The following is a 230,686-nucleotide window of genomic DNA, read 5'->3' as shown; positions in this document are numbered from 1 at the left end:
GCCACGCTCACCGTGGCCTATGCGGCCTCGGTGACCGAGCGCATCCACTTCATGCTCGCGCACCGCCCCGGCTTCGTCGCACCCACGCTGGCCGCGCGGCAGTTCGCCTCTCTCGACCAGTTCAGCGGCGGCCGGCTCGCGGTGCACTACATCTCCGGCGGCTCCGACGAGGAGCAGCGCCGCGACGGCGACTGGCTCGACCACGACCAGCGCTACGCGCGCACCGACGAGTACCTCGAGGTGCTGCACAAGGTGTGGACGGCGGAGAAGCCCTTCGACCACGAAGGCGCGCACTACCGCTTCCAGAACGCCTTCTCCGAAGTGAGGCCGCTGCAGACGCGCAACGGCAGGCCGCACGTGCCGGTGTACTTCGGCGGCGCATCGGAGGCAGCGATTCCGGTGGCGGGCAAGTACGCCGACGTCTACGCGCTGTGGGGCGAATCGCTCGACCAGGCGCGCGAACTCACCGCGCGCGTGCGCGCCGAGGCGGCGAAGCATGGGCGCAGCGTGCGCTTCTCGGTGTCGTTCCGCCCGATCCTGGCGCAGACCGAGGAGGCCGCATGGGCGCGCGCCGAGAACATCCTGGCCGAGACCAAAAGGTTGCGCGTGGTGCAGGGCTACAACCGAGGCGGCCCGCAGCAGAGCGAAGGCGCCAAGCGCCTGCTGGCTGCGGCGGAGAAGGGCTCACGGCTCGACAAGCGGCTGTGGACGGCGGTAGCGCAGGAGATCGGCGGGCGCTCCAACAGCACCGCGCTGGTCGGCACGCCGGAGCAGGTGGCCGACGCGCTGCTCGACTACTACGACCTGGGCGTGACCACCTTCCTGATCCGCGGCTTCGATCCACTGGAAGACGCGCTCGACTACGGCCGCGAACTGATCCCCCGCACGCGCGAGCTGGTGGCGCAGCGCGCGCAGCAACAACGCAAGGCGGCCTGAGGAATCACCATGAGCGCAGTTCTTTTCATCGACCGCAGCGCGGCTTCGCAGCCCCTGAAGCTCAACCCGAACCCGCAGCAGAAATACTGGTTCGATCCCGTCCCGCCGCGCACCACCGTGCAGGCGGAGCGCCGCCACCGGCAGGAGCGTTTGGCCGGCGCCTTCCGCCTGTTCGCGCGCTTCGGTTTCGCGCAGGGGCTGGCCGGCCACATCACGGCGCGCGACCCGGAGCTCTCCGACCACTTCTGGGTGAATCCGCTGGGCATCCATTTCTCGCGCATCAAGGTGTCCGACCTGCTGCTGGTCAACTCGAAGGGCGAGACCGTGATCGGCGACAGGCCGCTCAACAAGGCGGCCTTCGCGATCCACGCGGCCATCCACGAGCACAACCCGAAGATCGTCGCCGCCGCCCACACGCACTCGACCTACGGCAAGGCCTGGTCGACGTTGGGCCGCAAACTCGACACCATCACGCAGGACAGCTGCGTGTTCCACGACGACGTGGCGCTGTTCGACGACTTCACCGGCATGGTGGTCGACACCGGCGAGGGCGAGCGCATCGCCCAGGCGCTGGGTGACAGGAAGGGCGCCATCCTCAAGAACCACGGCATCCTCACGGCGGGGCCCACGGTGGAGGCCGCCGCGTGGTGGTACATCGCGCTGGACAACGCCTGCCACACGCAGCTGCTGGCCGAGGCCGCCGGCAAGCCGCAGCCAATCGACGAAGCCACCGCGCGCCACACGCACGGCCAGATCGGCGGGCCCGAAGGCGCCATCCATTCCTTCGACAGCCTCTACGAAGGCCTGGTCGAGGCCGAGCCCGAACTGCTGCTCTGACGCGAACATGATGACCCCCACTCTTTCCCGCCGCAGCGTGCTGCGCGCAGGCGGCGCCGCCGCCGTGGTCGCCTCGGGTGGCCTGATCGCCTCGCAGGCCTTCTCGCAGCAGTCCCGCAAGCTCACCTTCGCCTGGAACGCCTCGGCCTTCTGCCTTTCGCCCGTGGTGGTGGCGCAGGAGCGCGGTTATTTCGAGCACAACGGCCTGCAGGTCGACCTCATCAACTACACGGGTTCCACCGACCAGCTGCTCGAATCGCTGGCCACCGCCAAGGCCGACGCCGCGGTGGGCATGATCCACCGCTGGCTCAAGCCGCTCGAATCGGGCTTCGACGTGAAGATCGTCGGCAGCTCGCATGGCGGCTGCGTGCGGCTGGTGGGAGCCAAGGGCGCGGGCGTCACCAACCTCGCGAGCCTGAAGGGCAAGACCATCGGCGTGTCGGACATCGCGAGCCCGGGCAAGAACTTCTTCTCGATCCTGCTCGCGAAGAACGGCATCGACGCCGACAGGGACGTGACCTGGCGCCAGTACCCGGCCGACCTGCTCGACATCGCGGTGAAGAAGGGCGAGATCCAGGCCATTGCCGACGGCGATCCCAACATCTACCTGATCGAGAAGCGCAACCAGGGCGCCTACGTCGAGGTGGCGAGCAACCTCTCGGGCGAATACAAGGACAAGGTCTGCTGCATCGTCGGCGCGCGCGGCGAACTCGTGCGCAAGGACAAGGCGACGGTCGCCTCGCTGGTGCGCGCCATCGCGCAGGCCTCCGACTACGTGGCCGAGAACCCGAACGAGTCGGCCAGGCTCTTTTCGAAGTATTCGCCCAACGTGGCGGTGGAAGACCTGCGCGCGCTGCTGGGCACGCTCACGCACAAGCACCACCCGCTGGGGCGCAACCTGCGCGACGAGGTCGAGTTCTACGCCCGCGACTTCCGCGGCGTGGGCGTGCTCAAGAAGACCACCGACCCGGTGCGCTTCGCCGACCACGTCTCCTTCGATCCCTTGGCATGAACAGAAATACAAGCCGCATCCGCATGAGCCACAACAGTTCCCGTCGTCAGTTTCTTGCCCAGGGCTCGGCGGTTGCCGCTGCCGTCGCCTTACCCGGCGTGGCATTCGCACAGGGTCGCCCGGTGCTGAAAGCCGGCGACCAGAAGGGCGGGCTGCGCGCGCTGCTCGAAGCCGCCGGTGGGCTGGAAGGGCTCAACTACGACATCCAGTGGTCGGAGTTCCCGGCCGCCGCACCGCTGGCGGAGGCGCTCAATGCCGCCGCGGTCGATTCGGGTCCTATCGGCGACGCGCCGCTGATCTTCGCGCTGGCGGCCGGCACGCGCGTGAAGGCCATCGGCGCGAACCGCTCCGACTCCTACGGCACGGCCGTGCTCGTGCGGCCCGACTCGCCGCTGAAGACCGCCGCCGACCTGAAGGGCAAGAGCGTCGCGACCAATCGCGGCTCCATCGGCCACTACGTCACGCTCAAGGCCATCACCTCGGCCGGCCTCAAGCCGGAGGACGTGAACCTGCGCTTCCTGGCGCCGGCGGACGCCAAGCTCGCGCTCACGCAGGGCTCGGTCGATGCCTGGGCCACGTGGGAGCCCTACACCGCGCTGGCCGAGGTCAGCAACCATGCGCGCGTGCTCGTGAGCGGGCGAAGGCTGCTGCCGGGGCTGAGCTACCTCGCGGCCACCGACAGCGCCATCGCTTCCAAGCGGCCGGTGCTGCAGGATTTTCTGCAGCGCGTGGTGAAGGCGCAGCTCTGGTCGTACCGCAACGTCGATGCCTACTCGGCCGCGCTGGCGCGCATCATCGGCATTCCGCCCGAGGCGGCGAAGCTGCAGTTCGAGCGGCGGCAGCAGAAGTGGGTGGCCATCGACGCGCAGGTCATCGCCGACCAGCAGGGGACGGCCGATTTCTACCGGCAGGTCGGGCTCATCAGGCAGCCGCTGGACGTGAAGGGCACCTTCGACACCAGCTTCGGCGTGGCCGGCTGAAAAAACGCGCGACCGTAGCTGAGTCCAAGACTCGCGTAGTTGCGTGCGCGGGGCGCGGAGTTGCGCTGGCTAGAGTCGTCGCATGACTTCCTATGCCATTTCCCCCGCCCCCGTCCATTCGCTGCCCATCCAGGGCGATCAGGTCTGCTTCCCTGTCAACCGCATCTTCTGCGTGGGCCGCAACTACTCCGAGCACGCCCGCGAGATGGGCCACAACCCCGACCGCGAGCCGCCGTTCTTCTTCATGAAGCCGGCCAGCGCCATCGTGGCCGACGGCGGCGAGTTCGCCTATCCGCCGCTGTCGAACGACGTGCACCACGAGATCGAACTCGTGGTCGCGCTGAAGACCGGCGGCGCGAACATCGCCGCCGCCGACGCGCTCGGCCACGTCTACGGCTACGCCGTCGGCCTCGACATGACCCGCCGCGACCTGCAGGGCGAGGCCAAGAAGATGGGCCGGCCCTGGGACACCGGCAAGGCCTTCGACGGCTCCGCGCCCTGCGGCGAGCTGGTGCCGGTGGCCAGGGCCGGCCATCCGGCCAGCGGCGAGATCCGCCTCGACGTGAACGGCGCCCAGCGCCAGGTGGGCGACCTCGCCGACATGATCTGGAACGTGCCCGACACCATCGCCTACCTCTCGACGCTGTTCACGCTGCAGCCCGGCGACCTGATCTTCACCGGCACGCCGGCCGGCGTGGCGGCGGTGCAGCGCGGCGACCGCATGCGCGGCAGCGTGGCGGGCGTGGGCGTGCTCGAAGTCGCGGTCGTCTGAGCCCGAAGACAGGGCGCTCACCAGATCCGGCGGGTGCGGCCGGATCGCCGGTGCGCCAGATGGCGTACCCTCACGGGCGAAAGACGAAGACGCCTGCCCCGATGCGCTCCTCCACCCCCACGTCCGTCCGCACCTACGGCATGCACGAGCGTGCCGACCACCTGGACTTCGACATCCGCTTCCAGGGCGCGCGCAACGAACTCACGCTGCCGCACCGGCACGCGTACTTCCAGATCCAGGTCGGCATCGAGGGCAGCTCGCAGCAGTCCATCGGCGGCGAGGTGCGCCCCTTCGGGCCGCGCCACCTGAGCTTCGTGCTGCCGTACCGGGTGCACGTGATTCCGCATCCGCCCGAGGCGCTGTACTGCATCGTCAACTTCGACCAGCGCTTCCTGTGGCCCGAGCTCGACGTCGACGCGCTCGACCTGGAAGACGTGCCGCTCGCGCGTCATCCCGACCTCGCGCCCTTCCTGTTCCAGGAGTACGTCGACTTCGCCTTCGACGAGGCCGACTTCGCCCGCATCCGAGGCTGGCTCGACGAGCTGCATGCGCTGAACGCGAGCCGCAGCTTCGGCGCCAAGACCGCCATGCGCGGCATCCTGCAGCAGATCGTCGGCCTGGCCTGCATGCGGCAGGAGAACGCGCTGATGCGGCTTTCGCTGCAGCACGACGGCAAGACTTCGCAGCGCGACGCCCTGCAGCGCGTGGTGCGCTACGTGCGCGACAACCTCGACAAGCCGCTGTCGCTGACCGACGCCGCGGCGGCCGCATTCCTTTCGCCCAACTACCTGGCCAACCTGCTGCGCAAGGAAACCGACCGAACCTTCACCGACCTCGTGACCGAGCGCCGCATCGAGCGCGCGAAGGAACTGCTCGCGTCCACCTCGCTGCTGGTGCGGGAGATCGCGCACCAGTGCGGCTTTGCCGACGAGGCGTACTTCAACCGGCGCTTCCGGCAGGTGGTGGGGAGCACGCCGCGCAATTTCAGGCGCGAGCACGTGGTGGGCAAGCTCGGCTAGACGAGCGCGAGCTGCGACAGCCGCGTGACCAGCGGCGCGAAGAGCTCGCTCGCCGTGTTTCCATAGCCCAGCACCAGCCCGTTGTCCGATGGCATCGGCCGCATCGCGAAGCCCGACAGCGGCGTGGGCGCGATGCGCTGGCGCAGCGCCTCGGCGGCGATCCTCCGGTCGTCGAAGCGCCCGGGCAAGCGCACGGTGAGATGCATGCCGCAGTGGCCGCCGTCGATCTCGTGCGGTACCTCGAAATGCTTTTCGAGCGCGAGCCGCAGTGCCTGCTGGCGATCGCGGTACAGCCTGCGCATGCGGCCCAGGTGCCTGCTGAACTGGCCGCTCTCGATGAAGTCGGCCATGGCGAGCTGCTCGTGGCGATGGCCGCCGCGCAGCATCTCCTCCAGCGGTGCCTGCACGGCGGACACCAGGCGCTCGGGCAGCACCAGGAAGCCGAGCCGCAGCGACGGGAACATGGTCTTGCTGAAGGAGCCGACATAAAGCACCGGCGCGTCGTCCACCAGCCCCTGCATGGCCACGATGGGCTCGCCCGTGTGGCGGAACTCGCTGTCGTAGTCGTCCTCGACGATCCACGCGCCGTGCCGCCGGGCCTGCGCGATCAGTTCCAGCCGGCGCGCGATGCTCAGCACCGAGCCGGTCGGGTACTGGTGCGACGGCGTGGTGTAGACCAGCCGCGGCGGGTGCTTGCGCCAGTCGCGCTCGCTCACGCAGAGGCCCTCGGCATCGACGCGCATGGGCACGATGCGCATGTCGCCCGCATGCATGGCGGCTTTCGCGCCGCGGTAGCCCGGATCTTCGACCCAGCCGGTCTCGCCGGGGTTGGACAGCAGGCGCACGCACAGCGAGATGGCCTCCTGCGCGCCTTCGGCGATGACGACCTGCCGGGGCTCGCAGCGCACGCCGCGCGCCACCGACAGGTGCCGCGCAATGGCAGCGCGCAGCGCCGGCTCGCCCAGCGCGTCGCCGTAGCCCAGAGCCGCGCAGCCGCCGCCGCGGATCGCACGTTCCAGCGAGCGACGCCATGCGGCCAGCGGAAAGTGCGACAGCGCGGGCACCCCGGGACGCAGCGCCGCGCCCATGTCGGCACGTGGAGCGCTCGGCAGGATCCTTGCGAGGCGCTGCGCGGTGGCCGGCGTGCCGGCCTGCTTGCCAGCACGCTCACGCTTCGATGGCGCCGGCGACGAGAGCTCGGCCACGCGTGTGCCCTGCCTGTCGGGCCGCACATAGCCTTCGGCCGCCAGATGCTCGTAGGTGGCGGTGACCGTATTGCGCGAGATGCCGAGCGCCTCGGCCAGCGCACGCGAGCCCGGCAGGCGGCTGCCGGGGGCGAGGCTGCCGTCGAGGATGGCGTTCTTGAGGCGGTCGTGCAACTGGCGCTGCATCGGGCCCGACCGGCGCTCCCTGGAGAGCGGGGATTCGAGCAAGGAAGAAGGCGGCAAGGGGGGAGGCGGCAAGGGGGAAGTGGAGCGTGGCACCATGAAATTGGCTCTGAATGGCACTTCTCGTGGCGCCACGTTGCGGCTACTTTAGCGCTCTCCGGCCCCGCCGTTCACCATCCACCGAAAGAGCTTCCACCCATGTCAGCCCGCCAGAACGAGTTCGGCCAGTCCATCGGCCCCGAGGTTCCCGAATGGACGCCCCGCGCCCTGCCGCCGCGCCGCGTCATCGAGGGCCGTTTCTGCAGGCTCGAGCCGCTCGACGTTGCAAAACACGCCGACGATCTGTACGCCGCCTATGCGCAGGCGCCGGATGGTCGCGACTGGACCTACCTTGGCGTGGAGCGGCCCGCCGATCTGGCCGGCCTGCGGGCCTATGCCGAGCGCATCGCGAAGAGCAGCGATCCGCTGCACTTCGCCGTCGTCGACGTGCGAAGCGGCCGCGCCGTGGGTTCGCTGGCGCTGATGCGCATCGACCCGGCCAACGGGGCCATCGAGGTGGGCACCGTCAACTTCTCGCCACTGCTCAAGAACACGCCGATGTCCACCGAGGCGCAGTATCTGCTGATGAAGTTCGCCTTCGACGAGCTGGGGTACCGCCGCTACGAATGGAAGTGCGACAACTTCAACGAGCCCTCGAAGCGCGCGGCGCTGCGGCTGGGCTTCAGGTACGAGGGGCTGTTCCGCCAGGCGGTGATCTACAAGGGCCGAACACGCGATACGGCGTGGTTCTCGATCATCGACAGCGAGTGGCCGGCGCTGCGCACGGCCTTCGAGCGCTGGCTGGCGCCCGGCAACTTCGACGAGAAGGGCGGCCAGCGCATGTCGCTCGACAAGTTCCGGCTGCCTTCTTCCTGATCCCTCCGCGGCCGGCTACTTGCCCGGCTTCTGCGCCTGCTCGCACTCGACCTGGATCAGCTCGCGCTCGTCCAGCGTCGCGCCGATGCGCACCGCGCTAAGGCAGCCGCCCCACACGCAGCCGGTGTCGGTGGACAGCAGGTCGGGCCGCGAGAGCCAGCCCAGCGTGGACCAGTGGCCGAATGCGACGGTGGCGTTGGCCGTCTTGCGCCCGGGCACGTCGAACCACGGCATGTAGCCCTCGGGCGCGGTGGCGGCGCTGTCTTTCGCCTCGAACTCCATCACGCCGTCCGCGGTGCAGAAGCGCATGCGCGTCAGCGCGTTGACGATGGCGCGCAGGCGGGCGCTTCCGGTGAGCGTGTCGCTCCATCGGGCCGGCTCGTTGCCGTACATCGACATCAGGAATTCGCCCAGCGCCGGGCCGCGCAGCACCGACTCGAGCTCGGAGGCCAGCACCAGCGTGTCGCCCACCGTCCATTGCGGCAGCACGCCCGCATGCACCATCAGCAGGTCGCCGGCGCCTATGCGCATATGCAGCGCCATGTGCTGGTTGCGCAGCCAGTCGAGCAGCGCCTCGGCATCCGCGGCGGCGAGAAGCTCGCCCAGCGTGTCCTTGCGGCCGGCCTTGCGCGCGCCGTGCGCAACGCCCAGCAGGTGCAGGTCGTGGTTGCCCAGCAGGCTCAGTGCCGAGGCGCCGTAGCCCTGCACGTGGCGCAGCACCGAGAGCGAATCGGGGCCCCGGTTCACCAGGTCGCCCAGCAGCACGAGGGTGTCGCGGCTGGGGGAGAAGTCGATCTTCCGCAGCAGCCGCTGGAAGGGGGCGTCGCAGCCCTGCAGGTCGCCGATCAAGTAAAGTGCCATTCCCCCATTCTCTCCCTCAGTTCATGGATGTCTTCCTCCTGGCCTTGCTGACCACGCTGAACGCGTTGTTCGCAATGTCCGAAATGGCCCTTTCCACCAGCCGGCGCGCACGTCTCGCGGCATTGGCCGAAACGGGAGACGCCGGCGCGGTGGCCGCGCTGAAGCTGATGGAATCGCCCACGCAGTTCCTCTCGACGGTGCAGATCGGCATCACCTCCATCGGCATGCTCAGCGGCATCGTGGGCGAGGCCGCCTTCGCCGAGCCGCTCGGCGTGTGGATGGAAGGGCTGGGCATGGGCCGCGGCACGGCCAGCATCGCGTCGACCGCGCTGGTGGTCACCTGCATCACCTTCTTCACCATCATCTTCGGCGAGCTGGTGCCCAAGCGCATCGGCCAGCTCTATCCCGAGCCGGTGGCGCGCTGGGTGTCTCGCCCGATGCGCGGGCTGGCCAAGGGTGCGAAGCCCTTCGTGTGGCTGCTGGCGGGCGCTACCGCCGCCACGCTGAAGGTGCTGCGCATCGACGCCAACGCGGCGCGTTCGGTGACCGAGGAGGAAATCTCCGCCAGCCTCGAAGAGGGCGTGGACGCCGGCGTCATCGAGCAGCACGAGCACCAGATGGTGCGCAACGTGTTCCACCTCGACGACAGGCGCCTGTCGTCGCTGATGATCCCGCGCGCCGACATCGAATGGCTCGACGCCTCCTTCACCGTGCAGCAGGCGCTGCAGAAGGTGGCCGACGCGGGCGCGCTCAATCTGGTGCACTCCTGGTATCCGGTGTGCCGCAATTCGCTGGACGACGTGGTCGGTGTGATCAGCGTTGCGCACCTGCTGCGCCTGGGCCCCGCGCATATCGGCGTGCTGGGCCAGGAGGCGTCGCCCGCCGTGTTCGTGCCCGAGACCCTCACCGGCATGGAGCTGCTGGAGCAGTTCCGCGCCCGCGCCGGCCGGCTCGTGTTCGTGGTCGACGAATACGGCGTGGTGCAGGGCCTCATGACGCCGCGCGACCTGCTCGAAGCCATCACCGGCGAGCTGCAGCCCGGCATGCAGACCGACGCCTGGGCGCACCAGCGCGCCGACGGCCTCTGGGAGCTCGACGGCCTCATGCCCGTGTCGGAGCTGCGCGCGCGCCTGGGCATTCGCGAGCTGCCCGACGAGGAGCGCGGCCTCTACAACACCGTGGCCGGCCTGCTGATGGCCGTGTCGGGCCACCTGCCGGAGGTGGGCGAGCAGATCGACTGCGCCGGCTGGTGCTTCGAGATCGTCGCGCTCGAAGGCCGCCGCATCGACCGGGTGCTGGCCTCGCCGGACCCGACGGCCCCGCCCAGGGAAGAGTAGGGCGCGGGCCATGCTGTCGCTGCAGGCTCTCAGCTGCCCCCAGTGCTCCGCGCCCCTGCCGCGCGCCGCCCGGTGGCGCACGGTGAACTGCAGCTACTGCGGCGCCACCGTGGTGCGCGGGCAGGAGATCGTCGAGCGCGAGAGCTTCCGTGCCGCATGGCGCCGGGCCAATGCCGACGTGCCCGGCGGCCGCGTTCTTGCGTGGCGCGGCGGTCGCTACCGCGTGCTCGCGCCGCTGGCCACCGGCGAGCACAGCGATGTACTGCTGGCCGAACGACTGGGCGCGCTGCCCGAGCGCGTCACCTTCAAGCTTGCACGCGAGAGTTCGGCAGACGGCGTGCTGCAGCGCGAATTCACCGTGCTGCAAGCCCTGCAGGATCTTTCCGTGCCCGGCGCGGCCTACTTCACCCGCCGCCTGCCGCAGCCGCTGGGCATCGGCGTGGCCGAAGGGCTGGCGAGTGCAATGAGCGACGGCTCGCGGCAGGCGCTGGTGTTGCGCCACCCGACCGGTTTCTGGGGCAGCCTGCAAGACGTGCGGCAGGCCAACCCGCAAGGCATCGACCCGCGCCACGCCGTATGGATCTGGCGCCGCATGCTGGAAGTGCTGGCCTTCGTTCATGGCGCCGGCTGGACGCACCGCGACCTGTCGCCCTCGCATGCGCTCGTGCATCCGCGCGACCATGGCGTGCTGCTCATCGGCTGGTCGCGCGCGCAGCAGGCCACCGGGCCGGCGCACGACGCGGCCGTCGCGCGCGACCTGATGCAATCGGCCTGGGCCGTGCGCGCCGTGCTGCACGGCGCAGCACCCGGCGAGCCCGGCCTTGGTTCCCACACACCCGCGCCTCTCGCCGCCTTGCTGCGCGAATGCAGCGAGGACGCAGCCGCCTGCGGGCGCCTGGGCGCGCAGGGCATCGAGCAGGCGCTGTCGGCGGCTTCGCGCGAAGCTTTCGGTGCGCCGAGGTTCGTCCATTTCGATCCGGCGCCCGCACCGCACGCCGGCGCCTGACGCAAGGCATACGTACAACAGTCACAGAGGAGCAGAACCCATGGGCTACGGAAACTACTCGCACGCCGCCCACACGGCACTCATCGCCGACCGCGCCGCGAGACCGGGCGCGGAAGTCTTCACGCAGCGTTCCACGCATCCGCTGATGAACCCGCAAGGGCTCAAGGTGCGCGAATCGCGCGACAACGCCGACCATCCGAACTCGCTGGGCATCGCCTTCGCGCTGGACGTGACCGGCTCCATGGGCGACATCCCGCAGATCCTCGCGCGCCGCGAGCTGCCCACCTTCATGAAGCTGCTGACCGATTGCGGCGTGGCGGACCCGCAACTCCTGTTCATGGCCATCGGCGACGCCAACTCCGACCATGCACCGCTGCAGGTCGGCCAGTTCGAATCGACCGCCAACCTCATGGACCAGTGGCTCACCTGGAGCTACCTGGAAGGCGGTGGCGGCGGCACCGGCGAGGAAAGCTACGAGCTCGCCTTCTACGTGATGGCGCAGCACACCGACATGGACTGCTGGGTCAAGCGCAGGAAGCGCGGCTACCTGTTCGTGACGGGCGACGAGCTGCCCTATCCGGCCGTCTCGCGCCACCAGATCGAGGGCCTCATCGGGGAGAAGCTCGACGAGGACATTCCCATCGAGGAAGTCATCGCCGCCGCGGCCGAGACCACGCATCTGTTCTTCCTGATCCCCGACGCGCAGCGCCGCCGCCGCTGCGAAGGCCGCTGGCGCGAACTGCTGGGCGACCACGTCATCTGCATGGACTCGCCCGACGACGCCTGCGCCGTGGCCGCCGGCATCGTCGCCCTCACCGAGAAGGCCGTGCCCAGCCTCGAAGCGCTGGCCGGCGTGATGAGCGCCACCGGCATGGAGAAGGAACGCGTGGGCGGCGTGCTGCACGCGCTCGACGCCTACGCCGCGCTGCTCGACCCGGGCGCGCCACGTCATGCGCCGCCCAGCGTGGCGGCAGCCGCGGCCGGTGCGCGCTCGTCGTGGTGGAAGCGGTTGTTCGGCTGACGGCCGTGTGACGGCGCACGCTCGTACGCACTACGTCTCGCTGCTGGGCCTCGGCTTCGGGGACTGCGGCAAGGGGCTCTTCACCGACCACCTCGGCGGCGCGCTGGACGCCCACACCGTGGTGCGCTTCAACGGCGGCGCACAGGCCGGACACAACGTCGTGCTGGCCGACGGGCGGCACCACACCTTCTCGCAGTTCGGCGCCGGCAGCTTCCATGCGGGCGTGGGCACCGTGCTTGCGAGCCCGGTGGTCGTGCACCCCACGGCGCTGCGCGTGGAGGAAGCCGCGCTGCGCCGGGTCGGCGTGGAAGACGCCTTCGGGCGGCTGCTCGTCGACGCGCGCTGCCGCGTGACCACGCCGTTCCACCAGGCCGCAGGCCGCCTGCGCGAATTGGAACGGGGCGAGGCCGCGCACGGCAGCTGCGGCGTCGGCGTGGGCGAGACCGCGCGGCAGGCGCTGGCCTCGCCCGATGAAGCGCTGCGCTATGGCGATCTGCGCAATCCTGCACGTGCATTCGAAAAGATCGAAGCGCTGCGCACCGTGCTTCTGCACGAGTTCGCGGCCAGCCCGGCGCTGCGGCACGCCCATGCCGCGCAGGAAATCGCCATGCTGCGCGACGACACGCTTGCGTGCCGCTGGCTGGAAGCCGCCGCACCATGCGTGGCGCAATCGCCGCCCGCGAGCATCGACCGCATCGCCGAACGCCTCGCGCGGCCCGGCACCGTGATCTTCGAGGGCGCCCAGGGCGTGCTGCTCGACGAATGGCACGGCTTCCATCCGCACACCACCTGGAGCACCATCTCGACCGCCGCCGTCGAAGCCGTGCTGCACGATGCCGGCATCGACGCCCCCGTCCAGCATCTGGGCGTGCTGCGCAGCTACCTCACGCGCCACGGCCCGGGCCCGCTGCCCACGCACGACCGCATGCTCGATGCGCGGCTGGCCGAACCGCACAACGCCGACGAAGGCTGGCAGGGCGCATTCCGCAGGGGGCACCCCGATGCGGTGCTGCTGCGCTATGCGCTCGATGTGGTCGGAACGCTCGATGGGCTGGCGGTGAGTCACCTGGATGCCATCGAGAGGGCAGGTTTGCGATGGTGCGCGGGCTATCGCACGGACGATGCGGGGCGGATCGCTTCGCTGCCCCTGGGCGGCGTGCGGGACCTCGATCACCAGCAGGCGCTGACGCAGTTGCTGCAAAGCGCCGAGCCGATCTACGAGCCGCATTTCATCGCCACGCCGCATGCGTGGGTGGAGCACGCAGAGGCGCTGAGCGGCCTGCCGGTTCGTTTCGGCTCTTTCGGGCCGACGCGGGAGAGCGTGCGAGGGCGCAAGCATCTGCCCTGATCGAGAACGCGGGGGGCAGCCGGCGGCGGCGCGTGACCTGTCCATTCAGCGGCAAAAAGCGGGTTCTGTTGCAACGAGCGCCTCGTTCCGGGCTCCTGGCATGCCGGCCGACGTCTCTGTACGCCTGCTACCGGCTTGTCGAGATGTGACTTTGTGCGGCAGTTTCTTACAATACGTTGCGTTTCATTTCGCCGGTGCAACCCAAATCGCGCCTTCGTACATTCACCGCGCCCGCTCATGCCTTCGTCCAGACTTGCCTGCTTCTGCGTTCGCAATGCCCGCCTGGCCGCAGGCCTGATTTCCGCTGTGGCGTTGGCCGCGTGTGGCGGTGGCGGAGGCGGTGCGGGCAGCGGGGCATTCTTCGTTCCCCCCGCGCAGCAGCCCGCCGCGCCTGCGCCCGGCGGCACGTCCGGCGAATCCACCGTCCTGATGCGCATCAAGCCGGAGGCGGTCGGCGTCAACTGCACCCTGGGCGGTGCACGCATCGAGGCCGGCCTGGACGCCGACAACGATCACGTGCTCGCGGACAGCGAAGTCACGTCCACCCAGTACATCTGCAACGCCACCGCCGGGGCGGATGGCCTCAGCACGCTGGTGCGCATGCGGGCCGAGCCCGCCGGCAGCAACTGCGCGCAGGGCGGCTCGCAGGTGCTGGCCGGCAAGGACCTGAACCGCAATGACGTGCTCGAGGATGCGGAGGTGACGAGTTCTGCATACGTCTGCGGCGGTGCGCCGGGCGCCACCGGCGCAGCGGGTGCTGTAGGGTCGAATGGCCGCGACAGCCTGCTCGCATTCGCCGCCGAAGCACCGGGCGGCACCTGCGCCTATGGCGGTCAACGAGTGCAGTCCGGGCTGGACCTGAACGCCAACGGCGTGCTCGACGCCGCGGAGGTCACGGCCACGGCCTACGTGTGCGCGGCCGCGCCGGCCGACACGCGCTGGGTCAGCGTCACCGCCTCGAGTTTCCAGACCGAGTCGAACACCGGCTATCAGGCGAATTCGAGCACCGGCGTCACGCTCACGCTGCCGCCCGCGCCCACGGTGGGCGATTGGATCAAGGTGGTGGGGGTGGGCAGCGGCGGGTGGACCATCGCGCAGAACGCGGGGCAGCGCATCGACACGCGCGGCCTGCCCGGCGGAACGGACTTCGACTGGCGCCCGGTGTCGCCCGCCGGCAGCTGGAGCGGCATTGCCTCGTCCGCCGATGCCACCCGCCTGGCGGCAGTGTCCACCAGCGGCGAGCTCTACACCTCGGATGATTCCGGTACGACCTGGATCCCGCGCCTCATGGGACAGCCCTGGAGTGGGATCGCTTCTTCCAGCGATGGCCTGTCGCTGATCGCTGCATCCAACGGCGGTGCGCTTTACCGCTCGGCCGATGGCGGCCTCAACTGGACCAACGACGGATCGTCCCGGGCCTGGAGTGCGGTGGCCAGTTCCGCCGACGGGTCGCGCCTGGTCGCGACCGCCTACCTCGGGCAGATCTGGACCTCGGCGGATGGCGGTGGCAGTTGGACGGCGCGTGAGTCGAGCCGCGCCTGGCGCGCCGTGGCCTCTTCGGCCGATGGACGGGTTCTGGTGGCGGCCACCAATGGTTCCCAGCTGTTTGTCTCGACCGACTATGGCGTGAGCTGGACCCCGCGCGCGAGCGGCCAGTTCTGGTGGTCGGTGGCGGCATCGGCGGACGGCAGCACCCTGTACGCCACCGTGGACACGGGCGCGATCTGGCTCTCCACCGATTCGGGTACCACATGGGAAGCGCAGACCGTCAGCCGTGATTGGCGAGGCATTGCCACGTCCGCCGACGGCCGCTACGTCGTGGCCGCCACCAGCGGTGGCCGCCTCTACGAGTCCAGCGACAGCGGCCGGACCTGGCGCGCGACCAGCGACGGCGGTAGCTGGACTGCGGTCGCGAGCAGCACCGACGGCCTGAAGGTGGCCGCCGCCAAGGCGGGCTCGGCCATCCAACTCGGCACGCGTCGCACTTCGACCACCCTCGGCACGGCCGGGTCGATTTCCGGAGGGCAGCAGGACTCGCTGGAGCTGCAATACGTGGGAGGCGGCGTGTTCACGCCCGTCGGCTATGTGCTGGCCAATGCGGCATTCGTCGTTCGCTGAAGCCGATCGCGGGCCTCTTTGCATGCTGACGGGCTGGTGACGAGCCACCTCGATGCCCTCTAGGGAGCTAGGCTGCGCTGGTGCGATGGTTGTCGCACGGCCGATGCGGGCCGAATCGCGTCGCTGCCACTTGGCGGCATACGGAACCTCGATCATCAGCAGGTGCTGATGTAGTTGCTGCGAAATGCCGAGTTCTCTATGAGCCGCACCTCATCGCCAGGCCACATGCGTGGGTGGAACACGCGGAGGTGTTGAGCAGCCTGCCGGTGTGCCTGGATGCGTTCGGGCTGACGCGCGTGGCACAAGCATCTGCCTTGGAAATGCGTGCAGTCCTTTCTGGTATGGAAAAGTAGTGGGACCAACAGGGGAGCAAGAGATGAAGACATTTGCGGTTTCCGATGTGAACCGCGGCAAGCCTTACCAGTTACTCGACGCGCGGGAGTGCGTCCGTAGCTTGTTGGCCAAGCCGGCCGAGGACTTGCACTGCGCCGCGGCTCGGCTGGTTTCGTGCGATACGCAGCACGCGTTCGTGAAAGCGGCACATGACGCCTTCTACGATCACCATCCGCTGGTCATCCGGCCGGACGACATCTGGTTTTGCATCGCCCAAGGTTTCGCGGCACATGTGGGACAGAACTCCGAATTGCTCCGATCACGATTCGTGACGCACGAGGGCAAGAGAACACTTGTTGTTGCGAGGCACGACTTCATTCTCGGCCAGCCGAACCCGTGGCCCGAGGTTTTCGAGGCGTTCTCCGTGCAGATCGGAGAAAGCGTCGGCGCGCTGAAGGAGGTTGTCAGCGCCCGCTTTTCGACTACCACTCTTGTTGAAGCGGCTGCATTCGATGTCTGCTTGATGGAAACCTTTGAGGGCTACTTCGACTATGAGGTGCGTTGCGGTTGCGGTATTCCCGAGATAAGACTGCTCGGTACCCCGGAAGATTGGGCTTCGATGATTCCTCGCATCAAGCGGCTCGCTACCTATGGGCTTGAGGAATGGAGCGAGACGCTCTGCGCCGTTCTGGACAAGATCCACCGTGCTGCGGCAGGTGAGGTCGATATCGACTTCTGGCGCTCCTTCTTCCGCTACCAGAGCGGTTCTGGACCTTCCGAGCTGACTGGCTGGATCGTCACTTTGTTTCCCTACCTGATAGTCGATTGGAAAACCAATGCGCTCGGGCCCAACAAATACTTGTGCAGCTGGAAAGCGCATCTCGACGCCGCAAATGCGCGCACCGGATGGTTGCGCCACGACATTCCGCCGGAAGGCCCTGGCATCGGGGCCATACCGCAAGCATTGGCCAGTGCTCCTCTGTGCTGCGTCGACGAACTGAGTGGCCTGAAGCATCAATTGCGATTCGTGGCGGGGATGTTCGGCGTTGAACAGGATGAGGAGACGGGCGCGCTGTCAGCCAGCTTTGGGTGGGCGGTGGTTCATGAGAATTCCGGAATGCTCTGAATGCGGCGCATGCATCGCCCACCTCCGCGGGCTCGGCATCGGCAAAAGTACGGGTCTTTGTGTCTCTGTGACATCAAGCTACATTTGTCTCCAGGAGGTGGAACATGGCCGGTTTCTGGCGAATGAGCAAAGCCAAGTCACAGGAGGCAAGATCTGCGAAGAGTGAATCTCCTGAGAGCGGCAGCGCAAGACCGCAGCCTCAGCCCGGTTGGTCGGCCCAGGTTTTCGACGACATCGAATGGCGGAGGTTCGAGGCGCTTTGCGAGGCGCTGTTCGCCCAGGCGGGCATGCGAACGGAAAGCCAGTCGCATGGTGCCGACGGCGGAATCGACATTTGGCTTCATTCAGACAACAGTCCCAAGCCTATGATCGTCCAGTGCAAACACTGGCGAAGCAAGCCCGTTGCGGTGCAACAGATGCGCGAGTTCTTCGGGGTGCTCAAGTCCCACGATCTGCAGTACGGTACCTTTGCCACCAGTTCCACCTTCACATCAGATGCACTGGCTTTCGCGAAGGCCAACGGCATCAACGCACAAGATCGGCAGGGGCTGTTGCAACTGATTGCGAAGCGCACGCCAGAACAGCAGGCGGCGCTTCTCTGCGTGGCCTACGAAGGCGATTACTGGCGACCGACCTGTGTCAAGTGCGGCATCAAGATGGTGGAGCGCCAGCCCAAGGATGGCGGGAACCCGTTCTGGGGTTGTGCCAACTTCGCCCGGCTGCGATGCATGAACAAGATGCAGATGGCGGGCAGAGCCTGAAACGTCGTTCGCTCAACGGAGTCGCAGTCCCATGAAGAGCCGCATCATGTACATCGAGGCGAAGTCGAGCGGTTTGACGGGACCGGCCCGTATCGGCCGGGTCAGGGTTTCCAAGACGGGCGCGACGCTGTACTACGCAGGAAAGTCGTTCAGCAGCTTGAAGGGGAGCGGCTTCAAGTCGAACTATTTCGACGTGGAAACCGGCGAGCGCTACTGGATTTCAGGACCTCGAAAAGATGGGCGCGATGCGCTTTATCCGACGCACATCCGGCCCACCATAGACGAAGACGTTCGGGAGGAGTATTGGTCGAAAATCCGCAGAACCACACTGCCGCGCTAGGGGCCATAGGCCCACGGCCAATCGACGTCGCACGGACGCCTCACCACGCATACCCCGCCTGCACCCGAGCAGCCACCCGGCTGCCGCTCCCGCTGCTGGTCGCGGTTGAAACCCCCACGCCCAGGTTCAGGTTGTCGCTGACCTGGTAGCCGAAGGCCACGCCCACCCCCGACGCGCCCGCGTAGTTGCCCACGGCGGCGCCCATCCATTTCTTCCCTGCAGCCAATGTCGGCATCGACGGCATGGCCAGCGCCGCCGCGACGCCCTGCGCGGCGAAGGCGTTCGCCTGGCTGGTCGCGTTGGCCACCGCCTGCTGCAGCTGGCCGAGGTTGACGGCGTCGGTGGCCAGCAGGCCGGGCGCGACATTCGCGATGCCGCGCAACTGGTTGGTGGCTGCGTTGCCGACCGACACGGTGTTGTCCCGGTCGGCCACGGAGCCCTGGCCCAGCGCCACCGCGTTGTTGCCGCTGGCCAGCGTGTTGGCGCCCAGCGCGACGGCGTTGTTGCCGGTGGCCACGGCGTTGTTGCCGACGGCGGTGGTCGGGTCGGCCAGCGCCTTCGCGCCCGCGCCGATGGCGACCGAGCCCGCATGGTTGGCCTGCGCGCCGTTGCCGACGGCCACGGTGTTCTCGCCGTTGGCCTGCGCGTTGGTGCCCATCGAGGTGCTGCCCGCGCCGCTGGCGCCCGCGCCTGGGCCGCAGGCCACGGAGCCGCTTGCGCTCACCGCGCACACGCCGCTGGAAAGCGCCTGGTTCATCAGCGACTGCAGCGCGCTGACCTGCTGCACGGTGAAGTTGTTGGCGGTGGTGATGGCCGTCTGCTGCGCCTGCTGCACCTGGCCGACGTTGGCCGCGTCGCTGCTCGCCTGGCCGGCGGCCACGTTGTTGATGGTGGTGCCCGCGCCGCCGTTGGCGTTGAGCTGCAGCGCGGTGCCGCCGGCGCCGTACTGCGCCGAGTTCTGGGCGAGGCCCAGTGCGGTGTCGGAGGTCTGCTGCACGGTGTGGAGCTGGCTGCCGTTGACTGCGTCGGTGCTGGTGGCGTTCACCGCGCCCGCGCTCACGTTGACGAGGGTGCGCGTCTGGCCCGCCGAGCCGAAGGAAACCGTGTTCGCCGCGGTGGCGACCGAGTTGGCGCCGATGGCGATGCTGTTGGCAGCGCCGGCCGCGACCTGGCTGCCCGAGCCGATGGCCACGCCGCCGGTGGCCAGCGCCGACGCGCCGGCGGAACCGTTGTAGGCGCCGCCGATCGCCGTGCTGCCGTTGCCCGATGCCACCGCGCCCCGGGTGGTGCCCGATGCGCTGCCGATGGCGACCGCCGAGGTGCCCGATGCCTGTGCGCCGCTGCCGCCGGCCGTGCCGGGGAAGCCGCAGCAGCCTTCCGCGCCCTGGCCTCCCGCGCCGACCGCGATGGCACCGCTGGCCGAAGCCTGCGCGCCGCTGCCGCCGGCGCCGCCCGTGCCACCCGCGAAGCCCTGGCCGGCAGTGCCGCCGCCGCCGATGGCCGTCGCGCCGTTCGCGCTCGCGCTGGCGCCGGCTCCGCCTATGCCGCCGCTTCCGCCGGCGGTCCCGTTGCTGCCGTCGCCGCCCGCGCCGATGGCGGTGGCGCCGTCACCCTGGACCGTGGCGGCGGCACCGCCGCTGGAACTCGTCCAGCCCGGCTGGTTGGGCCCCGGGTTGCCCGGGGCGCCGGCTACATAACCTGCCGCGTGGGCGCTTCCGATGGCGAGCAATGCGGCGGCCTGCAGGCTTCTGAGTACGTGTTTGGGCTGAGTGGTCATGAGTTCCTCCTTCGCTGAAACGGCAGACAGACAAAAAAACAGCACGAGTGTGTGTTTTTGTTTCCAGTGCCGCCATCCCCGAGAACTGGTAAATCCGGCCCTTTCGGGGCCGGTCATGAGCCTTCGCCCGTCGGGCTGCCCTTCAGTGGGAACGCGAAGGGCGGCCGCCGCGATCGGACTGCTCAGCGCCCCGCGCGGGCGCCCTGGTCGCGGTAGCCTTGCGGTGTCACCCCGTGCTGGCGCGCGAACGCGCGCTGCAGCGCATCCACCGAGCGGAAGCCGCTGCGGCTGGCGATCTTCTCCTGCGTCCAGCCCGTCTGCCGCAGCAGTTGCGCGGCGGCGGCCACACGGGTCTGCTCGACGAAGCGCGCGGGCGTGCAGCCGGTCTGGGTGGCGAAGGCGCGCGCGAAATTGCGCGGGCTCATCTGCACGCGCCCTGCCATCGCCTCGACCGACAGGTCTTCCTGCGGATGCGTGCCTATCCACGCGACCAGCTCGCGCAGCCGGTGGCTGGCCGTGGCCTGTGCCTCCAGTGCCTGGCTCAGTTGCGGCTGCTCGCCGCCGCGCAGCATCGGCAGCGCCAGCGTGCGGGCGATGTCCATCGACACTGCATGGCCCAGGTCGTCTTCCACGAGGGCCAGCGCCAGCTCGATGCCGGTGGTGACGCCGGCGGAGGTCCACATCGGGCCGTCCTGCACGTAGATTCGCTCGCGCTGCACGCGCACCCCCGGGCGCAGCTGCTGCAGCATGTCGCAGGCGCTCCAGTGCGTGGTGGCCTCGCGCCCGTCGAGCAGGCCGGCGGCTGCGAGCGCGAAGGCTCCGGTGCATACGCTGCCCACGCGGCGCACGCGCGGTGCGACCTCGGCGATCCATTCGCTCACCTTCTGTTCGAGGATGGCAGAGCGCACCGAGGGCTCGTCGCCGCCGGCCACGATCAGCGTGTCGATCGCGGCTGGCAGTTCGCGCAGCGCCAGCGTGCCCGCGAAGCTCAGGCCGCCGTTGGTGGGCACGCTGCCGCCCGCGGGCGACGCGATATGCAGCCGATAAGTGCCGGGGCGCATCTGCTCGGCCTTGCTGAAGACGCTGGCCGGGCCGGCGATGTCGATGGCCTCGACGCCATCGAAGGCGAGCAGCACCACCGCGCCGCCGGCGCCATGGCTGGCAGAAACAGCGGCTTCTTCGTCCTTGTGGGGCAGGGTGGGCATTCGTAGTCTCGGGGCATTGCTTGCAGCCATGGAGGAACGGCGATGTTCACGGGGTCATTTTCACGCGCGCTGGTTGCCGCCGGCATGGCGGTGCTCGTTCTGGCGGGCTGCTCCTCTGGCGCGCCGCTGCCGCCACCGCCGCGCGACGATGCGGCCGCGCTCCAGCGCGACCAGCAGGCCTTCGTCGATGCGATGAAGCCTCGCAGCCCGGGCGGCAGCCGGCCGGTGATCGCCGTGCTCGCGTCCAACGACGGCACCGAAATGACCGATCTGCTCCTGCCGTACGCGGTGCTCGGGCGCGCCGACATCGCCGACGTGCGCATCGTGGCGCCGCGCGCCGGCCGCATCGACCTGTTTCCCGCGCTGCAGGTGGACGGCGCGCAGGACTTCGCCGGCTTCGACCGCACGCATCCCGCCGGTGCCGACTACGTGATCGTCCCCGCGATGCTCAAGGACGATGCGCCCGAGATCACCGCCTGGCTGCGGCGGCAGTCGCAGCAGGGCGCACGGGTGATCGGCGTGTGTTCCGGCGCGCTTGTGGTGGGGCAGGCCGGGCTGCTCGACGGCCGGCGCTTCGCGGGCCACTGGTACGACCGCGGCACGCTGCTGAAGCGCCATGCGGGCTCGACGCACGTACCGCACCGGCGCTACGTGGTGGACCGCGGCGTGGCCACCACCACCGGCATTACCGCATCGGTGCCCGCGATGCTGGCGCTGGTGGAGGCCATCGGCGGACGCGAAAAGGCCTCCGCGCTCGCGGCCGAACTGGGCGTGGCCTCGTGGAGCCCGGTGCACGACAGCACGCCCTTCGGCCTCGATGCCGGCAAGCGCTTCGCCTACCTGCTCAACAAGGCCGCGTTCTGGCGCGTCGAGCGCTGGAGCGTCGAGGTGCGCGACGGCACGGACGACGTATCCCTCGCGCTGGCTGTGGACGCATGGGAGCGCACCGGGCGCGTGCGTGTCGAGGCGGTGTCGGCCTCGGGCCCGGTCAGGCTGCGCAGCGGACTGGTGCTGCTGGCCAGGCCCGCCTCCGCCGGCGATGGCCTCAGTGATGGCGCTCCCCGGCTGCCCCTGTCGGCCACGCTCAAGCCGGTGCCGCAGCTCGACCGCACGCTGTGCGAGATCGCCGGCCGCCACGGCGATGCGCGGCGCGACTGGGTGATGCTGGAGATGGAGTACCCGGCGCAGCAAGGCGCCGCCTGCGCCGGGTGACCGTGCCGGGCGGGGACACGGGGCAGCGCCGGCTGGCCGCCTAGGCGTTGCTGGTCGCGCGCACTTCCTCGATGCTGGTCTGCCCGGCCAGCACCTTCTCGATGCCGTCCTGGCGCAGCGTGCGCATGCCTTCCTGCAACGCGGCCTGCTGGAGCTCCTCGGCGCGCGCGCCGGTCTGCACCAGCCGCCGCAGCGTCTTCGACATGCTCATCAGCTCATGGATGCCCACGCGGCCCTTGAAGCCGGTGTCGCCGCAGTGCTTGCAGCCCTTGCTGGTGTAGGTGTGCAGCCGCCCGTCGCGGCCATGGCGCTGCACCCAGCCGGCCAGCACCGCCTGGCGCTGGGCCGCGTCGCGCTGCTGCTCGGGGCCGAAGGCGTGCATGTAGTCGTCCAGCAGTTCCTCTACAGCCTCGGGGCTCGCGGGCGTGCCGGTGGTGCACTGCGTGCACAGGCGGCGCACCAGCCGCTGGGCGAGCACGGCCAGCAGCGAGTCGGCGAAATTGAACGGGTCCATGCCCATGTCCAGCAGGCGGGTGACGGTCTCGGGCGCGCTGTTGGTGTGCAGGGTCGAGAGCACCAGATGGCCTGTCAGCGAGGCCTCGATGGCGGTCTTGGCGGTTTCCTCGTCGCGGATCTCGCCGACCATGATCACGTCCGGGTCGGCGCGCACGAAGGCGCGCAGCGCCTTGGCGAAGGTCCAGTCGATGCGCGGGTTGATCTGCACCTGCCGCAGCCCGGCCTGCGTGATTTCCACCGGGTCTTCCGCGGTCCAGATCTTGCGCTCGGGCGTGTTGATGTGCATCAGCGCCGAGTGCAGCGTGGTGGTCTTGCCCGAGCCCGTGGGGCCCACGCACAGCACCATGCCGTAGGGGCGCTCGACCGCCTTCGTCAACTGCGCGAGGTTGTCGGGCGACAGGCCCAGCCGGTCCATCGGAATGGGCTTGGCCGACGCCAGGATGCGCATCACCACGTCTTCGAGGCCGTTGTTGGTGGGAATGGTCGCCACGCGCAACTCGATGCGGTGCTGTGGCGAGTACTTCGCGAAGTTGATCTTGCCATCCTGCGGATTGCGCTTCTCGCTGATGTCGAGGTCGCACATGATCTTCACGCGCGCGACGATCGCGTTGCGGTAGCTCGGCGGCAGCTCCAGGTAGGTGTAGAGCAGGCCGTCGCGCCGGAAGCGGATGCGGGTCTTTTCCTGGCCCGGGTAGCTCTCGATGTGGATGTCGGAGACGCCCTCGCGGTGCGCCTCGATGATCATGCTGTTGATCATGCGCACCAGCGAGTTGTCGGACTGCTCGATGGGCGCCTCGCTTGCCGCCGGCGGCGCGGCGACTTCCTTCTCCAGCGTCTGCAGCAGCTCGCTCGTGCCGGCCACGTCGAAGTCCAGCGGCTGGCTCGGGTCGAAGTGGGCCGCGAAGGGGTTGGGCGCCGCGCCCGTGTGCTCGCCGATCTTCTCGTACACCGCGTTCAGCACGCCGTCGAGGTCCAGGCACTGGCCCACCACCGGCGTGACCTTCAGCTGTGCGATGAACTCCACCTCGTCGAGCGCCGAATGCCGGCTGGTCGGATCGTCGATGGCGACGATGAGCCGCCCCTCGTGCAGCATCAGCGGCATGACCTGCAGCCGCCGCGCCACCGCGTGCGGCAGCTTGCGCAGCGCCTCGGCCGCCGGCGGATAGAGATGCAGGTTGACCAGCGGATAGCCCATCTTGCGAACCAGCGCCGTCTGCAACTGGCCCCGGCTCACCACGCCCATGCGCACCAGCGTCTCGCCCAGCGGCACCATCGGGTCCAGCTTCTGCCGGTCCAGGCCCGCGCGAAGCTGCTCCTGCGTGACCATCCCCAGCGAGATGAGCGCCTCGCCGATGCGCGCGATGGGCGTGCGGCTCTGGGCCTCCAGCGCGTTCAGCAATTGCTCCGGCATGACGACTTCGTTGATGGACATGGGGGACGTTCTCCTGCTCGATTTCGTGCATGGATCGTAGAGCGTGATCGGGTCCATTGCCACAGGTTCGAGCTTGAGTACGCAAGTACTCAAGTCAACCACGAGTTAACTCGTGACGGCAACCGGCGGCACGGTCCGTGCGCCGGATTTCCTTTCGTCCTACGGGCAGCAACCGCCGCTTCGCCAAACATCGCCGGAATGCATCGATTGATATTTGCCACCACTGCGCTGGTGGGCATGCTCGGCTTCGCGGCGAGGGCAGAGCCCATCAAGCTGCCTGTAGACAGCGACGAGAAGGGCTCCGTCTACGTCGCCCCCAACGTCAATCCCACCGAGACATCGGCCACCGTCAACGGCGCCACCGTCGGCGTGCAGCGCCCCGACGGCAGCGGCACCTACATCGGCACCGACACCTCCACGCCCCGGCCCACGTATTCGCTGGGCGCGAGCACCGGCGGCAACGTGTCGTTCTCGGGCGGCGTGCAGTCGGATGGAAAGGCCAACAACGGCGTGAAGGCCGGTGTGACGATCAAGTACTGAGCGCGGATCAGACCAGCGTGCCGTACACGATGAAGCCGTCGTGCGTCGCGACCTTGTCGTAGAGCGTGCGGCCCGCCGTGTTGGTCACGTGCGTCTGCCAGTACACGCGATGGCCGCCCGCGAGCTTCACGCGCTCGTACACACCGCTGATCAGCAGGCGGCCGACGCCCCTGCCGCGTTCGGAAGGCAGGGTGAACAGGTCCTGCAGGTAGCAGGTCGGCTCCAGCCGGGTGGTGCTGCGGTGAAAGAGGTAGTGGGTAAGGCCGACCAGTTGCCCGTCGCGCTCGGCGACCAGCGCATGCACGGGTTCGTAGGCGTCGAAGAAGCGCTGCCAGGTGGCCTGCGTGATCTCGTCGGCGAGGGCGCTCGGGCCCTCTCGGCCGTAGAAGGCGTTGTAGCCGTCCCAGAGCGGCTTCCATGCCGCGTAGTCGGCGGCCACTGGCGGGCGGATCAACAGGGAAGAGCTCATGTCGTCGGAAACTGCGCGTTGAAAACGTGCAATTGCAACATGGGCAACACGGCCGGTGCTCAGCGAACGAAGAATTCCTTCAGTGCCTTTTCAGGCAGCTGGCCATGCAGGCCGATGGCGACCACTCCGGCGCGGGAAAGCTCCGAGGGCGGTGCCGCCTTGCGCAGCGAGCCGTGGCGGCCGGCGTACTGCACCTCCGACCACTCCTCGCCGACGGCACCATGACCGGTGCGCAGCAGGCCTTTCAGGCGCAGCACGCCCGCCGGCATTTCGCGCAGCCAGGCGCGAAGCGCGGCCGCGGGAATCATCGCGTCGGGCTGCGCGCTCCAGGTCTGGAACAGTGCGCCGTGGTCGGGTGCATGATGGCCGTGATCGCAGTCGGGGCCGCATGCGTGAGCGGTGCCCAAGGCCTGCTGCGGCAGCCCCGACAGCAGCGCCAGCGGCACCGCCGCTTCCGTGGTCTCGATGCACGGCGTTCCGGGCACGTTCGCCTCGACCCATGACCTCGCCGCGACCAGCGCGTCGGGCGCCGCGATGTCAGCCTTGTTCAGCACCACGAGGTCGGCCGATTTCAACTGCCGCGCCAGCGTATCGGCCAGCAGCGGGTCCGTCGACTGCCGCGCCGCCGCGCTCGCATCCACCATCACGATCACGCCCTCGAGGCTCAACTCCGGCGCCGCCATGCCGATCTGCGCGATGCGCCACGGGTCCGACACGCCGCTGGCCTCGATCACCACCGCGTCGAACGGCGTCGTCGCCTCGATCACGTCCACCAGCGCCCGCCCCAGGTCGTCGCCGATCTGGCAGCACACGCAGCCGTTGGTCAGCGCCACGGTGTCGCCATGCGTGGCGGCGATCAGCCCGGCGTCGATGTTGAGCGCGCCGAAGTCGTTCACCAGCACCGCCATGCGCAGGCCCCTGGCCTCGTGCAGCCAGCGGTTGAGCAGGGTGGTCTTGCCGGCGCCAAGGAAGCCGCCGATGACGGTGAACGGAAGCCGCCTTCCGGGCATCACGCGCCCTGGCCTCTCTGCGCCTCGAACACGCGCCCCGAGAGCACTGTGCCCCACACGCGCGCGTCCTTGAGCGCCATCGGGTCCATCTCCAGCGGGTCGTCTTCCAGCACGCAGAAGTCGGCGCGCTTGCCGCATTCGATGCTGCCGATCTCGCCGTCCAGCTTCAGCGTCCATGCGGCGCCGAGCGTGATGGCGCGCAGCGCCTGTGGCACGGTGATGCGCTCGGCCTCGCCCAGCAGCCGGCCTTTGGGCGTGATGCGGTTGACGGCGCACCAGGCGGTGAAGAGCGGCCCGAGCGGCGTCACCGGCGCGTCGGAGTGAATCGCCAGCGGAACGCCCGCCGCCAGCGCGCTGCCACAGGCGTCGAGGCGGTTCGCGCGGTCGGGCCCCATGGTCATCTCGTAGTGCTGGTCGCCCCAGTACCAGATGTGGTTGGCGAACAGGTTCGCGCACAGGCCCAGCGAGGCCATGCGGCGGAACAGCGGCGCATCGATCATCTGGCCGTGCTGCAGCGTGTGGCGGTGGTCGGGGCGCGGCGCGCGCGCCAGCACGCGCTCGATGGCGTCGATGGCCACTTCGCTCGCTTCGTCGCCGTTGGTGTGCGTGTGGATGGTGAGGCCCGCGCGGTGATAGGTCTCGAAATCGGTCTCGTACTGCGCGGGTGCCGTCACCCAGATGCCGTTGGGCGCGCCGTTGAAATGGCCCGGCCAGCGCAGCCGCGCCGAGAAGCCCTGGATCGAGCCGTCGAGCATCATCTTCACAAGGCCGTAGCGCAGACGGTCGGTGTTGCGCGGCAGCAGCGACTTCACGTGCTCCGCGCCCTGCGCGGCACCGTGCGTGCCATGGAAGGCCTGGAACGCGGGGAGGATGCGAACGCCGAAGCCTTCGTCTCCGGTCACCGTCTCCAGCACGCCGCAGTCGTCGGGCGTGAGCTTGTTGACCAGGTCGGTCGCGGTGGTCACGCCCTGCAGGCAGGCCAGCCGCGCGAAGGAGCGGACGCCGGCCTCGGTCATCGGCGCGAGCAGGCCGGCGTTGCCGATCTTGCGCAGCACCAGGAACATGGCGGCCGGCTCCTGCAACTCGCCGGTGGGCTCGCCTTCATCGGCGCCGTCCGCGAACCTGACCACGCCTTCCACCTCGTTGTCGCGCGTGATCTCGGCAATGCGCAGCATCGCGCTGTTGACGTTCATCAGGTGGCCGTTGGCATGGCCGATGACGATGGGCCGCGTGCTGCTCGCGCGGTCGACGTGGCGAACCGTCATGCGCTCGCCGCCGAAGTAGATGGGGTCGAAGCCCCAGGCGACCAGCGGCTCGGTGTCGGGCACGCCGTCGGCCGTCATCTTCGCGGCCACCTCCGACAGGCGGGAGACCACTTCGTCCATCGAGCGCAGGCCGCTCCACACCTTGCCCTCGGGGTCGCGGCGGTCGAACCAGCCGAGGTACGTCCAGTCCCACATGCTGCCTTCCTTCAGGTGGCAGTGGCCTTCGACAAGGCCGGGCATCACCACCTTGCCGGCGAAGCGCTCGTCGAGCGTGAACGGGCCCCAGCCCTGCATGTCCGCGAGCGCGCCCACGGCCAGCACGCGGCCGTCGCGCACCGCCACGTGGGTGGCGTGCGGCTGCATCGGGTTCATCGTGATGATCTTGCGGGCGGTGTAGACGGTGGTGGTCGTTTTGTTCGCTGTCTGTTGGCTCATGGCGATTCCGGAATCGAAAGAGGAGGGCGCGGCAGCCCGTCGACGATGTCGACGCGCCTGCAGCGTACCCAATGATCGGGCGCGACCTCGCGCAGCGGCGGCAGTTCCGCCGCGCAGGCCGCTTCCGCCATCGGGCAGCGGCCTGCGAAGCGGCAGCCCCTGGGCGGGTCGATGGGGCTGGGCGGATCGCCGCTCAGCTTGATGCGGTTCGCGGCGCGACGCCTTCCGCCGCTCACGGTCGGCACCGCCGACATCAGCGCCACGCTGTACGGGTGCAGCGGCCGCGCGAAGAAGCTGCGGCGCGGCGCGCGCTCGACGATCTGGCCCAGGTACATCACTGCGATGTCGTCGCAGATGTGCTCCACCACTGCCATGTCGTGCGAGATGAAGAGATAGGTTAGGCCCAGCTCGCGCTGCAGCCGCGCCAGCAGGTTCAGGATCTGCGCGCGGATGGCGATGTCGAGCGCCGACACCGGCTCGTCGCACACCACCAGCTCCGGGTTGGTGGCCAGCGCCCGGGCGATGTTGATGCGCTGGCGCTGCCCGCCGGAGAACTGGTGCGGAAACAGGTGTTGCTGCTCCGGCCGCAGGCCTACGGCCTCGAACAGCTCGGCCACGCGGTGCGTGCGCTCCTCGGGCGTGCCCACCCGCATCAGGTCGAGCGGCGCGCGCACGGCGGCGCCCGCGCGCTCGCGCGGGTTCAGCGAGGAGAACGGGTCCTGGAAGATGATCTGCATGCGGGTGCGCGCCTGCCGCAACGCCTCGCCCTGCAGCGCACCCAGGTCGGTGTCGCCCAGTTGCATGCGCCCCGAAGTGACCGGCGCGAGCCGCATCACCGCCAGCGCCGTCGTGGTCTTGCCCGAGCCCGATTCGCCGACCACCGCCAGCGTGCTGCCGCGGCGCACTGCGAAGGAAACGCCGTCCACCGCCTTCACCACCTCGGGCGTGCGGCCCCAGCCGGACTTGCCGCGCGGGAAGTGCACCTTCAGGTCGTCGACCGAAAGCAGCGTGTCGGTCTTGCCGATGAACGTCATGCGGCCTCCCGTTGGGGTTGTGCCGCAGCCGCCGGCTCGGCATGCAGCCAGCAGGCTGCGCTATGCGGTACTCCAGCGGCCATTTCGCCGTGCACCGCGAACATCGGCGGCACCTCGGCCGCGCAGCGCGGCATCGCGCGCGGGCAGCGCTCGCGGAAGGCGCAGCCGGTGCCCAGCTCCCAGATCGAAGGCACCACGCCGGCGATCTCGGCGAGGTCCTGGCGCCCGTCGCCATCCTGCGCCGCGCTGCTGCCGAGTTCGGGCAGGCAGTCGATCAGCCCGCGCGTGTAGGGGTGGCCGGGTTCCGACAGCACCTGTTCGGTGGTGCCCTGCTCGATGACGCGGCCCGCGTACATCACCATCACGCGGTCGGCCATCTCGGCCACCGCGCCCATGTCGTGCGTGATGAGCATGATGGCCGTGCCCTTCTCGCGCTGCAGTTCCCGCAGCAGGTCGAAGATCTGCGCCTGCACCGTCACGTCGAGCGCGGTGGTGGGTTCGTCGGCGATCAGTATGTCGGGCCTGCAGGCCAGCGCCATCGCGATCATCACGCGCTGTCGCATGCCGCCGGAGAGTTGGTGCGGGTACTCGTCCACGCGCCGCTCGGGTGCCGGAATGCCCACCTGCCGCAGCATCTCGATGGCGCGCTGCCGCGCCGCGTGCGCGTTCATGCCGGCATGCAGCTGCAGCGATTCGCCGATCTGGTCGCCCACTGTGAACACCGGGTTCAGCGATGTCATCGGCTCCTGGAAGATCATCGAGATGCGGTTGCCGCGCACCTCGCGCATGCGGGCATCGGTGGCCTGCACCAGGTCTTCGTCCTGGAACAGCACCCGGCCGCCGCGGATGCGCCCCGGCGGCGAGGGAATGAGCCGCAGCAGCGCCAGCGCCGTCATGCTCTTGCCGCAGCCCGACTCGCCGACCACGCACAGCGTTTCGCCGGCGCGGATCTCGAAGTCGACACCGTTGAGCACCAGCGCCTGTCCGCGCCGCGTCTTGAACTCCACGTGCAGGTCCTGCACGCGCAGCAGCGTGCTATCGGAAGGCGAAGTCATGCAAAGATACCTTTCGCACGCAAATCTGCGGACATTCCCGGCGTGGCGTCTTTTCCGGGAATACCGCGGAACCGGCTTTGCCGGGCCGCAGGTATTGCCCCCTTCAAGGGGGTTGGCGGCCACACGAAGTGGGCAAGCCTGGGGGTGGACTTCATCTTTCCCTCAGCTTGGGGTTGAGGGCATCGTTCAGGCCGTCGCCGATCAGGCTCACGGCCAGCACGGTGATGAAGATGGCTGCGCCAGGGAAGGCCACCGCCCACCAGCACGAGAGCACGTACTGCCGGCTGGAGCCGATCATCAGCCCCCAGCTCATCTGGTTCGGATCACCCAGGCCGAGAAAGGACAGCCCCGCCTCGAAAAGAATCGCCGCGCCGATGGCCAGCGTTGCCGACACCACCAGCGGTGGCAGCGCGTTCGGCAATATCACCCTCCAGATGATGCGTGCGTCGCGCGCGCCGATGGCCCGCTCGGCGCGCACGAACTCCAGGCCCCGGTACTTCATGAACTCCGCGCGCGTGAGCCGCGCGGTGCCGGTCCAGCTCACGATTCCGATGGCCAGCGTCACCGTCACCAGCGTGGGCGAGAACAGCGTCACCACCACCATCGCGAAGAGCAGCGCCGGCAGCACCTGGAAGAACTCGGTGAGCTTCATCAGCGCGGCATCGACCTTGCCGCCGTAGTAGCCCGCGAAGGCGCCCAGCGTGATGCCGATCAGCACCGAAAGCAGCGCGGCCACGGCACCCACCAGCAGCGTGGCGCGGCCGCCGTAGATCAGCGCGGTGATCACGTCGCGGCCGAGGTAGTCGGTGCCCAGCCAGGCCTCCTCGCTGAAGGGCGGGGTGAGCGGCGCGGCCTTGATCTCGAACGGGTCGGCCGGGTAGATCCACGGGCCGGCGATCGCGACCAGCAGCACGGCCAGCAGCATCACCATGCCGGCGATGGCCGCCGGGTTGCGCAGGAACATGCGCATCGCCTCCACGCCCGGATGCTCGACGCGCACGGCGGGCCTCTTCTCGGATGCGGCGGCGGCAGAAGCAGCAGCGGTGGGCATTGCGATCACCTTGCTCATGAGGTCTTGATCCGTGGATCGATGAAGCGGTAGCAAAGGTCGGTGAGCTGGTTCATCACCACCACCACGATGGAGGAGAACAGCAGCACGCCGAGGATGGTCGGGTAGTCGCGCCGCAGCACCGACTCGAAGGCCAGCCGGCCCAGGCCCGGCCAGTTGAACACCGTCTCCACCAGGATGGCGCCCGCCAGCACGTTGCCGAACTGCAGGCCCAGCACCGTCACAACCGGCAGCAGCGCGTTGCGCAGCGCGTGCTTGTAGAGCACCACGCGGTCGGCCAGGCCCTTGGCGCGCGCGGTGCGGATGAAGTCGGAGCCCAGCACGTCGAGCATCGACGAGCGCGCCAGCCGGCTGTACTGCGCGAGGTACACCAGGCTCAGCGTGAGCGTGGGCAGCACCAGGTGGTGCGCCACGTCGAGCATGTCGGCGAAGCCGCCGCCGCCCGTCGAGTCGATGGAGCGCATGCCCGCCACCGGCAGCACCGGAAACACCGAGGCCAGCAATATCACCAGCATGATCCCCAGCCAGAACACCGGCGCCGCGAAGCCCACCAGCGACAGTACGGTGATGAACTGCGAAAGCAGCCCGTTCGGCCTGCGCGACGAGAGCACGCCCAGCGCGGTGCCCACGAAGAAGGCCAGCAGCACCGCGCTGAGCACCAGCAGCAGCGTGGCCGGCACGCGCTCGGCGATCATGCTCGTCACCGGCAGGTTGAAGAAGTACGAGTAGCCCAGGTCGCCCTGCGCCACCTTGCCGAGGTACACCCCCAGTTGCACGGGTAGCGACCGGTCGAGCCCGTACTGCGTGCGCAGCTGCGCCATCAGCTCGGGCGACATGCCGCCGCTGGCGCCGGCGATGGTTTCCACCGGGTCGCCCGGCGCGGCGTGCACCAGCACGAAATTGAGTACCACCACGGCGAGCACCAGGCCCAGGGCCTGGAGCAGACGCGAGGCGGCGTAGCGAAGCGTGCCCATGATGTCGCGCCCGCCTGCCTACTTGATGTACACCTCGTCCAGCGGCGACAGCGGCCCCCAGATGGTGGTCGGCACGTTGGCCACCTTCTTGTTGGTAATGGTGTGGTACGGCACCTGGTTGATGAACTCGATGGGCAGTTCGTCGGTCACGATCTTCTGGAAGGTCGCGTAGTAGGCCTTGCGCTGCGTCGGATCGATCAGCCCGCCCGCGGTGTTCAGCAGCTCGTCCACCTTCGGATTGGCGTAAGACTGTGTGTTGGTCCAGACGATGGACTTGATGTTGGTCGACAGGTAGGTGCGGTGCACGCCGATGATCGGGTCTCCCCAGTTGAAGACCACGTCCATCGACATATCGAAGTCGTGCGAGGCCAGCCGCTTGGCCCAGGCCGGGAAGTCGGCCGAGGCGCGCACCTCCACCGTGATGCCCACCTTCTTGAGCTGGCCCCGGATGTACTCGGCCACGTTCTTCTGCTGGTCGTCCGCGCCCGGCAGGTAGTCGATGGTGAGCTTGAAGCGCTCGCCGTTGGCGCCGGCCTTGTAGCCAGCGGCATCGAGCATCTCGCCGGCCTTCTTCAGGTCGAGCGGGTAGCGCACCAGGTCGGGCACGGCGAAGGGGCTGTTCGCCACCAGCGGGCCGTCGGAGACGGTGGCGAAGCCGCCCATCAGCGCCTTGGCGATGAAGTTCTTGTCGATCGCGGTGGCGATGGCCTTGCGCACCTGCACGTTGGAGAGCGGCTTCTTCGCGGTGTTGAAGGCCAGCCAGTTGAGCGCGCCGATGCCGTCGTAGCCCTTGGGCGTGAGCGACACCCTCGGGTCGTTCGCGAAGCGCTTAAGGTCCGTGGGCAGCGTGGCGAAGGGCAGCATCTGGACATCGCCGCGCTCCAGCCCGAGCACCAGGCTCGCCATGTCGGGCGTGATGTTGACGATCACCTTGTCGAGGTACGGCTTGTTGGGCAGGAAGAACTTGTCGAAGCGCTCCATCACGATGCGCTGCGCGGGCTTGAATTCGGTCACGCGGAACGGGCCCGAGCCGACCACGTCGGTGGTGTTGCGCGGATGGTTCTTCAGGTCCTGCCCGTCGCCGTAGATGTGCTTGGGAAGAATGGGGCACAGCGCGGGCGACATCGCGAGCACGATGGCCGGGTGCGGCACGCCCATGCGGATGACGGCGGTGTACGGATCGGGCGTGTCCACCTTCTCCACCGGTCCCATCATGGTGGTGAACGGGTGGTTGGCCTTGATGGCCATGATCGAGAAGGCCACGTCGGCCGAGGTGACGGGCTTGCCGTCGTGGAAGAGCGCGTCCTTGCGCAGCTTGAGCGTGAGCGACTTGCCGTCCTCGGCCAGCTTCCACGATTCGGCCAGGTAGGGCTGCGGGTTCCACTTGTCGTCGAAGCGCAGCGGGCTCGCGAAGATCTGCGTGGAAGGCATGGCGGTGGCGATACCGGATTGCACCGCGCCGTTCAGGTGCCGCGGCGTCTGCGTGCTGCCGATCACCAGCGTGCCGCCGCGCTTGGGTTCTTCGGCCGCGAAGGCGTAAAGCGGAAGCAGGTTGCTCGCGGCCAGCAGCGTGGCGGAGAGCAGGGTGGTGCGGCGCGTGAGCAGGGGAAGCTGGGGAGGGGGAAGCTGCATGACAGGACCTCGGAGAGTTCGACACAGGCAATCGGGTTCGGCCTCATCGCAGTGGTGCGATGCGAAGGCCTTGTGTCGAAGATAGGCGCTGGGTGCATGCCGGCGAAGAGCCAACCCGCTGCGACTCGCAGGGCCAGAAGGGGCGGGTTTGCCCCGTTGTGCGGCGAGGCGGTGCGCCACTTCGGGGAATGCGCGACGGCGGTGCGCCGCGCTGCCTTTCTCCTTGCTTTCTTCTTTCCCTATTTCTCGTCGCGCAGCCAGTACCACTTGTAGAGCATGCGTTGCCCCATGCGCCTGAACGGCGCGAAGGCGCGCGACTCCACCACGCCGAGCACGTTGGGAAAGGGCAGCTGCGAGTGGTAGATGGGAAGCTCGAACACCTCCCGGCCGGCGTCCTTGCCCGCCACGCGCTCGGCCAGCCGCTTGCCGGCCCAGGTCGAGAACGACACGCCGTTGCCGCCGTAGCCCACCGCGTACCAGATGCTCTTGCTCGCATCGGGCTGGGTGATGCGCGGCATCATGTCGTGGCTCATGTCGACCCAGCCCCACCACGAGTAGTCGATGCGGATGCCCGCCAGCGGCGGGAACTTGCGCGCGATGGCGTCGGTAAGCAGCTTCAGGTGCACCGCGCCCTCGGCATCGGCGCCGCTCACTGCGCTGCGGCTGCCGATCTGCAGCCTGTTGCCTTCGAGCAGCCGGTAGTAGAAGCGCAGCGTGCGCGTGTCGGTCAGGAATGTCTTCGATCGGAAGTTGGTGGCCTGCAGTTCCGCATCGGTCAGCGGGCGCGTGACCACCGAGTTCGACAGGATCGGCATGATCCGGTCCTTCAGCGCCGGGTTGAGCGCCTGTCCCGTGTAGCCGCCGGTGCACACCGCCACGCGGCGCGCGCGCACCACGCCGCCGGGCGTGCGCAGGTGGTGCACGCCGTCGATGGTCTGCCAGCCCTGCACCGGGTTCGATGTGTGCACCTTCACGCCCAGCGCGCGGGCGCGCCGCATCAGGCCGAAGGTGAACTTCAGCGGGTGGATGCCGATGCCCTCGGCCTCATACAGCGCACCGACCGTCTCGCGCTCATCGCAGTAGTCGCGCCGCACTTCATCGGCGCTCATCATGCGGGTGGCGTAGCCGAACTTCTCGCGCATCAGCCGCGCCTCGGCGTCGAGGACGGGCAGCTTCTCCTTGCGGTGCGCAAGATAGAGATGGCCGCCGTCGCAGGCGTCGCAGTCGATCTGCGTGGTGAGGTGGCGGAAGTTCTCGAAGCCGCTGCGGATCTCTGCGTCGAGCTTCTTCGCGGTGTCGAAGCCCCAGCGCTCGATCCACTGCGAGCGCTTGAGCCGGCCGCTCGCGTTCTGTCCCTGGCCGCCGCTGCGGCTGGAGCAGCCCCAGGCTGCCTGGTTGGCTTCGAGCACCGTGGCCTGTATGCCGTGCTCCTGCGCGAGGTACAGCGCTGTCGACATGCCGGTCGCGCCCGAGCCGATGACGGCCACGTCGACGTCGATGTCCTGCGTGAGCGGGCCGTCGTCCTCCGGCGGCGTTCCGGCGCTGGCCACCCACCAGGTGGGCGCGTAGGCGCGGCCGGCGCCGGGGTCGGGGGCCAGAAGCGGGTCGTACTGCGGGTCGTAGGGGCGGGACGGTGCCTTGGGCTGCTGCTGATGCTGGAGCGCCGCGCTGTCGATGCTGGCCGCGCTGGCGTCCAGGCGGCGCGCAGTGCTTGTCGTGGTCATGAAAGGCTCCAGTCGAAGAAGAGAGCTGTAGAACGGTTCACTTCGCGGCAGGCAGGTTGGGCCGCGCCTTGCGGAACACATTCTTCAGGTGGATCTTTCCGTCCTTGAAGGTGAAGACGTCGATGCCGTCGGTCTCGATGCGGCTGCCGTCGGCGGCCGTGCCGGTGAAGGTCCACTGCGATGTGCCGAAGTCGCCATGCACGAAGTGCACGCCGTTTTTCCATTGCGCATCGGGCACCGTGGCCCAGGCCGCGGCGAAGGCCGTGCGCACCGCAGCAGTGCCGACGTGGCGCGTGCCGCAGGCATCAGGGCCGGCGGCGGTCTGGAAGATGCAGTCGGGCGTCATGAAGCTCATCAGCGCGTCGATATCGTGGCGGTTCCAGGCGTCGCTGAAGGCGGCGAGGGTGTCGGTGGTCACGGCGGGCGTGGCGGAAGAAGAAGGCATGGCGGTTGCACTGAGGCTGGGGAGTTCGATGGAGGCAAGAGTAGGCAGCGAGGTGCCGGCGCGATAGGGCCAGTTGCGGAGATTCGACCGAGCCAGAACGCCACGGATGCGCCACGGATCGGCATGCCTGCCCTAAACTGCGGCGCACCATGCCCCCGAATCCGCGAGCAACCCAATGGGCGCAGCTCTTCGCGCTGCCCGACCAGCCGGCGCTGCCCCTGCAGGCCCGCCTGCGCGCCAGCGTGGTGCAGGCCATCCTCGAAGAACACCTGGCGCCCGGCGCACCGCTGCCTTCGTCGCGCGAACTCGCCGCGCTGCTGGGGCTGAGCCGCAACACCGTCACCTCGGCCTACCTGCAACTGATCGACGAAGGCTTTCTGGAGGCGCGCCCGCGCAGCGGCGTGTTCGTGGCGCACGGCGCGCGCCCTCTCACCGCGGCGCCCGCCGAACCGCTTGTGGGCCGCAGCGGCCAGGCCAGCCAGCCGCCGGACTGGTCGGGCCGTGTACTGCGCTCGCTGGTCGACAAGCCCACGCTGTCCAAGCCCGACCGGTGGCGCGACTATCCGTATCCGTTCGTCTACGGCAACTACGACCCGCAACTGTTCCCCACCGAAGACTTCCGCGAATGCTGCGCGCGCAGCTTGGCGCGCTCGCAGCTGCCCCACTGGACGCCCGACTTCGAGACCGACGACGTGCCCGATCTCATCGAGCAGATCCGCACGCGCCTGCTGCCCAAGCGCGGCGTGTTCGCGCTGAAGGAAGAGATCCTCGTGACCATGGGCGCGCAGCACGCTTACTACCTGCTGGCCGAGGCGCTCTTCGACGAACAGACCCGCGTGGGGCTGGAGGAGCCGGGGCACCCGCATGCGCGCAACAGCTTTTCATTGCGGCAGCCGAAGTGGGTGGAGGTCGATGTCGATGAAGACGGGCTGGTGGTCGATGCGCTGCCCGCTGCCGACTATCTGTTCGTTACGCCCTCGCACCAGAGCCCCACCACCGCCACGCTGAGCCTGGAGCGGCGGCAGTGGCTGTTGCGCAAGGCGGAGCTGCAGGACTTCGTGATCATCGAAGACGACTACGAGGCTGAGAACCTTTATGAAGGCACACCCATGCCGGCGCTCAAGAGCCTGGACAAGACGGGGCGGGTGATTTACGTGGGGTCTGTTTCTAAGAGCCTTTCGCCTGCGCTTCGGCTGGGGTTCATTGTTGCGCCTCGGGCGTTGATCAAGGAACTGCGGGTGATCCGGCATGCGATGGTGCGGCATCCGAGTGCCTTTCTGCAGCATGCCTATGCGCTGTTTCTTTCGCTCGGACACCACGAGTCGCATGCACGGCGCGTCAATCATGCGATGCAGGAGCGGCTGGCCATTGCGGCGCAGGCGTTGCGGGAGCACTTGCCTGATTTCGAGTTTCGGCTGCCTTCCGGAGGGGCTTCCATATGGGTGCAGGCGCCTACTTGGGTGGATGCGACTGAGCTGGCGTTGATGGCTCGAAGCCATGGGGTGTTGATCGAGGCGGGGGATGTGTTCTTTGCTCGGCCTCCTTATCCTTGTCCGTTCTTTCGGTTGAGGCTTTCTTCTATTGCTGCTGGGCAGATTCCGGCTGGGATTCGGGCTTTGGCTTTGGCTGTGGGGGAGTTGGCGTTGGCTCGTGGGGAAGTGCGTTCTTTTAGCGGGTTCAATCACTGAGTTTGTTTGCTTCCCGGGGCCGGGACTCGCCCCGGCGGGCGACCTACTTTCTTTTGCTTCGCTGTATGGACCGGGGACCTGGGTAACGGGTGTGCGCGGACATAGGAAACACTTTCTGGGTCGAGATGACCGAGGAAGTGCCCCATGCCCTGGCAACCGAGAGACCTGATGGACACCAAGCGAGAGTTCGTGGAACTGGCTTTGCAGGAGGGGGCGAACCGGCGCGAGCTGTGCCGGCGCTTCGGCATCAGCCCCAAGACCGGCTATTCGCTGCTCAAGCGCCATGCGCTGCAAGGCATGGCGCAAGCATGCACACCGCGCAGCACGCGACCGCTGAACTCTCCTACGCGCAGCACCGATGCGCTGGAGCAGGCCGTGGTCCAGCTGCGGCTGGCCCACCCCAGTTGGGGTGGCCGCAAGATCGCCCGCCGGCTGGCCGACCAGGGCCTGGGCGAGGTTCCTGCGCCCAGCACCGTCACCAACATCCTGCATCGCCATGGGCTGATCACTCCAGAGTCCAGCAAGGCAAGCGAACACTGGTGCCGCTTCGAGCACGAGCAGCCCAATGCCCTGTGGCAGATCGACTTCAAGGGCGACTTCGCCATGGCTGCGGCGCGCTGCTATCCACTGACCGTGCTGGACGACCATTCGCGCTTCAATCTCGCGCTGAGGGCTTGTCCCAGCGTGGGCACCGACAGTGTGCGACCGCACCTGGAGCAGGTCTTTGCCCGCTATGGGCTGCCGGTGCGCATCAACACGGACAACGGCGCTCCCTGGGGCGCTCCGCGTCAACCGGCGCATGGACTGTCCGAGCTGGGCGTGTGGCTCATCAGGCTGGGGATTCGGCTGAGCCACAGCGCGCCGTACCACCCTCAGACCAACGGCAAGATCGAACGCTTCCACCGCTCGCTGAACACGGAGGTGCTCGCCGGGCGCAGCTTCGCCGATCTGGGCCAGGCCCAGGCGGCCTTCGAGCGCTGGCGCGGCATCTACAACCACGAGCGCCCACACGACGCGCTGGACCTTCTCACGCCCGCCAAGCGCTACGCGATCAGCCCCAGGCCCTATCCGCGGGCGTTGGCTCCCATCGAGTACCAGCAGGGGGACACGGTGGTGATCGTCAAGCACAACGGCGAGGCCAGCTTCCGCGGCCACAAGCTGAAGGTGCCAAATTGCCTTCTGAAACTGCCCATCGCATTCCGCGCGGATCCACAACACGACGGCCACTTCGACGTGTTCTTCTGCCATCAGCCGTTCATGCGACTGGACTTGAACTGCCTGACAGCAAGGCGATAACCTGCCAGAGTGTTTCCTATGTCCGCGCACACCCGTTACCCAGGTCCCCGGTCCATACACTTCGCCAAAAGAAAGTAGGCAAAGAAAAGGCGACCCCACTGTCTGCGACCCCTTCGCTTTGCGAAGGGGCAACCTGCGGTGCTCGCGTTTCGCGGGGTCTCGCAGAACTCGCTTTGCTCAAACAGCTGCGAGCCCTGATCCGCGAAACGCTGCGCTCCTCGGCGCAGCCAGAGGGGAGGGGAGACCAACGGGCCATCGCTGCGCTCGGCCGCAGTTGCCCAGCAGGCGCTTCGCGCCTGCTGGGCTTGGAATGGGATTGAGGGCCGGGACTGAAGGCGTTGAAGTGGCTTGAGGCGCGCGCTGCTGCTTTATTGAGAGCCTCTGAACCTGAAGCCCCTGCCGAGCAAAGCGAAGGCCAGTCCAAGGCTGCTCAGAAGCCGAGCGAAGCGATGGCGCGGATCGATCCCTTCTGGCTGCGCCGAGGAGCGCAGACGTAGGAGGGATAAGGGCCGCAGCTGTTTGAGCGAAGCGAGTTCTGCGGACCCCCTCCTACGTCGAGCACCGCAGGTTGCCCGTAGCGAAGCGAAGGGACGCAGACAGTAGGGTCGCCTTTCTTTTGCCTACGTTTCTTTGGCGAAGCAAAGAAAAGTAGGTCGGCCGCCGGGCCGAGACCCGGCCCCGGGAAGCAAACTCACCAAAAACAAGAAAACAGAGCGCACCTCCCCCGTGCAGAACGCACCACAACAAGGGTATTCACTCACCGACTGGCTCCATGCCGACACAGTCGCTGGTACTTCCTGGCTGCTCCCGATGGGTGCAAAGTCCGGCGAGATTCAATTCACCCACCGGAGCAACCAGATGACCATGTCCCGCCGTCTCCCCCTCCAGTTCGCCGTTCTCGCCGCCACGCTGTCAGCCCTGTGCGGCACGGCTTACGCCCAGCAGGCCAAGGAAGTCACCTTCGCCCACCAGGACATGCTCGTCCCCCTGCGCCTGGTCATGGAATCCGGCGAGGTCGAGAAAGCCACTGGCTACAAGATCAACTGGCGCATGTTCTCCGGCGGCGGCGACGTGATCCGCGCGATGGCTTCAGGCGACGTGCAGATGGGTGAAACCGGCTCCAGCCCGCTGACCGCCGCGGCCAGCCAGGGGCAGGACATCAAGCTGTTCTGGATCTCCGCGGACATCGCGAACGCCGAGGCGCTCATTGCCCGCAACGCGTCGGGCATCAACAGCATGAAGGACCTGGCCGGCAAGAAGGTAGCCACGCCCTTCGTGTCGACCGCGCACTACCAGTTGATGGCCGGCATGAAGATGGACGGTGTCGACCCCAAGAGCGTGAACGTGATGAACATGCGCCCGCCGGAGATCGCCGCCGCATGGGAGCGCGGCGACATCGACGCGACCTTCATCTGGGACCCGGTGCTCTCCAAGATCAAGGGCACGGGCAAGACCATCGCCACGTCGGGCAGCATCGGCAAGCGCGGCGCGCCCACCTTCGAGGGCATCGTGGTGAACGCCAAGTGGGCAGCCGCCAACGAGGCTTTCATGGTCGCGTTCGTGAAGGCGCTCAACCGCGCGAACGAGGAATACAAGGCCACGGGCAAGAGCTGGACACCCGATTCGCCGCAGACAAAAGCCATGGCCAAGTGGACCAAGGCCGACCCGAAGGACGTGGGCCCGGCGATGGCGCTCTATTCGTTCCCGACCATGGCCGAGCAGGTCTCGCCCACGTGGCTGGGTGGCGGCGCGGCCAAGGCGATGGCGAACACGGCCGTGTTCCTCAAGGAGCAGGGCCGGGTGCAGGAGGTGAAGCCCGACTACAGCGCCTACGTGACGACGGCGTACGTCGAAAAGGCCATGGGCAAGTGAACCGGAGCGGCACCACATGCCCACGCTGGACATTCGCGACCTGACGGTCAACTACGCGGTCAAGGGCGGCACGCTCCAGGCGCTGGCGCCGGTGAACCTCACCATGCACGACGGCGACTTCGTCGTCGCGCTCGGCGCCTCGGGCTGCGGCAAGACGACGCTGCTCAACAGCATCGCGGGCTTCCTGCCGCCCTCGACCGGCGAGATCCTGCTCGACGGCAAGCCGGTGGCCGGCCCCGGTGCCGACCGCGGCGTGGTGTTCCAGAAGCACGCGCTGATGCCCTGGCTCAACGTGCGCGACAACGTGGCGCTGGGCCTTCGGCTCGGCGGCATGGGCAAGGCCGAGCGCGACCGCATTGCCGAAGAGAAGCTGAATCTTGTCGGGCTGCAGAAGTACGCCGATCGCGCGGTGTATGAGCTCTCGGGCGGCATGCAGCAGCGCGTGGGCATTGCGCGCGCACTGGCGAGCGACCCGGCCGTGCTGCTGATGGACGAGCCCATGGGCGCGCTCGATGCGTTCACGCGCGAGCAGGTGCAGGAGATTCTTCTCCAAGCCTGGTCCAAGTCGAACAAGATGGTGTTCTTCATCACCCACTCGGTGGAGGAGGCGCTGTTCCTCGCCACGCGGCTGATCGTGATGAGCCCGAGCCCGGGGCGCATCTCGCACGTGTATGACGACGTACCGTTCTCGCGCCAGTACCTTTCGCACGGCGACTCGCGCAAGGTGAAGTCGGAGCCCGGTTTCATCCGCATGCGTGAAGAAGTCTTGTCGATCATTCATCATCGCGAGGTTGCCCATGCCTGAGGTGTCGATTGCATCTCCCGTCGCCATGACGCCGCCGCCTTCATCGTCAGCCAAGCCCGTCGCGTCGCCCGCGCCAGCGACGCCACCGGCCGGTACCAAGCTCAAGACCAGCTCCTTCAAGGTGCCGGGCGAGGGCTCCAGCCTGACGATCAGCATCGTCACGGTGATCGCGCTGGTGGCGCTGTGGTTCCTCGTCACGAACATGGGCTGGGTGAAGCCGCTCTTCCTGCCCACGCCGCAGGCGGTGTTCCAGCAGTTCTACGAATACCTCACCGGGCAGGCCAACGACAAGCCGCTGTGGCAGCATTTCCTGGCGAGCATGTTCCGTGTGTTCTCGGCCTTCCTGCTGGCCTGCGCCACGGCCATTCCGGTGGGCATCGCGATGGGCATGAGCCGCTTCTGGCGCGGCATCTTCGATCCGCCGCTGGAGTTCTACCGGCCGCTGCCGCCGCTGGCGTACCTGCCGCTCATCATCATCTGGTTCGGCATCGACGAGCTGCCGAAGGTGCTGCTGATCTTTCTGAGCTGCTTCGCGCCGCTGGCGCTGGCCGCCCGCTCGGGCATGCGCAGCGCCTCGCAGGAGCAGATCAACGCGGCTTACTCGATGGGTGCGAGCTACATGCAGGTGATCCGCCACGTGATCCTGCCCTCGGCGCTGCCAGACATCCTGGTGGGCATGCGCATCGCCATCGGCTTCGGCTGGACCACGCTGGTGGCCGCCGAGATGGTGGCGGCCAACATGGGGCTGGGTCAGATGGTGCTGAACGCGTCGAACTTCCTGCGCACCGACATCGTGATCATGGGCATCGTCGTCATTGGCGTGGTGGCCTATCTTTTCGACCTGCTGATGCGGTGGCTCGAGCGGCGCCTTGTGCCTTGGAAAGGGCGCATGTGACCGGTGGCGGCGGTGCCACCGTCACGGGCATCGGAGGCGGCAGGGCAGGGCCTTCGGTGAGCGCGTCCATCGACTGCTCGAGGTAGTCGAGCATCGCGCGCATCGCGGCGCTGTTGTGGCGGCGCTGCGAGTAGGCTGCGTACAGCCAGTGCTCGCGCGGCATGTGGTCGCGCAGCACCGGCACCAGGGCGCCGCGCTCCAGGTGCGACTGCGCCAGCGGCTCCGGCACGTAGGCCACGCCCACGCCGCGCAGCGCCAGTTCGATCAGCGCGACGGCATCGTTGGCTTCCATGCGGCTGTGCACCGGCACCTCGTACGGCTCGCCGTCGGTCTCGAAGGGCAGGTTGGTCGTCTGCTTGGCCGAGAAGCTCAGCACGTCGTGGCGGCTCAGGTCTTCGGGCACCTGCGGCATGCCGCGCTGCGCCCAGTAGGAAGGCGCCGCGCACACCACCATGTCGAACTGCACGAGGCGGCGCACGATCAGGTTCATGTCGTCGATGCGCCCGCCGGTCAGGTGGATGTCGATGCCTTCCTCGATCAGGTCGAGGTCGTCGTTGGTGAACACCAGGCTCACGTACACGTCGGGGTAGAGCTTGATGAAGCCCGCGATCACGTCGGAGAGCCAGCCGGCAATCAGCCCGTGCGGCGCGCTCATGCGCAGCCGCCCGCGCGGATGCGAGCCATGCGCCTGCAGGTCGTTGAGCGTGTTCTCGGCCATCGTCACCAGCTGCGTGCTGCGCTCCAGCAGCACCTGGCCGGCGTCGGTGAGGCTCAGGGAGCGGGTGGAGCGGTTGAGCAGCCGTACGCCGCTGCGGGCTTCGAGCTCGGCCACGTAGCGGCTCACGGTGGCCTTGGACATGCCCAGCGAGATCGCCGCGCGGGAAAAGCTGCGCCGGAAGGCGACTTCGCGAAATGTTTTGATGAGATCCAGACCGTCCATGGTGGACGGATTGTTCCAGCTTCCGGGATGAGGCCGTCGGGTGTAGGGACATCGCTGGTTTGGGGGCGATGTGATGAATACCTCCGTAGCTATACTGCGCCCCGTCACGTCAACAAAAGGCGTGACCGGGCTTGGACTCCCGAATCACCTCTGCGACGCAAGCCGCAGTCACTCCCGCAGGGTCTGCGGCTTCGTCATTCGTGCCTCCTTTTTTTGGCGGCTCGACGGGCGGGCGCAAGCCCGGCCGGTTCTCGCAAGAGGTGCCCGGTAGTCCAACCCGTCGAGCTGCCGCCCTCGCTTGGACTCGGGAGCGGTGGTTTCCACAAACCGCACCTCTTGGAGGCCATCGATGGCTGCATCTTCTCGCGCGTCCGCGCGTGTCTCTTCATTCCCCGACTCTCAAGAATCCACCGGCGCCGAATCGCTTGCGCTGCAGGCCTGTGACGACATCGATAGCCTGCACGAGGTCCGGCACGCCTACGCCGGCCTCGAAAGGCTCATCTGTCCGCAGCGCGTGAACGATGCGGAGGAGGTCTGCTCCAGCCGCTCCGAACTCAGCGCGCTGGTGCGCGTCGTCAACGACGAACTGCGCCGGCGCATCGAGGTGGCCGAGGGCACGCTGCGGTCGTTGCGTGCCGCCGTTGCTGCTAGATGAGCCCCCTGGTCGCGGCTTTCAGCGTCGCGGCCGCACGGGTCGTGCACCCGAGCTTCTGGAACACGCGCTCGACATGAGTGCGCACCGTGCTCGGGCTGATGCCCAGCACACGGGCGACTTCCTTCGTGTTGTGGCCCTGGCTGATGCAGCGCAGGACTTCGAGTTCGCGCTGGGAAAGGGACGCATCGACCTGTGCCGGCACAACGGGCTTTGAAACGCTGCCCGGCTGAACGCATGCGAGCAGCGCCGTGACGACTTCCTGATCGAAGCGGCCTGCCTTGGCGTCTTCCTTCATGCAGTCGAGCGCCTGTGCCTGCGTGAGTTCCGGCCGCCAGGGACGGCGGGTGCGGTGCGATTGCCACTGCTCGGCCGCGGCGACGATCTGCCCCTCCAGCGGCATCGCCGAGCCCGAGCGGCCGCGGAAGTGGCCCGAGCCGTCACGCCGCTCGAAGGCGAAGGATGCGATCTCCGCTTCGGCTGCGAGACCGTCGATCTGCCCGGCGGCGCGCGAAGTCCAGTAGGGCACGAGCCGCACGCGCTCCAGCGACGACGCCGGCAGCGGCTCGGGTGCATTCCAGATCGCGTTGGGAACCGCCGCCCGACCGATGCCGTGGATCAGGCCGGCCTTGTACGTGCGGTGGCATGCGGCCTCGTCCAGACCGAGTTGTGCGCCGCAATCGCGCGCCAGGCTGGCCACGCGGCGCGAGTAGCCCGTCATCCACGGCAGCTTGAGGTCGATCACATCGCCGACCAGTTCCAGGCCCATGCGTCGCAGCATCGATGCGGGCTGCTCCGCGGGCTCGGTCCATGGCGCGGCGGGGGAATCCAGCTCCTTCATCCATGCCGGGGCGAAGGGCATGCTCGCATCGACGAGGAAGGCCGGGTAGAGGCTGTCCGCACGTCCGCGCGCCACAGTGAGCGCTTCATCGATTCCGTAGAGACGCCCGAAGATTTCCAGATCGCTCGCCAGCGCCACCACGTAGGTCGCAAGCGGAACGTCTTCGCCCTGAAGCACGCCGGGCACGCCGCTGCCGTCGTAAGCCTCGAACACCGTGCGCAGCGCGGCTTCGGTCTCGCGGCTCAGCCCCAACGTGTTCGCGATGTCGCCGGCAATCTCGCAATGAATGTCGGCCATGGCCAGCACGGCATCGGGCACCGGTCCGCTGATGTGCGGCTGGCGCATGCGGGGTGCCCGCGATGCGAGCAGCGCTTGCCGGCCCTGTACATCGTCTTCGAGGAAATCCGCGAACTCCTGCGCATTGGCGGTGCAGCCCGACCATCGCAGCAACGCGACATGCCGCACGGCCTCGACCTGCGACGCGTCGCACCCGGCCCCGGCTGCGATCTTCCCGGCCAGCCAGGCCGTGCGCAGCGAGTGGTCCGTCGGCTGGCCCATGCTCAGGTCGCCGATGAAGGCCAGCGCGCGGACCGCGTCGAAAACGGTGATGGTCGTCGTGTCGTCGGACATGGGGGCAGGAGGGAATCGCGGCGGCGGGCACCCAGCATCGCACAGTTTTTCGGGGCTCTGTCGGTCATCCGACGGATACCGCGTGCGGCGGGGAGGGAAAAGAATGGGTGCGTCCGTGCCGCTCACTCGATGGATGGCGATCTTTTCTTGCTTTCTTTCATTCGTTCCTCACCATGTCCGACGCCTTGAAAACCGAATCCCAGCGAGCCGCCTGGCTGCGCAAGTACTACCTTGTTCGTGCCGCCTTCTCATTCGCGTGGGTCGCGGCGGTCTTCACCGTCGCGAAGCAATCGCCCGCACTGGCGACCGTGCTGCTGATCGTCTATCCCGCATGGGATGCGTTTGCGAATCTGCTGGATGTGAGGATGACTGGCGGTGCGAAGGCCAATGCCACGCAATTGCTCAACATCTGGATCAGCGCACTCGTCACGCTGGCGGTTGCGGGCTCTCTGGTGTTCAAGCTGCAGATCGCGTTGGCGATCTTCGGAATCTGGGCGATCGTTGCAGGGCTGCTGCAACTGGCTACGGCCATTCGTCGCCGCAAGGACAACGGAGGGCAGTGGGTGATGATGCTGAGCGGGGCGCAGTCGGCGCTCGCTGGTGGGTTCTTTGTGGCGCAACAGGGGAGCGGTGCGCCAGTGCTTCAGACCATCGTGGGGTACGCGGCGGTTGGGGCCGTGTACTTTCTGATTTCGGGGGTCATGGTGCTGGTTCGGGAGAGCCGGCGGGGGGCTCGGGGGCTTGCTTCTGGGGGAGGTTGATGTCGACAGGGTGCTGGAGCGTTGGGCGGCAGCTTGGGGCCCGCTGCAGCCAGTCGACGGCGTGGATAGGACGCCGGGTTGCAGTCGCTCAACGTTTGAGTTCGCCTGCGGGCTCCAGACGGCGAAGCCCGCTGGCGAACGTCAGATGCAGCGAACGGTTAGGCCTCATGTCGCCGTCTTCAATCCTCGTCGGCATGAAGAAGCGGGCGGTGATATTTCGACGGAAACCGGTAGTCCTTCAGGTAGAACCTGTTGCCGGAATATTCGGACTTTTCGTCCAGCCAAGCCCAACCGTTCAGCTTGGTCTTAATTGCGCCATACTGCGCGGGGCGAGCGATGTCGGCCATGACATCACGGAGGAAAACACGGTACCGTCGTGTCAGAAAGTACTGGCGATACAAGTCCGATGATATTGGCAGCTTGATTCCGGTATCGTCACCTTCGATAGAAATTCCGGTTACGGTCGTCGGCGGTTTGAGCCGAAGGAACCGCTGCTCGATACCTAGCTCTGCCGCTAAAGCTTTGCCGATGTTGTCCATGTCGTTCAGCAATTGGGCCCGCTTACGGTGGTCGCCCTGCTCCGCGTCGCGGCTAATTTGAGAAAGTAATTCGCGAATGGCGGTAACGTGCCGATCACCGCGAAGCTGTGTCACAACCCGAATGAAGTCGTCCGAGTTGGAACTCTCTCGCACTATTGCCGGCAGTAAGTTTGGTGTGCTGAAGTCGAACGTGTTGGGATGAGCACCAAGACGCCGCAACCCATCTTGTAGCCGATACTTGAATTGCGCTAAGCCCTCAGAAAATGCGTCACGGAAGCTCCCGGCGGATCCCGCTGCAAACTTCACCCTGCTCATAAAGTCGTTCGCAAAGAACTCCCGAAGGGGATGCGGCGAATAGGTCAAGTCATGGCGCGCGCCATACACCTGGTACCAGATGTACTGGTGGCCAAGCCATCCCATGACGCTGAGCATTCGCTGAACGTGGCGTGATAGCTTCTCCCACGCAACTTCTTGACCATCCTTCGCGATAATGCGCAACCGCTGGCCCAGTTCATCGTCTTTGGGGCTTGCCAGCAGCGCTTCGATGAGGGGACTTTCTTTGCCAATTCCGTGGGCCCGAAAGACCAGGAAGAATGCAGAGCTTGAATGCTCCCAAATGAATGTGCTGAATGCCTCAATTTGACTCAGATACTTGTTGAATAGCGCCTTGTCGGAGCCTTCCGAGAAGGCCTCGGTCCACGGGCCAATTAAGCTGCCAGCGATCTCGTTGATGGATTCATCTATGGGTGCATCAACGTTCGCGAACTCAACGTCGAAGGAAGAAAGCAATGCCTTTCTGGCCGGGGTGAACTTCTCCTTGTAGTTATCTGGAACGACTACCCGTTCAGAGAAGAGAACTGCCTCGACAAATCGGTCCAGAGCTGCCTGCTCTATGTCGAGTAGAGCAGCGTCGCGAGTCTTTGCTTTTCCCAAGGCGCGTTGCACGCTGGAAACCGTGGCGTTGTCGATCAGTGCGAGGGGCATACAAATTGGATTCTGAGGACCAAGTGATATAGGTCGAGTGCTAATGACTTCGGCCTAACATTTGAGCATGCGCCCACCGCCGTACGTACACACAGCGCCGCGTGCGAAATGTGCGCACGGGACCGGATCGGTGAACCCGCAAGCGGCTACTGGTGAATGCTCGCTCATGGCCGCATTCTGCCGTCACCCAGAGGTTCGCCGTACTTCGCCAAATCGCATCCGCCGAAGGTCACCCTGCGATTCAAGTTGACCGAATTCGACAAGCAGCCCGACCCGCTTCGCGAAGAAGGCGTCGGGAACATCGCATGGGAGGTCTCGCATCGACAAATCGCCATTCCGGCCACGCGTGCGACTTTTCTCAATCGCCGGAGACTTGCGAGAGAAGTGCCGTATCGATGAGCGCCAGTTCAGCTTGAGACAGCTTTGCAAATCACGCACCCTCTGCAGGCGAAAGCTCGGCGTCGTAGGTGGCCGACTGTAGTTGCAGAAATGTCGACGCCGCACTCGCGGAGCCGTCAATGCATCGCTTCAAAGGAGCGCAAGACCTACTGCGGCCTTTCCTGATCGCTCACCCGAAGAACGGTGCCGTCCTCCGAAAACTCGAGCAACAGCGGCGCATCGAGCATCTGATACTTCTGCGCGAGCTGGAACAGCGCATCCTTGAACGATCCGCTGAAATGTCCGGCGCGTACCTCGGGTGTGAGGGTGTAGTCGCGAGTGCTGTCCCAGCGGACCTCTACTCCCACGGTGGAGCCCCAGTGCATGATCACGCGACGCAATGATTCGTCCTCGATGGGCCACTGAGCGCGAACCGCACGGATTCTTCGCTCGGCAAGCGAGGCGGCCTCTGCCGCGGGCGTACTGGCTGCGGCGCTTGCAGGGACAACTTCATCCGGCCCCGGGAGCGCGACGCCTGCGGGCATGTCTCGCGATATCTTTTCCACCTGAACCCCCGCCGTCGCGCCGGCGAGCGTCGCGGCAAGGCTCATGCTGATGCCTACCCAGATTGATGGACGGAGCAGAGCCTTTCTCATCGGCGAGTCCGTGGGATGCAAGGAGTTTGGCAAGTGGTTGAGGAGCAGCGGCGCAGAGCCCGATGGGGCTTGGCCAGGGAAGCAGTCACGCATTTTATCCGGCAGCATCGAGCACGGGCCCGCACGCGAGGCATCAGGTCTGCAGGGCGAGTGCTCCATGCTTCCTGAAGCGAGGCGTTCTGAAGGCATATGTCTTCTTGCGTATGCCTTCCTATTTGCGAGGCAACCGAACTCCAGAAGGGCGAGCACGTCCGGCATCGTGGTCAGGCATCTGGAGTCGGCGAGAGCGATGCTTCTGATGCTTCTCTCCTCTGTGAGAGCTGGTATCGAACCGTTGGAGATCAACTTGATCGCCAGCCAGATCCGCAGACTTCATGCGTCGCCAGGGCAAGAGAACAGCCGCCGCAGCAAGGCAACAGCGCCCTGTTCCTCATGACTTTGGTCATTTCAGCTTCGCAAACATCGGAACTAAGATGCCCGCACCATGGCCAACGCCGCATCACTGTCTTCGCATGCCGCACCGTTGCGTAGCGAGGCCGGTGTCGCCATATCGGCGCGGGGCATCCTGGTGGTCGACGACCACGAGCTGGTGCGTCTGGGCCTTCGGGCGCTGCTGCTGGCCGAGACCGCAAGCGTGCCGGTGCACGAGGCACGCAGCCTCGCCGACGCATTGCGCTTGTACGAGTTCCATATCTCGTCGCATCTTCTGGTGCTGCTCGATCTCGATCTGCCCGACTCTCAAGGCCTGGATACGCTGGTGCGCTTCAGGCGTGCCTTTCCGGCATCGCGCGTGGTCGTGCTTTCGGGCAAGGACAGCCATGCGCTGATGCAGGGAGTGATGGCGCTCGGGGCTCAGGCCTTCCTGCCCAAGACCGGTCATCTGGGTGAGGTGTTGCGCTACGTGAGGGACAACGATCTGGTCGCCCAGCCGGTCTCGCAGCCTGCGCCTCCGGTCTCCATCTGCGCAACACCAGTACCAGCCGAGCTGCAGCCGCAGCTCAATGCGCGTCAGGTCGAGATCCTCGACTGGGTGCTGTCCGGCAAGTCGAACAAGGAGATCGCGCAGCTGTCGCATCTGACCGAAGGCACGGTGAAGAACCATGTGTCCACCCTGCTGTTGCTGTTCGGCATGCGCTCGCGGGCCCAGCTCATCAGCAGCCTTCGGTGAGCTGATCTCTTTGCGTCATGCGGCCTTCGATGTGGCGATGCCTGCATGAATGACCTGCATCCGCCCGAACTGGCCCAGCGCGTGCTGCGCGAGCAGGTGGCCGCGGTCCATGCCAACGCGCCTGCGGCCTATCTTGCGGACTTCCTCACGGCGCAGTCGCTGGGCATCGGCCTGTTCCTGGCCACGTGGCGCTGGCAAGTCCTGCTGTGGATGGCGCTGCACCTGGCGCTGACGCTGCGGCGCGCCTACAGGCGCTATCAGCGCAGCCCCGATGCGGCGGAGCACCCCGAGTATTGGGCGCGCTTCAATGCGCGCAATGTGCTGCTGCGCTCCTGCGTCTGGGGCCTTGCGCCTTGGTTGTGCGTTCCGGCGGGGCGCAACCTGGGGCTCTGGGTGATGGTCATCGTGATGATGATGGGCGGCTGCGCGGGCGGAGCGCTGTCGCTGGCGGTTCTCAAGCGCAACATCCCGCGCTTCATCGTGCCCAGCATGGCCAGCCTTACCCTGGCACTGGCCTGGCGGGGCGACAGCACGCACCTGTTCCTGGCCAGCGGCTGTCTGCTGTACATGTGCGTGATGATCATGTTCGCGCTGCAGCATCACAGGTTGCTGACCGCTTCATTGACGATGCGCTTCGAGAAAGAAGCGCTGGCTGAGCAGCTGAGCCACCAGATTGCAGCCACGCAGCGCGCCAGCGAGGAGAAGACGCGCTTTCTTGCCGCTGCGAGCCACGACCTGCGCCAGCCCATGCATGCCATCGCGCTGTTCGGAGCCGTCATCGAGAAGAAGCTTCGCGGCAGCGAGGATTGGGATCACGCCGCGCGGCTGATGGATGCGGTCGGAACGCTCGGCGATTCGCTCGACACGCTGCTGGACATCTCGCGGCTGGATGCCGGCGAGGTGGCGCCGCAGATACGGCCCGTGGAGCTCAATCCACTGTTTCTCGCGCTCAACAATGTGTTTGCGGCGCAGGCGGCCGACAAGGAGCTGCAGCTTCGCTTGCGCGCCACGCCGTGCTGGGTGCTGAGCGATCCGCAGCTGCTGCAGCGGCTGCTGTCCAACCTCGTCGACAACGCTCTCAAGTACACGCAACGCGGCGGCGTGGTGGTGGCCGCCCGCGCGCGAGGGCCGGTGGTGTGGATCGACATCTGCGACACCGGCATCGGAATTGCGGACGAGCACCTCGGCCGGATCTTCGACGAGTTCTACCAGGTGGGCAATCCGGGACGCGACCGGGCGCGAGGGCTGGGCATCGGCCTGTCCATCGTGCAGCGTATCTCGCGCCTGCTGGCACATCCGCTGCAGGTGCGTTCGCGCCTGCATCGCGGCAGTCGCTTTCGCCTGGTGCTTCCTGCGGTGTCGGCCTTGGGTGTCGTGCCATCCGCTGCGCGCCAGGGCGCTGCCTTGCCATTGCCGCAGCGCGTGCTGATCGTCGACGATGAAGTCGCGATCCGCCAGGCCGTCACCGGGCTGCTGCAGGCCCACGGCGTGGCCATCGATGCAGTGGCTGGCGAAGCCGAGGCCGGGGCCGTGCTGTCGCACGCCGCACATGGCAGTGCCCCTGTCGAAGTGCTGCTGTGCGATGTCCGCCTGGCCGATGGTGCCGACGGACTGGCTGCGGCGCAGCGATTGCGCGCGCGCTTCGGCCCCGGCCTGCAGGTGCTGCTGATCACCGGGGAAACCGCACCGCAACGACAACAGCAGATGCGCGACTCCGGGTTGCAGGTGCTGCTCAAGCCGGTGGCTGCCGAGAGGTTGCTGCAGGCCCTTTCAGCGTTGAAGCGACGCGATACGACGGACACGTCCATGCACTCCTGACCATCTTTTTTTCTGCGCAATCCGATGACCTTCGACACTGGATTGCGGGAGTTACGTTCCCTAACGTGAAGGCCTTCTCGTTCACTCCACTTGAAAAAAGGAAGGCCCATCATGATTGCCACTCGTACCGTTTCCCGTGCATGGCGTGCACCTGTCGCGCTGCTCATGACGAATCTCCTGCTGGCCGCCTGCGGAGGTGGCGGGGGAGGAGGCGGCGGGTTCCCCGGGTTCGCTGTCGCCCCCGCGCCCGCGCCCGCTTCGCAGGGAACACCGGCGCCTGCGCCCGCACCGGAAGACACCACGCCCTCCATCACGATGCAGCCATCGGATACCACTGTTGGCCAGGGTGTGTCCGCCACGTTGAAGGTGCAGGCCGTGCGCGCCACGGCCTATCAGTGGCAGCGCAGCGTCGATGGCGGCACCAGCTGGACGGATATTTCCGGAGCCAGCGGAGACAGTTTCACCACAGCTGCCAACCAACTGGCCGACAGCGGCCAGCAACTGCGCGTACGGGCGACGGGCGCAGACGGCAGCGTGACCAGCCATGCCGCCACGCTGACGGTCAAGCCATGGGTCGCCAACGTGCTGGCGACCACGGGTGTGAGCTACAACCATCCCTATCAACTGCTTCTGGATGCGAGCGGCGCGAACCTCTACGTGGCCATGGGCGGCAATGGCTCGGTCTACAAAATCGACACGGCCAGCGGCAACGGCGCGGAGGTGACACCAGGCACGACCATGAATACGCCGTATGGCCTGGCGCTTGGAGCCGATGGCACGCTGTACGTGAGCGACCAGCACCGCATCAACAAGATCGCCCCCAACGCCACGACCTTCAGCACCTGGGTTGGCGACAGCACCAGCGGCTATGCCGACAGCCCGGCCACTCCGCTGTTCCACAACCCCGCCAGCATTGCGCTGGACAGCGCAGGCAACCTGTTCGTGGCAGACACGGAGAACAAGCGCGTGCGCAAGGTCGCGGCCGACGGCACCGCCAGCACGCTTGCGGGCGACGGCACGCAGGCCTACCTGGACGGAGTAGGCACGGCCGCCCAGATGGCTCGTCCGCAGGGCCTGGCGATCAGCCGCGATGGCAGCACGCTGTACGACACGGACACCGACAGCCCCTGCCTGCGCAAGATCGACGTGGCCAGCGCCACGGTGAGCACGCTGTTGGGCGATTGCGCCAACGGCAATGCGGGCGCCGGCGTGGTCGACGGCACCTCCGCTACGCCGGCCAAGCTCGGTTACTCCTATGGCGTGACGGTCGATGCGAACAACAACGTGTTCCTGACCCAGGCATGGGATGGCGTGGCGCGCGTGGTCTCGCCATCGGGTGAGATCAGCACGCTGCGGGACAGCAGCGGCACGGCCTTGGCGTTCAACTTCCCGATCGGCGTGGCCGTTGCCGGCGACGGGACCATCTACGTGGGTGCATCGAACGGCAACCAGATCTTCAAGCTCACGCTTGCGCCTTGAGCTCTTCTGAAGTCCCGAGGGCCAGGCATCCGGCCAACCTGCCGGCCCCTATAGTGTTGGCAACCCGGAGCGCGCCGGCTCATCAAGATCGCCGGCCGCTTCGACGAAGTCGACACGAGACACATGAAGAAGAGACTTGGCATTCCCCTGTTCGTGATCTGTTCTTTCCTGGCGGGCTGCACATCGGCATCTGACCTGGATCGAAAGGCAGACCGCACGCAAAGCCCCTCCGCGGATGCACGCTGGCTGACGCTGATCGTGAAGGCTGCGGATGGTGTGGAGCCCCAGCCCGTCACGCTGCGGTACGCATCTGAGAAATGCAAGGAAGCGACGCGCTACGGCGTGGGTGGCCAGTCGCAGAGCGGCACTGCCATGATGCGAGCCTTGAGTTTCGAGAAGGTCGATCTCGTCAGGGAGACTGCGGGTGACGCCTACAAGGCGCGCTTCGCCATCGATGCAGGAGGTGCTTGCCAGTGGAAACTGGCATCGCTGGAAACTTCATTCAAGTACCGCAGCAACCATCGGCTGGTCAAAGGCAGGGAAGTGATCTCGCATGGAAACGAGTTCAACTTCAGGAGCGCGAAGGATGCCATTCGCACCCCGAACGTGAAGGCGGAGTTCGCGTACTTCCCTGTGATCTTTGTGAAGCACGATCCTTCGAAGAATGAACTTCGGCTGCGGCCCAAGTCACTCTTCTTTCCGCCGAACCTCGATCCCTCGGCATCTGGAACCATGACCCTGGAAGTGAGAGTTGTCGAAGACATGGCCATGACGGTTCGCGCCGACCCTCAGGGAAGCCACCGCTATCTGGTGACCTACCCCGACGGTGCGACGGGGACGAGTCCATACCTCGATACGGTAGGTGTGGAGGATGAGCGGATGCAATGCCTGCTTTCTGCAGGCAAGAAGTCCTGCGCCGAGTACAGCCCTCGCAGGAGATGACGGGAGCATGCGCGACACCTTTCCGAGAGCCGCTGCTGCAGCGGTCGCGCAACGCTCCTGTTGCCGGATCTCGACGACGGTGTTAGCCTCCGCTCCCCAAAGATTTACAACCATCGCGTGCGGTACCAGCCAATAGCACGAGAGACCATGAAGCAATTCCCGATCACGCAAGACGCATCGACGACCCGCAATGCAGCGGTGGATGCGCTGCGCACATATTTCGCTGAATCGCTTTCCTAGAGCCTTTCCCCCGGAGGCTCGGCCTCCTGAGTTTCACAAGACCCGGTAGGCCCAAGCCACCGGGTTTTTTGTTTTTCCGCCTGCTCAACTGGAGATGTGGACATGACCTTCGAACGAGAACTTGCCTTCGCCGCACTTGCTGCCGGCGCAGCGCTGTGCGCGTTCTCCGTGGAGTCGCTCGTGTAGAGCTTCCAGGCCCCTGTGTGCCTGGAGGTCCATCCTTCAGGCAATAAAAGCCTGCCGGGTGGTCCACCCGGCAGGCTTTTTTCTTGTCCGCATCGCGGGCACCCGAGTCTGGCGCGCGCGCCGACAACCCCGCCGACTGCTTCGCCTGGCCAGCGGATCGGATCGGTCTATCACTCTCAAACTGGAGAAAACCATGATGAACAAGGTTCATGTGAATGTCGGAACCATCGGTCATGTCGACCATGGCAAGACGACTCTGACGGCTGCTCTTACCTTCGTGCAGGCCGCACGCATCGGCGGCCGTGCGCTGTCCTACGGGCAGATCGACAACGCGAAGGAAGAGCGCGAACGCGGCATCACGATCAACGCCTCGCACGTCGAGTACGAGTCGGACATCCGCCACTACGCGCACATCGACTGCCCCGGACACGCCGACTACATCAAGAACATGATCACCGGCGCCTCGCAGATGGACGGTGCGATCCTGCTGGTGGACGGTACCGAAGGCGCCGCGCGGCAGACCATCGAGCATGTGCTGCTGGCGCGCCAGGTGAACGTCGGCCACATGGTGGTGTTCGTGAACAAGATGGACCTCGTCGCCGAGACCGACCGTGCCGACATCGAGCAGCTGATCGAAATGGAGATCGGCGCGCTGCTGGCTGCACACGGCTACGACGAAGCCCGCTTCGTCTTCGGCAGTGCGCTGAAGGCCCTGGCCGCCGCCGAACGCGGCGAGCTCGAGGGGCCTGACGTGCGGTGCATCGTTGAGCTCGTCGACGCGCTGGACTCGCGCATTCCCGATCCGATGCGCGACTACGACGGGCCGTTCATGATGCCCGTCGAAGGCGTGCACACCATCACGGGCCGCGGCACCGTGGTCAGCGGTCGTGTCGAGCGCGGCGTGATCCGCGTCGGCGACAGCCTGGAGATCGTCGGGCTCAGCTCGGAAGGCGACGAGCAGGTGATCGTCACCGGCGTGCAGTCCTTCCACAAGGACGTTGCCGAGGCGCGGGCCGGCATGAACGTCGGGTTGCTGCTGCGCGGGGTCAAGCGTGACGATGTCGTGCGAGGCCAGGTCGTGGTGAAGCCCGGTGCGCTGAAGCCATACCGGACGGGGCGTGCCCAGATCTTCGTTCTCAGCAAGGAAGAAGGTGGCCGCCACACTCCGTTCGGCTCCGGCTACCAGCCGCAGTTCTTCTTCGGCACGACCGACGTTACGGGTGTCATCCGCGTCGACACCGAGAGCGGTGTGGTCGAGCCGGGTGCCCAGGCACAGATCGGCTTCGAGCTGAACAAGCCCGTGGCCATCGAGAACGGCATGCGATTCGCGATGCGCGAGGGCGGCAAGACCGTTGGCGCCGGCATCGTGACCGAGGTGCTCGGCTGAAAGGCTGACGCCGCTTTTGCCCCTGCCGTCTGCCTGTCAGACGGCGGGGGCATTTTTCCTCTCGCCCGCTGTCAGCCTAGCTGCTCGGCAAGCCCGACGATGATGCCCTCGGGCCCGCGAATGTATGCGAGCCGGTACGACTCCCCGTACTGCATCTGGCCGATGATTTCCGCGCCATGGGCCTGCATCCGGGTAACGACGGCATCGATGTCGTCCACGCCGAACATGATGCGGCGAAGGCCCAGCGTGTTCACCGGCGCATTCACGGGGCCGAACCGCACCGCATCCGGCGTGTGGAACTTGTCCAGCTCGATTCCTTGCCCATCCGGGGTCCGGAGCATCGCAAGGGTGGCGCGAACGTCTCCAAGCCCTATGAGGCTGCCAACGGAAGGCCCTTCGACCGTGGTCTGGCCCTCGAGCTCGAGACCGAGTTCGACGAAGAATGCCTTCACCGCTTCCAGGTCGTCGACAACGATCAGGATGTTGTCCATTCGCTTGACTGCCATGTCTCCCACTCCCTTCATCGATCAGGTGGAGTTCGCGAGCAGTGCCTTGGCCCGCGCCAGCAATTCCTTGGTCGCCTTCTTGGCCGGGCGGCGTTCCGCGATCTTTGTGGCGAGCCGTTCGACGATGGGACGATGCTCCATGCCGATGGCGATCTCCAGCAGTTCTTCCTGGTGCGGGTGGATCGCCGTGTAGTCCCTGTCGACTTCGGTGCATCGCGACACGGCTTCATCGAACAGTTGCGCAAAGCGCTCCGGCTCTTGCCGGGCGTTCAGCAGCAGCTGGTAGAAGGCCCACTCGACCATGTGCCTGTCGTTCGAAAGTCCGTTTCCGGCCCAATCGAAGGCGATGGCCTGGCGCAGCAATGGTTCCGCGGTCTCGATCTCCGCTGCGCGGTTGAACGCGATGCCCGCCCGCACGAGATGGTTCATCGCCTGATTGGGCCTGGACTGATCCGCGCGATGCTCGGCATCGGCTCTTTCGGCTGCAAGGCAGAAGAGCAGGGCTGCCTCCGCGTGGAATTGCCTGTCCTGGCGGTGATGAGCGCGGGTGGCCACATCGAACGCGGAGAAAGGCGCGCCGGCTTTCTCCTTCATCAGGTCGCGCGCCGCGTCGCGGTCGAAGTTCGGCAGGTTCATTGGTGGATGAAAAGCGAAGAGCGAGTTGTGTGGTGGCCGTGCGGGGCTGCCGATGGCCGAACGGAAACTACATGACGTGAATGTCGTTCAACCGCACCGTCAGCCCATCCGGGCCTTCTTCGATGTAGAAGGTCGCGGTGAGGTCGGAGGCATATCCGTCGATGTTCAGGTCGTACCATATCTCGCCGATGCTGCCATGGCCGTCATCCTGCCAGCGCGTGACTTCCTTTCGCTGGTGGATGTCGGTGGGTTCGCCGTTCAGCGTGACCTTCTGGCCGGCGCTGCATTCGCCGTACGACTTGATGACCTGCCGGATCAGTTCCGGCGTCCATTGCATCGATGGCTCCTGCGCGGTGAATCCGAAGGCTGCCGCGTAGTCTTCGGCTTCCAGGAGCCTTGCCCATTCGTCTGCGAACTTGATGAGGTCTTCATCGGAAGCGGAGATTGGTAGGTTAGCCATGGCTGCGAGTGCGAGGTTATGAAGTCCTGAGTTGTTGGCCGATTGTTGTCCATCAGAGGGCGGACAGGGTGCTCGCTCTCGCCCCTTCGCCCGGGAAATCTGCTCTCGGCTTGCGAGGTCTAAACTGTCGCTCCGCTTTTTGCAGGAGACGATCCCATGTCCCGATTGCTTGTGCGCAGCTTCGGTGTTTCGCTGGACGGCTTCGCGGCCGGCCCCGATCAGAGCCTGGAGCACCCACTGGGTGTCCGCGGTCCCGAACTCATGGACTGGTTCTTTCCCACCCGCGTCTGGCAGCAGATGCAGAAGACGGGCGAGGCCAATGGCGAGACCGGCATCGACAACGAGATCGCCGAGCAGGGCTTCGCCGAGATGGGCGCCTGGATCCTCGGGCGCAACATGTTCGGCCCGGTGCGCGGCCCCTGGCCCGACGAAAGCTGGAAGGGCTGGTGGGGCGACGAGCCTCCGTACCACGTGCCCGTATTCGTGCTGACCCACCATCCCCGTGCATCGTTGACGATGAAGGGCGGTACCACCTTCCACTTCGTCACCGGCGGCATCCACGATGCGCTGACGCAGGCGCGGGCCGCCGCGGGCGGGCGCGATGTGCGCGTGGGAGGCGGCGTGGCCACCGTGCGCGAATACCTGAAGGCAGGGCTGATCGACGAACTGCACCTTGCAGTGCGACCGGTACTGCTTGGCAAGGGCGAGGCACTGTTCGCGGGCCTGGATCTGCCGGCGCTGGGCTACCGCTGCGAACGGCAGGTGGCGGGCGAGCGCGCCACGCACATGTTCCTGAGCCGCGTCGCGCCCTGATACGTTATCGGCTCAGGCTGCCTGCTGATTCTCCCGCGCGGACTTCGGCGCCTCGCTTCGCGCCAGCCACAGCCCGCTCGCGATGATCAATGCGCCGCCGCCCAGCGTCCAGGTGTCAGGCGCGGTCTGCCAGAACAACCAGTCGATCAAGAGCGCCCATGCGAGCGCGCTGTATTCGAAGGGGGCGATGGCGGCGGCCTGGCCATGGCGGAAGGCCTCGGCGATGGCCAGCTGGCCCAGGAAGCCACTCATGGCCAGGCCGGCGAGCACCCACGTGTGCTGGGGCTGGATCGGCACCCACTGCGGCGCCGACAGCAGGCCTCCGCCCACGGCCATGCCGATCGTCGTCCAGAAGACCAGCGCGGCGCTCGGCTCGGTACGGCTGATGAGCCGGCCCAGCATGTTCGACAGGGCATAGCAGACCGCGGCCACGAGGATCGCCAGCGCACCCGTCGAAAGGAAGGCTCCCTGCTCGGGCCGCAGCGCGATCACCACGCCTGTGAAGCCCAGCCCGATGGCGATCCAGTGCCGCGGCAGTATCGATTCGCCCAGCATCGGCACCGCGATGAGCACCATCAGCAGCGGCGCGATGAAGGTGAGCGTGTAGGCCTCTGCCAGGCCCAGGGTCTTCAGGCCATGGACGAAGAGCACGAGCATCGTCATGTTCAGCACGGCGCGCAGAAGATGCAGGCGCCAGCGCAGCTTGCGGTTGAAAACGCCGCCCATCTCGCGCCGCCAGGCGATGTACATGCACACCAGAGGCAGGGCGGTGAGGCCGCGCAGCGCCATCACCTGCAGCGGCGGATAGTGCCCCGCCAGGGTCTTGAGCATGGCGTCCATGCAGGCAAAGAAGGCGCAGGCCAGCAGCATTGCGGCGATGCCGCGCAGGGTTCCGGTCGGTTGCATGGGGTTGTCTCCCGGCGGTGGCCGGATGTGGAGGCTCAGCGAGGGCCGAGCACGATGTCCGACTGCAGGGCGTACTCGACGCCCTCAAGACTTCAGCAACTCAGAGGCCGATCAGAGTCCCTCGACAACCCGCAGATCCCGCTCGGCGCCATCACCCAGCGCAGCAAGCGCCGCCTGGTATTCAGGGCTGTCATGCGTGGCCGTGGCCTGCTCGATGCTGTCGAATTCGATCAGAACGGTGCGCTCCGACAGGCCGTACTCGTAGACCTTCGTGGGCAGGCCGCGTGCCAGGAAGCGGCCCCCGCCTGCGGTGATTGCCGGGGCTGCCAGCTTTGCGTATGCCGCGAGCTTGTCGGCGTTCTTGATGGCGCGGTATGCGCTGACCCAGTAGGCTTTTGCCATGTCGGCTTCTCTCGTCTTGGTTGGGAGCGGGCAATATAGCTTGCCTGTTTGCCCTCCGCTTGAAAGGGCCGTTGCGAGAGAGCGGGCGTGGCTGCCTGCAGACTTCTCAGCAGAGCGCTGAACTCCCCGTGCGAACCACGGCGACCGGCGCGCCCTCGTCGCGCCACATCAGCAGTCCTCGCTGCATTGCCTCCCGCACGGCCTGCGTGCGCGAACGCACGCCGAGCTTGCGGTACATGCTCTTCACCTGCGCCTCGATGGTGTTGATGGAGCGATGCGTCGCATCCGCGATCTGGCGGTTGGTCGAGCCGCCCGCGATCATGCACAGCACCTTGAGCTCGCGCGACGACAGCGGGGTGGCGGGGGCGTCGGACGCTGGTTCGCATCGGGCCGCCGAAGACGCGATGGCGCCAAGGATGCCCTGCGCGGCGCGGGCCGCGGCCGGTGCGTCGCCCGTCTCGATGGAGCGCAGCAGGAACGCCAGCTGAACTTCGCTGGCCTGGGTGAACAGTTCGCACAGGGCGCCGGCCACCGCCATGGCGTGGGCGGAGTGGCCTGGGTGCATGGGCACGGCGATTTCCTCTGGGGCGTGGAGGGACTGCATCATGAAAAGTGGTGGAAGGCTGCACTGGCCTGCGGCTGGCGGATCGTTGTCCTGTCCGTGGCGCCGGAGAGCGAAGTCGATGGTATTAATCGCCTTGCCCTCGCGCACCTGCTTTCGGGGCGCAGATGTGCTGCGCATCACATTCCGGTGCAAAGAGTCTCGCAGCCCCCGAACAGGCTCCAGCAGCGCATCGGTTCGAATGCTGGTCAGGCGGCCGGCGCCTGGAAAGCCCCCGCTGCGGGAGCCGTACTGTTTAACGCGGCGTGCTGCACCATCTCACGCAACTGGCGCCCGTGCGCGAGGGCGGCTACGACAAGCGCATCTCGCAATCGATGATCGCCTCGTACTCGGGCCTGTCGCGCGAGGTGGTCAACAAGACCATGCGCGACATGGAGCAGCGCGGCCTGCTGCGTCGCGATGCGCAGCGGTGCATGTCATGCATACATTTGCGCAGCCTGCCTGAGCGGATCGGATGCACGGCCTCCCATGTTTGTGTGTTCCCTCGAAGCGGCCTTGGGAAGCACCATTCGATGATGTACCTACATCCCCTGATGGCGAGTCTGCCGCTGGCGGAGCGCACCAAGCTCGGCGAGTCCACCCGCCTGCATTCCTACAAGCGCAACGAAGTCGTGTTGGCCGCCGGCGATTCGACCGACCAGATCTACTGCGTGGCGAGCGGCTTGCTGCGCGTGGTTTCGTTGAACCAGCGCGGCGACACGGAGATGACCACGGAGTTCATCGGACCCAACGACTTCTTCTTCCATCTGTCGATGCAGGAAGACAGCTACTGCTCGAAGAAGACGCTGGTTGCCGCACTGCCTTCGTCGGTGTACCTGATTCCGGTCGGGGAGATGCGCAGCCTCTGCAAGAGACATCCGGAAGTGGCGCTCGGCCTGCTGGGCCTTGCGATGAAGCGCATGAGCACGCTGCGGGGGCAGGTCCACCGCATCTCCGTGCACACGGCCGAAGACTCGGTGCTTCGCGTGCTGCAGCAGCTCACGCGGCTCGCCCCGGCGGGCGAGCAAGGCTATGACAAGCGCATCACCCAATCGGTGATCGCCTCTTATTCGGGACTGTCGCGCGAGGTGGTCAACAAGACCATGCGCGACTTCGAACTGCGTGGCCTGGTGCGCCGCGACGATGACGGCGTGCACGTCGCCAACGATTTCGCGACGACCGACTTCGCCTGAAGGAAAGCCCGGCGTTCGCATTCGCCGCCGGGCGCACGTTTTCAATCCTTGCCGGGTTCGGCTTCGCGCCGCGTGCGTGGCAGGTCGAAGAATTCCGGCGGCAGCATCGGGTCGTGCTGCCGCGGCTCGACCGAAGACAGGTTCTGCTCCAGCGGCAGCAGGCCGCCGAAGTCGGTTGCGGCGAAGTCGGGCTGCACATGCACGCCGTGCTCGTCGCGCCGCACGAGGCCGCGGCTCTCCATGTCGCGCATGGTCTTGTTGACCACCTCGCGCGACAGTCCCGAATAAGAGGCGATCACCGATTGGGTGATGCGCTTGTCGTAGCCGCCAGTGCCAGCGGGCGCCAGCAGCGTGAGCTGGTGCAGCACGCGCCCCACCAGGTCCTCGGCCGAGAGCGCGGAGATGCGGCGCAGCTGGCTGCGGATGACGCTCATGCGTTTCATCGCAAGCCCGAGCAGGCCGATGGCCACTTCGGGGTGCGCGCCGCAGATGCGGCGGATGGCGGCCACGGGCACCAGGTAGACGGCCGAAGGCAGCGCGGCGACCAGCGTCTGCATGGCCTGGTAGCGGTCTTCGGTGAATGAGGGGCTCAGGAAGAAGTCGTCCTGGCGGATGAAATCGGTGGTGACGTCGCTGGCCTGCGCGCTGCCCCTGCCGTGGGCGACGACACGCAGCAGCCCGCTGGCCACGCAATAGATGCGGTCGGTCCAGGTGTCGGCCTCCAGCACGATCTCGTTGCGCCTGAATGAGCGCAGCTCGCAGCTCTGGACGAGCGCCGCTCGCTCCGCCGGCGGCACGTTGGTGATGAGGGGATGCAGGTACATGGTTCGCGCGAATGCCCGGCCCGGAGGCGGGCGGAAAAAGCCCCGGCAGGGCGCGCAGCGCACCGGCCGGGGCAAGGGGGCGACGCTCAGCGGGCCGAGGCGATCGTCGACACGGCGGAGTTGCCCACCGCGGTCGCCGTCACCTGGTTGCCTGCCGCGCGCAGCGTGCTGCCGGCGGCCGCACCGGTCACGCCCACGCCGTAGTTCACGGCGGTGGCGGTCGCGGTGATGGCGCCGCTGTTGGTCTGGTAGTTGCCCACCGCGACCGTCGGACGGTTGGCCGCCGTGGCAGCCACGGTCACCGCGTTGGTGGCCGAGTTGCCGTAGGCCTGCGCGGCGACGGTGTTGTTCGTCAGCGCGGCGGTGCCGTTCGTGATGCCGGGCGCCGTGCCGGCGGTCACGCCGTTGAGCGCGACCTGGTACGTGCCGCTCGCGCTGGCCGTCACGTTACCCGTGTTGCCCTGCGTGTTGAGCAATGCCGCCGTGGCCTGCGTGGCCTGCATCGCGCCGCCGGCCGAGCTGCCCGCGACCGGCGATGCCGCGGCGTAGCCGCTGCCTGCCGACACGTTCAGCGCGTTGCTGGCTGCGTTGCCGCGTGCCAGCGCCGTGGTGCTGTTGCCGTCGATGGTGATGCCGCTGTTCAGCGCCGCGGCCGTTGCCGGCGAGGTGCCTTCGAGCTTGAACGTGGCGGACGTCGAGGCGTTGGCCGACACGGCCGCGCTGCTGGTCTGCGTGTTGTTCAGGCCAGCGTTCGCGCCCAGCACCGCCGCGCCGTTGAGCGCCACGCTGTTGTCGGCACGGTTGGCCGAGGCTTCGGCGGTCGTGCTGTTGCCGCTGATGGTCGCCGTGCTGTTGGCCAGGCCCGTCGTGGCCGAGGCCGTCTGGTCCTGGTTGTACAGGCGCGTCGTCGCGGTGCTGCTCACAGAGGTGGTGGCCGACTGCGCGTTGTTCAGCACGTTGTCACCCGTGGCGGTGCCGGCCACCAGCTGCGCGTTGGCGGTGGCGCCGGCCGGCGTCACGTTGGAGGCCTTCACGCTCAGCGTGTTGGTGACATCGTTGATCACGCCCAGCGACACGTTCTTGTTGCGCGACAGGTCCACCGACGAGGCCGAGACCGCGCCCGGTGCATACAGCTCCAGGTCGGAAGCCGCCGAGACGGCCGCGTTGCCCGACTGCGCCGACGACAGGGCCGTGGTGTTCGACACGTTGGTGCCGCTCAGGCTCAGGCTGTTGGTGGCCGTGTTCGCCACGGCGCTGCCGCGCTGGCTGTTGTCGGACACGCTCAGCGTCGAGCCGGAGATGGCCGCGCCGGCGGTCGCGTCGATGGCGTAGGTGCCGTAGACGCTGGTCGAAAGCGTCGCGCCGCCCGTGACCTGCTGCAGGTTCGATACCGTGTGGTCGGCCTGCGCACCGGTCGCACCGAGCGCAAGGCTGCCCGCGCTGGCCGTGGTCGCGGCACCGCCCGAGGCGATGGTGTTGCCGGTGACCGAGGCGCTGTTGGTGGCGCTGTTGCCGGTGACGGCGGCGCTGCTGCTGTTGCCGTTGACCGCGAGCTGCGAACCCGTGACGTTGCCTCCCACCGCGACAGTGACGCCACCCTGGTTCGGGATGGCGGCGACGGCCGACGTGCCGGGGATGGTGGCGCCGAACGGGACCGACTGTGCGTTGCGCAGGTTGTCGTAGGTGGCGGTGGTCACCGTGCCCAGGATGCTCGCCGGTGCCGTGAGCAGGCCGGTGTTCGCGCCGGTGCCGACCGTCCAACCGTTCGAGGTCAGGTAGGCGATCTCCTGCGAAGTCAGGCTCGACTGAAGTACGCCCAGCGTGCCGCTGGTGATGGTCGTGTTGCCGCCGAGTGTGCTGCCGCCAAGGGCATCGGGGTCCAGCACATGAGCGCTGTACGTGAACGGCGTGGCAGGCGACGCAGGCGTGCCCGGCGTGCCGGCCTGGCCCGCGAGTGCCTGCACCGAAGCGCTGCTGTTCTGTACGTTCTGCACCGCGCTGGAGGTCGACAGGCCGTTGCCCGCGAGCGTCAGGCCGTTGGCGGCGCTGTTGGCCGTTGCGGCCGCGCTGGCGCCGTTGCCGTTCGATGCCACGCTGGAGCCCGTCACGTCGCCGCCGATCCGGGTGCGGATCTGCGAAGCGGTCGCGCCCGGGGCGTCTTCGGAGCGCAGGGAGGCAGTGAGGCTGCCCGAGGCGTTCTGCACGCTCTGCACGCTGAAGGCCGCATCGGCGATGGCCGTGCCGCCGTTGCTCACGGCGCGCGGCTGTGCGCTGACGGTGGCCAGCGTGTTGCCCGACACGTCGAGGGTGTTGCCGCTCGCGCGGTTGCCGTAGGCCAGTGCCTGCAACTGGTTGCCCGAAGTCGCGACCGTGGATGCGGCCACGTCGTCCTCGATGGCCGTGTTCACCACGTTGCCGCCCGAGGCGGTCGCCGTGACGACCGAGCCGGCGGCGTTCTGCACGCTGGTGAGGTTGCCCACCGATGCCGCGCCGGCCACGGTGGCTCCGGTGCCCAGCGCCAGCTTGGCGGCGTTGGTTGCGTCGTTGCCGTAGGCGGCGGCGACGAAGGCGTTGCCCTGGTTCGACACGCTGCTGCGGGTGACGTTGCCTTCGATCAGCACTGCCTGCGCGCCCACGGGCAGGAAGCCCGTGGCGTCGGCCACCGCGCTCACGGCGCCGGCGGCGGTCTGGTTGCTCAGCAGGCCGTAGGCCGCGGTGACACCGGCCGAGCCGGCTGCGGGCACAGCGACCGAGGCGGGCGCCTCGGAGGGAGCCACGGTGGCGCTGTTGGCCGTCACGTTCAGGCTGTTGGCCGCCGAGTTGCCGTAGGCCACGGCGCGCTGCAGGTTGTTGGTGAGCGCCACGGTGCTGTCGGTGGCGTGCGTGCCGAGGTAGGCCGCGGCGGTGGAGCCTGCGAGCAGGGCGCCGACCGGCGAGCCGCCGTCGGTCACCTGCACGTTGGCCACGCCCGCGCCCGAGCCCACGGTGGTGCCGGTCAGCGACAGCGCATTGCCTGCGCTGTTGCTCAGGGCCACCGCTTCCTGCGTGTTGCCGCCCACGGTGAAGCTGCTGCCGTGGATGGTGTCGCCGCCGGTGCCGCGCGAGTCGCCCATCAGGCCGACGACGGAACCCACCGTCTGCGCCGAGACCGGTGCCGAGTAATTGCCCTGCAGGTTCGTCACGGTGGCCGCGCCGGATGCGGTGACGTTGCCATCGGGCAGGCTGCCGCCCGACAGCACGGCGGTGGAACCCGAAAGCGGCAGCGTGTTGGCCGCGAGCGCGAGGCTCTGGCTGGCGTTGTTGCCATAGGCGGTGGCGGCCGAGCGGTTGCCCGTGACCGAGACGGCGCTGGCGTTGTTGGTGCCATCCTCGGAGCCGGTCATCGCGCCGATGACGCCCAGGCTCGAGAGGGCGCTCACGCCGCCGTTGTAGTTGCTCTGCTGGTTGGCCAGCGCGGCGGTCGCGGTGAACGCGGCGGCATCCTTGCCGCTGAGGATCGCGTTCGACGCTGCGTTGCCGGTGGCCGAGGCGGTGGCAGCGTTGTTCGCTACGGTGACCGCGCCGCCGTCCACCGACTGCACGGCGGCGATGACGCCCGAACCCTGCGTGGCGGCGGAGAGCGACACGCCCACGTTGCCCTGGCTGCTCGACACGGCGAGGTCGGCCGCGAGCGTGCTCGACAGGCTGCCGCCGTTGTAGGCGCCGGTGTTGGCCGTCGCGCCGCCCGAGCCTGAGACCGACACGCCGTCGGCCAGCACGATGCGGTTGCCGGCCGTGCCGGCGGTGGCGCCGAGGGCTTCATTGCCCGTGGCGGCGCTGGAGATGGTGTTGCCCTGGACCGAGAGCGAGCCCTTCAGCGTATTGGTGTCGCCTGTGGCGTTGCCGCCGATGGAGGCGATCACACCGTCGCCGTTGGCCGAAGCCGAGTGCGTGACCGGCGTGGCCGACTGGTTCACCTGCTGGTTGGAGACGACGGCCGAGCCGGTGAAGGCCGGCGCGCCGCCCGACTGCACGCTGATGGTGCTGTTGGCGGTGTTGCCCTTGAGCGTGGCGGATACCGTGTTGCCGTCGAGCGCCGGTGCGGCGGCAACGCTGTTTTCGCCGTCGGCGGTCAGCGTGAGCGTCACCGTGTTGCCGCTGGCCGAGGCGGAGGAAGCCCCGCCGGTGCCCTGCTGCACCGAGGTCGCGACCAGGCTGCCGTGCGCCGCGCTGCTGGAGCCGGCAGGCGAGTAGCTCAGCGTCACCGAGCCGGGGCTGGTCGAGGCGTAGTCCACCGGCACCGTGCCGGAGATGGTCGACGAGCCGCTGTTGATGGTGGTGCTCGCCGAGATGGTGTTGGCGGTGTTGGCCGCGCCGCCGCCGGAGAAGCCGTCGAGATCGACCTTCACCGTGTTGCCGGTGGCGCTGCTGGAGACCACGCCGCTGTTGGTCTGCACGCCGAGCGAGGCCGCACCTTCGGCGGGCACCGGGCCGGTGCCGCCCGCGAGCGACAGGTCGACAGCGTTGGTGAACGCATTGGCCGTGGCGCCGGCCTTCACGCTGTTCTGCGTGACGGTGTTGCTGCCGCCGGTCTGCGGGCCTGCGGTGGTGACGTCGATGATGCTGCCGGCAGCCGTGGCCGTCACGGGCTGCGTCTTGTCCTGCACCGACTGCACGCTCTGGTAGGCCGTGGTGTTGACCGCCACCGTGGGAATGGTGGAGACCGTCGTGTCGGCTGCCTGCGCGCCGCCGGCCACGAGCGTGGCCAGCACGGCCAGGCCGATGCTGCTGAGCGGCGCGCCGTTGGCGCGGCCGCGCGGGTTCTTGCGGTTCTTCTGCATGGTTCTTCCTTTGATGAATCTGGAAAAAAGACTGGGTTCGATGAAAAGCGAAATGACGGACGTCGCGTCGTCCTGGGATTGAAGACTTCGTGGTGCCTCTCGGTGACTTACTTCCCTCCGGTTGCGTTCTCCTCACGGACCGGACGGGCCGGCCCACCCCTCCCCGCGCCCTGGACGCGGAGCTTGGCGATCTCCTGCAGGCCGGGGCCGTCGCGGTGGATCGACGTGTCGGCCTTGTCTGGACGCCATGTGACGCTGATGCCGCCGGGCGCGAGGCCGCGCGATGCGAGTGCGGTGGTGACCACGCCGATGCGCTGGTCGGTGAGCATGTCGCGCTTGCCGGCGTCCCAGTTCTCGGTGTCGCGCGCGACCAGCACCACCTCGGTGGGGGCCTTGGCCGCCGACGCGGCGATCTGGTCGATGAGGTTCAGCGTGCCGCCGGTGAGCGCCGCGGCGCCGAACTCGAAGGGAATCTGCAGGCTGGAGCCGGTGAGGCTCGCGCCCGTCTGGCTGGCCGCGTTGACGGCCTCGCCCTGCTGCACCGGCGCGCCGGAGGCGTCGACGAGGGGGTTGGGCACCTTGCGCATCTGCTCGGCGGGCGTGAGGCCCAGCTCGCCGGTCATGCGCATGCCCAGGCACGGGTTCGGGTCGACCTTCGACACCGCCGCCACCAGGCGCACCACGCCTTCCTCGAGCGCCGCGCGCACGCCCATCTGCACCGGCTCCTGGCCCTTGGCGCCGACGTCGATGTCGTAGAGCTTGCTGCCGAAGAAGCGGAAGACGTTGAAGCCGACCTCGTAGCCGTTGAACTGCTTCGTCAGGCTGATGGTCTTCACGATCATCAGCGTCTTGGTGTCGACTATGCGCAGGTCGATGCCTACCGACTGGCTGAAGGTGCGCGCCTTCACGCCCACCTGGTTCACGCCGATCTCGGCGCCGCCGGAGTTGATGTTGTAGTTGAGCTCGGTGATGCCGCCGACGATGAAGTAGTCGGACTTGTTGATCGAGCCGCCGAAGTACGGCAGCCATGGAACCGTCTGGCCGCCGTTCGGGCCCGCGAGTTGATGGGTGCGGCCGTCGCCGAGCTGGCGGCGGTCGGCATAGCCGAGTTCGCGCTCGGCGATCACCGGGTCGAAGCGCTCGGCCACCTGCACCGCGCCGCCGAGCTTGCCCAGCGCCGAATACACCATGAGCGCGCCGCCCTGCGTGATGGCGTTGCCTTCGTTGATGCTGTACTTGCCGGTGTAGTCCTTCACGTCGCCCACGGTGATGACGATGGGCGGGCGCTGCGTTGCGGTCATCGCGGACGCCACGTGATCGCCGAAGCAGGCGAGCACCGCCTCCATGGGCGTGACGTTCTCGCGCACGGCGGGGCCGAGCACCACGGGCGCTTCCTTCGGCGCCATCTGCTGCTGCGGCGCGACGACGCAGCCGGCCAGGCTCATGACGGCTGCGGCTGCAACCAGTCCGCGCGATGCGGCTTTTTTTCCGAGCGGCAACGCGCGGATCGACTTGAATGCGGTCATTCCTTTTTCTTCCCTGTCGGTTGGGTGGTCAGTTGAGTGCGCCGAAGGCGCAGGCCGTGCTGCCGCTGATGCTTGCGCTCTGGCTGCCGGTGTTGGTCTGGTTGGAGTTCAGGGCCTGGCTCGACCAGCCCTGCACGTTGCTGGTGGTGGAGCCGATCACCGCGGAGCCCACGGCGCCGCTGTTGGCCTGGCCCGTGCTCACCGTGCCGGTGCCGCCGACGCCCGTGCTCGAGTTGCCGGTGGAGTTGGCCGACGCGCCGCTGGTGCCGGGCGAGTTGGCGGTGGTGCTGTTGGTGCCCTGGTTGCCCTGCGCGGTCGAGGTGACGTCGCAGTTGTATTGCTTGCCGATGTAGTTGTTGGTCGTGTAGTTGGCCGCGCCGTACGAGCCGGCCTTCTTGCGCTGGATCATGTCCTGCACCGCCGCCTGGTTGGCCTTGTCGGCGGAGGTCTGGAACTGCCAGGCGCTGTTCTCGCCGACGTTGTTGGCAGAGGCGCACGCGGCCGCGACGGCGAGCAGCATGCACAGCGCGGCGCGTGCGGCGTTCGAGGAAAGAGAGCGCGCGGCGAAGGAGGGCGACGCGCCGCTGGGGGCCAGGGCAAATTGGATTGGCATGGGAGTCCTGCGTAGGGAAATGGGAAAGACGGGAACCGGGTGTGAACGCCTGAAGCTCATGCGCGCATCGCCCGTTGCACGGGTTGGGGAAAGCCGGGCCATGCGAGCAGCTCGCCGCCCTCGTCGGTTGCTTCGTTGCGCGATGGCGAAGCCGCCCCGGGCGCGTGCAATGCAGCTTCGAGCGCGCGGTACTGCGCGGCGGCGATGAGGTCGTGCTCGCTGGCCTCGGGGTCCTGCGGGCCGCACTCCTGCATGAGTTCCAGCACGGCGCGCTGCATCTGCAGCAGGTCGGTGCTCAGGCGCGCGAGGCGCAGCTGCATGTCGGCGGGAATGCTCATGGCCTGCCTCCGTCGCGGCCGATGCCGTAGCCCTGCAGCCATTGCGCGCCGGCGTGCGATGCGATGTGCACGTCGTCGTCGCGCTCCACGCCGTCGACCACCACGTGCGGCGCGAAGTGCGCGCACATCGCGAGCATTCCGCGCAGGCATTCCCGGCCGAACTCGTTGTCGCGCGCGCGGCGCAGCAGGGCGGCGTCGAGCTTCACGATGTCGGGCCCGCAGGCCTGCACGGCCGCGAGGTTGTCGGTGCCGCTGCCGAAGTCGCGGATGGCGATGCGGCAGCCGCGCAGCTGCAGCTGCACGCAGAAGTCGTGCGCCGCCTCGAGGTCGGGCAGCGCGGCGCTGTCCGCGATCTCGATCACGAGCCGCGAGGCCAGCGCGGGCTCCCTGTCGAGCACCGCGAGCAGCGAGGCCCACCAGTGGTCGACCTGGATGCCCTGCGCCGAGATGCTCACGCCGATATGCGCCGAAGGCTGCAGCCGCAGCGCGGCCACGGCGCGTCGCATCACGGTGCGATCGAAGGCGCGCGTGAGCCCCAGTCGCTGCAGGCAGGGCATGAACACTTCGGGCAGGAGCGAGGCCGCTTCGCCGTGGCTCGGCGCGATGCGCGCACGGCCGGCGCGGTAGAGAGTGGTCGCCACGCTGCCCGGGTGCACCACCGGTTGCCACGAGAACGAGAGGTCTTCGGCGCGCAGTGCTTCGCTCACGCGCACGGCGACGTCCATGTCGGCGCGGTAGAGCTGGCGCCAGCCGTCGGCTCGGCTCTCGCGCGAGTCGGGGAAGGGCTGCGCGGTCCACAGAGTGAGCTCGATCTCGGAGGCGCCGAGCTGCTGCGGCGAGCGCACGTCGATCCAGTCGGCATGCAGCTGCACCAGCGCGGCGATGCCGCCGGCCCGCACGGGCTCGGCGCCGAGCACCGCGAGCAGCGTCTCGATGGGGCGGGAGGCATGCGGCGCGTCACCTCGATCGCGCATGCCGTGAGCCGCGCAATCGAATGCCTCGTTCTCCCACAGCAGGAAGCAGTCGTCACGCAGCCGGGCCATGTCGGACGAGGGCAGCGAGATGAAGTTGGCGCGCAGCCGGCGCTGCACTTCGAGGCTCGTGGCGGACGCGAAGTCCTGCCCGTAGGCCTCGACCAGATGCGGCAGGTTCGCGATGAACACGAAGGCGCAGGCCCTGCGAGCGGCGATGCGTTCCGCAGCCGCGGTGGAGTTCCGGGCCACGGGCTCGGCATGCGGGCCATGTGCGCCGTGAACGCGGCTTCCTGCGGGCGTGCGCTGCGCCCAGGCGGCGGGCCGGTGCGTGCCTGCAGGCCAGGCGGGCGGTGATGAGAGAGCGGCCATTTGCGTCCTCGATCGAATTTCTTTTGCTCGAACCCGGTGAAGAGAGAAGAAAGAGGCCGCGCTTCTTGCGGCAGCACTTCTCCATCCCGCGCCGCGGCGCAGGATCAAGACGGAAGACAGGAAATCACCGGACGAGCGAAGGCATCACGCGACACGCACCCCTTCGAGGAGTGCCGGCGATCGGCTATCGGGTCACGGGAGAGAGGGCGTGCGGTTCGCGCGAGAACTTCGGCGCGGCACGCGGGAACGGCTAGGTGTACGGCATGGACGTGGCCTTCGGCTCAGCGGGGCCACGCGTTCGTGCGGCGGACCCGCGAACCGCATTCAGCGGCTCGTACGTTCGGTGGAACGAGGGTCTGCAGGCCATCACGTGCAAGCTCCGTAGGACAGTTGTGAAACAAAATGAATACTACGGATTGCAGTAGGAGGCCGCATTCGCTTTCGGACGGCGAATGTGTGCCAGTTCACATTTGTCAACATGACCACCGGAGATCGCAGTCTCTGGGTGGAAGCGGGCTTTGGAAGGCGGGTCCGGCCTGTCCTCGGGAACGTGCCCGGCACTCGCATGCAGAATGCCGGGCACCGATCTTCCAAACCTTCTCTTCACACCGACCGATGGAACATTCCGAGCGAGAAGAGCCAGGCAGGGCGCCGACACCCGCATCGGCGGAAGCCATGCTGCTGTATCTGTTCGATCTCGCCGGCGTTGCCGTGTTCGCGGTCAGCGGCGTGCTGGCCGCAGGCCGCGCGGGACTCGACTGGCTGGGCGTGCTGGTGATCGCCTCCGTCACCGCGGTGGGGGGCGGAACCCTGCGCGACCTGCTGCTCAACCGCCATCCGGTGTTCTGGATCAGTGACGTGCGCCATGTCTACGTGATCCTCGCGGCGACCGTGGCGAGCATCGCGTGGGTGCACTTCATACCGATACCGGAGCACGCGCTGGCATTGGCCGATGCGCTGGGACTGGGGCTCTTCGCGATCACCGGGGCGCAGATCGCCGAAGAGCGGCGGCTGCCGGCGGTCATCGTGACACTGGTCGGCACCATGACCGGTGCAGCCGGCGGCCTGATGCGCGATGTGTTCACCGCGCATGTTCCGCTGCTGCTGAGCAGCGGCATCTATGGTTCTGCCGCCATCGCGGGCATCGCCGCCTATCTGCTGCTCCAGGCCGCGGGAGCGAGCAGGCGCTGGGCCTTCCATGCGGGCGTGGTGCTGATCGTGGCGCTGCGCGTGGGTGGCATCTACGGCGGCTGGCACCTGCCGCTGCTGCAACTGCCGGCCTAGGGATTCCTGTTCACGAGAGCCGCGGCCTTGCAGGGCTCCTGAGCAGGCTCACCACGCTCCCCGCCAGGGCAGCCAGCGCCGCCATCGTGAGCCCCAGGTGCACGGCACTGTGCGAAGGCAGTACCCCGAACACCAGGCTCATCGCCAGGCTTCCGAGCGTCAGCCCGGTGAGCCGCGCGGTTCCTTGCGCTCCGCCGGCCGCGCCGCTGCGTTCCTTGGGCGCCGAGAGCAGCATGTTCTGGTTGTTGGGCGTCTGGAAGAGGCCGAAGCCGAAGCCGGCGAGGCTGGTGAAGAGCGCGATCGGAAAGGCCGGGTCGCCGTGTATGGGCCACAGCGCGCACAGCGCCAGCCCGGTTGCGAGAAACGCGCTTCCCGCCGCGCAGAGCCATGCGCTCGGCACCCGCTGCGCGAGGCGTGCCGACAGCGGCGCGGCCAGCATCACCGCCAATGGCCACGGCGTCATCAGCAGGCCGGTGGCAGTTGTGTTCTGGCCGAGTTCGTGCTGGATGTAGAAGGGCAGTGCCACGTAGCTCGCCATCTGGCCGGTGAAGCAGCAGACCGAAGCGATGACGGAGATGCGGAACGAGTGCACGCGCAGCAGGTCGAGCGGGACCAGCGGCGCCTTCTTCGCCATCTCGCGGCGCACCAGCAGGACCATCGAGACGATCGCCACGCCGAGCAGCGCGCCGCCGTGCGGCAGGCTCGACGGCAGCCGGTCGCTGCCGAGCACGAAGGCGGCGAACATGATCGCGTTGAGCGCGATGCTCCAGAGGTCGATGCTGTCCTTCGTCGACTCGGGGCGCGGCAGCTTCGTGCAAGCGGCGAGCACGAGGAGGCCGATGGGCAGGTTCACCGCGAAGAGCCACGGCCAGCTCGCCGCTGAAAGAATGAATGCGCCGATGGAAGGCCCTGCCGCCGTGGCGCCCGCAATGGCGAGTGCGTTCCAGCCTATCGCGCTCGCCAGCAGCCGGCGTGGATAGGTGAAGCGCAGCAGCGCCAGGCCGAGCGGCATCACTGCCGCCGCGCCCAGCCCTTGCAGGCATCGCGCGGCGACCAGCCATGGCAGCGATGGAGAAAGCGCGCACAGCACCGACGCCGCGGTGAACAGCGCGACGCCGCCGGCGAACACTCGGTGATAGCCGAGTCGCGCGCCGACGGCGGAAGCAGGCAGCAGGAACATCACGACCGCGAGCTGGTACGCCGTGATGATCCAGACCGCATCGGCAGGCGTCGCCTGCAGTTGCCGGGAGATGCTCGGCAGCGCCACGTTGGCGATCGCGCCGTCGAGCACCACCAGGGTGCCCGCGCCGAGGATGGCGGCGACGGCCGCGATGCGCCGGGGCATCGGCAGGCCGTCGGCATCGTTCGCTGCCTCGGTCCCGATGGAAGAAGTGCTGGAGCGGAGTGAAGGTGAGAGAAGCATGGGAGTGGCCTTGATGGAAGACGCTCGATTGCGTCGGCCCAGAATAGGTCGCGAAGACGCGCCGGCCCAGAGCGTGGCGCGCAGGTTGTTCCTGCATGCGGCGCCTGCCTGGATCCGCGCGCCTGTGCTAGCGTCGGGCATGCAAGACGCCGATCTCAACCTGCTGACCGCGTTGAACGCACTGCTTTCAGAAGGCAACGTGGCGAAGGCCGCCGAGCGCATGGGCCTGAGCGAATCGGCCATGAGCCGCACGCTGGCGCGGCTGCGGGAGGTCACAGGCGATCAACTGCTGGTGCGCGCCGGGCGCGGGATGGTGCCCACGCCGCATGCGCTGGCGCTGCGCGATCGCGTGAGAGACCTGGTGCAGGAGTCGCACGCGGTCCTGCAACCCGCCGACGCGAGCCTGGACCCGCGCACGCTGCAGCGCCTCTTCACCATACGGGCCAACGACGGCTTCATCGAGGCCTTCGCGCATGTGCTGGTGGCCCGTGTCGCGAAGGAGGCGCCCGGCGTTCGCCTGCGCTTCGCGCCCAAGCCCGACAAGGACGTGCGCCCGCTGCGCGAAGGCCTGATCGATCTCGACGTCGGCGTGCTGGGCGATTCGGCGGGGCCGGAGGTGCGCGTCCAGGCGCTCTATCGGGACCGCTTCATCGCCGCGGTGCGCGAAGGCCACCCGCTGCTGGCCGAGGCCGGGATCACGCCCGAGCGCTATGCCGCCTGCGACCACGTGGTCATGTCGCGCCACGGCCGCAAGGAAGGGCCGGCGGACGTGGCTCTCGCGGCGATGGGGCTGGCGCGCAACGTCGCGGTCACGGTGCCGAGCTTCGGTGCTGCCTTGTCGATCGCGGCGGCGACCGATCTCGTGGCCTTGGTACCAGCCTCGTATCTCGAGCGACTGAGGGCTCAGAGCAGGTTGCGCTCGTTCCCGCTGCCCATGCGCACGGAGCAGATCACCATCTCGCAGATGTGGCATCCGCGCATGGACCGCGATCCCGCGCACCGATGGCTGCGCGGCGTGGTGCTGGAGCTGTGCCGGGGCCTTGCGGAAGGCGAGACCTAGTCCGCAGCGGGCTCGCTCGTCGCACCGGGCGCCGACTGCGCCAGGTGCCTACCCACCGTCGACAGCAGCCCGCGCAGCCAGCGATGCGCGCCCTGGTGCTGCGAGCGCTCGTGCCACAGCTGGTAGAAGCGCATGCGCGGAAATCCTTCGGGCGCGGGCAGGTTCACCACCGGCAGGCTGCGCGTGAACTGCTCGGCGAAGTGGCGCGCGGTGGTGAAGACGAGGTCGCTCTCGGCCACGAGGTAGGGGGCCATTGCGTAGTAGGGCACGAAGACGCGCGCGTCGCGGGTCTGCCTGAGCCCGGCGAGGTGGCTGTCGACGACCGCGCGGTGCGACTTGGCGAAGGGCGTGGGCACGACATGGGCGGCCGCCAGGTAGCGCTGCAGCGTCATCGCGCCCGGCGCGGCCAGCGGATTGGTCGGGCTCATCATGCAGACCAGGTCGTCCTCGATCAGCAGCGACAGGTGCATGCGCTCCGGCGGCAGCGGCCAGTTGCCGATGACGATGTCGAGCTCGCCCTGCGCCAGCGCGCGCTCGTAGTCGTAGCCGGGAGTGAGGGGGTGGATCAGCAGGCGTGCCTGCGGCGCCTCGGCGCGGAAGCGCGCCACCGCCTCGGCCATGAAGCTCGCGGCCAGGTAGTCCGGCGTGGCGATGGTGAAGGTCATGGTGCTGGAGCCGGGCTCGAAGCGCTCGGGGCCGGCCAGCATGCGGTCGATTTCTCCGAGCACCTCGCGCGCGCTGTCGCGCAGCTGCAGCGCGCGGGCGGTGGGCACCATGCCGCCGCGCTCGCGCACCAGGATCGGATCGCCGAAGGCGTCGCGCAGGCGCCGCAGGGCCGCGCTGACGGCCGGCTGCGTCTGGTTCATGCGGACAGCCGCGCGAGAAACGCTGCGCTCGGCCACCAGCACCGCCAGCACGCGCAGCAGATGGATGTCGACAAGGTCCTGGCTTCTCGTCATGTGTCTAGGGGTTCGACCGGATGGCGCACCCTCGCGGGGCGCGACCTATCGCTCTGGTTTATGCCGCATATTCCGCGCGCCGTGCGCGCGGCGGGACCATTGTGCCTACAGTGCCCCGGCAGGCGGCGTTCCTTCTCGGCGATGGAGCCGATCGCGAAGCCCCACACCAAGGACCTGGAGACAAAGCATGACATCGACAACCACGGCGGCCGCACCCGCCCGGCCTTCCGACACCCCGTCCGAGCTGGACGGGGTCTACCGCAAGATCATCTGGCGGCTCATTCCCTTCCTGATGCTGCTGTGGGTGCTGGCCTGGATCGACCGGGTCAACATCGGCTTCATCAAGCTGACGATGCTCGACGAGCTCAAGTGGAGCGAGGCGATGTACGGCCTGGGCGCGGGCATCTTCTTCCTGGGCTATTTCTTCTTCGAGGTGCCCAGCAACCTGCTGCTGCAGCGCATCGGGGCCAAGAAGACCATCATGCGCATCACCATCGGCTGGGGCCTGACCTCCATCGCCACGATGTTCGTGAAGACGCCGGAGATGTTCTATTTCCTGCGCTTCCTGCTGGGCGTGTTCGAGGCGGGTTTCTACCCCGGCATCATCCTGTACCTGACCTACTGGTTCCCCAACGACCGGCGGGCCAAGGCCTTCGGCATGTTCATGTCGGCCTCGGCCTTCGCGGGCGTGATCGGCGGGCCGCTGGCCGGCGCCATCATGACCGGCATGCACGGCGTGAACGGCTGGTCGGGCTGGCAGTGGGTGCTGCTGCTCGAAGGCATTCCCTCGGTCATTGCCGGCTTCGTCACGTACTTCTACCTGACCGACAGGCCCGAGCAGGCCCGATGGCTCACGGCGCGCGAACGCCAGCTGGTGCATGAAGACCTCGAGCGCGACGGCCGTTCGCTGGGCCAGCGCGAGCACAGCATGCTGGCTTCGCTCAGGAGCGGGCGCATCTGGCTGCTGATCCTGATCTTCTTCTGCATCATCGCGGCCAATTCCTCGCTGACCTTCTACGGCCCCACGCTGGTCAAGGAAGTGGGCTTCACCAGCCCGGTGACGGTGGGCTGGATCATGGCCGTGGCCTACCTGTGCGGCGCGGCCGGCATGATCTGGAACGGCTTCCACTCCGACAGGCAGCAGGAATCGCGCTGGCACTGCGCCCTGGCCGCCGCGCTGGGCGCTGCCTCGCTGCTGGTCGTGGCGCTCTTCCTGGGGCACAGCGCGCTGGCTGTGCTTGTTGGGCTCACGCTGGCCATCGTCGGCACCATGAGCGCCATTCCGGTGTTCTGGCAGATGCCCAACCGCTTCCTGGCCGGCACCGCGGCCGCCGGCGGCGTGGCGCTGATCAACTCCATCGCCAACCTCGCCGGCTTCGGCGCGCCCTGGATGCTGGGGCTCATCAAGACATCCACCGGCAGCCTCTCGCCCGGCCTGTACGTGGTGGCGGCGGTCGAGGTCTGCGCCACCCTGCTGATCCTGGCCTGCGTGCCTTCGCATCGCAAGCAGTCATGAAAGAGAACAACCAATGACCCTCACCGCCACCCGCCTGGACCTGGCCGCGCTCAACGCCATGGACCGCGACGCCTTCGTCGCCGCCGTCGGGCCCACTTTCGAGAACTCTCCCTGGGTCGCGCAGGCCGCGTGGGCTCGCAGGCCCTTCGCGGACACCGACGCGCTGCATGCCGCAATGCTCGACGTGGTGCGCGAGGCGCCGCACGAGCGCCGCATCGCTTTCCTCTGCGGCCACCCCGAACTGGCCGGCCGCGAAGCCCAGGCCGGCACGATGACCACCGAATCCGTCGGCGAGCAGCGCAGCGCCGGGCTCGACGCGCTCAGCCGCGAAGAGCTGGACGAAATGCAACGGCTGAACCGTGCGTACCGCGAGCGCCACGGCTTCCCCTTCATCATCGCCGTGCGCCGCAACACCAAGCAGCAGATCTTCGAGGCAATGCGCGCGCGCGCCGAAGCGAGCACGCAGGCCGAGCACCGCGCCGCGCTCGACCAGATCGGGCTCATCACCCGGGGGCGCATCGACGCGCTGCTGGACGGCTGAAGGCGCCTTTCCCCTCTCTTCCCGACGACACGTTCCCGTTCCCGCCGGCTGGTGCATTCCCATGCACCGGCGAGGCCTTCCATCGCCCGAAAAAGGCAACAACGACAGGAGACAACAGCATGGCGAATCAAGTCGTATCCCAACCCGCGCGCAGGCAGTTCGCGCTCTCGGGGTTGGCCCTGGGGGCCGCGGCGCTGACCGCACGTGGAGCACTCGCGCAACAACAGCCGAACGTCGCGCCGGCCGGCCCGGCCCAGGCCAGCGGCCCCATCGTGCTGCATGGCGCGAGCCCGCGCCTGACGGTGCATGCGCTGGACACCTTCCACGGCGCGGCCGCCACCGGCCTGCGCATCGATTTCGCGGCTGGAAGGCGGCAGCTATAGGCCGCTGCGCAGCGTCGTCATGAACGGCAACGGCCGCTCCGAAGAACCGCTGCTGATCGGCGACAGCTACCAGGCCGGCGACTACGAGCTGCTGCTGCACGTGGACGACTACTTCGCCAGCAGGAAGGCTGTGCTGCCCATGCCGCCCTTCCTGACCAGGCTGCCGGTGCGCATCCGTGTGGCCAATGTCGCCGAACGCATCCACCTGCCGATCCAGTTCGGCCCGTGGAGCTACACCTATTCGCGCGGCAGCTGAGCTCACCGGATTCACGAAAGGACACGACATGACCGGCATCTCGACCCACGTGCTCGACATCACCAACGGAAGGCCCCTGGCCGGCCTGCAGGTGGAGCTCTACGACATGGCGACCACTCCGCCCGCGCGCCTGAACAGCACCCGCACCAACGCCGATGGCCGCACCGACGCGCCCATGCTCGCGGCCAAGGACGCGCGCACCGGCCACTTCGAACTGCGCTTCCACGTCGGCGACCACTTCAAGGCCGCCGATGGGCTCTCGGACGTGGTGCCCGTTCGCTTCTCCATCTTCGACGCCGCGCAGCACTACCACGTGCCGATGCTGTGCGCGCCCTGGTTCTTTTCAACGTATCGCGGCAGCTGACTGCCGCCGGAGCCCCTAGCGATGACCCAACCCCAACTCCAATCCGAACCCAACGCAGAGAAATACATGGTCGACGCCATCCGCCTGGCCATGCGCAACGTGCGCGAGCGCAGGACCTGGCCCTTCGGCGCCGTGCTGGTGCGCAACGGCAAGGTGCTGGCCCATGCCGTCAACGAGGTCGATGCCCTGTGCGACCCCACGGCCCATGCCGAGATGCAGGCCGTGCGCATCGCCGCCAAGGCGCAGGGCGGCACCGACCTGTCGGGCAGCGTGGTGTACGCCAGCGGCTATCCGTGCCCGATGTGCCTCACGGCGATGTACCTGGCGGGAGTGAAGGAGGTCTACTACGCCTACTCCAACGAGGACGGCGAGCCGCACGACCTGTCGGCCGAGCGCGGCTACCTGGAGATAGCGCGGCCCATCGAACAGCGCGAGATGCCCGTGCGCGCGCTGCCGGTGCGCGACGAGGGCGAGGACCTGTACGAGGCCTGGTCGCGCGCGACGCGCTGAGCTCCCGGGTCAGGCCTGGGGCTCGTTGCAGACCGCTTCGATGTTGTGCCCGTCCGGGCCGATGACGAAGGCCGCGTAGTAGTTCGCGTGGTATTGCGGGCGCAGGCCGGGCGGTCCGTTGTCCCTGCCTCCCGCCTCCAGCGCCGCGCGATAAAACGCGTCGACCTGCTGGCGGGTCTCGGCCTTGAACGCGAGGTGAAGGTGCGCCGGCTTCTCTTCGGTCTGGAACAGGCACAGCGAGGCTTTGCTCTTCGAGGCGAGTTCGACGCCGTAGCTCGGCACGCCTTCGGAAACGACGGCCACGCCGAGCGGTTCGAGCGCCCTTAGGAAAAACGCCTTGCTCGCCGCGTAGTCGCTCACGCCGAATTTGACATGGTCAAACATGAGTTTCCTGTTGTTTCAAGATCTGTGGAGGCCGGGCGGCCCGAGGCCGGCGCAAGCATAAACCCGTGATTCCGGGGGCGCGACGCGGCCCGAAAGCCTCCTGGCGACGGGGGAACCGCTGCCGGGGCCGCTTCGCCGTCAAAATGCCGGCCATGGAATCTCTGATCGAACAACTCTCCGACTCGGTGGCTTCGGCCCGGACGCTGGAAGACCTGACCCGTCCGATGCTCGAGATGCTCGGCGCGGTGACCGGGCTGGAGTCGACCTACCTCACCACCATCGACCTCGACAAGGGACAGCAGCACATCCTCTTCTCGCGCAATGTGCGGCAGCTGAGCATTCCAGAGGGCCTCACCGTGCCTTGGGCCGACACGCTTTGCAAGCGCGCCATGGAAGAGGGCCGCACCTACACCGGCGACGTCGCCAGCTGCTGGGGCGATTCCGACGCGGCAAAGGAGCTCGGCATCCAGACGTACGTAAGCACGCCGGTCAAGACCGAGGGCGGCGACCTGTTCGGCACCCTGTGCGCCGCGAGCTCGACGCAGCAGCCCCTGGCGCCGCATGCCGAGCCCGTGCTGCAGCTGTTCGCGCGGCTGATCGGCCAGCAGGTGGAGCGCGAGCTGCTCTACAGGAAGCTGGAGAAGGCCCATGCCGAAGTCGTCACCCTCGCTTCCACCGACGCGCTCACGGGCCTGCCGAACCGCCGCACGCTCGTCGACGGCCTGCGCAGGCTGATGGCGCAGGCCGAGCGCGACGGCACCAGCGTGCTGGTCGGCTTCATAGACATGGACGGCTTCAAGAAGATCAACGACACCCACGGCCACGACATCGGCGACGAGTTTCTCGTCGCCATGACCGCCCGCATGTCGGCCTCGCTGCGCGCGGGCGACATGCTGGCGCGCAACGGCGGCGACGAGTTCGTGGTGATCGGCGCCGGCCCGGCCTTCGACCAGGCGCCGAACGCCGCGGCGCGTTCGCTCGCCGAGCGGCTGGGCGAAAGCACCGTGGGCGAACTGCGGCTGCAGGGCGCCACGCTCGACTACCGCGGCGCGAGCGTCGGCGTGGTCGCCATCGACCCGCGCACCACCTCCGCGGCGCAGGCGCTGCGGCTGGCCGACGAGGCCATGTACTCCGTCAAGCGCGGGCGCCGCGCCGTGGCGAACCACCGGGAAACGGCTTCGGCCTGAGTGGCGCAGCCAGGCGCCGTCGCCGCCCCGGCTCGCGGCGGGGGCGGCGCGCAGCCCGGGGGAAGGGCCTCGCGATGCGGCATCGAACCTGGTGAAGATGCTGGAGCCGTCGCGCGCGCAGCCGTCGATTTCGATGGCGATGCCCTGGCGCAGGCAACGGCGCGAAGAACCACGGGACCTCCTTTTTACGGCTGTGGATGAAGCCTGCGAAAGCGCATGGGAGTGGTCAGGGAGTGTTCATAAACCCGCTCCAGTATTGAACTCCAAAGTACTGCTTCTGCTCGTGGGCTGCGGCCTCGCCTTCGTTCGGGGGCTGGAGTCCGGAAAGCGTTCCGGAGGTGCTGCCATGCGCTTGACCAGCATGAATTCCGTCGGGACTTCGGGGCCGGCGACATATCGGGTCTGGACCGACGACCCCGAGGGTTTCTCGACCCAGCGCATCACGCCGATGCACCACAACTTCCACGAGCATCCGCTGTTCCAGGTGCCCGAACTCGTGAAGCTCGGCATGGAGCTCTCGAAGGTGGACCAGTGCAGGTTCATGGACCCGAAGAGAACGATTTCCTCGGCGCTTTCGCACGAGGGCAGGCCGCCGGGCGGGCGCAGCATCGACGAGTTCTTCGAGCGCATGGAGGAGCCGGGCTCGTCGTGCGCCTTCTACAACATCGAAGTCGTTCCCCGCTACCAGGCCTTGCTGATGTCGGTGGTGAACTCCATGCGCGCGCTCGTGGAGCGCGAGCAGCCGGACATCTTCAGGGTGAACGGCTTCGTCTTCTTCTCGGCGCCGCCTTCCGTCACGCCCTTTCACATCGACCGCGAGAACAACTTCTGGCTGCAGCTGCATGGGCACAAGATCCTCAACGTGTGGGATCACCGCGACCGCAGCATCGTGCCGGCCGACGCCGTGGAGGATTTCATCGTCACGCAGTCGCTGAAGAAGGTGCGCTTCAGCGAAGCGTTCATGCCGCTGGGGCTGGAGTTCGACGCGCGGCCGGGCGATGCCATCTACTTCCCCAGCACCTCGCCCCACATGACCCGCTCGGAGGTCGGCGGGACCGGCGCCGGCGGTCGCCTGTCGATCTCGATCGGCGTGACCTTCTACACCGCCGCCACGCGCGAGGTGGCCCGCATCCACCAGGTGAACCGGCTGATGCGCAAGTGCGGCCTGTCGCCCTCATACCCGCGGGAGTCGCCGGTAGCGGATGCGGTGAAGTCGGCCATCGGCGGTTTCGTCGGTGCCGGCCGTGCCCGGCTCGGCGCTGCGCGTGCGCGCTTCATCAGCATGGCCACGTCGCGGCGAATGAGGCACACGCCGCCGCCGGGGTCCTACTGAGCCTGTGTCGGTCGCGGCACCGCTTCCCCCGTGCGGGATTCGCCAGCGTCACGTTCTCGAGCGCCTTGATCCGCCACTCGCCGGCCAGCCGCGTCAGTACGGCGAGGGTCAGCGTATCGACGACCTGAGGCCCCGCAGGATGTTCCGCACCTGCCGCGAGGTGGTGTCGTCTCTTCTCTGAAGCCGGCGTCCATCAGCAGGGGGGCGCAGACGGCGCTACTGCGAAGCGGCCAGGAATTTGCTGATCAACCCGACCGTAACGCCGGTACTCTCTTCCATCAACCAGTGTCCTGCACCCGGCACGACTTCTCCGCGCACATTGGTTGCCGCATTGCGCATGACGATCGCCATGTTGTCACCGAAGGACTTCTCTCCGCCAATGGCGAGCACCGGCATGGCGAGCCTGGTCTTGGAGAACGCGATGTTGTCGGCAACGTCGTTGCTGGCGATGGTGTTGAATTGCGCGAAGGCGGCGCGCATCGCGCCCGGCTGAGCATAGAGCTTGGCGTAGTGCCGCCGCGTCGCCTCGTCGATCTTCGAAGGCGTGCCGGCAAACTCGTTCCAGAACCGGTCGAGATAGATGCGCTCCCTGCCGGCGACCAGTCGCTCGAAATCGCGGCCGCCGGCGTTGAAGTGCCACAACGCGGGCCACAGGATGATCTGGTCCCATGGCGCGACGCCGGGCACGGGCGCGTCCATCACGACGAGCTTGTCGACCTTGTCGGGGTAGCTGGCCGCATATGCATAGGCGACCATCGTGCCGATGTCATGCCCGACGACGGCGGTCTGGTCCTGCTTCAGGGCAGTCACGACCGCGCGTATGTCGGCAGCCTGCGACTTCTTGTCGTAGCCACTGGTGGCCTTCGACGATTTCCCCATGCCGCGGAGGTCCGGCACGATCACCAGGTGCGTCTTCGCGAGCTCTTGCGCCAGCGGGGCCCACATGTCGCCCGTGTCGCCGAACCCGTGGATGAGCACCACGGCGGGGCCGGCACCGCCGGAGCGGACAAAGATGCTCGCGCCATCCGCCAGGGTGACGGTCCGGGTCTTGAAGCTGCTCGGGAAGGCCGGTTGTGCTCCGGCATTGGCTGTGCACAGCACGGCAATCAACAGGGCCAATACCAGCGCAAGGCGATTCTTCATGTCGGAGCTCCACTGTCGAGGACCAGATAGGCGCGACGCATTCTGAGGCTTTGTTGCGCAGCGAGCCAACGATATTTGGTTCAAGCCGGGCGCCGGCCCCGCTCATCGCTCGCGAACCAGCCGGAAATATCGCCACATTCCCCACACGACGCCGACGGCGAGACCGATCCCGACGCTCCAGCCGGCCGGCAAGCCGAATCCGAGTGCCAGGAGCAGCATCAATCCGGCGCAGACCAGGCCGATGAAAACGAGGGTGACGAAGTCGAACCGGGCGACCGCCAGCGTGTCTTCGGCAAGGCTGCGGTCACGGTGGCCGCGCTTGTGGCGCAGACGCCGGAACAGGAAGACGTCGGCAACGAAATCGAAGATGCCGACGAAAAGATCGGCCAGGATGCTCCACATCAGGGGGCTCCATTTGCGGTGACACCCCGGAGTTCCTGCTGTTCTCATGGTGGTCCGACCAGGGTGGGGCGGCGGAGCACGCAGAAATGTTACCGCCCTTTCAGCTGGGGTAGCCGCCGTAGCCGGTGTCGGTGCGAGGTCACGCAGGTGACCCGTTCGACCGATGGCGCACCGGCAATCGCGCCCTAGGCCCTGAACCAGATCCTGAGCGTCACGTACAGCGCATAACCCAGGGCGAGCACCATCCACACCATGAAGAGCACGTTGGCCCAGAATTCGCCGGGATTGGCCGCCAGGGTGTAGAGCTGTCCCGCACAGCCCTTGCCGATGCATGGCACCTCTGCCCGGACCAGCGCGCGCAGCACGCCGAAGAAGAGGTAGCAGGCGATGCCGCCAGCCATCAGGAAGCCCACGGGCCCCACGATTCCCTTGGTGAGCTCGCCGTTCTCGTCGCGGTTGCCCTTGCGCAGCAGGTTTTGCCCGAACCTGTACCAGGCGAAGCCCAGCAGGAGCATCAACGAGTAGTAGAGAACGTCACGCATGTCTTCGGGGATGTGGGTAAGGTCGTGGCCGACTTTAGCCGAGGCTCATCCAAAACCCGATTCGCCGCGTACACCTGTCCATGCACGCCCCCGCGCGTGTCCCCAGAGGAAAGACCAGACGCACATGCCGCAGGACATCGCATTCGCCATCCGCCGGGCCTTGAAGGGGCTGCTGCCGTTCTCCTGCTTCGACCACCGGAAGCGCCGCCCGGTAGGCCGCCATCTCTTCGAGTGCCGCGCATGAGCAGCGGCATGACCGTGGTCGCTCTTGCGGGCCTGGCGTGGACCGCATCGCTGGCGCTGCCGACCTGGGCCGTGAGCCTCGCACGGCATGACGCGAGCCTCGTCGACCGGATGTGGTCGGTCTTCATTGCGGGTGCCGGCCTCGTGTACTTCCTGCTGCTGCCCGCGCAGACCGCGCGCGGACTGTGCATGGCGGTACTGGGCACCGCTTGGGCGCTGCGGCTGTGCATCTACGTCACGTGGCGCAACTGGGGGCATGGCGAAGACCGCCGATACCAGGCGATACGCGCGCGCAACCAGCCGAACTTCGGCTTCAGGAGCCTGTATCTGGTGTTCGCGCTGCAGGCGGTGCTGGCTTGGATCGTGTCGGCGCCTTTCCTTCCGGGCATGGCGGCGGCGCGGCCGCTCGGTCCGCTCGATTCGGTCGGCGGTGCGCTGGCGCTCTTCGGCATCCTCTTCGAAGCCATCGGCGACGCGCAGATGGCGCGCTTCAAGGCCGACCCCGCGAACCGTGGCCAGGTGATGGACCGCGGCCTGTGGCGCTACACGCGGCATCCCAACTACTTCGGCGAGGCCTGCACATGGTGGGGCATCTGGCTCATGGCCATCGGCGGCGCGGGGTGGGGCGGGACGTGGAGCATCGTGTCGCCACTGCTCATGACCTGGCTGCTGCTGAAGGTCTCGGGTGTGCGCATGCTCGAAAGCGACATCGGCGAGCGCCGCCCCGCCTATCTCGACTACATGGCGCGCACCAACGCCTTCGTGCCGGGGCCGGTGCGCGGCGATCGCTCGAAGCATTAGCCGGTGGCCTTGGCTGCCTGGCGGTGGCACCATGGCCGCGGTGAAGCCTTCGTCGAACAGATCTTCCTTGGTGATGATGCGCATCGTCTTCTGGAGCACGGCACTTCTCGCGCTGGCCGTCCTCGCGGGCGTGGTGTACGAGCAGGTCGGCCGCTACCGGGCGCAGCGGGACTTCCCCGCGCCGGGAAAGATGGTCGATGTCGGCGGCGGGCGCCGTATCCAGCTCGACTGCCGGGGCTCCGGTTCGCCCACGGTCGTGTTCGAGGCCGGGCTCAGCGTCGATGGCTCGCTGAGCTGGTCGGCGGTGCAGCCGGCCATCGCGGCGCGCACGCGGGCATGCGCCTACAGCCGCGCGGGGCTGATGTGGAGCGACCCATCGGGTGCGCCGATCAGCGCGAAGCAGGTGGCAAGCGATCTTCACGAGGCTCTGGCGCGAGCGGGAGAGCGCGGGCCTTTCGTGCTGGTCGGGCAGTCGCTGGGTGGACTGTTCGCCACGACCTTCACGCGGTACTTCGGCGACGAGGTGGCGGGGCTGGTTCTGGTGGACCCGTCGCATCCAGACCAGGTGGCGCGCGTCGCGGCCTACATGACGGAAACCCGCTCGCTGCGTTCGCGCGTCGCGGTGTCGCTCGCGTGGACCGGCCTGCTGAGGGCGGCGGCCCCGAGGCTGCTGCCCCGTGCGCCGAACCAGAGCGAGCGCGATGCGCGGGCGGTCCGGGCCTACGCGCCGAAGTCGATGGTCACGCAGATGGCGGAGAGCGACGCGACCGATGCCATGCTCGCCGAGGCGGGCGCCTTCCGCGACCTGGGCAGGCGTGCGCTGGTGGTGCTCACCGCGATGGCGCCGTACACCGAGGCCGAGCTCCGGGGAATGAAGATCACGCCCGCACAGGGCCGCGAGGTGCTGGCCATCTGGCAGCAGCTCCACATGGAAGAAGCGGAGTGGTCTTCGCGCGGCAGGCACCTGTCGCTGCCGAACTCCAGCCACGACATCCAGTTCGACGACCCGGAGGCGGTGATCGAGGCGGTGCTGTCGGTCGTCGAGATGGTTCGCGAGGACGGCGGCGGGCGGCGTTGAGCGCGCCGCCGCGTCCGTGCATTACCAGCGGAACTTCACGCCCACGCTGCCCTCGATGCCGCTGCTCTTCGTGCGCACGCCGCCGCCCGAGGCCCAGAGCTTGCCCAGCTCCGCGTACAGGCTCGCGTTCTGCGTGAGCTGCAGCGTGGCGCCCGCCGCCAGTTCGGTGCTGGTGCCGCCGGTGCGCGTGGCGATGTCGGTGTAGGCCGCGGGTCCGATGAAGCGGGCGGTGTCGGTGCCGCTGCCGTTGCGGTAGACGTTGAAGCGCACATAGGGCTGCAGCAGGCCGGCGGAGGTGGCGATCTCCCCCTTCACCCGCACGCCGGCGCGCGCCATCCAGCCGCTGTGGCTGTGCTGCTGCACCAGCGCGGCGGCGATGCCGCCGTCGTCCAGGCTGATGCGCTGGTGCACCAGTTGCAGCTGCGGCTCGATGGTCCAGCCCGGCGCGATGGCGAAGGACTGGCCGACCTCGATGGAGGCCAGCAGGCTGCTGCCCTTGCCGGAGCTGGAATAGCTCAGCGCGGGCGATGCCGTGTAGTGATGGCGCCCGGCCTGCAGCACGCCGTCGACGTACAGGCCGCTGTCGTTCTTCCAGGTGGCGTAGGCGCCCAGGTACTGGCTGCGCAGGTCGTTGGAGCCGGCCGCGTAGTTGACGATGCCGCGCGCGAAGCCGTTCACGCGCATGTCGCCGTTGAGTTCGCCGAGGTAGACGCCGGCGCGCCAGTGGGCGTCGGCCCAGAGATCGGTGCCGGCCTGGAAGCCGGTGAGGCGTCCCTTGCTGGTGGGGTTCACGGTGCCGCCCTGACTGATGGTGCGGTCGGTGCTGACGATGCGGGCCCAGACCTGGCGGTAGCTCCGGTCCTGCATGGCCGGGCCGGCGTCGTTGCTGCCGGGCGGGCCGTCGTCGCCGAAGCGCTGGCGCATGCTGCCGAGCATCGACAGGTTGGCCTGGCGGAACTGCTCGGGCAGCGCGGCGTACAGCGGCACTTCGGTGCGGTAGGTGGGCACGCTCACGCCCCCGCCGGTGCTGCCGCCGCTACCGGTGCCGCCGGTGCTTCCGCCTCCGCCGCCGTTGGCGGGAGGCGTGACCACGGCGCTGGAGCGCAGGTACCAGTTCTCGCCCGCGCCGCTCGCATCGGCGGCGTACAGCCGGTACTCGTAGGCGCCGGCATCGACGTGGCCGCCCGCGAGCGCAAAGGCGTTCTTCGTGGTCTGCGCGGTGGTGGTGGCGCCGTTGATCGCGCTGACGACCTCGATGCCATTGCCGGTGGTCAGCGCGCCGAGTCCGCCGAGGTTGGTGATCTGCACGTTGGTCGTGCCGCTGGCGATGGCGGTCGCGCCGCTGAGCACCAGCCGGTCGCTCGCGCTGCTGCTGTCGCCCAGCGCGGTGCCCAGGCGCAAGGTGCCGCCGTTGCCGACCCACGGGCCGGTCACGGTGAGCGTGGTGCCCGGCGCGGAGCCGACCAGCGAGACGGTGCCGCCATTGGCCATCGACGCGATGGTCTGGCTCTGGCCGGCGAGGTCCAGCGTGGCGCCCGACGCGACCGTGAATGCGCTCGCGTTGCTGAGCGCATTGGCCGCTCCGGCGCGCAGGGTGCCGGCGTTGACGTTGGTGGCGCCGGTGTAGACGTTGGCGCCCGACAGCGTCAGCGTGCCCGCGCCGCTCTTCACCAGGCCGGCGGTTCCGGAGACGGGGCCCGACCAGCCCATGTCGTGCCCGTTGGTGTCGATGGTGCCGGTGCCGCCCAGCAGCAGCGGGCTGCTCAGGCTCAGGCCATCGGCGCCCGCGACGATGCTGGCGGTGGCGCCGCCGTCGATGGCCACGGCGCCCGTCAGCGCCGCGCCGGCGTTCAGCGTCAGGCTGTTGCTGCCGCCGGTGAACTCCACGGCCGCCGCGCGGGTGACGCCGTCGCCGCCCATGCCGCCGGTAATGCTGCCGCTGTGCACGATGCCGAGGTTGGCGCCCGACACGCCCACTCCGCCCGCGCCGTTGGCGCCGCTCGCGCCCCCGTTGCTGCTGGCGCCGCCGACGCCGCCGTTGCCGCCGGTGATGGAGCCGCTGTTGGTGATCGTCGTGCTGGCGCCCGTCGCCCGTAGGCCGATGCCGCCATCGCCGCCGGCGCCCGGTGAGCCGGTTCCGCCCGCGCCGCCGCCACCGGCCCCCCCCGCGCCACCGGCGCCGCCGCTGACCGCCCCCGTGTTGGTCACCGAGACCGCGCTGCCCGCCAGCGTGATGCCGCTGCCGGCGACGACGCCGTTGTTGGTGAAGACGATGCCCGAGGTCGTCGCATTCAGGAAGAAGCCGGCGCCGCCGCTGCCGCCGCCACCGGCTTGCGAGAAGGCGTCGCCGCCCTTGCCGCCGGCGCCGCCGGTCGAGCTGCCGGTGGCGGTGTAGTTGCCGGTCGGCCCGATGAGGATGGAGCCGTAGCCTCCCGCACCGCCTCCACCGGCCGCCCAGTAGCCGTTGCCGCCCGCGCCGCCAGCGCCGCCCGTGTAGCTGTCGGAAGAGGTGGTGACGCCACTGCCGATGGACGCGCCCTGGAAGCCGCCGCCGCCGCCGCCGCCGTAGCCGTTTCCGTTGCTGAAGTCGCCGGTCTGCGACTGGCCGGCCGCGCCGTTGTCGCCCTGCAGCACGCCGGGGCTGACGACGTTGCTGCCCGCGCCCGCCGCGCCGCCCGTGCCGGCGGTGGCGCCGGCGAAGGAGCCGATGTTGGCTGCGGAGCCGGCCGTCGGACCCGCGTCGGTCGACGATCCGCCCGCGCCGCCGTTCGCATTCACCGTGGTGTCGTTGAGCCCGCCGCTGCCGCCACTGCCGTCGGCACCGCCCGAGCCGGCGTGCAGCGAGGTGTCGTTGGCGGGCTGGCCGCCCGCGCCGCCCGCCGCCAGCGCCGGGCCGGCACCCAGCAGCAGCGCCGCGAAGGCAGGGGCGAGCGCGAAGGCAATGGCCATCGCCTCGGCCGGCTGTTGCGCCGATCGCGCATGGCCGCGCGAGGTCTCGGGTGTGGCGACCCAGGTGCCGCGGGCTTGATTCCAGAGGGTCCGAAAAACCTTGTTCATGGCTTCCCAACTTGTTCGTTCGTCGCCTGAACGGGCAGGCTCCCGCGTGCGGGCGCGAGTCTGTCCTCCGCCTGCACATGCCGTCGTTTTCGATTTGCAAGCCAAAAATGTAAGTACGCGTTGCGGCGGGCGATATGCCCGGAAGCGGGTACCCAGGCGGGGGCCGATGGCTGCCGAGGCGGGTGCGGGCAGTGCGCGCCTGCACCGCCGGTTGAGGCTCAGCGCGCTACGGGCGTGACGCCGTGTGGCGCAGGCATACCCTGAACTGCATCAAGAGGTAAGCAGTGTTTCGCGCGAAATACAAAGACAAAGGGGCGAGGGCTAGAGGCCTGCCGGTCGGCGAGGGCGCTTCTTTTGCTGGCCGTGCCCGAGGCTCTGGAGGTAGGCGCAAAACATGTCGGCCATGGCGTCCGAATAGATCTTGATCTCCGCGTCGGTGCGCGGACTCTCCGAGAACTGCTTGCCCACCGAGCTGAACGTGGTCGTGATCAGGTCGGCCGCCAGCGCCCGCGTGGCTTCGCCGGCGTCGGGCAAGGCCTCGCGCATGAAGGCCTGCATGATGCGGTCGCCGGCGGCGCGTGCCTCGTGCGCCTCGGGCGCGTCGCGGTAGAGCGGGGCGGCGTCGTTGAGCGCCACGCGCATTCCGGCTTCCTCGCACTCCGACCGCACGAAGGCGTGCACCAGCATGCGCAGCCGCTCCAGCGGCGGGCGCTGCGCGTCTTCGAGGATGCCGCAGAGCATGTCGCTCGTCTGCTTCCACTCGTCGCTTTGCAGCCGGAAGAGGATCGACGCCTTGTTGGGGAAGTACTGATACACCGACCCGACGCTGACGCCGGCCCTCTCGGCCACGCGCGTGGTGGTGAAGCGCTGCGCGCCTTCCTTCTCCAGAACCTGAAGGGCTGCCTCGAGGATGGCCGCGACGAGGTCGTTGGAGCGGGCCTGCTTGGGCTTTCTTCGGGAGGAGATCGGCGGGTTCTGACGGTCGGCCATGGGCGGGGTTCGCAACGCGAATAGGAAATGTGAATGTTCCTTCATATTATTGGCCAACCTTCACTCCGACACGAAGAACCCCGTGACAACCCTCACCAACAAACCACTGGCGCCCCTGCTGGAGCGCCTGTTCGCCGAGGCCGCCGAGGCATCGCCCGCGATGAGCGCGGCGATCGCCGGCCTGTCCGACGAAGAGCGCTCGAAGCTGATGCGCAGCAAGACCGGTTACATCGATCTCTACGCGCGGCTCAAGGACGTTCCGCTGCCCGTCTCGCGCGAGACCGGCCTGCTGCTCTACATGCTGGCGCGCAGCGGCGGCGCGCGGAACATCGTCGAGTTCGGCACTTCCTTCGGCATCTCGACGCTGCACCTCGCCGCCGCCCTGCGCGACAACGGCGGCGGCCGCGTCGTTACCACAGAGTTCGAGCCCTCCAAGGTGGCGCGCGCCCGCCGCAACCTCGAGGCTGGCGGCCTCGCCGACCTGGTCGAGATTCGCGAGGGCGACGCGCTGCGCACTCTCGCAGCCGACTTGCCCGAGTCGATCGACCTGCTGCTGCTCGACGGCGCCAAGGCCCTTTACCCGGAGATCCTCGCGCTGGTCGAAAGTCGCCTGAGGCCCGGCGCATTCGTCGTCGCCGACAACGCCGACTACTGCCCCGAGTACCTCGCGCATGTGCGCTCGCCCGCCTCGGGCTACATGTCCACGCCCTTCGGCGATGACGTCGAACTGTCGATGCGGCTCGCATGAAACCGGCCGGCCTTCGTCTGTCGAGCGGCATCGAGCAGCCCGGCTGACTACCGCCACCACTCCAACGCGGACGCCACGGTGTTCGCAGTGCCAGTCGCACTGGCCGTAAGCGTCTGACGTCAACCAACGCACTCCACGACCCTTGCCGGTCGGGGTGCGTTCGCATGCGCGCTCCGGTCGGCCGGGAGAACACCACGAACCTGGACGACACCATGACTTCTCCATCGACACGGGCCACGACTTCATCGTCATCGCCACCATCATCGACGCGCGACCCCGCGCAGGGCCGCCTGCTGCTGCTGACGGTCATCCTCTTCATTTCCTATCTCTGCGTCGGCATGTCCCTGCCCGTCGTTCCGATCTTCGTGACGGGGCAGCTCGGGCTGGGCAACGTGTGGGCCGGGCTCGGCGTCGGCATCGCCTTTCTCGCCACCGTGCTGAGCCGGGCCCATGCCGGCACGCAGTCCGACCGCGCCGGGGCCAAGGCCGCGGTGTCGCGCGGGCTGGTCTTCTACGTGAGCGGCGCACTGGTCTCGCTGGTCGCTGGCCTGCTGGTGCAGTCGCCCTGGACGGCCTACCTCGTCCTGCTGGCGGGCCGGCTGCTGGTCGGCCTCGGCGAAAGCCTGGTCGGCGTCGGCATCATCGGCTGGGGCATCGGGCTCGTCGGCCCGGTGCGCTCGGGCAAGGTGCTGGCGCTGGTGGGCGCCGCCATCTACGGCGCGCTGGCGGTCGGCGGGCCGATCGGCCTCGCGCTGCAGCAGCGCTTCGGATACGCCGGCGTGATGAGCGTCGGCGTGATCCTGCCCTGCCTCGGCATGCTCGCGATCTGGCGCATGGCCGGCGTGCCCGCGCATCCGGGCGCCGAGCGGCCGCCGTTCTGGCGCGTGATCGGCCAGGTCTGGCCGCACGGCACCATCGTGTGCCTGCAGGGCATCGGCTTCGCGGCGATCGGCGCGTTCTTCACGCTGCATTTCCTCGACCAGCACTGGCGCTACGCCGGGCTGGGCCTGACGGCCTTTGGCGGCGGCTTCGTGCTGGTGCGCGTGCTCTTCGGCCACCTGCCGGACCGCGTGGGCGGACTGCCCGTGGCCATCAGCTCGCTTGCGGTCGAGACGGTGGGGCAGGCGCTGATCTGGAGCGCTTCCGATCCTGTGGTTGCCCTTGTCGGCGCGTTCCTCACGGGGCTCGGCTGCTCGATGATCTTTCCGTCCATGGGGCGAGAGGTCGTGCATCTGGTGCAGCCTCATCTGCGCGGCACGGCGCTGGGCGGGTTCTCCGCCTTCCAGGACGTCGCCTACGGGCTGACGGGCCCGCTGGCCGGGCTGCTCGCGGACAGGGCTGGGTACGGCGGCGTGTTCCTGGCCGGCTGCGGCGCCGCGGCGATGGGGCTGGTTATCGCGATCAGCCTTCGCCGGGCTCGGACACGCTCTCGGCCCTGACCTCGAAGGCGGCCTTCGCCTTCAGTTCGGCCTCGAGTCCGGCCTTCAGTTCGACGGCGACCCTCTCGGGGTCGCGGCGCAACTCCACGATGTCGCGCTCGCCGACGCACAAGCCCTCGAGCCGCACGTAGATGCGCGAGAAGTCGCCGCCCATTGCGCGCGCCACGTCGCCGAGGCATTCGGCCAGCGTGGCAAAGCCGCCGTTGCGGTACGAGCTGGGAGGTATCACGCCCCTGGAGCGGGGCGCGCGAACGGAGTAGGCGTAGGACGAAACTTCCTTCCGCAGCTCCACCACGGGCTGCAGGCAGCGCTGTGCTTCCCCTGTTCTCTTCATGGCCGCAGTGTAGATGCGGCGATACCCGGTGGCCAGCCGGCCATCGGTCAGCCAAGAGTCAGGGACCGGCCGGAGGCGCAGCGACCGCCGCGGCCGGCTCAGCTGTCAGGCGGGCAACTTCTGCGCGGCAGGTGCCTGCAGCGGCGGCGTGCCGGTCTTAAACATGCTCGCGAGCTGCTTGCGCAGTTCGGGCGTGTCGGTGTGGCCGTGAACGGTCACGGCGTGCTGCACGGCGGCATCGAGCAGCTCGCTCTCGCTGTCGGCGCTGAGCGCGACGCTGCAGTTCATGGTGCTCGGGTACTCGCGGCAGTCGATGTATTGGCGTGACATGGCGGCAGCTCCTTGGATGTCCTCACGGACGTGCTTCGAAGATCAGGTTGAAGGGCGTCTCGCTGGCGCGGCGGAAATGCGCGAAGCCGCCCTTGGAAGCCACGTCGCGAAGCCGCGCCTCGCCGGCCTGCGCGCCAAGGCACAGTCCCACTTCCTGCGAGCGCGAGGCGGGCGTGCAGATGAAGTTCGAGGCCGAATAGAACACGCGCCCCACCGGGTTCATGTTGTCTTCCAGCCGGTCGTTGGCGAAGGGCTCCACCAGCATCCATGTGCCCTGCGGCTTCAGGCTGCCGCGCACGTGCGCCGCCGCGCCCACCGGGTCGCCCATGTCGTGCAGGCAGTCGAAGAAAGCGACGAGGTCGTAGTCCTTGCCCGGGAAGTCCTTCGCGCTCGCGACCTCGAAGCTCAGGCGCTTCGGATCGTCGATGCCGGCCTTGCGCGCCGTCTCGCGCGCACGCTCGATCGAGGGGGCGTGGTAGTCGAAGCCGACGAAGCTCGACTCGGGGTAGGCCTGTGCCATCAGCAGCGTGGAGGCGCCGTGTCCGCAGCCAACGTCGGCCACGCGCGCGCCGCGCTCGAGCGCGGCGCAAACGCCTTCGAGCGCCGGTATCCACTGGCTCACCAGGTTGGCCGCATAGCCCGGCCTGAAGAAGCGCTCGGTGCCGTGGAAGAGGGCGGGGTCGTGCTCGTGCCAGCCGATGCCCAGGCCGGTGCGCATGGCCTGGACCATCTTGGGTACGGCCTTGAACTGCGCCACGGCGATCTGGAACGCGCCGGGCACGAAGGCCGGGCTGCCTTCCTCGGCGAGCGCGAAGGCCTGCTCTTCGGTGAGCGAGAAGCGCTCGCTCTTCGGGTCGTACTCCACATAGCCGCTGGCGGCCTGTGCCGAGAGCCACTCGCGCAGGTAGCGCGGATCGGTCTCGGTGCGTTTGGCCAGCTCTTCCACGGTGCCCGGTCCTTTCGCCATTTCCTTGTACAGGCCGAGCTGGTCGCCCACGACGATGGTTGCGGCGTGCATCACGGCGCCGATGTCATGGACGAAGTTACCCATGAACGCGTTAAGCCTTGTTTCGTCGATAGCCATGTGTTTCCCCTTCGCCGGCGGACGGCTCGCGCGTCCCTTGCCTGCCTATACTGGGCTCGCGGCAGAGGGACGAAGGGCGATCCTCCATCCCGATGCGTACGGGCGCCATACGCAGCAATGCGTATGCACGAAGAAAGGGGCATGCCATGACGCATCTCACGCGCGGCGACTGCGCGAGCGCACTCCGCCTGCTGGAACAGCTGGAATCCGGGCAGTCGCCCGTGCGGCATCACGGCGTGCATGCAATCCGGCGCAACGCCGCGAAGGCACCGGGCCGGCGAGAGTTCCGCCGCGCATCGATGCAGGCCGAGCACTATCGCCGCGCGGGGCTGGAGCATGTGGTCGCGGTGGCGTTGCTGTACCGGCTGACCTGCGCGGATGTATCCGCGCGCGCCGTCTCGCCGCCAAAGCGCACTCCGGCCCTCACGCCGCGCGAAGGCGAGGTCATGCACTGGCTGGCGCGCGGCAAGACCGACGCCGAGATCGCCGCCCTGCTCCAGATCAGCCCCCGCACGGTGCACAAGCACCTGGAGCACGTGTACGTGAAGCTGGGCGTGGAGACGCGCACCGCGGCCGTGATGCGCGCGCTCGGCATAGGCAGCGCGCTCTGAAAGGTTTGCGTGGCCCTCAGCGCGAGGCCACCGCCGCCGGTGCATCTGCAGGTGAGACGCCGCGCCCGATCATCCACGCGCACACCGCCGACACCACGCCCGCGAACAGCACGTACAGGCAGATCTGCCATGGCTCGCCGCCGCCCGACTTCAGCAGCGCCGTCGCGATGATCGGCGTGATGCCCGAGGCGAAGATGCCCGAGAACTGGTAGACGAAGCTGATGCCCGTGTAGCGCACCTTCGCGTCGAACAGGTCGCAGAAGAGGGCGGCCTCCGGTCCGTACACCGAGGCGTAAAGGATGCCGAAGGGAATGATGATCGACAGCCACACCAGCAGCACGTTGCCGCCGCTGTGCGTCATGAGCCAGAAGCCCGGGAACGCCGACACGGCCGTGATGAGCGAACCCCACATGTACACGCGCGGGCGCCCCAGCCGGTCGGACATGCGGCCGAAGAAGGGAATGGCGAAGCACATCACCACCGCCGCGGCCATCACGCCCAGCAGCGCCTCGGTGCGGTTGATCTTGATGGTGCTCGTGAGGTAGTTGATGGAGAACACGCCGAAGATGTTGAAGAACACGCCGTCGATGTAGCGCGCGCCCATGCCCTTCAACACGTTGCCGGGATAGCGGCGCAGCATGTCCATGAAGGGAATGCGCAGCTCGGCGTTGCGCGCCTTCACGGCCGCGAACTCCGGCGTTTCCTTCACGTGCAGGCGGATGTACATGCCCACCATCACCATCGCGCCCGAGATCAGGAAGGCGATGCGCCAGCCCCACGAGAGGAACTGCTCGTCGGTCAGCAGCCACGACAGCAGCGCCACCACGCCCGAGGCCATGCACAGGCCGATGGCCAGCCCGATCTGCGGCAGCGAGGCGTAGAAGCCGCGCTTCTCCTTCGGCGCGTACTCGTAGGCCATGAGCACCGCGCCGCCCCATTCGCCACCCAGCCCGATGCCCTGCGCCACGCGCAGCAGCAACAGCAAGAGCGGCGCCGCGATGCCGATCTGCGCGTAGGTGGGCACCAGGCCGATGAGGAAGGTGGCCACGCCCATGATCATCAGCGTGATGATGAGCATGCTCTTGCGGCCGATCTTGTCGCCGAAGTGGCCGAAGATCACGCCGCCCAGCGGCCGTGTGACGAAGCCCACCGCGAAGGTCGTGTAGGCCAGCAGGGTCGACACCACCGGGTCGCTGCCCGGGAAGTAGAGCTTGTTGAACACGATGCCGGCCACCACGCCGTACAGGAAGAAGTCGTACCACTCGATGGTGGCGCCCACCAGGGCCGAAACCACCACCCTGCGAATCGCTTTCTCGTCGCTTGCGCTCATGTCTGTCTCCGATGAGGTTGTCGTGGCGGTCTCTGCGGACCGTGGGGTTCGTTCGATGCGGGAACTCACTGCGCGGCGGCTGCCGCTCTCGCGTCCTCTCTGATCAGGTCGACGGCCTTCTCGGCCATCATCACGGCGGGCGCGTTGGTGTTGCCCGACACCAGCGTCGGCATCGCCGAGCAGTCGATCACGCGCAGCCCCGCCACGCCGTGCACGCGCAGGCGCGCGTCGACCACCGCGAGCGCATCGGCGCCCATGCGGCAGGTGCCGGTGGGGTGGAAGATGGTGGCGCCGTTGTTGCGGCAGAACTCCAGCAGGTCGGCGTCGCTCGCCGCGCCGGGGCCGGGCTTCACCTCGCGCTTGACGTAGGGGCGCATCGCGGGCGATTCGGCGATGGCGCGCGCGGCCTTCACGCCGGCCACGGTGGTCGCGCGGTCGAGTTCGGTCGAAAGGTAGTTGGGCTGCATCTCGGGGGGCTCGGCCGCGTCGAGCGAGCGGATGCGCACGTGGCCGCGCGACTCGGGCCGCAACTGGCACACCGACATCGTGAAGCCCGAGTACGGATGCACCTTGCCACCCGCCATGTCGGCCGAGAGCGTGGCCACGTGGAACTGGATGTCGGGTGTGGCCGCCACCGGCCGGCCCTCGGCATCCGTCAGTGCGCGCATGAAGCAGCCGCCCTGGTTGATGCCCACCGCCAGCGGGCCGGTGCGGTGCAGCAGCCATTCGAGGCCCATGCCCATCTGTCCGAACCAGGAGTTGAGCTGGTCGTTGGTGGTGACGGGCTTGGTGCATTCGTAGCCCAGGCGGATCTGCAGGTGGTCCTGCAGGTTCTCGCCGACGCCGGGCAGCTCTTGCACCACCGGAATGCCGAAGCGATCGAGCAGCGCGCGCGGCCCGATGCCCGAGAGCTGCAGCAGCTGCGGCGACTGCAGCGAGCCGGCCGACAGCAGCACCTCGCCACGGCAGCGTGCGGTCTTCAGTTCGCCGCGCTGGCGGTAGGCGATGCCCGTGGCGCGCCTGCCGTCGAACAGCAGCCGCCCGGCCATCGCCTCGGTCTCGATGCGCAGGTTGGGCCGCCGCTTCACCGCCGGTGTCAGGTAGGCCTTGGCCGTGCTGCAGCGCCAGCCCTTGTGCGTGGTGAGCTGGTAGTAGCCGGCGCCTTCCTGTGCGGCGCCGTTGAAGTCGTCGGTGCGCGGCACGCCGGTCTGCACGGCGCCGTCGATGAAGGCTTCGATGAGTTCGTGCTTCGCCGCGATGTCCGAAACCTTCAGCGGCCCCTCGCCACCATGGAAGGCGTCGCCGCCGCGCTGGTTGCCTTCCGACCTGATGAAATAGGGCAGCACCTCGTCGTAGCCCCAGCCGGCGTTGCCCAGCGCGGCCCAGTGGTCGTAGTCCTCGCGCTGGCCGCGGATGTAGATCAGGCCGTTGATCGAGCTGGAGCCGCCCAGGGTCTTGCCGCGCGGCCAGTAGATGCGCCGGCCGTTCATGTTCGGGTCAGGGTCGGTCTCGAAGCGCCAGTTGTAGGTGGGGCTCCACATCGTCTTGCCGTAGCCGATGGGCAGGTGGATCCACAGCGACCGGTCCGCCGGGCCGGCTTCGAGCAGCAGCACCCGCGTGGCCGGGTCTTCGCTGAGCCGGCCGGCCAGCACGCAGCCGGCGGAACCCGCGCCGACGACGATGTAGTCGAACTCTTCTTCAGGCATGCAATGGTCCCGGGGGAGGTTCTGGAAGGGCGAGCGCCCTTGTTCGAACCGATCCTAGGTCATTGATTTTCGGAACGCAATGTTCCGTTTTTAACGTTTACCCGCATGCCAAGCCGGGTGGCTGCGGGGCGGGCCTTCCGATTCCTAAGCCAGTGCGCTATCCGCCGAGAGCCGAAGCACCGGCTCGGCGGCGCGCTCGGCAACGGCGTCAGGGCGCGCCTTGCCGACCCGGAAGGCCGAGACCGCCTGCATCAGCTGCCCGACCTGGATGTTCATGCTCTGCGCCGCGGCCGCGCTCTGTTCGACCAGCGCCGCGTTCTGCTGCGTGGCCTGGTCCAGCTGCGTCACGGCTGCGTTGACCTGCGCGACACCGGCGCTTTGCGCGGAGCTGGCCGTGCTGATCTCGCCGACGATGTTCGCGACCCGCCTGATGGAGTCGACCACTTCCGCCATGGTGGCCCCCGCGCGGTCGACCAGCGCCGAGCCGGCCTCGACGCGATCGACGCTCGCGCCGATCAGCGCCTTGATCTCCTTCGCGGCGTCGGCCGAGCGTCCCGCGAGGCTGCGCACTTCGGAGGCGACCACCGCGAAGCCCCGGCCCTTCTCGCCCGCGCGCGCGGCCTCCACGGCGGCGTTCAGCGCAAGGATGTTGGTCTGGAACGCGATGCCGTCGATCACGCCGATGATGTCCGCGATCCGCTTGCTGCCGTCGTTGATGCTCTTCATCGTCTCCACGACCTGCACCACGACTTCGCCACCGCGCATCGCCACGTTGCTCGCGCCGTGGGCGAGCCTGTTGGCTTCGGTCGCGCTGGCGGCGTTGCGCCTGACGGCGGCGTTGAGTTCTTCCATGGAGGCCGCGGTTTCCTGAAGGGAAGAGGCCTCGGCCTCCGTCCGGCGGGAAAGGTCGTTGTTGCCCTGGGCGATCTCCGCGCTCGCGACGGCGATGCTGTCGGCGCAGGAGCGGACCTGCCCGATCAGCGCGACCAGCTGGCGCCGCATGGCGACCATGGATGCCAGCACGCTACCCTGCGGCGCCTCGTGCGCGCCGTCGATCTCGCTCAGGTCGCCGTCGGCGACCCTGTGGGCCGCCACGCTGAGCATGGCTGGCTCGCCGCCCAGCGCCGAGAAGAGACGGCGCGCAATGAAGACGCCGAGCGCCACCGCCGCCAGCACCGCGAAGCAGCTCAGCGCGAGCAGCAGCGTCAGCTGCCTTGAATAGGCCGCCGCGGAAGCCTCGACATCCTTTTGCGATATTTCCGCGTTGTAGTCCGCGTATTCGACCGAGGCGAGCAGCAGCTGCAGGAGCAACGGCCTGCACGCAGTATTCATTCTTTCGATCGCCTCCTCGCGTTTTCCGGCGGCGGCGAGTTCGACGATGGAAAGGGCAATGGGCAGGTATTCCCTTTCGGTCTTTTCCATCTTTTCGAAGATGGCCCGTTCGCGCTGCGTCACATCGCTTTCCGTGTCGAGCGCCTTCTTGAGTTGCTTCAGTACGGATTGCAGCTTCTCGTTGCTGTCGACCGCCATCGCCTTGGCCCGATCGCGCTCCGCCGCCGATTGCACGAGCACCATTTCGCGCACGCCGATGGCCCTCCGGCTGGCGGCGATGCCGATCTCGGCCGTCAGCGCCTTGCGGTGCGCGATGCCGGCGACGTAGCTGGAGAACCGGTGGTCGGCCGCATTCAGCGAACGCAGTGCCAGCAGGCTCACAAGCAGCACCAGCAGCGCGAGGATCGTGAAAGTCCCGGCGAGCAGTTTCCGGGTCGAGATATTTTTCATGGGTCCGGTGTCAGGGTAGGAAAAAGCTGAATCGCAATAAGCGCCGTCGGAATTGGGCGCTCTTCAATCGGCGCGAATTCCGTGCTTTTCTTTTCGGTCGGGATTTCAGGTTCTTGAGGCCATGCGCGGCCTTTTTTTTGATCACAAATTCATCGAATTTGTTTACGAAAAAATTCCCGGACATTCTTTTGGGAGCCCAGCCGAATGCGCCTGCCTTTGCCGCACTGCATGCGCTGAATGGGGCCTGGAGATAGCGGGGCCGGGCAGTGGAACAATCGCCGTGGCCAGGCTGCGTCCATGGCCATACCTTTCCGGACCGACTTCTTTTCTTCACAAGGTTTATCCGCATGCCACGTTCCGCGCGCGCATCCGCCGCAGTGATTCCCGCCGCAGCGCCCCTCCAGGACGACGCGGAGTCCGCCGGCGTCTCCGGTTCCTCCGCCGAGCGCAGCCTGCGCCTGCTGGCGCTGCTCGCCAGCGAGGGCCGCGCGCTCACGCTGGCCGAGCTGGCCGCGCAGCTCGGCCTGCCCAAGGGCACGGCGCACCGCATCTGCACGCAGCTGCTGGCAACCGGCTTCCTGGCGCGCGATGTGGACGAGCGCTCCTTCACCGTCGGCCCCGCGCTGCGCCGGCTGGCCTTCGACACGCTCAACCACGGCGTGGTGCGCGGGCTGCGGCACGAGGTGCTGTCGGCCCTGGTGCGCCAGGTCGGCGAGACCTGCAACCTCACCACCCTCGACGGCGCGCAGGTGCTCTACCTGGACCGCGTCGAGGCGCAATGGCCGCTGCGCCTGACGCTCGACGTGGGCTCGCACGTGCCGCTGCACTGCACGGCCAGCGGCAAGCTCTTCCTGGCGCAGATGCAGGCAAAGGAGCGCGATGTGTTCATCGACGGACTGCCGCTGGAGCGCATGACGCCCAACACCATCGTCAAGGCAGCCGCGCTGCGCGCCGAGTGCGAGGCGATCGCGAAGCAGGGCTACTCCTGCGACCGCGAGGAATTCATCGCCGGCCTCGTGGCGGTGGCCGTGCCGGTGCGCGATGCGGCCGGCGCGGTGCGCGCTGCGCTGGCCGTGCATGCGCCCACGGCGCGCATGTCGATGGACGACGCGATCGGGCGCATCGATGCGCTGAAGGCGGCGGCGCAGAAGATGGCCGGGCTGCTCTGACTTCGGCCTCTTCAGCCTCGCAGCTTCGTCAGCTTCGAGTGGGCGAGCGGCCACAGAATCCGCCGCTCGCGACCCGCGCAAGAGGAAGAAAGACGAAACGCATGCCCAACGCCGCCAAGACCATCCGCAGCTTCAACGCCGGGCGCGATCCGGAACGATTGGCGATGAAATACGCCAACCTGCGCTCCAGCCCCTTCGTCTTCCTGCGCGGCACCTGCCACCTGTTCTACGACCGCCTGCCGGCCGGCCCGCTCTTTTCCAAGGCCCCCAATGCATGGCTGTGCGGCGACGCGCACCTGGAGAACTTCGGCAGCTACAAGGGCGACAACCGGCTCGTCTACTTCGACCTCAACGACTTCGACGAAGCCGCGCTCGCGCCGGTGACGTGGGAGCTGGCGCGCTTCCTCTCCAGCATCCTGGTGGCGGGCGAGGGCCCGTGCAAGAGCACCGCCGATGCAGATGCCCTGTGCAGGACCTTCCTCGATGCCTATGCCGGCGCGCTCGTGCTGGGCAAGGCCCGCTGGATCGAGCGCGACACCGCAGGCGGTCTCGTCAGGGACCTGCTCGACACCCTCAAGGCACGCACCCGCCCCGCGTTCCTCGACCGGCGCAGCGACCGCAAGGGCCGCAGGCGCTCCATCCGCTGCGACGGCAAGCACGCGCTGCAGGCCACCGAGGCGCAGCGCGAGCGGGTCACCAGGCTCATCGACAACTTCGCCGCCTCGCAGCCCAACCCCGGCTTCTTCAAGGTGCTCGACGTGGCCCGCCGCATCGCCGGCACCGGCAGCCTCGGCGTGGAGCGCTACATCGTGCTGATCGAAGGCAAGGGCTCGCCCGACGCCAACTTCCTGCTCGACCTGAAGCAGGCGCTACCGTCGTCGCTCGTGCCGCACCTGAAGAAGACGAAGCAGCCCGAATGGCCTTCGGAGGCGCACCGCGTGGTCGGCCTGCAGCGCCGCATGCAGGCCGTGTCGATGGCCTTCCTGCATCCCATCGTCGGCCGCAAGTCTTCGTACGTGCTGCGCGGCCTCCAACCCAGCGAAGACCGCGTGATGCTCGACGTGAACCGCGCGCGCCTCGCCGACATCCGCGGCGTGATCGCCGAGATGGGCCAGCTCATGGCCTGGGCGCAACTGCGCAGCTCGGGCCGCCAGGGCTCGGCCATCGCCGATGCGCTGATCGACTTCGGCGCGTCGGCGAAGTCATGGCGCGGGGACTTGCTGGATGCGGCGCATGAGTGTGCGGCGCAGGTGGTGGAGGATTGGGAGCTCTATTGCGAGGCGTATGACGCGGGGGTGATGGCGCCGCCGGCCTGACTGCCGACAGTCTTCACCACACCAGCCCGGCCACCGACCGCACCACGCTCATCGCCGCCAGCCCGATCAGCAGATTCAACACCAGCCGCCTGAACTGCTCCGGCGACACACCCTTGAAAGAGCGCTGCCCCCACCAGATGCCCGCCAGCATCGCAGGCGCCAGCCACAGCGCCCACTTGAGCGTGTCCGGCCCCAGCAGGTTGCCCGATGCGTGCGCCGACGAGGGCATCAGCGCAGCGCTGATGAGCGACACCACGTCGCTGAAGAGCAGCAGCGCGATCAGCGTGGCGCGCAGCGCGGCGGGGGCCATCTTCGCGGTGCTCAGCAACACCGCGACCGCGATGCCGCCGATGGCCGCCACGCCGTTGATGAAGCCCGAGGCCAGCCCGGCGGCCAGTCGCAGACCGCGCGTGGGCTCCAGCGCGACATGCGCGCCGCTGCGCAGCAACAGGGCGGCGGCCATCAGAAGAATGCCGATCAGCAGGCGCAGCGGCGTCTCGGGCAACCACGCGAGCAGCGCCACGCCGAGCGGAATGCAGATCAGGTTGCCGAGCATCAGCCAGCCCAGCCATGCCAGGTCGACGTCGCGCGCGATGCCGCGCAGCTGGCTCAGGCTGGCGAGGATCTCCAGCATGAAGATCGCGGGCACCACGAGCGCGGGTGAGATCACCAGTGACATGCCCGCCACGGTGATGGCCGAGAAGCCGAAGCCCGCGAAGCCGCGCACGATGCCGGCCGCGAACACCACGCAGAGGCTGTAGGCAAGCGTTGCTGGCGCCAGCGGCGGCACCAGCAGTTCGGCAGCCGTCATGCCTCGAAGAGCGGCATCAGCTTCAGTCGCTGCACCTTTCCGGAGGGGCCTCGCGGCAGGTCCTGTACGAAGCGGTAGTGGCCGGGCGATTTGTAGCGGCCGAGCGCGGTGGCGGCGAACTCGCGCAGTTGTTCTTCTGTGCAGGCGCAGCCTTCGCGCAGCACGATGCACACGCCGATCTCCTGGCCGTAGTGGCGGTCGGGCACGCCCACCGAGGCGGCCTCGAGCACGGCGGGGTGCTTCAGCAGGGCCTCATCGATCTCACGGGGCGCGATGTTCTCGCCGCCCTTGATGATGAGTTCCTTGATGCGGCCGGTAACGAAGAAGAAGCCGTCCTCGTCGCGGTGGCCGAGGTCGCCGGTACGCAGCCAGCCGTCGGGCGTGAAGCTTGCGCGCGTGGCTTCCTCGTTCTTGTAGTAACCGAGCATCACGTTCGGCCCGCGAATGACGAGTTCGCCGGTGGTGCCGTCGGGCACGGCCGCGAGCTGCGCGTCGACCACGCCGGCCATACAGCCCGAGGCGCGGCCGACCGAGCCGAGCTTGCGCGCGGCAGGGTCCATGGGGTTCGAGAAAGAGGGCGCTGCCGTCTCGGTGAGCCCCATGGTCTCGACGATGCCGATGCCGAACATCTGCTCGAAGGCGCGCAGGTGCTCCGGCGGCAGTGCGGCCGAGGCCGAGCGGCAGAAGCGGATCGACAGCGTCTGCGCGAGCGGCGGCTTCGGGCCTTCGAGCAGGTACGAGATCATGGTGGGCACCACGTTGATCCAGCTGCACTGCGTCTGCGTGGCCTGTTCCCAGAAGCGGCCGGCCGAGAACTTCGGCGGCATCGCGAGGCTGCCGCCGTGCGCCAGCGGCGCGAGCATGGTCACGGTGAAGGCGTTGATGTGATACAGCGGTAGTACCGCCAGCACGCGGTCGGACGGTCGCAGACCGTGCTCCTCGCTGATGGCGTGCGCATTGGCGGCGAGGTTGCGCTGCGTGAGCATCACGCCCTTGGGGTTGCCGGTTGTGCCCGAGGTGTACATCAGCAGCGCAACCGCGTCGGGCGAGGGCGGCGGCACGTCCGCGGCGGCTTCTTCCTCGCCGGGCAGCGCGTCGCCCTCGGGGTCGACCACGATCAGCTCCACCGGCCGGTCGAAGGCTTCGACGATGCCGCGCACTCGCGATTCCCACTCGGGCGCGACGCAGACCAAGCGGCAGTCGGAATGCGAGAGCACGTAGTGCATCTGCTCAGGCTGCGACAGCAGGTTGACCGGGTTCACGCGGAAGCCGCCGTGCATCGCGCCCAGCAGCAGCCTCAGTGTCTGCAGGCCGTTGGGCATGACGACCGAGACCGTGTCTCCCGGCTGCATGCCGAGCCCGCGCAGCACGGCCGAGACGCGGCGGCATTCGCGCGCGAGTTCGCCGTAGGCGATGTGCTGTTCCGATTCGGTGGCGCGCGCGTAGACCGCGTGCGGCTGCTCTCGTGCCTGGCGCTCGATCAGCGCATGCACCGTGGTCGCGGCCGCCGTCATGTTCACTTCGCGCCGTGGCTGGCGAAGAAGGCGCCGAAGATGTCTTCCTCGCTCGGCACCACCTCGGGAATCGGCCGCGACACGCGCGTGATGTTCAGGTAGTGCCGGTAGTTCATGTTGTCCGAGAAGTTGTTCCTGCCCCAGGTGCCGCAGCCCATCGAGAGCGAGAAGGGCAGCCCGTTGTCGAAGCTGCCGCCGGTGGCGATGCAGTGCGCCTGGTCGACGATGACGCGCGAGACCGGCAACGTGAGGCCTAGCGAGAGTGCGCGCTCGGGCATCGCGCTGTGAAGGCCCACGGAGTGGCCGGCGCCTTCGTACGAATAGATGCGCGCCACGGTGGCGGCGGCCTCGTCGAAGTCGCGCGCGGCGTACACCGCGAGCACCGGGCTCAGCTTTTCGCCGGAGAACGGATGGTCGTGGCCCACGCCGTCCTCGGCCACCATGAGGATGCGCGGATCGGCCTCGGCAATCGCCTGCCACGCCGCGCGGTTGGCGCCATCGACCTCGGCCGCGCGCTCGGCGATGACGCGTGCCGACTGCCCGATGACGGCGGCCGAGAGCTTGCCCTCGGGCCACATCAGCTTCTGCAGCGCGGCCTTCTGCGCGTCGGCGAGCATGACGGCGCCGCGGTCCTTCAGGGCCGAGAGCATCTTCGCACGCACCGCGTCGACGACGACGAGGCTGTTCTCCGACGAGCAGCTGGTCGCGTTGTCGAAGGTCTTGGAGCGCACGATGCGATCGGCTGCGGCCTCTACGTCCGCCGTTTCGTCGACGATGCCCGCCACGTTGCCCGCGCCCACGCCGAAGGCCGGCGTGCCGCTCGCGTACGCCGCGCGCACGTTGGCCTGCGAGCCGGTGGCCACCACCAGGTCGCACAGCCGCATCAGCTCGGCGGTCGACTGCTTGTTGACCGGCGCGGGCAGCAGCTGCACCAGGTCGCGCGGTGCGCCGATGCGGTCGAACTGCGCGTGGATGAACTCGATGAGCCGCGCCGCCGTCGACCAGCCCTTGGGCGAAGGCGCGACGATGACCGCGTTGCGCCCTTTGAGCGCATTGATGATCTTGTTGGCCGGCGTCGCGCCCGGGTTGGTCGATGGCGTGATGGCGCACACCACGCCCACGGGCCGCGCGATCTCGACGATGCCGCGCGCCGGGTCTTCGGCGATCACGCCCACCGAGCGTGCGCCGTGCAGGTCGCGCAGCAGGCCGAAGGTCTTGCGGTGGTTCTTGCGCACCTTGTCCTCGACGTTGCCCACGCCGGTGTCGGCCACGGCCAGCTCGGCCAGCTCGCGGTTGCGTGCCGGCTCGACGATGGCCCAGCCCGCCGCTACCACGGCGGTGTCGACCTGCGCCTGCGACCAGGTCTCGTAGATGCGCTGCGCGGCGCGGGCGCGCGCCACCAATTCGGCGATGGGGGAAGAGGGGGTGTTCGGGTGTTCCATGGGGCCTGCGTGGATCAATCCACCTTGATGTTTGCTTCCCTGGCGAGCTTCTGCCAGCGCACGAGTTCGGCGGTCACGACCTTGCCCAGTTGCTCCGGCGTGCCGCCCACGCCTTCGCTGCCCTGTGCGAGCAGCTTGTCGCGAATCTCGGGTTCCTTGACGACGGTGTTGATCACGCGGTTGAGCCTGTCGATGGCGGGCTTGGGCGTCTTCGCGGGCACGAACACGGCGTACCAGGAGTCGACGTCGAAGTCGGCGATGCCGGCCTCCTGCATCGTCGGCACGTCGGGAAAGGCCGCGCTGCGCCTGGTGGTCGATACCGCGAGCGCCTTGAGCTTGCCGGCCTTCACGAACTGCGCGGCCGCCGGAATCGACACCCACAGCAGCGGCACCTGCCCGCCCATCACGTCGGTCACGGCCGGGCCGCCGCCGCGGTACGGCACGTGCGTCATCTGCGTGCCGGTGCGCAGCTTCAGGAGCTCGCCGGCCAAGTGGCCTGGCGAGCCGTTGCCCACCGATGCGAAGGAGATGCTGTCGGGCTTGGCCTTGGCCAGCGCGACCAGTTCCGCCACCGTGTTCGCCGGAAACTGCGTGTTGGCCACCAGGATCTGCGGCAGCGAGGCGACCATGCCCACGGGTGCGAAGTCCTTCGCGGTGTCGAAGCTCAGCTTCGCGTAGATGGCCGGGTTGATGGTGTGTGACGAGAGCGTGAACAGCACCGTGTAGCCGTCCGGCGGCGACTTGGCCACCAGCTCGGTACCGATGGAGCCCGCCGCGCCGCCGCGGTTGTCGATGAGCACCTGCTGGCCCAGCAACGCCGAGAAGCGCTCCTGCACGATGCGCGCGATCACGTCGGTGCCGCCGCCGGGCGGGTAGGGCACGACGAGGCGGATCGGCTTGTTGGGGTAGTCGCTGGCGTTGTCCGCCTGCGCGGCAAGGGGCGAGGCGACGGCAGCGAGCGCGGCGAGAGCCAGCATCCCGGCGCGATGCCAGGGGGCGAAGAACAACTTCATTCGGGTCTCCTTCTCTTTGTGATGGACATCGGCGACGGCCCGGCCGGTGCGGCGCCCACGCGATAGCCCAGCGTGACGCTGGCATCGCGCGCGCAGGCCATCAGGTGATCGGCCAGCCCGCGCGCCTGCGTGCGCGCGAAGCGGATCGAGGGCACGCTCATGCCGACGGCCGCCACGGCCTCGCCGCGTGCATTGAGCACGGGCACGCCGAGGCCGCAAACGCCGATGCGCCATTCCTCGCGGTTTTCTGCATAACCGCGGGCGCGGGAGCGTTCCAGTTCGTTGAAAAGGGTGCCGAATTCGGTGATGCTGTTCTTCGTGTGCGGCTCCAGCGTGCCCAGGCACTCCTGCAGCGCCGGCACGCTCAGGCCTGCCGCGGCGAGCAGCGCCTTGCCCGAAGCCACGCAGTACGCCGCCGCGCGACCGCCGATGCGCGAGTAGGCGGCCACCGGCAGGGGGCTGTCGAACTTGTCGAGGTAGACGATCTCCGCGCCGTCGAGCACCGCGAGGTGGATGGTCTCGCCCGTGGCCTGCGCGAGCTGCGCGAGATGAGGGCGCAGCAGCGACCCGATGTCGGATGCCTCGGAAACCATCGCCCCGAGTTCGAAGAGCCTGAGGCTGGGCCGGTAGGTGCTCGTGCCCGGGTCCTGCACGGCCCAGCCGCATTCGACCAGCGTCTGCAGCGTGCGGTGCGCGTTGCTGCGCGCCATGCCGAATGCCTGCGCCAGTTCGGTGACGCGGCAGTCGCGCTGCTGGCGCACCATCCATTCGATGGCGGCGAGGCCCTTGGCAAGCGTGGAGTCCATGAGGCTTGGCTTCTCTTGTTGTTCCAAATATTGGAACAGCGTTCTCGGATGTGAAACGCAATGTAAGAACGCCTGGTGCCCCTTGTCAATCAGGGACTTGGATGTAGTTCTAAATGCCTCAGCGGCGATGGCGTCCCGCCATGAGCCCGATCACCTCGCGGAAAATGGTGTTGCCGCTCGGGTTCGCCAGATCGAGCACATGGCTGCGGCTGTAGCAGGGGCTCAGGTCGAGGCCCACGCCGATGCCGGCGATCTCGATGTCGCCGCGCTGTTCCTGGCGCGCGACCACGTCGCGCAGGTGGTGGTCGAGGTAGTGCGCGTCGTTGGCGAGGTGCGTGGCGCTGTCCATCGGCGAGCCATCGGAGATCGCCATCAGCAGCTTGCGCGCCTCGCCACGCTGGCGCAGCCGCATGCAGGCCCAGTCGACCGCCTCGCCGTCGATGCCTTCGCGGAACAGGTCCGCCTTGAGCAGCGCCGCCATCGCGGGGCGCGCGCGTCGCCATGGCGTGGCCGCGTCCTTGAAGACGATGTGGCAGCGCTCGTTGAGCCGCCCCGGATGCGGCGGCCTGCCCGCGCGCACCCATTCGCGCTGCGGGCGTCCACCGTTCCACGCGCCGGTGGTGAAGCCCAGCACCTCGCAGGCCACGCCAGCCTGTTCGAGTGCTCGCGCGAACACGTCGACCATCATCGCTACCGGTTCGGCGTGCTCCTTCATCGAACCCGAGCAGTCGATGAGGAAGGTGACGATGCAATCGGCCAGCGGCTCCATGCGCTCGGTGCGGAACAGGCGGCGCTCGGTGGGCGAGGCCACGAGCTGCGCGAGGCGGCGGCCATCGACGAGGCCTTCCTCCTGCGCACCGTCCCAACCGTCGCGTTCGGGCTCGGCTAGCAGTGCGCGCAGCTCGCGCGCGAGGCGGGCGATGTTCACGCCCTGCGCGGCAATGCGGCGGTCGAGCTTCTCGCGATGGCCTGCGAGCACTTCTTTGCGTGCGAGCGTGGCGGCATCGTGTTCGCGGTCGTAGGCGTCGGTGAAGACGCGGTAGGCACCGCCCGCGCCTTCGAGCACCTCGCTGCGGCCCGACTCGGCGGTGGCGAAGCGCTCGACGATCTCCTGGTCCATGTCGGCCACCAGCGAGAAAACGCTGCGCTTGTCGTCCACGTGGGCATCGCGCGCGGCTTCGCTGTCTCCGTCGCCGGCCTCGTGCAGCATCGCGGCAACGATGCGCGCGATGGCGCGGGCATGCACCGCATAGGCCGCCTGGTCGGCACGGTCCTTGCGCAGGCCGGCCAGCGCGTGGCCGATCAGCGGTGCGAGCGCGAAGCGCGTGGCTTCGAGCATGTCCTCGGTTTCCTTGACGACCTGTTCGCCGTTGACACGCGCACGGCAGATCTGCGCCACGGCATACAGCAGCAGGCCGCGCGCGGTGTCGGTCAGCCCGGAGTGATGAAAGGCGAGCGACCACTGCTCGTGCCGGTGCCGCAGGTTGTGCCGCATGCCCACCATGACCTCTGGCGCCATCGCCTCGGCGCGGAACTGCTCCAGCATCTCGAACAGCATGCGCTCCACCGGCTCTTCGGGGCGCAGGCTCTGGTGCAGCGCCGCATCCGATGCGGTGAGCCGCAGCGCGAGCCCGTCGGCCACGCCACGGAAGGACGCGAAATCGTCGGTGTCGGGCGAGGGATGCAGGTGCGGCGCGAACCAGGGCAGCGCCATGCGGCCGCGGTGCAGGCGCCGTCCGCGAAAGTGCAGGTCGCGCTCGCCGCTGAATGCGCGCACCACACCCGCGCAGAGCTCGGCGACGAGTTCTTCCTGCCGCACGCGGCGCTGCATCGCGCTCGCGGGGCCGGCGGTCATTCGCGCGGGCCCGCCGAGAGCTGGTGCGATTCCTTCAGTTCGCGGTCGAAGCAGCGCTGGAAGTACTCGGCCACCAGCGGGCGTTCGGCGTCGTCGCACTTGTTGACGAAGGAAAGGCGGAAGGCCAGCGCCGGGTCCTTGAATATCTCGATGTTCTCGGCCCAGGTGATGACGGTGCGCGGCGACATCAGCGTCGAGAGGTCGCCGGCCGCGAAGCCCTTTCGCGTGAGGTCGGCCACGGCCACCATCGATGCGACCAGCTTCGTGCCCGCCTCGTCGGCCAGCGAAGGCACGCGCGCCTGCACGATGGCGATCTCTTCCGCGGCCGGCAGGTAGTCGAGCGAGGCCACGATGTTCCAGCGGTCGATCTGCGCGTGGTTGAGCCGCTGCGCGCCGTGGTAGAGGCCATTGAGGTTGCCCAGGCCCACGGTGTTGGCGGTGGCGAAGAGGCGGAAGAAGGGATGCGGGCGCAGCACCCGGTTCTGGTCCATCAGCGTGAACTTGCCGTCGCGCTCCAGGATGCGCTGGATGACGAACATCACGTCGGGCCGGCCCGCGTCGTACTCGTCGAAGATCAGCGCCACCGGCCGCTGCAGCGCCCAGGGCACGATGCCTTGCTGGAACTCGGTGACCTGCTTGCCTTCGCGCAGCACCACCGCGTCTTTTCCCACGAGGTCGAGCCGGCTGATGTGGCCGTCGAGGTTCAGGCGCACGCAGGGCCAGTTCAGCCGCGCCGCCACCTGCTCGATGTGGGTCGACTTGCCGGTGCCGTGCAGGCCCTGCACCATCACGCGCCGGTCGCGCATGAAGCCCGCAAGGATGGCGAGCGTCACGTCGGTGTTGAAGCGGTAGACCGCGTCGACCTCGGGCACATGGTCATCGCGCTCGCTGAATGCAGGCACGCGCAGGTCGGAGTCGATGCCGAACACCTCGCGTACGCTGAGCATCCGGTCGGGTCGAAGGTCGGCGGTGTCGGTCATGGCGGTTCCAGCGAAATGGGGTTCTTCAGGCTTGCGCGCGGTCGGAGGCCGCGTCGGCGTCGATTCGGCTCAGTGCCTGAGCGGCACGCTGCAATGCGGGCAGCAGCGTCTTCGCCTTGGCCGCGTCGAGCCGCATCACCGGCGCCTGCACCGCGATGCAGAGGTTGGAGGGGGCGTCGTCGCCCGAGGGCACCGGCGTGGCGATGCACAGCAGGCCGGGCAGGAACTCCTCGTGGTCGATGGCGTAGCCGTCCTTGCGTACGCGCTGTACTTCCTTTTCCAGCGCCTCGGGATCGGTCAGCGTGCGGGGCGTGTAGGTTTCGAGCGGCGCATGAGACAGCAGCCGGCGGCGCTGCGCCGCGCTCATCTGCGAGAGAAAGATCTTGCCGCTGGCCGAGCAGTGCACAGGCACGCGCGAACCCGAGTGCAGGTAGAAGCGCAGCGGCGCGGCGGTCTCCACGCGGTCGAGGTACACGACCTCGCTGCCCGAGAGCGCGGTGAGGTTGCAGCTCTCGCCGATCTCTTCCACCAGCTGGCGCAGTACCGTGTGGCGCGCGCCGTGCAGGCTGTCGTTGAGCAGCAGGTTCTCGGCCAGCCGCCGCAGCCGCGTGCCGATGCCGTAGTGCCGGCCGTCGCCTTCGCGCTGCAGCAGCCCCGCTCCTTCCAGCTGCTGCAGCATGCGGTGCAAGGTCGGTTTGGGCAGGCCGGTTTCTTCCACCAGGCCCTGCAGCGAATAGCGCTGGTCTTTCGCGGCCATGACTTCGAGCAGCGCGAACAGGCGCATGGTGGGCGAGTCACCACCCGAGCCGGCCGGTTCGGCGGCGTCCACGGAAAGCCCTTTGACGATCTTCATGGCGCGAATCATAGGTGTTTTACAAAAAAAGAGACAAGACGTTCCGATTTTTGTAAATTGTTTGACGCGGTGCCGATGCCGTCCTATATTCCGCCGGAATGAATTCCGGAACAAGAAGTTCCGACTTTTAGAGCGAAACCCGCCCCTTCATCCTTCCAGGAGACGCCTCCCATGAGCCAGAAGCAAGCCGCAGCCCCCGCACGCGAAGCCGTCAAGGGCGTGCAGAAGATGACGCCCTCCGAGGCTTTCGTCGAGACCATGGTCGCCAATGGCGTGACCGACATCTTCGGCATCATGGGCTCGGCCTTCATGGACGCGATGGACATCTTCGCGCCCGCGGGCATCCGCCTGATCCCGGTGGTGCACGAGCAGGGCGGCGCCCACATGGCCGACGGCTATGCGCGCGTGTCGGGCCGCCACGGCCTCGTCATCGGCCAGAACGGCCCCGGCATCAGCAACTGCGTGACGGCCGTCGCGGCCGCCTACTGGGCGCACAGCCCGGTCGTGATGATCACGCCCGAGACCGGCACCATGGGCATGGGCCTCGGCGGCTTCCAGGAAGCCAACCAGCTACCGATGTTCCAGGAGTTCACCAAGTACCAGGGCCACGTCAACAACCCCAAGCGCATGGCCGAGTACACCGCGCGCTGCTTCGACCGCGCCATCTCCGAGATGGGCCCGACGCAGCTGAACATTCCGCGCGATTACTTCTACGGCGAGATCCAGTGCGAGATCCCGAAGCCGATGCGCGTGGAGCGCGGCGCGGGCGGCGAGAACAGCCTGAATGCGGCGGTCGAGTTGCTGGCCTCCGCAAAATTCCCGGTGATCCTCTCGGGCGGCGGCGTGGTCATGGGCGACGCGGTGGAGGAGTGCAAGGCCCTTGCCGAGCGCCTGGGCGCGCCGGTGGCCAACGGCTACCTGCGCAACGATTCCTTCCCCGCGAGCCATCCGCTGTGGGCCGGCCCGCTGGGCTACCAAGGCTCCAAGGCCGCGATGAAGCTGATCGCGCAGGCCGACGTGGTGCTCGCGCTCGGCTCGCGCATGGGTCCCTTCGGCACGCTGCCGCAGCATGGCATGGACTACTGGCCGAAGGACGCGAAGATCATCCAGGTCGAAGCCGACCACACCAACCTGGGCCTGGTGAAGAAGATCACCGTGGGCATCCATGGCGACGCCAAGGCCACGGCCAAGGAGCTGCTCAAGCGCCTGCAGGGCAAGACACTGGCCTGCGATGCCACCAAGGCCGAGCGCGCCGAGAAGATCAAGGCCGAGAAGGCCGCGTGGGAGAAAGAGCTCGACGAGTGGACCCACGAGCGCGACCAGTTCAGCCTCGACGCCATCGAGGAAGCGAAAGGCGAGAAGACGCCCACCGGCGGCAGCTACCTGCACCCGCGCCAGGTGCTGCGCGAACTCGAGAAGGCCATGCCGCCGCGCGTGATGGTCTCCACCGACATCGGCAACATCAACGCCATCGCCAACAGCTACCTGCGCTTCGAGGAGCCGCGCAGCTTCTTCGCGCCGATGAGCTTCGGCAACTGCGGCTATTCGCTGCCCACCATGATCGGCGCCAAGTGCGCGGCGCCCGACCGCCCGGCCGTGGCCTATGCCGGCGACGGCGCCTGGGGCATGAGCATGGTCGAGATCATGACGGCCGTGCGCCACGACATCCCGGTGACGGCGGTGGTCTTCCACAACCGCCAGTGGGGCGCGGAGAAGAAGAACCAGGTCGACTTCTACAACCGCCGCTTCGTCGCCGGGGAGCTCGAGAGCGAGAGCTTCGCGGGCATCGCCAAGGCCATGGGCGCAGAGGGCATCGTGGTCGACAGGCTCGAGGACGTGGGACCGGCGCTGAAGAAGGCCATCGACATGCAGATGAACGAAGGCAAGACCTGCGTGATCGAGATCATGTGCACCCGCGAGCTGGGCGACCCGTTCCGCCGCGATGCGCTGTCCAAGCCGGTACGATTCCTCGACAAGTACAAGGACTACGTCTGAACTCAAGCCACCCCATGACCGGTTCGCTGCTGACGCTCAACGCGGGTTCGTCTTCCATCAAGGTCGCGCTGTTCGACGCGGCCGGCGATGGCGACGCCGCGCTGCCGGCGGCGCGCTGGTCGGGGCAGGCCGATGGGCTGGGCGCGGGCCTTAAGGCGCGGCTGCGTGTGCGAGATGCCGACGGGCAGGCCTTGCACGACGCGCCGCTCGAAGGCGCACAGGCTTCGCACCAGGGGGCGCTTGCGGCGCTGCTCGATTGGCACGCGAAGCAGTCGGGAGGAGGGCGCATCGCGGCCGTGGGCCATCGCATCGTGCATGGCGGCGCGGACTTCGTGGCGCCGGTGCGCATCGATGCCGGCGTGCTCGACGCGCTGGCGAAACTAGAACCGCTGGCGCCGCTGCACCAGCCGCACAACCTTGCGGGCGTGCGCGCGGCGATGGCGGCGTTCGACGGTGTGCCGCAGGTCGCCTGCTTCGACACCGCCTTCCACGCGGTGCAGCCCGAGGTCAACCGGCGCTTCGCGCTGCCGCGCGAGCTGCACGACGCGGGCGTGCGTCGCTACGGCTTCCACGGCCTTTCCTATGAATCCATCGTCGCGCAGTTCGCCCGTATCGCGCCCGAGCTCGCGCAACGGCGCGTGATCGTCGCGCACCTGGGCAACGGCGCCTCGATGTGCGCCATCGCGCGAGGCCGATCGGTCGCGACGACGATGACCTTCTCGCCGCTTGACGGGCTGACCATGGGCACGCGCTGCGGCCAACTCGACGCGGCCGTCGTGCTCTACCTGATGCGCTCGCGCGGCATGTCGGCCGACGAGGTCGAGGCGCTGCTGTTCCGCCAGTCGGGGCTGCTCGGCATCTCGGGCGTTTCCAGCGACATGCGCGTGCTGGAGGCCTCGGCCGAACCTGCCGCCGCCGAGGCCATCGGCCACTTCGCCGAGCAGGTGGTGCAGCACATGGGCAGCCTCGCGGCGGCGCTGCGCGGCGTCGATGCCATCGTGTTCACCGGCGGCATCGGCGAGAACGGCGCGGCGTTGCGCGAACGCATTCTCGAAGACTGCGAGTGGCTGGGCGTGAATGTCGATGCCGCCGCGAACCGCAGCGGTGCCGCACGGCTGACTACGGCCGAGAGTCCCGTCAGCGCGTGGGTGCTGCGCACCGATGAAGAAGCCGTGATCGCCAGGCACACGGCGCGCGTGCTGCGAGCCGCCGGCTGAAGACTTCTAGCGGCGCGGCACGATGGCGCCGCAGTGGCGCAAAAAGTCCGCCGTCGCGCGGCCCAGCAGCTTGTCGCGGTGCATCACCGTCGCCAGCCGCCGCACGCCGGCCGGCAGCCTCGTGCGCAGCTCCACCAGATGCCCGTCTTCCAGCGCCTGCGCCACCGTGTAGCGCGAGAGGCACGCGAGCCCGGTGCCCGATGCCACCACGCGCTTGATGGCCTCGGTGCTGCCCAGCTCGAAGCCCACGTGCACCTGTTCCAGATTCTGGATCAGCCATGCGTCCGTCACCTGCCGCGTGCCCGAGCCATGCTCGCGCAGCACCCAGGTGGCCTGCGAGAGCTGCCTGTGCGTGGCGACGCGGCCCGCCAGCTCGTGGCCGGGCGCAGCGACGATCACCAGTTCGTCTTCGCGCCAGGGCCGCACCACGAGGTCGGGGTGCGTCTGCGGGCCTTCGATGAAGCCCACGTCCACGTCGAAACCGGCCACTGCCTCGATCACGTCGTGCGTGTTCGCGATGTGCAGGTGCACTTGGCTCTGCGGATGCAGCGCCGTCCAGGTCGACACCCGCTCCGGCAGCAGGTACTCGCCGATGGTGAAGCTGGCCGCCACGCGCAGCGGCGCCGCATGCTCGCCGCTGAAAAGCGCCTCGACCTCCGCGGCTTGGTCCAGCAGCGCCTGTGCCTTGGGCAGCAAGGCACGGCCGTTCTCGTTGAGCACCAGCCGGCGCCCGAGCCGGTCGAAGAGCTGGACGCCCACCGAAGACTCCAGGTCGGCCAGGGCGCTGCTGGCGGCCGACTGCGAACGCGCGATGCGGTCGGCCGCGGCGCGGGTGCTGCCTTCGCGCGCGGTGGCGACGAACACTTCGAGTTGGCGCAGGTTCAGGCGCAGGCGGGAGCTCGATGCGGTGCCCTGCTGCTGATCAGTTTTTCCGGTCATGGTGAGCGATATTCTCTGCTTTTTCGTTTGATCGAGGCTGCATACCATCGAGCGGACCCCGCCTGAAAACAAAGGACCGCCAAGTGTTCAGCTTCCTGTCTCGCGAGCCCGTGCACGACCCGCTGGTGGCGCCCACGCCCACGGCCGACACCACGGTCAAGACCACCACCTGCTACATGTGCGCCTGCCGCTGCGGCATTCGCGTGCACCTGCGGGAGGGCGAGAAGGGCCCCGAGGTGCGCTACATCGACGGCAACCCGAACCACCCGCTGAACCAGGGCGTGATCTGTGCCAAGGGCTCTTCGGGGATCATGAAGCAGGTGTCTCCCGCGCGCATCACGCAGCCGCTGCTGCGCAAGGCCGGCAGCGAGCGCGGAGCGGGCGAGTTCGAGCCGATCAGCTGGGAGCGCGCCTTCGATATGCTGACCGAGCGGCTCGCGAAGATCCGCGTCACCGATCCGAAGAAGTTCGCGCTCTTCACCGGGCGCGACCAGATGCAGGCGCTCACGGGCCTCTTCGCGCGGCAGTTCGGCACGCCCAACTACGCGGCGCATGGCGGCTTCTGCTCGGTCAACATGGCCGCGGGAATGATCTACACCATCGGCGGCAGCTTCTGGGAGTTCGGCGGGCCCGACCTGGAGCGCGCCAAGCTGTTCGTGATGATCGGCACGGCAGAGGACCATCACAGCAACCCGATGAAGATCGCCATCAGCAAGTTCAAGCGCGCGGGCGGACGCTTCATCTCAATCAACCCGGTGCGCACCGGCTACTCGGCCATCGCCGACGAGTGGATTCCGATCAAGCCCGGCACCGACGGCGCGCTCTTCATGGCGCTGCTGCACGAGCTGATCGGCAACGAGCTGGTGGACCATGCGTTCCTCAAACGCTTCACCAACGCGCCGCAGCTGGTGGTGCTCGACGACTGCGAGCGCGAAGGTCTGTTCGCCTTCGATCCCGAGCGAGGCCCACCGGGCGACGGCCGCAACCCGCACAACAAGCTGGTGTGGGACAAGGCCAGCGGCAGCGTGAAGCCCGCGTACCCCGAAGGCATCGCCGACGGCTGCGACCCCGCGCTCGAAGGCCACTACACGCTGGCCGACGGCACGCGCGTCGCGCCTTCGTTCCAGCTGCTGCGCGAGCGCGTCGCAAGCTGCACGCCCGAGTGGGCGCAGGCCATCACCGGCATCGACGCGGCACGCATCCGCAAGCTGGCGCGCGAGATGGGCGAGACGGCGCTGAAGCAGGCCTTCGAGCTGCCCATTCCATGGACCGACGCATGGGGCAAGCGGCACGAGACCACACAGGCCCGGCCCGTGGCCTTCCATGCGATGCGCGGGCTGGCTGCGCATTCCAACGGCTTCCAGACGGTGCGCGCGCTCGCGGTGCTGATGAGCGTGCTCGGCACCATCGACGCGCCGGGCGGCTTCAGGCACAAGGCGCCTTACCCGCGCCACATCGTGCCGAACTACAGGGCCTTCAACGACCCCGGAATGATCCAGCCGAACACGCCGCTCAATGCCGCGCCGCTGGGCTTTCCGGCCAGTCCCGACGAACTGGCGATCAACCCCGACGGTTCGCCGATCCGCATCGACCACGCTTTCTCGTGGGAGCACCCGCTGTCGGCGCACGGGCTCATGCACAACGTGATCACCAACGCGGTGAAGGGCGACCCGTACCGCATCGACACGCTGCTGATCTTCATGGCCAACATGGCCTGGAACTCCAGCATGAACACCATGGCGGTGCGCGAGATGCTCAACCGCAAGGACGAGAAGGGCGAGCACATGATCCCCTTCCTGGTGGTGTGCGACGCCTTCCAGAGCGAGACCGTGGCATTCGCCGACCTCGTGCTGCCCGACACCACCTACCTGGAGCGCCACGACGTGATGGGCATGCTCGACCGGCCCATCTCGGAGTTCGACGGGCCGGTAGATTCGGTGCGCATCCCGGTGGTGCCGCCCACGGGGCAGTGCAAGCCCTTCCAGGAGGTGCTGATCGAGCTGGCCTCGCGGCTGAAGTTTCCGGCCTTCACCACGCCCGAGGGTGGGCGCAAGTACAGCGGCTACCCCGACTTCATCGTCAACTTCGAGCCGCAGCCGGGCATCGGCTTTCTCATGGGATGGCGCGGCAAGGACGGCACCGAGCACCTGCGCGGCGCGCCCAACCCGAAGCAGTGGGAGGCCTACGAGAAGAACAACTGCGTGTTCCAGTACCACATGCCCGAGGGCATGCACTACATGCGCAACTGGAATCGCGAGTACCTCGACTTCGCGAAGGACAAGGGCTGGCGCCAGCGCAACGACCCGGTGCAGCTGGCGCTCTACTCCGACACGCTGCAGACCTTCAGGCTCGCGGCGCAGGGCAAGAGCGCGGGGCGGCAGCCGCCCGAGGCGCTGCGCGAGCGCATCGACAAGTATTTCGATCCGCTACCCTTCTGGTATCCGCCGCTCGAAGAGGCCGCGACCGACCTCGATGCGTTTCCGCTTAACGCGCTCACGCAGCGGCCCATGGCCATGTACCACTCGTGGGACTCGCAGAACGCATGGCTGCGGCAGATCCACAGCCACAACTACCTGCACGTGAACCCGGTGACGGCGCAGGCCGCGGGTATCGCCGACGGCGGCTGGTGCTGGGTCGAGAGCCGTTGGGGCAAGGTGCGCTGCATGCTGCGCCACAGCGAGGCGGTGGAGCCGGGCACCGTGTGGACCTGGAACGCCATCGGCAAGGCCGACGGCGCATGGCAGCTCGCGCCGGGCGCGGACGAGGCGCGCAAGGGCTTCCTGCTGAACCATCTCATCAGCGAGGAGCTGCCCTGCGCGGGCACCGCGAGCGGAACCATCAGCAACTCCGACCCGATCACCGGGCAGGCCGGCTGGTACGACGTGCGGGTGCGCATACGGCCGGCCGATCCGGGGGAGCCCGAGGAGAGCTATCCGCAGGTCGCGAGCATGCCGGCGGTGCCCGGCGTGCTGGGCAAGGCGGCGAGCGTGCTGACCTACTTCGCGGGGAGGAACAGGAAATGATGCAATGGCTCAAGGACCTGATGGCGCCGGCTCCGGTTTTGCCCCCTCTCCCGCTTGCGGGAGAGGGCTGGGGTGAGGGCGGCACCGCTGGAGTTGGAAGCGGTGGGGTGATGAAAGCCGTTGCACCCTCACCCCAACCTTCTCCCGCAAGAGGGAGAGGGAGCAATACCGGCACAGCTCGTGCCGAGCCCGGTGAAACTCTCGCCAAGCAGCTCGCCCTCGTCATCGACCTCAACGTCTGCGTGGGCTGCCATGCCTGCGTGACCTCGTGCAAGCAATGGAACACCTCCGGCAGCGCCGGACCGCTGGCCGACGAGCGGCCCTACGCGGCCGACCCTACCGGCACCTTCTTCAACCGCGTGCAGACCTACGAGGCCGGCGCCTTTCCGGCGACGGAGACCATCCACTTCCCGAAGAGCTGCCTGCACTGCGAAGACCCGCCCTGCGTACCGGTGTGCCCCACGGGCGCGAGCTACAAGCGCAAGGAAGACGGCATCGTGCTCGTCGACTACGACAAGTGCATCGGCTGCAAGTACTGCGCATGGGCCTGCCCCTACGGCGCGCGCGAGCTCGACGAGGAACGCCAGGTCATGACCAAGTGCACGCTGTGCGTGGACCGCATCCATGACGAGCAACTGCCCAAGGAAGACCGCAAGCCCGCCTGCGTGAAGGCCTGCCCGACCGGCGCGCGGCTCTTCGGCGACGTGAAGGACCCTGAGTCCGACGTGTCGAAGGCGATCCGCGAGCGCGGCGGCTACCAGCTCATGCCCGAGTGGGAGACCAACCCGGCCAATCGCTATCTGCCGAGGCGGATCACGCCTTCGGAACAGGAGTAGGCCGCATGCATCCGGCGTTCTCGATTCTTTTCTTCACCACGCTGGCCGGCGCCGCGCAGGGGTTGGTGTTCGCGCTCGCGCTGGCCGTGCTCTTCGGGCTCGAACTCGCGCCGGGCTTCCTGGCCCTGGCGCTGGGCGTGGCCGAGGTGCTGCTGGTGGCCGGACTGGCCGCCTCGTTCATGCACCTGGGCCGCAAGACGCGCGCGTGGCGCGCGGTGCTGATGTGGCGCACCTCATGGATGTCGCGCGAGGTGATCGTGCTGCCGGCCTTCATCGCCCTGGTGGCGCTGTGGTGGCTGTCGCTGCGGCTGGGTGTCGGCGCGCCGTGGTCATGGTTGTTGCCGGTGCTCGCGCTGTGCGGCGCGGTGCTGCTCTGGTACTGCACCGCGATGATCTACGCCTGCCTGCGCTTCATCGAGGAATGGGCGCATCCGCTGACCATTCTCAACTTCACGCTGATCGGGTTGTCGTCCGGTCTGGTGCTGGCCTGCGCGATGGCGGCGCTGGCCGGCGAGGCGCGCCTCGTGCACGCGTTCGGGCCCTATGCGCTCGTCGCCACTCTGGCGGCATGGGCGGCGCGCGGCACGGCGCTGCGGCGCAACGCGGGCATTCGCCACAAGTCGACGCTGCAGTCGGCCACCGGCATCCGCACGCAGAAGCTGGTGCAGAAGTCGATGGGCATGTCGGCCGGCTCGTTCAACACGCGCGAGTTCTTCCATGGCGCTTCGCTCGCGGCGCTGGGCAACATGAAGCTGGGCTTCCAGCTGCTGGCCTTCGTGCTGCCCGCGCTGCTGCTGGCATGGGGCATCGTGGGTGCGGGCGCGCTGCCGTGGCTGCTCGCGGCGCTGGTGCAGGCGCCGGGGCTGCTGGCGGAGCGATGGTTCTTCTTCGCGCAGGCCCGGCATCCGCAGAACCTGTACTACCAGGTGGTTTCCTAGGCTTCGAAGTTCAGCGCGAGGCCGGGCGTGGGCCAGTCGTCGATGGCGATCAGCCGCCCGCTGCCCGAGAGCGTGACATAGGCCGTGCGCCGGTCTCGTCCTCCGAAGCAGATGTTGGTTGTGTAGCGGTCGGGCAGCGGCACGTGCTCGACCGCGCCGCCGTCCGGCGCCACGATGCTGATGCCGCCGTGCAGCAGCGTCGCCACGCAGAGATTGCCGAGCGCGTCGACCGCCATCGAATCGAAGCGCTGGTAGTGCCCGCCCGGCGAGGCGCAGAGCATGCGGCCGCCGTGCGGCGAGGGCCAGCCGTCCTTGCGCACCCGGCCGGGTGCCGTGATGTCGAAGGCCCAGACGCGCGCGCCCTCGGTCTCGGCGTAGTAGAGCGTGCCGCCGTCGGGCGAGAGCGCGATGCCGTTGGGCGTCATCACCGGCCGCGCGATCACGCTGGCGGTGCTGCCGTCGGCGTGGCCGTAGAAGAGGCCGCCGCGGTCCATGTCGCGCTCGCGCACCTTGCCCAGGTCGGTGAAGTAGAAGCCGCCATGAGCATCGAACACGATGTCGTTGGGCCCGCACAGGGCGCCGCCATCCACCGTGTCGTAGAGGCGCTCGGCACGGCCGGTCGCGAGGTTCACGCGCTCGATGCGTCCACCCGAGTAGTCCTCGGCCTGCCCGACGGGCCGCATGCAGCCGTCCGCCTCGGTGTGCCACCTGAAGCCGCCGTTGTTGCAGACGTAGACAGCGCCATCGGGCCCGATGGCCGCGCCGTTGGGCCCGCCGCCCAGGTCGTCGGCCACCACCTGCACGAGGCCGTCGGCGCGCACGCGCGTGAGCGTGCCGCGCGCGATCTCCACCAGCAGCACGGAGCCGTCGTCCATGGCGATCGGGCCTTCGGGAAACTGCAGGCCGGTGGCGAGTTCGCGGATGCGCATCGGGGGCTCCTCGGTGATCGGGCGGGCCTCCAGTTTGCGCCAGATCGGTCCGGATCAGCGCAGCAGCGCCTGCACCCAGGCGATGCGCCGCAGCCGCATCACGAAGCTGCAGCGGCTGAGCCTGCAGCGCAGTTGCGCGAAGAGCGGCTTGGCGGTGGGCTCATCGCCGTTCAGGCCGTTCAGGCCGTTCAGCCCGGCCATGAGCCGGTCGAGCACCGCCGAGGCGCGCACGCCGCCTTCGCGCTGGCCGGCGAGCGAGAGCGCGAAGCTTGCGCTGCCGCCGTCGGTGTCGACCACCGCGTCGGACTGCGTCTCGGCCAGCGAGGCTTCAGCGCCGCCGCGTGCGTGCCGCAGCACCGGGCGGCCTTGCACGAGCGTGCCTGTCCATCCGAGTGCGTAGCCGCCGGGGGCGAGTCCGCGCAGGCGCTCCACGTAGCTGGAGGGCAGGGGCGTTTGGTCGCCCTGCAATGCGCGCAGGTGCCAGCGCAGCCAGCCGGCGTAGGTCGACGCCGTGGTGGCGAAGCGGCCGGCCGGCATGATCGCGTCGAGCCAGGCCTGCGGGCTGGCGGGGCCGCGTGCATCGGCTTCGCGCCAGGTGCCGGCGATGGCGAGCGGGCGGGCCAGTTCCTGCTCGAACATCGCGCGGTAGCTCAGGCCGGTGGCGCGTTCCATCATCGTGGTCGCGAGTGCGTAGCCTGCGTTCGAATAGCGGAAGCCGGTGCTGTCGGCCGCGGGCGGCTGGCGCACCAGCCAGCGCGCGAAGAAGAGGCGGCGCCCGGCGTCGGTGGTGGGCAGCGCGCCGGCAGGCACGGCCTCGGGGAGAACGGAAAGGAAGCGGCTGAACTCTTCTTCGGTGGTGAAGGCGGGCAGGCCGGCGCGGTGCGCGAGCAGGTCTTCGAGCGTCACGTTGCGGTAGGCGGGCAGCATCAGTCGGCGCAGTTCGGGCAGGGCCTCGGCGATGCGCGTGTTCCAGCGCAGGGAGCCGCGCTCGACCAGGCGCGCGGCGATCACGGCCGTCATCGCCTTCGCGTCGGCGCCCACCGGAAAGAGCACCCTGGCGCCAGCCAGGCCCGCGCCTTCGAAGTCGCCATCCAACGCCGTGACGCGGCCCGTGACGGCGTCGGCGCGCTGTTGCAGGCCGGGGGCGGCCGGCTGCGGGCCGGCATCTTGGTTGCCGCAGGCCGACAGGAGCGCGGCGGCGACGAGCAGGGTTGCGAAGGCGGTGTTCACTCTGTACGACTCCGTTTTGCTCGGGCTGCCGCCGGTGCGCGCGGACGGCGGCCCGGAAGACCGGGGAGACCAGGAAGAAGGAAAGCGAGGAAGGCGAGGAAGGCGAGGGAAGACCGCATCATTGTTCGCCTCCGAACCTTTGGCAATGCTTAAGGTTCCCGCCGGACAATCCGGGCGATGCACCTCCTGCTCATCGAAGACGACCTGGACCTGGGCCGAGCCCTCTCGCAGGCGCTGAAGGCCGAGGGCTTCAGCATCGAGTGGCTGCGCCGCATCGCCGACGCGCCGCGCTCCTTCGACGGCGATGCCTGCGGCTGCGTGCTGCTCGACGTGAGCCTGCCCGACGGCTCGGGCCTGCAGCTGCTGTCGCGCTGGCGCCGCTCGGGCGTGACGGTGCCCATCGTGGTCATCACCGCGCGTTCGGCCCTCCAAGACCGGCTTGCGGGCCTGGACGGCGGCGCCGACGACTACGTGGTCAAGCCCTTCGCCACGCCCGAGCTGGTCGCGCGCATCCATGCCGTGCGCCGGCGCTACGCACACCAGGCCAGCGACGTGTGGTCCTTCGGCGAACTGGAGATCGAGCCGCGCAGCCATGTCGCGCGGCTGGGCGGCGTGGCGCTGGACCTGTCGCCGCGCGAGTTCCAGCTCGTGCTGGAGCTGGCGCGCGAGCCCGGTGCGGTGATCCCGAAGGGCACGCTGTCGCAGCGGCTCGATCCGCTGGGCGAGCCGGTGGACTTCGGCGCCATCGAAGTGCACGTGTCGAACCTGCGCCGCAAGATCGGCGCGGAGCGGATCAAGACCGTGCGCGGCGTCGGCTACATGCTCGCCTCATGATGTGGCTGTTGCGCCGCAGCCTGGTGCGGCGCGTGGCGCTGTCGGTGCTGATCGCCTTCTCGCTGGCATGGGGCGCGCTGGTGATCTACATGTTCATGAGCTTCAGCATGAACATGAACACCGACTCGAGCGTGGCGCGCGCCGGCCGGGAGATCAACACCGCGCTGGCCGGCATCGAGAGCGACGAAGTCGCCGCCGGCGTGATGGATGCGATGGGGCGGATCATCAACGAGCTGCGCCGCCTCGAAGGCGATCTGCCCGGCAACGTGGTCTTCCAGCTCAAGAACCACGAGGGCCGTCTGCTGTACGTCTCCCCCGAGGTCGAGGGCCTCGTGCTGAGCGGCGAGCACGACAAGATGGTCGACGTGACGCTGGGCGGCCAGCGCTACTGGCTGTACGAAGGCAGCAGCGAGCGCTGGCGGGTGTGGCTGGGCGAGCCGCATTCGGGCATACCGTGGCTGATCGGCCTCTTCGGCAGCTCGCTCTTCCTGCCTTTCCTGATTGCGTTTCCCTTCGTGCTCGCGCCGGTGTGGATCGCCGCCGCGCAGGGCATCAAGCCGCTGCGGCAACTGGGCGAGCGCATCAAGCTGCGCAGCGCGGAAGACCTGTCGCCGCTGGGCTTCGATCCGAAGTACGCCGAGCTCGAGCCATTGTTGAAGGCGCTCGAGGGGCTGCTTGCGCAACTGCGGGGCAAGGTCGAGCGCGAGCGCTCCTTCGTGAACGACGCGGCGCACGAGCTGCGCACGCCGCTGGCGGTGATCGGCGCGCAGGCCCACGTGCTGTCGCGCTCGACCGATCCGCAGGAGCGGCAGGAGGCGGCGCAGCACCTGGCGCACGCCATCGCGCGCGGCTCGCACCTTATCCAGCAGCTGCTGGAGCTGGCCACCATGGACGGCGCAGAGCGCCCCGAGACGCAGTTCGTCGACGTGGCGGAGCTCACTCGGCGGCATCTCGCGCAGGCCGCCAGGGACGCCGACCAGCGACGGCTGGAGCTGATGCTCGAATCCTCCGACAGCCTGGTCTTCGAACTGCCCGTGCCGCTGTTCGAGTCGGTGCTGCGCAACCTGCTCGACAACGCGGTGAAGTACGTGGAAGCCGGCGGGCAGGTGGTGGTGACGCTGCGGCGCGAGGCGCAGGGGCTGGTTCTTTCGGTGGTCGACAGCGGGCCCGGCATTCCGGTCGAGGAGCACGAGCTGGTGTTCGAACGCTTCCATCGCGGCTCGGCCACCCTCGCGCAGGGCACGGGGCTGGGGCTGTCGATAGCGCGTCAAGCCTGCCAGCGCATGGGCGGCACCATCGGGCTCGCGCAGGCGCCGGGCGGACGGGGATGCGCGTTCACCGTCTTCATTCCCGGCGGGCAGCCGGCTGCTGTTGCTGCCGCTACTGCTACTTCTTCGCGCCCTGCATGCGCGCGATGATCTTCGACGTCTCGTTGCCTTCCCGGCGGCCATCGGGATGGATGCGGATGTAGTCGAAGACCTTGGCCTGCGAGACCTTCACCATCTGGCCGGCGTGGAGGCCCTGGACGTCGACAGGCTCGTTCTTCAGCAAGCCCTCGATGGCATCGCCGTTCCAGCGGGCGACCTCCACCCACATCCATTCGTTGCCGCCCGCGGCCGTGGTGAACGGGGCCTTCACGAGGATGTATTCGCCGGGCTGCAGGCCCTTGATGAATGCGTCGCGCAGCTTGGGCAACTGAGCGGTGGCGGCCTTGCTGGCGGCGAGCAGTTCGTCGTTGTGCTTCAGGCGGGTGACCGGGTCTTCGTCGGCGCCGAACACCGAGCTCAGCAGGGCATTCTGCTGCGCGTAGCGGTCGGGGCCCTTGTAGCGGTCGAAGCGGATCTCGTAGAGCCTGTTCTGCGGATCGCCGTTTTCCCAGGTGCCGTTGACGAGCGAGAGCCTTGCCACCGCGGCGGCGTTGGGTTTCAGACCCGAAAGCAGCGGGTCGCGCGCGGCCGCATGCTTGAGCGCGCGCAGGTCCATGTCGAACTGGCCGGGCTTCGCCAGCGTGATGCCCTCGGCCATCGCCTGGGAGAAGGCATTGAGCAGGCTGCCCATGGGCCGGTTGCTCGACCACGAGAAATCGCTCACCACCACGTCGGGCAGGCCGAACTTGCCCATGCCGAGCGTGATGGCCCGTACCATCTCGCCGCTGCGGTAAGCGTGGATGGTCATGTGCTGCGACACGTCGGGCAGGCCGTTGGCCCAGCTGTCGATGCGCCGCTTCTGCCATTCGTCGGGCGAGAAGACTTCACGCGTCTCCTCGTCCCACAGCAGGCCGCCGGTGTCGCGCGCGACCTGCAGCGTGACCTGCAGCGCCTTCTGCATGGCGGCGGAAGACTGCTGCGAGGGGTGCGCGAAATCGAGGATCAGCGCCTTGTCCGCCTTCTGCAGCGCTTCCGCCTGCTCGCGCGAGATGCCGCGGCCGAAGCGCTGCAGCGACTCCATGTCGGGCGCGCGGTATTCCTTCAGCACGGTGGTGGTGTTCCAGTTCGCGAAGACTACGGGCGCGGTGACCGAGGAGGGCGTGGGCATGGACGCCAAGAGCTTCGGGCTGCCACCGACTTTACCGAGCGCACCGCGCAGCGCGGCCATGGGGTCGGTGGCCGGCGCCTTGGCGTAGTAGATGGCGAGCTGGAACCGGATGGGGCCGGTCTGCTGCGGAGATCCTGCGGGCACCGGCGTACCTGGGACGGGCTTGGCTGCGGTCTGCGTTGCGGCCGGCGGCGTGGCCGGCGTTGCTGCGAGGGCCGAGGTGCCCATCGAAAGAATGAGCGCGGCGAGCGCGAGGCGAAACGGCAGGTTCATGTTCGTGTTGTCGTTGTGGCTGCGATGCCGCCATTCTTTTCTACGTCCAGTTCCGTCACCTGGACGCGCGATCCGCATGAAACTGCTTCAATATTTCCAGCCGAGCCCGCAAGTGAGGGAACTTGGGTTGTTGCGTGTCGTGCACATGCCCATCCAATGCATAGCCAGTCGATATCGCCTGGCGTTCGATGATCTGTGCAAAGGGCGTGGAGCCGGCATGCTGATGAATATCAAGCAAGGCGAGGGCCGTGGCTGTCCGGCCTTTTCCACCGCGACAATGAAAGTGAAGATGGCTGCCGGCAGGCAGGGAGTCGAACAGCTCGACCAGGGCGTTCAACGCCGCAGCATCGGGTGCGCAATGATCATCCACGGGCAGACGCACATACCGCACGTCGTCGTCCTCAACGAGACGCTTCTCGCTGCAGACTTGCTCTACCTGCCACGTCTCGCCACCTGGTGCGCCGAGCTGCACCTGCGTCTTGGTTGTCACCGTGACTTCCGGTGAGTTCGAGACGATGGTCAAGCGCAAACGTTCCAGCTCCTCGGCATCGGCCGGGGAAAGACCTGCACAGCCCCAGTTGCTGCCCGCCGCGTACCAACTGATAGCGGCGCCGTTGATGAATCCGTGTGATTCCTTGCGGAGATCCACCACCACGAAGGTCGCTGGTTGCCTCTGGATGACGGTGGCGTGCAGTTGTTGCCAGCCGGCCATCGAAAACTGCGCGCTGCCGGAGGTGGTGAAGGCTCCTGTCGGTTGCCAGGACGATCGCAGGCGCGGTACTTCCGGCACGTCGGAATCCAGCACCAGGCGGGCAAAAGAGGCGTCAGGCGAAGGCGCGGGCGTGCGGTATGACAATGGAAAGCCCTGTCGAGAAGCTACACCATGCCCGGCGGCCGGATGGGGGTGAACTTTTCGAATGCAACCATGTTCCGGCCGGCGAGCAGGGGCTGCAGCACCAACTGGGCGGCAACGACCGCACCCGGGGCATTGAACTCAAGGAAGTGCCAGCGCAGATTGGTGTGTGGGTCGCGAAAGCTCATGTGATCCTGTCCGACGATGGTTCCGCGTATTCCCGGCGCCAGCGTGCTGATCAGATGCTCGGTACCGCCATCGCCGAAGCCGTTGACCCTGCGCTTGGCATGACCATCGTGCATCAGGTTGGTGGTGGACCCCAATCCTAGCAAGACGCGGCCGGCCGAAGTGCGATGCAAGGCCGCGATGGGGATGCTGCCTTTGATCAGGAGTTCGCGTGTGCGGATGGTGTCGCGCAGGCCCAGATATTGTTGTTCGGCGATGTCGCCGGTATTGGTGTGATGGCCGTTGTTCAGAACGTCGGTCGCCGGCAAGCCCAGCCAGGCCGAAGCCACGTCGTGGCGGTGCACGTCGAAGATGGTCGCGGCCGGCACGAGCGCGAGATCCACCGTCACTACACCGTACATGCTGACGAAAGGTATTCCGCGCGTGGACAGCGCGGGTCTGTTGGAGACGCCGGTGGAAATGTAGCGCTTGTTGCCGCCCCAGCCGCGTGTATGAGTCAGGATCTGCTGGGCTTCAGTCAGCGCGATTCCCGCGCCCACGCCGTGCATGAAGGCTCCCCCGACCTCGGTGAGCTGGGCATTCACGGTGCCGAGCACGGAGCGCAGCGGTCGCCCCTGCGTGATGGCCATGGCATCGAATGCGCTCAGGCCGCGGGTGACGAAACGCTTGACGTGCGTGGCCGAGGTGGTGAGCGAAATGTAGTGACGAGGGGGAACATTGTTGTCACCGTGGCGATGGTAGACGTCGTTATGTGCGAGCAGCGGGCGGCCGATGAGATGGAAGCGGCCTTCGCCGAAGAAGACGGTACCAACCTTGGCCCTGATACCTCCGACCCGCATGAAGCAATCTGACGAATGAGGGAGGTTGTCCACGAAATCGAGTACTCCGCGATAGCGGAGCAATAGCGCGCCTTTGAGTCGCGGCCAGTTGCCGCCACCGTTCAGATGCGCCTTCTCATAGGTGTGTAGCGCGGTATGAATCGCATTGAAGTCTGCGGCTACAGCAAGGTTCTGCGCCAGCGCGTTGGCCGCCTCGGTCGAGTGGCGCTTCCGCATGTTCTTGTTGATACCGAACAGCGCCGAGATTTCATCACGCCGGCCGTGGTGGCTGGGCGGTGCGACGGGATCAGGAACAAACGAGTACTTATCTCGCATGGTGGCTGCAATTGCCCGAAGTAGACGGGACCATCACATATTCCTTGTGTGAGCATGGAGGTCCGGGCATCTTGGTGCTCGATTGCATGCCGTTCCATTACGGTCTATTACAGACTCTCGAGAAACGGCCGACTTCTGATGATGTCGCTGGAGGCCGGCGGGAGTGTTCAGTGCTTGCTACAGGCACGCCCCGTTTTCGAAGAAGCCTCCGGAAGAGCTCAGTTCATCCGGCGCCGCGCCGCGAGCCGGTCGCGCGCGGCGTGCCCGGCAGCAGGTGGTCCAACGGCAGCGCGGTTTCCGACTTGATCTCGCGCAGCACGATGCTCGAGCGCACGTGCGTCACGCCGGGCAGGCTGAACAGCACCTCGTGCAGGAAGCGCTCGTAGTGCTTCATGTCGGGCACGGTCACGTTGAGGATGTAGTCGGCCGGCCCGGTGGCCGACACGCAGCGGATGATCTGCGGGCTCGCGGCCACGGCTTCCTCGAAGCGCTGCACCATCGCCTCGCTGTGGCGGTCGAGGTTCACTTCGGCGACGGCCGATACGTGCAGGCCCACGAGCTCGGGGTCGACCAGCGTGGTGTAGCCGCGGATGACGCCGGCGGCTTCCATGTCCTTGATGCGCTTCCAGCAGGGCGTGGGCGAGAGGCCGACGGCCTCGGAGATCTGCTGCACGGTCTGGCGGCCGTCGTGCTGCAGCGCGGAGAGGATCTTGAGGCAGTGCTCGTCGAGGGAAACGGTGCCGGCATTCATCGCGCAGTCGCGTGTAGTGATGGGGTTCAGAAGGGGATCGAGTGCCGATCCCCTCCGTCGTCGCGATTCTCCCCGATCGATGCGTCAGGGCAATGCAGTGCCTATGCGTCGGCGGCGCGCGCGAACTCCAGCGGCAGGTCCTTGAACTGCTTCCTCAGCGAAGCCTCGGGCGAGCCGCCGACCACGATGCGCGCGAAGGCGTCGAGCGGGCTGAAGAAGGCCGGCCGCAGCGTGCCGAGCTTGCTTTCGTCGACGATCAGGAAGCTCTGCGACGCGCTGCGGATGGCCGCCTGCTTCACCGGCACCTCGTGGAAGTTGGAGCAGCTCGCGCCGCGCTCCAGGTCGATGCCGCCCGCCGAGATGAAGGCCTTGTTCACGCCCAGCCTGGCGAGGTACTGCAGGCCCTCGTCCGAGAAGAAGGTGGCCGAGGAGGGGTGGTAGAGCCCGCCCAGCAGCATCAGCTGCGTGTTCGGGCGGCGGCTCAGCACCTGCGCGATGTTCGTGGAATAACACACGACGCTCAAAGGCATTTCGGGCGGCAGCGCCTCGGCGAAATGGACCATGGTGGTGCCGCAGTCGATGAAGAGGCTGTCGTGCGGATGCACCAGGCCGGCGGCGCGCTCGCAGGCCAGGCGCTTGTTGGCCGCATGCTGGTCGCTGGCCTCGTCGAGCGAGTAGCGCTCGGCGCCCGGCAGCGTGGTCGCGAGCACGTAGCCGCCGAGGGCGGAGAGGGGAGATTCCGCCGATGCCAGGTCGCGGCGGATGGTCATTTCCGTCACATCGAGTTGCTGCGCCGCCTGCTTGATCGGCAGCGGGCCGCCGGCCTCGACGAGTTCCTGCATCCTGGCCAGGCGCACGGCCCGGGCCTCGGCTCCGGCGGTTCTTCTCATGTTTCGTTTCCTCAGGTCCACGCTCTGGAGTATCGGGCATCGCATGTCGTTTCAATGTTGTTTGAAAAACATATTGCGCATTTAAATGTTGTTGTAATAACATTTATCCCAACACGAACACCAAGGCCTGCCGCGATGCAATGCGATGCGATGAGGCCCGGAGACAAAAGACATGTACCCAGCCGTCCCGCCGCAGTCGCGGCCCTTGCGCGCCACGGCGCTCGCCCATCCATGACTTCCACTTCCCTCGTTCGCCCCAGCGGCGCGGTGCGCTCGCGCCCGGCTTCGCCTGCGGCCGCGCCCCAGGCGTCCGTCGGGACGCCGGCGCAGACCCACCCCGCTGCCGCGCGCAACACCGCCCAGCCCTTCGACCTCGGCTGGATCGACGGCATCCGCTTCAACCTCTCTGCCGCCGAGCGCCGCGTGGCCACGCTGCCCGGCCGCCGCTCGGTCAAGAAGGACGCACAGGCCGGCTGGCTGCTCAAGGCCATCACCTGCATCGATCTCACCACGCTCAGCGGCGACGACACCGCCGAGCGCGTGAAGCGGCTCTGCGCCAAGGCCGTGACGCCGGTTCGCCCCGACCTGCTGGCCGCACTCGGGTTTGCCGACCGCAAGCTGCACACGGGTGCTGTGTGCGTCTATCACCGCTTCGTCTCCACGGCGGTCGAGGCGCTCGCGGGCACCGGCATTCCGGTGGCGGCGGTATCCACGGGCTTTCCGGCGGGGCTGATCCCGCACGAGCTCAAGCTCAAGGAGATCGAGGCCTCGGTGCGCGACGGCGCTTCGGAGATCGACATCGTCATCACCCGCGAGCACGTGCTCGCCGGCCAGTGGAAGAAGCTCTACGACGAGATGCTCGACTTCCGCCGCGCGGCGGGCGAGGCGCACGTGAAGGCGATCCTCGCGACGGGCGAGCTCAAGACGCTGCGCAACGTCGCGAAGGCCTCGATGGTCTGCATGATGGCCGGCGCCGATTTCATCAAGACCTCCACCGGCAAGGAAGGCGTGAACGCCACGCCGCTGGTCACGCTCGCGATGCTGCGGATGATCCGCCAGTACGAGGCCCGCACCGGCCTGCGCGTGGGCTACAAGCCCGCGGGCGGCGTCTCCACCGCGAAGACGGCGCTCGACTACCAGGTGCTCATGAAGGAGGAGCTGGGCCGCGACTGGCTCGAGCCCGACCTGTTCCGCATCGGCGCCTCCACGCTGCTGGCCGACATCGAGCGCCAGCTGGAGCACCACGTCACCGGCCGCTACTCGGCCTACAACCGCCACCCGATCGGATGAGCCCGATGAGCAGCAACAACAACGTCGCACGCTATTTCGACACCATGGACTACGGCCCCGCGCCCGAGAGCGACACCGACGCGCGCGAATGGCTAGCGCGCCATGCCGAAGGCTTCGGCCACTTCATCGACGGACGCTTCACGCTCGCTGCCGAGGGCGCGCATTTCGACACGGCCGAGCCGGCCACCGGCCAGCGCCTGGCGCGCATCGCGCAAGGTTCGGCGAAGGACGTGGACGCCGCGGTGGCGGCCGCGCGCGCCGCGCAGCCGGGCTGGTTCGCGCTCGGCGGCCATGGCCGTGCGCGGCATCTGTATGCGCTCGCCCGCATGGTGCAACGTCATGCGCGCCTGCTCGCGGTGGTCGAGGCACTCGACAACGGCAAGCCGATCCGCGAGACGCGCGACCTCGACGTGCCGCTGGCCGCGCGCCACTTCTATCACCATGCCGGCTGGGCGCAGCTGCAGGAGCGCGAGTTCGCCGACCAGGTGCCGCTGGGCGTGGTCGGCCAGATCATTCCGTGGAACTTCCCGCTGCTGATGCTCGCGTGGAAGATCGCACCCGCGCTCGCGCTGGGCAACACCGTGGTGCTGAAGCCCGCCGAGTTCACGCCGCTGAGCGCCTTGCTCTTCGCCGAGCTCGCGGCGCAGGCGGGCCTGCCGCGCGGCGTGCTCAACGTGGTGACGGGCGACGGCGCCACCGGCGCTGCACTGGTCGCGCACGAGGGCGTGGACAAGGTCGCTTTCACCGGCTCGACGGAAGTGGGGCGGCTGATTCGCACCGCGACGGCGGGCACGGGCAAGTCGCTCACGCTGGAGCTGGGCGGCAAGTCGCCCTTCATCGTGTTCGACGACGCGGACATCGACGCCGCTGTCGAAGGCGTGGTCGACGCGATCTGGTTCAACCAGGGCCAGGTGTGCTGCGCCGGTTCGCGGCTGCTGCTGCAGGAAGGCATCGCCGACGATTTCATCGCGCGGCTCAAGCGCCGCATGCAGACCCTGCGCGTGGGCCCGCCGCTGGACAAGGCGATCGACATGGGCAGCCTGATCGACTCCACGCAACTGGAGCGCGTGCGCTCGCTCGTTGCCACCGGCGTGCGCGAGGGCGCGAGCTGCTACCAGGCGCCGGGCGCGCTGCCGCCGGGCGGCAGCTTCTTTCCGCCGACCCTGCTGACGGGCGTGCAGCCGGCATCCACCGTCGCGACCGAGGAGATCTTCGGCCCCGTGCTGGTGACGATGACCTTCCGCACGCCAGACGAAGCCGTCGCGCTGGCGAACAACACGCGCTACGGCCTCGCGGCCAGCGTGTGGAGCGAGACCATCGGCCTCGCGCTGGGCATCGCGCCGCAGCTGCAGGCCGGCGTGGTGTGGGTCAACGCGACCAACCTGTTCGACGCTGGCGTGGGCTTCGGGGGCTACCGCGAATCGGGCTACGGCCGCGAGGGCGGGCGAGAGGGCTGCTACGAATATCTGAAGCCGCGCGCGTGGGCGCAGCGCAAGCCGCGTTCTGCTGCAGCGAGTGTCGCTGCGAACGAGGCTGCGGATGCGAAGAACGAATCTGCGCTCGCATTGCCTGCCATCGACCGCACCGCCAAGCTCTTCATCGGCGGCAAGCAGGTGCGGCCCGATGGCGAACTCTCCAGCAGCATTTTCGCCGCCAACGGGCAGCGTGCCGGCGAGGTGGGCACGGGCAACCGCAAGGACATCCGCAACGCGGTCGCCGCAGCGCGCTCGGCTGCCGGGTGGTCGAGCGCGACGCCGCATCGCCGCGCACAGGCGCTTTACTACCTCGCGGAGAACCTCTCGGCGCGCGCAGGCGAGTTCGCCGTGCGCATCGCGAGCCTCACCGGCGTCGCAGCGAAGGCCGCGCAGGCCGAGGTCGATGCATCGGTGAGCCGCCTCTTCGCCTACGGGGCCTGGGCCGACAAGTACGAGGGCACGGTGCATGTGCCGCCCTTGCGAGGCGTGGCGCTGGCCACGGTCGAGGCGATCGGCGTGGTGGGTGTGGTCTGCCCCGACGAGGCGCCGCTGCTGTCCTTCGTGAGCCTGCTGGCGCCGAACCTTGCCATGGGCAACCGCACGGTGATCGTGCCGGGCGAGAAGCACGCGCTGGTCGCCACGGACTTCTACCAGGTGCTCGAAACCTCCGACCTGCCGGGCGGCGTCGTAAACATCGTGACCGGCCCAGCCGCGGGCCTCGTGCGCACGCTGGCGGAGCACGACGACGTCGACGCGCTCTGGGTCTTCGGTGATAAGGCACTGTCGCGCGATGCCGAGCGCCTGTCTGTCGGCAACCTCAAGCGCACCCTGGTCGACCACGGCCTGGCCACCGACTGGCACGACCTCGCGTCGGGCGAAGGCGCGGTGTTCCTGCGGCACGCCACGCAGGTCAAGAACATCTGGATTCCCTATGGCGAATGAACGGGCAGCCATCGTTCCTGTTATCGAAACCAAGGGAAATCCCCGAGAAGCAAACGTTTGCGCAAACGTTTTCTTTATCTAAGATCGCAGCCGCGAAAGCCATACCAATTCAGGAGACCGAATGCTGAAGTCCATCCATCCGCTGCTCAACGCAGACGTGCTCTACGCCTTGCGCGCGATGGGCCACGGCGACGAGCTGGTGCTGTGCGACGCCAATTTCCCGGCCGACTCGGTCGCCCGCCAGACCTCGCTGGGCCGGCTGCTGCGCATCGACGGCGTGGGCACCACCGAGGCGGCGCGCGCCATTCTTTCGGTGCTGCCGCTGGACAACGCGGTGGAAGATCCGGCGAGGCGCATGGAGATCATGGGGGCGCCCAGTGAGATCCCGCCCGTGCAGCAGGAGATGCAGCGCGAGATCGACGCGGCCGAAGGGCGCCCGCGTCCGATGGGCTCCATCGAGCGCTTCGCCTTCTATGAAGCCGCGCGCCGCGCCTACTGCGTGATCGCCACCGGCGAGCGCCGCTTCTACGGCTGCTTCGTGTTCAAGAAGGGCGTGATCGCCCCCGAGGCCTGATCGCGATGAGCACGGCTTCTTCGCACCAGCAGCGCGGCGTCGCCGTGCTCGGCATCTTCGTGGCCGACCTCGCCTTCCGTGCGGCCGACCTTCCGGGCGTGGGCCAGACCATCGCCGGTTCCGGCTTTGCCATGGGCCCCGGCGGCAAGGGCTCGAACCAGTCGGTGGCGGCGGCGCGCGCCGGCGCGCAGGTGACCTTCATCTCCAAGCTCGGGCAGGACGCCTTCGGCGCCAATGCGCTCGCACTCTGGGCCGAGGAAGGCATCACGCCGCGCGTGCCGCAGGTGACGACGCAGCCGACCGGCGCGGCCTTCATCTACGTGCACGAGGTCACGGGCGACAACGCCATCATCGTGGTGCCCGGCGCCGCGGCGCTCATCGACTCGGCGGACGTGGATGCGGCCGCCGACGCCATTCGCGGCGCGCGGGTGTTCGTCACGCAGCTGGAGCAGCCCGCCGGCGCCGCGCAGCGCGGCCTGGAGCTTGCGCGCGCTGCCGGCACGGTGACGGTGTTCAACCCCGCGCCCGCGCTGCCGTTCGACGATGCCGTGTACCCGCTGTGCGACTTCATCACGCCGAACGAGCACGAAGCCGCCGCGCTGAGCGGCATCGCCGTCGAGACCGTCGAGGATGCGCGCCGCGCGGGCGACTTCTTCCTCTCCAAGGGCGTGGGCTGCGCGCTCATCACGCTCGGCGACAAGGGCGCGCTGCTGCATAGCGCGAGCGAGTCGGTGCACCTGCCCGTGTTCCATGCCGGCGCGGTGAAGGAAACGGCCGGCGCTGGCGATGCCTTCAACGGCGGCTTCGCTGCCGCACTGGCCGAGGGCGCGTCTCCGCTGGAAGCCGCTCGCTTCGGCTCGGCCGTGGCAGCCATCTCGGTCACGCGCGCCGGCACCGCGCCTTCGATGCCCACGCGTGCCGAGGTCGATGCGCTACTGGGCCGGGCCGCAGCCTGAGAACGCGAGCTGCAAAGGAGCCTTCCGTGAAATTCAGGTTTTCAGACCGCGAGCTCAACTTCCTGGTCGGCATCAACGTCGCGATCCTCGTGGTTGCCACGGTGCTGTCGAAGGGCGACTTCCTCGACGTCTACCACTTCCAGTCGATGGGCGGCCAGCTGCCCGAACTCGGCCTGCTGGCCATGGGCGTGGCGCTGTCGATGATCTCCGGCAACGGCGGCATCGACCTTTCCGGCGTGGCGCTGGCCAATCTTTCGGGCGTGGTGGCCGCCACGCTGGCGCCGATGCTGGTGGAGGCCGACGCCTCGCCCTGGCTCTACACCGGCGCCTTCACTGTCATCGCTCTGGCGGTGGGGCTGGCGGGCGGACTGCTCAACGGCGTGCTGATTGCGCGCGCCGGCCTCACGCCCATTCTGTGCACGCTGGGCACGCAACTGCTCTACACCGGCCTGGCCGTGGTGCTCACGGGCGGTTCCAGCCTGCGCGTGGGCAATGCGGAGCCGCTTTCGGCCATCGGCAACGAGAACGTGCTGGGCGTGCCCATTCCGTTCGCGATCTTCGTCGCGATGCTGCTGGCCGTGGGCTGGCTGCTCAAGCAGAGCCCGTTCGGCATCCGGCTCTTCCTGCTGGGCACCAACGCCAAGGCGGCGCGCTACGCGGGCATTCCGCAGGGCCGCATGCTGATCGCCACCTACGCGCTGTGCGGCGTGCTGGCGGCGGTGGCGGGCGTGATCATCGCGGGCCGCACGGCCAGCGTGAAGTCGGACTACGGCAACTCCTACCTGCTGATCGCCATCCTCATCACCGTGATGGCGGGCGTGCGGCCGCAGGGCGGCTACGGGCGCATGGTGTGCCTGTTCTTCTCGGCCGTGGCGCTGCAGCTGCTGTCGAGCACCTTCAACCTGCTGGGCATCTCCAACTTCTTCCGCGACTGCGCCTGGGGCCTGCTGCTGCTGTTCTTCCTGGCATCGGCGCGCTTCAGCCTGGCCGACCTGCGCAGCTTCATCTCCGTTTCGCGCACCAGCGCACCGCCGCATCAGCCCCCTCCTGGCGCGACGCAGAGAACCACCGAGGGCTAGGAGACAAACGAACATGCTGAAGAAAACCAAGATCGCCTGCACCGTGCTCGCACTGGGCACCGTCGCCTTCGCCTCGGCGCTGCATGCGCAGGGCAAGCCGCAGGACATCGTCACCGTGGTGAAGATCACCGGCATCAGCTGGTTCAACCGCATGGAAGTGGGCGTGAAGGAGTTCGGCAGCAGCACGCCGGGCGTGGCCACGCGCCAGATCGGCCCGGCCCAGTCCGACGCCGCGCAGCAGCAGCGCCTGGTGGAAGACCTGGTGGCCAAGAAGGTCGACGCGATCGCGGTGGTGTCGATGGACCCGCCCACGCTGGAGCCGGTGCTCAAGCGCGCGATGGAACGCGGCATCAAGGTCGTCACGCACGAGGCCGACAACCAGAAGAACACCATGGTCGACATCGAGGCCTTCGACAACACCGCCTACGGCGCGCGCATCAACGAGCGCCTTGCCGCCTGCATGGGCCAGCAGGGCAAGTGGACCTCGCTGGTCGGCTCGCTGGGCAGCCAGTCGCAGGTGCAGTGGGCCGACGGCGGCGCCGCCAACGCGAAGAAGTACCCCAAGATGCAGCTGGTCGACGCCAAGAACGAGTCGCTCAACGACGCCGAGAAGGCCTACGGCAAGGCCAAGGAAATGCTGCGCAAGCACCCGGACCTGAAAGGCTTCCAGGGTTCGTCGTCGCTCGACGTGCTGGGCATCGGCCGTGCCGTGGAAGAAGCCGGCCTGGCGGGCAAGATCTGCGTCTTCGGCACCGGCCTGCCGAGCGAGGCGGCCAAGTTCCTCGAGTCGGGCGCGGTCGGCGGCATCGCCTTCTGGGACCCGAAGGACGCCGGCATCGTGATGAACAAGGCGGCCAAGATGCTGCTGGACGGCAAGACCATCACCGACGGCACCGACATGGGCGTGCCCGGCTACAACAAGGTCTCGGTGAAGAAGGGCCCGGGCGTGGGCATCATCGTCACGGGCCAGGCCTGGGTCGAGGTCGACAAGCAGAACTACAAGAAGTATTCGTTCTGACCGCCTTGCAGCCATGACCCTGACCGCGCCTTCCACGCAAGCAAGCCCGGCCGACACACCGGCCGGGCGCCGGGTGTTCCTCGAAGTGCAGGACGTGCACAAGCGCTTCGCGGGCGTGCACGCGCTGCGCGGCATCGACCTGCGCATCGAGGCCGGCGAGATCTACCACCTGCTCGGCGAGAACGGCTGCGGCAAGAGCACGCTGATCAAGATCATCTCGGGCGCGCAGCCGCCGAGCCAGGGGCTCATCGTGATCGACGGGCGGCCGTACGACTCGCTGTCGCCGCTGCAGGCGCTCAGCCTCGGCATCGAGACGGTCTACCAGGACCTGTCGCTGCTGCCGAACATGAGCGTGGCCGAGAACGTCGCGCTCAGCGAGCAGCTGGTTGCAACCGGCGGCAGGCTGGCGCGGCGCTTCGACCGCAAGGCGCTCGCGGCCACGGCCGCGCGCGCGCTGGAGGCGGTGAAGCTGCCGACCGATGCGGCCTTTCTCGCGCGGCGCGTGGACGAGATGCCCATCGCCACGCGGCAGCTCGTGGCCATCGCGCGCGCGGTGGCCACGCGCGCGCGCATGGTCATCATGGATGAGCCCACCACCTCGCTCACGCAGAAGGAGGTGGACAACCTCGTTCGCGTGGTGGAGGCGCTGCGCGAGCAGGGCGTGGCCGTGCTCTTCGTGAGCCACAAGCTCGACGAGTGCATGGCCATGGGCGGCCAGGCCATCGTGTTTCGCGACGGAACGAAGGTGGCGCAGGGCCCGATCCGCGACTTCACCAAGGCCGAGATCGCGCACTGGATGACCGGCAAGCACCTCGACGGCGAGCGCTACCGCCACGGCACACACGGCGGCGACGAACTGCTGAAGGTCGAAGGCCTGGGCCGCGGCGCGCAGTTCAGCGACGTGAGCTTCACGCTGCGCAAGGGCGAGATCCTCGGCGTGACCGGCTTGCTCGACTCCGGCCGCAACGAGCTCGCGCTGGCGCTGGCCGGCGTGCAGGCCGCCGACCGCGGACGCGTGCTGCTCGACGCGAAGGAGATCGCGCTGAATACGCCCACCGACGGCATCCGCCAGGGCATCGGCTACGTGCCCGAAGACCGGCTCAGCGAGGGCCTGTTCCTCGACAAGCCGATCCGCGACAACATCGTCACGGCGGTGCTCAACCGCCTGCGCGGGCGCTTCGGCGCGCTCGATACAACCCAGTGCCAGGCGCTGGCGGAGCGCACCGTGGCCGACCTGCAGATCGCCACGCCCGACGTCGACAGGCCGGTGCAGTCGCTCTCGGGCGGCAACCAGCAGCGCGTGCTCATCGGGCGCTGGCTGGCCATCGGACCGCGCGTGCTGATATTGCACGGCCCCACCGTTGGCGTGGACGTGGGCTCCAAGGACACCATCTACCGCATCGTGCAGCGGCTGGCAGAGCAGGGCCTGGGCGTGATCCTGGTGAGCGACGACCTGCAGGAGCTGCTGCAGAACTGCGACCGCATCCTGCTGATGCGCAAGGGCCGCATCGCCAACGACTTCGACGCGCAGGGGCTCGCCGAGAGCGACCTCTATCACGCGCTGGTTTCCGACACACCTTCTCCCGCATTCTCATGACGGCTTCCACCATGCAAGCGCAGTCCGCGCCGGCCGCGCCGGAATCGGCTCCGCACCCGCCGCAGGCGCGGGTCTCGCTGCGCGCCTGGCTCGCGCAGCGCCCCTCGGTCTTCACGCTCGCACTGATCGTGCTGGCGAGCCTGGCCGTGGGCGCCATCAACCCGAGCTTCTTCCAGCTGCCGGTGCTGTTCGACATCGTGCGCGCCTGCACGGTGCTGGGCCTGTTCGCACTGGGCGTGCTGATCGTGCTGGCGGCCGGCGGCATCGACGTGTCGTTCGCGGCCATTGCCGCGCTCACGATGTACAGCATCACCAAGCTGGTGCTGAACTACTTTCCGGACGCGCCCATCGCGCTGCTGCTGGTTGCCGGCGCGGCGAGCGGCGCGCTGCTGGGCGTGATCAACGGGCTGCTGGTGCACTGGCTCAAGGCGCCTTCGCTCATCGTCACCATCGGCACCCAGTACCTGTACCGGGGCATCCTGCTGACCTTCGTGGGCACCGTGTTCTTCATGAACGTGCCGGCGCCGATGGATTCCTTCGGCAAGCTGGCGCTGTGGCGCTTCGACACGCCGCAGGGCCTGCACGTGGTGCTGCCGGCCACCGTACTGGTGCTGGTGTTCGCGGCGGTGCTGACCTGGTGGCTGCTGAACCGCACGCTGATCGGCCGCGCGGTGTACGCCATCGGCGGCAGCCTCGCGATCGCGGAGCGGCTGGGCTACAACCTGCGCACGGTGCATGTCTTCGTGTTCGCGTACGCGGGGTTCCTCTCGGGGCTTGCGGGCATCGTGCACGTGTCGAGCACGCGTCTGGCGAACCCCTTCGACCTGGTGGGCAACGAGCTGGACGTGATCGCGGCCGTGATCCTGGGCGGCGCGCGCATCACCGGCGGCAGCGGCACCGTGGGCGGCACGCTGCTGGGCGTGGTGCTGGTGACGCTGATCAACAACGTGCTGATCCTGGCCGGGGTGCCCAGCACCTGGCAGAAGGTGATCATCGGGGCGTTCATCCTGGTGGCCGGGGGCTTCTTCGCGATGCGCTCGCGCGACTGACCGCAGATGCGGCTGCCGCGCCATCGCCACGAGGCCTTGTGGATCGCAATCGAATGTCCGACGCCAATGCCACCGTTCTCTGTGAGGAGCCGAGCCCGTTCGCAGGACGAGGCTTCGACCCCGGCAGCTGCCTTCACGACCACGAGCTGCACCTGATCGGAAGCGCCCCGGCGTGCCTGCGCGTCGGCAGCGGCGCTGGCGAAGAGACGCATACGCTCGCACCCGGCGCGGTCGTGCTGCTCGGGCCGCTGCTGCCACGGACACTGAGGCTGGCGTATCGAGCGGAGCCGGGCGACGGGCTGGTGCTGCGCTTCAGCGACGAGCCGCTGCGGCGCGGTGCGGCGATATTTCCGGAGCTGTCGGACGTCGGGCCGCTTCTTTCGCGCGCGCGCCAGGGCGTGCATTTCGTCGGCCTGGGTGCGGAGACGCTGACCAAGCTGAGGCGCCTTTCGACGCTGCACGGGCTGGCACGGTTTTCGGCATTCACCGCCGTGCTGAATGAGCTCTCGCAGTGGACCGACTACCGGCTGCTGGTCCGAAGTCTCGTGCACACCGATGCCGCCGGGCCGGGCCGCACGCTGCACGTGCAGCGTGCGCTGCATCACATCCGGAACAACTACGCACAGCCGCTGTCGCTTTCGGAAGTCAGCGCGCTCGTGGGCACCAGCAGGACCTCGCTGTCGCGCAGTTTCCGCCGCGCAACCGGCAAGACCTTCACCGACTTCATCATCGGCCTGCGCCTGGCGAAGGCCTGCGGCCTGCTGACTTCCACGCGCCAGCACGTGAGCAGCATCTGCTACGAGGTGGGCTTCAACAACGTCTCGAACTTCAACCGCCACTTCCGGCGGCTCGAAGGCATGACGCCGGGCGAGTTCCGGGCGCGGCACGCGGGCGCCGGAAGATGAGGTAGCGCCGGGAGACTGGTGTTTTCTCGGGATCTGAAGAAATAAAAAATAAAACCTTCTTTTTGTCTTGTTTTCAGGTGAATTCTTCTTCAAACAAGGGTCTGCGCTAGTGCATTGAAGAAGCACTCCCTCGGAAGGCGGCAGAACAATTCCGGGCATGAATGCCCCACTCAATGCCACCGCGATAAGACGGCCCGGCTACCAACTCTCCGACAACATCTGGGCCGAATCCGGCTCGGTTTTCCTGACCGGCACGCAGGCGCTGATCCGCGTGCTCGTGATGCAGGGCCGGCGCGATGCGCAGCGCGGCCTGCACACCCAGGGTTTCATCAGCGGCTATCGCGGCTCCCCGCTGGGCATGGTCGACCAGGCGATCTGGAAGGCCGGCGAGCGATTCAAGCAGACCGGCATCCGCTTCGTGCCGGCCGTGAACGAGGAGCTCGCTGCCACGCAGGTGCTGGGCACGCAGCGGGTCGAGTCCGACCCCGAGCGCACCGTCGATGGCGTGTTCGCCATGTGGTACGGCAAGGGTCCCGGCGTCGACCGTGCGGGCGATGCGCTCAAGCACGGCAATGCGTATGGCTCTTCGCCGCACGGCGGCGTGCTTGTGGTGGCGGGCGACGACCACGGCTGCGTTTCGTCGTCGATGCCGCACCAGAGCGACCACGCCTTCATGGCGTGGCGCATGCCCATCCTGCAGCCTTCCAGCGTGGCCGAGTACCTGGAGTTCGGCCTGTACGGCTACGAGCTCTCGCGCTATTCGGGCGCGTGGGTCGGCATGGCGGCGCTGTCCGAAGTGGTGGAGAGCGCGGGCACCGTGGACCTGGACGCGATCAACGCCCGCGTCAGCGCATGGGAAGACGCCAATGCGGTGAGCGCCGCCACCGGTCACCATGCGCCGCCGGACGGCCTGCACTACCGCTGGCCCGACCTGCCTTCGCTGCGCATCGAGTCGCGGCTCGAAGACAAGCTCGCGGCCGTCGCCGCATTCACCAGGCGCAACAGCATCGACCGCCACGTGATCGTCAGCGAGCACGCGAAGGTCGGCATCGTCACCTGCGGCAAGGCGCACCACGACCTCATGGAAGTGCTGCGCCGGCTCGAGCTTTCGCCCGAGCAGCTGGCCCGCGCGGGCGTGCGGCTCTACAAGGTGGGCTTGAGCTTTCCGGTGGAGCAGACGCGCATCAAGGCCTTCGCGCAGGGGCTGGAAGAGATCCTCATCGTCGAGGAGAAGGGCGCGGTGGTCGAGACGCAGCTGCGCGACATCTTCTACAACGCGCCGCCCGATGCGCGTCCCGTGCTCGTGGGCAAGCACGACCGCGAAGGCCAGCCGCTGGTGTCGGCGCTGGGCGAGCTGCGGCCCTCGCGGCTCATCGAGCTGGTCGCGCACTGGCTGGCCGTGCACTTCCCCGACAACCACGACCTGGGCGACCACCTGCAGCACGTGCGCGACTTCACGCCGCCCGAGCTGCTGGCCAACGCGAGCGACGCGGTCAAGCGCCTGCCGTACTTTTGCGCCGGCTGCCCGCACAACACCAGCACCAAGGTGCCCGAGGGATCGACCGCGCGCGCGGGCATCGGCTGCCACTTCATGGCGAACTGGATGGACCGCAGCACCGCGGGTCTCATCCAGATGGGCGGCGAGGGCGTGGACTGGATCTCGCACGCGATGTTCACGAAGACGCCGCACGTCTTCCAGAACCTGGGCGACGGCACCTACTACCACTCCGGCTACCTCGCGATCCGGCAGGCCGTGGCGGCCAAGGCGACGCTCACCTACAAGATCCTGTTCAACGACGCGGTGGCCATGACCGGCGGGCAGCCGGTCGACGGCGTCATCAGCGTGGACGCCATCGCGCGGCAGGTCGAGTCGGAAGGCGTGAGCAAGGTGGTGGTGGTGAGCGACGCCATCGGCAAGTACGACGCCATCAAGGACCGCTTTCCGAGCGGCACCGAGTTCCACGACCGCGCCGCGCTCGACGAGGTGCAGCGCCGCCTGCGAGAGATGGCGGGCGTGACGGTGCTCATCTACGAGCAGACCTGCGCCGCCGAGAAGCGCCGCCGCCGCAAGAAGGGCGAGCTGGCGGATCCGCCGAAGCGCCTGTTCATCAACGAGGCCGTGTGCGAGGGCTGCGGCGACTGCACCGTGCAGAGCAACTGCGTGGCCGTACTGCCGCACGAGACGCCGATGGGCCGCAAGCGCAAGATCGACCAGACCAGCTGCAACAAGGACTACTCCTGCGCCAAGGGCTTCTGCCCCAGCTTCGTGGGCGTCACGGGCGGCAAGCTGCGCCGAAAGAGCGGGGCGCTCGCCTCGGGGCGCGATGCCTTCCTGCACCGCGTGGCCGCGCTGCCGTACCCGGCGGAGCACGCCTGGACCGCTCCGTATGACCTGCTCGTGACCGGCGTGGGCGGCACCGGCGTGGTGACCGTGGGCGCGGTGATCGCCATGGCCGCGCACCTCGAAGGCAAGGCCGCGAGCGTGCTCGACTTCATGGGCTTCGCGCAGAAGGGCGGCTCGGTGCTGAGCTTCGTGCGCCTGGCCGATTCGCGCGAGCGGCTGCACCAGGTGCGCATCGACACACAGCAGGCCGACGCCATCCTCGCCTGCGACGTGGTGGTGGGCGCATCGGCCGACGCGCTGCAGACCGTGCGCCACGGACGCACGCGGGTGCTCGCGAACGTGCACGAGATTCCGGTGGCCGAGTCGCTGCGCAACCCCGATGCCGACCTGCATGTCGACCTTCTGCTGGAGAAGATGCGCTTCGTGGCTGGCGACGAGCAGGTCGAGACTTTCGACGCTCAGAGTCTGGCCGAGGAGTTCCTCGGCGACACGCTGGCCGCCAACATCGTCGCGGCCGGCTACGCGTGGCAGCGCGGGCTGGTGCCGCTGAGCCTGGAGGCGCTGATGCATGCGATCGAGCTCAACGGCGTGGCGGTGGCCGCGAACCAGTCGGCCTTTTCGCTGGGGCGGCTCGCGGCCGGCAACCCCGAGGCGCTGGACGCTCTGCGCGCGGCGCCCGCCGATGCGCAGGCTTCTTCGCTCGACGAGCGACCGCTCGACGTGCTGATCGCCGAGGCGCGCCGGCATCTCACGGGCTACCAGGACGCCGCATGGGCGGACCGCTTCGAGGCTCGCATCCGCAGCCTGCGCGAGCGCGAGGCCACACTGCAGGGCGGCGACGCGAGCCTGCCCTTCACGCGCAACGCGGCGCGCAGCCTGCTGAAGCTCATGAGCTACAAGGACGAATACGAAGTGGCGCGGCTCTACACCGATGGCGCCTTCCTGCAGAAGCTCAACGAGCAGTTCGAAGGCGACCTGAAGCTCGAATTCCACATGGCCCCGCCGGTGCTCTCGCGTGGCGCGCACGGCAAGGCGCCCGCCAAGATCCGCATCGGAAGCTGGATGCTGCCCGCGATGCGCTGGCTGGCGCATGGCAAGCGGCTGCGCGGCACGGCCTTCGACATCTTCGGACGCACCGCGGAGCGGCGCATGGAGCGCGAGCTGATCTCGCATTTCGACGGCCTGCTCGAAGCGATGGTGGGCGAACTCTCGGCGGGCAACCAGGCGACGGCTGCGCGCATCGCGGCGCTGCCGCTGTCCATTCGCGGCTTCGGCCACGTCAAGCTCGCGAACTTCGAAGCCGCGAAGATGCAGGAGTCCGAGCTGCTGCACCGCTTCGCGCCGGCGCGCTATCCGAAGCCGGAGAGGGCACCGTCCGCGGGGCAGATCAGGGGAATCGCGATCGTGGCCGGCGCGCGCTGAGCGCCGGGCTCAGCCCACCGCCTTGATGAGCTTGTCGCGCCCCGCTTTTGCGAGCATGGACGCGACGGCGCACGAGGCGAGCCGGGCCGGTTCCGAATCGGCCCGGCTCGTGAGGATCACCGGCACCTTCGTCCCCAGCACGATGCCCGCGGCATAGGCGCCGCCGAGGAAGGTCAGGCTCTTCGCGAGCATGTTGCCCGCGTCGAGGTCGGGCACGATGAGCACGTTGGCGCGACCCGCCACCGGCGAGACGATGCCCTTGATGCGAGCGGCCTCGGCGTCGATGGCGTTGTCCATCGCGAGCGGGCCGTCGAGCACCGCGCCGGTGATCTGGCCGCGGTCGGCCATCTTGCAAAGCACCGCGGCGTCGAGCGTGGAAGGCACCTTGGCATTGACCGTCTCCGTCGCGGAAAGAATCGCGACGCGCACGGCCGGCATGTGCAGCGCGTGCGCAAGATCGATCGCGTTCTGCACGATGTCGGCCTTCTCCTCGAGCGTGGGCGCGATGTTGATGGCCGCGTCCGAAATGATCAGCGGCTGCGCATGGCCCGGAATGTCCATCACGAAGCAGTGGCTGATGCGCCGCGAGGTGCGCAGCCCGCCTTCGCGGCGCACCACGGCACCCATGAGCTCGTCGGTGTGGAGGCTGCCCTTCATCAGTGCATCGACCTCGCCGCGCAGCGCCATGGCTACGGCCGCATCGGCGGCGGCATGGCTGTGAGGCGCGTCGACGATCGCGATCCTGGACAGGTCGATTCCGGCCTCTTGCGCGGCTGCCTCGATCTTCGCGCGAGGGCCCACGAGCGTCGGCACGATCAGGCCCAGCGACGCCGACGCCAGCGCGGCTTCCAGAGAGGCCGCGTTGGCGGGGTGCACCACCGCGACCCGCAGCGAGGGCAGGCCGCGCGCGGCGGCGATCAGGCGGTCGTAGTGCGGGTGGGCAGCGGGTGTGGACGACGCCATGCGGGCTCCTGGATGGATGGGACGGTATGTGGGGAGGGTGCGCCCGCAACAGTACAGGATGTGATCCCGGGAACCAAACGCCGGCTTTGGTAGTTCTTTTTGCGCATGCCGTTCGGCACTGGTTGCGCACGAACCCCTCGATTAATGTTCGTGCGCTGAAGCGTTGTGCTTCGGAAAAAGGCCACCGTCGCTGTGTCACCAGCGCCGGCCGAGCCTTCCGATTCGTTGCCGTCCTCCTGCCGGGAGGGCGGCTGGTTCCAATGTGCCCCCGGGCGGGCACGCAATTTCGAGGGAGTTGATCTCATGGCAGTAGACATGTTCATGCGCGTCGAGGGCGCGAACGGCGAATCGAAGGATTCGAACCACAAGGAGTGGACGGACATCAAGTCGTTCGCATGGGGCGCCACGCAGCCCGGCAACATGGTCAGCGGTGGTGGCGGCGGTGTCGGCAAGGCGAGCTTCAACGACCTGCAGGTGCTGGCGCGCATCGACAAGGCGGCGCCTTCGGTGCTGAAGAACTGTGCGAGCGGCAAGCACCTGGGCAAGGTGGAAGTGTCGGTGTGCAAGGCCGGCGGCTCGCAGATCGAGTACACGCGCGTCACGCTCGAAGAGGTGCTGGTCACCTCGGTGCAGTACACCGCCGAACAGGGCTCGGACGCGGTGTTCGTGCAGTACTCGTTCCAGGCCGCGAAGGTGAAGCAGCAGTACTGGGAGCAGACCGACAAGGGCGGCAAGGGCGCCGAGACGGTGCTGGGCTGGAACATCAAGGAAAACAAGGAGGCCTGAACTCCCTTTGCCCGGCGCGGTTTGCCGCTTGGGCGGCCCGCGCCGGGTTCATTGACCAGGGAGCTTTCCAGGAATGACCCGCAGTTTCATCGCCCACAGCGCGCTGGGCGAGCGCCTGAAGTTCCGCTCGATGACGGGGCAGGAGCGCATTTCCGCGCTGTTCGAGCACCGCGTGCGGCTCATCAGCGACATGCCCAACATCCAGCCCCGGAGCATGCTGGGCGAGGACATGAGCATCGAGGTGAACCTCGCCACCGAACTCGGCGGCACCGGCAGCCGCTTCCTGAGCGGGCAGGTCACGCGCTTCGCCTACATCGGCAAGGACGACGGCGACATGTGCGTGTACGAGGCCACGCTGCGCCCCTGGCTGTGGTACGCCACCCGCCGCTCCGATTTCAGGATATTCCAGTTCAAGACCGCCCCGCAGATCCTGCAGGAGGTGCTCGCGCCCTACGGCTTCGCCATCGACGCGCGGCTGAGCGGCAGCTACCGCACCTGGGACTACTGCGTGCAGTACTCGGAGAGCGACTTCAGCTTCGCCAGCCGGCTCATGGAGCAGGAGGGCGTCTACTACTTCTTCTCGCATGCGCAGGGCAGCCATCAGCTGGTGCTGTGCGACGGTGCCGATTCGCACACCGAGCTGCCCGCCGGTCCGGTGAGGGTGCCCTATCACGCGGGCGTGCTCGCCGCGCAGATCCTCGAGCAGGACTTCATCGACAGCTGGAGCCATTCGGAGGACATCGCATCGGGCAACTTCGCGGCCGACGACTACGACTTCAGGAAGCCGAACGCCGAGATAGACACCGTGCGCCAGCAGCCGGCCGGCCACAGCCGCGACAGCTTCGAGATCTACGACTGGCCCGGCGGCTACACCGAGCTGGCCGACGGCGAGAACTACGCGCGCCTGCGGCTGGAGCAACTCGCGGGGCGTCGCGAACTGGTGAGTGCCGAGGGCAACCTGCGCCACATGGCGCCCGGCTACCTCTTCGAACTGGCGCGCCACCCGAACGCGCAGGAGAACCGGCGCTACCTGATCGAGGCCGTGACGTACGACTTCCAGGAGAACGCGCTGCGCGTGGTCGGCGCGGCGGACGCGGCCTACAGCGAGTCGACCAGCAGCACGAGCTACCGCCAGAGCTTCGAGGTGCTGCCCGACAGCGCGCCGTACCGCCCCGCGCGCGTCACGCCGAGGCCGCGTACCACCGGGCCGCAGACCGCGGTGGTGGTCGGCCCGGCGGGCGAGGAGATCCACACCGACCAGTACGGCCGCATCAAGGTGCAGTTCCACTGGGACCGCTACGGCAAGCGCGACGAGAACTCCTCGTGCTGGATCCGCGTCTCGCAGACCTGGGCCGGCAGCAACTACGGCGCGATGCACATCCCGCGCATCGGCCAGGAGGTGATCGTCGATTTCCTCAACGGCGACCCCGACCATCCGATCGTCACCGGCTGCGTCTACAACGCCGCGCAGATGCCGCCGTGGGAGCTGCCGCGCCACAAGACCCAGACCGGCTTCCAGACCCACTGGAGCAAGGGCGGCGGCGGCAAGCACATGCTGCGCTTCGAGGACAGCCGCGGCACCGAGCACATCGAGCTGTCGACCGACCACGGCAACACCCACCTGCACATGGGCTATCTGATGAACCAGGGCTCGGGTGTGCAGCGCAGCTACGGCTTCGAGCTGCGCACCAACGAGTGGGGCTCCATCCGCGCCGACAAGGGCCTTCTGCTGACCACCTACACGCAGGACTTCGCGCAGAAGACCTCGCGCGACAACCCCGATGGCCACGAGCAGATGGGCGCCACGCTCGCGCAGAGCAACGCGCTCATGCAGGCGGCGGGGCAGGCCGTGGCCGCCACGAAATCGCTCGTGAGCGCCATGGCCCAGGGCAAGAACCAGACGCTCTCGGGGCTGGTGCAGGGCGTGCAGTCGCTCGGCGGCGTGTCGCAGGCCGTCGCCGCGCTGGCGGCCGGCGGATCGCCCGAGGCCGGCGTCTCGGACGACCCCGATCCGGCCATGGCAGACGCGCAGCAGATGCTCGACCTCTCGCGCAAGATCGACAAGCCCGTGGTCTCCATCGTGAGCCCCGAGGGCCAGACGATGATCAGCCCCCGGCCCATCGTGGTGAGCTCGGGGCAGAGCGTGTCGATGCGCTCCGTCTCGGCGCTGACCATGACCACCGGCGCCCAGCTCACGCAGCTCGCCGCCAAGGGCATGCTCACGCAGGTGAGCGAGGGCGGGCAGATCAACGTGGTGTCCGACGGCGACATCGTCTCGCACGCCAGCGCCGGTGCGATCAACCTGGTGTCGAAGACCGACGCCTCCGTCACCTCCACCGCGGCCAACGCGAACCTCACCGGGCAGAAGTCGGTGGTGATCCAGGCGGCGGAGCAGGACGTGTTCGTCACCGCGAAGACAAGCATCTCGCTGATCTGCGGCAAGTCGTCGATCGTGCTGCTGGCGGATGGCACGGTGAAGATCAACGGAGTGAAGGGGCTGGTGAACTTCACGGACAACCTGGATCAGCGGGGTGGGAAGATCTTCCTGAATTGCGATGCGCCAATTGGGGCAGCAAGTCAGGAGGAGGCAGCAGAGGAAGCGGATTTGATGGCACCTGCGCCGGCTATTACTGCGACAGCCGCGCAGGGTACGCCCAAGGGGAAACCTCCGGCCAAATCCGCTGCGCCGTTGGACTGGACGCCTTCGGGGCTGGGCAACGACGTCGACTGGTACGCAATCCATTCATCCCTGTTGCAAAAACAGCTGAAGGCGCTGAAGGATGCGCATTGGAAGGCCGTCTACGGCGAAACCGGAAAAGGTTCCTACGTCATTCGAGATGAAGGCCGGATCGTGATAGACGGCAAGTACAAGTCGAACGCAATCGGGGCGACGAATGCGTTGGCCCACGAGGTCGGACATGCGTTCTACACACTGCCCCCTGACATCACATCCAAGGAAAGCTATATCCGGAGCAGCCTGAGCGATGAAGGCGCTGGTGCCGTCAATCAGATCTGGGTTCAGCGCCAGATCCTAAAGGGTACGAACGTGGACATCATGGCTGGATATCCGAAGTCAACGATGGATATCTACAACAACGCCTTTGACAAGGCTGCGCAAACAGGCGACTGGGCGCGTGCTCGAAGCACGATGGGCAAGGCAATTGGCAAGATGACCACCTCCACGACCAATGAGCCGTACACCCAGTATTACGGAAACGGTTACGACAAGCGCTTTGGCGGGCACTAGCCGCCGAGGGATGAATTTACAGACAGGTAGTGAGGCGAGTAGTGACTCAAGCGGCAATAACTTTGTGGCTGGCGATCGACATGCTGGTCGCGCAGATTCCATTTTCGAAAGCGAAGGTCGAGAGTGTCGTCTCGACCCAGCTTTCCGATACCAACGCGCCGGGTGGAGAGGTTTTCCAGTTCTTCGAGGGAACCCCGGTGCGCTTTGAGGATGGCGTCGAGGTTTCGAAGTTCGACCTCCGGATCAAGCGCGAAGGGGCGCATCCGGGATTCCTCGTTCTCGAAGTGCAAGGGCGCTGTGTGCCGCTGGACGAGGTCAAGCGGCACTACGTCGATCTCGCCATCACGGATGTACCGCGAGGCAGGTCCATGAACGAAGCGACGAGCTACACCGCCACGCTCGGCTGGGGAAGACTTTCGTTCGGCTTCAGGGAGAAGAACCCTGGATGTCTGGCGTTCATTGCCTTCAATCCTTCCTGACCGCATTGAGCCGAAGAGCACCCCGCATGCGCTACCACCTCAACGAAGGCCAGTTCGACATCCCCGAAGACGGCCGCATCGACCGCTCGATGAACGTCCTCGCGATGCCCGACGGCTCGGGCACCACGCTCATCGTGAGCCGCGACGCGCTGCGAACGCAGGAAACCATGGCGCAGTTCGTCACGCGGCAGATGAACGACCTGACGCGTCAGGTGAGCCAACTCAAGGAGGTGTCGCGCACCGACATTGCCGTAGGCCCGGCCATCGCGAGCCTGCATGCCATCGAACTCGCTACGCAGTTCAAGCAGAACGGCCAGGCGCTACATCAACGCCAGGCCGTGTTCCTGCTGCCGCGGGACCCGGGCGGCAGGAGCGTGCTGATCCTCACGGCCAGCAGCCCCGTGCCCTTCGATGCCGAGGCGATCGCGCTGTGGCGGCGCGTGCTCGAGAGCTTCCAGCCGAGGGCCTGAGGCGCCATGGCCGGCCAACCAGCTGCACGCCTGCACGACCCCATTGCCCACACCAACGCGCACGCGCGCTTCTGGGCCAAGTTCGCGGGCGGACTGATCGGCGGCATCGCCGTGGGCTTCGCGGTGGGCGTGGCAGCAGCGGCCGTGGTCGGTACCGGTGGGCTCGCCGGACCGCTGGTGGCGGGCGCGGTGGTCGTGGGCGCGCGCATGGCCGGCGGCTACGTCGGCGCGAGCCTGGGCGAGTCGATCGCCGATGCGCTGGTGCCCGAGACGCTCACCGTGACCGGGATGATCACCAGCGGATCGTCGGACGTGTTCATCGGCGGCAAGGCCCTGGGCGCGGCGCGGGCCTCGCCCGACGCTCCCATGGACACGGTGAGTTGCAAGAACGACTCGCCGCAGATTCTTCTTGCCGAGGGCGCGGAGACCGTGTTCATCAACATGGGCGTGGCCTCGCGCAAGGACGACCACACCGAGTGCGGCGCCAAGGTGAGCGACGGGGCGCCCACGGTCTTCATCGGCGGGCCGACAGCGCGCGTGCGCGAGGTGGCCGACGAGGTGCCGCTCATCTCCAAGGTGCTGGTGACCATCTTCAACCTGGTCATGATCTACCGCGGCCTGCGCTGCCTGCCCAAGCTCGCGCGGCAGGGCAAGAACGCGCTGCCTTGCCTGATCGAAGGAGCAGTGGGGCTTGGCATGGGCATCCACGGCATGGTCAGTTCCTTCGGCAATCCGGTGCATGCGGCCACGGGCGGCAAGTTCCTGGGCGGCGAGAGCGAGCTCGACTTCAGCCTGCCGGGGCCGTTGCCCATCGCATGGCAGCGCTTCTACAGCAGCCACGACCTGCGCCGCGACGGCCCGCTGGGGCAGGGCTGGAGCCTGCCCTATTCGATGGAACTGCGGCTGGGCAGCGACGACGAAGGCCAGCCCGTGGTCACGCTCATCGACGAGCAGGGCCGGCCGATGGTGCTGCCCGACATCGAGCCCGGCACGCGGCAGTACAGCCTGCGCGACGGGCTCGACCTGTGCCGCACCGAAGGCGGCCATTACTTCATCCACGTGCCGGGCGGGTTGTTCTTCCTGTTCGAGCCGCCGATCGAAGGCGAGTCGCGCGCCCGGACGCTGAAGCTCGCGCGGCTGGAAGACCGCAACGGCAACTTCATCGACCTGCGCCACGACGCGCTGGGCCGGCTGGTCGAGCTGACCGACAGCACCGGCCGGCTGCTGGCGCTTGAGTACGCGGGCGAGAGCCGCCGGGTGTGCGCGGTGCGCCTGGCCGCCGGCGCACCCGGCGAGCTGCCGGGCCTGCTGGTGACCTACAGGCACGACGCCGAAGGCAGGCTGCTCGAGGTGACCGACCGCAACGGCGCGGTGGTGCGCCGCTTCGGCTACGACGCCCAGGGCCTCATGGACTTCCATGCCGGCGCCGCAGGGCTGGAATGCCGCTACGAGTGGTGCGGCCAGGGCGGCGAAGCCCACGTGGTCCGCCACTGGACCAACGACGGAGAGAGCTACACCGTCCGGCGCGTGTCGCCTGCCGCGGACGACGCGCTGGCGCTGGGCCAAACACTGGTCATCGACCAGCTCGGACGCGAGTACGCCTGGCACTGGAATGCCGACCAACAGGTCACCGACTACGTCGATGCGGCGGGCCGCCAATGGCACGCGCAGTACAACGAGTTGCGCCAGCTCGTCGCCATCACCGAGCCCGGCGGTGCCACCACGCGCTGCACCTACGACCCCATGGGCTTCATGGCCAGCCGCACCGATGCGCTGGGCCGCACGCAGAGCACCGGCTGGACCGAGTTCGGCGAGCCCTGGCGGCAGACCCTCGCGGACGGCAGCACCTGGACCTACGCCTACAGCGACCAGGGCAACCTGGTGCGCGAGACCGACCCGCTGGGCCACACCACCGAGTACGCCTACGACAGGCGGGGCCTGCCGATCGTGGTGACCGACGGCAAGGGCGGCACCAACCGCATGACGTGGAACGATTGCGCGCAGCTGCTTTCGCTGACCGACTGCTCCGGCAAGACCACGCGCTACGCATACGACGGCTGGGGCCACCTGCAGACCGTGACCGATGCCATGGGCCAGCGCACGCGATTGACGCACGACGCCATGGGGCGGCTGCTGTCGGTGTCGCAGCCCGACCAGAGCCACCAGTCGTTGCGCCGCGATGCGGCCGGCCGCATCGTCGCCGCCACCGATGCGCTGAGCCGCAGCACGCATTTCGCGCTCGGCCTGCGCGGCCAGCCGCTGGCGAGGCAGGACGCCGAGGGGCGCCGCATCGCCTGGCACTACGACGGCGCCCAGCGCCTGCAGGCGATCGTCAACGAGAACGGCCTGCACTTCGAATTCGTGCGGGACGCTGCCGACCGCGTGGTCGAAGAGCGTCGCGTGGGCGGCACGCGTGTGCAGGTGGAATACGACGCCAACGGCTGGCCGGTGTGCATCACCCATGTACCGGGCATCGGCGACGACGACCTCGCACTGCATGAAGGCGCCGAACCGCATCGCGCGGCCGGACCCCTGCGTACCGAACTGCTGCGCGATGCCGTGGGTCGCCTCGTCGAGAAGCGCACCGGGCGCCACTGCTACCGCTACAGCTACGACCAGCTGGATCGCCTGACCGAAGCAACGAAGCTGGAAGCGCCGCAACCCGGTACGGCTGGCGAGCCGCGCGCGCTGCATCGCACCACATTCGTCTACGACAAGCTCGGGCGGCTCGTTGAAGAAACGGCCATCGACGAGCTCACCGGAGAGACCCACACCCTGCGCCACGCGCACGACGAACTCGGCAACCGCACGCAGACCGTGCTGCCCGCCATCGCGTCGCAGCCGGGCGTGCAGCGCGCGCTGAACTACCTGTACTACGGCTCCGGGCACCTGCATCAGGTCAACTTGTCGCAGCAGCATGGCGACGCACCCGTGGTGCACCAGCTGATCAGCGACATCGAGCGCGACGACCTGCACCGCGAAGTGGCGCGCAGCCAGGGCGCACTGCACACGCGCTTTGCGCTGGATCCGCTGGGCCGGCGGGCCGCGTCGTGGTGCCGTCCCGGCGGACTGGACGCGGCATTCACCACGCAAGACCCGGGTTGGCGCCAGGCCATCGACGCCGCGGGCACCCCCGGGGCCCGCCTTCTCGACGGGCTGATGAAGGAATACAGCTACGACCCCGTGGGCGAGCTGCGGCAGAGCCGGCATTCGCTTCAGGGCACGACGGGGCACCGATACGACGCAACCGGCCGCATCGAAGAGAGCGTGCGCGGCGCGGCCAACAGCGAGCGCTTTGCCTACGACCCGGCAGGCAACCTGCTCGACGCATCAACCGCGCCCGGCTACGTGCGCGACAACCTCGTGCGCGTTTTCGAGGACAAGCGCTACAGCTACGACGGCCACGGCCGGCTGGTGCGCAAGCTGTCGGGCAGGCACACCGACCAGCGCTTCGAGTGGGACGACGAAAGCCGCCTCGTGGCCGTGCACACCACGCGGCGCCCGGGCACGCCCGAAGCCACCACGCAGGTCACGCGCTTCGACTACGACGCGATCGGGCGGCGCGTGGCCAAGCACGATGCGTTCGGCAGCACGCGGTTTGTCTGGGAGGGGATGCGGCTGATCGAGGAGCGGCGCGGCTCGCAAGTGACAAGCCACGTTTACGAGCCTGACAGTTACATGCCGCTGGCGCGGCTCGATGCCGCCACTGGCGAGGCTGGTGCCGCTGCACCTGCGAACATCTTCCACCTTCACACGGATCAGGCCGGCCTGCCTGAGGAGCTGACGGATCAGGCCGGCCGGATATGCTGGCGAGCGAGCTATCGCACGTGGGGCGGCGCTGTGGCCGAGCAGTGGGAGTCCACTTTGCTCGATGGCCGCGCCGCCTCTCCTGCGAACAAGGCACTGCCAAAAGTCGAGCAGAACATGCGATTCCAGGGCCAGTATCTGGACCGCGACATCGGCCTGCACTACAACATCTTCCGGTTCTATGACCCCGATATTGGCCGCTTCATCAGCCCGGACCCTATCGGCCTTGCTGGCGGGAACAATCTGCACAGCTATGCGCCCAATCCTGTGTCGTGGATCGACCCGTGGGGCTGGGCGCCCAAGGCACCTTTGTCCTTGCCCGATGGCTACAGGGCAAGAATCGACCGATTCAACACGAGTACTGGTTCGTCTTTCGAGATACACGTGTACAAACCCAACGGAACCGAAGCTGGCATCTACGGACCGGACGGCTTCTTCAACAAGCACGGTACTGTCGGCACCGAAGTGAAGGTCACGCCGAAGGTGTCCAACGTGCTGAACGGCATCGCCGTCGACGAATTGAGAAAGATAGGAAAACTGCCTGCTCTGGGAACACCCAACAGCCGCGTAGCGGCCAGAGAGTATTCAGAGCGCGTGCGCAAGAGCGGGCTTTCAGGATGTTGATCAAGCACCATGAAAATCATCAAGTTCAGTGAAACCAGCGACGGCTACTCCATGGACAGCTCCGCTTATCCGGCCTATGTACGACAGGTAAGCAGCCTGGTGCCGACGGACGCTCTCGAATTCATGAGTGCAGCTTGGCACTACGAGCATCGGGATGAGCGTTGTCCGCACGATGCCAAGCTGGAGCAGTTGCTCGTACGGGAGTTCGACGACGGCGACTTCCGGGCGAATGACATCGAGATGCAACTGGCCGGAGCGCATGGGAATCGCATCACGCTGCACTATCGCGACGTGCAGTCTTACGCGGTCGAGAAAACCAAGAGCGATTGGCCCGCTGGCGACCGCTCCCACGGCGATTGGCTCATCGATGAAATGCTGGTGCTCGAGGACGGCTTTCTCAGTCACGAGATCGTCTTCACGAACTCGGTAGTCAAGGTCAAGCACAGGGATCTCAAGTACACGGTGGTGCCATGACCACGACGGCCCTCGGCAAACTGTTGGCGTATTGGACGGCGCAGCCGACCGTGATGCCGCTGCAGGAAGAGCTGGGCCTGATCCGCGCTATACGCGCGCTGGACACCACCGACATCGCGACGGATCTGACTTCGTTCATCTCACTCATCGAGCTCGTCCAGCGGTCGCATGCGAGCAACGGAATCTTCGAGATGACCGAGGCCGACGAAGCGCACACCGTCGGCTTCTTCCAATGGCTCGAGAGCCTGGAAAATAAGCTTGGCATGCCGTTGGCAACGCACGCCGACGGCCTGGACCTGACCTGCGCCGAACTGGCGAAGCGGATGCCTCGATAGAGTGCCGAATGCTGGACCTCTACTTCGTCGAATCGACCTGCAGGCACTTGCCGAAAGACCCGCGTGGCCTTGAGCTTGCGGGCTCTGTCGATCTGGATGCGCATTGCTCAATCGCGGCTCTCTTCGACAGATGTGTCCAGAAAGGCGTAAACCTCGACTACTTCGACGATTCGCTGCTGCGCGCCGAGCAGGTCGTGACCATGCTCGAGGTATTCACCGCCAACGCCCCTGAAGCTGGCGCCCAACACGCGCAGATCGCGGCCTTCAAGTCGATACACGCGATCTTGACCCAGGCGAAGGCACAGGGCATGGGGCTCGCAGCGTTCTGCGACTGACATTCAACTCCATGAGCGCATGACGCCTGCACGGCCGTCATTGATTGCGGATGCCCTGTTGAAGCCCACAGACAGTGCTTAGGGCTACACGGCATTCGTCGTCGCATTCAAGGCGTCGTTGTCCGGCGCTTGCTGCAACGGTGCTTGAAAAAAGTTTGTCCAAGCAGTTGACGATTGTGTAAAGACTATTTACAGTCCATCCCACTCAACGCCAACAGGACCCAACGTGAAAGCCGCAACGATCCGCATCTACAGCACTTGCCCCGCATCCGGCAACGTGTTCGTGCGCGTCGCTTCGCACGATGGTCTCGGCCTGCAGCCGCTGCTGCAGCAGCAACTCAATCAACTCCCGTATCCGATGTCCAACCCGCGGGCCAATCTGTGGCCGTGCGATTACCAGGATCAGGTGCAACCGGGTGGAGGACGCGCATAGGCGCAGACCTCCCAAGCTCTCTCTCGAACAGAAGAGGCCCGGACACCGCGAGGTTCCGGGCCTCTTCGTTTTCATGCCATTCGTTCACGAGCAGCGATCGTGCTGCCCGCACAGGGTTCGAGCCTTGTGAGTGCTCCTTAAAAATTCGCGGCAGCAGCCACAAACATTTTCTTTTCAGCCCCGGTGACGCAACTGGTAGACGTGTCCGCCTTAGAAGCGGAATTCTGGGAGTTCGAGTCTCCCCTGGGGCACCAATTTCTCTGGGTGTAGTGTCAATCTGGTAGACGGCCTGCCTTGGAAGCAGGAGGCTGCAGGTTCAAATCCTGCCACTCAGACCATCTCTTCTTTTTCGCTTTCTCTTGTGCGTGTGTAGCTCAACTGGCAGAGCACTGGACTCCAAACCCAACGGTTGAAGGTTCGAATCCTTCCGCGCGCGCCAATCTTTTTGCGGGCCCTTCGCCTAGTGGTCCAAGGCACCGGGTTTTGATCCCGGGATCCAAGGTTCGAATCCTTGAGGGCTTGCCAGCTTTTCATTTTCTCTTTTCGTTCCGCTAACTCAGTGGCCAGAGTGCCTCCCTGTCCAGGAGGAAGCCAGGGGTTCGACTCCCCTGCGGAACGCCATTCACCGATGGAGTTTTCTCTTCCATGGATCGTGAGCAGCACTGGCGACTGCAGCGGGCTGTAACCCCGTCTCCTTCGGGAATACTTCGTTCGACTCGAAGAAGATCCACCACCAACGCCATCATCAGGCTCGATTCCGGCGCGATAGCAAAGCGGCAGTGCAGCGGATTGCAAATCCGTCCAGCCCGGTTCGACTCCGGGGCACGCCTCCATCCATATATATCCTTCAACCAATCTTTCCCCGGTAGCTCAGCTGGTAGATGCGGCGCACTGTTAATGCGCAGGTCACACGTTCGATCCGTGTTCGGGGAGCCACAATTCAACGACAGCCACGCAGAAGGAGCACCGAAGCATGAAACCCAAGGTCAAGCCGAACAAGATCGTCGTGCTCTCGGGCTCCGGCGTGAGCGCCGAGAGTGGCCTGCCCACGTTCCGCGACGCCAAGGGCCTGTGGAACAGCTACTCATGGCAGGAACTCGCCAGCCCCGAAGGCTGGCAGCGGCACCCGGAGGCGGTGCTGGCCTTCTACAACGAGCGGCGCGAGAAGGCATGGCAGGCACAGCCGAATGCCGCGCACGCTGCCATCGCATCGCTCGAGGCGGCATACGAAGTCGTGATCGTCACGCAGAACGTCGACGCGCTGCATGAGCGTGCCGGGTCGCGCAACGTGGTGCATCTGCACGGGCAACTCGCCTACGCGCGTGGCACCTCGGAGCCCGAGCCGAAGCGCTATCGCATCGATGGCAATCCAATCGTCATGGGGCAACTCTGCGAAGACGGCACCCAGCTGCGGCCCGACATCGTGTGGTTCGGCGAGGCGGTGCAGCACTTCGAGGAAGCCGAGGAGCACGTGGCCACCGCGGCGCGCGTGTTGGTGGTGGGCACCTCGCTCACGGTCTATCCGGCGGCGTCGCTCGTGCGGTACGCGGACCGCAATGCCGAGAAAGTGCTTGTCGCGCTCGACATGGAAGAGGTGCCGCGCGGCTTCACCTTCCTGCAGGGCAGGGCGACGGACGTGGTGCCTGCACTGGCTGCCAGGTGGTTGAGTGAAGCGGGCTCGTAATTCAGTTGGAAGCCTGCAATCGAAGGCCCGCCATCGTGTCGATGGCGGGCCTTTTGCATGTGACGGGAAATGGGCGATGCCGGGCAGATCAAGCACTGAGCGCGAACGCCGCAACGATCGCGGTCATGTGCGCAAAGTCGGCGCGATCCCCAATTTGTTCACTGCATGGAGTCGCTCGCCAGCACGGTTCTCCCATACATTTGAACGACCGCCACGCCTCACGGCGGGACATCGATGCACACCGCAGCGATGTCGATGTGAGGCACAAAAGGCGACGGCCAAGGTGCGCTAACACCATGGCCGTCTGACCAATCAACGTGCATAACCTTCGAAAGAGAGCACATCAAGTGGCTGATCAAATTATCGCCGGGCAAGACGCGCCCACCTCCCACGGCGCATTCGCCTCATCCGACGCGGCTGATCTTCTTGAGAAAAAGTTGTCCCAATTGCAATCTCTGCTGAAGTGTTGCTACGGGGACGGATGCGATTGGTTCGACGCGATCGGAGCGACGCACCGAGACCGCGTTATGTGGATCGCCGCAGACTTGGCTGACGATGCGGCACAACTCTCTCAAGAACTGCTGAAGCAGATCAATGCGGCGGATATGCCGAAGGCTTAATGAGAAATCGGCCGCTGGCGGGCGGCCAGCGGCCGAAGGCGCGCGACTTTGTCGTCGCCGCTGTTGCCGTAGCGTCCTCCATACCTTTCATGCCCCGGCGTATCCGTTCGATGCGGTAGGAAGCGATACGAAGTTGGCAGCAAATTTCGGGCGAGGTTCTATGAAACCAATGTAGCCCAGGTGGGGTGGCGGCACCTCGTTCCACCGGGCATCGGCCTTGTGAGTTAGGCGCAGTTGTTTCAAGATTGTTAAATTAATGCGCGGGCGCATATCGTCCGCGCATCTTTGATCAATCTGTCTCAGCCCCTGCCTCGAGATGACCCGCATATTCAGCTTCGACGACTTGCCGACCGCCGACCTTGTCGTAGACGCGATTTATGAAGGGGGCAGTGCCGCCAATACCAGCAGTGATCCGATCGCCAAACTGCTTCCAGGAGCGGGCAATCAAGGCGGATTCAGGGCATCGGGCCCGGGCTTGAAGAAGAAGTTCGTCGTTCTGTATTCGAGCGGTGAAGAAGGCGACTGGCCCGACCGCTTAGACCTGAACACCGGTCAGTTCATTTACTACGGCGACAACCGCACGCCGGGACATGATCTTCATGACACCACGCGACGCGGCAATCTTCTTTTGAAGGCAGCCTTCGAGAATGCACATGGAGACGCGGCGAAGAGGGCGGAGGTGCCGCCGTTCTTGGTCTTTACCAAGTCCCCGACTGCGAAGAGCAATCGGTCTGTTCAGTTTAAGGGTCTTGCCGCCCCGGGGTTTCCAGGTCTTCCCATGACAGAGGATCTGGTGGCCGTCTGGAAGACAACCGCAGGGGAGCGATTCCAAAACTACCGCTCCGTTTTCACGGTTCTCAATGCGGCAACAGTCTCGCGCACGTGGATCGATAGCCTTTCGTCCCCAGGGGGAGCGTTGGCAAATGCGCCCAACGCGTGGAGTTCGTGGATCAAGACGGGGGTCTACATGCCCCTGACCTCAGAACCCACGAAAGTGATTCGAACTGAAAGCGAGCAGCGCCCGGACACCGCTCTCAAGGCTGCGATCCTGGAGCAGGTATGGAACCATTTCAAAGCTTCGCCGCACGCGTTCGAGTCCTTTGCTGCCCGGATCTATCAGCTCTCGGACCGGCGAGTGATCATCGACGAGATCACCCGGGGCAGTGTCGATGGAGGGCGGGATGCGGTCGGCAGGTACTTGCTCGGGCTAAGCGGTGACCCGGTCTATGCTGAGTTCGCTTTGGAGGCGAAGTGCTATCGCCCGGCGTCCGAAGCTGTGGCGGCGAACACGGTCGGTGTGCGCGAGGTCGCTCGCCTGATCTCCCGGATTCGGCACCGTCAGTTCGGCATCCTAGTCACCACCTCATTGATCGCCAAGCAAGCCTACGAGGAGGTGCGCGACGACCGCCATCCGATCGTGTTTATCTGCGGGCGAGATATCGCTGAAATATTGATTCAGGCTGGCTACAACTCGCCAGAGCGCGTTGGGGAGCTGCTGGCCGAATGGCCTTCCTGAATTCCGCATAACGGAAAAAGCCCGCTACCTTTTGGATAGCGGGCTTTTAATTGGTGCCGGAGAGATGAATCGAACACCCGACCTTCTCATTACGAATGAGCTGCTCTACCGACTGAGCTACACCGGCGAAGCCTCAGATTATAGCCAAGAAATCAGGCCTTCTCGGCGTGGTACTGCGTCAAACGCTCAACTTCGTTTCTAGAACCCAACATCACGCTCACGCGCTCGTGCAGCTTGGTGGGCTGCAGGTCCAGGATGCGTTGCTTGCCGTTGGTCGCCGCGCCGCCGGCCTGCTCGACCAGCCAGCTCATCGGGTTGGCCTCGTACATCAGGCGCAGCTTGCCGGCCTTTTCGGGTTCGCGCTTGTCCCAGGGGTACATGAAGACGCCGCCGCGCATCAGGATGCGGTGGACGTCGGCGACCATGCTGGCGATCCAGCGCATGTTGAAGTCCTTGCCGCGCGGGCCTTCCTTGCCGGCCAGGCATTCGTCGATGTAGCGCTTCACGGGCTCGTCCCAGTGGCGCATGTTGCTCATGTTGATCGCGAATTCCTTGGTGTCGGGCGGAATCTGGATGTCTTCCTGCGTCAGCACGAAGCTGCCCTGTTCGCGGTCGAGGGTGAACATGGCCACGCCGTTGCCCACGGTCAGCACCAGCGTGGTCTGCGGGCCGTAGATGCAGTAGCCGGCGGCCACCTGCTGGGTGCCCGCCTGCAGGAAGTCGGCTTCCTGCACGCCGGGGTGGTCGTCGGGCTTCTTCAGCACGCTGAAGATGGTGCCGATGCTGACGTTCACGTCGATGTTGCTGCTGCCGTCGAGCGGGTCGAACATCAGCAGGTATTCGCCCTGCGGGTAGCGGTTGGGCACCACGTAGATGCTGTCCATTTCCTCGCTGGCCATGGCCGCGAGGTGGCCACCCCATTCGTTGGCCTCGATGAGCACTTCGTTGGCGATGATGTCCAGCTTCTTCTGGATCTCGCCCTGCACGTTCTCGCTCTCGGCCGTGCCGAGCACGCCGCCCAGCGCGCCCTTGTTGACGGCCTGGCTGATGCTCTTGCAGGCGCGCGCGACCACTTCGAGCAGCAGGCGCAGCTGGCCGGGAATGAGGCCGTCGGCGCGCTGTTGTTCGACGAGGTAGCGGGTGAGGGAAATCTTTTGAGCCATGTGTTTTCCGGGTTCGGGTTTCTGCTTCAGTTGCCAGCAAGAGCGCGGGTCACCACTTCGTGGGTGTCCTTGCTCAGGTCCGGCTTGGCCGCCACGCGGGCGATCGCCTCGCGCGCGGCGCTGCGGTAGGGCTCGGCCAGCTTGCTCCAGCGGTCGAGCGCGCGCGCGAGGCGTGCGGCAACCTGCGGGTTGATGGCGTCGAGCTCGATCACGCGTTCGCTCCAGAACACGTAGCCGGCCGCGTCGGGGCGGTGGAAGGCGCCGGGGTTGGCGCTGCAGTAGCTGAAGATCACGCTGCGCGCGCGGTTCGGGTTCTTCAGCGAGAAGTCGGGGTGCTTCATCAGCTGCTTCACCAGCGGCAGGATGTCGCCGCCGCGGTCGGGTGCGCCGGCCTGCAGCGAGAACCACTTGTCGATGACCAGCGCCTCGTCCTTGAAGATGGCGTGGAAGCGCGCCAGCGCCTGCGCCGCCAGCGTGTGGCCCGACGACACCAGCGCGTTGAGTGCGTTGAAGCGGTCGGTCATGTTGCCCGCGTCCTTGAATCGCTGCAGCGTCTTGCCCGGCCACACCACGTCGCCAGAGGCGCGCGCCGCCAGGCACAGGAAGTTCAGCGCCATGCCGGCCAGCGCGCGGCGGCCCGACGAGGTCGGATCGGGGCTGTAGGCGCCGGTGTCGTGGTTTTCTTCATAGGCCCACTGCCAGTCGGCAAAAAGGGCCGTGGCCAGCTGGGCGCGCATGGCTTCGCGCACCAGGTGCACGCGCTGCGGGTCGACCACGTCGAGCTGCTCGGCGATGTAGGTTTCCGAGGGCAGCGTGAGCACCAGTTCCTTGAAGGCGGCGTCGAGCTGCGGGTTGCGCAGCACGCTGCGCATGGCGTCGATGTAGGCGTCGTTCAGCACCGGCGAGTTGTCGGTGGCGAGCGCGGCAATACCGTTCAGCGCGGCGCGCAGGCCCAGGCGCTGGCCGGCTTCCCAGCGGTTGAACGGATCGGGGTCGTTGGCCAGCAGGGTGAGCAGTTGGGCGTCGGTGTACTCGAAGTCGAGGATCACCGGCGCGCTGAAGCCGCGCAGGATGGAGGGCACCGGCTCCGCGTCGAGGCCCGTGAAGGTGATCTGCTCACCGGCGCGCGACAGCACCACGGTGCGCGTGCCGTGCGTTGCTTCGCTCTCGCCTTCCAGCTGCAGCGGCAGCTCGCGGCCGCTGCTGGCGTCGAGCAGGCCGACGTTCAGCGGAATGACGAAGGGTTCCTTGGTCGGCTGGCCGGGCGTGGGCGGGCAGCTCTGCACCACGCTCAGGGTGTAGCTGCGGTTCTGCGCGTCGTACACGCCATGGGCGGCAAGGCGCGGCGTGCCGGCCTGGCTGTACCAGCGTTTGAACTGGGGCAGCAGGCGGGCGAGTTCCGATTCGGGGTTCGCGTCGGCAATCGCCTGCGCGAAGTCGTCGCAAGTCACGGCCTGGCCGTCGTGGCGCTCGAAGTAGAGCGTGATGCCCTTCTCGAAGCCCTTGCGACCGACCAGCGTCTGCATCATGCGCACCACCTCGGCACCCTTTTCGTAGATGGTGACGGTGTAGAAGTTGCTGATCTCGATGTAGCTGTCGGGTCGCACCGGGTGGGCCATGGGGCCGGCGTCCTCGGGGAACTGGGCGGTGCGCAGCACGCGGACATCTTCGATGCGCTTGACGGCGCGCGCCGATGCGTCGGCGCACAGGTCCTGGCTGAATTCCTGGTCGCGGAAGACGGTGAGGCCCTCTTTCAGCGAGAGCTGGAACCAGTCGCGGCAGGTCACCCGGTCGCCGCTCCAGTTGTGGAAGTACTCGTGGCCGACCACGCTCTCGATGTTGCTGTAGTCGGCGTCGGTGGCGGTGGCCTGGTTGGCCAGAACGTACTTCGTGTTGAAGATGTTCAGGCCCTTGTTCTCCATGGCGCCCATGTTGAAGTCGCTGGTGGCGACGATCATGAAGCGGTCCAGGTCCAGCGGCAGGCCGAAGCGGGCCTCGTCCCACAGCACCGAGTTGATGAGCGAGTTCATCGCGTGCTCGGTCTTGTCGAGGTCGCCGGCGCGCACGTACACCTGCAGCAGGTGTTCCTTGCCGTTGCGCGCCTTGATGCGCTGCTCGCGCGCCACCAGCTTGCCCGCCACCAGCGCGAACAGGTAGCTGGGCTTCTTGAACGGGTCGACCCACTTGGCGAAATGGCGGCCCTCGGGCAGCTCGCCCTGTTCGACGAGGTTGCCGTTCGACAGCAGCACCGGGTAGGCCGCCTTCGAGGCACGCAGGGTGACGGTGTAGCTCGCCATCACGTCCGGACGGTCGAGGAAATAGGTGATGCGGCGGAAGCCCTCTGCCTCGCACTGCGTGAAGAAGGTGTCCTCGCTCACGAACAGGCCCATCAGCTTGGTGTTCTTGATGGGGCAGCAGGTGGTGAAGATCTCGAGTTCGAAAGCGTCGGGCAGGCCGTCGATGACGAGCTGCTCGCCTTCCATGCGGAACGAGGCGCCCTGGCCGTTGACCAGCACGCGCGCCAGGTTCAGCTCGTCGCCGTCCAGGCGCAGCGGCTGCACCGGCACCTCGGAGTTGCGGCGCATCTGCATGCGGTTGAGCACGCGGGTCTTGGCGGGGTCGAGGTCGAAGGTCAGGTCGACGGTGTCGATCCAATAGGCCGGGGCCGCGTAGTCTTCGCGGCGGATGGCGATGGGTTGCCCTTGGGCGTCACGCTGCAGCATCGAGGGTCTCCAAAAAATTTGAATGGGCGAGTTCGTCGTAGTCGCGAACCGCGGCGATCACATGGGGGCCGGCAAGCTCGGCGGCGGAATGGGTGCTGCACACGGCCACGGCGCGCATGCCGCCGCGGCGTGCGGCTTCGATGCCGAAGGGCGCGTCCTCGAAGACGATGCAGCGCTCGGGCGCAACGCCGATGCGGCGCGCGGCCTCCAGGAAGATGGCGGGCGTGGGCTTGCCCGAGAAGCCTTCGTCGCCGCCCACGATGGCCAGCGGCAGCGGGTCCATCTTCAGGCGCGACATGGCGAACTCGATGTTGTGCCTGTCGCCGGCCGTGCCGACCGCCACCTTCAGGCCGTGTGCAACCGCTGCCTTGGCAAAGGCCGTGAAGCCTGCGACTTCGGTGAAGTTGTCGTGGAAAAGGGCCCGGTAGATCTCTTCCTTCTCGTGCACCATGGCCTGGCACTCTTCGTCGGAAAGCTCGCGCTCGAACAATTCGCGCATGCTCTCCGTGCCGGTGCGGCCGGTGGTGCGCGCAAGAATCTCGCTCACGTCGAGCTTCACACCGTGGTTCTGCGCAAACTCGACCCACGACCGCGCATGCCAGGGCATGGAGTCGATCATGGTGCCGTCCATGTCGAAGATGAAGGCTTCGACCTTGCCACCCTTCAGGCTTTGCAGGCTCATCGGTATCACACGCCCTGCTTGAGGGAGGCCTCGATGAACACGTCGAGGTCGCCGTCGAGCACCTTCTGCGTGGCCGAGACCTCGACGTTGGTGCGCAGGTCCTTGATGCGGCTGTTGTCCAGCACGTAGCTGCGGATCTGGTGGCCCCAGCCCACGTCGGTCTTGCTGTCTTCGAGCTTCTGCTGTTCTTCCTGGCGCTTGCGCATCTCGTGGTCGTACAGGCGCGAGCGCAGGCGCTTCCAGGCCACGTCGCGGTTGCTGTGCTGGCTGCGGCCGTCCTGGCACTGCACCACGATGCCGGTCGGGATGTGCGTCAGGCGCACGGCCGAGTCGGTCTTGTTGATGTGCTGGCCGCCGGCGCCGCTGGCGCGGAAGGTGTCGGTGCGCACGTCTGCGGGGTTGATCTCGATTTCGATGGAGTCGTCGATCTCCGGGTACACGAAGATGCTGGCGAAGCTGGTGTGGCGGCCGCCCGAGGAGTCGAAGGGCGATTTGCGCACCAGGCGGTGCACGCCGGTCTCGGTGCGCAGCAGGCCGAAGGCGTAGTCGCCTTCCACCTTGATGGTGGCGCTCTTGATGCCGGCGGTGTCGCCGGGGGTCTCGTCTTCCAGCTGGGCCTTGAAGCCCTTGCGCTCGGCGTACTTGGTGTACTGGCGCAGCAGCATGCTGGCCCAGTCGCAGGCCTCGGTGCCGCCGGCGCCGGCCTGGATGTCGATGAAGGCGTTCAGCGGGTCGGCCGGGTTGCTGAACATCCGGCGGAATTCGAGCTGCTTGATGTCGGCTTCGAGCGTGGCGGCGTCATCGGCGATGGCCTGCAGGCCGGCGATGTCGCCGTCTTCCTTCGACATCTCGTAGAGCTCGGTGTTGTCCGACAGGCCGCTGGTGAGCCGGTCGAGCGTGACGACCACGTCGTCGAGCGACTTCTTTTCCTTGCCCAGCTCCTGGGCCTTCTTCGGGTCGTTCCAGACGTTGGGATCTTCGAGCGATGCGTTGACCGTCCTCAGACGTTCGGCCTTGGCATCGTAGTCAAAGATACCTCCGTAAATCGACCGTGCGGGCGCTCAGGTCCGCGAGCATCGCGCCGATTTGGTTGATCTGTTCTGCGTCCATGGGGTGTCCTGACTGTGTTCGGGGAAACCGGGCATTTTCTCATGCTCCGGTCTTCCACCGAGGAGGCCCCCGTATTGCTCCTTCCCCCTCTGGGGGAAGGCTGGGACGGGGGCGGGCAGGGCGTCCCATGCGAGCGCCGCTTGCCCCCACCCCCGGCCCTCCCCCAGCGGGGGAGGGAGCAAGAGTCGTCAGAACGCCGGAACCAGCGACCCCTTGAACTGAGTCTCGATGAAGCTCTTCACCTCGGGCGACTGGTAGGCCGCCACCAGGCGCTTCGCCCAGGGCTTGTCCTTGTCGGCGCGGCGCACGGCGATCAGGTTGGCGTAGGGGCTCTTGGGCGATTCCTTGATCACCGCGTCCTTGTTCAGAGACAGGCCGGCCTTCTCGGCGTAGTCGTTGTTGATGGAGGCGATGGTCAGGTCGTCCAGCGAGCGCGGCAGCTGGGCGGCGTCGAGCGCCACCAGCTTCAGCTTTTTCGGGTTGGTGACCACGTCCAGCGGCGTGGCCGTGTTGTTCTTCACCGCCTCCGGCTTCAGCGTGATGAGACCGGCCGATTGCAGCAGCAGCAGGGCGCGGTTGCCGTTGGACGGGTCGTTCTGGATGCCGACCGAGGCGCCGTCGGGCAGCTGGTCGATCGACTTGATCTTGCGCGAGTAGAAGCCCAGCGGCGCGGTGATGGTCAGGCCCACCGGCACGATGTCGAAGCCGCGCGCCTTGTTCTGGTTGTCCAGGAATGGCTGGTGCTGGAAGGCGTTGGCGTCGAGGTCGCCCGAGGCCAGCGCGGCGTTGGGCAGCTGGTAGTCGTTGAACACGACCACCTGGATGTTCAGGCCGTCCTTGGCGGCGACCTTCTTGACCACTTCGAAGATCTGCTCGCCGTTGCCGACGGAGACGCCGACCTTGATGTTGTTCTTGTCCTGCGCGAAGGCGCCGGAGCCTGCGAAGAGGGCGGTAGCCAGGGTGGCGAGGGCGAAGGTGCGGCGGCGGAAATTGGTATGCATGTGCTTGCGCGGATCGAAAAAAACGAAGGCGCGAATGTGGCATTGCCGGCCGCGGAAGGGAACGAACCAATCTGCATATCGATATGGCGTGTCGCGCCCGTCACAGACTTTTCTTATGTGCCTATTCGTATAAACAGCATCCTTTTTGTTCGTTCCCTTTCGCTGCGTTTCTTTTCATACTCGGCACCTTTTTTCGAACCTACGCGACCTGCGCCACCCGCGCGGGCTGCGCTTCTTCTCCATGACCCACCCTACGCCTGACCAGGGCCGCGGCGATCACGCGGCGCCAGTCATCCGTCTCCAATCGGTGCAGAAATCCTTCGCCTTGCCCAGCGGCGAGGTGTTCGACGCCGTGCATTCGCTGTCGCTCGACATCCAGCAGGGCGACGTGTTCGGCCTGATCGGCAAGAGCGGCGCCGGCAAGTCGACGCTTCTGCGCCTCATCAACCTGCTGGAGCGGCCCGACGCGGGCCGCGTCTTCGTCGGCGGGCGCGACCTCACCACGCTCTCGCGCAGCGAGTTGCGGGACACGCGCCAGAACATCGGCATGATCTTCCAGCAGTTCAACCTGCTGCAGAACGCCACGGTGTTCGACAACGTGGCCTTCCCGCTGAAGATCCACGGCCGCCATTCCAAGGCCGAGATCGACGCGCGCGTGCGCGAGTGCCTGGCCCTGGTCGGCCTGGCCGAGAAGATCGACACCTACCCGGCCCAGCTCTCCGGCGGGCAGAAGCAGCGCGTGGCCATCGCCCGCGCGCTGGCGCCGCGCCCGCAGGTGCTGCTGTGCGACGAGCCCACCTCGGCGCTCGACTCCGAAACCACGCGCTCGCTGCTGGAGACGCTGCGCGACATCAACCAGAAGATCGGCGTGACCATCGTGATCGTCACGCACGAGCTGTCGGTGGTGGAAGTGCTGTGCCGCAACGTGGCCATTCTCGAGAAGGGCCGGCTGGTGGAGCAGTTCGCGGTCGATGCGGCCGGCGAGGCCGAGCGCAAGACCGCGCTGGGCCGCGAGATCGACGAGCTGGTGCGCCGCCGCGAGCGCGAGGCGCGCGAATCGCACCCGGCGCGGCCGTCGGCCCAGTTCGGCGCGCAGGAGCTGGCCTATGTTTGAGAACATCGCCCCCATCCTCCCCGAGCTGTGGGTCGCCACCGGGCAGACCTTCATGATGCTGGCCATCGGCCTCTCGGCCGCCGTGCTGATCGGCGGGCCGCTGGGCATCCTGCTGTTCCTGCTGGGGCCGGGGCAGTCGCTGGAGAACAAGCCGGCGTTCCTGGTGCTCAACTGGCTGGTGAACACGGTGCGCTCGTTCCCTTTCATCATCCTGCTGGTGGCGCTGGTGCCGTTCACGCGGGTGATCGCGGGCACCTCCATCGGGCCTTTGGCGGCCGCGGTGCCGCTGTCGTTCGCGGCCATTCCCTACCTGGCGCGGCTGGTCGACCAGTGCCTGCGCGAAGTGCCGCGCGGCGTGATCGAGGCCGCCCACGCCATGGGCGCGACCGAGCTGCAGATCGTCTGGCGCGTGCTGCTGGTGGAGGCCCGTTCGGGCCTGGTGCTGGCGCTGACCGTGCTCGCCGTGAGCTTCCTCTCCTACTCGGCGGTGGCCGGCGTGGTGGGCGGCGGCGGCATCGGCGACCTGGCCATCCGCTACGGCTACTACCGTTTCCAGACCGACGTGATGGTGCTCACCGTGGCGCTGCTCGTGGTGCTGGTACAGATCCTGCAATTCGCCGGCAACGCCACGGCACGCAGGCTCGACAAGCGTTGATCTCTCACTTTTTCCCTTCCAGCTTTTCCAATCTCATGAAGACCGTTTTCCTGCGCCGTTCCTTTCTCGCCCTGTCGCTGGCAGCCCTTTCCCTGGGCGGCCTCTCGCTGCAGGCCCATGCGCAAGACCCCGCCAAGAAGAACCTGGTGATCGGCGGTACCGCCGGCTCCAACGCCGACCAGCTGAAGCAGGGCATCGTGCCCATCCTCGAGAAGAAGGGCTACAAGGTGAAGCTGGTCGAGTTCAACGACTATGTGCAGCCCAACCTCGCGCTGGCCCAGGGCTCGCTGGACGCCAACTTCTTCCAGCATCAGGTCTACCTGAAGAAGTTCGCGGCCGACCAGAAGCTCGACCTCGCCGAACTGGTGCAGGGCCCGATCGCGCCCATGGGCGTGTACTCGACCAAGCGCAAGACGCTGGCTGAAGTGAAAGAGGGCGACCGGGTGACGCTGCCGAACGACCCGAGCAACCTGGCCCGCGCGCTGGTGCTGCTGGAGCAGAACAAGCTGCTCACGCTGAAGTCCGGCATCGACCCGCTGCGCGCCACCGAGAAGGACGTGGCCGAGAACCCGAAGAAGCTGAAGTTCATTCCGCTCGAAGCCGCCCAGCTGCCGCGCTCGCTCGGCGACACCGAGTACGCCATCGTCAACGGCAACTTCGCGATCTCCTCGGGCCTGAAGCTCACCGAGGCCGTGGTACTCGAAAAGACGCCCGACTACTACCTGAATGTGGTCGCCGTGAAGACCGCCGACAAGAACACCCAGTGGGCCAAGGACATCGCCGATGCCTACCGCTCGAAGGAGTTTAAGGCGGTGGTTGACAGCAAATTCCAGGGTTACGCCAAGCCCGGTTTCCTGCAGTAATCCTTCCTTTCCTTCATCCTTCTTCGAGAAAAGGACTCTCCATGCCCGTTCTGGCCGTATTCGATGCCCAGGGAAACTGGCGCGACACACACGTGTGCGACGGCTGGATCACCGAACGCCTGGCCGGGCAGGGCGTGAGCTGGGGGCGCGGCAGGAAGAAGGGGCAGCGCGTGCTCGAGAGCGCGGGGCTCTTCTATCTGCCGACCGATGACGGCTACCTCGGCCTGCTTCTGGAGGCGGGCGAGTGGGCTTCGGTGCCGGCGGGCAAGCCGCATTTCTTCGATGCGGGCGAGGCTGAGTCGCTGGAGGGGCTGCCGGCGTCGCTGCCGCTGTTCGAAGCCTTCGTCGAGGAAGTGCTGTCGCTCACGGGCAACGACGCCGACGAGGAGTGATGACGCAAGAAGAACAAGAGGCCGCGTGAACCGCGGCCTTTTTTCTTTGCGCCCTTTACCTTTATCTATTCAGGCGGCCAGCCGCTGCGCCGTCCGCCCGGCAGGCCGCGTCAGCCCCAGGTGATCGCGCAACGTGCGCCCCTCGTATTCCGTGCGGAAGATCCCGCGCTTCTGCAGGATCGGCACCACCCCGTCGACGAAATCCTGCAGCCCGTGCGGCAGCGCGTCAGGCATCAGGTTGAAGCCGTCCGCCGCACCGGCGCTGAACCAGCGCTCGATGTCGTCCGCGATCTGTTCCGGCGTGCCCACGATCACGCGGTGCCCGCCGCCGCCCGCGAGTTCGCGGATCAGCTGGCGCACCGTGTAGCCATGTGTGCGGCCGGCCGCGACCACCGCATTGAAGAAGGTGTGGTTGCCGTTGCCATTGGCGGGCAGCGGCAGGTTGTCGGGCAGGCGCTCTTCGAGCTTCAGCCGGTCGGGCGTGATGCCCAGGGTGCCGGCGATGCGCGTGAGGCTGTAGTCCCACGGGATCAGGTCGACCAGTTCGTCGCGGCGGCGGCGCGCCCCGGCTTCGGTGGCGCCGACGATGGTGGTCAGGCCTGCGAGCACCTTCACCGCGTCGGGGCCCCGGCCCAGTTCGGCGGCGCGGGTTTTCAGTGCGCGGGCATAGGCCAGCGATTCCTCGAAGGACTGCGAGGCGGAGAACACAGCCTCCGCGTGGCGTGAGGCCAGCTCGCGTCCGTCGGCCGAGGCTCCGGCCTGCACCAGCACCGGGTGGCCCTGCGGCGAGCGCGGAAGGTTAAGCGGGCCCTGCACCGCGAAGTGCTCGCCGCGATGCGCGATGGCATGCACCTTGGCGGTGTCGATGAAGCTGCCGGAGGCCTTGTTGCCGACGAAGGCATCGTCCTCCCAGCTGTCCCACAGCGCCTTCACCACGTCGGTGAACTCGGAGGCGCGCGCGTAGCGTTTCGCGTGGTCGGGCGTGGCGTCGAGGCCGAAGTTGCGCGCCGAGGGCAGGTCGGCCGTGGTCACCACGTTCCAGCCGGCGCGGCCACTGCTCACATGGTCGAGCGTGGCGAAGCGGCGGGCGACGTTGTAGGGCTCGTTGTAGCTGGTCGAGGCGGTGGCGATCAGTCCGATGTGCGTGGTGGCCGCGGCCACGCAGGCCAGCAGCACCGTGGGCTCCAGCGCGGTGATCGGGCGGAAGTGGATCTGGTCGACGATGGCCGCGTTGTCCGCGAGGAACACCGCGTCGAGCTTGCCGGCCTCGGCGATCTGCGCGGTGCGGATGTAGTGCTGGATGTCGGCGAAGGCCCACGGATCGCTCTGCGGCAGGCGCCACGCCGAGGGCACGAAGCCCGAATGCAGGATGTTGACGTTGAGGTGCAGCTGCCGCAGCGCGGTCTTGTTGTTCGAAAGGCTCATTGCGAGAAGTAGTCGGGCAGCCGGTAGCCGGCCCATGCCGGGTTGGCCCTGAAGAAGCGCTGGAATTCGGGCGACTGGTAGGCCGCCGCGATGTCCTGCGCGAATTTCGCGCTCTCGTTGCCGCGCTTGACGGCGACCACGTTCACGTAGGGCAGCGTCATGTTCTCCAGCTTCAGCGCCTCGGTGAGCTTCAGGCCCGAGGCGATGGCGAAGTTGCCTTGCACGGCGGCGATGTCGGCGTCGGCCAGCGAGCGCGGGGCCTGCGCGGCCTCCAACGGCACCAGCTTCAGGCGCTTGGGGTTGGCGACGATGTCGCGCTCCGACACCGAGACCGGGCTCACGCCCGGCTTGAGCGTCACCCAGCCGATGCCCGCGAGGATGTTGAGCGCGCGAGCCGCGTTCACCGGGTCGGATGGCAGCGTGACCGTGGCGCCGTCGGGCACGGTGTCGAGCGACTTGTGGCGCTGCGAGTAGAGGCCCATCGGCGGGGTCGGCACATGCACCACCGGCACGAGGTCGAAGCCCTGCTGCCTGTTGGTGGCGTTGAGGTACAGCGTGTGCTGGAAGATGTTGGCGTCGATCTGCCCGCGCTCCACCGCGTCGTTGGGCTGCACGCCCTGGCTGAACTCGACGTACTTGACGGTGTAGCCCAGCTTCTTCAGCTGGGGCTCGATGCCGTTCGTGAAGGCATCGCGGTACGGGCCGGGCATGAAGCCCACGCGCAGGTCGGCCGCGTGAGCGGAAAGCTGGGCCGCCAGGCTCAGGGCGAGGCCGCCGAGCAGCGGGGCGAAGCGGCGCAGCCACGACGGCGCGCGCGAAGAGGAAGGCATGACTACAACTCCAGGGGACGGCAAAGGGAGCTGCGCACTCTAGGACGCGGTGAGTGCCGCGCGAACGAAGATTCGCGCGCTTGGTTATCCGCTGGGCAAATATCCGGCGGACATCAGCCGGACTTGCCTTCGGCCTTCAGGAAATCGACGAAAGCCCGCAGCGGCGCCGGCATGTGCGTGCGGCTCGGGTAGTACAGGAACGGCCCCGAGAAGCTCTGCCACCAGTCCTCCAGCACCGGCGCGAGCGTGCCCCGGTCGATGGAGGGGCGCAGGTACTCGTCGAAGGTGTAGATCACGCCGAGGCCCGACTCGGCGGCGTGCAGCTCCAGGTCGAGCGCCGATGCGATCAGCGGCCCGCTCGGCGTGATCTTCACCGTCTTGCCCTTGCGCACGAAGCCCCAGGCCGCGAGCACGCCGCTGGGAAAGCGGTGGCCGATGCAGGCGTGGCGCAGCAGGTCGGTCGGGTGCCTGGGCACGCCGTGCTCGGCGAGGTAGTCAGGCGATGCCGCGGCCACGAAGCGCTGCGTGCGCGGGCCCAGGGGCACGGCGATCATGTCGCGGGCGATGCTCTCGTCATAGCGGATGCCGGCGTCGAAGCCCGCTGCGAGCACGTCGATGAAGGTGTCGTTGGTCGTGATTTCCAGCGTGATGCCCGGGTGCGTGCGCAGGAAGCGGCTGGCAAGCGGCGGCAGCACGCGCTGCGCCACGATGGTCGGCACGTTCAGGCGCAGCGTGCCGGTGGGGCTGTCGCGAAAGCTGTTGAGCGTGTCGAGCGCGCCGGCGATGTCGTCCAGCGCGGGCGAGATGCGGTCGAGCAGGCGCTGGCCCGCTTCGGTGGGCGTCACGCTGCGCGTGGTGCGGTTCAGCAGGCGCACGCCCAGCTGCGCCTCGAGCCTGCGCATGGCCTCGCTGAGCGAGGAGGGCGACACGCCGCGCAGTGCAGCAGCGCCCCGGAAACTGCGCGCGCGGGTGACGGCCACGAAGGCGCCCAAGTCGGCAAGATCGGGTTCGTTCATCGCGCGATTGTGCGTTTTCCCGCACAACCCGTGCAGGGTTGGACGGATTATCGAACGGCGTCTTTGCTTCCAGACTACCGCCATGCCGCTCGCCATCGCGTCCGGCCCTCTGAAAGGAACGCTTCGATGAACACACTCCAGCTCGGTGCCACCGGCCCCAAGGTTTCCGCCATCGGCCTCGGCTGCATGGGCATGTCGGGCATGTACGGCCCCTCCGACCGCGCCGAAAGCATCGCCACCATCCACGCCGCCATGGACGCGGGCATCACGCTGCTCGACACCGGCGACTTCTACGGCAGCGGCCACAACGAGATGCTGATCGGCGAGGCACTGAAGGGCCTGAAGCCCTCGCAGCGCGACGCGGCACTCGTCAGCGTGAAGTTCGGCGCCATGCGCGACCCGGCCGGCGGCTGGGTCGGCTACGACGCGCGGCCGGCGGCGGTGAAGAACTTCGCGACCTACTCCCTGCAGCGCCTGGGCGTGGACCACATCGACATCTACCGCCCCGCGCGGCTCGACCCGAACGTGCCGATCGAGGAGACCATCGGCGCCATCGCCGATCTGGTGAAGGCGGGCTACGTGCGCCACGTCGGCCTGTCGGAAGTGGGCCCGCAGACCATCCGCAAGGCGGCGGCCGTGCACCCGGTCTGCGATCTGCAGATCGAATACTCGCTGATCTCGCGCGGCATCGAGGACGACATCCTCGCCACCTGCCGCGAGCTGGGCATCGGCATCACCGCCTACGGCGTGCTGTCGCGCGGCCTCATCAGCGGGCACTGGACGAAGGACAGCGCGGGCGAAAAGGATTTCCGCGCGCACAGCCCGCGCTTCCAGGGCGAGAACGTCGATCGCAACCTCGCGCTGGTCGAGGCTCTGCGCAAGATCGCCGACGCAAAGGGCGTGAGCGTGGCGCAGATCGCCATCGCGTGGGTGGCGGCGCAGGGCGACGACATCGTTCCGCTGATCGGCGCGCGGCGGCGCACGCGGCTCGATGAGGCACTCGGCGCATTGAGCGTGAAGCTGGGGGGCGACGATTTCGCCGCCATCGAGCGCGCGGTGCCGAAGGGCGCTGCCGCCGGCGACCGCTATGCGGCGGCGCAGATGGCCAGCCTGGACAGCGAGCCCCGGCGCGGCTGATCAGGCCGCGAGGAACTCCTCGATCATCCGCGCGACGATCCGCGGCTGGTCGTGGTGCAGCATGTGCCCCGCGTCTTCGAGCCGCTCGATGCGCACGTTGCCGACCGACTTCAGCCGCTCGTGGAATTCGTCGAGCGTGTAGCGGTTCTTCCACCAGCCGTGCAGGCTGTCGTCGGAGGCTTCCACCATCAGCAGCGGCGCGGTGATGCGCGCATAGAGCGCCAGCGTCTCGTCGACACGGAAGATGTGCGCGTTGACGATCTTGTGCGCCGCCTCGCCGAGGATCTGCCAGCGCTCGCTGCCGTCGGGCTGCGCGTGGTTCACCGACCAGTGGCTGGCGAGCCAGGCGGCCTTGTCGGGCGTGAGGCGCGGGTTGGTCTTCATGAGGCGGCGGGCCACGCCGTCCACGGCCGAGTAGCCGGCCAGCGCCATTTCGCCGCGGTGCAGGCGCTTCAGTTCGTCGATCCACTGGCCGTAGCGCGTGGGCGCTTCGTCGGGCTTGCGCGCGGGCATGCCGAAGCCTTCGAGGTTGACCAGGCGCCGGATGCGCTGCGGCCGCACGCCGGCATAGTGCATGGCGACGTTGCCGCCCATGCTGTGGCCGACGAGGTCGATCTGCCGGGCGCTTTCACCTTCGCCGGCGTAGTGGTCGAGCAGCCATTCGAGATCCGCCAGGTAGTCGGCGAGCCAGTAGTTGTCGACGCCTCCGCCGTCGGTGAGGCCGAAGCCGCGCCAGTCGGGGGCGATGATGAAGCGGTCTTCCTCCATCGCGTCGACCACGAACTGCCACGACGCCGCCACGTCCATCCAGCCATGCACCAGCACCAGCGGCGGACGCGCGTCGGAAGGCTGGCCCCACAGCCGTACGTGGTAGCTGAGGTTGCGCACGGGCACGAATTCGCTGCGGGAGGGGCGGAGGGCTTGGTACATGGGCGTCGATGATAAGGAGGCCTTTGTACTGACGCAGTCCGCCACAGGACAGGCAGCGGCCGGCCGGCAGGCCGCGCGGCGCTCGGGTTTTGGCGCGGCGGCCGGCGGGCCTGAGACCGGGGCGGTAGCATCCCGCGCATGAAAAAGATCCAACTCGGTCAGAGCGACCTGCACGTCACCCCGATCTGCCTCGGCACGATGACCTTCGGCGAACAGGTCGACGAGCCCACCTCCCACGCCATCCTGAGCCGCTCGCTGGAGCGGGGCGTCGACTTCATCGACACCGCCGAGATGTACTCGGTGCCCACGCGCAAGGAAACCTACTCCCTCACCGAGACCATCATCGGCAACTGGTTCGCCGCCAACCCCGGCGCGCGCCAGAAGCTGGTGGTCGCGACCAAGGTGGCCGGCCCCTCGCGCGGCATGCCCTGGGTGCGCGAAGGCAGCGGCATGACTGCGGCCGACATCGAGGCCTCGTGCAACGCCAGCCTGAAGCGGCTGCGCACCGACGTCATCGACCTCTACCAGATCCACTGGCCCGAGCGCCACGTGCCGCTCTTCGGCAACATCTACTACGACCCGGCCAAGGAAACCTCCAAGACCCCGATCCACGAACAGCTCGAAGCGCTGGGCAAGCTGGTGAAGGCGGGCAAGGTGCGCGCCATCGGCCTGTCGAACGAAACGCCGTACGGCGTGCACGAGTTTGTGCGGCTGGCCGAACAGCACGACCTGCCGCGCGTGGCGACGGTGCAGAACGTGTACAGCCTCATCAGCCGCGGCTACGAGAACGGGTTGGACGAAACCATGCACCGGCTGGGCGTGTCGCTGCTGGCGTACTCGCCGCTGGCCTTCGGCCTGTTGACCGGCAAGTACGACCAGAGCGGCATCGAAGGGCCCGATGCGCCCAAGGGCGCGCGCATCTCGAGCTACGAATCGGTGCGCAAGCAGCGCTGGGGCCGCCCCGATTCGCTGCGCGCGGCCAGGCGCTACAACCAGCTCGCCCGCGACAACGGCCTGACGCCGACGCAGCTGGCGCTGGCCTTCTGCTACACCAAGTGGCAGGTGGCGAGCACGATCATCGGCGTGACCTCGCTGGCGCAGCTGGAAGAAGATCTGGACGTGTACGGCACGACGCTGTCGCCGGAGGTGCTGGCCGAGATCGACAAGATCCGCTGGGAAATCCGCGATCCGGCTGCCTGAGTTCCGTTCCCTGATCCGTCAGCGGGCGCATTCGCCGTTCGCGGCAGCCAGCGCGAGCGCGGGCAGGCTCAGCAGGCCCATGCCGCCGCCCTTGAACTCGCCCTTCCTGCAGTCCCCGCGCGCGGCGCCTGCGACGCCCGCGCTGAGGCTGGAGTCGAAGCCCGAGCGCGGGCTGCCGTTGAGATCCTCGGCGGCTCGGTCGGCGAAGGAGCGTTCGCGGGCGATGTCGCGCAGGGCGCGGCGCATGCTTTCCGAGTGGAGGATCGGCGGCGGCGCGGGTGCAACGCTTGCTGCTTGCGATGGGGGCGATGTGTCGGCCGGAGCCTCGGGAGCGGCGTTCGCCTTGGCTCGAACGGATTGCGGCGGCCGCCTGGCGGCCGGGCGCGGCGATGAAGTGGAGGCAGGCGATGCCGCCTTCTTGCGTGGCGCCGGATCCGCTTTCGTCGGAGGCTCAGTGCGCACCATTTCCACGACGATGCGTTTCGCTGCACCGGCAGTGCGCCCATGCGGCTTCGTCGCCATCACAAGCAGCCAGAGCACCGCCGCGTGCATGGCCGCGACCGCCAGCACGAGCGCCGTGAGGGCGGGGCGGCGCAGCGTGGGGAACGGAATCGCGCCCTCCGGGGCTGGCGTATGCTGCATGGCTCGACCGGAATTCGATGTGGTGCGGCAGATTCTTGCTGCGGTACACCGGATTTCCTGAAGTCATCCTGAACCGGAAGTTGCCACCCAGATGGCCAAGAAAAGCGTCCACACCTCCGAGACACCCGCCACGCAACTGCTGCGCGCGCACAAGATCGCCTTCACCGAGCACCCTTACGAATACGTCGAGCACGGCGGCGCGCAGCGCGGCGCCGAGATGCTGGGGCTGGACCCCTTCACCGTCATCAAGACGCTGGTGATGCAGGACCAGGACGCCAGGCCGCTGATCGTGCTGATGCACGGCAACCGCACGGTGTCGACCAAGAATCTGGCGCGTCAGATCGGCGCCAAGTCGGTGGAGCCCTGCAAGCCCGAGGTGGCGCAGCGGCACAGCGGCTACATGGTGGGCGGCACCTCGCCCTTCGGCACGCGGCGCGAGATGCCGGTGTACGTGGAGTCGAGCATCCTGGAGCTGCCGCGGATCGTGCTCAACGGCGGGCGGCGCGGCTACCTGATCGGCATCGACCCGCAGGTGTGCGTGGCGCTGCTGGGCGCGAAGCCCGTGCAATGCGCGCTGGCAGAATAGCCGCCGCCATGGCGACATCACCGTCCTCGTCCTCCCCAGACTTCTTTCCTCCGCTCTGTCCCGCCAACGAAGGCGGCGGGCCGTCGTTCGAAGTCGAGTTCAACGATGGCAAGAAGGACTGGACCGAGGTTTTCGACCTCACCGAACTGCTGCTCGAAACGCTGGAGGCACGTGGCCACGAGCCGGTGCGCGAGCGCGAAGGCTGGCTGCGGCTGCCCGGCAGCGGTCTGTGGCTCTGGCCACAGATCACCAGCTACTGGGCCAACAGCGACGGCAGCGTGCGCACCAGCAGCACCATCGAGGTGGCGCATGCCGAGTTGCTGCCCAAGGGCCTCTTCGAGTTCCAGCATTCGGTGGGCGCCGACATCGCCGCTTCCCTGACCCGGGGCTTCGACCTCTGGGCGCAGGTCGATCTGGTCGTGTTCCTCGATGCGCTGTCCGCCGACACGGCAGGCCTGAGCCACTGCACTTCGATGCAGATGAACTGGGAAGCGAAGGAGGCCGAAGGCCGCCCGGCCCGCGAGCGGCGCGTGCTCTTCGGACCGGTCGCGCACCAACATGCGAAGGAGGCGGCCGAGGAGGAAGAACATCCGTTCTGCCCCTGCTGCCTCTTCACCAACACCTGGGATGCCTTCAAGCCGCAGATCGAGTCGGACGGCCTCTACGGCGTGCGGCTCTATGCCGCGCGAGACGCCGAGGGCGAAGTGCAGGCCGACTGCCGCATCAACGGCGAGGACTGGCCCGCCGGCGCCGATGCGCTGCGCGCCTACGCGGCGCAGTGGCCCGACCGGGGCTTCGAGTTTCGCAAGCAGTACGTCGTGATCCAATCGCCGCCCGAGGCGCCGGTCGCCTGATCCGATACGCCGAACACACAACAACAACCATCATCCCCCGCGGAGTGCCGTCTTGAGCTTCACCTTGCCTTCCATCATTGCCATCGTGGCGTCGTACCTGATCGGCTCGCTTTCGTTCGCGGTCATCGTGAGCAAGGCGCTCGGCATGGCCGACCCGCGCAGCTACGGCAGCAAGAACCCCGGCGCCACCAACGTGCTGCGTTCGGGCAACAAGGGCGCGGCGCTCGCCACGCTGCTGCTGGATGCGCTCAAGGGCTGGGTGCCCGTGTTCCTCATCCACCAGTTCGGCGCGCAGTGGGGGCTGGGAGAGGGCGTTGCAGCCGTGGCCGGCGTGGCCGCGTTCCTCGGGCACCTGTACCCGGTGTTCTTCGGCTTCCAGGGCGGCAAGGGCGTGGCCACGGCCGCCGGCGTGCTGGTGGGCATCGCGCCCTGGCTGGGGCTGGCCACCGGCGCCACCTGGCTGATCATCGCGATCTTCTTCCGCTATTCGTCGCTGTCCTCGCTGGTGGCTGCCTTCTTCGCGCCGGCCTACTACCTGATCGGCGGCGGCATCGCGTGGCCGCTGGACCGCACGGCGCTGGTCGCGATCATCGTCATGAGCCTGCTGCTGATCTGGCGGCACCGCGAGAACATCCGCCGGCTCGCTGCCGGCACGGAGTCGAAGCTCGGCTCCAAGAAGAAACCAACCTGAACCGAAGAAAGAACACGTTCCATGGCTTCCATCACCCGCTACCACGTCGGCCCGCGCCTGTCGGAGACGGCAGTGCACAACGGCACCGTCTACCTCGCAGGCCAGGTGCCCGACGACACCACGCAGGACATCCGCGGCCAGACCACGCAGGTGCTGGGCATGGTCGACCGCCTGCTGGCCGAAGCCGGCAGCGACAAGTCGCGCATTCTCATGACGCAGATCTTCCTGGCCGACATCGACGACATCACCGCCATGAACGAGGTGTGGGACGCCTGGATCCCGGCCGGCAACACGCCGCCGCGCGCCACCGTGCAGGCCAAAATGGCCAACACGGCCTACAAGATCGAGATCGTGGTGACGGCCGCGCAGGCCTGAACAGGCCCTGGCCCTAGCTCAATAGCGTTTTTCGAGGACCATCTGGTCCGCGTCGCGCCGCATCGAGAAGCGGTTGATGAAGCTGTTGCCCAGCAGCACGAAGGGCATGGCCTGCTGCGAGACGATGGCGTCAATGTCGTACACCTCCACGTCGCCCACGCGCACCGACTGCAGGCGCAGCTTGTAGCCGGTAGCCGTGCCGTTGGCGGTGTTCATCAGCACGCGCTGGCCCTTGCTGTAGTCCAGGCCGATGCGCTGGGCGTCGTCGGCCGACAGCGCGATGGCCGTCGCGCCCGTGTCGAGCATGAAGGTGACCGGCCGGCCGTTGATGGCGCCCTGCGTCATGAAGTGCCCGCGGCTGTCGGCCGACAGCACCACGCGGCTTCCGCCCCCGCCCGACCCGCCACCACCGCCGATGCTCACCGGCGTGTCCATGCGCAGGTTGACGCGCTTGCCCTCCATCTCGACCACGGCCTGCTCGGCCTGCAGAGATACCAGCTTCACGCCCTGGTAGCTCTCGCCGACTGCCACCGTCTTGGGCGGATTGCCGTTCACGATCAGGATCGCGCGGCTGCCGATGCTGCCCGTCAGCGTGACCGAGCCGGCCGCATGCGCCACGGCGGCGGCAGCGAACAGCTGCGCTGCGACGAGAAGATGTTTCATACGAGGCTTGCTGCTCCAGCGTCGGTTGTTCGACTTGATAGACCAGGAATACCGCGGAACCGGCTCCGCCGGTCCGCCGGTATTGCCCCCGGCGAGGGGGTTGGCGGCCACACGAAGTGGGCAAGCCTGGGGGAGTACCTAGATCAGTCCCTGAAGTTGTTGAAGGTGAGCGGCATGTCGGGCACGTCCTTCTTGATCAGCGCCATGGCTGCCTGCAGGTCGTCGCGCTTGGCGCCGGTGACGCGCACCGCGTCGCCCTGGATCGCGGCCTGAACCTTGAGCTTGCTGTCCTTGATGACGCGGGTGATCTTCTTGGCCTGCTCGCTCTCGATGCCGTTCTTGATCTTGATGACCTGCTTGACCTTGTCGCCGCCCATCTTCTGGACGTCGCCCTTGTCGAGGAAGCGCACGTCGACGCTGCGCTTGGTGAGCTTGTTGCGAAGGATGTCTTCGACTTGCACGAGCTGGAACTCGGCGTCGCCGATCATGGTGATTTCCTTGTCCTTGAGCTCGACGGCGGCGGCTGTGCCCTTGAAATCGAAACGCGTGGCGATTTCCTTGGCGGTGTTCTCGACTGCGTTCTTCACCTCGGGAAGGTTGGGTTCGCAGACGGTATCGAAGGACGGCATGGACTCTCTCCTGAATTCTTCACGGGTGCAGATGCGACAATTCTCCCATGATCGTGGAGTCCAACGTCCCGCTGCAGCCCTACAACAGCTTCGGCATCGTCGCGCGCGCGCAGCACCTGGCGCGCATTGCCGGCGAGGCCGACCTGGCCGCGCTGCGCGACGATCCGGCATGGCGCGACGCGCCCCGTTTCGTGCTGGGTGGCGGCAGCAATATCGTGCTGACGGGCGACGTGAAATCGCTGGTGCTGAAGGTCGAGATCAAGGGCCTGCGGCTGCTGGAAGAAACCCCGCGCGCCTGGATCGTGGAGGCAGGCGCGGGCGAAACCTGGCACGACGCCGTCGAGTGGATGGTGCGCAACGGCTATCCGGGGCTGGAGAACCTGGCGCTGATTCCCGGCACGGTGGGCGGCTCGCCGGTGCAGAACATCGGCGCCTACGGTGTCGAACTGCAGGACCGCTTCGAGTCGCTCGACGCCTTCGACCTCGAAACCGGCCGCAGCTTCACCCTCGATGCGGCCCAATGCGCCTTCGGCTACCGCGACTCGGTCTTCAAGCATGTGCGCAGCGGTCCGAACGATTTCGGCCTGGCGGGCAGGGCGGTGATCACCCGGGTGCGCTTTCGCCTGCCCAAGCCCTGGAAACCGGTGGTCGGCTACCTCGACCTGGAGCGCAAGATGGAGGAGACGGGCAACTTCACGCCGAGCGCACAGGACATCTTCGACTGGATCTGCGCCATCCGTCGCGCCAAGCTGCCCGACTGGCGCGTGCTGGGCAACGCCGGCAGCTTCTTCAAGAACCCGACGGTCACGCCCGAGCAGTGTGCGGACATCATCGCGCGCGACCCGAAGATCGTTCACTACCCGATGGACGACGGCAGCATCAAGCTGGCGGCCGGCTGGCTCATCGATGCCTGCGGCTGGAAGGGCAAGTCGGTGGGCAATGCCGGCGTGTACGAGCGGCAGGCGCTGGTGCTGGTCAACCGCGGCGGCCGCGAGAACCCGGTGACGGGAGGCGAGGTGATGACGCTCGCCAAGGCGATCCAGACCAGCGTGTACGAGCGTTTCGGCATCCGGCTGGAGCCGGAGCCGGTCGTCGTCTGAGCTGACGCCACGCCAGCATGGACCTCGACTTCCTGCACCTGAATTTCCGCCGCCGCATCGGTGCCCTCGTCTGGGCCCGCCGGGCGGTGCCCGTGGTCGCGCTGCTGGCGCTCTTCCTCGGAACGCGGCGCTGGGGCTCGATGGTGGCGGTGATCGTGTTCGCGCTGCTGTTCGCGGCGGTGCTCAAGTTCCTCGAGACCAGCCTGCGGCGCCAGTTCATCCGCGAGGCGCGGCTGCCGCCCTTCCTGGTCGGCAAGCTGTGCCAGGCGCATCCGCAGCTCAGCCGGCGCGACGCCGAACTGGTGCTGCGCGGCCTGCGCCAGTTCTTCATGGCGCACCTGCGCAGCGATCGAAAGTTCGTGGCCATGCCCTCGAAGGTGGTCGACACGGCCTGGCACGAGTTCATCCTGCACACGCAGGGCTACCAGAACTGGTGCAAGGCGGCCTTCGGGGGCATGCTGCACCACAGCCCTGCCGAAGTGCTTGGCCGGGACCCCAAGCGCAACGACGGCCTGCGCCGCACCTGGTACTGGGCCTGCAAGGAAGAGAGCATCGATCCGCGCAAGCCCGCGCGGCTGCCGCTGCTGTTCGCGCTGGACATCAAGTTCGCCATCGAAGGCGGCTTTCACTACATACCCGACTGCCGGGCGGTCGAGCGGCACATCGGCTCGGATGCCCATTGCGGCACCAGCTTCGGCGATTCGTCGTCGGACAGCGGCAGCTCGGGCGATGCAGGCGGCTTCGGCGGGAGCGAGTCGTCGAGCAGCAGCGGTGATGGCGGCTCCGGCGACGGAGGCTCGTCCGATGGCGGTGGCGGGTGTGGAGGCGGCTGCGGTGGAGGCGGCGGGGACTGAACCTTGCACATCACCCATGAAAAACGGGCCCCGAGGGGCCCGTTGTCATTGGAGGCTTTGATCGCCGTCGATCAGCTCGCGTCGCCGTCGTTCGCCAGCTTCGGCAGCGCGGCGCCTTCGGTCGACGACAGCAGGCCGGTCTGGGTGTAGATGCCCAGCTTCTCGCGCGTGTCGGCGATGTCGAGGTTGCGCATCGTCAGCTGGCCGATGCGGTCCAGCGGCGTGAACGCGCCTTCGACCTTCTCCATGCTCAGGCGCTCGGGCTTGTACGTGAGGTTGGCCGACTCGGTGTTCATGATCGAGTAGTCGTTGCCGCGGCGCAGCTCGACCGTCACTTCGCCGGTGATGGCGCGCGCCACCCAGCGCTGGGCCGTCTCGCGCAGCATGATGGCCTGCGGGTCGAACCAGCGGCCCTGGTAGAGCAGGCGGCCGAGCTTGCGGCCGTTCTCGCGGTACTGCTCGATGGTGTCTTCGTTGTGGATGCCGGTGACCAGGCGCTCGTAGGCGATGAACAGCAGCGCCAGGCCGGGAGCCTCGTAGATGCCGCGACTCTTGGCCTCGATGATGCGGTTCTCGATCTGGTCGCTCATGCCCAGGCCGTGGCGGCCGCCGATGCGGTTGGCTTCCAGGATCAGCTCGACCAGGTTCGAGTAGCGCACGCCGTTCAGCGCGACCGGCACGCCTTCCTCGAAGCGCACAGACACGGTCTCGCGCTTGACCTCGACCTCGTCCTTCCAGAAGGCGACGCCCATGATGGGCTGCACGATGGTGATGCCGCTGTTCAGGTGCTCCAGGTCCTTGGCTTCGTGCGTGGCGCCGAGCATGTTGGAGTCGGTGGAGTACGCCTTCTCGGCCGACATCTTGTAGGCGAAGCCGGCCTTCTGCATGAACGCCGACATCTCGGCGCGGCCGCCCAGCTCGTCGATGAAGACCTGGTCGAGCCAGGGCTTGTAGATCTTGAGGGCGGGGTTGGTCAGCAGGCCGTAGCGGTAGAAGCGCTCGATGTCGTTGCCCTTGTAGGTGCTGCCGTCGCCCCAGATGTGGACGTCGTCTTCCTTCATGGCCGACACGAGCATGGTGCCGGTGACGGCGCGGCCCAGCGGCGTGGTGTTGAAGTAGGTGACGCCGGCGGTGGTGACGTGGAATGCGCCGGCCTGCAGGGCGGCGATGCCTTCGTTGGCCAGTTGCGCGCGGCAGTCGATCAGGCGGGCGTTCTCGGCGCCGTAGAGCATCGCCTTGCGGGGGATCTCGTCGTAGTCGGGCTCGTCGGGCTGGCCGAGGTTGGCGGTGTAGGCGTAGGGGATCGCGCCCTTGTTGCGCATCCAGTGGAGCGCCGCGCTGGTGTCCAGGCCGCCGGAGAAGGCGATGCCGACCTTCTGGCCGGCGGGAACGTTTTGGAGGATGGTCGACATGTTGGGAGTTCCGTTGGTGGTGGCGCGGTTCAATGGCTCATGGCTTTCGTGGCGCGGCTCTTTGTCCGGGATACCGTGGAATCGGCTTTGCCGGGCCATCGGTATCGCCCCCTGCAAGGGGGTGGGAGAAGCGACACGAAGTGCGCGAAGCCTGGGGGTTTACCCAAAATGACAGATGTAGCTGTAGGGCTCGCCCGTCACGCGGATCTTGAAGCTCGAGTTGCCGGGCACGTTGAACTTCTGGCCGGGGCCCGAGGCGATCCATTCGTCGGTGCCCGCGAGCTGGTATTCGCAGCTGCCGGCGGTGCCTTCCATGATCTCGGGAGCGCCGGTGTTGAAGGTGAGGGTGGACGGCAGGATCACGCCGACCGATTTCTTGGTGCCGTCCGCCAGCGTGAGGCTGTGGCTCACGCACTTGCCGTCGAAATACACATTGGCCTTGGTGGCCACTGCGGCGCTGTTCAGAGTGTCGGTAGTCGTCGTCATTGGGTGGCGCCGGCGCTTTGGCGGCCGGCGAATCGAGGACGCACCGCACCTGCGGCGCACCCGTCAAGGGTTGGAAAAGTCCTCGATTTTAGGGGCTCGGGGGCGGCGGCCCGCCAGCCCTCGCCTCAACGGTGCCAGCCGCCGCGATAGCCACCCCAGCCGCGATAGCCGTAGCCGCGGTAGTAGCCGCCGCCCCAGCCTCGCGAATAGCCGAGGTTCAGCGAGATGCCGACCGGCGGGTAGACGTAGGGATAGGCATAGGGGTACGTATAGGCCGGCTCCACGTAGACGGGGGCGGGAGCGGTGTACACGGGCGCCGGCTGGTAGACCGGCGCGGGGGCGCTGGAGACGACGACGCCGGGCTCGGGAACCACGCTGTCCCATGGCGAGCCACCTGACTGCGGGGCGTAGCCGCCGCCGCTGTTGGCCTCGACCGGGTAGGCCTGCAGCTGCGGCTGCGGTGTCACCGGGGAGGTCGTCACGCCGGTCACGCCATACGCGCCGGCCTGGATCGGAATGGTCGCTCCGGGCCGGGTGTTCATGCGGGTGGTGTACTGCCGGCCGTTGTATTCGTACGTGACGTTGTAGTTCACGTCGCTGCCGGTCGTTTCGCGGATCGGGGTGGCGGAGATCACCCGGGCCTGGACCACCTGGTTCTGCTGCGCATGAACGAGGCCGGTGCCGGCGGCCAGCATGCCGGCGACTGAAATGCCTGCGAGAGTGCGAAAAGTGCGATTGTTCATGGTGTGTCTCTCCTGCGGATCGAGGTTCGACGCCGGGCGGCAGGCCGGGTTCCGGGGTTTACACGGCGTTGACAGCCCAGGCGTCGGCGTCGAATCCCGCCGTAACGGGCTTTTCGGGCCCCCAGTTGACCACCGGCCGCTTGATCAGGCTGGGATTGGCCAGCAGCACGGCGCGGGCGGAAACGGCGTCGACCACGCCCTCGCGGGTGGCGTCGTCCAGTTTGCGCCAGGTGGTGCCCTTGCGGTTGACCAGGGCTTCCCAGCCGGGCTTCTTCAGCCACTGGTCGAGCTCTGCCTCGGGAACGCCCTGTTTCTTGAAGTCGTGGAAGGTGTATTCAATGCCGTGTTCGTCGAGCCAGGCGCGGGCGCGCTTGACGGTGTCGCAATTCGGAATGCCGTAGAGGGTTGTCATGGCCGCGATGATGCCCCGGCCGACGGGTCGGCGACAATGCCCGCCTCCATGGAAACCCTGAACGACTGGCTCGAGCGCGCCGAGCGGCTCCATCCCAAGAACATCGAGCTCGGACTCGAACGCGCCAAAGAGATGGCGCAGCGCCTCGGTCTGCGCTTCGCCTGCCCCGTGATCACGGTGGCGGGCACCAACGGCAAGGGCTCGACCTGCGCCATGCTCGAATCGATCCTGACGCACGCGGGCTACCGCACGGCGGTGTTCACCTCGCCGCACCTGGTGCGCTTCGAGGAGCGCCTGCGGCTGCAGGGCGAGGCTGTCGATGCTTCGAAACTGATAGCAAGCTTCGAGGTGGTGGAAAAGGCGCGCGGCGAGATGCCGCTGACCTACTTCGAATTCACCACGCTCGGCATCCTGCACTGCATGACCGTGGAAAAGCCCGACGTGGCGATCCTCGAGGTGGGCCTGGGCGGCCGGCTCGACGCGGTCAACATCATCGACACCGACTGCGCGGTGATCACCAGCATCGACCTCGACCACATGGAATACCTCGGGCCCGACCGCGAGAGCATCGGCTTCGAGAAGGCCGGCATCATGCGCCCGGGCAAGCCCGCCATCGTGAGCGACCCGGTGCCGCCGCAGAGCGTGATCGACCATGCCGACTCGATCGGCGCCGACCTCTGGCGCTTCGGAACCGACTTCAACGTCGCGGGCGACAAGCAGCAGTGGGGCTGGTCGGGCCGCGGGCGGCGCTACAGCGGGCTGGCCTATCCGGCCCTGCGCGGCGCCAACCAGCTCATCAATGCGGCCGGCGTGCTGGCGGCGCTCGAGGCGCTGCGGCCACAACTGCCGATCACGGCGCAGGCGGTGCGCAACGGGCTCGCGATGGTCGAACTGCCGGGCCGCTTCCAGATCGTGCCGGGCGAGCCCGCGCTGGTGCTCGATGTGGCGCACAACGCGCACGCCGTGGCCGCGCTGGCCGAGAACCTCGACGCGATGGGTTTCTACCCCACCACGCACGGCGTTTTCGGCGTGATGGCGGACAAGGACCTGGCCCCGATCCTCGCGCGCATCGGGCCGCTGATCGACCGCTGGTACTTCACCGACCTGCCTACGCCGCGCGCCGCCAAGGCGGCCGACCTGCTGGCCACCTGGCAGGCGCAGAACACGCGCACCGACGCCTCCGGCAGCGTGCATGCAGGGCCGATGGAGGCGCTGCGCGCGGCCATCGGGCAGGCAGGGCCCGCTGATAGAATCGTGGTCTTCGGATCGTTCTTCACCGTGGGTGGCGTCCTCGAAAACGGCACTCCCCGGCTGCAAGCCAAACACCTGTCGCCGGGCGGCTGATCGTCGGGTTGTACGCACCTTCTGGCACCACCTCGCTGCACTCCTCCAGGGATCGAACTTCATGGCGTTTTTCAAGTTCCGCACGCGCGGCCCGCAAGGCAACGAAGGACGAGGCGCCCCAGCCGCAGTCCCAGCGGAAAGTGTCGAAACCATGCGTCGGCGTGCGCGCCACCGGCTGCTCGGCGCGGCGGTGCTGGTGCTGCTCGGCGTGATCGGCTTCCCGCTGCTGTTCGATACCCAGCCGCGGCCGGTGTCGGTCGACATCCCCATCGAGATTCCGGACCGCAACAAGGTCAAGCCGCTGCCCGTGCCGGCAACGCCGGCGCCCGCCACCAGCAGCAACACGACGCCTGCCGCCCCCGACAACGGCAGCTCGCGCGTGGCATCCGCCTCGTCATCGAGCGGCATGATCACCGAAGCCGCGGACGGCACCGAGATCGACCCCGGCAAGCCGGTCGCCAGCTCCACGCAGGCCCCGGCGCCCGAGCGCAAGCCGGACCCCAAGCCAGAACCCAAACCTGAGCCGAAGCCCGAACCCAAGCCCGAGCACAAGCCGGAACCGAAACCGGAGCCCAAGCCGAAGCCGGAACCCAAGCCCGAAGCCAAGCCGAAACCCGCCGCCGTGGACGACGGCGCCCGCGCCCGCGCGCTGCTCGAGGGCAAGCCCGTCACCGCGGCCGCCGCCAAGCCCGCCGCTGCCGACGAGGGCGGCCGCTTCGTGGTGCAGGTCGGCGCCTTCGCCGACGCCGACAAGGCGCGCGAAGTGCGCCAGAAGCTCGAGAGGGCCGGTCTCAAGACCTATGTGCACGTGGCGAAGACTGCCGACGGCGAACGCACGCGTGTGCGTGTCGGCCCCTTCAGCTCGCGTGCCGAGGCCGACCGCGCGGCCGATAAGGTCAAGGGCTTGTCTTTGTCGGCAGCGATCCTCACGTTGTAAGAGTCGTCGCCAGCCGTTGCCGTGGCCTTGCTCGACTGGATCGCCGTCGCGCTCATCGGGGTGTCGATGCTTTTCGGCCTGGTGCGCGGGCTGGTGTTCGAGGTGATTTCGCTGATCGGATGGGTGGCCGCCTTCATTGCAGCCCAGTGGCTGGCGTCGGACGTGGCGGCATGGCTGCCGTTCGGTGACCCGCAGGGAGCGTGGCGCTACCCGCTGGCCTTCGTGCTGGTGTTCGTGGCGGTGGTGTTCGGCGTGGGGCTGGTGGCAGCGCTCACGCGCAAGTTGATCACGGTCGTGGGTCTGCGGCCGGTGGACCGGATTCTGGGCGCGGCGTTCGGCGCGGCGCGGGGCGTGGTGGCCCTGCTCGTGTTCGCCGTCGTTGTCCATTTGCTGGTGTTGAGCGACAGTGCCTGGTGGCACGAATCGCGCAGCGCCATTGTTCTCGATGCGGCATTGCAGGGCCTCAAGCCCTCCCTGCCTGAAAAGTTGGCCAGCTACCTGCCCTAAGGGGAATCGTTCATGTGTGGAATCGTCGGCGTTGTCAGCAACGCACCCGTCAATCAGCTGCTCTATGACGCGCTGCTGCTCCTGCAGCACCGCGGCCAGGATGCCGCAGGCATCGTCACGCTGCAGGAACGCAAGTTCTTCATGCACAAGGCCAAGGGCATGGTCCGCGACGTGTTCCGCACGCGCAACATGCGCGCGCTGCCGGGCAGCGTGGGCCTGGGCCAGGTTCGCTACCCCACCGCCGGCAACGCCTACAGCGAGGAAGAGGCCCAGCCCTTCTACGTGAACGCGCCCTTCGGCATCGTGCTGGTGCACAACGGCAACCTGACCAACGCCCACGCGCTGCGCGCGGAGCTGTTCTCCACCGACCACCGCCACACCAACACCGAGAGCGACTCCGAAGTGCTGCTCAACGTGCTGGCCCATGAACTCGAGCGTGCCTCGCGCGGCGTGCCGCTGCATCCGGCCGAGGTGTTCGCCGCCGTGAAGAGCATGCACAAGCGCCTGCGCGGCTCGTATGCCGTGGTGTCGCTCATCGCCGGCCACGGCCTGCTGGCTTTCCGCGACCCGTACGGCATCCGCCCGCTGTGCATGGGCCGCAGCGCCGACGGCACCGTGATGGTGGCGAGCGAATCGGTCGCGCTGGAGGGCTCGGGCCATACCTTCGAGCGCAACATCAACCCTGGTGAGGCGGTGTTCATCGACCTCGAGGGCAAGGTGCATTCGATGCAGTGCGCCGAGGCGCCGACGCTCAACCCCTGCATCTTCGAATTCGTCTACCTGGCCCGTCCGGACTCCGTGCTCGACGGCATCTCGGTCTACCAGGCGCGCCTGAACCTGGGCGAGACGCTGGCCAAGCGCGTCGTGTCGACCGTGCCGCCGAACCAGATCGACGTGATCATCCCGATCCCCGAGTCGAGCCGTCCGAGCGCCACGCAGCTCGCGCACCTGCTGGGCGTGCCGTACCGCGAAGGCTTCGTGAAGAACCGCTACGTCGGCCGCACCTTCATCATGCCGGGGCAGGGCGTGCGCAAGAAGTCGGTGCGCCAGAAGCTCAACGTGATCGGCAGCGAATTCAAGGGCCGCAACGTGCTGCTGGTCGACGACTCCATCGTGCGCGGCACCACCAGCCGCGAAATCGTGCAGATGGCGCGCGACGCCGGCGCCCGCAAGGTCTACCTGGCCAGCGCCGCGCCGCCGGTGCGCTATCCCAACGTCTACGGCATCGACATGCCGACCAAGGACGAGCTGGTGGCGCACGACCGCACCGTCGAGGAAATCCGCGAGCTGATCGGTTGCGACGCGCTGATCTACCAGGATGTCGATGCAATGAAGCGCGCCATCGGTTCACTGAACGGCAAGCTCGATGGTTTCGACGCCTCCTGCTTCGACGGCGTGTACGTGACTGGCGACATCGATACCGACGCCATCACCCGCATGAACGGCAACCGTCCACGCATCGAGGAGACCGAAGAGGATTCCTCGCGCCTCGCGCTTCCCAATCACAGCGAGTGAGAGAGCAGACGAAGTGACCGACGACGAAAGAACACTGCCGCCCGGGCTGCACCCCGAGACGCTCGCGCTGCGCACCGGTCTCGCGCCGAGCCAGTACGGCGAGCACTCCGACGCGCTCTTCCTGACCAGCGGCTTCGTGCAGCCCGACGCCGAAACCTCGATGCGCCGCTTCGCGGGCACCGAGCCTGGCTTCACCTACTCGCGCACCTCGAACCCGACCGTGACCAGCTTCGAGCAGCGCATCGCGGCGCTCGAAGGCACCGAGGCGGCGATCGGCGCATCGACCGGCATGGGCGCGATCCTCATGATGTGCATGGGCCTGCTGAAGGCCGGCGACCATGTGGTGTGCTCGCGCTCCGTGTTCGGCTCCACGCTGAACCTGTTCGGCAAGGAATTCGCCAAGTTCGGCGTCGAGACCACCTTCGTGTCGCAGACCGACGTCGCCGAATGGCGCGCGGCCGTGAAGCCGAACACCAGGCTGCTGTTCGCCGAGACGCCGACCAATCCGCTCACGGAGGTCTGCGACATCCGTGCGCTGGCCGAGGTGGCGCATGCCGCGGGCGCGCTGCTGGCGGTCGACAACTGCTTCTGCACGCCTATCCTGCAGCGTCCGGCGGAGCTGGGGGCCGACCTCGTCATCCACTCGGGCACCAAACACCTCGACGGGCAGGGCCGCGTGATGGCCGGTGCGATCTGCGGCCCCTCGAAGCTCATCGTCGACGTGTTCGGCCCCATCGTGCGCACCGCCGGCATGGCGCTGGCGCCGTTCAACGCGTGGGTCGTGCTCAAGGGCATCGAGACGCTCGGCATCCGCATGAAGGCGCATTGCGCCAACGCGATGGAGATCGCGCAGTGGCTCGAGAACCAGCCGGGCATCTCGCGCGTGTACTACCCGGGGCTGGCTTCGCATGCGCAGCATGAGCTGGCCATGCAGCAACAATCGGGGCAGGGCGGGGCGGTGGTGTCCTTCGACGTGGTCGGCGACTCGCCCGAGACGGCACGTGCCAATGCCTTCCACGTCATGAACAGCACGCGCGTCGTGAGCCGTGCCACCAACCTGGGCGACGTGAAGACCATCATCACGCACCCCGGCACCACCTCGCATGGCCGCCTGACAGAGGCGCAGCGCCAGGCCGCGGGCATCGGCCAGGGGCTGATCCGCCTCGCGGTCGGCCTCGAGCATGTCGAAGACATCAAGGCCGACATCGCGCGCGGCCTGAGCACCCTGAATCCACGATAACGAAATGACCGGCAAAGTACGCACCCGCATCGCACCATCCCCCACGGGCTTTCTTCACCTGGGCACGGCTCGCACGGCCCTCTACTCGTGGGCCTATGCGCGCCACTACGGCGGCGAGTTCGTGCTGCGCATCGAGGACACCGACGTGGCCCGCTCCACGCAGGACTCGACCGACCAGATCCTCGCGTCGATGCACTGGCTCGGCCTCGAATACGACGAAGGCCCGATCTACCAGATGCAGCGCCTGGAGCGCTACCGCGAAGTGATCGCGCAGATGCTCGCGGCGGGCACCGCCTACTACTGCTATTGCACGCCTGCGGAACTCGAGGAGATGCGCGAGGCGCAACGCGCGCGCGGAGAGAAGACGCTGTACGACCGCCGCTGGCGTCCCGAGCCGGGCAAGGTGCTGCCGTCCGTGCCCGAAGGCGTGCCGCCGGTGGTGCGCTTCTGCAATCCTCCCGAAGGCGACGTGACGTGGAACGACCTCGTGAAGGGCGAGATCACCATCAACAACCGTGAGATCGACGACCTGATCATCCTGCGGCCCGACGGTGTGCCGACCTACAACTTCGCGGTGGTGGTCGACGACTGGGACATGAACATCACGCACGTGTTCCGCGGCGACGAGCACATCAACAACACGCCGTGGCAGATCAACATCTTCCGCGCGCTGGGTGCGCCGCTGCCCGAGTTCGGCCACGTGCCGGTGATCCTCGGCGACGACGGACAGAAGCTCTCGAAGCGCCGCGGCGCAGTGAGCGTCACGGCCTATGAAGACAACGGCTACCTGCCGGAAGCGATGCTCAACTATCTCGCGCGCCTGGGCTGGAGCCACGGCGACGACGAGCTCTTCACGCGCGAGCAGATGGTGAGCTGGTTCGACGGTTCGCATCTGTCGAAGAGTCCCGCGCAGTGGGATGCGGCCAAGCTCGCGTGGGTCAATGCGCAGTACATCAAGGCGAAGAGCGGCGATGAACTCGCACCGCTCGTTGCAGCGCAGTTGCACAAGCGCGGCATCGTTGCAGATGAGCGCCTGCCCGCGATCTGCGCGCTCTTCAAGGACCGTTGCGAGACGACAGTCGCGCTGGCCGACTGGGCTGCTGCGTTCTATGCGGACATCACCGTGACCGAAGCCGATCGCGCACAGCACATCACCGATGCAGTGAAGCCCGCAATCGCAACGCTTGCAGAAAAAATGATGACGGTCGCGTGGGATAAGGCCTCGATCGCAGTTATGATCAAGGAAGTCCTCGCGACACACGCATTGAAGATGCCGGTGTTAGCGATGCCAGTACGAGTGCTTGTGATGGGAACACCGCAAACACCGTCCTTGGATTCAGTCCTCGAAATTTTTTCCCGCGAAAAAGTTATCGAACGATTGAGAAAGGCCTGAAATTCGGGCTATAATCTGAGGCTCGACACCCACACGGGGGTATAGCTCAGCTGGGAGAGCGCTTGCATGGCATGCAAGAGGTCAGCGGTTCGATCCCGCTTACCTCCACCAGAGTGTCGAGAAGGTATGAGATGCTGATCGCAGCACGTCCAAGGTTTTGACCCTATCGTCTAGAGGCCTAGGACACCACCCTTTCACGGTGGCTACCGGGGTTCGAATCCCCGTAGGGTCGCCAGTTTCACTTCAGTGAAGCAGGCACGAGTCGTCAACACTCGGTTCCGCAAGGAGCGAACGTTGTCTACCAGGAGTGGTAGTTCAGTTGGTTAGAATACCGGCCTGTCACGCCGGGGGTCGCGGGTTCGAGTCCCGTCCACTCCGCCAGTCAGAAGCCCCTGCAGCCAAAAGCTGCAGGGGCTTTTCACTTTCTGGCTTCTACCTGTTTCTTTGCTTCCCCCATTCTTCCCCCCATTCATCCGCTGATCTGCGCATGTCTGTTGCCTCGTGGCTACGAGGCGCCGTGCTTTTGTCGCATGGGACGTGCGGCGTGTCGAACGAATCCCCGATCAGGTTCGGATGCGAGTTCAGGATGCGCCTGCGCAGGGAGAGCATCGGTAGAGATGCTCGATGCTTGGTCCACTGATGCTGTTGGAGAGCAACGTAGCGGACACGCGCTCGATACGTAGCTTCGTCGCTGCGGTAGCTTCACCATGACAGCGGCATCGGAGAGCCGCGGCAGCCTTCACGAGCGCGGCGCCATCAAATCTCCTCGGAGAACTTCGTTACGGCTTGGCGTACTGGTCATCGTGCCGAGCGCGATTTTTCTCGCTGATCTATGGTCATTCGCGACATGGATCGCTCGCCGACATGCAGGCACAAGACCTCCTCGAAGACCGAATGAGGCAAATCAACGACAACTCGAAGCGACCGCGTTACATCCGGGCTCTCGCAGTCGAATAAACTCCCGCCCGCTTGCAGCGTGATTCGTGCTGCGCCGCCATAGGCAACATGGCGAAATCAAACTTATTAGGAACTCAGTTGAACCGCATCGAACTCGTCGAAAAAATCGCCGCCGCCCATAACCTCAGCAAGGCAGAAGCCGCGCGCGTCCTCGAGACCATCACCAGCTCGATCGTCGCCGCCGTGAAGAAGGACGACCCCGTCCAGATCGTCGGCTTCGGTACTTTCAAGCAAGTGGCGCGCGCCGCACGCTCGGGTTTCAACCCCAGCGCCGGCACCAAGATCAAGATCGCCGCACAGAAGGTGCCGAAGTTCGTGCCGGGCGCAGCCTTCAAGGCCGCCGTGGACCCCAAGGCTGCAAAGCGCAAGGCCGACAGCAAGGCTGTGGCTGCCAAGCCCGCAGCGAAGAAGGCCGCCGCTCCCGCCAAGAAGGCCGTGGCTGCCAAGAAGAAGTAAGAAAGAAGCGGTGACGCAGGCATCCCGGCCGTGCGTCGAGGATGCTCCATAAAAAACGGCCCCTCGGGGCCGTTTCTTATTGGTCGGTCGGCTTGGCTGCCGCCGGCACATTTCAGTCGGGCTGGATCACGCCCTCGTTCAGGTAGCGCTGGTACTCGGCGATCGGTATCGCCGTCGTCTGCATGCTGCCGGCATCACCCCAGCTCAGCACGGCGCTGTCGGGCGCCAACTGGATTTCGATGGGGCCTTGGGGAATGAGGATCAGGGGGCCATCGCCGGCCCGGTATTCGACATTTCCTGTGACTTTCGCATTGGCTGCCATGTTCGTTCCTCGGGGTGTTGGGGAATGCGGGGGACGGAACTCAAGCGTATCGGAATCCGGTGATCCGCGGATGCGCCGGCATGCGCTTATCCGTGTAGGCCGAATGGCTGTCCGTCGACTGCAGCCGATCGTCACACCTGCGTCATGCGCGGCGTGGCACCCTCGCGCCTCGAATGACGAAGCGCACCAGCATTCTTCTTGCAGCGATCGCCGGCCTTGCCATCCTGGCAATGGGTATCGCCTGGCGCGTTGGGGCCGCCGGTGAACCGCAAGCCAGTGCGGCCGAGTCGGCTTCGTCGCTCGAGATCCGCTGGCACGGCGGCGGCATCGTGCTTCAGGGCACGGTGCAAGACGCAGCTACGCAGCAAGTGCTTGCGCAAGGCGCCGCAGCCCGCCTGGGCGGCGAGAGCGACCAGGTCACCGACTGGCTCGACATCACGCCCGCCGCGCCGCCGGTGGCGGACGCTGCGGCGCTGGCCCGGCTCATCCAGCTCGGACAGGAAGGCTGGCACCTGCAGCGGCGCCCCACCGAAGGCTGGCTCGCCGTGCAGTCGCCGACCGACCAGCGCAGCATGGAGGCGAAGGCGCTCCTGCAGGCCGCCTTCGGCCCCGGCGTTGCGATCCGCATCGTCCAGTTGCCCTGAAACGGCTGCCGATCTCCTCACGCCACGGCAGGGCCTTCACGGCCTCGTCATGCGCGGTGGCCAGCATCCGCTGCGTTACCAAACAAGGAGAGAGGTTTCCCATGCATGCATCGTTGAAGCACTTCGCCCTTGCCGGCGTGGTGGTGGCCACCCTGACCGCCTGCGGCGGCAGCGGCAACTCGAACAATTTCATTCCCTTCGTGCCGCCTCCCACGGCGAGCAATCCGCCTGCACCGGCTCCGGCGCCCGCTGCGCCGGGCACCATCGACGTCAAGCTCATCGCCTTCAACGACCTGCACGGCAACCTCGAGCCGCCGAAGCTGTCGATCAACGCGCCGGCGAAGGCGGGCGGCACGGTGGCGGTGCCCGCCGGCGGCGCGGCCTACATGGCTTCCGCCATCACCTCGCTGAAAGCGAAGAATCCGAACAACGCCGTGGTGTCGGCCGGCGACATGATCGGCGCGTCGCCGCTGGTCTCGGCACTCTTCCTCGACGAATCGACCATCGAAGCCGTCAACGCGATGAAGATCGACTTCAACGCGGTCGGCAACCACGAGTTCGACAAGGGCCAGACCGAGCTGCTGCGCATGAAGAACGGCGGCTGCGCGAAGAACACCGCGCTCGAGCCCTGCCGCGTGAACAAGAGCTTCCCGGGCGCCAACTTCGGCTTTCTCGCGGCCAACACGGTGAAGACCGACGGCAACACGCTGTTTCCCGCCACCGGCATGAAGAGCTTCACGAAGGACGGCGCCACGGTGAAGGTGGCCTTCATCGGCATGACGCTGAAGGGCACGCCGAACATCGTGACGCCCGCCGGTGTTGCCGGCCTGAGCTTCAAGGACGAAGCCGATACGGCCAACGCGCTGATTCCCCAGCTGAAGTCGCAGGGCGCCGACGCCATCGTCGTCGTCATCCACGAAGGCGGCACCACCACTGTCGGCTACAACGACAAGAGCTGCGCCGGCCTGAGCGGCGACATCCTGCCGATCCTCAACAAGCTGGACGCGTCGGTCGACGTGGTGATCTCCGGCCACACGCATCGCTCCTACGTGTGCGACTACGCCAAGACCAACCCCGCCAAGCCCTTCCTGCTGACCAGCGCCGGCCAGTACGGCACGCTGCTGACCGACATCAACCTCACCATCGACACCAAGACCCGCAAGGTGACGGCCAAGAGCGCCGACAACGTGATCGTGCAGGGCGAGGCCTACACCAGCGGCTCGACCACTGTCGCGCTGACCGACCAGTACCCCGTCTTCGGCAAGAACCAGGAAGTGGCTGCACTCATCAGCCAGTACCTCGCGATCGCCGGGCCGCTGGTGCAGCGCGTGGTGGGCTCGCTGACCGCCACTGCCACGCGCACGCAGACCGCGTCGAAGGAAAGCGTGCTGGGCAACCTGATCGCCGATGCGCAGCTCGCTGCTACCAGCCCCGCCGGCAAGGGCGCTGCGCAGATCGCCTTCATGAACCCGGGCGGCGTGCGCGCCGACCTGGCGCCCGCGGGCGACGGCAGCGTGACCTACGGCCAGATCTTCGCCGTGCAGCCCTTCGGCAACAGCCTGGTGGTGAAGACCATGACGGGCGCGCAGATCAGGGCCGTGCTGGAGCAGCAGTTCAACAGCGGCGCCAACACGGTGAGCTCGCCCAGGGTGCTGCTGCCTTCCAAGGGCTTCAGCTACACCTACAACCTGTCTCAGCCCGCCGGATCGCGCATCAGCAACATGTCGCTCAACGGCACCGCGATGACCGACAGCGCCAGCTATCGCGTGACCATGAACAGCTTCCTGGCCACGGGCGGCGACAACTTCACGGTCTTCAACCAGGGCACAGATGTGCTCGGCGGCGACCAGGACGTGGACGCCCTGGAGGCCTACATCAAGGCGAACAGCCCGCTGACCCCGCCGGCGACGGATCGCATCACCGTTGCGCCTTGAGGGTCATGCAGTAACTGGAACGGGGCGGCCGTGATCAACCGGGTCGCCCCTCGGCTGCCAGCCCTTGCCACGCCGGTCCGACGGGCTTCCCGCGTGCGAGCCACCGGCAGCTGAGCGTCGCCTGGAGCACCGGCAGCGCTGCGAAGCAGAGGGCGACCCCCACCGGGAACCCGAAGCGCGGCTCCAGCGCATGGAACAGCAGCGTGGCCGCCAGCAACTGCACGAGCCAGTTCAACATCGCCAGTCGCCCCATCGGGGCAAGCTTGATCAGCACCCGTCGCCATTGCGATCGTTGGAACAGCATGACGAATGCTGCCAGGCAGCAGGTGAAGAGAGCTGCTGCCAGCGGCACGGGCTGCTTCAGCGTCACCCCCGTGACGACGGCTCCAGCGAGCGCGGCCTTGAACAGGCGGATCCAGCAGTGCCGATACGCGACGGACTCCAGCAGCATGCGCCGAGCAAGAAGGCGCATGATTGCGGCGCGCCTTCCAGGCCGGTCCGTACGTGTCACGAGACTCATGCCGAAGAGCAATGAAAGCAACACTGCCGATGACGCCGCAACTTCGAGCGTCGAGGTGCCGAGCAGGCTGAATGTGAATGCCGGCGCGATGAGCAGCGCGAAGCCGCGCAGCGCGTCCGCCAGTTCGGTTCTGCGGATGCTGCCGCTGGGCAATCGGCGCGGCGGCCCTGCTGCGAGGTCGAATGTCATGGAAGTGCGCGATGTAGGTTCGTGGGCCAGATCGGGGACGGCCTTGCGCGGCCATCCGCACCACGGCCGCGATGCTACGAGCCAGCATTGCACGAACATTGCGCCGCTCGCGGAAGCCGGCGGCGAGCCTGCTTCGCGTAGGCCGTGATCTCGCGTAGGCCAACGCCTTCAACTCGATTTGCGCCGTTTTGGCGGTCTTAGCATCGGCGAATCTGCTTTGGGCAGAGACTCATCGCCGATTCAAGTTCTATCGAAAGGAAGGGTTCCGTCATGAAGAAAACCATGAATCTCCGCACGCTGGCGTTCTCGTCCCTGGTGGCGGCCTGCAGCCTGGCATTCGTCGGGTGCACCACCACGCGCCCTCAGGATCAGGCCAGCAGCGCGTCTTCGCGCGCTTCCATCGACGCGCAGGTCGATGCCTCGCTGTCCAAGCTGTACGACTCGGTGAAGGGGTCGCGCGAGCTGGTCGCCAAGTCCAGCGGCGTGCTGGTGTTCCCCGCCGTGGTGGGCGCCAGCATGGGCGTGGGCGCCGAATACGGCCGCGGCGCGCTGCGCGTGAATGGGCGCACGCAGTCCTACTACAGCACGACCGCCGGATCGGTGGGATTCCAGGCGGGCGCGCAGTCGAAGGCCGTGATCTACCTGTTCAACACCCAGGCCGCACTCGACAAGTTCCGCAACAGCAAGGGCTGGACGGCCGGAGCCGACGCCACGGTGGCCCTCGCCACCATCGGCGCGAACGGCAGCATCGACACCAACACGCTGCGCCAGCCCGTGGTGGGCTTCGTCATGACCAACGTGGGGCTGGAGGCCGGCGTCTCGCTGTCGGGCGCGAAGATCACCGAGATCCAGCCGTAACGGGCGCTTTCATCCGGCCGACTGCCGCTCAGTGACCCAACTGGGCCTGCAGTTCGGCCACCTGCCTGCGCAGCGATTCGTTCTCGGCCGTGAGTTCGGCCACGCGCTGCTGCAGCGCCTGTACCGTATCCGGGCCCGCGTCGCCGTCCGAAGCGGCCGCTTCCGCGGATTCGGCACGCGGCTTCTTCTTCGATTCGCGTACGCGCTTCGCCGCCTGCTTGAGTTCGTCCTTGCCGGCGTTCGCGGCCGACACCTGTTCCTCGGCGGGCAGGGTCGCCACCGCGGCCGCGGTGTTGATCGAGATCACGCCCGACTTCACGGCGGCCACCAATTCCGGCGCAGCCTGCTTCTGGATCTTCTCGATCATGCCGACCTGGCTGCTGCTCAGGCGGGCGGCCTTGGCGATGGCCTCGCGGCTGTTGAGGGGCGCGGGCGGCGGCAGCGGAGCCGTGTCTGCGGCTGCGTCAGCCATTCCGTCGGCAGGCGTGTCGACGTCGAACGGGGGATCGTCCGAGGCTGCAGCGGCGGACTCGGAGGTCGTCGCGAGACGCCCGCGCTGCCGGTCGACGATGTCCTTCTTTCTCAACGCGAGCACGCCGCGCAGGTAGTCGGAGATGCTGCGCCGGCCCAGGTGCTGGTCGATCATCCACAGGTGCACGTCCTCGATGGTCTTGAAACGCGTGTTCTGCACCGTGTTGAACGGAAGGCCGTGTTTCTGGCAGATGCCGTAGCGGTTGTGGCCGTCCACCAGCACGTCGCCCCATAGCACCAGCGCGTCGCGGCAGCCTTCGGTGAGGATGCTGCGTTCCAGCGCCTCGTACTCCTCCGGCGTCATGGGGTCGATATAGGCTTTGAGTTCTTCGTTGACGACGATGTTCATGGGGCGGGGACCAGTGAGAGGGCGGGATTCTAGATGGGCCGCGGCGCAGAGCGATGGCACCGGCTGCCCCGGCGCGTGGGTCCGCAAGCCACGATGCCGACGCGCGCGGAGCGAGAGCGCTCTTGATTCTTGTTGACGGCTCTTGCGTCGTCGGGCCCGCCTGAGACTGTCAACTGGACTATCATCGCGATCCCCGCCTGAGCGATGCCGGGCTCCGCGTTTCTGCAGAGTTTCCGGCGCAAGCGATTCGCAGTGCCGAATTCTTCTGGGGCTCCATCACATTGTTTTGAACGTTGACCCGCTTGGGTCAAAAAAATGCCCCAAAGCTTGCGTATAAATAGAAATGATTCTTGTTTAGATTTGTGCATCGAAAGTAGTAAATCAGACTTGCGATCCCTTGGGCTCGCTCACAGGAGGAAGAGGTGTCCAACATGCCAGTGCATTCGTCCGAGGCCGCGCTCGGGGAGGTCTTCATCGCCAATCGCGCACAGCTTTGGCGCATCGCCCGCAAGATCGTCGACACGTCGGATCTGGCCGACGACGTGCTGCAGGACGCCTACCTGAAGATCGTCGACGGACCGTGCGTGCGGCATGCCGACCGGCCCATCGGCTACTGCTGCCAGGTGGTGCGCAACATGGCTCTGGACTACTGCCGGCGCCATCGCGTCGAAGCGAGCTATCGCACCTTCGATGTCGACGTGGAACTGTTCGACGTGCCAACTGCCGCCACGCCCGACCGCATGATGTGCGAGCGTCAGGTCATCAGTGCGATCGACAAGGTTCTTTCCGGGCTCGCGCCACGTACGCGCCTGGTGTTCGAGCTCTATAGGCTGGAAGGCCTGACGCAGCGCGAAATCGCGGCACGCCTGGGTTGTGCGCTGGGGCTCGTGAATGGCCTCATCGCCGAGGCCGCGACAGCCATCAAGTCGTGCGGCCACCTGCTGCTCGAAAGAGACGCGAGCTAGGGGGGCACGCACGACGGCTTGCGAGGAGGGGCGGCTGGCCCGTTTCCCGCGAGAATGCGCGGATACGTGCATCGGCAAGGTCGTTCGAGACAAGCCTGCATGGAAAACGCGAGCGGCTTCACGAATGACTCAAGAAACGAACGATCCCATCTGGAACACCGCGTGGGACTGGGTACAGCGCGAACACGACCGCGAGAATTTCGACGATGCGGCGCGCTCCGAGATGACGGCATGGCTCCTGGCCGATCCGTCGCATCGCCGTGCCTATGACAGGGCGGCGCAACTCTGGCTGCTCGCGGGCTTCGTCCCGCCAGCCAACGATCTTGGTGGGGGCGACGAGCCTTCCGGCGCCTCGCCACGAATCGACGGCTGACTTCCACTCCTTTGCGAGCCCGCGAACGTGCGCCGTGCCGTGCGTTCCTGCTGCTGCCTCGTCGACAGCAGCCCCGCGAATGCGATCGTGCCGACAGGTGCATCGTGAAATGAACAGATTCGGCCGCCAAGCGTCCTGTTGGCAAGGGCGCCGCGATTCGATCCGGTCCACGACCGGCCATCGGGCGCTCCTTCTGTTCAATCACACGAGGATGCACCGATGTCGACCAGCTGCTTCGACCGCGAAGACGAAACCTTCATCGTTCTGGTCAATCACGAAGACCAGTATTCCATCTGGCCGCACTGGAAGGCCGTTCCTGGCGGGTGGTCTGCCATCGACGGTGTGCGCGGAGACAAGAAAACCGTGCTGGCCTACGTCGAGAGCCACTGGATCGACATGCGTCCGCGCTCGCTGCGCGAATGGATGCAGCAGCAGGAAAGAGAAAACGCACAGGCAGCGCAGCGCGTGGCCGGCTGATGTCCGTGCAGACGCCTCTCTCGCTGCTGTGCCTGCCTTGTGCCGGTGCAAGCGCCGCCATGTACCTGCGCTGGCGTCGCTTCCTTTCGCCGCGGGTTCGCGTCGTGCCGGTGGAGTTGCCGGGGCGCGGCGCGCGGATGGGCGAGGCCTTCGTCGAAGACTTCGATGCCCTGGTCGCACGCGTCTGCGCCGAGCAGGCCGAGGCGATGCGCGGCGACTTCGCGGTCTTCGGCCACAGCATGGGCGGGCTGCTGGCTCACGGCATTGCGCGCCGGCTCCAGGCATCGCGACGGCGGTTGCCGCGCGCGCTGCTGGTGTCGGGTTGCGCGGCTCCGTCGCGCAGAGACCCTTCGCGATTTGACGGCGCAGAAGACGACGCCTCGCTGATTTCAGAGTTGCGCAAGCAGGGCGGCACGCCCGAGGAAGCGTTCGCCAGCGACGAGCTCATGCGCATCACGCTCGACACCTTGCGCGCCGACCGCCGCGTCTGCCGCAGCCATGTCGGCGACACCGCGGGCGCGCCGCCACTGCCGCTGCCCGTGCATGCCTTCGCTGGACGTGAGGACGACATCGAGGCGTCAGCCATGGCCGCGTGGTCGAAAGAAGCCGCCGGCGTTTTCACGCTCGACTGGTTCGATGGCGGGCACTTCTTCCTGCGGCAGCACGAGACCGAATTCCTCGCGGCGCTCGCGAGGCGCTTGTCCGCACAGGCACATCTTCACGCGTACTAGAGGCTCGATATGAATCAATTGCTCGCGACGGAATCCCCCGGGCGGCATCCGCCCAACTTCGTGGCGCACCTGCGCACACTCGCCGAACGGCGCCCGAACGAAGTCTGGCTCACCGTGGTCGACGAGGTCGGTGGGGTCTACAGCGAGCAGCCCTTTACCTACGCCGTCTTCGAGCGCCGCGTGCGTGCGCTCGCGGCGCGCCTGCAGCAGCAGTGCTCCAAGGGCGAGCGCGCCCTCGTCATGCTCGACAACGGAGACCACTATGCCGTGAGCATGCTGGCCTGCTTCTACTGCGGCGTGATCGCAGTGCCCGTGTTCCCGCCCGAATCCGCGCGGCCCCAGCACCTGGCCCGCCTCACGGGTGTGGCAGCCGATTCGCAGGCGCGCTGCGTGCTGACCTCGACCGCATTCGGCAATGCGATGGCCGCGGCCGGCAGCCAGTTCGGCGACCTGACTGTCATCGCGGTGGATGCGGTGGATGCAGCACTCGCCGACGCGTGGCAGCCCTTCGAGCCGGCGGATGAAGACATTGCCTTCCTGCAATACACCTCGGGCTCGACCTCGGCGCCCAAGGGCGTCATCGTCACGCACGGCAACCTGATGGCCAACGAACACGCCATCCAGATCGGCATGGGCATCGGCCCCGACGACAAGTTCGTCTCGTGGGCGCCGCTGTACCACGACATGGGCCTCATCGGCGGCCTGATGCAGCCGCTTTACAGCGGCATCCCGCTGGTGCTGACTTCGCCGCGCTACTTTCTCGAGCGGCCCGTGCGTTGGCTCGAACTGATCTCGCGCCACCGCGCCACGCTCAGCGGCGGTCCTGATTTCTCGTTCCGCCTGTGCCTGGAGCGCGTGAAGGATGCGCAGATCGCGCAACTCGATCTCTCCAGCTGGCGCGTGGCCTACACCGGTGCCGAGCCGGTGCGTGCCGACACCGAACTCGACTTCATCGAACGCTTTGCCGCCTTCGGTTTCGACCCCGCAGCGGTCTATGCCTGCTACGGACTCGCCGAAGCCACGCTGTTCGTCACGGGTGGGCGGCGCGGCAACGGCATGGTTGCGCGCTGCTTCAGCGCCGAGGGCCTGGCCACCGGCCACGGCACGCCGAGCGAAGACGGCACATTGCTGATCGGCTGCGGCGCGGTGGCCGTTCACCATCGCGTCGAGATCGTCGAACCTGCGACCTTGTCGGTGGCGGCGCCCGGCCGCATCGGTGAAATCTGGGTCCACGGGCCCAGCGTTGGCGCGGGCTACTGGGGCAAGGAGCGCGAATCGAGCGAGACCTTCGTCGAGCGGGAAGGGCGCCGCTGGCTGCGCACCGGCGATCTCGGCTTCGTCTGTGACGGCGAACTCTATGTGACGGGCCGCATCAAGGACCTGATCATCGTCCGCGGCCACAACATCTATCCGCAGGATATCGAGCGTGTCATCGAAGCCGAGGTCGATGCGGTGCGCAAGGGCCGCGTCGCGGTGTTCGCGGCCAGCGGGCCCGATGGCGAAGGCATCGGCGCCGCTGCCGAAGTGTCGCGCAGCATGCAGAAGCTGGTGCCTCCGCAGGTGCTGGTCGAAGCGCTCGGTGCCGCGGTCAGCGAAGTGTTCGGCGAGCCGCTGTCGGTCGTGTTGCTGCTCAACCCGGGCGGCATGCCCAAGACCACCAGCGGCAAGCTGCAGCGCAGTGCATGCCGCGCAGGCTGGCTGGACCGCAGTGCCGACGCCTATGCCATCTACGAGCGCGGCGCCTTCGTCAAGGGCGGTCCGGCCGAGGCGAAAGCGGAAGGGAGCGCGCTCGACGATACCGAACGCGCGGTCGAAGCCATCTGGCGCGAAGTGCTCAGGCCCGCCGACGCAAAGCCCTTTGCGCGCGATGCTCACTTCTTCACGCGTGGCGGCAGCTCGCTCACGGCCGCGCAGGTGGCGGCTCGCATATCGAGCCATTGGGACATTGACTACCCGGTGCGGCTGATGTTCGAACACCCGCGGCTTCACGAGAGCGCGGCTGCCATCCAGGAGCGGCTGACGCAAGGTGCGCGCGCACGGCCCGCGCCTGTCGTGGTGTTGCCGGCCGAACGTCGGCTGCATGCGCTGCCGTTGTCGCATGCACAGGAGCGCCAATGGTTCCTGTGGCGGCTCGACCCGGGCAGCGCGGCATACCACATGAGCGGCGCGCTGCGTCTCACCGGCGCCCTGAAGGCCGATGCGTTGCAGGCTGCGCTGAGCGATCTCGTCGCGCGCCACGAATCGCTGCGCACTGTGTTCCGCGCTGGCAGCGATGGCGTTATGGCGCAGTGGATCAATCCGACCGGCACGCTGGCGCTGGAGGTGATCGACCTGCGCGCCGTGCCCGAGGGGGAGCGCGGCGAACAGCTGGAAAAGGAAACCCGCCGCATCAAGGCCGCACCCTTCGATCTCTCCCAGGGCGGGCTGCTGCGCACAGCGTTGTTTCGAGTGGCTGACGACTCGCATGTGCTCGTCGTGGTGATGCATCACATCGTGTCCGACGGCGCTTCGATGCAGGTGCTGATCGACGAACTCGCAGCTGGCTACGCCGCGCGCCTGCACGGACATGCAGCGGCGCTGCGTGTACCGCGCGTGCAGTACGCCGACTTCGCCGCATGGCAGCGCGATTGGCTCGCCGCCGGCGAGGCGGAGCGCCAGCTCTGCTGGTGGCGAGCGCAGCTTGGCGACGAGCACCCGGTGCTCGAACTGCGCACAGACCACCCGCGCAAGCCGCAAGCCAGCTACCGCGCGGCCCGCCATGCCTTCGAGTTGCCCGCGCCCTTGCTCGGCCGGTTGCGAGGCGTGGCTCAGGCCGAAGGCGGCACGCTGTTCATGGTGCTGCTGGCGGGCCTGCAGGTGCTGCTGCACCGCTACACCGGGCAGGAGGAGATTCGTGTCGGCACCGCCGTGGCGAACCGCAGCCGGGTCGAGTTCGAGAAAGTCATCGGCCTCTTCGTCAACACGCTGGTGCTGCGCAGTTCGATCGAAGGCCGAACGCCTCTGTCGCGCGTGCTTGCGCAGGCCAGGGAAATCGTGCTTGGTGCGCAGGCCCATCAGGACCTGCCCTTCGAGCAACTGGTGCAGCGCCTGCAGCCCGAGCGCAGCATCAGCCACAGCCCGCTGTTCCAGGTGATGTTCAACCACCTGTTCGAAGACCACCGGGCGCTCCAGCGCCTGGGCGGCATCGAGGTGAGCGACCACCGATTGCCCGATCTCCAGACCCAGTTCGACTGGGTGCTCGAAGCCCGCGAGCGGCCCGATGGTCGCTTGTTGCTCGACGTGATCTACGCCGAGGAACTGTTCGAGCGCGAGACCATCGCGCGCATGGCGCAGCACTACGAGGCAGTGCTGACCGCGCTCTGCGCAGACGCAAGCCGCTCGGTCGGAGACATCGAGCTGCTGGGCGCGACCGAGAAATCGCAGCTTGCGCAGTGGGGCGTGAACACGCGGCGCGAACCGCAGCCGCAGCCCGTGCACCAGCAGATCGCCCGACACGCACGGCAGCAGCCCGAAACCATCGCGCTGCTGTTCGCAGACGAGGCCCTGAGCTTCGCCGAACTCGACCGCCGCGCCAATCGGCTTGCGCACCGGCTGATCGCGCTGGGCGTCAGGCCCGACATGCCCGTGGGCATCGTCATGGAGCGTTCCATCGAGATGGTCGTGGGCATCCTGGGGACCCTGAAGGCTGGGGGCGCCTATCTACCGCTGGACCCGGAGTACCCGGCTCAGCGCCTGGCCTACATGGTCGAGGACAGCGGCATCGAACTGCTGCTCACGCACCGCGCCACCCGCGGCCACATCACCGGGCGCAACGGCCTGGCGGTGCTCGACATCGACACCATCGACCTGTCGGGCGAACCCGTCACCGACCCGCAGGTCGCACTGCACGGCGAGAACCTGGCCTACGTCATCTACACCTCCGGCTCGACAGGCAGGCCCAAGGGCGCCGCAGTACGCCACGATGCGCTGCACAACTGCATGGCATGGATGCAGCAGACCTATCGCCTGACTGGCGCCGACACCGTGCTGCACAAGGCGCCGTTCGGCTTCGACGTGTCTGTTTGGGAAATGTTCTGGCCCCTGACCGCGGGGGCACGGCTGGTCGTCGCCAACCCTGGCGACCATCGCGACCCGGCACGGCTGGTCGAGTTGATCCGGCGCCACCAGATCACCACGCTCAACTTCGTGCCCTCGATGCTCCAGGCCTTCCTGGCGCACAAGGGCATCGAGGCCAGCACGCGGCTCAAGCACATCATCGTGGGTGGCGAAGCCATGCCGGCCGAGACGCAGAGGGAAACGCTGCGGCGCCTGGGTGGTGCCACCTTGCAGAACCTGTACGGCCCGACCGAGACCACCATCCACGTCACGCGCTGGACCTGCCGCGACGACGGGCAAAGCCTGGTGCCCATCGGCCAGCCGATCAGCGGCACCCGGACCCACGTGCTCGATGCCGAACTCAACGAGGTGCCGCGCGGCGTGGCCGGCGAGCTGTACCTCGGCGGCGTGAGCCTGGCGCGCGGCTACCTGAACAAGCCGGGCCTGAGCGCGGAGCGCTTCGTGGCCGACCCCTTCGGGCAGGGCGACAGGCTCTACCGCGCCGGCGACCTGGTTCGCTGGAACGCCGAAGGCCAGATCGAATACCTGGGTCGCATCGATCATCAGGTGAAGATCCGCGGCCTGCGCATCGAGCTGGGGGAGATCGAGGCGCAGCTGCTTGCACAGCCCGAGGTGCGCGAGGCCGTCGTCGTTGCCCGCGAGGGTGTCGCCGGGGCCTCGCTGCTGGCGTACGTCAGCGCCCATGCCGGCCGATCTGTCGACGGCGCTACGCTGCGCGAACGCCTGGCGCACGTGCTGCCCGACTACATGGTGCCGCGCGCCATCGTCACCTTGCCCGCGCTGCCGCTGAACGCCAACGGCAAGGTCGATCGCAAGGCGTTGCCCGAGCCCGAGGGGCTGGGCCGCGTGACGGCCTACGAAGCGCCACAGGGCCATGTGGCGCGAACCCTCGCGGCCATCTGGTCCGAGGTGCTGAATGTCGAGCAGGTGGGCCTGCACGACAACTTCTTCGACCTGGGCGGGCATTCGCTGCTGCTCATCCGCGCGCACCGGCTGCTGGAAGACCGGCTGCAGGCCACGGTCCCGCTGGTCAGCCTTTTCAAGTACCCCACCGTCGAATCGCTGGCCCGCTGGATCGAGCAGGGTGGCGCGCAAGCCGCCGCCGCGCCTGCAGCAGGTGGTGACGAACGCGCGCTGCGCCAGCGCGCCGCGATGCTTCAACGCCGCAAAGCGGCAGAGAGAGTCAACTGATGTCCGTCTACAACGAACCTGCAGAGCCGACCGGTCTGGAGATCGCCATCGTCGGCATGGCCGGCCGCTTCCCTGGCGCCGACGACGTCGACGCGTTCTGGCGAAACATCCGCGACGGTGTGGAGTCGGTATCGACATTCACCGACGACCAGTTGCGAGAGCGCGGCGTGCCGCAGGCTCAACTGGACGACCCCGACTACGTGAAGGCCGGCGTGCTGTTCGACGGCTTCGACCAGTTCGATGCCGGCTTCTTCGGCTACACGCCGCGCGAAGCCGAGAACCTCGATCCGCAGCAACGCATCTTCCTGGAATGCGCCTGGGCCTCGCTGGAGCATGCGGGCTGCGACCCCGAGCGCTGGCCCGGCAAGGTCGGCGTGTATGCGGGCGAGGGCACCAACGTCTACCTGATCCGCAACCTGCTGCCGTCCTTCGGCCTTGGCGCGCATACCGGCATTGCCGACCTGCTCGGCCTGATGAGCGGCAATGCCGCCGGCTCGCTGTGCACGCGCGTGGCCTACAAGCTCGACCTTCGCGGACCGGCCGTCACCGTGCAGACGGCCTGCTCGACATCGCTCACGGCCGTGCACACCGCTTGCCAGGCCCTGCTGAGCCACGATTGCGACATGGCGCTGGCCGGCGGGGTGTGGCTCAACCTCCTGCAGGAAGGCGGCTACCGCTACCAGGCTGGCGCCATTCTTTCGCGCGATGGCCACTGTCGCGCCTTCGATGCCGATGCCGACGGCACCGTGATCGGCAGCGGAGCGGGCGTGGTCGTGCTCAAGCGCCTCGACGAAGCACTGCGCGACGGCGACACCATCCACGCCGTCATCAAGGGCAGCGCGGCCAACAACGACGGCTCGGCCAAGGTGGGGTTCACCGCGCCCAGCATCGACGGGCAGGCCGAAGTGATCCGCGCAGCGCAGCTGATCGCGGGCGTTTCGGCCGACACCATCGGCTACGTCGAAGCGCATGGCACCGGTACTACGCTGGGCGACCCCATCGAGATCGCGGCGCTCACGCAGGCCTTCCGGGCCGATACCGAACGGCGCGGCTTCTGCGCCGTGGGGTCGGTCAAAACCAACGTCGGCCACCTCGATGCCGCGGCGGGCGTAGCGGGCCTGATCAAGGCCGTGATGGCGCTCAAGCACCGCACGCTGCCGCCAAGCCTGCACTTCAGCAAGCCCAATCCGCAGATCGACTTTGCCGGCAGCCCGTTCTACGTGAATGCGCATTGCCAGCCCTGGCGGGAAGGCAGCACGCCGCGCCGCGCGGGCGTGAGCTCGTTCGGCATCGGCGGGACCAACGTGCATGTGGTGCTCGAAGAGGCGCCGGTTCTACGTTCCTCCGGGCCGGTGCCCGTGCCCGTGCCCGGTTGGCAGGTCCTGCCGTTGTCCGCCCGGAACACGGCGGCGCTCGCTCAGTCCGCGCAGCAACTTGCGGATCATCTGGACGCGAATCCCGAAGCGCCGTCGCTCACCGAGGTTGCCCACACGCTGCAGACCGGCCGCCGCGCACAGGAATTCCGCGGCGCGATCGTCGCGGACGGACTCGCTGCGGCGGTCCAGGCGCTGCGCGCCCCCGAGAGCGGCTTCGACCAGGCGACCCGCATTCCGGCCTCCGCGCCCGAGGTCGCGTTTCTCTTCCCGGGCGGTGGCACGCAGCACGCGAACATGGGGCTTGCGCTGTACCGCGACCACCCGGTTTTCCGCGAAGAAGTCGATCGCTGCTGCGATGCCTTGCGCGACGCGATGGGCATGGACTTGCGGCAGCTGCTCTATCCGGCCGCCGGCACCGAAGCCGCGGCCGACGAGCAGCTGGCCCGCATCGAGTACACGCAGCCGGTGCTGTTCATCGTCGAGTACGCGATGGCGCGGCTCTGGATGTCGCGCGGCGTGCAGCCTGCCGTGATGCTGGGGCACAGCCTGGGCGAGTACGTGGCGGCTTGCCTGGCGGGCGTGTTCAGCGTGGAAGATGCATTGCGCATCGTGGCCACGCGAGGCCGCCTGATGCAGTCGATGGCGCCGGGCGCCATGACCGCCGTTGCGCTGTCGGAGGCCGAGCTCGCGCCGTACCTTGCCACCGACTGCGACGTCGCCGCCATCAACGGCGAGCAGCTGTGCGTGCTCGCCGGACCGCTGGCCGCCATCGAGGCGGCCGAGCGCCAGATGTCGGAGCGCCAACTGCTGCCGCGCCGCCTGCTGGTGTCCATCGCTTCCCATTCGGCGATGACCGAATCCATCGTGACCGAACTGCAGCAGGTGGTTGCCTCCGTGCCCCGGCACGCGCCGCGCATTCCCTTCATATCCAACGTCACCGGCAAGCCCATCACCGCGCAGCAGGCGGTCGATCCGGCCTACTGGGGCCGGCACCTCCGCGGCACTGTCCGCTTCGCGGACGGGCTGGCCGAACTGCTGCGCGTCGAAGGCCGGGTGCTGCTCGAAGTCGGCCCGGGCGAAACACTGGCCGGGCTTGCTCGGCAGCATCCGCTGGCAGGGTCGGCCGCGGGCATCTGGTCGAGCCAGGCCCATCCGCAAAAACAGGCACACAACGAACGCCAGATGGCGAGCGTGATCGGCGCCCTCTGGTGTGCAGGCGTCCAGGTCGACTGGGTCGCGTGCCATCCCGGGCGGCAAAGCCGCCAGGTGCCGCTGCCGACCTATCCGTTCCAGCGCCAGTCATACTGGACCGACGCGCCGGAACCGGGCAGCGAAGCATCGGGCCCGTCCGCGCGCAAGGCGGCCGATGCGTTCCATGTGCCGACCTGGCAGCGCACCGAAGCTTCGGAAACCTCGCCGAAAGTCGTACCCGTCAACGGGTGCACGCTGGTGTTCGCGGAAGCGGGCGGGCTGGGCGATGTGTTGATCCGGCAGTTGCAGGACGAATCGCCAGGCCATCCGGTCGTTCGCGTGACGGCGGGCGCGGGCTATGCCGAAACGGGGGCGCGTCACTTCACGGTTCGCCCCGGCGAGCGCGCCGATCACGAACAGTTGCTGCGAAAAGTGCAGGCCGATTGCGGGCCCGTCGCCAGGGTCTGCCACATGTGGGGAATCGATGGCCCGTCGGCGGTGCCGCCCACGTCGGAAGAATTCATGGAACGCGGGTACTTCAGCCTGCTCGCACTGGCCCAGGCCATCGACAGTACCTCCGCCGGATCTGACCGCAAGCTGTCCGTCGACGTCATCGTGAACCAGATGGAAGACGTCTGCGGCCTCGAAGCGCTGTGCCCCGAGAAGGCGATGCTGTTCAGCCTGTGCAAGGTGATCGCGCAGGAATTCCCGCACATCGCCTGCCGTGTGACCGACATCGTGTTGCCCGTGCCGGGCAGCGCCGCCGAAGCCTGGCTGGCGCGGCAACTCGCTGGGCAGGCGCAGGCCCCCCACACCGAAATGCTGCAGGCCTATCGCGGCCCACACCGCTGGGTCAAGAGCTACGAGCCGCTGCCCGCTGCATCCGCGCCGCAGCAGCGATTGCGTTCGACGGGTGTGTACCTGATCACCGGCGGCCTCGGCGGGGTCGGACTCGCCGTGGCCCGGCATCTGGCCGAGTCGTGGCAGGCAAGGCTGGTGTTGCTCGGCCGTACACCGCTTCCGGAGCGCAGCACATGGGAAGCCATCGCCGCGGCGGAAGACCAGCCCCGGGCCCTGCGGACCCGGCTCACGCAATTGCTCGAACTCGAAAGCCTGGGCGCCGAAGTGCTGGTTGTGGCTGCCGACGTGGCCGATGCGGCTTCGATGCGCTCAGCGGCCGAACAGGCCCGCGCGCGCTTCGGCATGGTGCAGGGAGTAGTGCACGCGGCAGGGCACGCCAACAGCGGAATGATCGCCAGCCGCACGCGCGCCGAAGCCCAGGAGGTGTTCGCGCCCAAGCTGCAAGGCACGCGCTTCCTGCTCGACGCATTGAGCGACGAGCCGCTCGACTTCGTGCTGCTGTGCTCGTCCATCTCCAGCATGGCGGGCGGCCTGGGCATGAGCGACTACGCCGCCGCGAACGCCTACCTCGATGCGCTGGCCGCACTGTGGCAGCGCAGCGCCAGGTATCCCGTCATCTCCGTCAACTGGGACGCATGGCGCGACCTCGGCATGGCCGCCGGCCGCGTGCTGCCCGAAGGCATCGGCATGAGCGGCCCTGAAGGTGCGCGGGCGCTGGAACGCATCGTCAATGGCCCGGCGTTCGCGCAGGTCGTCATCTCCACCACCGACCTGAACCAGCGGCTCGGCGAGCTCGACAACGGCATGCTCGATCTGCTGGAGACCGGCCCGGTCGCGAAGAAGAAGCGCCGCGATCATCCGCGCCCGGCGCTCGACACGCCTTTCGTCGCACCCGAAGGCGAGCTCGAGAGCGGCCTGGCCGCCATCTGGCAGGACATGCTGGGCATTGCCAGCGTGGGGGCCGACGACAACCTGTTCGAGCTGGGCGGCGACTCGCTGCTCGCCATCCAGATCCTGGCGCGTACCCGCAAGACGTATGACGTCGAGCTGCACCCGGCGGCTTTCTTCAAGGCGCCCACCTTGCGCGACCTTGCAGTGATGGTCGAGACGCGGCTGATCGAGGAAATCGAAGCCGCCGACCTGTTGGACGCGACGCCTGACGCCTTGCCCGCAACCGTCTGAAGACCAGAAATGTCCGAACTTCGAGATATCGCCGCACGCCGCGCCGGCCTGACTGCCGAACAACGCGCGAGGTTGGCCCGGCGGCTTCGCGGCGCGGCGGCGTCGGAGCCGGTACAGGGCGCATTCACCATCGCGCCGATCGCACGGCCCGACAACAGGGCAGCGCTTTCGTTCGCGCAGCAGCGGCAATGGTTCCTGTGGCAGCTCGACCCCGAGAGCACGGCTTACCACGTGAGCGGCGGCCTCGTACTGGAAGGGCAACTCGATGTCGAAGCCTTGCGCGCCGGCATTGAAGCGCTCGTGGCCCGCCATGAATCGCTGCGTACGCTGTTCGAGGAGGGCAGCGACGGCGTGGTGCAACAGCTCATCTTGCCGCCACGGCGCCTCGAACTGCCCTGCATCGACCTGTGCAGCCTCCCACTCCATGAGCGCGCGATGCGGCTCGACGCCGAGACACGTGCGGTCTGCGATGCGCCTTTCGATCTGGCGTGCGGCCCGTTGTTTCGCGCGGTGTTGATCAGGCTGGACGAGCGAGACCATCGGCTCGTTGTCGTGATGCACCACATCATTTCGGACGGCTGGTCGATCCAGCTGATCCTCGACGAGCTGGCGGTGCTGTATCGCTCACGTGCATTGGGCTGCGACGCGGAACTGCCGGAGCTGCCGGTGCAATACGCCGACTACGCGGCCTGGCAGCGGCGCTGGCTCGAAGAGGGCGAGGGCGAACGCCAGTTGACGTGGTGGCGGCAGCACCTGGGAGAAGACCACCCCGTGCTGGCGCTGAGCACCGATCACCCGCGTCGGGGCGACGGCCGCTATTCGGCCGCGCGGTACGACTTCGAACTCCCTGCCGACCTCCTGCCGGCCCTCAAGCGGCAGGCCCAGGCGCAGGGTGCGACGCTGTTCATGGCATTGCTCGCAGCCTTCAACGTGGTGCTGTTCCGCCACGCGGGCCAGCCCGTGCTTCGCGTGGGCGTGCCCATTGCCAACCGCAATCGGACCGAGACGGCCGCGGTGGTCGGCTTCTTCGTCAACACGCAGGTGCTGCCCGCTACGCTCGATCCACGCATGACGCTGGCCGACGTGCTGTCGCAAAGCCGCGACACGGCCATCGGCGCGCAGTCGAACCAGGACTTGCCATTCGAACAACTGGTCGAGGCGCTGCGGCCCGACCGCGCCCCGGGAATCAATCCGTTGTTCCAGGTGATGTTCAATCACCTGAGGCAAGACCATCGTTCGCTCGCGCAGTGGCCGGCACTTTCGGTCCGGCGCATGCATCTGCAAGAGCAGGCAGTGCAGTTCGAGCTGATGCTGCAGACCTGCGAGAACGAACGCGGCGAGGTCGAAGCCTGCTTCAACTACGCGCCGGAGCTGTTCGATGCGCAGACGATGGAGCGCATGGCGGGGCACTGGCTGTCGGTGCTTTCTGCGCTCGCGCTGCAGCCGGGGCAGTCGATCGCGGAGGTGGCGCTGATGGGGCGCGACGAGTGCGCGCAGCTCGATAGTTGGAGCATCAACGCGCAGACGCACGGCGCTCCGGAGCCCGTGCATCGGCTGATCGAGCGCCAGGCGCGGCAGCAGCCTTTTGCGCCCGCACTGGTCTTCGGTGAAGAAACGCTCGGCTATGCCGAAGTCAACCGCCGGGCCAACCGCCTCGCGCACTGGCTGATCGGCCAGGGTGTGCGCCCCGACACGCCGGTCGGCGTGGCATTGCAGCGCAGCACCGGGCTGGTGATCGCGCTGCTCGCGATCATGAAGGCGGGCGGCGCTTATGTGCCGCTGGACCCCGAGCACCCTGCCGACCGCATCGCGTACATGGTGGAAGACAGCGCGCTCGAACTGGTGCTCACGAACAGTGGCGTGCAGCAGCGCCTGCCAGTGAAGGACGGCGTTCGCCTCGTGGCGCTCGACGCCATCGACGTTGCCGACCTGCCGACGGAAGACCCCGGCGTGCCGCTGGCCGGCGAGAACCTTGCCTACGTGATCTACACCTCCGGCTCGACCGGCAAGCCCAAGGGCGCCGCCAACCGGCACGACGCGCTGCACAACCGCCTGGAGTGGATGCAGCAGGCCTACGGTCTCGGGCCTGGCGACACGGTGCTGCAGAAGACGCCGTTCAGCTTCGACGTGTCGGTCTGGGAATTCTTCTGGCCGCTGATGTACGGCGCGCGGCTCGCCGTGGCCGCGCCGGGCGACCACCGCGATCCGGCGCGGCTGGTGGAGCTGATTCGACAGTACGGCGTGAGTACGCTGCATTTCGTGCCTTCGATGTTGCAGGCTTTCCTGTCGCAGCCCGACGTCGAGACCTGCACGAGCCTGAGGCGCATCGTCTGCAGCGGCGAGGCGTTGCCGGCCGAGGCGCAGAACGAGGTGTTCCGCCGGTTGCCCCGTGCAGCGCTCTACAACCTCTATGGGCCCACCGAGGCCGCGATCGACGTCACGCACTGGACTTGCAGTGACGACGGGCGCAGCCAGGTCGCCATCGGCCAGCCGATTTCCGGCGTGCAGGCGCACGTGCTCGACGCCTCCCTGAATCGCGTGCCCTTGGGCGTGGCGGGCGAGCTTTACCTGGGCGGTATCGGCCTGGCGCGAGGCTATGCGAAGCGCCCGGGGCTGACGGCCGAGCGCTTCATCGCCGACCCCTTCGACCATTCCGGCGGCGGCCGGCTCTATCGCACGGGCGACCTCGTGCGCTGGAATCGCGAAGGCCAGCTCGACTATCTCGGGCGCCTCGACCACCAGGTGAAGATCCGCGGCCTGCGCATCGAACTCGGCGAGATCGAAGCGCAGTTGCTCTCGCATCCGCGCGTGCGCGAGGCCGTGGTGGTCGTGCAGCAGGGCAGCGGGGGGCCGAGGCTTGCGGGCTATGTCTCGCTGCATGCGGGGCTGGAGGTGGCGCCCGCGGAGTTGCGCGAATGGCTCGGCCGCGAGCTGCCGGAGTACATGGTGCCCGCGTTGCTCATGACGCTGGAGTGCCTTCCGCTCAACGCCAATGGAAAGATAGACCGCAAGGCACTGCCGCAGGTGCAGACGGCCGATTCCGGCGGGTTCGAAGCGCCCGAGGGCGCCCGCGAAACGATGCTCGCCGGGCTGTGGCGTGAATTGCTTGGCGTGCGGGAAGTCGGCCGCCAGGCGAATTTCTTCGAAAGCGGCGGCCATTCCCTGATGGCGGCGCAGCTCGTCTCGCGGCTGCGAGCGAGTCACGGATTGCAGTTGCCGCTGCGCGAGGTGTTCGAGCATCCGGTTCTGCGCAGCATGGCGCTGAGGTTGCGCGGTGACGATGCGACTGTCGGCAGCGCGATGCCCGTGCCGGCTTTGGTGCCGGTGGCTCGCGCCGCACGGATGGGGCTGTCTCCGATGCAGCACCGCCTCTGGCTCGTCGACCGGCTGGCCAACGCCGACGCGCGCGCGGCCTACAACATGGCGGCTGCGTTGCGCTTCGAGGGGCCGCTCGACATCGACACGCTGCGGCGCGCGCTCGAAACCATCGTGTCGCGGCACGAAGCGCTGCGCACCGTCTACCCGGAGAACGACCAGGGCGATCCCGTGGCGTCGATCACCCCGGCGGGCGTGTTCGATCTGCCGTGGAGCGACGTCTCGCCGGTGCTGCCGGAAGACGAGGCGTCGTGCATCGACCGCGCGCTGGACGCAATGGCCGCGCAGCCTTTCGACCTGTCCTCGGGGCCGCCTTTGCGCGCCGCGCTGCTGCGTCTTGGCGAGGCGCGGCATGCATTGCTGCTGTGCGTTCATCACATCGCCTTCGATGGTTGGTCGCAAGCCATCTTTGCGAGCGAGTTCGCTGCAGCCTACGAGGCCCTGCGGACCGACAGTGCATCGACCCTGCCGCCGCTGCGCGTGCAGTACGCCGACTACGCGGCATGGCAGGTCAGGCAGCTCGACGCGGCCCGCGAACAGGACGCGGCATTCTGGAAGCACTACCTGGCCAATGCGCCGCTGCACACCCGCTTCCCAGTCGACTCCGGTTTGCCGCCGGCGTCTACGCGTACTGCCGGCAGTGTTCGCGTGCCGGTCGAGCGCGCCTTGGTCAGCAAACTCGCGCCGCTGGCCAGTGGCGGCAAGACTTCCATGTTCACCTTGATGCTGACGGCCTTCCTGATGCTGCTGCACCGCGAGACCGATGCGGACGACGTGGTTGTTGGTACGGACGTCGCGGGACGCGATCACCCCGAGCTCGAAAAGCTGATCGGCTTCTTCGTCAATGTGGTGCCGCTGCGTTCGCGGCGGCATGTGGCAGCGAGCTTCGCGCAGTGGCTGGCGCAGGTGCACGACACCACCCAATCGGCTTTGGCGCATGCGGCGGTTCCGCTCGATCGCATCCTCGAGGCCGCCGGCGTGCCGCGCTCGCACGGCGGGCCGGTGCGCCTCCTGTTCGTCATGCAGAACACGCCCGCCAGCCATTTCGAGATTCCCGGCCTGCGCATCGACGTGCTGCCGCAGCGGGTGCGGCAGGCCAAGTTCGACATCGCCGTGTTCGTCCACGAGGGCGCGGGCGACTGGAGTGTCGAGTGGATCTACGACGCCGGCCTGTACCGCCCCGAGTCGATCGGGCAGTGGGCGGCCCGCTGGTGCGAGTTGCTGCGGCAACTGGCCATTTCTCCCGACACCGCGGTCGAGCAACTCTTTTCATCACCTGATCGCAAGGAATTCCCAATGAATCCGATGCCGTCGCCCCAGCTCGGCAAGCTGGACAAGCTCAAGAAGTTCGCGGCCAAGTCGCCAGCCGCCGCAGAGGCTGCTGCACCGGCAGCCGGACTTGCGACCGCCGTGCAACGCTCGCAGGTCAAGACCTCGTTTCTTTCCGAAGACCGCGAGTTCCCGCTGGTCATCGAGCCCGCGGGCAGCGGCTTCGATGCAATGGCCTGGGTACGAGAACACCGCGGCTTCGTCGACGACGCACTGGCCCGCCACGGCGGGCTGCTGTTCCGCAACTTCGGCCTGGCGACCCCGCAGGACTTCGAGGCCTTTGCCGAGAACGTCGAGCCCGAGCTGTACGGTAGCTATGGCGACCTGCCGAAGAAAGAGGGCGGTCGCCGCACCTACCGCTCCACGCCTTATCCCGAGCGGCAGATGATCCTGTACCACAACGAGAGCTCGCACATGGAGCGCTGGCCGCGCAAGCAGTGGTTCTACTGCGAGCTGCCGTCGCGCGTGGGCGGCGCAACGCCCATCGTCGATTGCCGCGAGATGCTGCGCCGCCTGCCGGCCCCCATCGTCGAGGCCTTCGAGCGCAAGGCGCTGATCTACGTTCGTACCTTCACGCCGCACCTGGACGTGAGCTGGCGCGACTTCTTCAAGACCGACCAGCGTGCCGAGGTCGAGGCGCGGCTGGCCGCCGGCGGCATCGAATGGCGCTGGCTCGACGCGGACACGCTGCAGACCTGCACCCATTGCCCCGCGGTCATGACGCATCCGTTGACCGGCGAGCGCGTGTTCTTCAACCAGGTGCAGCTGCATCACCCCGCCTGCCTGGAGCCCGACGTGCGCGAGGACCTGCTGGCGCTGGTCAGCGCCGACCGAATGCCGCGCCATGTCTGCTACGGCGACGGCTCGCCGATCGACGACGAGACCATGGCCATCGTCGGCCGCACCTACGAAGAATGCGCCGTGCGCTTCGACTGGCGCAAGGGCGACGTGGTGATGCTCGACAACATGCTCGCGGCCCATGCGCGTGATCCGTACGAGGGACCCCGGAAGATCGTCGTGGCCATGGGCGCGATGTTCGAGCGCGCCGAGCTGCGCGAAGCCGAGTCCGACGAGGTGAGCGCATGACGATGGAAGACCGGATCGAAACGCTCGGCGAGCCCCTCGCACTCAGCCCGGAGCAATGCGCCGTTCTTGCCATGCAAAAGGGCAGCGGCCTCCAAGCGCTCGTGATGTCGGCAGAGATTGACGGCGAGATCGACGCGGCGCGCCTTCGCCGCGTTGCCGCCGATGTATTGCAGGCCCACGAAGCCCTGAGGCTTGTCATTCATGAAGCCGCCGACGTGGCCGACTGGCGCCAGCAGGTGCGTGCCGGGCTGCCCGTGAGCAGCTGGCAGGCCGATGCGCCAGGGGCGCTGCGCCAGGGCGAAATGATTCAGCTGGCAATCGCTCGGCTGGATGCTGCGCGCCATCGCCTGACGCTGTCCGCGCATCCGCTGGCGGCCGATGCAGGCAGTCTCTCGACGCTGTTTGCGCGCATCGTCGCTGCATGGCGCGGCTCGCCTGCCGATGCGGAAGCGCCTTTCCAGTACACGCAGTTCTCGGCATGGCGGCGCGAACTGGCGCAGGACGAGGATGCGGTTCAAGGCCAGGCGTACTGGACGGAGCACATCCGCAGTTTCGGATCGTCGGAGGCACCTTCCGCGCCGCGCCTGGCGTTGCGGCAAGGTGGGGCCACGGCGTCTTCAGCGCGCCGCGTCGCGACGAGGCGCGTGGACACCGGCCTGTTCGCGCGCATCGGCGCAGTGGCCGCCGCGCACGGGGTGCCTGTCGGCAGCCTGCTGCAGGCCGCTTGGTGGGTGCTCGTCGCGCGGCACACGGGCTTTACCCGTTTCGTGGGTGGATGGCAGCACGATTGCCGTCGCGACTATGAGCTGATGCAGGGCGCTGTCGGTGTTTTCGAAAAGGTATTGCCGGTGCATGTCGAAGTCGCGGCGGACGAGCCCTTCTCTGCCTGGCTCGGGCGCTTTCATGCAATGGCCCGTGCGCATGTCGAGGCGCAGGAGTACTGGGCACTCGATGGCACCATGGGGCTGGCACAGCTCGAAACCGGCTTCGTGCTCACCGAGTCCGTTGCGCTGGGTGATGCGGCCGACGCGTGGCGCGTCGCGCAGCGCCCCGGCCCGCTTTCGTGCTTCGAACTCGTGCTGGAAGCCGAATGCGCGGACGAGTACGCCGAACTGTTCCTTCATGCGGATGCCAGCCGCTATGGGCAGGCGGCACTGGAGGCCCTGCTGCGGCAGTTCACGTGTCTGTTGCAAGGCGTAGCGGTCAGTCCGCAGACCCTCGCGAAAGACCTGCCGCTGGTCGCCGCACAGGAACGTGAAATGCTGTTGAGTCTCGAAGGCGAGCGTCTCGATGTCGGCACGCAGGGTGTTGCCGACCGCATCGCGCATTGGGCACGCACCACGCCCGATGCTCCGGCGGTCGAGGAGGGTGATCGGTGCCTGAGCTATGCGGCGCTCGACGTGCGCATCAATCGCATGGCGCGCTGGATGCAGGCGCAGGGCGTGACCCATGGCGCGGTGGTCGCACTGGCGCTGCCGCGCTCGATCGACCTGCTGGTCGCGATGTTCGCCGCCTGGCGCGCGGGCGCGGGCTACCTGCCCATCGAACCCGAATGGCCGCAGGCGCGCCGGGCGATGGTGCTGGCCGACGCCCGGCCGGCCCTGCTGGTGCAGGTGGCGCCCGTGCAGGGCATGCAGGCTCCGGGCTTGCGCGTCGCGTCGACGACGGACATCGACCTGGCCGCTTTCGATGTCGGCCCGCCCGACGTGCAGGCCGCCCCTCAGGACCTGGCCTATGTGCTCTACACCTCGGGCTCGACCGGCCGCCCCAAGGGCGTGGCGATCGAGCAGGGGCAACTGCTCAACTACGTCGCGGCCGCTTCCCGCGCGATGCGGCTCGAGGGCTACCGGCGCTGGGCGCTGACCAGCTCGGTGGCGGCCGACCTCGGCAACACCGCGCTGTTCGGCGCTTTCTTCAATGGCGCCTGCCTGGTGGTCGCCGACACGCAGGCCACGCATGATGCCGCGGCCTTCACGCGTTTCATGGCTGCGCACCGGATCGACGCGCTCAAGATCGTGCCCTCGCACCTCGAAGCGCTGCTGGAGGCCGAAAAGCCGGTGCTTCCGGTCCTGCTCGTGCTCGGCGGCGAATCGGCATCGCGCCTGCTGCTGGAGCGCATCGCGCGCCTGGCGCCCTCGTGTGTCGTCTACAACCACTACGGGCCGACCGAAACCACGGTCGGCGTGATGGTGCACAAGCTCGACATCGCCGCGGCGCTTCCGGACGCGGCGCCGCTGTCCCGTGTGCTGGCCAACAACCGCGTGCGCGTGCTCGATGCATCGCAACGGCTCGTGCCCCTCGGGGTGCAGGGCGAGCTTCATGTGGGCGGCGCGCAACTGTGCCGTGGTTACCTTGGCCGGCCGGCGCAGGAGGTCTTCATCGACGATCCCTTCCTGCCGGGCGAGCGGCTCTATCGAACCGGAGACCTGGCCTGCGTGCTGCCCGATGGAACGCTGCGCATCGCCGGCCGCGCGGACCATCAACTGAAGGTGCGGGGCTTCCGCGTCGAGCCCGGCGAGATAGAGGCCGTGCTGCTGGCGCAGGAAGGCGTGCGGCAGGCCGTCGTGATGCCGGTCGCAGCGCCCGTGGGCGGCGTGGAACTGGTGGCCTACGTGGTCGGCAATGTGCACGCGCTTCGCGACCGCCTGGGCGCGCTGCTGCCGGGGCACATGGTGCCATCCCGCTGCATCGAGGTGGCGGCCTTCCCGCGCCTTGCCAACGGCAAGGTCGACCGTCTCGCCCTGGCCGCCGCCGCGCCTGCGCCGGAAGCAACGAAAACCGACCAACCACCCCGCGATGCGCTGCAGTACCTGCTCGCCAGCGGCATGGCCGAGCTGCTCGGCCGGCCGTCCATCGGTGTCGACGACGACTTTTTCGAACTCGGCGCGCACTCGCTGCTGGTCATCAAGCTGGCTGCGCGCATCCGACGGCTGCTGCGAGTCGACATCGCGCCGGGCTTGGTGTTCGACCACCCCAGCGTGTCCACGCTGGCCGAGGCCGTGCGCAGCGCCAGCGCCGACCGCGCGCAGACCGAGCGACTGGCCGACGCCTGGCGCCTCGCCAGCGAGGCTGCCGTCTCTTGAACAGGAAAACCGCTTGATGAACGAGATGAAGAAGATGCCCGCCGGCACCGATCCGGATGCGATCGTCGCGTGCACGGAGGCCGGGGAGGCGGTGCCGATGTCCTTCGCGCAGCAGCAGCTCTGGTTCCTGCAGAACCTCGAGCCGCAGCTCACGGCCTACAACCTTCCACGTGTGTTCCGCCTGACGGGCCCGCTGGACGACGACGCGCTGGAGCGCGCGTTCCAGGCGCTGGTCGAACGCCATGCGGTGTTGCGCACTCACTTCTTCAGCCGCGACGGTGCGGCCCTACAACAGGTGCAGGACCACGCGCCCTTCCGGATCGAGCGCACGGACCTGCGAGCCGAGGCGCCCGCGTCGCGCGAAGCCAGGCTCGACGAAGCCGTGCGGCGCACGGTGTCGCATGTCTTCGATCTCGGCGTGGCACCCGCCCTCGTGGCCCGGCTGGTACGGCTCGGCGAGCAGGAGCACGTGCTGGCGATCTGCCTGCACCACATCGCCTCCGATGCCTGGTCGAATCCGATCCTGGCCGGCGACCTGGCCGAGGCCTACGGTGCCGCGCTGCGTGCGCCGGGCGCGGTGCGGCTGCCGTCACTGCCGCTGCAGTACGCGGACTATGCGCAGTGGCAGCGCGCCCGCGAAGCCGGCGGCGGCATGCAGAGGGACCTGGACCACTGGAATGCGCACCTGGGCACCGAGGTGCCCGCGCTCGACCTGCCGACCGATCACCCGCGCCCGGAGCGCCTGGGCTTCGACGGCGCGGTGACGCACTTCGATCTCGACGGCCCGCTTTGCGAGGCGCTGCTGAAGCTCTGCCGCGCCGAGCGCAGCACGCCGTTCGTGATGCTGTTCGCCGCGTGGCAGGTGCTGCTGGCGCGCTACAGCGGCCAGTACGACTTTGCCGTGGGTGTGCCTTCGGCGGGACGGCATCGCGAGGAACTGCACGGCCTGATGGGGTTCTTCGTCACGACGCAGGTCTTTCGTGCGCGCCTGACGCCGCGCATGCCGCTGCGGGACGTCTGCCGCCAGGTGCGCGCCGACGTGCTTGCCGCGCTCGCCCATGCCGACCTGCCGTTCGACGTTTTGCTTGCGAGCCGGAACGATCGCCGGGAAGCGGGCCGCAGCCCGTTGTTCCAGGTCATGTTCAGCCTTCAGATGGATGACGGCAGCCAGGGGCCGACGTTCGAGGGGCTCGACGTCGAGCCCGTGATGGCGCCGCACCGCAGCGCGAAATTCGAGTTGTCGCTCGACATGACCATTGCGGGCGGCCGCGTGGGTGGGAGGCTCGAATACAACACGGCGCTCTATGGCCACGAAACCATCGAACGCCTGTCGCGTGCCTATGTCGAGGTGCTGCGGCAGATGGCGGCCGACATCGAGTGCCCGAGCGGCAACTTCGCGCTGTCGGATGCTTCGGACCTGCAGCGCCTGAAGCAATGGGAGGGCGGCGCGCGCCAGCGCCACCACGTCGAGCCCATCCATCGCCTGTTCGAAGCCCAGGCCGCCGCGCGGCCCGGCGCCGCGGCGCTCGGTTTCGAGGGGCGGACGCTGGACTATGCCGAGTTGAATGCGCGCGCCAACCGCCTGGCGCATCACCTGGTCCGCTGCGGCGTGAAGCCCGAGACGCGCGTCGGCATCGCCGTGGAGCGTTCGGCCGAGATGGTGGTCGGGTTGCTTGCGATCCTGAAGGCTGGCGGCGCCTACGTGCCGCTCGACCCCGACTATCCGCGCGACCGCCTGGCCTACATGGTCGAGGACAGCGGCATCGCGCTGCTGCTCACGCAGAGCTTCGTGCAGGAAAGAATTCCCGTGAGCGAGACCCTGCGGGTACTGACGCTGGACATGCTGGACCTCTCGGGCGAACCTGCCCACGACCCCGGTGTAGCCGTCGCGCCCGGGAGCCTGGCCTATGTGATCTACACCTCGGGGTCGACCGGCCGGCCCAAGGGCGCGCAACTGAGTCATCGCAACGTGACGCGCCTGCTCGCCACCACCGATGGATGGTTCGGCTTCGGGCCCGGCGACGTGTGGACGATGTTCCATTCCTATGCCTTCGATTTCTCGGTGTGGGAGATCTTCGGTGCGCTGTGCACCGGCGGCAAGCTGGTGGTGGTTCCGTTCTGGGTCAGCCGTTCGCCGGAAGACTTCCTGTCGCTGCTGCGCGCGGAGCGCGTGACGGTGCTCAACCAGACCCCTTCGGCGTTCGGACAGCTCACGCGCCTGCCCGCGCTGGCCGAGGGCGGCCTGGCGTTGCGCTGCGTGATCTTCGGCGGCGAGGCGCTGGAGCCCGAGACGCTGAGGTCGTGGATGGACCGTTTCGGCGACGAAGCGCCCAGGCTGGTCAACATGTACGGCATCACCGAGACGACGGTTCACGTCACGTACCGCCCCATCACGCGAAGCGACCTCGATGGCGGGCGCAGTCCCATCGGCGTGCCGATTCCGGACCTCGGCTTGCGGGTGCTGGACGGCGAACTTAACGCCGCGCCGATCGGCGTTCCGGGCGAGCTGTACGTTGCGGGCGAAGGGCTCGCGCGTGGCTACCTGGGGCGCGCGGCGCTCACCTCCGAGCGATTCGTTGCGGACCCGTTCGACGTGCGCGGCGGCCGCCTTTACCGCACCGGCGACCTGGCGCGATGGAACGGCAAGGGCCAGCTGGAGTACCAGGGGCGCATCGACCACCAGGTGAAGGTGCGCGGGTTCCGCATCGAGCTGGGAGAGATCGAGGCGCAGCTGCTGGCCCAGCCGGAAGTGGGCGAGGCGATCGTGGTGGCAAAGGACGGCCCCGGCGGCGCCTGGCTGGCCGGCTACGTGTCGGCGAAGCCCGGGCAGGCGCTGGAGGTCGCGGGCCTGCGCGAACGGCTGGCACTGCAGTTGCCGGAGTACATGGTGCCCGGCGTCATCGTCGAGCTGCAGGCGCTGCCGTTGAATGCCAACGGCAAGGTCGACCGCAAGGCGCTGCCAGCGCCGGAAGTCGTGGCGAGCGCCGCGTACGAGGCTCCGCAGGGTATGTTCGAGGAGGCCCTGTCGGCCATCTGGGCGCAGGTGCTCGGCGTGGAGCGGGTGGGGCGCAACGACAACTTCTTCGAGCTGGGCGGCCATTCGTTGATGGCGCTCGGGCTGCTCGAGCGCATCCGCGAGCGAGGCTGGACGGTGCAGGTCCGCACCTTGTTCCAGTGGCCGCAGTTCGCGCGCTTCGCGCAGGCCGTGGAACAGGAGCAACTGCAGGCCCGGCGCGAAGTGGTCGTGCCGCCCAATGGCATTCCCGAAGGCTGCGAAGTCCTCCGGCCCGAGATGGTCACGCTCATGGCGCTCGATGCCGCTCAGCTGCGGCGCATCGAAGCGTCGGTGCCCGGTGGCGCGGCCAACATCCAGGACATCTATCCACTGGTGCCGTTGCAGGAAGGGATGCTCTTTCACCACCTGCTGCAGACCGAAGGCGATGCGTATGTCACGTCGAGTGTGCTGGGCTTCGACAGCCGCGAGCGGCTGGAGCAGTTCGTGGAGAACTTCAACGAAGTGATTGCCCGCCACGACATCCTGCGGACCGCCGTGCTGTGGGAAGAGCTGGCTGAACCTGTGCAGGTCGTATGCCGGCAGGCGTGGATACAGCTGCGGTGGCTCGACGAGATGGTGCCGCCCGAAGGTGCTCCGGCATCGCTGGATGCCGCGCAGCGGCTGGCGTTTCACGCAGCCCCTGGCCGCTACCGCATCGACGTGAGGCAGGCGCCGATGATCCATGCCGTTGCCGTGCACGACACCGTGGGGCAGCGCTGGCTCCTGCAGTTGCTCAACCACCACCTGGTGGACGACAACACCACGCTGAAGCTGGTGGTTGAAGAGATCGCGCTGATCCAGCAGGGCCGGCGCAACGAGCTGCCGGCGCCGGTGCCGTTCCGCCGCTTCGTGGCGCAGGCCAGGCTGGGCATGAGCCGGGCCGAGCACGAAGCCTTTTTTGCAAGGCTGCTGGGTGACGTGGAAGAGACCACAGCGCCGTTCGGCCTGCTCGACGTGCAGGGCGACGGCTCGCTGGCCGAAAGCCTGCGGCAGCCGCTGGAACCGGCGCTTGCCTTGCAGGTGAGGCAGCAGGCGCAGCGCCACGGCGTCAGCGCCGCAACGCTGTTTCATCTGGCGTGGGCACTGGTGGTGGCAAGAACCACGGGCCGGGATGACGTCGTGTTCGGCACCGTGCTGTTCGGCCGCATGCAGGGCGGTGAGCGGGCGCTGGGGCTGTTCATCAACACGCTGCCGCTGCGCGTGCGGCTGGGTGACCAGACCGTCGAGGAGTGCCTGCGGCAGACGCATGCGGCGCTCAGCGGGCTTCTGCATCACGAGCATGCCAGCCTCGCGCTGGCGCAGCGCTGCAGCGGGCTCGCCGGCGGCGCGCCGTTATTCACCGCGCTGCTCAACTGCCGCCATGCAACGCAGAGCCGAAGCGAACCGTCGGACGCATGGGCCGGTGTCGAGATGGTCGGCAGCCGCGAACGCAGCAACTACCCGCTGGCGATGTCGGTGGACGACATGGGCGAGGGATTCGACATCGGCGCGCAGGTGACGGCCACGGTCGGGGCGCGGCGCGTCTGCGGCTTCATGCAGGAGGCCGTGCGTGCGTTGGTGACGGCGCTGGCGGTGCGCCCGTCGCAGCGCATGTCCGAGCTCGACGTGATGACCGGGGATGAGAAAGCGCTGCTGCAGCAATGGGGCGTGAACCCCGCCGGCGCGCTGGAAGAGGCGGGCGCGGCTGGCAATGCGCAGACTGTCATCGGTGCCTTCGAGCGTCGTGCACGGACCCAGCCCGATGCCGTGGCGCTGCTCTTCGGCGAGCAGGTGCTGGGGTACGGCGCGCTGAACGAGCGCGCCAACAGGCTGTCGCACCGGTTGATCGCGCTGGGTGTGCGGCCCGAGACCAAGGTCGGGATCGCCGTGGAGCGCTCGGTCGAGATGATGGTCGGGCTGCTCGCGATCCTGAAGGCGGGCGCCGCCTACGTGCCGCTGGACCCGGAGTACCCGCAGCAGCGGCTGGCCTACATGCTCGAGGACAGCGGCGTCGCGCTGCTGCTGACGCAAGGCCGCATTCGCGCGCGCGCGCCCGGCACCGAGGGCTTGACGGTGCTGGAGATCGACACGCTCGACGTCGGCGGCGAGCCCGGGCACGACCCGCGCGTACCGCTGCATGGCGAGAACCTGGCGTATGTGATCTACACCTCGGGCTCGACCGGCAAGCCCAAGGGCGCGGCGGTGCGCCATGGTGCACTGTTCAGCTGCATGCGCTGGATGCAGGATACCTACCACCTCACGCAGGCCGACACGGTGCTGCACAAGGCGCCGTTCGGCTTCGATGTGTCCGTGTGGGAGATGTTCTGGCCGCTCACCACGGGCGCGCGGCTGGTGGTCGCCATGCCGGACGATCACCGCGACCCGGCCCGGCTGGTGGAGCTGATCCAGCGCCACCAGGTCACGACGCTGAACTTCGTGCCTTCGATGCTGCAGGCCTTTCTGGCGCACGACGGCATCGAGGCCAGCACGCGGCTGCGCCACATCATCTGCGGGGGCGAGGCCATGCCCGCGGCCACCCAGAAAGAGGCGCTGGAGCGGCTGCACGGCGCGAGCCTGCAGAACCTGTACGGCCCGACCGAGACGACCATCCACGTCACGCAGTGGACCTGCCGCAACGACGGGCAGAACCAGGTGCCGATCGGCCGGCCGATCTCCCAGACACAGGCCTACGTGCTGGACGCCGGGCTGAACCTGGTGCCGCAGGGCGTGGCCGGCGAGCTGTACCTGGGCGGCATCAGCCTGGCGCGTGGCTACCTGAACCGGCCGGGCCTGACGGCCGAGCGCTTCGTGGCGGATCCGTTCGACCCGCAGGGCGGTCGCCTGTACCGTACCGGCGACCTCGTGCGCTGGAGCGCGGAAGGACAGATCGAGTACCTGGGCCGCATTGATCACCAGGTGAAGATCCGCGGCCTGCGGATCGAACTGGGCGAGGTCGAGGCCCAGTTGCTGGCCCAGCCCGGCGTCCGCGAGACCGTGGTCGTGGCGCGGCAAGGGGAGGGCGGCACGCGGCTCGTGGGCTACGTCGGCGGCGGCGATGCCATCGACGTCGCGCAGCTCAGGGCTGCGCTGGGCCGGGCGCTGCCCGACTACATGGTGCCCGGCGCCATCGTGGTGATGGAGAAGCTGCCGCTGAATGCCAACGGCAAGATCGACCGCAAGGCGCTCCCCGAGCCGGAGCTCGCGGGCGCGGCAGATGCCTACGAGGCGCCCGAAGGCGACGTCGAAGCGGCGTTGGCGCGCTGCTGGAGCGAAGTGCTGGGCGTGGCGCGCGTGGGCCGCAACGACAATTTCTTCGAACTGGGCGGTGACTCCATCCTCAGCCTGCAGATCGTGGTGCGCATGCGCAAGGCGGGCTGGCGCATCACCCCGAGGCAGCTGTTCGAGCGGCAGACCGTGGCCCAGCTCGCGGCGGTGGCGGAAGCGCTGCAGGATGCGCCGCTCCGCCCGGTCAGCCAGCTCGATGGCGAGGTGCCGCTGCTGCCGATCCAGGCCGACTTCCTGGGCAAGGGCCTGCCCGTGCCCAGTCACTGGAACCAGGCCATCCTGCTGCAGCCTCGCCGCAGGATCGATCTGCCGGTGCTGCGTCGGGCGTTGGAGGCCGTGGTCGCGCACCACGATGTCTTCAGGCTGCGCTTCACGCTGGGCACCGGCGGCGAGTGGACCCAGCGGTACGAAGACATCGCGGCGAACCAGTTGCAGGAACTGCTTTGGGTGCGCAAGGCAAGGGACGCCGCTCATGTCGAGGCGCTGTGCGACGAGGCCCAGCGCAGCCTGGATATCGAGCGCGGCGCGCTCGTGCGCGCACTGGCAATCGAAGTCGAGGACGGCAGCCAGCGGCTGTTGCTGGCCATCAATCACCTGGCGATCGACGGCGTGTCGTGGCGCATCCTGCTCGAGGACCTCGGCGCCGCGTACGAAGCCGCTGCACAGGGCCTTGCCATCGTGCTTCCCGAGAAGACGAGCAGCTACAAGGACTGGGCGCTTGCGCTGCAGAGGCATGTATCGCAGCTGGGTTCCGACGCCACCGAGCTGGCGCATTGGCAGGCGCTGGCGGAAGTTCCCTCGCAGCTGCCTTGCGACCGCCCGCACGGTGCGGCCACCGTGGCCGAGCAGGCCGAAGTCGAGATGCGGCTGGACCGCGCCACGACCGACGCCCTGCTGAGGGAGGCGCCCGCCGCGTACCGCACGCAGGTCAACGACATCCTGCTGACGGCGCTCGGCCGCGCGCTGTGCGCGTGGAGCGGGCAGCCTCGCGTTCTCATCGATCTGGAAGGGCATGGGCGCGAAGACCTGTTCGAAGGCATCGACCTGACGCGCACGGTGGGTTGGTTCACCAGCGCGTACCCCGTGGTCCTGGCGCCGCTGGGAGAACCGGGTGAAGCGCTCAAGCGTGTGAAGGAGAGCCTGCGCGGCATTCCGGGCAAGGGACTGGGTTTCGGCCTGCTGCGCCAGCGAGACGCATCGCGCATGGCGGCGCTGCCCAAGGCGCAGGTGGTCTTCAACTACCTGGGACAGTTCGACGGCGGGTTCGACGAGCAGGCCCTTTGGGCTCCGGCCGCCGAGGGCATGGGCGTGACGGTGAACGAGGGCGCACCGCTCGGCCACGAGTTCCTGGTCAACGGGCAGGTGTATGCCGGCGAACTGGCCCTGCGCGTGATGTACAGCAAGGCACGCCATGACGCGGCCAGCGTTCGCAAATGGGTCGAGGCGTTCAAGCGGGAATTGCAGGCGCTCGTCGCGCACTGCACCGGCGGCCTTGCCGGGGCGCAAGGCGTGACGCCCAGCGACTTTCCGCTGGTGGCGTCAATGCCGATGCCCACGCTGGATGCGCTGGTGTCGCGGCTGCCCGTCGCCGCATCGGAGATCGAGAACGTCTATCCGCTCACCTCGGGTCAGCAGGGCATGCTTGTCGAATGCACGATTGCACCGGCCACCGAGGTGAATGTGGTCCAGACGCTGGTGCAGATGCAGGACCTCGATCTTGCGAGGCTGCGCGTGGCCTGGCAGGCCACGGTGGCGCGGCATGCCGTGCTCCGGACGGGCTTTCATTGGCTGCCCGACCACGAGCCGGTTCAGGTGGTGCTCCGGCAGGCGGAAGCGGCCATCGAATCGCTCGACTGGCGCGGCCGCCATGCCGACGAAGCCAGCCTGGAGGCTGCGTGGGAAGCGCTGTGCGAGAAGGAGCGCGTACGCGGCTTCGACATGGCGTGTCCGCCGCTGGCGCGCTGGACTGTGGTTCGGGTGGACGAGCAGGCCTGGCGCCTGGCGTGGACGTGGCATCACGCCCTGTTCGACGGCTGGAGCGGCTCCCGCGTCACCGGCGAGTTGTTCGCGTTCTATGCGGGCGAGCGCGTTTCGTCGCCGCTGCAGCCCTATGCGGATTTCGTCGGCGCCGTGCGTGCCGCCCGCGATGCTGGCCCCGCCGAGGCCGCCTACTGGCGTGGCCGCTACGAGGACATCGGCCGCGCACCGACGCTTCTGTCTGATGTCCCTATGCAGCGGTGGTCGCGGCACGGATGCAGCAGCACCAAGACACGGCTCGGCGCGGACACCGTGCGGGCGTTGCGTGCGATGGCCCAGGCCGAGCAGGTGACCATGAACACCGTGATGCAGGCCGCCTGGAGCCTGCTGCTGATGCAGTGCACGGGGCGCGCGCAAGCCTGCTTCGGCGTGACCATGTCCGGCCGTTCGCTGGAGATGCGCGGCATCGACGACGTGGTGGGCCTGTGCATGAACAGCCTGCCGCTGATGCTCCGCCCGGAGCCTGCACTGGGCGTGGGCGCGTGGCTGAGGCAGATCGTGTCGGCCAACCTCGCGCTGCGCCAGCGCGAGCATGCGTCGCTGCCAGCCATTCAGGGCTGGCTTGGCCAGCCGGGGCAGCCGCTGTACGACACGCTGGTGATCTTCGAGAACTACCCTGTCGACGAAGCGGTGGCGCGCGGCGCGGGCGCCAGGCTGGGCATCCGTGCCTCGTCGGACCGCGGGATCCTTGGCGTGCCGCTGCTGCTGATCGTCGAGACCAAGGGCGACGAACTGCTGCTGACGCTGGAGTACGCGCGCGATGTGTTCGACGCCGACGGCATGGTTGCGCTGGCCGGACGGATGCGTGACGCCGTCGAGGCGCTGCTGCAAGGTGTGGGCGGCACGGTGGCATCGCTGCAGGCAGCGTTGCCTTCGCCCCGCGTCGAGGTTTTGAAGTCTCCTGTGCCCGGCATCGCCAATTTGGTTGCCGACTCCGCTGCTTCCGTGAACGTGGAAGCCGCCGAGCCGCTGGCGTCGATGC

187 protein-coding genes, 11 tRNA genes and 2 pseudogenes (2 of these 200 only partly in view) are annotated in these 230,686 nt (G+C 67.6%); 118 read left to right on the top strand and 82 right to left on the bottom strand.

The features are described 5' to 3' along the window. From ABL844_RS23160 to ABL844_RS23135, 6 genes are all read left to right on the top strand, one after another. Positions 1–936, top strand: partial view of an LLM class flavin-dependent oxidoreductase gene (locus ABL844_RS23160; protein ID WP_184641561.1) — the 3' portion only. The gene continues 192 nt to the left of window position 1, outside the view; the window shows 936 of its 1,128 coding nt (coding positions 193–1,128); its start codon lies off the left edge, out of view; the stop codon is at positions 934–936. A 9-nt stretch (positions 937–945) separates the two neighbouring features. After that, on the top strand, positions 946–1,773 hold the full coding sequence (locus tag ABL844_RS23155; protein WP_418129082.1) for a class II aldolase/adducin family protein: 828 nt from the start codon (positions 946–948) through the stop codon (positions 1,771–1,773). Between the two features lie 10 nt (positions 1,774–1,783). Then, positions 1,784–2,785, top strand: coding sequence for an ABC transporter substrate-binding protein (locus ABL844_RS23150; RefSeq protein WP_418131941.1), 1,002 nt, complete (start codon positions 1,784–1,786; stop codon positions 2,783–2,785). Then, positions 2,782–3,765: an ABC transporter substrate-binding protein gene (locus tag ABL844_RS23145; RefSeq protein ID WP_418129080.1), complete on the top strand. Its 984-nt coding sequence runs from the start codon at positions 2,782–2,784 to the stop codon at positions 3,763–3,765. Before ABL844_RS23150 ends, ABL844_RS23145 begins: the two co-directional genes overlap by 4 nt. An 82-nt stretch (positions 3,766–3,847) precedes the next feature. Continuing rightward, positions 3,848–4,537 (top strand): fumarylacetoacetate hydrolase family protein, encoded by a 690-nt coding sequence (locus ABL844_RS23140; RefSeq protein ID WP_418129079.1) that lies wholly within the window; start codon positions 3,848–3,850, stop codon positions 4,535–4,537. Positions 4,538–4,638: 101 nt separating this feature from the next. Beyond that, positions 4,639–5,556 carry a helix-turn-helix transcriptional regulator gene (locus ABL844_RS23135; RefSeq protein WP_240650772.1) on the top strand — a complete coding sequence of 306 codons (918 nt, stop codon included), beginning with the start codon at positions 4,639–4,641 and terminating at the stop codon, positions 5,554–5,556. Here the strand turns inward: ABL844_RS23135 and ABL844_RS23130 are convergent. Then, the gene (locus ABL844_RS23130; RefSeq protein ID WP_418129078.1) at positions 5,553–7,043 is read right to left on the bottom strand and encodes a PLP-dependent aminotransferase family protein; all 1,491 of its coding nucleotides are present in this window, start codon (positions 7,041–7,043) and stop codon (positions 5,553–5,555) included. The genes ABL844_RS23135 and ABL844_RS23130 overlap by 4 nt on opposite strands. Before the next feature lie 99 nt (positions 7,044–7,142). Between ABL844_RS23130 and ABL844_RS23125 the strand changes: the two genes are divergently transcribed. Further along, positions 7,143–7,859, top strand: coding sequence for a GNAT family N-acetyltransferase (locus ABL844_RS23125; protein ID WP_184641565.1), 717 nt, complete (start codon positions 7,143–7,145; stop codon positions 7,857–7,859). A gap of 15 nt (positions 7,860–7,874) precedes the next feature. On the opposite strand, the gene ABL844_RS23120 is transcribed toward ABL844_RS23125, so the two are convergent. Continuing rightward, entirely contained in the window at positions 7,875–8,720 is an 846-nt protein-coding gene (locus tag ABL844_RS23120) for a symmetrical bis(5'-nucleosyl)-tetraphosphatase (RefSeq protein WP_418117350.1), read from the bottom strand. 23 nt (positions 8,721–8,743) lie between these two features. Between ABL844_RS23120 and ABL844_RS23115 the strand changes: the two genes are divergently transcribed. From ABL844_RS23115 to ABL844_RS23080, 8 genes are all read left to right on the top strand, one after another. Then, positions 8,744–10,057 (top strand): hemolysin family protein, encoded by a 1,314-nt coding sequence (locus ABL844_RS23115; RefSeq protein ID WP_369661337.1) that lies wholly within the window; start codon positions 8,744–8,746, stop codon positions 10,055–10,057. Positions 10,058–10,067: 10 nt separating this feature from the next. Continuing rightward, positions 10,068–11,063 (top strand): lipopolysaccharide kinase InaA family protein, encoded by a 996-nt coding sequence (locus ABL844_RS23110; RefSeq protein ID WP_418129077.1) that lies wholly within the window; start codon positions 10,068–10,070, stop codon positions 11,061–11,063. Between the two features lie 40 nt (positions 11,064–11,103). Then, positions 11,104–12,084, top strand: coding sequence for a VWA domain-containing protein (locus tag ABL844_RS23105; protein ID WP_418129076.1), 981 nt, complete (start codon positions 11,104–11,106; stop codon positions 12,082–12,084). A 7-nt stretch (positions 12,085–12,091) separates the two neighbouring features. Further along, the gene (locus tag ABL844_RS23100) at positions 12,092–13,432 is read left to right on the top strand and encodes an adenylosuccinate synthetase (RefSeq protein WP_418129075.1); all 1,341 of its coding nucleotides are present in this window, start codon (positions 12,092–12,094) and stop codon (positions 13,430–13,432) included. 237 nt (positions 13,433–13,669) lie between these two features. After that, a complete protein-coding gene (locus ABL844_RS23095; RefSeq protein ID WP_418129073.1) occupies positions 13,670–15,550 on the top strand; it encodes a WD40/YVTN/BNR-like repeat-containing protein in 1,881 nt (626 codons plus the stop codon). A gap of 376 nt (positions 15,551–15,926) precedes the next feature. Next, positions 15,927–17,009: a DUF4419 domain-containing protein gene (locus ABL844_RS23090; RefSeq protein ID WP_418129072.1), complete on the top strand. Its 1,083-nt coding sequence runs from the start codon at positions 15,927–15,929 to the stop codon at positions 17,007–17,009. Positions 17,010–17,113: 104 nt separating this feature from the next. After that, positions 17,114–17,770, top strand: a complete 657-nt coding sequence (locus tag ABL844_RS23085) for a restriction endonuclease (protein WP_418129071.1) — start codon at positions 17,114–17,116, stop codon at positions 17,768–17,770. 31 nt (positions 17,771–17,801) lie between these two features. Continuing rightward, positions 17,802–18,110 carry a 1-deoxy-D-xylulose-5-phosphate synthase gene (locus ABL844_RS23080; RefSeq protein ID WP_418129070.1) on the top strand — a complete coding sequence of 103 codons (309 nt, stop codon included), beginning with the start codon at positions 17,802–17,804 and terminating at the stop codon, positions 18,108–18,110. Between the two features lie 40 nt (positions 18,111–18,150). On the opposite strand, the gene ABL844_RS23075 is transcribed toward ABL844_RS23080, so the two are convergent. Continuing rightward, complete coding sequence (locus tag ABL844_RS23075; protein WP_418129068.1) at positions 18,151–19,887, bottom strand: YadA family autotransporter adhesin; 1,737 nt, start codon at positions 19,885–19,887, stop codon at positions 18,151–18,153. A gap of 182 nt (positions 19,888–20,069) precedes the next feature. Next, complete coding sequence (locus ABL844_RS23070; protein ID WP_418129066.1) at positions 20,070–21,092, bottom strand: GlxA family transcriptional regulator; 1,023 nt, start codon at positions 21,090–21,092, stop codon at positions 20,070–20,072. Positions 21,093–21,134: 42 nt separating this feature from the next. On the opposite strand from ABL844_RS23070, the gene ABL844_RS23065 reads away from it, so the two are divergent. After that, positions 21,135–22,304, top strand: a complete 1,170-nt coding sequence (locus tag ABL844_RS23065; protein WP_418129064.1) for a DJ-1/PfpI family protein — start codon at positions 21,135–21,137, stop codon at positions 22,302–22,304. A 40-nt stretch (positions 22,305–22,344) separates the two neighbouring features. On the opposite strand, the gene ABL844_RS23060 is transcribed toward ABL844_RS23065, so the two are convergent. Beyond that, on the bottom strand, positions 22,345–24,252 hold the full coding sequence (locus tag ABL844_RS23060) for a GspE/PulE family protein (protein WP_369661345.1): 1,908 nt from the start codon (positions 24,250–24,252) through the stop codon (positions 22,345–22,347). Between the two features lie 198 nt (positions 24,253–24,450). On the opposite strand from ABL844_RS23060, the gene ABL844_RS23055 reads away from it, so the two are divergent. Continuing rightward, positions 24,451–24,792: a hypothetical protein gene (locus ABL844_RS23055; protein WP_184641576.1), complete on the top strand. Its 342-nt coding sequence runs from the start codon at positions 24,451–24,453 to the stop codon at positions 24,790–24,792. Positions 24,793–24,799: 7 nt separating this feature from the next. Here ABL844_RS23055 and ABL844_RS23050 read toward each other — a convergent pair whose 3' ends face one another. The 10 genes from ABL844_RS23050 to ABL844_RS23005 form a co-directional block, all read right to left on the bottom strand. Beyond that, positions 24,800–25,261, bottom strand: a complete 462-nt coding sequence (locus tag ABL844_RS23050) for an N-acetyltransferase family protein (RefSeq protein ID WP_418129062.1) — start codon at positions 25,259–25,261, stop codon at positions 24,800–24,802. 59 nt (positions 25,262–25,320) lie between these two features. Then, positions 25,321–26,271 (bottom strand): CobW family GTP-binding protein, encoded by a 951-nt coding sequence (locus tag ABL844_RS23045; RefSeq protein WP_418129061.1) that lies wholly within the window; start codon positions 26,269–26,271, stop codon positions 25,321–25,323. Next, entirely contained in the window at positions 26,271–27,971 is a 1,701-nt protein-coding gene (locus ABL844_RS23040) for an amidohydrolase (RefSeq protein ID WP_418129059.1), read from the bottom strand. The genes ABL844_RS23045 and ABL844_RS23040 overlap by 1 nt, the downstream gene beginning before the upstream one ends. Beyond that, a complete protein-coding gene (locus ABL844_RS23035; protein WP_418129058.1) occupies positions 27,968–29,005 on the bottom strand; it encodes an ABC transporter ATP-binding protein in 1,038 nt (345 codons plus the stop codon). The genes ABL844_RS23040 and ABL844_RS23035 overlap by 4 nt, the downstream gene beginning before the upstream one ends. Beyond that, a complete protein-coding gene (locus ABL844_RS23030; protein WP_418129057.1) occupies positions 29,002–30,060 on the bottom strand; it encodes an ABC transporter ATP-binding protein in 1,059 nt (352 codons plus the stop codon). Before ABL844_RS23030 ends, ABL844_RS23035 begins: the two co-directional genes overlap by 4 nt. Positions 30,061–30,211: 151 nt before the next feature. Then, entirely contained in the window at positions 30,212–31,129 is a 918-nt protein-coding gene (locus tag ABL844_RS23025) for an ABC transporter permease (RefSeq protein WP_418129055.1), read from the bottom strand. Beyond that, positions 31,126–32,103, bottom strand: a complete 978-nt coding sequence (locus ABL844_RS23020; protein WP_418117329.1) for an ABC transporter permease — start codon at positions 32,101–32,103, stop codon at positions 31,126–31,128. The genes ABL844_RS23025 and ABL844_RS23020 overlap by 4 nt, the downstream gene beginning before the upstream one ends. A gap of 18 nt (positions 32,104–32,121) precedes the next feature. Beyond that, complete coding sequence (locus tag ABL844_RS23015; RefSeq protein WP_418129054.1) at positions 32,122–33,735, bottom strand: ABC transporter substrate-binding protein; 1,614 nt, start codon at positions 33,733–33,735, stop codon at positions 32,122–32,124. A 239-nt stretch (positions 33,736–33,974) separates the two neighbouring features. Next, the gene (locus ABL844_RS23010; RefSeq protein WP_418129053.1) at positions 33,975–35,459 is read right to left on the bottom strand and encodes an NAD(P)/FAD-dependent oxidoreductase; all 1,485 of its coding nucleotides are present in this window, start codon (positions 35,457–35,459) and stop codon (positions 33,975–33,977) included. Between the two features lie 37 nt (positions 35,460–35,496). Continuing rightward, the gene (locus tag ABL844_RS23005; protein WP_369661348.1) at positions 35,497–35,904 is read right to left on the bottom strand and encodes a nuclear transport factor 2 family protein; all 408 of its coding nucleotides are present in this window, start codon (positions 35,902–35,904) and stop codon (positions 35,497–35,499) included. A gap of 149 nt (positions 35,905–36,053) precedes the next feature. Between ABL844_RS23005 and ABL844_RS23000 the strand changes: the two genes are divergently transcribed. The 5 genes from ABL844_RS23000 to ABL844_RS22980 all read left to right on the top strand — a co-directional run bounded on the left by ABL844_RS23000 (position 36,054) and on the right by ABL844_RS22980 (position 42,460). Further along, complete coding sequence (locus ABL844_RS23000) at positions 36,054–37,592, top strand: PLP-dependent aminotransferase family protein (protein ID WP_184641579.1); 1,539 nt, start codon at positions 36,054–36,056, stop codon at positions 37,590–37,592. A 144-nt stretch (positions 37,593–37,736) separates the two neighbouring features. Continuing rightward, the gene (locus ABL844_RS22995; protein WP_418129051.1) at positions 37,737–38,888 is read left to right on the top strand and encodes an IS481 family transposase; all 1,152 of its coding nucleotides are present in this window, start codon (positions 37,737–37,739) and stop codon (positions 38,886–38,888) included. Between the two features lie 858 nt (positions 38,889–39,746). Next, positions 39,747–40,760: a taurine ABC transporter substrate-binding protein gene (gene tauA, locus ABL844_RS22990; protein WP_369661349.1), complete on the top strand. Its 1,014-nt coding sequence runs from the start codon at positions 39,747–39,749 to the stop codon at positions 40,758–40,760. Positions 40,761–40,776: 16 nt separating this feature from the next. Then, entirely contained in the window at positions 40,777–41,565 is a 789-nt protein-coding gene (locus ABL844_RS22985) for a taurine ABC transporter ATP-binding protein (protein WP_184641581.1), read from the top strand. Further along, positions 41,558–42,460: an ABC transporter permease subunit gene (locus ABL844_RS22980; RefSeq protein WP_418129050.1), complete on the top strand. Its 903-nt coding sequence runs from the start codon at positions 41,558–41,560 to the stop codon at positions 42,458–42,460. Before ABL844_RS22985 ends, ABL844_RS22980 begins: the two co-directional genes overlap by 8 nt. Here the strand turns inward: ABL844_RS22980 and ABL844_RS22975 are convergent. After that, on the bottom strand, positions 42,378–43,400 hold the full coding sequence (locus tag ABL844_RS22975; protein ID WP_126024404.1) for a LysR family transcriptional regulator: 1,023 nt from the start codon (positions 43,398–43,400) through the stop codon (positions 42,378–42,380). The two genes, ABL844_RS22980 and ABL844_RS22975, sit on opposite strands and share 83 nt — an antisense overlap. 349 nt (positions 43,401–43,749) lie before the next feature. Between ABL844_RS22975 and ABL844_RS22970 the strand changes: the two genes are divergently transcribed. Next, positions 43,750–44,055: a hypothetical protein gene (locus ABL844_RS22970; protein WP_418129049.1), complete on the top strand. Its 306-nt coding sequence runs from the start codon at positions 43,750–43,752 to the stop codon at positions 44,053–44,055. Here ABL844_RS22970 and ABL844_RS22965 read toward each other — a convergent pair. Next, positions 44,048–45,523 carry an HD domain-containing phosphohydrolase gene (locus tag ABL844_RS22965; protein ID WP_418129048.1) on the bottom strand — a complete coding sequence of 492 codons (1,476 nt, stop codon included), beginning with the start codon at positions 45,521–45,523 and terminating at the stop codon, positions 44,048–44,050. The two genes, ABL844_RS22970 and ABL844_RS22965, sit on opposite strands and share 8 nt — an antisense overlap. A 173-nt stretch (positions 45,524–45,696) precedes the next feature. On the opposite strand from ABL844_RS22965, the gene ABL844_RS22960 reads away from it, so the two are divergent. After that, positions 45,697–46,284, top strand: a complete 588-nt coding sequence (locus ABL844_RS22960) for a DUF308 domain-containing protein (protein ID WP_418129047.1) — start codon at positions 45,697–45,699, stop codon at positions 46,282–46,284. 179 nt (positions 46,285–46,463) lie between these two features. Here the strand turns inward: ABL844_RS22960 and ABL844_RS22955 are convergent, their stop codons facing one another. Both ABL844_RS22955 and ABL844_RS22950 read right to left on the bottom strand, forming a co-directional pair. Continuing rightward, positions 46,464–47,807: a hypothetical protein gene (locus ABL844_RS22955; RefSeq protein WP_418129046.1), complete on the bottom strand. Its 1,344-nt coding sequence runs from the start codon at positions 47,805–47,807 to the stop codon at positions 46,464–46,466. A 545-nt stretch (positions 47,808–48,352) separates the two neighbouring features. Continuing rightward, positions 48,353–48,796 (bottom strand): TcpQ domain-containing protein, encoded by a 444-nt coding sequence (locus tag ABL844_RS22950; protein WP_418117313.1) that lies wholly within the window; start codon positions 48,794–48,796, stop codon positions 48,353–48,355. A 529-nt stretch (positions 48,797–49,325) separates the two neighbouring features. Here ABL844_RS22950 and ABL844_RS22945 point away from each other — a divergent pair. The 5 genes from ABL844_RS22945 (at position 49,326) to ABL844_RS22925 (ending at position 56,061) form a co-directional block, all read left to right on the top strand. After that, the gene (locus tag ABL844_RS22945; protein ID WP_418129045.1) at positions 49,326–50,009 is read left to right on the top strand and encodes a response regulator; all 684 of its coding nucleotides are present in this window, start codon (positions 49,326–49,328) and stop codon (positions 50,007–50,009) included. 45 nt (positions 50,010–50,054) lie between these two features. Beyond that, positions 50,055–51,827: an ATP-binding protein gene (locus tag ABL844_RS22940; protein ID WP_418129044.1), complete on the top strand. Its 1,773-nt coding sequence runs from the start codon at positions 50,055–50,057 to the stop codon at positions 51,825–51,827. Between the two features lie 111 nt (positions 51,828–51,938). Then, positions 51,939–53,306, top strand: coding sequence for a hypothetical protein (locus ABL844_RS22935; RefSeq protein WP_418129043.1), 1,368 nt, complete (start codon positions 51,939–51,941; stop codon positions 53,304–53,306). 123 nt (positions 53,307–53,429) lie between these two features. After that, complete coding sequence (locus tag ABL844_RS22930) at positions 53,430–54,248, top strand: hypothetical protein (RefSeq protein WP_418129042.1); 819 nt, start codon at positions 53,430–53,432, stop codon at positions 54,246–54,248. Positions 54,249–54,867: 619 nt separating this feature from the next. Further along, positions 54,868–56,061: an elongation factor Tu gene (locus tag ABL844_RS22925; protein ID WP_418129040.1), complete on the top strand. Its 1,194-nt coding sequence runs from the start codon at positions 54,868–54,870 to the stop codon at positions 56,059–56,061. 71 nt (positions 56,062–56,132) lie between these two features. Here the strand turns inward: ABL844_RS22925 and ABL844_RS22920 are convergent, their stop codons facing one another. The 3 genes from ABL844_RS22920 to ABL844_RS22910 all read right to left on the bottom strand — a co-directional run bounded on the left by ABL844_RS22920 (position 56,133) and on the right by ABL844_RS22910 (position 57,663). After that, the gene (locus ABL844_RS22920) at positions 56,133–56,567 is read right to left on the bottom strand and encodes a VOC family protein (protein ID WP_369661373.1); all 435 of its coding nucleotides are present in this window, start codon (positions 56,565–56,567) and stop codon (positions 56,133–56,135) included. A gap of 21 nt (positions 56,568–56,588) precedes the next feature. Further along, the gene (locus tag ABL844_RS22915) at positions 56,589–57,203 is read right to left on the bottom strand and encodes a hypothetical protein (protein ID WP_418129038.1); all 615 of its coding nucleotides are present in this window, start codon (positions 57,201–57,203) and stop codon (positions 56,589–56,591) included. A gap of 67 nt (positions 57,204–57,270) precedes the next feature. After that, positions 57,271–57,663 carry a DUF7668 domain-containing protein gene (locus ABL844_RS22910; protein ID WP_418129037.1) on the bottom strand — a complete coding sequence of 131 codons (393 nt, stop codon included), beginning with the start codon at positions 57,661–57,663 and terminating at the stop codon, positions 57,271–57,273. A gap of 156 nt (positions 57,664–57,819) precedes the next feature. Here ABL844_RS22910 and ABL844_RS22905 point away from each other — a divergent pair, with 156 nt between their 5' ends. Continuing rightward, complete coding sequence (locus tag ABL844_RS22905; protein ID WP_418121887.1) at positions 57,820–58,476, top strand: dihydrofolate reductase family protein; 657 nt, start codon at positions 57,820–57,822, stop codon at positions 58,474–58,476. Between the two features lie 12 nt (positions 58,477–58,488). Here ABL844_RS22905 and ABL844_RS22900 read toward each other — a convergent pair whose 3' ends face one another. The 3 genes from ABL844_RS22900 to ABL844_RS22890 form a co-directional block, all read right to left on the bottom strand. Then, the gene (locus ABL844_RS22900) at positions 58,489–59,382 is read right to left on the bottom strand and encodes a DMT family transporter (protein WP_418129036.1); all 894 of its coding nucleotides are present in this window, start codon (positions 59,380–59,382) and stop codon (positions 58,489–58,491) included. A 111-nt stretch (positions 59,383–59,493) separates the two neighbouring features. After that, positions 59,494–59,784 carry a DUF1330 domain-containing protein gene (locus ABL844_RS22895; RefSeq protein ID WP_126024439.1) on the bottom strand — a complete coding sequence of 97 codons (291 nt, stop codon included), beginning with the start codon at positions 59,782–59,784 and terminating at the stop codon, positions 59,494–59,496. A 106-nt stretch (positions 59,785–59,890) separates the two neighbouring features. Further along, positions 59,891–60,349 carry a response regulator transcription factor gene (locus tag ABL844_RS22890; RefSeq protein WP_418131940.1) on the bottom strand — a complete coding sequence of 153 codons (459 nt, stop codon included), beginning with the start codon at positions 60,347–60,349 and terminating at the stop codon, positions 59,891–59,893. 302 nt (positions 60,350–60,651) lie between these two features. Between ABL844_RS22890 and ABL844_RS22885 the strand changes: the two are divergent. Together ABL844_RS22885 and ABL844_RS22880 are read left to right on the top strand one after the other, a co-directional pair. After that, positions 60,652–60,807 (top strand): annotated as a pseudogene (locus ABL844_RS22885) (helix-turn-helix domain-containing protein); the annotation flags it as partial. Between the two features lie 12 nt (positions 60,808–60,819). Further along, entirely contained in the window at positions 60,820–61,578 is a 759-nt protein-coding gene (locus ABL844_RS22880; protein WP_418131939.1) for a Crp/Fnr family transcriptional regulator, read from the top strand. A gap of 41 nt (positions 61,579–61,619) precedes the next feature. Here ABL844_RS22880 and ABL844_RS22875 read toward each other — a convergent pair whose 3' ends face one another. The 6 genes from ABL844_RS22875 to ABL844_RS22850 all read right to left on the bottom strand — a co-directional run bounded on the left by ABL844_RS22875 (position 61,620) and on the right by ABL844_RS22850 (position 71,042). Further along, complete coding sequence (locus ABL844_RS22875; RefSeq protein ID WP_126024442.1) at positions 61,620–62,402, bottom strand: Crp/Fnr family transcriptional regulator; 783 nt, start codon at positions 62,400–62,402, stop codon at positions 61,620–61,622. 86 nt (positions 62,403–62,488) lie between these two features. After that, positions 62,489–67,222 (bottom strand): beta strand repeat-containing protein, encoded by a 4,734-nt coding sequence (locus ABL844_RS22870; protein WP_418129035.1) that lies wholly within the window; start codon positions 67,220–67,222, stop codon positions 62,489–62,491. Between the two features lie 107 nt (positions 67,223–67,329). Beyond that, the gene (locus ABL844_RS22865; protein WP_418129033.1) at positions 67,330–68,748 is read right to left on the bottom strand and encodes a CsgG/HfaB family protein; all 1,419 of its coding nucleotides are present in this window, start codon (positions 68,746–68,748) and stop codon (positions 67,330–67,332) included. A 28-nt stretch (positions 68,749–68,776) separates the two neighbouring features. Next, on the bottom strand, positions 68,777–69,361 hold the full coding sequence (locus tag ABL844_RS22860) for a hypothetical protein (RefSeq protein WP_418129032.1): 585 nt from the start codon (positions 69,359–69,361) through the stop codon (positions 68,777–68,779). Between the two features lie 56 nt (positions 69,362–69,417). Then, complete coding sequence (locus tag ABL844_RS22855) at positions 69,418–69,699, bottom strand: hypothetical protein (RefSeq protein ID WP_418129031.1); 282 nt, start codon at positions 69,697–69,699, stop codon at positions 69,418–69,420. Continuing rightward, complete coding sequence (locus ABL844_RS22850) at positions 69,696–71,042, bottom strand: EAL domain-containing protein (RefSeq protein ID WP_418129030.1); 1,347 nt, start codon at positions 71,040–71,042, stop codon at positions 69,696–69,698. The genes ABL844_RS22855 and ABL844_RS22850 overlap by 4 nt, the downstream gene beginning before the upstream one ends. A gap of 675 nt (positions 71,043–71,717) precedes the next feature. Between ABL844_RS22850 and ABL844_RS22845 the strand changes: the two genes are divergently transcribed. Continuing rightward, positions 71,718–72,326, top strand: coding sequence for a trimeric intracellular cation channel family protein (locus ABL844_RS22845; protein ID WP_126024448.1), 609 nt, complete (start codon positions 71,718–71,720; stop codon positions 72,324–72,326). A gap of 10 nt (positions 72,327–72,336) precedes the next feature. On the opposite strand, the gene ABL844_RS22840 is transcribed toward ABL844_RS22845, so the two are convergent. Further along, the gene (locus ABL844_RS22840; protein WP_418129028.1) at positions 72,337–73,749 is read right to left on the bottom strand and encodes an MFS transporter; all 1,413 of its coding nucleotides are present in this window, start codon (positions 73,747–73,749) and stop codon (positions 72,337–72,339) included. Positions 73,750–73,888: 139 nt separating this feature from the next. Here ABL844_RS22840 and ABL844_RS22835 point away from each other — a divergent pair, with 139 nt between their 5' ends. Further along, on the top strand, positions 73,889–74,809 hold the full coding sequence (locus ABL844_RS22835; protein ID WP_418129027.1) for a LysR family transcriptional regulator: 921 nt from the start codon (positions 73,889–73,891) through the stop codon (positions 74,807–74,809). Here ABL844_RS22835 and ABL844_RS22830 read toward each other — a convergent pair. Next, the gene (locus ABL844_RS22830; RefSeq protein WP_126024451.1) at positions 74,806–75,768 is read right to left on the bottom strand and encodes a LysR substrate-binding domain-containing protein; all 963 of its coding nucleotides are present in this window, start codon (positions 75,766–75,768) and stop codon (positions 74,806–74,808) included. The two genes, ABL844_RS22835 and ABL844_RS22830, sit on opposite strands and share 4 nt — an antisense overlap. Before the next feature lie 187 nt (positions 75,769–75,955). Here ABL844_RS22830 and ABL844_RS22825 point away from each other — a divergent pair, with 187 nt between their 5' ends. From ABL844_RS22825 to ABL844_RS22805, 5 genes and pseudogenes are all read left to right on the top strand, one after another. Continuing rightward, the gene (locus ABL844_RS22825; protein WP_126024452.1) at positions 75,956–77,284 is read left to right on the top strand and encodes an MFS transporter; all 1,329 of its coding nucleotides are present in this window, start codon (positions 75,956–75,958) and stop codon (positions 77,282–77,284) included. A 13-nt stretch (positions 77,285–77,297) separates the two neighbouring features. Beyond that, complete coding sequence (gene uraD, locus ABL844_RS22820; protein ID WP_418129026.1) at positions 77,298–77,825, top strand: 2-oxo-4-hydroxy-4-carboxy-5-ureidoimidazoline decarboxylase; 528 nt, start codon at positions 77,298–77,300, stop codon at positions 77,823–77,825. A 119-nt stretch (positions 77,826–77,944) separates the two neighbouring features. Further along, a pseudogene (locus tag ABL844_RS22815) lies at positions 77,945–78,464 on the top strand (hydroxyisourate hydrolase). A gap of 28 nt (positions 78,465–78,492) precedes the next feature. Continuing rightward, positions 78,493–78,828 carry a hydroxyisourate hydrolase gene (gene uraH, locus ABL844_RS22810; protein ID WP_418129025.1) on the top strand — a complete coding sequence of 112 codons (336 nt, stop codon included), beginning with the start codon at positions 78,493–78,495 and terminating at the stop codon, positions 78,826–78,828. A 21-nt stretch (positions 78,829–78,849) separates the two neighbouring features. Next, entirely contained in the window at positions 78,850–79,338 is a 489-nt protein-coding gene (locus ABL844_RS22805; protein ID WP_126024456.1) for a nucleoside deaminase, read from the top strand. Positions 79,339–79,347: 9 nt separating this feature from the next. On the opposite strand, the gene ABL844_RS22800 is transcribed toward ABL844_RS22805, so the two are convergent. Continuing rightward, the gene (locus ABL844_RS22800) at positions 79,348–79,722 is read right to left on the bottom strand and encodes a VOC family protein (protein ID WP_418117291.1); all 375 of its coding nucleotides are present in this window, start codon (positions 79,720–79,722) and stop codon (positions 79,348–79,350) included. A 152-nt stretch (positions 79,723–79,874) separates the two neighbouring features. On the opposite strand from ABL844_RS22800, the gene ABL844_RS22795 reads away from it, so the two are divergent. Next, complete coding sequence (locus tag ABL844_RS22795; protein ID WP_418121863.1) at positions 79,875–80,909, top strand: diguanylate cyclase; 1,035 nt, start codon at positions 79,875–79,877, stop codon at positions 80,907–80,909. A 346-nt stretch (positions 80,910–81,255) separates the two neighbouring features. Then, positions 81,256–82,242 (top strand): JmjC domain-containing protein, encoded by a 987-nt coding sequence (locus ABL844_RS22790; RefSeq protein ID WP_418129024.1) that lies wholly within the window; start codon positions 81,256–81,258, stop codon positions 82,240–82,242. A gap of 216 nt (positions 82,243–82,458) precedes the next feature. Here the strand turns inward: ABL844_RS22790 and ABL844_RS22785 are convergent, their stop codons facing one another. From ABL844_RS22785 to ABL844_RS22775, 3 genes are all read right to left on the bottom strand, one after another. Beyond that, positions 82,459–83,385: an alpha/beta hydrolase gene (locus ABL844_RS22785; RefSeq protein WP_418129023.1), complete on the bottom strand. Its 927-nt coding sequence runs from the start codon at positions 83,383–83,385 to the stop codon at positions 82,459–82,461. Positions 83,386–83,487: 102 nt separating this feature from the next. After that, entirely contained in the window at positions 83,488–83,787 is a 300-nt protein-coding gene (locus ABL844_RS22780; protein ID WP_418129022.1) for a hypothetical protein, read from the bottom strand. Between the two features lie 185 nt (positions 83,788–83,972). After that, complete coding sequence (locus ABL844_RS22775; protein WP_184641609.1) at positions 83,973–84,329, bottom strand: hypothetical protein; 357 nt, start codon at positions 84,327–84,329, stop codon at positions 83,973–83,975. 240 nt (positions 84,330–84,569) lie between these two features. Between ABL844_RS22775 and ABL844_RS22770 the strand changes: the two genes are divergently transcribed. Together ABL844_RS22770 and ABL844_RS22765 are read left to right on the top strand one after the other, a co-directional pair. Beyond that, positions 84,570–85,373, top strand: a complete 804-nt coding sequence (locus ABL844_RS22770; RefSeq protein WP_418129021.1) for a DUF1295 domain-containing protein — start codon at positions 84,570–84,572, stop codon at positions 85,371–85,373. A gap of 73 nt (positions 85,374–85,446) precedes the next feature. Beyond that, positions 85,447–86,451, top strand: coding sequence for an alpha/beta fold hydrolase (locus ABL844_RS22765; protein ID WP_418129019.1), 1,005 nt, complete (start codon positions 85,447–85,449; stop codon positions 86,449–86,451). A gap of 21 nt (positions 86,452–86,472) precedes the next feature. Here ABL844_RS22765 and ABL844_RS22760 read toward each other — a convergent pair whose 3' ends face one another. Further along, entirely contained in the window at positions 86,473–89,508 is a 3,036-nt protein-coding gene (locus ABL844_RS22760) for an autotransporter outer membrane beta-barrel domain-containing protein (RefSeq protein WP_418129018.1), read from the bottom strand. Between the two features lie 321 nt (positions 89,509–89,829). Then, on the bottom strand, positions 89,830–90,498 hold the full coding sequence (locus ABL844_RS22755) for a TetR family transcriptional regulator (RefSeq protein ID WP_418121854.1): 669 nt from the start codon (positions 90,496–90,498) through the stop codon (positions 89,830–89,832). Between the two features lie 82 nt (positions 90,499–90,580). On the opposite strand from ABL844_RS22755, the gene ABL844_RS22750 reads away from it, so the two are divergent. Together ABL844_RS22750 and ABL844_RS22745 are read left to right on the top strand one after the other, a co-directional pair. After that, positions 90,581–91,246 carry an O-methyltransferase gene (locus ABL844_RS22750; RefSeq protein ID WP_418129017.1) on the top strand — a complete coding sequence of 222 codons (666 nt, stop codon included), beginning with the start codon at positions 90,581–90,583 and terminating at the stop codon, positions 91,244–91,246. Between the two features lie 212 nt (positions 91,247–91,458). After that, positions 91,459–92,685 carry an MFS transporter gene (locus ABL844_RS22745; protein ID WP_418129015.1) on the top strand — a complete coding sequence of 409 codons (1,227 nt, stop codon included), beginning with the start codon at positions 91,459–91,461 and terminating at the stop codon, positions 92,683–92,685. Here ABL844_RS22745 and ABL844_RS22740 read toward each other — a convergent pair. The 3 genes from ABL844_RS22740 to ABL844_RS22730 all read right to left on the bottom strand — a co-directional run bounded on the left by ABL844_RS22740 (position 92,648) and on the right by ABL844_RS22730 (position 94,433). After that, positions 92,648–93,019, bottom strand: coding sequence for a hypothetical protein (locus ABL844_RS22740; protein WP_126024468.1), 372 nt, complete (start codon positions 93,017–93,019; stop codon positions 92,648–92,650). The two genes, ABL844_RS22745 and ABL844_RS22740, sit on opposite strands and share 38 nt — an antisense overlap. A gap of 105 nt (positions 93,020–93,124) precedes the next feature. Further along, complete coding sequence (locus ABL844_RS22735) at positions 93,125–93,349, bottom strand: DUF1059 domain-containing protein (RefSeq protein WP_126024469.1); 225 nt, start codon at positions 93,347–93,349, stop codon at positions 93,125–93,127. Positions 93,350–93,371: 22 nt separating this feature from the next. After that, positions 93,372–94,433 carry a class I SAM-dependent methyltransferase gene (locus tag ABL844_RS22730; protein ID WP_184641616.1) on the bottom strand — a complete coding sequence of 354 codons (1,062 nt, stop codon included), beginning with the start codon at positions 94,431–94,433 and terminating at the stop codon, positions 93,372–93,374. A 146-nt stretch (positions 94,434–94,579) separates the two neighbouring features. Between ABL844_RS22730 and ABL844_RS22725 the strand changes: the two genes are divergently transcribed. Next, complete coding sequence (locus ABL844_RS22725; RefSeq protein ID WP_184641617.1) at positions 94,580–95,044, top strand: helix-turn-helix transcriptional regulator; 465 nt, start codon at positions 94,580–94,582, stop codon at positions 95,042–95,044. A 16-nt stretch (positions 95,045–95,060) separates the two neighbouring features. On the opposite strand, the gene ABL844_RS22720 is transcribed toward ABL844_RS22725, so the two are convergent. The 3 genes from ABL844_RS22720 to ABL844_RS22710 form a co-directional block, all read right to left on the bottom strand. Then, a complete protein-coding gene (locus ABL844_RS22720; RefSeq protein WP_418129013.1) occupies positions 95,061–96,374 on the bottom strand; it encodes an MFS transporter in 1,314 nt (437 codons plus the stop codon). Between the two features lie 65 nt (positions 96,375–96,439). After that, on the bottom strand, positions 96,440–98,080 hold the full coding sequence (locus tag ABL844_RS22715) for a GMC family oxidoreductase (protein ID WP_418129012.1): 1,641 nt from the start codon (positions 98,078–98,080) through the stop codon (positions 96,440–96,442). A 144-nt stretch (positions 98,081–98,224) separates the two neighbouring features. After that, positions 98,225–99,862, bottom strand: coding sequence for a methyl-accepting chemotaxis protein (locus ABL844_RS22710; RefSeq protein WP_418129011.1), 1,638 nt, complete (start codon positions 99,860–99,862; stop codon positions 98,225–98,227). A 347-nt stretch (positions 99,863–100,209) separates the two neighbouring features. Between ABL844_RS22710 and ABL844_RS22705 the strand changes: the two genes are divergently transcribed. Together ABL844_RS22705 and ABL844_RS22700 are read left to right on the top strand one after the other, a co-directional pair. Next, positions 100,210–101,031: an IclR family transcriptional regulator gene (locus ABL844_RS22705; protein ID WP_418129009.1), complete on the top strand. Its 822-nt coding sequence runs from the start codon at positions 100,210–100,212 to the stop codon at positions 101,029–101,031. A 101-nt stretch (positions 101,032–101,132) separates the two neighbouring features. Next, entirely contained in the window at positions 101,133–102,347 is a 1,215-nt protein-coding gene (locus tag ABL844_RS22700; RefSeq protein WP_418129008.1) for a DUF2252 domain-containing protein, read from the top strand. A 13-nt stretch (positions 102,348–102,360) separates the two neighbouring features. Here ABL844_RS22700 and ABL844_RS22695 read toward each other — a convergent pair whose 3' ends face one another. The 8 genes from ABL844_RS22695 to ABL844_RS22660 all read right to left on the bottom strand — a co-directional run bounded on the left by ABL844_RS22695 (position 102,361) and on the right by ABL844_RS22660 (position 111,633). Beyond that, positions 102,361–103,158, bottom strand: a complete 798-nt coding sequence (locus ABL844_RS22695; RefSeq protein WP_418129006.1) for a sulfite exporter TauE/SafE family protein — start codon at positions 103,156–103,158, stop codon at positions 102,361–102,363. After that, a complete protein-coding gene (locus ABL844_RS22690) occupies positions 103,155–104,672 on the bottom strand; it encodes an AMP-binding protein (RefSeq protein ID WP_418129005.1) in 1,518 nt (505 codons plus the stop codon). Before ABL844_RS22690 ends, ABL844_RS22695 begins: the two co-directional genes overlap by 4 nt. A 2-nt stretch (positions 104,673–104,674) precedes the next feature. Continuing rightward, the gene (sauS, locus tag ABL844_RS22685; protein ID WP_418129004.1) at positions 104,675–106,114 is read right to left on the bottom strand and encodes an acylating sulfoacetaldehyde dehydrogenase; all 1,440 of its coding nucleotides are present in this window, start codon (positions 106,112–106,114) and stop codon (positions 104,675–104,677) included. A 14-nt stretch (positions 106,115–106,128) separates the two neighbouring features. After that, positions 106,129–107,127: a tripartite tricarboxylate transporter substrate binding protein gene (locus ABL844_RS22680; protein WP_418129003.1), complete on the bottom strand. Its 999-nt coding sequence runs from the start codon at positions 107,125–107,127 to the stop codon at positions 106,129–106,131. Next, the gene (locus ABL844_RS22675; protein ID WP_418129002.1) at positions 107,124–107,933 is read right to left on the bottom strand and encodes an IclR family transcriptional regulator; all 810 of its coding nucleotides are present in this window, start codon (positions 107,931–107,933) and stop codon (positions 107,124–107,126) included. The genes ABL844_RS22680 and ABL844_RS22675 overlap by 4 nt, the downstream gene beginning before the upstream one ends. A gap of 118 nt (positions 107,934–108,051) precedes the next feature. After that, the gene (locus tag ABL844_RS22670; protein ID WP_418129001.1) at positions 108,052–109,788 is read right to left on the bottom strand and encodes a cobaltochelatase CobT-related protein; all 1,737 of its coding nucleotides are present in this window, start codon (positions 109,786–109,788) and stop codon (positions 108,052–108,054) included. Next, complete coding sequence (locus ABL844_RS22665; protein ID WP_418117274.1) at positions 109,785–110,768, bottom strand: AAA family ATPase; 984 nt, start codon at positions 110,766–110,768, stop codon at positions 109,785–109,787. Before ABL844_RS22665 ends, ABL844_RS22670 begins: the two co-directional genes overlap by 4 nt. Positions 110,769–110,793: 25 nt before the next feature. Further along, on the bottom strand, positions 110,794–111,633 hold the full coding sequence (locus ABL844_RS22660; protein ID WP_184641626.1) for an IclR family transcriptional regulator: 840 nt from the start codon (positions 111,631–111,633) through the stop codon (positions 110,794–110,796). A 159-nt stretch (positions 111,634–111,792) separates the two neighbouring features. On the opposite strand from ABL844_RS22660, the gene xsc reads away from it, so the two are divergent. Continuing rightward, complete coding sequence (gene xsc / locus ABL844_RS22655) at positions 111,793–113,616, top strand: sulfoacetaldehyde acetyltransferase (protein ID WP_184641627.1); 1,824 nt, start codon at positions 111,793–111,795, stop codon at positions 113,614–113,616. 14 nt (positions 113,617–113,630) lie between these two features. Beyond that, positions 113,631–114,833 carry an acetate/propionate family kinase gene (locus ABL844_RS22650; protein WP_418129000.1) on the top strand — a complete coding sequence of 401 codons (1,203 nt, stop codon included), beginning with the start codon at positions 113,631–113,633 and terminating at the stop codon, positions 114,831–114,833. Positions 114,834–114,839: 6 nt separating this feature from the next. Here ABL844_RS22650 and ABL844_RS22645 read toward each other — a convergent pair whose 3' ends face one another. Further along, positions 114,840–115,772 (bottom strand): LysR family transcriptional regulator, encoded by a 933-nt coding sequence (locus ABL844_RS22645; protein ID WP_184641629.1) that lies wholly within the window; start codon positions 115,770–115,772, stop codon positions 114,840–114,842. A gap of 83 nt (positions 115,773–115,855) precedes the next feature. Between ABL844_RS22645 and ABL844_RS22640 the strand changes: the two genes are divergently transcribed. The 3 genes from ABL844_RS22640 to ABL844_RS22630 are packed head-to-tail and all read left to right on the top strand — an operon-like array spanning position 115,856 to position 120,569. Next, on the top strand, positions 115,856–118,795 hold the full coding sequence (locus ABL844_RS22640) for a molybdopterin-dependent oxidoreductase (protein WP_418128999.1): 2,940 nt from the start codon (positions 115,856–115,858) through the stop codon (positions 118,793–118,795). Beyond that, positions 118,792–119,631, top strand: a complete 840-nt coding sequence (locus ABL844_RS22635; protein ID WP_418128998.1) for a 4Fe-4S dicluster domain-containing protein — start codon at positions 118,792–118,794, stop codon at positions 119,629–119,631. The genes ABL844_RS22640 and ABL844_RS22635 overlap by 4 nt, the downstream gene beginning before the upstream one ends. Positions 119,632–119,636: 5 nt before the next feature. Next, complete coding sequence (locus tag ABL844_RS22630) at positions 119,637–120,569, top strand: dimethyl sulfoxide reductase anchor subunit family protein (RefSeq protein WP_418128997.1); 933 nt, start codon at positions 119,637–119,639, stop codon at positions 120,567–120,569. Here the strand turns inward: ABL844_RS22630 and ABL844_RS22625 are convergent. Together ABL844_RS22625 and ABL844_RS22620 are read right to left on the bottom strand one after the other, a co-directional pair. Beyond that, the gene (locus tag ABL844_RS22625) at positions 120,566–121,498 is read right to left on the bottom strand and encodes an SMP-30/gluconolactonase/LRE family protein (protein ID WP_418128996.1); all 933 of its coding nucleotides are present in this window, start codon (positions 121,496–121,498) and stop codon (positions 120,566–120,568) included. The genes ABL844_RS22630 and ABL844_RS22625 overlap by 4 nt on opposite strands. 54 nt (positions 121,499–121,552) lie before the next feature. Beyond that, positions 121,553–122,728, bottom strand: coding sequence for a serine hydrolase domain-containing protein (locus tag ABL844_RS22620; RefSeq protein WP_418128995.1), 1,176 nt, complete (start codon positions 122,726–122,728; stop codon positions 121,553–121,555). Positions 122,729–122,905: 177 nt separating this feature from the next. Between ABL844_RS22620 and ABL844_RS22615 the strand changes: the two genes are divergently transcribed. Continuing rightward, positions 122,906–123,562, top strand: coding sequence for a response regulator (locus ABL844_RS22615; protein ID WP_418121819.1), 657 nt, complete (start codon positions 122,906–122,908; stop codon positions 123,560–123,562). Further along, on the top strand, positions 123,559–124,980 hold the full coding sequence (locus ABL844_RS22610; protein WP_418128993.1) for a sensor histidine kinase: 1,422 nt from the start codon (positions 123,559–123,561) through the stop codon (positions 124,978–124,980). The genes ABL844_RS22615 and ABL844_RS22610 overlap by 4 nt, the downstream gene beginning before the upstream one ends. On the opposite strand, the gene ABL844_RS22605 is transcribed toward ABL844_RS22610, so the two are convergent. From ABL844_RS22605 to ABL844_RS22585, 5 genes are all read right to left on the bottom strand, one after another. Next, a complete protein-coding gene (locus tag ABL844_RS22605; protein ID WP_418128992.1) occupies positions 124,949–126,370 on the bottom strand; it encodes a DUF2314 domain-containing protein in 1,422 nt (473 codons plus the stop codon). The genes ABL844_RS22610 and ABL844_RS22605 overlap by 32 nt on opposite strands. Positions 126,371–126,425: 55 nt before the next feature. Next, positions 126,426–127,226 (bottom strand): hypothetical protein, encoded by an 801-nt coding sequence (locus tag ABL844_RS22600; RefSeq protein WP_418128991.1) that lies wholly within the window; start codon positions 127,224–127,226, stop codon positions 126,426–126,428. Between the two features lie 20 nt (positions 127,227–127,246). Continuing rightward, positions 127,247–128,563 carry a hypothetical protein gene (locus ABL844_RS22595; RefSeq protein WP_369661427.1) on the bottom strand — a complete coding sequence of 439 codons (1,317 nt, stop codon included), beginning with the start codon at positions 128,561–128,563 and terminating at the stop codon, positions 127,247–127,249. Positions 128,564–128,786: 223 nt separating this feature from the next. Beyond that, positions 128,787–129,314 carry an Lrp/AsnC family transcriptional regulator gene (locus tag ABL844_RS22590; RefSeq protein ID WP_184641640.1) on the bottom strand — a complete coding sequence of 176 codons (528 nt, stop codon included), beginning with the start codon at positions 129,312–129,314 and terminating at the stop codon, positions 128,787–128,789. Between the two features lie 101 nt (positions 129,315–129,415). After that, the gene (locus ABL844_RS22585; RefSeq protein ID WP_418128990.1) at positions 129,416–130,204 is read right to left on the bottom strand and encodes a DeoR/GlpR family DNA-binding transcription regulator; all 789 of its coding nucleotides are present in this window, start codon (positions 130,202–130,204) and stop codon (positions 129,416–129,418) included. A 231-nt stretch (positions 130,205–130,435) separates the two neighbouring features. Between ABL844_RS22585 and deoC the strand changes: the two genes are divergently transcribed. The 10 genes from deoC to ABL844_RS22535 all read left to right on the top strand — a co-directional run bounded on the left by deoC (position 130,436) and on the right by ABL844_RS22535 (position 144,855). Continuing rightward, a complete protein-coding gene (gene deoC / locus ABL844_RS22580; protein WP_418128989.1) occupies positions 130,436–131,494 on the top strand; it encodes a deoxyribose-phosphate aldolase in 1,059 nt (352 codons plus the stop codon). Positions 131,495–131,499: 5 nt separating this feature from the next. Beyond that, positions 131,500–133,911 (top strand): aldehyde dehydrogenase family protein, encoded by a 2,412-nt coding sequence (locus tag ABL844_RS22575; protein WP_418128988.1) that lies wholly within the window; start codon positions 131,500–131,502, stop codon positions 133,909–133,911. 121 nt (positions 133,912–134,032) lie between these two features. Further along, on the top strand, positions 134,033–134,485 hold the full coding sequence (locus ABL844_RS22570; RefSeq protein WP_418128987.1) for an RbsD/FucU family protein: 453 nt from the start codon (positions 134,033–134,035) through the stop codon (positions 134,483–134,485). A gap of 5 nt (positions 134,486–134,490) precedes the next feature. Further along, complete coding sequence (locus tag ABL844_RS22565) at positions 134,491–135,441, top strand: ribokinase (protein WP_126025225.1); 951 nt, start codon at positions 134,491–134,493, stop codon at positions 135,439–135,441. A 26-nt stretch (positions 135,442–135,467) separates the two neighbouring features. After that, entirely contained in the window at positions 135,468–136,520 is a 1,053-nt protein-coding gene (locus tag ABL844_RS22560; protein WP_418128986.1) for an ABC transporter permease, read from the top strand. Positions 136,521–136,533: 13 nt separating this feature from the next. Beyond that, positions 136,534–137,538, top strand: coding sequence for a substrate-binding domain-containing protein (locus ABL844_RS22555; protein ID WP_126025227.1), 1,005 nt, complete (start codon positions 136,534–136,536; stop codon positions 137,536–137,538). A gap of 13 nt (positions 137,539–137,551) precedes the next feature. Next, on the top strand, positions 137,552–139,135 hold the full coding sequence (locus tag ABL844_RS22550) for a sugar ABC transporter ATP-binding protein (protein ID WP_418128985.1): 1,584 nt from the start codon (positions 137,552–137,554) through the stop codon (positions 139,133–139,135). Further along, the gene (locus tag ABL844_RS22545; protein ID WP_184641648.1) at positions 139,132–140,184 is read left to right on the top strand and encodes an ABC transporter permease; all 1,053 of its coding nucleotides are present in this window, start codon (positions 139,132–139,134) and stop codon (positions 140,182–140,184) included. Before ABL844_RS22550 ends, ABL844_RS22545 begins: the two co-directional genes overlap by 4 nt. A gap of 53 nt (positions 140,185–140,237) precedes the next feature. After that, complete coding sequence (locus tag ABL844_RS22540) at positions 140,238–141,089, top strand: helix-turn-helix domain-containing protein (protein ID WP_418128984.1); 852 nt, start codon at positions 140,238–140,240, stop codon at positions 141,087–141,089. Positions 141,090–141,246: 157 nt separating this feature from the next. Further along, positions 141,247–144,855 carry an indolepyruvate ferredoxin oxidoreductase family protein gene (locus tag ABL844_RS22535; RefSeq protein ID WP_418128982.1) on the top strand — a complete coding sequence of 1,203 codons (3,609 nt, stop codon included), beginning with the start codon at positions 141,247–141,249 and terminating at the stop codon, positions 144,853–144,855. Between the two features lie 9 nt (positions 144,856–144,864). On the opposite strand, the gene ABL844_RS22530 is transcribed toward ABL844_RS22535, so the two are convergent. Continuing rightward, positions 144,865–145,818, bottom strand: coding sequence for a phosphate acetyltransferase (locus ABL844_RS22530; RefSeq protein WP_176667263.1), 954 nt, complete (start codon positions 145,816–145,818; stop codon positions 144,865–144,867). Between the two features lie 303 nt (positions 145,819–146,121). On the opposite strand from ABL844_RS22530, the gene ABL844_RS22525 reads away from it, so the two are divergent. The 19 genes from ABL844_RS22525 to ABL844_RS22435 all read left to right on the top strand — a co-directional run bounded on the left by ABL844_RS22525 (position 146,122) and on the right by ABL844_RS22435 (position 160,628). Further along, positions 146,122–146,604, top strand: a complete 483-nt coding sequence (locus ABL844_RS22525) for an Hcp family type VI secretion system effector (protein ID WP_019658228.1) — start codon at positions 146,122–146,124, stop codon at positions 146,602–146,604. Positions 146,605–146,677: 73 nt separating this feature from the next. Beyond that, positions 146,678–149,851 carry a type VI secretion system Vgr family protein gene (locus tag ABL844_RS22520; protein ID WP_418128981.1) on the top strand — a complete coding sequence of 1,058 codons (3,174 nt, stop codon included), beginning with the start codon at positions 146,678–146,680 and terminating at the stop codon, positions 149,849–149,851. Positions 149,852–149,931: 80 nt separating this feature from the next. Further along, positions 149,932–150,330, top strand: a complete 399-nt coding sequence (locus ABL844_RS22515; protein ID WP_418128980.1) for a hypothetical protein — start codon at positions 149,932–149,934, stop codon at positions 150,328–150,330. A 26-nt stretch (positions 150,331–150,356) separates the two neighbouring features. Further along, entirely contained in the window at positions 150,357–150,800 is a 444-nt protein-coding gene (locus ABL844_RS22510; protein ID WP_418128979.1) for a DcrB-related protein, read from the top strand. A 6-nt stretch (positions 150,801–150,806) separates the two neighbouring features. After that, positions 150,807–155,231 (top strand): RHS repeat-associated core domain-containing protein, encoded by a 4,425-nt coding sequence (locus tag ABL844_RS22505; RefSeq protein WP_418128977.1) that lies wholly within the window; start codon positions 150,807–150,809, stop codon positions 155,229–155,231. A 9-nt stretch (positions 155,232–155,240) separates the two neighbouring features. Beyond that, entirely contained in the window at positions 155,241–155,705 is a 465-nt protein-coding gene (locus tag ABL844_RS22500; protein ID WP_418128976.1) for a hypothetical protein, read from the top strand. Next, positions 155,702–156,040, top strand: a complete 339-nt coding sequence (locus tag ABL844_RS22495; protein ID WP_418128975.1) for a hypothetical protein — start codon at positions 155,702–155,704, stop codon at positions 156,038–156,040. Before ABL844_RS22500 ends, ABL844_RS22495 begins: the two co-directional genes overlap by 4 nt. An 8-nt stretch (positions 156,041–156,048) precedes the next feature. After that, on the top strand, positions 156,049–156,375 hold the full coding sequence (locus ABL844_RS22490; protein WP_418128973.1) for a hypothetical protein: 327 nt from the start codon (positions 156,049–156,051) through the stop codon (positions 156,373–156,375). Positions 156,376–156,601: 226 nt separating this feature from the next. Beyond that, positions 156,602–156,808 carry a hypothetical protein gene (locus ABL844_RS22485; RefSeq protein WP_184641658.1) on the top strand — a complete coding sequence of 69 codons (207 nt, stop codon included), beginning with the start codon at positions 156,602–156,604 and terminating at the stop codon, positions 156,806–156,808. Positions 156,809–156,985: 177 nt separating this feature from the next. Next, a tRNA-Leu gene (locus ABL844_RS22480) sits at positions 156,986–157,062 on the top strand. A 6-nt stretch (positions 157,063–157,068) separates the two neighbouring features. Further along, a tRNA-Pro gene (locus ABL844_RS22475) sits at positions 157,069–157,146 on the top strand. Between the two features lie 25 nt (positions 157,147–157,171). Then, a tRNA-Trp gene (locus tag ABL844_RS22470) sits at positions 157,172–157,247 on the top strand. 10 nt (positions 157,248–157,257) lie between these two features. After that, a tRNA-Gln gene (locus tag ABL844_RS22465) sits at positions 157,258–157,333 on the top strand. 20 nt (positions 157,334–157,353) lie between these two features. Next, positions 157,354–157,429, top strand: a tRNA-Asp gene (locus ABL844_RS22460). Between the two features lie 138 nt (positions 157,430–157,567). After that, positions 157,568–157,641: transfer RNA gene (locus ABL844_RS22455), tRNA-Cys, on the top strand. Positions 157,642–157,667: 26 nt separating this feature from the next. Beyond that, positions 157,668–157,744, top strand: a tRNA-Asn gene (locus tag ABL844_RS22450). A gap of 37 nt (positions 157,745–157,781) precedes the next feature. Then, positions 157,782–158,492 (top strand): SIR2 family NAD-dependent protein deacylase, encoded by a 711-nt coding sequence (locus tag ABL844_RS22445; RefSeq protein WP_418128972.1) that lies wholly within the window; start codon positions 157,782–157,784, stop codon positions 158,490–158,492. Positions 158,493–158,839: 347 nt separating this feature from the next. After that, positions 158,840–159,112 carry a hypothetical protein gene (locus tag ABL844_RS22440; RefSeq protein ID WP_418128971.1) on the top strand — a complete coding sequence of 91 codons (273 nt, stop codon included), beginning with the start codon at positions 158,840–158,842 and terminating at the stop codon, positions 159,110–159,112. A 316-nt stretch (positions 159,113–159,428) separates the two neighbouring features. After that, the gene (locus tag ABL844_RS22435) at positions 159,429–160,628 is read left to right on the top strand and encodes a restriction endonuclease (protein WP_184641660.1); all 1,200 of its coding nucleotides are present in this window, start codon (positions 159,429–159,431) and stop codon (positions 160,626–160,628) included. A 51-nt stretch (positions 160,629–160,679) separates the two neighbouring features. Here the strand turns inward: ABL844_RS22435 and ABL844_RS22430 are convergent. From ABL844_RS22430 to ABL844_RS22405, 6 genes are all read right to left on the bottom strand, one after another. Then, positions 160,680–160,755 (bottom strand) — tRNA-Thr (locus tag ABL844_RS22430). 25 nt (positions 160,756–160,780) lie between these two features. Continuing rightward, positions 160,781–161,791, bottom strand: a complete 1,011-nt coding sequence (locus ABL844_RS22425; protein WP_019658239.1) for a class 1 fructose-bisphosphatase — start codon at positions 161,789–161,791, stop codon at positions 160,781–160,783. 26 nt (positions 161,792–161,817) lie between these two features. Then, on the bottom strand, positions 161,818–164,514 hold the full coding sequence (pepN, locus tag ABL844_RS22420; RefSeq protein WP_418128970.1) for an aminopeptidase N: 2,697 nt from the start codon (positions 164,512–164,514) through the stop codon (positions 161,818–161,820). Then, positions 164,501–165,196: an HAD family hydrolase gene (locus tag ABL844_RS22415; RefSeq protein WP_184641662.1), complete on the bottom strand. Its 696-nt coding sequence runs from the start codon at positions 165,194–165,196 to the stop codon at positions 164,501–164,503. The genes pepN and ABL844_RS22415 overlap by 14 nt, the downstream gene beginning before the upstream one ends. A 5-nt stretch (positions 165,197–165,201) precedes the next feature. After that, a protein-coding gene (gene prfB, locus ABL844_RS22410) for a peptide chain release factor 2 (RefSeq protein WP_418128968.1) occupies positions 165,202–166,306 on the bottom strand; the annotation gives its coding sequence in 2 pieces (ribosomal slippage) (positions 165,202–166,224 and positions 166,226–166,306; 1,104 coding nt in all). 188 nt (positions 166,307–166,494) lie between these two features. Continuing rightward, positions 166,495–167,307 carry a MetQ/NlpA family ABC transporter substrate-binding protein gene (locus tag ABL844_RS22405; RefSeq protein WP_418128967.1) on the bottom strand — a complete coding sequence of 271 codons (813 nt, stop codon included), beginning with the start codon at positions 167,305–167,307 and terminating at the stop codon, positions 166,495–166,497. A gap of 241 nt (positions 167,308–167,548) precedes the next feature. On the opposite strand from ABL844_RS22405, the gene ABL844_RS22400 reads away from it, so the two are divergent. Genes ABL844_RS22400 through ABL844_RS22385 form a run of 4 tightly spaced genes read left to right on the top strand, consistent with a single transcriptional unit; the run spans position 167,549 to position 170,331 of the window. Beyond that, complete coding sequence (locus ABL844_RS22400; RefSeq protein WP_418128966.1) at positions 167,549–168,421, top strand: methionine ABC transporter ATP-binding protein; 873 nt, start codon at positions 167,549–167,551, stop codon at positions 168,419–168,421. Continuing rightward, the gene (locus tag ABL844_RS22395; protein ID WP_093200265.1) at positions 168,414–169,076 is read left to right on the top strand and encodes a methionine ABC transporter permease; all 663 of its coding nucleotides are present in this window, start codon (positions 168,414–168,416) and stop codon (positions 169,074–169,076) included. The genes ABL844_RS22400 and ABL844_RS22395 overlap by 8 nt, the downstream gene beginning before the upstream one ends. A gap of 35 nt (positions 169,077–169,111) precedes the next feature. Further along, a complete protein-coding gene (locus ABL844_RS22390) occupies positions 169,112–169,939 on the top strand; it encodes a MetQ/NlpA family ABC transporter substrate-binding protein (RefSeq protein WP_418128965.1) in 828 nt (275 codons plus the stop codon). Between the two features lie 41 nt (positions 169,940–169,980). Beyond that, the gene (locus ABL844_RS22385) at positions 169,981–170,331 is read left to right on the top strand and encodes a hypothetical protein (protein ID WP_184641665.1); all 351 of its coding nucleotides are present in this window, start codon (positions 169,981–169,983) and stop codon (positions 170,329–170,331) included. Positions 170,332–170,400: 69 nt separating this feature from the next. Here the strand turns inward: ABL844_RS22385 and ABL844_RS22380 are convergent, their stop codons facing one another. The 3 genes from ABL844_RS22380 to ABL844_RS22370 all read right to left on the bottom strand — a co-directional run bounded on the left by ABL844_RS22380 (position 170,401) and on the right by ABL844_RS22370 (position 173,602). Beyond that, positions 170,401–171,756 (bottom strand): LLM class flavin-dependent oxidoreductase, encoded by a 1,356-nt coding sequence (locus tag ABL844_RS22380; RefSeq protein ID WP_418128963.1) that lies wholly within the window; start codon positions 171,754–171,756, stop codon positions 170,401–170,403. Then, positions 171,753–172,586 carry a MetQ/NlpA family ABC transporter substrate-binding protein gene (locus ABL844_RS22375; protein ID WP_418128962.1) on the bottom strand — a complete coding sequence of 278 codons (834 nt, stop codon included), beginning with the start codon at positions 172,584–172,586 and terminating at the stop codon, positions 171,753–171,755. Before ABL844_RS22375 ends, ABL844_RS22380 begins: the two co-directional genes overlap by 4 nt. A 113-nt stretch (positions 172,587–172,699) precedes the next feature. Next, the gene (locus ABL844_RS22370) at positions 172,700–173,602 is read right to left on the bottom strand and encodes a LysR family transcriptional regulator (protein WP_418128960.1); all 903 of its coding nucleotides are present in this window, start codon (positions 173,600–173,602) and stop codon (positions 172,700–172,702) included. 126 nt (positions 173,603–173,728) lie between these two features. On the opposite strand from ABL844_RS22370, the gene ABL844_RS22365 reads away from it, so the two are divergent. Further along, positions 173,729–174,739 (top strand): aldo/keto reductase, encoded by a 1,011-nt coding sequence (locus ABL844_RS22365; RefSeq protein WP_418128958.1) that lies wholly within the window; start codon positions 173,729–173,731, stop codon positions 174,737–174,739. On the opposite strand, the gene ABL844_RS22360 is transcribed toward ABL844_RS22365, so the two are convergent. Then, positions 174,740–175,669: an alpha/beta fold hydrolase gene (locus tag ABL844_RS22360; protein WP_418128957.1), complete on the bottom strand. Its 930-nt coding sequence runs from the start codon at positions 175,667–175,669 to the stop codon at positions 174,740–174,742. It lies immediately after the preceding gene. Between the two features lie 138 nt (positions 175,670–175,807). On the opposite strand from ABL844_RS22360, the gene ABL844_RS22355 reads away from it, so the two are divergent. After that, positions 175,808–176,869, top strand: coding sequence for an aldo/keto reductase (locus tag ABL844_RS22355; protein WP_418128956.1), 1,062 nt, complete (start codon positions 175,808–175,810; stop codon positions 176,867–176,869). An 18-nt stretch (positions 176,870–176,887) separates the two neighbouring features. On the opposite strand, the gene ABL844_RS22350 is transcribed toward ABL844_RS22355, so the two are convergent. Further along, entirely contained in the window at positions 176,888–177,511 is a 624-nt protein-coding gene (locus ABL844_RS22350; RefSeq protein ID WP_418117229.1) for a hypothetical protein, read from the bottom strand. A 91-nt stretch (positions 177,512–177,602) separates the two neighbouring features. On the opposite strand from ABL844_RS22350, the gene ABL844_RS22345 reads away from it, so the two are divergent. Genes ABL844_RS22345 through ABL844_RS22330 form a run of 4 tightly spaced genes read left to right on the top strand, consistent with a single transcriptional unit; the run spans position 177,603 to position 180,017 of the window. Continuing rightward, a complete protein-coding gene (locus tag ABL844_RS22345) occupies positions 177,603–178,097 on the top strand; it encodes an aminoacyl-tRNA deacylase (RefSeq protein WP_126025265.1) in 495 nt (164 codons plus the stop codon). A gap of 8 nt (positions 178,098–178,105) precedes the next feature. Next, positions 178,106–178,951, top strand: coding sequence for a DUF6348 family protein (locus tag ABL844_RS22340; protein ID WP_418128955.1), 846 nt, complete (start codon positions 178,106–178,108; stop codon positions 178,949–178,951). A 52-nt stretch (positions 178,952–179,003) separates the two neighbouring features. Then, complete coding sequence (plsY, locus tag ABL844_RS22335) at positions 179,004–179,642, top strand: glycerol-3-phosphate 1-O-acyltransferase PlsY (protein ID WP_126025266.1); 639 nt, start codon at positions 179,004–179,006, stop codon at positions 179,640–179,642. Positions 179,643–179,663: 21 nt separating this feature from the next. Further along, entirely contained in the window at positions 179,664–180,017 is a 354-nt protein-coding gene (locus ABL844_RS22330) for a RidA family protein (protein ID WP_126025267.1), read from the top strand. Between the two features lie 18 nt (positions 180,018–180,035). Here ABL844_RS22330 and ABL844_RS22325 read toward each other — a convergent pair whose 3' ends face one another. Next, positions 180,036–180,680: a retropepsin-like aspartic protease family protein gene (locus ABL844_RS22325; protein ID WP_418128954.1), complete on the bottom strand. Its 645-nt coding sequence runs from the start codon at positions 180,678–180,680 to the stop codon at positions 180,036–180,038. Positions 180,681–180,823: 143 nt separating this feature from the next. After that, positions 180,824–181,309 carry a YajQ family cyclic di-GMP-binding protein gene (locus tag ABL844_RS22320; RefSeq protein WP_418128953.1) on the bottom strand — a complete coding sequence of 162 codons (486 nt, stop codon included), beginning with the start codon at positions 181,307–181,309 and terminating at the stop codon, positions 180,824–180,826. Between the two features lie 47 nt (positions 181,310–181,356). Here ABL844_RS22320 and murB point away from each other — a divergent pair, with 47 nt between their 5' ends. Further along, a complete protein-coding gene (gene murB, locus ABL844_RS22315; RefSeq protein ID WP_369661462.1) occupies positions 181,357–182,409 on the top strand; it encodes a UDP-N-acetylmuramate dehydrogenase in 1,053 nt (350 codons plus the stop codon). A 17-nt stretch (positions 182,410–182,426) separates the two neighbouring features. Further along, positions 182,427–183,263 carry a glycine-rich domain-containing protein gene (locus ABL844_RS22310; protein ID WP_418128952.1) on the top strand — a complete coding sequence of 279 codons (837 nt, stop codon included), beginning with the start codon at positions 182,427–182,429 and terminating at the stop codon, positions 183,261–183,263. A gap of 71 nt (positions 183,264–183,334) precedes the next feature. Here ABL844_RS22310 and argG read toward each other — a convergent pair whose 3' ends face one another. The 4 genes from argG to ABL844_RS22290 form a co-directional block, all read right to left on the bottom strand. Then, positions 183,335–184,675 carry an argininosuccinate synthase gene (gene argG, locus ABL844_RS22305; RefSeq protein WP_126025272.1) on the bottom strand — a complete coding sequence of 447 codons (1,341 nt, stop codon included), beginning with the start codon at positions 184,673–184,675 and terminating at the stop codon, positions 183,335–183,337. 159 nt (positions 184,676–184,834) lie between these two features. Continuing rightward, a complete protein-coding gene (locus ABL844_RS22300; protein ID WP_126025273.1) occupies positions 184,835–185,161 on the bottom strand; it encodes a pyrimidine/purine nucleoside phosphorylase in 327 nt (108 codons plus the stop codon). A 125-nt stretch (positions 185,162–185,286) separates the two neighbouring features. Next, positions 185,287–185,904: a hypothetical protein gene (locus ABL844_RS22295; protein ID WP_418128951.1), complete on the bottom strand. Its 618-nt coding sequence runs from the start codon at positions 185,902–185,904 to the stop codon at positions 185,287–185,289. 58 nt (positions 185,905–185,962) lie between these two features. Continuing rightward, a complete protein-coding gene (locus ABL844_RS22290) occupies positions 185,963–186,316 on the bottom strand; it encodes an ArsC family reductase (RefSeq protein ID WP_418128950.1) in 354 nt (117 codons plus the stop codon). Between the two features lie 36 nt (positions 186,317–186,352). Between ABL844_RS22290 and folC the strand changes: the two genes are divergently transcribed. The 10 genes from folC to ABL844_RS22240 all read left to right on the top strand — a co-directional run bounded on the left by folC (position 186,353) and on the right by ABL844_RS22240 (position 194,665). Beyond that, positions 186,353–187,660 carry a bifunctional tetrahydrofolate synthase/dihydrofolate synthase gene (gene folC, locus ABL844_RS22285; protein WP_418128949.1) on the top strand — a complete coding sequence of 436 codons (1,308 nt, stop codon included), beginning with the start codon at positions 186,353–186,355 and terminating at the stop codon, positions 187,658–187,660. Positions 187,661–187,721: 61 nt separating this feature from the next. Next, positions 187,722–188,597, top strand: a complete 876-nt coding sequence (locus ABL844_RS22280; protein WP_418128948.1) for an SPOR domain-containing protein — start codon at positions 187,722–187,724, stop codon at positions 188,595–188,597. Positions 188,598–188,618: 21 nt separating this feature from the next. Then, positions 188,619–189,104, top strand: a complete 486-nt coding sequence (locus ABL844_RS22275) for a CvpA family protein (protein WP_418117218.1) — start codon at positions 188,619–188,621, stop codon at positions 189,102–189,104. Between the two features lie 12 nt (positions 189,105–189,116). Further along, entirely contained in the window at positions 189,117–190,619 is a 1,503-nt protein-coding gene (purF, locus tag ABL844_RS22270; RefSeq protein ID WP_418128947.1) for an amidophosphoribosyltransferase, read from the top strand. A gap of 13 nt (positions 190,620–190,632) precedes the next feature. Further along, a complete protein-coding gene (locus ABL844_RS22265; protein WP_418128946.1) occupies positions 190,633–191,859 on the top strand; it encodes an O-succinylhomoserine sulfhydrylase in 1,227 nt (408 codons plus the stop codon). A 4-nt stretch (positions 191,860–191,863) separates the two neighbouring features. Continuing rightward, a complete protein-coding gene (gene gltX / locus ABL844_RS22260; protein ID WP_418128945.1) occupies positions 191,864–193,252 on the top strand; it encodes a glutamate--tRNA ligase in 1,389 nt (462 codons plus the stop codon). Positions 193,253–193,287: 35 nt separating this feature from the next. Further along, a tRNA-Ala gene (locus ABL844_RS22255) sits at positions 193,288–193,363 on the top strand. Positions 193,364–193,411: 48 nt separating this feature from the next. Next, a tRNA-Glu gene (locus ABL844_RS22250) sits at positions 193,412–193,487 on the top strand. A gap of 69 nt (positions 193,488–193,556) precedes the next feature. Next, positions 193,557–193,633 (top strand) — tRNA-Asp (locus ABL844_RS22245). A 654-nt stretch (positions 193,634–194,287) separates the two neighbouring features. Next, entirely contained in the window at positions 194,288–194,665 is a 378-nt protein-coding gene (locus ABL844_RS22240; RefSeq protein WP_126025297.1) for an HU family DNA-binding protein, read from the top strand. Between the two features lie 112 nt (positions 194,666–194,777). On the opposite strand, the gene ABL844_RS22235 is transcribed toward ABL844_RS22240, so the two are convergent. Continuing rightward, positions 194,778–194,987 carry a hypothetical protein gene (locus tag ABL844_RS22235; RefSeq protein ID WP_126025282.1) on the bottom strand — a complete coding sequence of 70 codons (210 nt, stop codon included), beginning with the start codon at positions 194,985–194,987 and terminating at the stop codon, positions 194,778–194,780. 173 nt (positions 194,988–195,160) lie between these two features. On the opposite strand from ABL844_RS22235, the gene ABL844_RS22230 reads away from it, so the two are divergent. Together ABL844_RS22230 and ABL844_RS22225 are read left to right on the top strand one after the other, a co-directional pair. Continuing rightward, positions 195,161–195,631, top strand: coding sequence for a hypothetical protein (locus ABL844_RS22230; protein WP_418128943.1), 471 nt, complete (start codon positions 195,161–195,163; stop codon positions 195,629–195,631). A 101-nt stretch (positions 195,632–195,732) separates the two neighbouring features. Next, a complete protein-coding gene (locus ABL844_RS22225) occupies positions 195,733–197,565 on the top strand; it encodes a bifunctional metallophosphatase/5'-nucleotidase (protein WP_418128942.1) in 1,833 nt (610 codons plus the stop codon). A 34-nt stretch (positions 197,566–197,599) separates the two neighbouring features. Here the strand turns inward: ABL844_RS22225 and ABL844_RS22220 are convergent, their stop codons facing one another. After that, the gene (locus ABL844_RS22220) at positions 197,600–198,274 is read right to left on the bottom strand and encodes a DUF418 domain-containing protein (RefSeq protein ID WP_418128941.1); all 675 of its coding nucleotides are present in this window, start codon (positions 198,272–198,274) and stop codon (positions 197,600–197,602) included. A gap of 282 nt (positions 198,275–198,556) precedes the next feature. On the opposite strand from ABL844_RS22220, the gene ABL844_RS22215 reads away from it, so the two are divergent. After that, positions 198,557–199,132 carry a YSC84-related protein gene (locus ABL844_RS22215; protein WP_418131937.1) on the top strand — a complete coding sequence of 192 codons (576 nt, stop codon included), beginning with the start codon at positions 198,557–198,559 and terminating at the stop codon, positions 199,130–199,132. A 28-nt stretch (positions 199,133–199,160) separates the two neighbouring features. On the opposite strand, the gene ABL844_RS22210 is transcribed toward ABL844_RS22215, so the two are convergent. Next, on the bottom strand, positions 199,161–200,012 hold the full coding sequence (locus ABL844_RS22210; protein WP_418128940.1) for a plasmid replication/partition related protein: 852 nt from the start codon (positions 200,010–200,012) through the stop codon (positions 199,161–199,163). A 431-nt stretch (positions 200,013–200,443) separates the two neighbouring features. Here ABL844_RS22210 and ABL844_RS22205 point away from each other — a divergent pair, with 431 nt between their 5' ends. From ABL844_RS22205 to ABL844_RS22165, 9 genes are all read left to right on the top strand, one after another. After that, a complete protein-coding gene (locus tag ABL844_RS22205) occupies positions 200,444–200,977 on the top strand; it encodes a sigma-70 family RNA polymerase sigma factor (RefSeq protein WP_418131936.1) in 534 nt (177 codons plus the stop codon). Positions 200,978–201,101: 124 nt separating this feature from the next. Further along, complete coding sequence (locus ABL844_RS22200; protein WP_418128939.1) at positions 201,102–201,350, top strand: FecR/PupR family sigma factor regulator; 249 nt, start codon at positions 201,102–201,104, stop codon at positions 201,348–201,350. Between the two features lie 219 nt (positions 201,351–201,569). Beyond that, a complete protein-coding gene (locus ABL844_RS22195; RefSeq protein ID WP_418128938.1) occupies positions 201,570–201,827 on the top strand; it encodes an MbtH family protein in 258 nt (85 codons plus the stop codon). After that, the gene (locus ABL844_RS22190) at positions 201,827–202,558 is read left to right on the top strand and encodes a thioesterase II family protein (RefSeq protein ID WP_418128937.1); all 732 of its coding nucleotides are present in this window, start codon (positions 201,827–201,829) and stop codon (positions 202,556–202,558) included. Before ABL844_RS22195 ends, ABL844_RS22190 begins: the two co-directional genes overlap by 1 nt. Before the next feature lie 9 nt (positions 202,559–202,567). Continuing rightward, a complete protein-coding gene (locus tag ABL844_RS22185) occupies positions 202,568–207,865 on the top strand; it encodes an amino acid adenylation domain-containing protein (RefSeq protein ID WP_418128936.1) in 5,298 nt (1,765 codons plus the stop codon). Next, positions 207,865–212,475 (top strand): SDR family NAD(P)-dependent oxidoreductase, encoded by a 4,611-nt coding sequence (locus ABL844_RS22180; protein ID WP_418128935.1) that lies wholly within the window; start codon positions 207,865–207,867, stop codon positions 212,473–212,475. The genes ABL844_RS22185 and ABL844_RS22180 overlap by 1 nt, the downstream gene beginning before the upstream one ends. A 9-nt stretch (positions 212,476–212,484) precedes the next feature. Beyond that, positions 212,485–218,265: an amino acid adenylation domain-containing protein gene (locus ABL844_RS22175; protein ID WP_418128934.1), complete on the top strand. Its 5,781-nt coding sequence runs from the start codon at positions 212,485–212,487 to the stop codon at positions 218,263–218,265. After that, positions 218,262–221,348: a non-ribosomal peptide synthetase gene (locus ABL844_RS22170; RefSeq protein WP_418128933.1), complete on the top strand. Its 3,087-nt coding sequence runs from the start codon at positions 218,262–218,264 to the stop codon at positions 221,346–221,348. Before ABL844_RS22175 ends, ABL844_RS22170 begins: the two co-directional genes overlap by 4 nt. A 16-nt stretch (positions 221,349–221,364) precedes the next feature. Next, positions 221,365–230,686, top strand: the 5' portion of a protein-coding gene (locus ABL844_RS22165; RefSeq protein ID WP_418128932.1) for an amino acid adenylation domain-containing protein. The gene runs 233 nt beyond the window's last position; the window shows 9,322 of its 9,555 coding nt (coding positions 1–9,322); its start codon is at positions 221,365–221,367; the stop codon falls past the right edge of the window.

This window comes from Variovorax sp. 278MFTsu5.1 (assembly GCF_048305045.1).
GTDB classification, from domain to species: domain Bacteria; phylum Pseudomonadota; class Gammaproteobacteria; order Burkholderiales; family Burkholderiaceae_C; genus Variovorax; species Variovorax guangxiensis.
Note: the sequence above shows the minus strand (reverse complement) of the source record. Positions and strands in the feature narration are given on the sequence as shown.

Coding starts and splice junctions, on each gene's coding strand:
- ABL844_RS23155 (WP_418129082.1), top strand. CDS start 946: ATGAGCGCAGTTCTTTTCATCGACCGCAGCGCGGCTTCGCAGCCCCTG.
- ABL844_RS23150 (WP_418131941.1), top strand. CDS start 1,784: ATGACCCCCACTCTTTCCCGCCGCAGCGTGCTGCGCGCAGGCGGCGCC.
- ABL844_RS23145 (WP_418129080.1), top strand. CDS start 2,782: ATGAACAGAAATACAAGCCGCATCCGCATGAGCCACAACAGTTCCCGT.
- ABL844_RS23140 (WP_418129079.1), top strand. CDS start 3,848: ATGACTTCCTATGCCATTTCCCCCGCCCCCGTCCATTCGCTGCCCATC.
- ABL844_RS23135 (WP_240650772.1), top strand. CDS start 4,639: ATGCGCTCCTCCACCCCCACGTCCGTCCGCACCTACGGCATGCACGAG.
- ABL844_RS23130 (WP_418129078.1), bottom strand. CDS start 7,043: ATGGTGCCACGCTCCACTTCCCCCTTGCCGCCTCCCCCCTTGCCGCCT.
- ABL844_RS23125 (WP_184641565.1), top strand. CDS start 7,143: ATGTCAGCCCGCCAGAACGAGTTCGGCCAGTCCATCGGCCCCGAGGTT.
- ABL844_RS23120 (WP_418117350.1), bottom strand. CDS start 8,720: ATGGCACTTTACTTGATCGGCGACCTGCAGGGCTGCGACGCCCCCTTC.
- ABL844_RS23115 (WP_369661337.1), top strand. CDS start 8,744: ATGGATGTCTTCCTCCTGGCCTTGCTGACCACGCTGAACGCGTTGTTC.
- ABL844_RS23110 (WP_418129077.1), top strand. CDS start 10,068: ATGCTGTCGCTGCAGGCTCTCAGCTGCCCCCAGTGCTCCGCGCCCCTG.
- ABL844_RS23105 (WP_418129076.1), top strand. CDS start 11,104: ATGGGCTACGGAAACTACTCGCACGCCGCCCACACGGCACTCATCGCC.
- ABL844_RS23095 (WP_418129073.1), top strand. CDS start 13,670: ATGCCTTCGTCCAGACTTGCCTGCTTCTGCGTTCGCAATGCCCGCCTG.
- ABL844_RS23090 (WP_418129072.1), top strand. CDS start 15,927: ATGAAGACATTTGCGGTTTCCGATGTGAACCGCGGCAAGCCTTACCAG.
- ABL844_RS23085 (WP_418129071.1), top strand. CDS start 17,114: ATGGCCGGTTTCTGGCGAATGAGCAAAGCCAAGTCACAGGAGGCAAGA.
- ABL844_RS23080 (WP_418129070.1), top strand. CDS start 17,802: ATGAAGAGCCGCATCATGTACATCGAGGCGAAGTCGAGCGGTTTGACG.
- ABL844_RS23075 (WP_418129068.1), bottom strand. CDS start 19,887: ATGACCACTCAGCCCAAACACGTACTCAGAAGCCTGCAGGCCGCCGCA.
- ABL844_RS23070 (WP_418129066.1), bottom strand. CDS start 21,092: ATGCCCACCCTGCCCCACAAGGACGAAGAAGCCGCTGTTTCTGCCAGC.
- ABL844_RS23065 (WP_418129064.1), top strand. CDS start 21,135: ATGTTCACGGGGTCATTTTCACGCGCGCTGGTTGCCGCCGGCATGGCG.
- ABL844_RS23060 (WP_369661345.1), bottom strand. CDS start 24,252: ATGTCCATCAACGAAGTCGTCATGCCGGAGCAATTGCTGAACGCGCTG.
- ABL844_RS23055 (WP_184641576.1), top strand. CDS start 24,451: ATGCATCGATTGATATTTGCCACCACTGCGCTGGTGGGCATGCTCGGC.
- ABL844_RS23050 (WP_418129062.1), bottom strand. CDS start 25,261: ATGAGCTCTTCCCTGTTGATCCGCCCGCCAGTGGCCGCCGACTACGCG.
- ABL844_RS23045 (WP_418129061.1), bottom strand. CDS start 26,271: ATGCCCGGAAGGCGGCTTCCGTTCACCGTCATCGGCGGCTTCCTTGGC.
- ABL844_RS23040 (WP_418129059.1), bottom strand. CDS start 27,971: ATGAGCCAACAGACAGCGAACAAAACGACCACCACCGTCTACACCGCC.
- ABL844_RS23035 (WP_418129058.1), bottom strand. CDS start 29,005: ATGACGTTCATCGGCAAGACCGACACGCTGCTTTCGGTCGACGACCTG.
- ABL844_RS23030 (WP_418129057.1), bottom strand. CDS start 30,060: ATGACTTCGCCTTCCGATAGCACGCTGCTGCGCGTGCAGGACCTGCAC.
- ABL844_RS23025 (WP_418129055.1), bottom strand. CDS start 31,129: ATGAGCAAGGTGATCGCAATGCCCACCGCTGCTGCTTCTGCCGCCGCC.
- ABL844_RS23020 (WP_418117329.1), bottom strand. CDS start 32,103: ATGGGCACGCTTCGCTACGCCGCCTCGCGTCTGCTCCAGGCCCTGGGC.
- ABL844_RS23015 (WP_418129054.1), bottom strand. CDS start 33,735: ATGCAGCTTCCCCCTCCCCAGCTTCCCCTGCTCACGCGCCGCACCACC.
- ABL844_RS23010 (WP_418129053.1), bottom strand. CDS start 35,459: ATGACCACGACAAGCACTGCGCGCCGCCTGGACGCCAGCGCGGCCAGC.
- ABL844_RS23005 (WP_369661348.1), bottom strand. CDS start 35,904: ATGCCTTCTTCTTCCGCCACGCCCGCCGTGACCACCGACACCCTCGCC.
- ABL844_RS23000 (WP_184641579.1), top strand. CDS start 36,054: ATGCCCCCGAATCCGCGAGCAACCCAATGGGCGCAGCTCTTCGCGCTG.
- ABL844_RS22995 (WP_418129051.1), top strand. CDS start 37,737: ATGCCCTGGCAACCGAGAGACCTGATGGACACCAAGCGAGAGTTCGTG.
- tauA (WP_369661349.1), top strand. CDS start 39,747: ATGACCATGTCCCGCCGTCTCCCCCTCCAGTTCGCCGTTCTCGCCGCC.
- ABL844_RS22985 (WP_184641581.1), top strand. CDS start 40,777: ATGCCCACGCTGGACATTCGCGACCTGACGGTCAACTACGCGGTCAAG.
- ABL844_RS22980 (WP_418129050.1), top strand. CDS start 41,558: ATGCCTGAGGTGTCGATTGCATCTCCCGTCGCCATGACGCCGCCGCCT.
- ABL844_RS22975 (WP_126024404.1), bottom strand. CDS start 43,400: ATGGACGGTCTGGATCTCATCAAAACATTTCGCGAAGTCGCCTTCCGG.
- ABL844_RS22970 (WP_418129049.1), top strand. CDS start 43,750: ATGGCTGCATCTTCTCGCGCGTCCGCGCGTGTCTCTTCATTCCCCGAC.
- ABL844_RS22965 (WP_418129048.1), bottom strand. CDS start 45,523: ATGTCCGACGACACGACGACCATCACCGTTTTCGACGCGGTCCGCGCG.
- ABL844_RS22960 (WP_418129047.1), top strand. CDS start 45,697: ATGTCCGACGCCTTGAAAACCGAATCCCAGCGAGCCGCCTGGCTGCGC.
- ABL844_RS22955 (WP_418129046.1), bottom strand. CDS start 47,807: ATGCCCCTCGCACTGATCGACAACGCCACGGTTTCCAGCGTGCAACGC.
- ABL844_RS22950 (WP_418117313.1), bottom strand. CDS start 48,796: ATGAGCCTTGCCGCGACGCTCGCCGGCGCGACGGCGGGGGTTCAGGTG.
- ABL844_RS22945 (WP_418129045.1), top strand. CDS start 49,326: ATGGCCAACGCCGCATCACTGTCTTCGCATGCCGCACCGTTGCGTAGC.
- ABL844_RS22940 (WP_418129044.1), top strand. CDS start 50,055: ATGAATGACCTGCATCCGCCCGAACTGGCCCAGCGCGTGCTGCGCGAG.
- ABL844_RS22935 (WP_418129043.1), top strand. CDS start 51,939: ATGATTGCCACTCGTACCGTTTCCCGTGCATGGCGTGCACCTGTCGCG.
- ABL844_RS22930 (WP_418129042.1), top strand. CDS start 53,430: ATGAAGAAGAGACTTGGCATTCCCCTGTTCGTGATCTGTTCTTTCCTG.
- ABL844_RS22925 (WP_418129040.1), top strand. CDS start 54,868: ATGATGAACAAGGTTCATGTGAATGTCGGAACCATCGGTCATGTCGAC.
- ABL844_RS22920 (WP_369661373.1), bottom strand. CDS start 56,567: ATGGCAGTCAAGCGAATGGACAACATCCTGATCGTTGTCGACGACCTG.
- ABL844_RS22915 (WP_418129038.1), bottom strand. CDS start 57,203: ATGAACCTGCCGAACTTCGACCGCGACGCGGCGCGCGACCTGATGAAG.
- ABL844_RS22910 (WP_418129037.1), bottom strand. CDS start 57,663: ATGGCTAACCTACCAATCTCCGCTTCCGATGAAGACCTCATCAAGTTC.
- ABL844_RS22905 (WP_418121887.1), top strand. CDS start 57,820: ATGTCCCGATTGCTTGTGCGCAGCTTCGGTGTTTCGCTGGACGGCTTC.
- ABL844_RS22900 (WP_418129036.1), bottom strand. CDS start 59,382: ATGCAACCGACCGGAACCCTGCGCGGCATCGCCGCAATGCTGCTGGCC.
- ABL844_RS22895 (WP_126024439.1), bottom strand. CDS start 59,784: ATGGCAAAAGCCTACTGGGTCAGCGCATACCGCGCCATCAAGAACGCC.
- ABL844_RS22890 (WP_418131940.1), bottom strand. CDS start 60,349: ATGCACCCAGGCCACTCCGCCCACGCCATGGCGGTGGCCGGCGCCCTG.
- ABL844_RS22880 (WP_418131939.1), top strand. CDS start 60,820: ATGTCATGCATACATTTGCGCAGCCTGCCTGAGCGGATCGGATGCACG.
- ABL844_RS22875 (WP_126024442.1), bottom strand. CDS start 62,402: ATGTACCTGCATCCCCTCATCACCAACGTGCCGCCGGCGGAGCGAGCG.
- ABL844_RS22870 (WP_418129035.1), bottom strand. CDS start 67,222: ATGCAGAAGAACCGCAAGAACCCGCGCGGCCGCGCCAACGGCGCGCCG.
- ABL844_RS22865 (WP_418129033.1), bottom strand. CDS start 68,748: ATGACCGCATTCAAGTCGATCCGCGCGTTGCCGCTCGGAAAAAAAGCC.
- ABL844_RS22860 (WP_418129032.1), bottom strand. CDS start 69,361: ATGCCAATCCAATTTGCCCTGGCCCCCAGCGGCGCGTCGCCCTCCTTC.
- ABL844_RS22855 (WP_418129031.1), bottom strand. CDS start 69,699: ATGAGCATTCCCGCCGACATGCAGCTGCGCCTCGCGCGCCTGAGCACC.
- ABL844_RS22850 (WP_418129030.1), bottom strand. CDS start 71,042: ATGGCCGCTCTCTCATCACCGCCCGCCTGGCCTGCAGGCACGCACCGG.
- ABL844_RS22845 (WP_126024448.1), top strand. CDS start 71,718: ATGCTGCTGTATCTGTTCGATCTCGCCGGCGTTGCCGTGTTCGCGGTC.
- ABL844_RS22840 (WP_418129028.1), bottom strand. CDS start 73,749: ATGCTTCTCTCACCTTCACTCCGCTCCAGCACTTCTTCCATCGGGACC.
- ABL844_RS22835 (WP_418129027.1), top strand. CDS start 73,889: ATGCAAGACGCCGATCTCAACCTGCTGACCGCGTTGAACGCACTGCTT.
- ABL844_RS22830 (WP_126024451.1), bottom strand. CDS start 75,768: ATGACGAGAAGCCAGGACCTTGTCGACATCCATCTGCTGCGCGTGCTG.
- ABL844_RS22825 (WP_126024452.1), top strand. CDS start 75,956: ATGACATCGACAACCACGGCGGCCGCACCCGCCCGGCCTTCCGACACC.
- uraD (WP_418129026.1), top strand. CDS start 77,298: ATGACCCTCACCGCCACCCGCCTGGACCTGGCCGCGCTCAACGCCATG.
- uraH (WP_418129025.1), top strand. CDS start 78,493: ATGACCGGCATCTCGACCCACGTGCTCGACATCACCAACGGAAGGCCC.
- ABL844_RS22805 (WP_126024456.1), top strand. CDS start 78,850: ATGACCCAACCCCAACTCCAATCCGAACCCAACGCAGAGAAATACATG.
- ABL844_RS22800 (WP_418117291.1), bottom strand. CDS start 79,722: ATGTTTGACCATGTCAAATTCGGCGTGAGCGACTACGCGGCGAGCAAG.
- ABL844_RS22795 (WP_418121863.1), top strand. CDS start 79,875: ATGGAATCTCTGATCGAACAACTCTCCGACTCGGTGGCTTCGGCCCGG.
- ABL844_RS22790 (WP_418129024.1), top strand. CDS start 81,256: ATGCGCTTGACCAGCATGAATTCCGTCGGGACTTCGGGGCCGGCGACA.
- ABL844_RS22785 (WP_418129023.1), bottom strand. CDS start 83,385: ATGAAGAATCGCCTTGCGCTGGTATTGGCCCTGTTGATTGCCGTGCTG.
- ABL844_RS22780 (WP_418129022.1), bottom strand. CDS start 83,787: ATGTGGAGCATCCTGGCCGATCTTTTCGTCGGCATCTTCGATTTCGTT.
- ABL844_RS22775 (WP_184641609.1), bottom strand. CDS start 84,329: ATGCGTGACGTTCTCTACTACTCGTTGATGCTCCTGCTGGGCTTCGCC.
- ABL844_RS22770 (WP_418129021.1), top strand. CDS start 84,570: ATGAGCAGCGGCATGACCGTGGTCGCTCTTGCGGGCCTGGCGTGGACC.
- ABL844_RS22765 (WP_418129019.1), top strand. CDS start 85,447: ATGATGCGCATCGTCTTCTGGAGCACGGCACTTCTCGCGCTGGCCGTC.
- ABL844_RS22760 (WP_418129018.1), bottom strand. CDS start 89,508: ATGAACAAGGTTTTTCGGACCCTCTGGAATCAAGCCCGCGGCACCTGG.
- ABL844_RS22755 (WP_418121854.1), bottom strand. CDS start 90,498: ATGGCCGACCGTCAGAACCCGCCGATCTCCTCCCGAAGAAAGCCCAAG.
- ABL844_RS22745 (WP_418129015.1), top strand. CDS start 91,459: ATGACTTCTCCATCGACACGGGCCACGACTTCATCGTCATCGCCACCA.
- ABL844_RS22740 (WP_126024468.1), bottom strand. CDS start 93,019: ATGAAGAGAACAGGGGAAGCACAGCGCTGCCTGCAGCCCGTGGTGGAG.
- ABL844_RS22735 (WP_126024469.1), bottom strand. CDS start 93,349: ATGTCACGCCAATACATCGACTGCCGCGAGTACCCGAGCACCATGAAC.
- ABL844_RS22730 (WP_184641616.1), bottom strand. CDS start 94,433: ATGGCTATCGACGAAACAAGGCTTAACGCGTTCATGGGTAACTTCGTC.
- ABL844_RS22725 (WP_184641617.1), top strand. CDS start 94,580: ATGACGCATCTCACGCGCGGCGACTGCGCGAGCGCACTCCGCCTGCTG.
- ABL844_RS22720 (WP_418129013.1), bottom strand. CDS start 96,374: ATGAGCGCAAGCGACGAGAAAGCGATTCGCAGGGTGGTGGTTTCGGCC.
- ABL844_RS22715 (WP_418129012.1), bottom strand. CDS start 98,080: ATGCCTGAAGAAGAGTTCGACTACATCGTCGTCGGCGCGGGTTCCGCC.
- ABL844_RS22710 (WP_418129011.1), bottom strand. CDS start 99,862: ATGAAAAATATCTCGACCCGGAAACTGCTCGCCGGGACTTTCACGATC.
- ABL844_RS22705 (WP_418129009.1), top strand. CDS start 100,210: ATGCCACGTTCCGCGCGCGCATCCGCCGCAGTGATTCCCGCCGCAGCG.
- ABL844_RS22700 (WP_418129008.1), top strand. CDS start 101,133: ATGCCCAACGCCGCCAAGACCATCCGCAGCTTCAACGCCGGGCGCGAT.
- ABL844_RS22695 (WP_418129006.1), bottom strand. CDS start 103,158: ATGACGGCTGCCGAACTGCTGGTGCCGCCGCTGGCGCCAGCAACGCTT.
- ABL844_RS22690 (WP_418129005.1), bottom strand. CDS start 104,672: ATGACGGCGGCCGCGACCACGGTGCATGCGCTGATCGAGCGCCAGGCA.
- sauS (WP_418129004.1), bottom strand. CDS start 106,114: ATGGAACACCCGAACACCCCCTCTTCCCCCATCGCCGAATTGGTGGCG.
- ABL844_RS22680 (WP_418129003.1), bottom strand. CDS start 107,127: ATGAAGTTGTTCTTCGCCCCCTGGCATCGCGCCGGGATGCTGGCTCTC.
- ABL844_RS22675 (WP_418129002.1), bottom strand. CDS start 107,933: ATGGACTCCACGCTTGCCAAGGGCCTCGCCGCCATCGAATGGATGGTG.
- ABL844_RS22670 (WP_418129001.1), bottom strand. CDS start 109,788: ATGACCGCCGGCCCCGCGAGCGCGATGCAGCGCCGCGTGCGGCAGGAA.
- ABL844_RS22665 (WP_418117274.1), bottom strand. CDS start 110,768: ATGACCGACACCGCCGACCTTCGACCCGACCGGATGCTCAGCGTACGC.
- ABL844_RS22660 (WP_184641626.1), bottom strand. CDS start 111,633: ATGATTCGCGCCATGAAGATCGTCAAAGGGCTTTCCGTGGACGCCGCC.
- xsc (WP_184641627.1), top strand. CDS start 111,793: ATGAGCCAGAAGCAAGCCGCAGCCCCCGCACGCGAAGCCGTCAAGGGC.
- ABL844_RS22650 (WP_418129000.1), top strand. CDS start 113,631: ATGACCGGTTCGCTGCTGACGCTCAACGCGGGTTCGTCTTCCATCAAG.
- ABL844_RS22645 (WP_184641629.1), bottom strand. CDS start 115,772: ATGACCGGAAAAACTGATCAGCAGCAGGGCACCGCATCGAGCTCCCGC.
- ABL844_RS22635 (WP_418128998.1), top strand. CDS start 118,792: ATGATGCAATGGCTCAAGGACCTGATGGCGCCGGCTCCGGTTTTGCCC.
- ABL844_RS22630 (WP_418128997.1), top strand. CDS start 119,637: ATGCATCCGGCGTTCTCGATTCTTTTCTTCACCACGCTGGCCGGCGCC.
- ABL844_RS22625 (WP_418128996.1), bottom strand. CDS start 121,498: ATGCGCATCCGCGAACTCGCCACCGGCCTGCAGTTTCCCGAAGGCCCG.
- ABL844_RS22615 (WP_418121819.1), top strand. CDS start 122,906: ATGCACCTCCTGCTCATCGAAGACGACCTGGACCTGGGCCGAGCCCTC.
- ABL844_RS22610 (WP_418128993.1), top strand. CDS start 123,559: ATGATGTGGCTGTTGCGCCGCAGCCTGGTGCGGCGCGTGGCGCTGTCG.
- ABL844_RS22605 (WP_418128992.1), bottom strand. CDS start 126,370: ATGAACCTGCCGTTTCGCCTCGCGCTCGCCGCGCTCATTCTTTCGATG.
- ABL844_RS22595 (WP_369661427.1), bottom strand. CDS start 128,563: ATGCGAGATAAGTACTCGTTTGTTCCTGATCCCGTCGCACCGCCCAGC.
- ABL844_RS22590 (WP_184641640.1), bottom strand. CDS start 129,314: ATGAATGCCGGCACCGTTTCCCTCGACGAGCACTGCCTCAAGATCCTC.
- ABL844_RS22585 (WP_418128990.1), bottom strand. CDS start 130,204: ATGAGAAGAACCGCCGGAGCCGAGGCCCGGGCCGTGCGCCTGGCCAGG.
- deoC (WP_418128989.1), top strand. CDS start 130,436: ATGACTTCCACTTCCCTCGTTCGCCCCAGCGGCGCGGTGCGCTCGCGC.
- ABL844_RS22575 (WP_418128988.1), top strand. CDS start 131,500: ATGAGCAGCAACAACAACGTCGCACGCTATTTCGACACCATGGACTAC.
- ABL844_RS22570 (WP_418128987.1), top strand. CDS start 134,033: ATGCTGAAGTCCATCCATCCGCTGCTCAACGCAGACGTGCTCTACGCC.
- ABL844_RS22565 (WP_126025225.1), top strand. CDS start 134,491: ATGAGCACGGCTTCTTCGCACCAGCAGCGCGGCGTCGCCGTGCTCGGC.
- ABL844_RS22555 (WP_126025227.1), top strand. CDS start 136,534: ATGCTGAAGAAAACCAAGATCGCCTGCACCGTGCTCGCACTGGGCACC.
- ABL844_RS22550 (WP_418128985.1), top strand. CDS start 137,552: ATGACCCTGACCGCGCCTTCCACGCAAGCAAGCCCGGCCGACACACCG.
- ABL844_RS22545 (WP_184641648.1), top strand. CDS start 139,132: ATGACGGCTTCCACCATGCAAGCGCAGTCCGCGCCGGCCGCGCCGGAA.
- ABL844_RS22540 (WP_418128984.1), top strand. CDS start 140,238: ATGTCCGACGCCAATGCCACCGTTCTCTGTGAGGAGCCGAGCCCGTTC.
- ABL844_RS22535 (WP_418128982.1), top strand. CDS start 141,247: ATGAATGCCCCACTCAATGCCACCGCGATAAGACGGCCCGGCTACCAA.
- ABL844_RS22530 (WP_176667263.1), bottom strand. CDS start 145,818: ATGGCGTCGTCCACACCCGCTGCCCACCCGCACTACGACCGCCTGATC.
- ABL844_RS22525 (WP_019658228.1), top strand. CDS start 146,122: ATGGCAGTAGACATGTTCATGCGCGTCGAGGGCGCGAACGGCGAATCG.
- ABL844_RS22520 (WP_418128981.1), top strand. CDS start 146,678: ATGACCCGCAGTTTCATCGCCCACAGCGCGCTGGGCGAGCGCCTGAAG.
- ABL844_RS22515 (WP_418128980.1), top strand. CDS start 149,932: ATGCTGGTCGCGCAGATTCCATTTTCGAAAGCGAAGGTCGAGAGTGTC.
- ABL844_RS22510 (WP_418128979.1), top strand. CDS start 150,357: ATGCGCTACCACCTCAACGAAGGCCAGTTCGACATCCCCGAAGACGGC.
- ABL844_RS22505 (WP_418128977.1), top strand. CDS start 150,807: ATGGCCGGCCAACCAGCTGCACGCCTGCACGACCCCATTGCCCACACC.
- ABL844_RS22500 (WP_418128976.1), top strand. CDS start 155,241: ATGAAAATCATCAAGTTCAGTGAAACCAGCGACGGCTACTCCATGGAC.
- ABL844_RS22495 (WP_418128975.1), top strand. CDS start 155,702: ATGACCACGACGGCCCTCGGCAAACTGTTGGCGTATTGGACGGCGCAG.
- ABL844_RS22490 (WP_418128973.1), top strand. CDS start 156,049: ATGCTGGACCTCTACTTCGTCGAATCGACCTGCAGGCACTTGCCGAAA.
- ABL844_RS22445 (WP_418128972.1), top strand. CDS start 157,782: ATGAAACCCAAGGTCAAGCCGAACAAGATCGTCGTGCTCTCGGGCTCC.
- ABL844_RS22435 (WP_184641660.1), top strand. CDS start 159,429: ATGACCCGCATATTCAGCTTCGACGACTTGCCGACCGCCGACCTTGTC.
- ABL844_RS22425 (WP_019658239.1), bottom strand. CDS start 161,791: ATGGCTCAAAAGATTTCCCTCACCCGCTACCTCGTCGAACAACAGCGC.
- pepN (WP_418128970.1), bottom strand. CDS start 164,514: ATGCTGCAGCGTGACGCCCAAGGGCAACCCATCGCCATCCGCCGCGAA.
- ABL844_RS22415 (WP_184641662.1), bottom strand. CDS start 165,196: ATGAGCCTGCAAAGCCTGAAGGGTGGCAAGGTCGAAGCCTTCATCTTC.
- ABL844_RS22405 (WP_418128967.1), bottom strand. CDS start 167,307: ATGCATACCAATTTCCGCCGCCGCACCTTCGCCCTCGCCACCCTGGCT.
- ABL844_RS22400 (WP_418128966.1), top strand. CDS start 167,549: ATGACCCACCCTACGCCTGACCAGGGCCGCGGCGATCACGCGGCGCCA.
- ABL844_RS22395 (WP_093200265.1), top strand. CDS start 168,414: ATGTTTGAGAACATCGCCCCCATCCTCCCCGAGCTGTGGGTCGCCACC.
- ABL844_RS22390 (WP_418128965.1), top strand. CDS start 169,112: ATGAAGACCGTTTTCCTGCGCCGTTCCTTTCTCGCCCTGTCGCTGGCA.
- ABL844_RS22385 (WP_184641665.1), top strand. CDS start 169,981: ATGCCCGTTCTGGCCGTATTCGATGCCCAGGGAAACTGGCGCGACACA.
- ABL844_RS22380 (WP_418128963.1), bottom strand. CDS start 171,756: ATGAGCCTTTCGAACAACAAGACCGCGCTGCGGCAGCTGCACCTCAAC.
- ABL844_RS22375 (WP_418128962.1), bottom strand. CDS start 172,586: ATGCCTTCCTCTTCGCGCGCGCCGTCGTGGCTGCGCCGCTTCGCCCCG.
- ABL844_RS22370 (WP_418128960.1), bottom strand. CDS start 173,602: ATGAACGAACCCGATCTTGCCGACTTGGGCGCCTTCGTGGCCGTCACC.
- ABL844_RS22365 (WP_418128958.1), top strand. CDS start 173,729: ATGAACACACTCCAGCTCGGTGCCACCGGCCCCAAGGTTTCCGCCATC.
- ABL844_RS22360 (WP_418128957.1), bottom strand. CDS start 175,669: ATGTACCAAGCCCTCCGCCCCTCCCGCAGCGAATTCGTGCCCGTGCGC.
- ABL844_RS22355 (WP_418128956.1), top strand. CDS start 175,808: ATGAAAAAGATCCAACTCGGTCAGAGCGACCTGCACGTCACCCCGATC.
- ABL844_RS22350 (WP_418117229.1), bottom strand. CDS start 177,511: ATGCAGCATACGCCAGCCCCGGAGGGCGCGATTCCGTTCCCCACGCTG.
- ABL844_RS22345 (WP_126025265.1), top strand. CDS start 177,603: ATGGCCAAGAAAAGCGTCCACACCTCCGAGACACCCGCCACGCAACTG.
- ABL844_RS22340 (WP_418128955.1), top strand. CDS start 178,106: ATGGCGACATCACCGTCCTCGTCCTCCCCAGACTTCTTTCCTCCGCTC.
- ABL844_RS22330 (WP_126025267.1), top strand. CDS start 179,664: ATGGCTTCCATCACCCGCTACCACGTCGGCCCGCGCCTGTCGGAGACG.
- ABL844_RS22325 (WP_418128954.1), bottom strand. CDS start 180,680: ATGAAACATCTTCTCGTCGCAGCGCAGCTGTTCGCTGCCGCCGCCGTG.
- ABL844_RS22320 (WP_418128953.1), bottom strand. CDS start 181,309: ATGCCGTCCTTCGATACCGTCTGCGAACCCAACCTTCCCGAGGTGAAG.
- murB (WP_369661462.1), top strand. CDS start 181,357: ATGATCGTGGAGTCCAACGTCCCGCTGCAGCCCTACAACAGCTTCGGC.
- ABL844_RS22310 (WP_418128952.1), top strand. CDS start 182,427: ATGGACCTCGACTTCCTGCACCTGAATTTCCGCCGCCGCATCGGTGCC.
- argG (WP_126025272.1), bottom strand. CDS start 184,675: ATGTCGACCATCCTCCAAAACGTTCCCGCCGGCCAGAAGGTCGGCATC.
- ABL844_RS22300 (WP_126025273.1), bottom strand. CDS start 185,161: ATGACGACGACTACCGACACTCTGAACAGCGCCGCAGTGGCCACCAAG.
- ABL844_RS22295 (WP_418128951.1), bottom strand. CDS start 185,904: ATGAACAATCGCACTTTTCGCACTCTCGCAGGCATTTCAGTCGCCGGC.
- ABL844_RS22290 (WP_418128950.1), bottom strand. CDS start 186,316: ATGACAACCCTCTACGGCATTCCGAATTGCGACACCGTCAAGCGCGCC.
- folC (WP_418128949.1), top strand. CDS start 186,353: ATGCCCGCCTCCATGGAAACCCTGAACGACTGGCTCGAGCGCGCCGAG.
- ABL844_RS22280 (WP_418128948.1), top strand. CDS start 187,722: ATGGCGTTTTTCAAGTTCCGCACGCGCGGCCCGCAAGGCAACGAAGGA.
- purF (WP_418128947.1), top strand. CDS start 189,117: ATGTGTGGAATCGTCGGCGTTGTCAGCAACGCACCCGTCAATCAGCTG.
- gltX (WP_418128945.1), top strand. CDS start 191,864: ATGACCGGCAAAGTACGCACCCGCATCGCACCATCCCCCACGGGCTTT.
- ABL844_RS22235 (WP_126025282.1), bottom strand. CDS start 194,987: ATGGCAGCCAATGCGAAAGTCACAGGAAATGTCGAATACCGGGCCGGC.
- ABL844_RS22230 (WP_418128943.1), top strand. CDS start 195,161: ATGACGAAGCGCACCAGCATTCTTCTTGCAGCGATCGCCGGCCTTGCC.
- ABL844_RS22225 (WP_418128942.1), top strand. CDS start 195,733: ATGCATGCATCGTTGAAGCACTTCGCCCTTGCCGGCGTGGTGGTGGCC.
- ABL844_RS22220 (WP_418128941.1), bottom strand. CDS start 198,274: ATGACATTCGACCTCGCAGCAGGGCCGCCGCGCCGATTGCCCAGCGGC.
- ABL844_RS22215 (WP_418131937.1), top strand. CDS start 198,557: ATGAATCTCCGCACGCTGGCGTTCTCGTCCCTGGTGGCGGCCTGCAGC.
- ABL844_RS22210 (WP_418128940.1), bottom strand. CDS start 200,012: ATGAACATCGTCGTCAACGAAGAACTCAAAGCCTATATCGACCCCATG.
- ABL844_RS22205 (WP_418131936.1), top strand. CDS start 200,444: ATGCCAGTGCATTCGTCCGAGGCCGCGCTCGGGGAGGTCTTCATCGCC.
- ABL844_RS22200 (WP_418128939.1), top strand. CDS start 201,102: ATGACTCAAGAAACGAACGATCCCATCTGGAACACCGCGTGGGACTGG.
- ABL844_RS22195 (WP_418128938.1), top strand. CDS start 201,570: ATGTCGACCAGCTGCTTCGACCGCGAAGACGAAACCTTCATCGTTCTG.
- ABL844_RS22190 (WP_418128937.1), top strand. CDS start 201,827: ATGTCCGTGCAGACGCCTCTCTCGCTGCTGTGCCTGCCTTGTGCCGGT.
- ABL844_RS22185 (WP_418128936.1), top strand. CDS start 202,568: ATGAATCAATTGCTCGCGACGGAATCCCCCGGGCGGCATCCGCCCAAC.
- ABL844_RS22180 (WP_418128935.1), top strand. CDS start 207,865: ATGTCCGTCTACAACGAACCTGCAGAGCCGACCGGTCTGGAGATCGCC.
- ABL844_RS22175 (WP_418128934.1), top strand. CDS start 212,485: ATGTCCGAACTTCGAGATATCGCCGCACGCCGCGCCGGCCTGACTGCC.
- ABL844_RS22170 (WP_418128933.1), top strand. CDS start 218,262: ATGACGATGGAAGACCGGATCGAAACGCTCGGCGAGCCCCTCGCACTC.